This window comes from Pseudoduganella namucuonensis (assembly GCF_900116645.1).
GTDB lineage: Bacteria > Pseudomonadota > Gammaproteobacteria > Burkholderiales > Burkholderiaceae_D > Rugamonas > Rugamonas namucuonensis.
In genome coordinates this window covers 57,466-247,499 of record NZ_FPBO01000008.1, presented here as the reverse complement: position 1 = coordinate 247,499, position 190,034 = coordinate 57,466, and the positions used below count along the sequence as shown (strand labels likewise).

Below are 190,034 nucleotides of genomic sequence, written 5' to 3'. Positions count from 1 at the left end.
ACCGATTCTCCAGCAGTCACGGCCGTCAGCGCGCCTTCGCGCTCAAGCTTGCGCCAGTTGAACAGCTGGCTCGCGCCGACGCCGTGCTTGCGTGCGACCAGCGATACGCTCATGCCCGGTTCATACGTCTCGCGCACCAGCGCAGCTTTTTCCTCGGCGGACCAGCGCCGGCGGCGTTCCTGGCTCACGGTTACCACTTCGATCGTTTGCTTGTTCCTAGTCATATGCACAGTCCTATTCCTATCCGTAAGAATAGCGCATAGGCCGTGTCCGGTGAATCAGGGGGCTATCTCAATAATCTCCTTCGCCCTGACTCGTCTCTTTCTCTGGTGGTTGCCTACGAGGATACCGGGCAAGTACTCGGCTTCGCGGCAATCTCGCTGACCTACTCGCTTGTGGAGCCCAGTCCTGAGCAACGCCGCCAGTGCCAGTTGAAAGAGCTCTATGTCCGGTCATCGGCGAGAAATCGTGGCGTGGGCAAGGCCATCATGTCGTGGGTTGCGCAATACGCGACCGATTGCGGGTGCTGTCGAATCGATTGGCCAGTCAAGGCGACAAACGCCAGAGGCATCTCCTTCTACAAAGCGCTTGGAGCACAGCAAGTCATCGAGAGGCTCAGCTTCAGGTTGTCCGAGCCCAGCCTTAGTGGGTTGGCCAGCCTGAGCAAGCACGCGCATGGCGGCTAATTCTTCCATCGCGCGGACAGGCTTCCGCGCTAGTCTGTCGCTCTCGGGCACGCAGGCGCGGCAATGTCGATTGGCTATACTGAAATGGGCGTGAAGTTCGGCGCCATTTCCAGTGAAGGAGTTGATCATGACGCGCAAATTTATCGATTGCCGCGAGTTCCCGAGCGATATGCATTGTTCGGTCGCCATTTCGGCCGACAGCGAGGACGAGCTGTTACAAGTCGCGGTGGAGCACGCGGTATCGGTGCACCACCACAGCGATACGCCGGAGCTGCGTGCGCAGCTGCGCCAGTTGTTCAAAGATGGCATGCCGCCCGAACACCTGCCCATCACCGGGCAGGCTGCCGGCACCGGTGCCGCAGCCCCACGCAGCCACTAGCCGCCACCGCTCGCCCCGCTGCTACGAGGCGATGCCGAGTCCGTCGTCTTGCGCGTGCGGGACGCCACCCAACGCGCAGGCCGGCGCCTGGGAGGTAGGCACGTAAGCTGATTCACGTCTCCCGCAAGCACGATGCCGTAAAAGAAAAACTTTCTTCCTTGAAATGGGCGACTTAAGCGCCAAGGCCAGTCGCGACCTGCCCTATAATAAGCTTATCGAATTCCCAACGTATCCACGCCGACACCAATGCAGCTTCCTTCCTCGTCCGTCATTCCGCTGTACGCCCAGATCAAGGAGGCATTGCGCGCGAAGATCGTCGACGGGACCTACGCCCCCCACCAGCGCCTGCCTTCCGAAAGCGAAATGATGGCGGCGTTCGGCGTGAGCCGGATCACGGTGCGCCAGGCGATCCGCGACCTGCAGAACGAGGGCCTGCTGTTCTCGGTCCATGGCAAGGGCACCTTTGTGGCCTTGCCCAAGGTGTCGCAGGAGTTGACCCACCTCCAGGGCTTCAACGAGGCGATGCACCAGCTGGGGCATGAAACCTTCTCCGACGTGTACGGCTTGACGGCCGTGAAAGGCGACGCGCTGGTCTGCGCGAAACTGGACCTCAAGACCGGCGCGCCGGTGACCGAAATCCGCCGGGTGCGGTATCTGAACCGGGAACCGGTCTCGGTCGACGTCTCCTACCTGCCGCACGAAATCGGCGCGCGCCTGTCCAAGACCGGCCTGCGCGACCGCGACCTGTTCTCGCTGCTGGAGAACGAACTCGGCCAGCCGCTGCACTCCGCCGATGTGGAAATCAACGCCAGCTCGGCCAACGAGGAAGTGGCGCTGCGGCTCCAGGTGCCCAACCAGTCGCCCATCCTGCGCATCGAGCGCCTGACCTATGCCACGCCAACCCAGCCGCTGGTGTTCGAATACCTGCACTACCGCGCTGAAACCTTCAAATACAAGCTGAAGGTGCTGCGCTAGCCGGGCGAAGGCCCGTGGGGGTCGCATCCGCCCGGAGCTCGCCGCAACTCATCATAACAAGTTATAATAAGTATGCCGTCCTGGCGCTGCTGAGGAGAGAAAACCATGACCATACAACTGGCGCTGGTCTGCCTGGCGATCGGCCTGCTGGTGGGCGCCGTCGGCATCGGCGGGATGCTGCTGCCATCGGCGCTGAGCGTCGGCACCGGCATCGCCATCCATCAAGGCATGGCGACCGCGCTGCTCACCTTTGTCTTCACCGGGCTGGCGGGCACCCTCGCCTTCCAGCGCCGGGGCAGCATCGACTGGACGCTGGCCCGCCCGCTGACCCTCGGCGTGGCGGCCACGGCCTGGGCCGGCGCGTGGACCAGTTCGCTGCTGGACGCGCCGGCCCTGTCGCTGACGCTGGCGGCGCTCATCGTCGCCGCCGGCCTGTACACGCTCCATGACGGCGCTGCCAAGAGGGCCACGGCGGCGGCCACGCCCGCGCCGACCAGGCGCCGCTGGCTGCTGCTGGCGGCGGCCGGCGCCGCCACCGGTTTCGTCTCCGGCCTCACCGGCGTTGGCGGCCCGGTGCTGTCGGTGCCGCTGATGCTCGCTCTCGGCTTTCCCGTTCTGGCCTCCATCGGCGTGGGCCAGGTGGTGCAGGTGGTTGGCGCGCTGTCCGGCACGGCGGCCAACCTGTCGCTCGGCACCATCGACTTCGAACTGGCGGCGCAGGCGGGCGCGTTCGAAATCGCCGGCGTCGTGGCGGGCGCGGCGCTGATACACCGCGTTGACCTGCGGCTCGCGCAGCGCTGCGTCGCCGCCCTGTGCATCGTGGCGGGCATGGCTTTCATGCTGCGCGGCGCCGCACTGTATTGAATCCCCGCCGCCCCTTTTCCGTCCCGTCCATCACCAGAACGGTGACCGGTTTCGCCGAAAACGCACCAAAGCGTGGCGGCAAACCGGTGCGAAACCACGCCTCCCGGGCTGGCGGTCCCTGGCATATGTCTTGCATAAGATGAACTCATCATAATGAGTTATAACGAGATGGGTTCCAACAATCCCTTCTCGGCCCGTATCGATCGCGTTGCGTCATAACTTACCTCGAAAGGCAGACATGAAAACCATCGAACTGGAATACGACCTCGTCATCGTGGGGGGCGGCACCGGCGGCCCCATGGCGGCGGTGAAGGCGAAGGAAAAAGACCCCACGCTGCGCGTGCTGGTGCTGGAAAAGGCCAACGTCAAACGCAGCGGCGCGATCTCGATGGGCATGGACGGCTTGAACAACGCCGTCATTCCCGGCCACGCCACGCCCGAGCAGTACACCAAGGAGATCACCGTCGCCAACGATGGCATCGTCGACCAGAAAGGGGTCTACGCCTATGCCGCCAACAGCTTCGCCATGATCGAGGAACTCGACCGCTGGGGCATCAAGTTCGAGAAGGACGAAACCGGCGACTACGCCGTGCGCAAGGTGCACCACCTGGGCAGCTACGTGCTGCCGATGCCGGAAGGCCACCACATGAAGAAGGTGCTGTACCGCCAGTTGAAGAAGGCGCGCGTGGAGATCACCAACCGGGTCGTGGCCACCCGCTTGCTGACCGGCGCCGCCGGCGAGATCAACGGCGTGATGGGCTTCGACTGCCGCACCGCCGACTTCTATGTCATCAAGGCCAAGGCGGTGGTGCTGTGCACCGGCGCCGCCGGCCGCCTCGGGCTGCCGGCCTCCGGCTATATGTGGGGCACGTATGAAAACCCGACCAACAGCGGCGAAGGCCACGTCATGGCCTACCACGCCGGCGCCGAGCTGACCAACCTCGAGTGCTTCCAGGTCAACCCGCTGATCAAGGACTACAACGGCCCGGCCTGCGCCTATGTCACCGGCCCGTTCGGCGGCTACACCGCCAACTCGCAGGGCCAGCGCTTCATCGAATGCGACTACTGGAGCGGCCAGATGATGCTGGAGTTCTTCAATGAACTCGAGGGCGGACGCGGGCCCGTGTTCCTCAAGCTGGACCACCTGGCGGAGGAGACCATCTCCGAGATCGAACACATCCTGCACACCAACGAGCGCCCGAGCCGGGGCCGCTTCCACGAGCGGCGCGGCACCGATTACCGCCAGAAGGCGATCGAGATGCACATCTCGGAGATCGGTTTTTGCAGCGGCCACAGCGCCTCCGGCATCTGGACCAACGAACGCGGCGAGGCCTCGATTCCGGGCCTGTACGCCGCCGGCGATTGCGCCAGCATCCCGCACAACTACATGCTGGGCGCTTTCGTGTACGGCAAATTCTGCGGCGAAAACGCGGCCGACTACGTGTCCGGCCGGGCCTCGCCCACCGTCGACCGCGACATGGTGGAGGCGGAGCGGCGCCGCATCGCCGCGCCGCTGGCGCGCAGCGAGGGACTGTCGCCGTTCCAGGTCGAATTCAAGACGCGCCGCATCGTCAACGACTACCTGCAACCGCCCAAGGTCACGCGCAAGATGGAAATCGGCCTGGACCGGTTCGGCGAGATCCGCGAAGACCTCGAGCAGATGAGCGCGGCCGACCCGCATGAACTGATGCGCGCCATGGAAGCCTATTCGATCCGCGACTGCGCCGAGCTGGCCGCGCGCGCCTCGCTGTTCCGCACCGAGAGCCGCTGGGGCCTGTACCACCTGCGCGTCGATCATCCCCAGAAGGACGACGCCAACTGGTTCTGCCACACCAACGTCAAACGCACCGTGGACGGCGACATGGCCTTCCGCAAGCGCGACATCGAGCCCTACATCGTCGAGCTGAACGACGACGAGAAAGCCGCCTACCAGCGCCTGAGGGTGGCCGGCCACACCAATGTCGCCTAAGCGCTTACCGCCCACCCAGTTCAAGGAGAAACCATGAGCATCGCAATGACGAGAACGCAAGCCCCGGTCGTGGTCGACGAATCCAAGTGCATCGCCGACAAGGGCTGCACCGTGTGCGTGGACGTGTGCCCGCTCGATGTGCTGGTCATCGACATGATCAGCAACAAGGCGAAGATGAAGTTCGACGAGTGCTGGTACTGCATGCCGTGCGAGAAGGACTGCCCGACCGGCGCCGTGCACGTCAACATCCCCTATCTCGTGCGCTAGGAGGAGCCGCATGGACACCATACATGAACGCCTGCGCAGCAGCGATCCGGCGGTGCGCCGCGTCGCCGTGATCGACCTGCCCTATTCGGACGAGGAGGACGACGCCCTGCCCCACTTGGTCGCGGCGCTGGCCGACGCCGATCCGGGCGTGCGCCTGGAGGCGGCCAAGGCGCTCGAGGGCAACGAGGAGCCGGAGGCGCTGGCGGCGCTGGCGCCGCTGCTCAAGGACCCCGACGCCGAGGTGCGCGCGGCCGTGGCGCTGACCCTGGCCGAACTGAAAGGGCCGGCCTGCGCCCCCTACCTGCTGCCCTACCTGGCCGACGGCGATGCGCGGGTGCGCGCCGCCGCGCTGCACGCGATCAAGGCCTTGCGCGTCGAGGCGGCCTTCGCGCCGGCGCTGGCGGCGCTGGCCGATGCCGAGCCCGGCGTGCGGCGCGCGGCGGTCGGCGTGCTCGGCTACCTGAAGAAGGCGGAGGCGATCGGCGCGCTCACCAACGCGGCGGCCAACGATCCCGACGACGAGGTGCGGCGCGTGGCGGTGGGCGCGCTCGGCTACGCCAGCGCCGTCAGCGTGCAGCCGGCGCTCAGCTGCGTGCTGTCCGACCCGGCCTGGCAGGTGCGCGAAGAGGCGGCCACCACCATCGGCAAACTGGGCCTGGCGCACTGCGTGCCCGACCTGGTCAACGCGATGAACGACGCGTACTGGCAGGTGCGCCTGAAGTCGGCGCGCAGCCTGGGCAAGCTGCGCGCCAGGACGGCGGTGCCGGCGCTGTGCGAGGCCTTGCGCCATCCGATGAGCAATCTGCGCAAGGAGGCCGTCATCGCCCTCGGCGACATCGCCGACACGCGCGCCATCAGCCACCTGGAGCAGGCGCTGGGCGATTCCGACCCCGATGTGCGCAAGCTGTCCAAGCTGGCGCTGGCGACCATCTACCTGAACGGAGGCGCGCCATGACCCATGTTGTCACCGAATCGTGCATAGGCTGCAAATACACGGACTGCGTCGCGGTCTGTCCGGTCGACTGTTTTCACGAGGGGCCGAACTTCCTCGTGATCGATCCCGAGGTGTGCATCGACTGCGGCGTGTGCGTGGCCGAATGTCCGGTGGAGGCGATCTTCGACGAGAAGGATGTCGCGCCGGAGCAGGCCGACTTCGTCCAGATCAACCTGCGCCTGACGCGGCAATGGCCGCTGATCACCGCGGCGCGGGAACCGATGCCCGAGGCGGCCGCCTGGGCCGGGAAAAAGGACAAGCGCGGGGAGTTGGTGGAGATGGCATAGCTTGTGCATGGTCCGGCGAGGAGAGGAATAAAGGTGGGGTAAAAGCAGCGCGGTACGCATTGATCTTTCTAATTGTGACTCAATGGGGGAACTGAACATGGCAACGACACTTTCATGGATCCGGCGCTGGCGCGGCGGCAAGGCACTGGTCGCGGGCGTCATCGCGCTGGCGGCCGTGGCGGGGGGCGGCGCCCAAGCCAGGGAGACGGTCTCGATCGGCATCGGCACGCAGAACACCACGACCAACACCGTCACCGGCGGCATCGTCATCAAGCAATTGCAACTGCTCGAGAAACACCTGCCCAAGACCGGCAAGTACAGCGACATCGACTTCAAGTTCGACTGGCAGAACTTCACTTCCGGCCCGCCCATCACCAACGGCATGATGGCCAATAAAATCCAGATCGGGATGATGGGCGACTACCCGCTGCTGGTCAACGGCGCCACCTCGCAACAGAGCAAGGGCAACGAGACCCAACTGGTCGCCATCATCGCCTACAACGCCTTCGGCGCCGGCAACGGCGTGGTGGTGCACAAGGACAGCCCGTACTACGAACTGGCCGACCTCAAGGGCAAGCTGGTGTCGGTGCCCTTCGGCTCGGCCGCCCATGGCATGCTGCTGCAGGCGATGCAGGAACGCGGCTGGCCCGAGGACTACTGGAACCTGGTCAGCCAGACCCCCGAGATCGGCACCACCAACCTGCAGGAGCGCAAGATCGACGGCCACGCCGACTTCGTGCCCTTCGGCGAACTGCTGCCCTTCCGCGGCAACTCCCGCAAAATCTTCGACGGCGTCCAGACCAAGGTGCCGACCTTCCACGGCGTGGTGGTGCGCAAGGATTTCGCGGAACAGTACCCCGAGGTGGTGGTGGCCTACATCAAGGCGATGCTGGAGGCGAACGACTGGGTGCGCGCCGACCCCGCCACGGCGGCGCGCAAGATCGAGGAATGGACCAAGATCGAGAAGGAGGTCGTCTATATCTTCCTCGGGCGCGGCGGCATCCACACGCTGGACCCGTCCATCAAGCCCCTGCAGCTCGACACCATCAAGACCGCCTACGGCGTGCTGCAGAAGATGAAGCGGGTCAAGCAGTTCGATGTGGACGCCTGGGTCAACGAAAGCTATGTGCGCCAGGCGTTCAAGGAGCGCGGCCTCAATTACGACGCGCAAAAACAGACGCTGGCCAATTACGACGTCCAGGGGCAGGACCCGGTCTGCAAGAAGGCCGTCACCAATCCGGCCGAGGCCGGCGAGATCTGGCTCCAGGGCGGCGCCATCATCCCGCTCAGCTCCGCCACCTGCACCCTGCTCGGCGTGAGGAAGTACAGCGAAGCGGGCAAGAAGGTGGACGTCGCCTACGTCTACGACAAGGCGCTCGGCATCAAGGTGTTCGCGGACCGCGCGTTCTACGCCACCAGCGGTCCGAAAAAGGACATCGTGCCCTTCCTGCTGAAAAAGGACGCCGACGCGCTGGCGGCCAAGTCGGGCACTGCGGTGCTGTCGTACGAACAGGCGCTCGCCGCCGCCGGGAGGTAAATCATGAGAATGACCGAACTGCACGCCCTGCGCTCGCCGCCGGCCGCCCCCGCCGCCACGCGCGCGGCGGCGCTGGCCTCCGTGGTCACCGGCGCCGCGCCCGCCGCCGCTCCGAACCGCAAGCGCCGCCACTGGCTGGACAGCGCGCCCGCGACCTGCGCGCTGGGCGCGGTCTCGATCGGCGGCATGTTGCTGGCGTGGTACCTGGCGACCCGCTACCGGCTCGACTTCTATGTGCGCTTCTCCAACATTCCCACGCCCGGGGACGTGTTCGACAAGATCCTGGAAGTCAACCAGTCGTCCAAGTACCTGCTCAACATCGGCATCAGCCTGCGCCGGGTGCTGCTCGGTTTCGCCATCGCGGCCGGACTGGGCGTCACGCTGGGGGTCTTGATCGGCCGCTACCGCCTGGTGCGCGCGCTGAGCGTCCCGGCGCTCGAAGTGCTGCGGCCGATCCCGGCCATCGCCTGGGTGCCGATGGCGATCATGCTGTGGCCCAGCAACGAGGTCAGCATCGTCTTCATCACCTTCCTGGGCGCCTTCTTCCCCATCCTGCTCAACACCATCCACGGCGTCGAGGAAATCGACGAGGTGCTGCTGCGCGCCGCGCGCAGCCTGGGCACCCGGGAACTGGACCTGATCAGCCACGTGATCATTCCCGGCGCGCTGCAGCACATCTTCACCGGCCTGGCGGTCGGCATGGGGGTGGCCTGGGTCTCGCTGATCGCCGCCGAGATGATCTCCGGCCAGTTCGGCATCGGCTACTTCACGTGGGAAGCCTATTCGCTGATCTCGTACGCCGAGATCGCGCTGGGCATGATCACGATCGGCATACTCGGGCTGCTGTGCAGCGGCGCCATCCACCTGTGTTCGCGGGCCGCGATGCCCTGGACCGGCCTGGTGGCGGGAAGGGGGCGCACATGAGCGCGCAATCGGGCCATGTGGACGTGCGCGACGTCAGCATCAGCTTCGGCGCGCGCGGCTCGGTGATCGAGGCCGTCAAGGGCGTCTCGCTGCAGGTGCAGCCGGGCGAGTTCGTGTCGCTGATCGGGCCGTCGGGCTGCGGCAAATCGACCTTGCTGAACGCGGTCGCGGGCTTCACGGAGATCGACGCCGGCTCGCTGCTGCTGGACGGCGCGCCCATCGACGGCCCCGGGTCGGACCGCGGCGTGGTGTTCCAGCAGTATTCGCTGTTCCCCTGGATGACGGTGCGCAAGAACGTCGAGTTCGGGCTGAAGATGAAGGGCGTCGGCCAGAGCGTGCGCGAGACCCAGGCGCGCACCCTGCTGGGGCTGGCCGGGCTGCTGGCGTTCGAGAACCATTATCCGGCCCAGCTCTCCGGCGGCATGAAACAGCGCGTGGGCATCGTGCGCGCGCTGGCCACCAGCCCGCAGGTGTTGCTGATGGACGAACCCTTCGGCGCGCTCGATTCGCAGACCCGCTCGGTGATGCAGGAAATCCTGACCAATATGTGGCAGCGGCTGCGCCTGTCCGTGCTGTTCATCACGCACGACATCGAGGAGGCGATCTTCCTGTCGGACCGCATCTACGTGATGACGGCGCGCCCGGGCAGGGTCAAGGCCGAACTGAAAGTGCCGCTGCCGCGGCCGCGCAAGCCGGAAATGATGGACAGCCCGGAGTTCGTGGCGCTGATGCGCACCATCAAGGCGCTGATACGCGACGAAAGCCTGGCGGCGATGGGCAGCGAACTGTCCGACGGCGGCCTGCGCGGGCTCAGCACCGAACTGGGGCCGGAGGGGGCGTGCCATGTCCTGTGAACCCTGGCCCTCGGCGCTCGCCATCAACCACGCCAGCCGCACGCTGGAGCTGGTGTGGGACGGCGCGCCGGCCGCGCTGGCGCACGCGGCGCTGCGCGCCTCCTGCCGCTGCGCCCATTGCGAAAGCGCGCGCCGCGCGGGCGGCCCGGCCCTTCCGATGGCGCCGGACCTGGCGCTGGCACGCATCGAAGTGCTGGGCGCCAGCGGCTTGCAGCTGTTTTTCTCCGACGGCCACCATCGCGGCATCTATCCCTGGCCCTACCTGTACCAACTCGCTTACGAAAGGCCGATGTCATGAGCAATCTGTTCAATGCCGAAGTGCTGTCCGTGCACCACTGGACCGACCGCCTGTTTTCGTTCACCGTCACGCGCGACCCGGGCTTCCGCTACCAGAGCGGGCAGTTCGCGATGATAGGGCTGGAAGTCGACGGCCGGCCGCTGCTGCGCGCCTACAGCATGGTCAGCCCGCACTACGAACCGACGCTGGAGTTTTTAAGCATCAAGGTGCCGGACGGCCCGCTGACCTCGCGCCTGCAATCGATCCAGCGCGGCGACACCATCCTGGTCGGGCGCAAGGCGTCCGGCACCCTGCTGCTGCAAAACCTGCTGCCCGGTAAACGCCTCTATCTGCTCGGCACCGGCACCGGCCTGGCCCCCTTCATGAGCATCGTGCAGGATCCCGACGTCTACGAGATGTTCGACAAAGTGATACTGGTGCACGGCTGCCGCCAGGTGCGGGAACTGGCGTACCAGGAACGGCTGTCGAAGGACCTGCACCAGCATGAATGGCTGGGCGAGCAGGTCGCCAGGCAGCTGGCCTACTTCCCCACCGTGACGCGCGAACCGTTCCGCAACCAGGGCCGCATTCCCTCGCTCATCACCAGCGAGGCGTTTTTCGAGGAACTGGGCGTACCCGCGCCGGATCTGGACTGCGACCGCTTCATGCTGTGCGGCAGTCCGGCGATGCTGAAGGAAACCCAGGCGGTCCTGGATGGCGCCGGCTTTAGCGAAGGCAATATGAGCCAGCCGGGACACTACGTGATCGAGCGCGCTTTCGTCGACAAATGACGCCATGGCGAAGCCCACCTATCTCGCGGCCGCGTGGCGCGGCAGCGGCGCCGGCGTGCTGCTGGCCGGTTGCAGCCCGGGGTCGCTCAGGCGCATCTGGCCGGGGCTGGCGATCGGCGTCGTCATCGCGCTGGCCGCCAGCTTCGTCGCCACCGCGTACGGCGGCCCGCTGCTGCTGTACGCGCTGTTCTTCGGCCTGGCCTTCCATTTCCTGGCGCACGACCCGGTCTGCCTGCCCGGCATTGAATTCTGCAGCAAGACCCTGCTGCGCATCGGCATCGCGATGCTGGGCGCGCGCATCACCCTGGAGCAAGTCTCGTCGCTGGGCGCGGGGCCGCTGCTGATCGTTGCCGGCGCCGTCGTGTCGACCATTTTGTTCGGCGTCGCCCTGGCCGCGCTGTTCGGCCGGCCCAGCGCGGAAGGCTTGCTGTCGGGCGGCGCGGTGGGCATCTGCGGCGCCTCGGCGGCGCTGGCGATATCGGCGCTGCTGCCGCGCACCAGGGAAAACGAGCACTTCACCCTGCTGACGGTGGTCGGGGTCACGTCGATGTCGACGCTGGCGATGATCGCTTATCCATTGCTGGCCGCGTGGGCGGGGCTCGACGCCACCCAGGCCGGCATCTTCATCGGCGGCGCCATCCACGACGTCGCCCAAGTGGTGGGGGCGGGCTACCTGATGTCCAGCCACACGGGCGATGTGGCCACGGTGGTCAAGCTGACCCGCGTGGCCTGCCTGCTGCCGGTGATCGTGGTCGCCTCGGCGCTGTACCGGCGCTCCGGCGACACGGCCGGCACGGACAGCGCCAAGCGGCCGCCCCTGATGCCGCTGTTCCTGGCCGGCTTCCTGTGCCTGATGCTGGCCAACAGCCTGCACCTGGTCCCGGCCGCCGCGGCCAGCGCCATGAACAGCGCCTCGCGCGCCTGCCTGGTGATCGCCATCGCCACGCTGGGCGTGAAAACATCGTTCCAGGCGCTCGCCTCGCTGGGTTGGCGGCCGGTGCTGATGCTGGCCGCCGAAACCGTGTGGATCGCGTTGCTGGTGCTGGCGGCCATCAAGTTCGCGCTCTGATCCAAAGCGCATGCCTGCCCGGGGCCGGCATTCGGCCCCGCCCCGGGGGCATTTTCTTCAATACGGCGGCTCCCGCCCCGCGTATCGTCCACTCCGGTATCGTCACTCTTATCGGAGACCCCTATCTATGAGCATCCTGATTTCCATGGCGGCCTTCGCCCTGGCTTCATCGATTTCCCCCGGCCCCGTCAACATCGTCGCCCTCGGCATCGGCGCCAGGCACGGCTTTCGCGCCAGCATGCGGCATGTGACCGGCGCCACGGTCGGCTTCACCGTGTTGCTGCTGTTGACCGGCCTCGGCCTGCACGAACTGCTGGCGCGCGCGCCGGCCTTGACGCGGGCGATACAACTGGCCGGCGTGGCCTTTTTGCTGTGGATGGCGTGGAAGCTGGCGCGCGACGACGGCTCGCTCCATCCCGACGCGCACGGCAAGGGCCCTTCCCTGCTGGTCGGCGCCGCCATGCAATGGCTCAATCCGAAAGCGTGGGTGGCGTCGGTGGCCGGCATGGGCGCGTTCGCCGCCAACGGCGACGCGCTGCGGGTGTGGCAATTCGCGGTGCTGTATTTCGCGATCTGCTACCTGTCGATCGCCTGCTGGGCGTACGCCGGCACCTTTCTGCGCGGCCGCCTGGGCGACCCGTCACGCATGCGGCGACTCAACCGCACGATGGCCTTCCTGCTCGCCGCCAGCGCCGTCTACCTGCTGTTCAGCGGCGATACTGCCCCGGCGTCGCCGCGAGGAATTGCTTGAAGATGCGCTGGAAATGCGCCTGGTCGGAAAAGCCGGTGTCGAGCGCGACATCGGCGATCGCCGCGCCGCCCTTGAGCAGGCCGCGCGCGAGCTGTATGCGGCGGTTCAGCAGGTAGGCGTGCGGCGTCATGCCGTAGCGCGTCTTGAAGGCGCGGATCAGATAGGACGGCGACAAATCGGCCGCGGCGCAGATGTCCTCCAGCTTCAACGCGCCGGTGCAGTTGTCGCTGATGAATTCGGCCGCGCGTTCGAGCTTGCGGTTCGCCTCGCGCTCGACGAGGGCGGCCGGATCGAGGCTGGATTGCACCTGTTCGAAAAACGCCACCGCCGCGCATTGCCGCAGCAGCTGGTCGGCCGCGCCGTCCATCAGCACTTCGTAAAAGCGGTTGAAGCCCGCGTACAGCGCGGGCGCGGTGCTCATGGTGGCGGCGAAGCAGCGGAAGTCCTGATTCGCGCTGAATCCCCATTCATGCTGCAAGCCGCCCAGCCAGGAGCGGTCGACATAGAGCATGCGGTACGACCAGGGTTCGTCGGCGATGGGGTTGCAGGCGTGGACGTCGCCCGGATTCATCATGACGACGGTGTTGGGACCGACGCGCTGGCGCGAGGCCTGGTTGATGTAGTCGGTGCGGCCGCTGCGGATCACGCCGATGGAAAAGGTCTCGTGCGAGTGGTTGGCGTAGCCGACCTTGCGTCCATCGTCGATGGCCCGCGCCTCGATGAAGGGCAGGCTGGCATCCCGCCAGAAACGGGGAATGGTGTGCGTGTTTGGAGGCGGCATTTTCCTAGCATACCCCATCCCGGGCGGGTGAACACGGGGCGGCGGCCGACAGGCGTACAATCGGCTTCCACACCCATCGCCGGAGCCTGATATGCGCACATACACCCCACGCGGTTTGTTGCCGGTCCTGTCCCTTTGGCTCGCGGCGTTGCTGCTCGCGCCCGGCCTCGCGGCTGCGGGCAAACCCTATGATTACGCCGTGGTCGGCGATCCCGCCAACGTCACGCTGCCGGCGCCGCCCCTGCCCACGCTGGTGTTGATGGGCGGCGGGCCGGACGTGGACGACGCCTTCAAGTGGATGATACGGAAGTCCGGCGGCGGCAATTTCGTCGTCATCCGCTCGCGCGGCACGGACGCCTACAATCCCTATGTGTACGCGATGGGCGGCGTGGCCTCGGTGGAGACCATCACCATCGCCAGCCGCGAGGCCGCCAGCGATCCGTTCGTGATCGGGCGCATACAGGGCGCGGAGGCGCTGTTCATCGCCGGCGGCGACCAGAGCGACTACGTGAAGTTCTGGAAGGGCACGCCGCTGGAAACGGCGATCGAGGCGCTGGCCGGCAGGAACATCCCCATCGGCGGCACCAGCGCCGGCCTGTCGGCGATGAGCAGGTTCATGTTCTCCGCCCTGAACGGCTCGATCACGTCGTCGGCGGCGCTGGCCAATCCCTACGACAAGGCGATGACGCTGGAGCGCGATTTCCTGGCCCTGCCCGACATGGGCGGCCTGGTCGCCGATTCGCACATGGACACGCGCGACCGCATGGGCCGCCTGGTGGCGTTCATGGCACGCATCGTCAAAGACGGCTGGGCCGGCGGCGTGCACGGCGTGGGCGTGGACGTCGAGACCGCGCTGCTGGTCGAGGGCGGCAATGCCACGCGCGTGGGCGCCGGCTCGGCTTACTTCCTGCGCACGGTGGGCCTGCCCGAGGTCTGCAAGCCCAAGACGCCGCTCACCTACCGCAACATCGGCACGCAAAGGCTGTCCGGCGGCGCCAGCTTCGACATGCGCAACTGGGCCAGCTACCAGGGCGGCACCGTCGACTACAACATCTCCGCCGTCAACGGCGTGCTCACCTCCAGCCAGCCGGGCGGTTCGGTCTACTGAGAGCCCCTTCGGACACCACGCGGCTACAGCTTGCCGACGCCGGCGGCGGCCGGCACGGTGGTGGCCAGGTTGGTGGTGGCCTCCACCGCGTAGCTGTAGTAGCTGGCCGGCGTGGCCGACGGCGTGGCGGCGGGATTGGCGGCCGACGACCAGGGGGTGGAGGTGACGTTCACCAGCGAATTGGCGCCGTTGGCGGTCGCGCTGAGGTTCACGGACGCGCCGTTGAGCAGGTTGCCGCTATCGAAAATATACGGCTTGCAGCGGGCCGTGCTCATGCCGGACAGGGCGGCGCAATTGGTCAGCGCGCTGCCGGAACTGACCGACGCGCCGATGGTGTCGCTGGCCGACGCGCCGCCGCTGATGGCGAAGACATTGTTCTCCACATACAGTTTCGAGCCCTGGCCGGACGTGAGCCCCACCATCCAGTTGTAGAGCGTGGCGGTGTTGCTGCCGGAGAAGTAGTTGTTGTAGAAGTGGACCATGCCGTAGCGCACGCGCGGCTTGCGCTGCACCAGGTTCTGGAAGTAGTTGTGGTGGAAGGTCGTCTTCAGCACGCCCGGGTTTTCCGCCGTCAGGCTGGCGCTGTCGGTGCCGCCCATCAGCATGGCCTTGTCGTGGTCGTGCAGGTGGTTGTACGACACGGTGACCAGGTTGGCCGACTTGGTGATGTCGAGCAGGCCGTCGTGGTGCTGCACGTGATACAGCTCGCCGTCATACGGCGCGGCCCACACGGACGGGAACTGGTCGTCGGTGCGCGCGCCGTCGGAGAAGGTGCAGTGGTCGATCCACACATGGGTCGCGTGCTGGATCGACACGGTGTCGTAGTTCGAATTCCAGCGTCCGCCCGAATCGGTCGGGTCCCAGGCGGTGAAGAAGTCGAACGCGTCCTCGAAGGCGACGTTGCGGATCACGATGTTGTCGACCGGCGCGCTGGAGCTCGCGCCGTTGAGCATGAGGGTGCCGTGGATGATCTTGGCGGTCGCGCCGTTGCCGATGATGGAGGTGTTGGACGGCACGTTCAGCACGACGGTTTTCTTCATCTGGTTGCTGGCGCAGGCGCGCGCCGCCTCCACCGGATCGCTCGACGGCGGAACGTTCGCGTACGGCGGCTTGTAGGCGGCCAGGTAGGCGTTCCAGATCTGGGTGAAGGTGGTGTAGCCGTAACCGGCGCAGGTGCTGCTGGCCGCGTTGGCGTAGGTCACGTAGTTGTTGGCCGTCAGCTCGGTGCCGGCCGCGTTCTGGCTCAGGCTGATGGTGCCGGAGATGTAGATGATCTTCTTGCTGTTGTCGAGCGTGCCGCTGAAGGTGCCGTCGGTCTTGATGGTGGCGGTGTTGCCGTACAAGGCCTGGATCAGCCCGGCGCGGGTGCTGACGGTGTAGGTCTTGGCCGCCGTGGCGCCGTGGCCGCCCGTGGTGCCCGTGCCGCCCAGGTTGTTGGTGCCGGTGGCGGCCCAGCCGGTCGCGCCGAGCGAGGAAATCTGCGCGTTGGCGCCGGCGCTGGCCAGCATCGCCACGCCCGCGCATAGGGCCCTGCTTATCCGCATTTTCAGTATGGTCATACGTCATCTCCAAGTTATTGGTATCGGTTGTACCTGTCGTTGGCACCGAATTTTGGTCAGGCCAATTCCAGCGATCCAGTGTGGATGAGTGTTGCCATGAATTCAACTGCGAAAACCAACAAGGCGCGGTGCGAATCTGACGAATGCCCTGTTCGGGGCGGGGACGGGCGCGGGGCGGCCGCCCGCGGGAGGCGGCGCCCGGCGCGGGGACGCGTCAATCCCGGTCGGGAGCGCCCAGGGGGAACAGGGGCCTGAAGGGGCGCGCCTCGTCCACCGCCCTGGCGATGGACGGACGGGCGAGCAGGCGCGCGCGGTAGGCGCGCAGCACGGGGAAGGCTGCGGAAATCGGGTGCGTCCAGTCCGCGTAGAACAGCGAGGGCGCGGCGGCGCAGTCCGCCAAAGTGAAGTCGGCGCCGGTGGCCCAGGTCCTGCCGGCCAGCTCCCCTTCCAGCCAGGCGTAGGCGAGTTCCAGCTTTTCCTGGGCGAAGGCCAGCGCCTCCCGGCGCTTCACCGGATCCCCCGTGAGCGCGCCGCCCACCGCGTGCTGCATCGGGCTCATCACGTGCAGGTCGAAGTAGCGGTCCAGGAAGCGGACCTCCAGCGCGGCCATCGGCTCCTCGGGCAGCAGCCGCACCGGGCCCGGATGGGCGAGCTGCAGGTACTCGATGATGATGCTGGTCTCGGCGACATTGCGCCCGCCGTCCACCAGCAGCGGGAACTTGCGCAACGGCCAGCGTTGCAGCCAGTCGGCCGTGTGTTGCGGGGTATCCGGCCCGATCGAGCGGAACTCGAAGGGGACGGCGTTCTCGTACAGGGCGATCAGCACTTTCTGCGTGTACGAGGAGAAGGGATGACCGTAAAGCGCGAGCGGCATTCGGGGACTCCTGAATTGACGTTGCCCCCGAATTTACCTCAAAAGTCGGCGAAGCGCGTTCCGCCTTAGTCCACCGTCGCGCCGCTATCCTTCACCACCTTCGACCACTTGGCCGTTTCGGCGTGGACGAACTTGGTGAAGTTTTCCGGCGTGTCGCCCACATAGTCCGAACCGGTCTCGGCGCGGATCTTCTGGTACTCCGGCAGCTTCATGACCTTCTGCGCCTCGGCGTTGATCTTGGCGACGACCTCCTTCGGCGTCCCGGCCGGCGCGAACAGGCCGTACCACGCGTAGGACTCGACCGGCACGCCGGCCTCGGCGAAGGTCGGCACATCCGGCAGCAACGGCGAGCGCTGCGCGCCCGAGACGGCGATGGCTTTCACCTTGCCGGTTTTAATGTGCGGCATGATGGCGATGGTGCTGTCGAACATGATGGGGATGTGGCCGCCCAGCAGGTCGGTGATGGCCGGGGCCGAGCCCTTGTACGGCACGTGGGCCATGTTCAGTTTCATCACCTTGTCGAACAATTCGCCGGTCAAGTGCTGCGGCGTGCCGTTGCCCGAGGAGGCGTAGGAGAAGCCGCCCTGCTTGGACTGTATGAGGGCGATCAGCTCCTTCAGGGTCTTGGCCGGCACCGACGGGTGCGCCACCAGCACCAGCGGCACGCGCAGCAGGTTGGTCACCGGCGCCAGGTCCTTGAGCGGATCGAAGGTCATTTTCTTGTAGAGGCTGGGATTGATCACGATCGGCGCGCTGGACGTGATCAGCAGCGTCTGGCCGTCCGGCTTGGAACGGGCCACCGCGGCGGTGCCGATGTTGCCGCCGCCGCCGGCGCGGTTGTCGATGACGAAGGTCTGGCCCAGCGCCTCCGTGAGTCCCTTGGCCAGCGGCCGCGCCGCGATGTCGGACGGCCCTCCGGGCGGCCACGGCACCACCGCCGTCACCGTACCGCTAGGCCAGCTCTGTGCGAGGGCGCCAAGGGAAAAGACCGATGCCGCGACGGCGAAAGCGACGGATTTGCCTGAACCGGGGAGTAATCGCATATTCCACATTCCTTTAATTGATTGATCGAACAATGGGCGCCACTTCGTGACATGAATGTCACATGTGTAAACAGTACACCTTTTTCGCCGCCGGTCGGGCCACGCGTTCCGAATTTGTGGGCGCACGGCAACTCAAGCCCCGGGGCCGCGCACCGTCACTTGCATCATGCTTGTGACAAAGCACGCATTGCCGCGTTGGTCGCCGCCCGCCGGGGCGCGGCCTAGCGGTGCGCGCCCTGGCGCTGCGCTGCGGGGGCGACGCGGATCTGGTTGCGCCCGCCCTCCTTGGCCTCGTACAGCATGGCGTCGGCGCGCAGGAACAACTCGTTTTCGCTCTTGTACTCGGGATAGGCGGCCACCCCGCCGCTGAAGGAAAAGTGGCGCAGGTCGCCCGGCTTGACCTCGAACGGGATCGCGCAGAAGGACTGGCGCATCGCGTCCAGCCTTTGCCAGCCCTGCTCCAGCGTGCAGTCCCAGAACACCACCACGAACTCCTCGCCGCCGAAGCGGCTGAGCAGATCGCGCTCGCCGATGTGCGGCGCCAGCGTCAGCGACAGGCGCTTGATGACGATATCGCCGAAGTAATGGCCCCAGGTGTCGTTGATGGTCTTGAACTTGTCGATGTCGACCACGCCGAAGGCCAGCGGGCGCTCCTCGCGCGCCGCCTGCCGTATCAATTCCTGCGCCTTCTTCTGCAGGCCCACCTTGTTGAGCAGGCCGGTCGCGCGGTCCTTGCCGATCAAGTCCTTGTTGACCCGTATCTTGTTGGCGCGGTTGACCAGCTGTTCGGTCAGCAGGTCGGCGTCGGCCATCGGCACGATGCCGTCGAAGCCGCTGGCCAGCGCGCGCCGCGCCAGCGCCGCGTCCGGCTGGCGCTGCAGCAGCGTGATTTCGCGCACCGGGTCGGCTTCGATGTTTTTCTTCAGCACCCGCACGATGGCCTCGGTGCGCGCGTATTCGGTGTCGCTGATGAGCACGATGTCGGGCTGCAGTTCCTTCACGCGCAGGTGCAGCGTCTGCGCGTCGGCGTGGCGGATGAGTTCGACGCGCCGCTCCAGCAGCGCCGCCTCGTCCAGCCCCGTTTCCTCGCCGAGGCAGATCAGGCGCACCAGGTCGCCCCGCTTGCGCTGCACGAACAGGTTGAACAGCTTGTCGACCAGCACGTCGTTGGCGATCGGTTTTTCCGCGTAGGCCAGGCAGTTGCTGTCGACCAGGCGCTGCTGCAACAGGAAGCGGCCGCCCTGCCGCACGGTCTGCAGGTAGACGTAGCTTTGCTCGCTGGGCAGGCGCTGCAGCAGTTCGCCCAGCATCAGCGTCTTGCGGCTTTCCAGCAGGTCCGACTGCATGTTGTGCAAGGCGTCCAGGTCGATGACGAACAGGCTGTGGCCCTGGTCGTTCTGGACGGCGGCGACGAAGTCCCGCATTTCGTTGAAGAAGAGGATGTCGAAGTCGTATTTGTGCGCGTACAGAAGCAGCTCAGCCTGGTTGTCCTTGATGAAAAAATTCTGAGACAACAGCATTACGTGATTCTTGTAGAGCGGTGCCTCGCTAGTCATGTTTCGTCAGCTTTCTTTGCCTTGGTGGTTTTCCGTGCCCGCCATGCCACCTTACACAAGAATGCCGAACTTCGCAGCACAAAAGAGTGAACTTTCTAATAAGGCACGCCGAATCAAATCTTTCTTGACTAAATAGTCCAGAATACCTAGACTCCACCCCAGTTCTTGACAATCCAGTCCAGAATTAACCCAGGGGTAATTATGCAAAACGTAAAAGCAGCATTGGTCACCGGCGGTTCGCGCGGCATTGGCGCCGCGATCGTGGAACGCCTGGCGCGCGATGGCGCGGCCGTGGCGTTCACCTATTCCTCGTCGCGGGAGACGGCCCTGGCGCTGGCCGCCAGGATCGAGGCCGCCGGCGGCCGCGCGCTCGCGATCCAGGCCGACAGCGCCGACGAGGCCCAGTTGCGCGCGGCCGTGAACCGCGCCGCCGGGGAGTTCGGCTCGCTGGACATCCTGGTCAACAGCGCGGGCGTGCTGGAGATGGGCCCGGTCGACAGCTTCCCCATCGAACGGCTGGACCGCAGCCTCGCGGTCAATGTGCGCGGCGCCTTCATCGCCATCCAGGAGGCGCTGCGCCACATGAAGGCCGGCGGCCGCATCGTCACCATCGGCAGCATGGCGCGCGAGCGCGTGGGCTTCCCGCAGAGCAGCGTGTACGCGATGACCAAGGGCGCCGTCGCCGCCATGGTGCGCGGCGTCGCCATCGATCTCGGCCCGCGCGGCATCACCGTCAACAACGTGCAGCCAGGCCCCACCCAGACCGGCATGGTGCCGGAAGGGTATGTGGACGCGCTGGTGGGCATGTCGCCGGTGGGCCGGCTCGGACGGCCGGAGGAGATCGCCGGCATGGTGGCCTACCTCGTCTCGCCCGAGGCGGGCTACGTGACCGGCGCCAGCTTCACCATCGACGGGGGCATGATCGCCTGACCGGTATAATGGACTCCCCCATCCAGAACCGATCGCATCCATGGCCCGACCGAAGGCGTTTGACCAAGACACCGCGCTGCAACGCGCCATCGCCCTGTTCCGCGAAAAGGGCTACGCGGGCGCCTCGACCGACGATTTGCTGGGCGCCATGGGCATCGGCCGGCAAAGCATGTACGACACCTTCGGCGACAAGCGCGGCCTGTACCTGGCCGCGCTGGAACGCTACAACGCCGCCAGCATCGCCGAATTCACCGGCGACATGGAGGCGGGCGCTTCGCCGCTGGACGGCCTGGAGGCCGCGCTGAGGGCCTTCGCCCGGCGCGCCGGCGCGGGCCGCGAGGGCTGCATGGGGGTGACCGCGGTGTTCGAGTTCGGCCAGTCCGATCCGGAGGTGGCGTCGATCTCCGCTGCCAGCGCGCGCGCCCAGCTGGCGGCCATCGAGCGGCGGCTGGCCAGCGCCGGCGCCGCCGGCGAGACGCCGTCCGATCTCGACGCGCGGGCCGCCGCCGCGTTCGTGGCGTCCAGCCTGGCGGGCATGCGGGTGGCGGCGCGCGGCGGCGCCGACGCGCGCGCGCTGGAACAGATCGCCGTCTTCACCATGCGCGCCTTGCGCCGGCCTTCCTCCTGAACATCGCGGGCGTTGAAATGTCATTAAGATATGCTTTTTCGACAACCATCCCGCGCCCATGTACAACTCCCGCACCGAAAGCGGCACCCTGGCGGACCTCGACCAGGAAATCGCCTCCAATGAAAACCTGGCGCGCTCCGCCCTGCGCGAAGCCGAGGCCGATCCCGACCATCCCGACCAGGACGGCCTGCTGGACGTCCAGGCGCGCCTGCTGAGGGCGCTGCGCTTCCGGCATGCCCGGGGCGACTCGGCCGCGGAGCTGGAGGAACACTTCCGCCTCCGCCTGCTGCCCGACCTCCAGCGCGCCGGCGGGCTGACGCGGCGCTACTTCCCCGGCCAGCGACCGGAGATGCGCTCGTGGGACATGGACGCCTGGCTGTTGCTGCTGGCCCTGGCCTGCTTCGACACCGACGGCGGCGCGCTGGAGCGCATCGGCGACTGGGTGGACACCGGACAAAGCTCGGCGCCGTTCCACTTGCTGCTCAAGGCCTTCCTGCCCGGGCACGCCTATCCCCGCAAGTTCGCGCGGGACGCGAATACGGACGCCTATGAGAAGCCGGTCGCCGGCGCGGTCCTGGCGGCGGCACCGGAGCGGCAAAAGGCCCTGCACGCCTTCCTGCGCAAATGGCCGGCCATCATGGCGCCGCACGGCTACCGCCGCGATGCCGGCGACGGCGCCATTTTCACCATCGCCCCCTTCCACGCCGCCCTGGCCGCGTGCGCCTACGACATCGACGACGCGGCGTTCCGCGACCTGCCCGACTACCCGGGCGAGCTGGTCGCCTGGTACCGCGTGCATGCGCGCCAGCGGCGCGACGCGTGGCGCGGCGTCGGCGTGGGGGCCGGCGACGACCTGCCCGCGCCGCTCGATCCGGCCGCGCAGGGCAAAAAGCTCACGCCTTCAGCCGCCTACGCGCGCTGGATCGAGATCGTCTGCGGCGACAGCGCGCCGCTGGCCGCCATCGCCCGCAAGGCGCTGGGCCCGCGCAAGACCATGCCGGACCTGTTCAACGCGATGGAAGCGCTGGCCGGCGCCGGGCTGGCCCTGCAGGCGGATATCAAGGACGACGAAACCCTCGCGGATCAGGTGCAGCGGCTGTGCGCGACGCGCGGCTGGCCCGCGTTCACGCCGCCGGCCGAGCCGCCGCAGGGACCGGCGCGCGTCAGCGCCATCCTGTCGGCGCTGCGGCCGTGGCTGGCGGAGCGAGGGCAGACCCTGGCCTTGCTGGGCGACGGCGGCGACGCCTGGCAGGCGACAGTTTTCAAGACTGTCGACGAGGCGCAATTCAACGCCTTATGCGACCAGTTGCAAATCGACGTGCAGGACGAGTAGGCCCGAGGATGAGCCGTCGGGCCTGATGCGACGAGTGCCGGCCAACCACCAGTTGCGAGGTGCAGCGAACGAACAACGGGACAACGCTCCGGGATCCCAACGCGTGGGCCGGGAGCGGTCAGCGCGCCGCCGGCTTGAGCACCGCGTCCACGCGGGCCTGGTCCTGCGCCGTCAACCGCGGCGCCACGGCCTTCAGCGCCGTGTCGGCCGAGGCGTGTCCGGACGCCTTGGCCAGGCTGAACCACACGTAGGCCATCGCCACGTCCTTCGGCCCGCCCTGCCCCTCCAGCGACATCACGGCCAGGTTGAACATGGCGTCGGCCTGGCCCTGCACGGCGGCCTCCTTGAACAGCTTGCGGGCGGTCGCGTGGTCTTGCGGCACCAGCTGGCCCTCGTAGAAATACGTGGCCAGCGCGCTCTCGGCGTCCGGCTGCCCCTTGAGCGCGGCCTGCTTGTACAGCGCGATGGCGCGCGGCTGGTCCGGCGCCACGCCCTGGCCCAGGTCGTACATGCGGGCGGCGGCGAACAGGCCGCCCGCGTGACCGGCCTTGGCGGCGGCCGTGAAGTAGGCGCCGGCCATCTTGTAATCCCGCGCCACGCCGTCGTCGCCGTTGTAGTACAGGCGGCCCAGCTCGTACAGCGCCGGCACGTAGCCGGCCTCGCCCGCCTCCGCCAGCAGGCCGCGCGCCCGCGCCACGTCGCGGGGGCCGCCGAAGCCCGTCAGGCGGGCTTGCGCCAGCATGGCCGAGGCCGGCACGTAGCCAACGTCCGCCGCCTTGGCGTACCACTTCACCACCTCGGCCGCGTCCTTTTTCACGCCGATGCCGAACAGGTGGATCTTCGCCAGCAGCATGATGGCCTCCGCCCGCTCGTTGATCATGTCCGGATGGGCGGGATCGAAGCGCAGGCGGTCCGCGACCGGGTCGTAGCGCGCGTCGACCACCTTGCGCAGCCAGGCGATGGCCTGCGCCGTGTCGCGCGGGGTGCCCATGCCGTATAGATGCATTTTTCCCAGCATCAGCGCGGCGGCGTCGTAGCCTATCTTGTCGTGGGCGGCCTTGAACAGGGCCAGCGCGCCGGGGCCGTCGTCGCGGTCCAGGGCGGCGAAGGCCTGCGCCAGCGTCTTGTCCTTGCGCATGATGCGGTTGATGCCGGCGGCGAAGCGGCGGTCCGCCGGGCCGCAGGCGACCGCTGGCGCGTTCGGGTCCGTCGCCGCCAGCGGGTCCTCGATGGAGGTGGCGTCGGGCGTGTTGGACGCGTCGCCCAGCGGCCCGAATTCGTTGAAGCGCTCGGCCAGGTTCGACGCGCTGTCTTCCAGGTTGAAGTCGCTCATATAGCGCAGCATGACGTCGTCGTCGTTGGCGCTGTAGCCGCTCATGAAGCCGCACGACGAGGCCAGGGTGCGCGACAGCATGCGGTTCTTGGCGGCGACGATGAGACGCGGGTCGCCGGCCGCGCCGCGCTGGCCGCTGACGGTGACGCTGGCCGCCGCGCCCGCCTGAGCCCGGGCTTGCGGCTGCGCCGGCGCCTGCGCCTGGGCGAACAGGGGCGCCGCCAGGACTAGCGCCAGGCTCAGTTGCGTTTTGTCGACAAATACCATGATGGCCTCTCAAAGGTGGGCCGGACGCCGCGCGGCCGGGCGGATTTCAGGCGTACGATGCTACCTTGGCGCCGCGATTTTGAGTGATCAACCCTGTGATTTCACAATGCTGAAAATCAATCCTACATTGTGGAATGGAAACCGGAAAAATCGCCGCAATTTCATCCCATTTTTTGAAAATTAATTTCACATACCGAAATTTAATAATTAACTCCTTGAATTTTAATGATTTAATTTAAGTTATATGTCTTATATAAGACTTGTTTCGACTCATCAGAAGGGCTATCATTTCTCCATGCAGTTCGCTTCCGGTTATCCCACCTTTTTAGGAGATTCACATGTCCCAGTACCAAGACGACATCCAAGCCATCGCCGGCCTGAAAGACAAACAAGGCAGCGCCTGGAACGCAATCAATCCTGAGTCCGCCGCCCGCATGCGCGCCCAGAACCGCTTCAAAACCGGCCTGGATATCGCCAAGTACACCGCCAAGATCATGCGCGACGACATGGCCCGCTACGACGCCGACCCGTCGCAGTACACCCAGTCGCTGGGCTGCTGGCACGGCTTCATCGGTCAACAGAAGATGATTTCGATCAAGAAACACTTCAACAGCACCGACCGCCGCTACCTCTACCTGTCGGGCTGGATGGTCGCCGCGCTGCGCTCCGAGTTCGGCCCGCTGCCGGACCAGTCGATGCACGAGAAAACCGCCGTGTCCGCGCTGATCAAGGAGCTGTACACCTTCCTGCGCCAGGCCGACGCGCGTGAACTGGGCGGCCTGTTCCGCCAGCTGGACGCCGCCGAGGGCGCCGCCAAGCAAGCCATCCAGGCGCAGATCGACGGCCACGTGACCCACGTGGTGCCCATCATCGCCGACATCGACGCCGGCTTCGGCAACGCCGAGGCGACCTACCTGCTGGCCAAGCAGTTCATCGAGGCGGGCGCCTGCTGCATCCAGATCGAGAACCAGGTGTCCGACGAGAAGCAGTGCGGCCACCAGGACGGCAAAGTCACCGTGCCGCACGAGGACTTCCTCGCCAAGATCCGCGCCATCCGCTACGCCTTCCTGGAACTGGGCGTGGACGACGGCATCATCGTCGCCCGCACCGACTCCCTGGGCGCCGGCCTGACCAAGCAGATCGCCGTCACCAACAAGCCGGGCGACCTGGGCGACAAGTACAACTCCTTCCTCGATTGCGAGGAAGTGTCGGCCGACGCGCTGGGCAACGGCGACGTCATCATCAAGCGCGAAGGCAAGCTGCTGCGTCCAAAGCGCCTGCCTAGCAACCTGTTCCAGTTCCGCGCCGGCACGGGCGAAGAGCGTTGCGTGCTCGACTGCATCACCTCGCTGCAAAACGGCGCCGACCTGCTGTGGATCGAAACCGAAAAACCGCATATCGCCCAGATCGGCGGCATGGTCAGCGAAATCCGCAAGGTCATCCCGAACGCCAAGCTGGTGTACAACAACAGCCCGTCGTTCAACTGGACCCTGAACTTCCGCCAGCAGGTGTACGACGCGATGAAGGCCGCCGGCAAGGACGTGTCCGCCTACGACCGCGCCAAGCTGATGAGTGTCGAGTACGACACCACCGAACTGGCCGTCGCCGCCGACGAGAAGATCCGCACCTTCCAGGCCGACGCGGCCCGCGAAGCCGGCATCTTCCACCACCTGATCACGCTGCCGACCTACCACACCGCCGCGCTGTCGACCGACAACCTGGCCAAGGAATACTTCGGCGACCAGGGCATGCTGGGCTACGTGGCCGGCGTGCAGCGCAAGGAAATCCGCCAGGGCATCGCCTGCGTCAAGCACCAGAACATGTCCGGCTCGGACATCGGCGACGACCACAAGGATTACTTCAGCGGCGAAGCGGCCCTGAAGGCGGCCGGCAAAGACAACACGATGAACCAGTTCTAAGACTGCCCGGAACATGAAAAAAGCTCGCCTCGGCGAGCTTTTTTTTCGTCCTCAAGGAGGGATTGTCACACAGTCCGCGGCCGCTCCTGGCGCGCCATGCGCACGATGGTCGCCGCGTTCACCACGGCGATCACCACTTCCAGCGCGGTGCCGCCGATGGAGCCGGCGATGACGTTGTTGGCGATCCACAGCGCCGTCCCGCACAGCATCACCAGCCGCATCGCGATCCCCTGCAGCAGGAACAACGCCAGCGTGCCCAGGCAGGACGCCGCCAGCGGCAGCCAGTCGCTGGCCTGCTTCGCCAGGGCCAGGCCCAGCGCCAGATTGGCCGCCACGAACGCCAGCGCCACCCACAAGGCCCGCGTGCGCAGCGACACGAGCGAGCGCAGCAGCGACATGCACGAACTGGCCACCGCGGTGGGATTGCCCAGCAGCGCGAAGTGGACCACATAGGCCAGGCACTCGCCGGCCATGAACAGCTTGAAGCGCCGGTCGTCCATCTGCAGGAAGGAGCCGACGCCCAGCACGAACGCCACATACCCGACGCACTGCGCCGGGGAAAACCAGTCCATTCCCATCAAGCCGGCGCTACCACATCAAGTCGTCGGGAATCTGGAAGGCCGCGTACGGGTCGTCCTCGTCGACCTGGGTGGCCGTCTTGTTGACGCGCACCACCAGCGAGGCGTCGCGCTCGGCGATCTTGTCGGCGATCACCCTGGGCACCAGCTCGAAGGCGCCGCCCACGAACACGATCACCAGGCGGCCCGCGATCAGGTGCGCCTGCACCGCCGCCGACACGTAGATGCGCTCGATCTTGGTGCCGTGGGTGAAGTTGTAGGCGATGTCGCCGTTGCCCTTGCTCTGGCGGTTCTTCTGCGCCATCTGCACGATCTGCGCCATGATGGCCTTCTGCGCGGCTGCCGCGTCGCGCTGGGCGTTCAGTTCGCGCGCCCGCTCGGCGTTCTTGCGCTGCGTCTCCAGCGCGGCCAGGCGCGCCTCGTCCACGCTCTCGGTGCCGGTGCGGCGCTCTTCCTTCTTCTGCTTGCTCTTGTCCTGGTTGACCTTCTTGACCTTGTTCTTGTCGACCAGGCCGGCTTTCAATAACTGCTCTTGCAACGAGACCATGTGCGGTACTCCGAAAACGGAAAAACCGCTAGCATAGCAAACCCGCCGCCTCCCAACCCCGCCGCGGTTGTGCTACGATTCTGTTATCGATACCAAAAACGGAGACCAACCATGCTGAAAATGACCTGGCGCGCCCTCGGCCTCGCCGCCGCCGTCGCGCTGTGCGCGCCCGCCCTGGCCGGCGCGCCCATCTCGCCGCGCTTCAACGCCGATCCCTCGCCACACTACTTCGCCGGCAAGTTCTACCTGTACGCCACCAACGACCAGGACAATTCCGGCAAGTACTGGGACTCGACCGACTGGCGCCTGTTCAGCTCCAAGGACATGAAGACCTGGACCGACGACGGCTCCTTCCTGTCGGTGGCCGTGTTCAAGTGGGCGCGGCCCGACGCCAAGGCCTGGGCGCCCGAGGCGGCCCAGCGCAACGGCAAGTACTACTTCTACGCGCCGGTCGGCGGCGACAAGATCGGCGTGGCGGTCGCCGATCATCCGCAAGGTCCGTTCACCGACGCGCGCGGCGACGCCCTGATCGACAAGGCGCGCGACGCCAACGCCGGCGACGAACCCATCGATCCGGCCGTGCTGATCGACGACGACGGCCAGGCCTACCTGATGTTCGGCACCCGCGTGCCCAAGATCGTGCGCCTGCAGCCGGACATGATCCACACCGCCGGGCCGATCGAGAACCTGGCCGTGACCGGCCTGCCCGCCAGCGACAAAAAGAAGGTCTACGGCGAGGCGCCCTTCCTGCACAAGCGCAATGGCCTGTACTACTTCAGCTTCTCCACCGGCTGGCCGGGCCAGATCGTGTACGCGACGTCGAAAAACCCGATGGGACCGTACGAGTACCGCGGCGTCATCCTCGACTACCTGGACATCTCCACCAACCACCAGGCCATCATCGAGCACGAGGGCAAGTCCTATCTGTTCTACCACGACAAGCTGCTGCCGGGCGGCGACAGCATACGGCGCTCCATCGCCATCGAGCCGATCAGCTACGCGGCCGATGGCTCGATCGAGCAGGTGCGGCCCGCCAACGCCTCCAAGGCGGCCGCCAAGTAGGCGATCACCGCATTGTTGTTTTTATATTGAAATTGCTGAACATCAACGTTGACCCTTTGATACAAGCTCCCTAACATCGGCTTTCGCCCGCCACAAGCGGACGGCTTCATCAATCCTTACAGCCGATAGGACAACAGCATGTTCATAGCCAAAAGTAAGAATGCAAAAGCAGGCGCGGTATTCGTCATGGGCCTGATGGCCGCCGCGGTGGGCGCCAGCGTGGCCGCCGCCGCGCAGCCGGACAATGTACGCGTCATCGTCGCCTTCAAAAAAGGCGCGCAGCAAAACGGCAAGGCGGCCATCGCCGCCGCCAAGGGCAGCATCAAGGAAGACCTGGCCGACATCGACGCGGCGGCCGCCGAGATACCGGCCAAGGCCCTGAACGGCCTGCGCAACAACCCGCACATCGAATTCGTCGAGGAGGACGCCAAGCGCAGGATGTTCGCCACCAGCGCGCCGTCCACCGGCACGCCCTACCAGACGGGCCAGCAGGTGCCCTACGGCATCGCCATGGTGCAGGCGGACCAGCTGCCGGACACCTACGCCGGCAACCGCACCGTCTGCATCATCGACTCCGGCATCGACCTGGCCCACGAGGACCTGGCCGGCAACCAGGCGACCGGCCACACCAATCCCGGCACCGGCCCCTGGTACACCGACGAGAACCACCACGGCACGCACGTGGCCGGCACCATCGCGGCCGTCAACAACGGCGGCGTGGGCGTGGTGGGCGTGAACGCCAACCGCCAGCTGAAACTGCACATCATCAAGGTGTTCGGTCCCGAGGAATGGGCCTACACCTCGACCCTGATCGCGGCGGCCAACAAATGCGGCGCCGCCGGCGCCAACATCATCAGCATGTCGCTGGGCGGCGACGTGCCGAGCCGCGCCGAGGAGCGCGCCTTCGACGGCCTGGCCAAGCGCGGCGTGCTGTCCATCGCCGCCGCCGGCAACGACGGCAACAACGCCCAGTCCTACCCGGCCGGCTACGCCAGCGTGATGTCGGTGGCGGCGCTGGACGAGAACAAGAAGGTCGCGGACTTCTCGCAATTCACGCCCAAGGTGGAAATCGCCGCGCCCGGCGTGCAGGTGCTGTCGACCGTGCCGATGGGCGCGGGCCGCGACTCGTCGCTCAAGGTGGGCGCCACCAGCTACGCGCCGGGCGGCATGGACGGTTCGCCGGCCTCCACGGTCACCGCGCCGCTGGCCCCGTTCGGCCTGGGCGACCAGATCGACGCCTCGGTGGCCGGCAAGGTGTGCCTGATCAAGCGCGGCGCCCTCGCCTTCGGCGTCAAGGTCGCCAACTGCCAGGCCAGCGGCGGCGTGGGCGCGGTGGTCTACAACAACGCGCCGGAGGGCTTCAGCGGCACGCTGGGCGGCACCGCCACCGCCATCCCCTCCGTGACCGCCTCCGGCGCGGAGGGCGCGGCGCTGCAGGGCCAGCTGGGCCAGAGCGCCACCATCGCCATCAAGGCCACCAACTACGCGCTGTACAACGGCACCTCGATGGCCACACCGCACGTGTCGGCCGTGGCGGCGCTGGTGTGGAGCTACTTCCCGGCCTGCACGGCGGACCAGATCCGCACCACGCTGGACAAGTCGGCGCAGGACCTGGGCGCGGCGGGACGCGACGCCTACTACGGCTACGGCCTGGTGCAGGCCAAGGCGGCCTACGACCGCATCCGCGCCATGGGCTGCGCCAACTAGGCCCCGGACGCCGTGAAGCCCCCCGCTGGCGGCCCCCGCGGGGGGCTTTTTTTGCCCCGGGCGTGAGGATTCGATAGACTTCGCCATGATCGTTTGTGCCATATTGCCTGCCATGCAATCACCAACCCAAAACCCAATGGAGAGCGACATGGAAAGCATGGAAAGCACGGACCCCAAGTACAACAACGTGAAGATCAACGCGCTGATTTTCGACTCCGCCGACCGCGGCTCGCCCGAGCGCTTCAGCCTGAAATACGGCACCTTCGACAAAATCCTGCCGAAGAAATTCATCGAGCTGCAGATGGTCGAGAACGGCGTCAAGATCATGTGGCTGTGGCTGGAGACGCGGCTGGAAAAGGAAACCGGCATCAAGAAAAAGATCAGCGGCCAGGACGAGTGCGAGTCCATCCAGGACGTGGCCGATTGCGTGTACGCGCTGACCGGAAAGGACAAGCCATGATCCGGAAAACCCTGCCCCTGCTCTGCGCGCTCGCGTGCGCGCCCGCGTTCGCCGAAGTGGTGCTGACGGGCGACAAGGCGCCCACCGAGCAACCCTGGGCCGAGCCGGCCACGCTGTCGCATGTGCGCAGCGGCGACGGCAGCGACGTCACCACCGTGCACGCGAACCTGGCCATCAAGGGCAAGCGGCCGCTGCCGGGCGAGGCGCCCGGGCTGCTGCAGTACGGCGCCGGCGTGTACTGGCACAAGGACACCGGCGACGACACCCGCCAGAACGACCGCGGCGTCAGCCTGTCGGCCTACCACTTCCGGGTGGTGGACACGGGACCGTCCGGCGCCGTGGTGTCCTACCAGTACAGCGGCGTCCTGCAGTTCGGCAAATCGCTCACCCAACTGGCGGACGACGGCGGCCCGACCCGCTACGATGACAAGACCAAGGACAGGGAAGTCCTCGCCGCCGAGCTGTTCTACCAGCCCGCCGGCGACGCCGGCTGGACCCATCACACGCAGCTGAAGGGCGGCGCCTATTCCGACCACGCCAGCGGCGGCGGCGCCAGCCCCTCCGGCCGCGTCTCCGGCCTGCTGGCCCGCGCCGACTGGACGCTGTACCCGGCCGGCACGGACGGCGTGGGCGCCACCGGCATCGCCCCCGTGTTCCACCTGCTGGCGCAGCACCAGCACGACCGCTGGACCAGCGGCGGCCGCGACAAGGGCAACCACAAGCTGTACGCCGCGTCCCTGGGGCTGGAGTTCAACAACGCCGGCAAGTTCGTGCCCACCTTCAGCCTGGCGCGCAGCATCGGGGCTGACCTGCTCGCCGGCCGGGCCTACATCGGCAGGACGGAACTGGCGCTGGGCCTCAAAGTGAAACTCTGAGCCACCCCGCCCCGGCGGCCCCCGTTCCTCAATGAGACAGCGGCCGCCCTTCCAAGCCCGGACGTCTTGACTTGCATCAACCCGCGTGCGATTCTGGATTTGCGGCCCGCCCCGGCGGGCCCGCGCCATATAAAAGAATAGCAAGGGAGAGAGTGCATGAACCCGACGTTTTGGCAGTCCATGAGCATCGCCAGGAAACTGGCCGTCCTGAACATCAGCGCCATCGTGGGCATCGTCCTGCTCACGGCGATATTCCTGGTGTCCGAGCGCACGCTGATCCTGGAGGAACGGAAAAGCAATGTGCAGCAAACGGTGGAGGCCGCGCACGGCATCCTGGTGCATTTCCACAACCAGGAAAAGGCCGGCCTGATGCCGCGGGCCGAGGCCCAGAAGCAGGCCAAGGACACCATCAAGGGCCTGCGCTACGCCGGCACCGAGTACTTCTGGCTCAACGACATGCAGCCGAAGATGGTGATGCATCCGATCAAACCCGAGCTCGACGGCAAGGACCTCTCCGGCAACAAGGACCCGACCGGCAAGCAGCTGTTCGTCGAATTCGTCAACGTGGTCAAGGCCAAGGGCGGCGGCTCGGTCGAATACATGTGGCCCAAGCCGGGCAGCGACACACCGGTGAAGAAGGTGTCGTACGTGAAGGGCTTCGAGCCCTGGGGCTGGCTGATCGGCTCCGGCGTGTACGTCGACACCGTCGACGCGGCGATCCGCGCGCGCACCATCGAATTCTCGCTGGCCGCGGTGCTGCTGGCCGGCCTGCTGCTGGCGATCGGCGTGCTGATCTCGCGCAGCCTCCTCAAGCAGCTGGGCGGCGAGCCGGACTACGCCTCCGGCATCGCGCGCAGCATCGCCGGCGGCGACCTGAGCGTGGCCATCGACCTCAAGCGCGACGACGGCGCCAGCATGCTCAACGGTATCAAGGCCATGCGCGACGACCTGGCCAAGATCGTCACCGAGGTCCGCATGGCGACCGACACCATCGCCACCGCGTCCGGCGAGATCGCGGCCGGCAACGCCGACCTGTCGGCCCGCACCGAGAGCCAGGCCAGTTCGCTGGAGCAGACCGCCGCGTCGATGGAGGAACTGACCAGCACGGTCAAGCAGAACGCCGAGAACGCGCGCCAGGCCAACGCGCTCGCCGAGTCCGCCTCCAACGTGGCGCGCAAGGGCGGCGCCGTGGTGTCGCAGGTGGTCGACACGATGGCCTCGATCAACGACTCCTCGCGCAAGATCGTCGACATCATTTCCGTCATCGACGGCATCGCCTTCCAGACCAACATCCTGGCGCTGAACGCGGCGGTGGAGGCGGCGCGCGCGGGCGAACAGGGCCGCGGCTTCGCGGTGGTGGCGTCCGAGGTGCGCAACCTGGCCCAGCGCAGCGCGGCGGCGGCCAAGGAAATCAAGACGCTGATCGGCACCTCGGTCGACACCGTCGAGGCCGGCAACAAGCTGGTGGCGGAAGCGGGCAGCACGATGGACGAGGTGGTCGCCAGCGTGCGCAAGGTGACCGAGATCGTCGGCGAGATCAGCTCGGCCAGCAACGAGCAGAGCGCCGGCATCGCGCAGGTCAACCAGGCCATCACGCAGATGGACGCGGTCACCCAGCAAAACGCCGCGCTGGTGGAACAGGCGGCGGCGGCGGCGGAAAGCATGCAGAAGCAGGCCGCCGCGCTGATGCGGGCGGTGGGCGTGTTCCGGCTGGAAGGCGGCGACGGCGGCGCCCCGCGGCAGCCGCAACGGCAGGCGCGGCCGCGGTCCGCCCGCGACACTGGCGCGCCGCGGCTGGGAACAGGCCGCTAGGCGCCACGCCGGGGCGTGCGCGCGGCGCGCGCCGCCGTCAGGCCTTGGGTGTGGTTCCCGGGATGCCGCCCTCGTCTTCCATGACCTGCCGGGACTTGCTGACACCCTTCTTGTAGTCGGCGACATTCTGGTCCACCACCGCCCGCGCATCCTCGCCCAGCGCCTGCGCCGCATCGCCGAACTGTTCCGTGGTGTCCCGCTGCTTCGCGCTGAAGTCGTCTTTCGCGTTCGTCAGGATGGCGCTCAGTTCCGAGCCGTAGGCCTGGGTGGCTTCCGCGTTGGACTCGCGCTGCTTGGCGCCCAACTCCACCAGGTCGGCCGAACTCCTGGCCAGCAGCACCGAGTGCATCAGGCGCTGGAAGTTCTCGGTGGCCGCCTTGGCGGTGGCGATGTTGAGGGTGACAATCTTCTCCATGCTGTCCACGGCGAGACTACCAAACCAATTGAAGGCGTTAAGCTGCAGGCTGGCGAACGCGGAGCGCGCGTCCGTATTTTCGGTTGCGTTTGGGTACATGATTTTTCCTGGGATTGGTACAACGTGGCGGGGATGTCAGTTGACATCCAGGACACCATGGCAGCACTCGACGCCGCCGTCTGTTTGTTATCTAACATACCTTCAGGCACTACCGCACCGCAGCAAAGTAATGCTAGGTGAATGGGGCGCACTGCTGTATATTGGGTACTGCACTTCATCAAGCTGAAGTTATTGTTGGCCTCTCTCCTGTATCGCTCACCTCGAGCGCTTCCTGTCTGAATATCCTGCGGTTTCGTCTTTCTTGCCTGTAGTGCCTTTCGGGCATACCGCCCTTTATTTTTAAGGAAAAAACAAATGACGACTCAAAACGGCACGGTTAAATGGTTCAACGACGCCAAAGGCTTCGGCTTCATCACGCCGGACGACGGCGGCAAGGATCTGTTCGCGCACTTCGGCGACGTGCAGGCTGAAGGCTTCAAGAGCCTGGCCGAAAACCAGCGCGTTTCCTTCGAACGCGGCATGGGTCCCAAAGGCGAAAAAGCCAGCAACATCCGTCCCATCAAATAAGCACCCGGCACGCCGGGTGGTAGAAGCTCGCCTCGGCGGGCTTTTTTTTTACCCCAGAGGAGCAGGCATGAGCAACCCATCCACCCTCGGCGAATTCATCCTCGCCAATCTGGAACCCATCCTCATGGAATGGGAAAGCTTCGCCAGGACGATAGAACCGCCGGCCTTGACCATGGACGACGACGCGCTGCGCGATCATGCGCGGGAAATGCTGCTGACCGTCGCGCACGACCTGAGGCAATCGCAAACGGAGGAGCAACAGTCGCTGAAGGCGCAGGGCCAGGGCGGGACCAAACGCGGCCCGACGGCGGCGGAAACCCACGCCGAGGCGCGCCTGCTGTCGGGTTACACGGTGGAACAGCTGGTGTCCGAATACCGGGCGCTGCGCGCCAGCGTGCTGCGGCTATGGACCGACGCCACCGAACGCGCGCCGTCCGACCTGCATGAGTGCACACGCTTCAACGAGGCCATCGACCAGGCCCTGGCCGAATCGGTGGCGCGCTACGCGCGCATGGTCAAGCAGTCGCAGAACATGTTCCTGGCCATCCTCGGCCACGACCTGCGCAATCCGCTGGGCGCCATCATCAGCGGCGCCAGCTTCATGATGGGCGCCAGCGACCTGTCGCCGAAGTACATGCTGGTGTCCACCCGCATGTACACCTCCGGCCAGCGCATGAGCAAGCTCATCAACGACCTGATCGATTTCACCCGCACCCACCAGGGCACCGGCATACCGGTCCGCTTGAGCGGCGGCAACTTCATGGAGGTGTGCCGCAACGTGGTGGCCGAGCTGCAGATATCCCATCCGGACCGCGCCATCGAACTGACCGGCCCCGGCGCCATCGAACTGCTGTTCGACAACGGCCGCATGGCGCAGGTGATGTCCAACCTCATCGGCAATGCGCTGCAGTACGGCGCGGCGGACGCGCCGGTCGGCGTCGTCGTGCAGCGCGACGCGGCCCACGTCCGCATCGCCATCCACAACAACGGTCCGATCCTGGAGCCCGGGCAGCTGATCCGCGTCTTCGAACCCTTCATGCGCTTCGCCGCCACCGAACCGGGACAGGAGATCCACAGCACCAATCTGGGCATCGGGCTGTACATCGCCCGCGAAATCGTGCACGCCCACGGCGGCATGATCGCGGTGGAATCCATCGCCGGCGAAGGCACGACCTTCACCATCAGCCTGCCGGTGCCGGCGGCGCGCTAGGCGCCGGGGTTTCCTACTCTGCGCGCCGCGGCGTCGGCCGCCAGCCCCGTCCATCGCCGTAGCCGGCGAAGATCAGCGCGCGGCCGCCGAATTGCGCGCGCGCCTCCTCCGCCGTCAACAGCCGCACGTGCTCGCGCGCGCCCAGGTCCAGCGGGCGTCCGGCCAGGTCCATGCTGCCGTGTTCGCGCCAGCCGGCGCCGGCGCTGCCCACGGCGGGATTGGGCGCCGGCTGCCTGGCGACGCCCTTGCCGGCCCACCCGGCGGGCGCGATGTGCGGACCCATGCGGCAATTGATGAAGGACACGTGGTCCCAACTGGTTTCATAGCCCGGGCTGCGCGCCAGCCAGGTGGCGCCCGCCGGCACGTCGTTGCCGGTCGGCCCGGGGCCGTGGGTCAATCGGCTGTTGAGGAAGACGAAACCCTTGTCATTCGCGGCCAGCGTCCTGGCCTGCACCAGGTAGCCGCCGCCCTTGCCGTTGGCGCTGTCGCCCACCGTGCGCAGCTCGCCGTCCTCGAACAGCGCGGCGCGGTTGTTGCCCCACACGAAGTCCACATTGCCGGCGATGAGCGTGCGGTAGAACCAGGAGTAGCCACGCACCTGGATCGTGTCCTGCTCGCTGAAGAAGCTGGCGTTCTTCGCGATCAGCCGGCCCTCGCTGGCGAAGAACAGGGCCTCGGCCTGGCCGCCGGCCGGCGAGGCGCGCAGCGCGCTGTTGCGAATGGTGAGCGTGTCCAGCGTCAGCAGGTCAGCGTCCTCGACCAGGAAGATCGCGCGGCCGCCGCCGATGCCGGGCGAGCCGGCGGCCTGGGATGCGCCCGAGCCGGGATTCAGGCCGTCGGCGTTGACGGCGTCGATCACCACGCCGTCCCGGCTCTGGCCGCGCAGCGTCACGCGGTCCTTCCCGCGCAGGAACAGCAGTTCCCGGTAGCGGCCGTCGCGGATGGCGATGGTCACCGGCGTGGCGCGCTTCACGTGCCGCATGGCGTGGTTCAGGGCGCCCTGCACGGTGCGGAAGTCGGCGGCACCGTCGTCGTCCACCGTGAGGCGCGCGCCGCGGGGGACGGCGGCGCGGGTGCGGAAGGTCCAGCCCGCGGTCGCGGCGACGCCGGTGAAAGGCTGGCCTTCCAGCGTGCCGGCGAACACGCCGTCGTCCACCGTCACCAGGTATTCCTCGCCCGGCCGCAGGCGCGCGCTGTGCGGGTGGATGACGACCGTGCGGCCTTCCATGACCACCGGCTGCCGGCGCACCGCGCGGCGGTATTCCTGGCCCTCGTAGCCCAGCAGGTCGTACTCGCCGGCCGTGCGTATGGTGTCGACCAGGGCGCCGTCGCGCTTGCGCAGCACGCGGATGGCGCCGCCCCGGCCCAGCGTGGGCGGCTGGTCGAAGCGCAGGCGCAGGGGCGTGTCGTACGGGACGTCGCGCTCGCCGATGGCGGGTGTCACGGCGCCGGCCAGCTTGTAGCCGGCGGCGCGCGCGGGGGCGCGTTCGCCGATGACCACGTCCACCACGGAGAACACGTTCGGATCCTCGACGCTGGCCAGCGTCAGCGACGTCGCGCCCGCGGCGAGTGGAAACAGCGTCACGTGGCCGCCATCGGCCTCCGCCCGCAGCAGGGCCGGATCGGCGGCACGTGCGGTGAAGACGAAGGGCGCGCCGCCGGCCGGGGCGTTCGCCGCGGTGGCCACGCCAGGCCCCGCCGACGGGTCAGCCGCCCTGAAGGCGCCGAACGCGCTGACCGGCAGCCGCGGCGCGGCTTCCCCGGCCTGCAAGTGCACGCGCTGCGGGGCGCGGGCCAGCGCCAGCCGCGCGGGTTTGAGCGCCGCGTCCCCGGTCACCGGAGCGCTGGCATCGAACGCCGCGCCGCTGGCGTACAGGCCGTAGCCGCCCGGCAGCCGCGGCAGGGTGGTGTCCGCGACACTGGTGATGCGTTCGCCGTTCAGGTACACGGCCAGCGTGGTCCCGTTCAACTCCAGCCGCACCGTGTAAAAGCGGTCGTCCGCCGCCGCCTCGCGGCCGAACTGCTTCAGCCGCGTCAGCGCGCCGTCGCGCATGCGCACGATCTCCACCTGCATGCGGCCGGTGGCCGGATTGAAGCCCAAGCCCGCGCCATACCAGTTGCCCGCGTCCCGATGCCGCCCCACGACATACAAACGCCCCTCCCCCGCCCCCTCGCGCAGCGGTCGCAAGCGGCTCTCGACGTAGCCATCCGCCGTCGCCTCCATCCCCGCGACGAGGACCGGCGCCTCCGCCGCCACGCGCACCAGTCCCTGCGCCGCCGCCGACAACGGCGACAGCGCCGCCCACAGCGCCAACCCCGCCCCCGCCCCCGCCACCCTCAACCGACCCGCCATTTCCTCTCCCTTCCCAGAAAAATAGCCCAGGGCTATTTAGTGGCCTGACCGGAAAATAGCCCTGGGCTATTTAGTGGCCTGACCAATTCACGCGCGCGCCGGGCGGCGCCGCGCGGCCGACGATGGTCACGCAATCATAGGCAAACGACTGGGATTTCCCAACGGAATTCCAACGTTGCTGAAAATTCTGTTTGCGCAAACATGATTTTTAATCCATGCTATCACATATTGGTCAGGCCAAATAATCATCGGCCTGACCAGAAGGAAATATTGATCAGACCAGCATCGCATAAGAACCAGGAGACCGCATGAAAAGTACCGTCCCGCGGATGGCCCTGTCCGCCATCGCCATCGCCGTGCTCACGTTCGTGAACACCGCCGCCGCCCAGCGGAACGACGACAACATGACCCGCGTGGAAGTCACGGGTTCCTCCATCCGCCGGGTGGCGACGGAGAACGCCCTGCCGCTCACCACCATCAAGGCCGAGGAACTGGTCGCGCGCGGGCTGACCACGATGTCCGAGGTGGCCACCTCGCTCACCGTCGGCTCCACCAACGAACCGGTGGGCGGCGGCGGCTCGGGCACCATGATCAATATGCGCGGCCTGAACACCAACCGCACGCTGGTGCTGCTCAATGGCCGCCGCCTGCCCAACGAGGCCATCGGCGACAGCTCCATCAACGTCGACGTGATCCCCATGAGCGCGGTCGAGCGCGTGGAAGTGCTGCGCGACGGCGCCTCCTCCATCTACGGCACCGACGCCATCGCCGGCGTGGTCAACTTCATCACCAAGCGCAGCCACACGGGCACCACCGTCACCGGCGCCGTCGTGCAGCCGGAACGCCACGGCGGCGGCGACCAGCGGCGCGTCAGCATCGTCAGCGGCTGGGGCGACCTGCGCGAACAGGGCTGGAACGTCTACGCCTCGCTGGACGTGCAAAAGCGCTCCTCGCTGCTGCAGAAGGACCGCCCCAACATCAGCGATCCGACCCTGATCGCGCAACTGGGCGGCAATCCCTTCTCCTCGAACACCTCGGGCTCCTCGTCCTCGCCGGCCAACTTCACCGTGTACCAGAACGGCAAGGCCACCACCACCACCGGCAACCCCTACTTCGCGGCCGGCTGCAAGGCGCCCTACGACAGCCAATACGCGATCGCCTCCACCAAGGCCTCCGGCGCCGGCAGCAAGACCTGCATCCTGGACCCGGACCTGTACCCGCAGCTGCTGCCGGATAACATGCAGGCCACGCTGTTTTCCAAGGCATCCCTGCGCCACGGGGACGACAAGCTGCTGACGGTGGAACTGCTCACCACCGAGTCCTACATCGACGCGCTCAACCCGCCGCAGATCTTCGGCGCGCAGACCGACTACGACAAGTACAACCCCGGCCTGCGCAAGCCGCTGTTCATCACCAAGGCCAGCAAGTACTACCCCGGCGGCAGCGGCGGCGTGCCCGCCGTGGCGGGCGTCACCGGCCAGGACCTGGCGCTGACCTGGAGCATGGACGAGGTGGGCCCCGCCGTCACCGACGACCGCCAGAACACCCACCGCCTGGCCGTCGCGGACCAGGGCGAATTCATGGGCTGGGACTACAAGGTGGGCCTGACCGCCGCGCAGAGCAAGCGCGCCGTCACCTGGAAGAGCGGCTTCTTCAGCACCGAGGGCATCTACAAGGGCGTGGCCAACGGCACCCTCAATCCCTTCGGACCGCAGGACGCGGCCGGCGACGCCTACCTGGACAGCATCAGCCGCGACGGCATCACCTACCGCACCGCGCGCGTCAAGTACTACGGCCCGGACTTCAACGCGAGCCGTCCGATGATGGAACTGGCCGGCGGCCCGCTGGTGCTGGCCGTCGGCGGCGACTGGCACAAGGAAACCTACCGCGACGGCACCGACGCCGTCGCCAACGAGGTGGTGTACAAGGTGTCCGGCACGCCGGGCGCCTATCCGACCGGCTCGCGCACCGTGGCCGGCCTGTACCTGGAGGCCGACGCGCCGATCACCAGGCAACTGACCTTGACCGGCGCCGTGCGCGCCGACCATTTCAGCGATTTCGGCGGCACCGTCAACCCCAAGCTGAGCGTGCGCTGGCAGCCGGCGCAGGAGGTCATGGTGCGCGGCACCGCCAGCACCGGCTTCCGCGCGCCGACGCTGCCTGAGCTGTACGGCACGCCGCGCACCCGCACCCCGTCCACCGGCAAGTGGGACGATCCGCTGCTGTGCCCGAGCGCCACGCCGTCCATCCCCGGCACCGGCAGCCTGTCCACCGATCCGCGCTACGCGGGCATGGACCCGGCCAAGGTCTGCAACACCAACCTGGTGACACTGACCGGCGCCAACCCCGAGCTGCAGCCCGAGAAGGCGCGCACCCTCACGGCCGGCATCGTGCTGTCGCCGGTGAAGAACATGGTGCTGTCGTTCGACGTGTGGTCGATCAACATGAAGGGCACCATCGCGCAGATCTCCGAGGACACCATCTTCGCCAACCTGGGCAACTACGCCGACCTGTTCGTGCGCAACGCCGACGGCACGCTGGACTACATCGTCAAGACGCGCCTGAACATGGGCGGCCTGCGCACCAGCGGCATCGACACCAGCATCAGCTACACCTGGCCGACCACCGGCTACGGCAAGTTCGGCGTGAGCCTGGACGGCACCTACGTGGACAGCTACGAGGGCCAGAACGAGGCGGGCGGCACCTGGGTGGACAGCGTGGGCAAGCCCGGCGCGCTGGCCACCGGCGCCACCTCGGCCAACACCTATGTGTACCGCTGGAGCACAACCTGCGCGCCTCGTGGAGCCACAAGCAGTTCGGCCTGACACTGACCCAGGCCTACACCTCGGACTACGAGGACACCAACGCGCTGCCGACCCAGAAGCCGGGCCAGCCCTACTTCAACGTGATCGAGCCCACCATCCTGTACAACCTGACCAGCAACTACTCGGTGTCGGACAAGCTGAAGGTCACCTTCGGCATCAACAACCTGCTGGACAAGGACCCGCCGCTGTCGAACCAGCGCCTGGGCTCGCGCGTGGTGTTCGCGCAGAATGTGTCGAAGCCGATCGGCCGCGCCTACAGCGCGCGCGTCAACTATTCGTTCTAACCATTCGTTCCAACCATGCGAAGAGCCATGCGAAACCATACCCTCACTGCATTGCTGGCGGCGCTGCTGCCGATGGCGGCCAGCCAGGCCGCCGAACCCTGGGTCGCGGACCTGGGCAACGGTTCCTACCAGAACCCGGTGCTGAACGCCGACTACTCGGACCCGGACGCGGTGCGCGTCGGCGACACCTACTACATGACCTCATCCAGCTTCAACAGCGCCCCCGGCCTGCCGCTGCTGCAATCGAAGGACATGGTGAACTGGGAACTGGTGGGCCACGCCCTGCCCAAGCTGCCGCCGGCCGCGCACTTCAACGTGCCGCGCCACGGCGGCGGCGTGTGGGCGCCCTGCCTGCGCCACCACGACGGCAAGTTCTGGATCTTCTATCCCGATCCGGACCACGGCATCTACGTGCTCACCGCCGAGCGCTTCACCGGCCCGTGGAGCGAGCCCCACCTGCTGCTGCCCGGCAAAGGCATCATCGACCCGACGCCCATGTGGGACGACGACGGCAAGGCGTATTTGCTGCACGGCTGGGCCAAGAGCCGCTCCGGCTTCAACAACATCCTCACGCTGCGCGCCATGTCCCCCGACGGCAAGCGCCTGCTGGACAAGGACGGCCAGGGCAAGGTCGTCATCGACGGCCACAAGCTGCCCGGCTACAAGACGCTGGAAGGGCCCAAGTTCTACAAGCACAACGGCTACTACTATGTGTTCGCGCCGGCCGGCGGCGTCGAGGAAGGCTGGCAATCGGTGTTCCGTTCGCGCTCCATCGTGGGGCCGTACGAGGACCGCATCGTCATGGAAAAGGGCGACACGTCCGTCAACGGACCGCACCAGGGCGCATGGGTGCGCGCGCAGGACGGCAAGGACTGGTTCCTGCACTTCCAGGACCGCAAGGCCTACGGCCGCGTGGTGCACCTGCAGCCCATGACATGGGCGGACGACTGGCCCGTGATCGGCCAGGCCGGCCCGAAAGCGGGCACCGGCAACCCGGTGTCCACCTATCGCAAGCCCGTCGCCGGCCAGCCCGTCGCCGTGCCGGCCACCAGCGATGAATTCAGCGGCCAGGCGCTGGGGCCTCAATGGCAGTGGAACGCCAACCCGCAACAGGGCTGGCACTCGCTGTCGGCGCGCCCCGGCCACCTGCGCCTGAACACGCAGGCATTCCCCGAATCCAGGGACTTCCTGCGTGCCGCGCCCAACATCCTGGGCCAGAAGCTGCCCGCCTCCGCCTTCACCGTCGACACCCGCGTCGAGCTGCGCGACGCCGCCGACGGCGACCGGGCGGGCCTGATCCTGAACGCCATGAGCTACGCCTGGCTGGGCCTGCGCAAGCAGGGCGGGGACCTGCAGCTGGTCTACACCACCTGCACGCCGTTCGCGCCGCGCTGCAAGGAGCAAAGCACGGTGGTCCTGCCCAAGGCCCCGGCGGCGCTATCCCTGCGCATGACCATGGCGGACGGCGCCCAGGCCCAATTCCACTACAGCGTGGACGGCAAGCAGTTCACGCCGGCCGGCGCGCCGTTCGCGGCCACCAAGGGACACTGGGTGGGCGCGCAAATGGGCCTGTTCAGCGTGGGCGACGGCGGCCAGCCCGCCACCGGCCACCTGGACGCCGACTACTTCCGCGTGAGCCGCTGACATGAGGAGGATACTTTGCCTGATGGCGGCGGCCGCGCTGCCGGCGCTGGTGCAGGTGGCCCAGGTGGCGCAGGCGGCGCAGGCGGCGGGCCCCTACCGCAATCCGGACAACAAGAACCTGTCCGACCCGCTCGAAGGCACCTACCCGGTGCCCTACAAGCTGCCCGTGGTGGCCGAGATCACGGCGGACCTGCACAAGGTGCGCGCCTTCATCGACCGGGCCACGCCCAGCCGCGTCGTCGACCGCAACACCGGCCAGCCCGTCACCGACTTCTCCACGCCGTCACCGCACGCCATCGTGGAGCCGTCGCCCAACGACTTCGGCATCATGAACTACGAAATGGGCGTGATGCACGCGGGGCTGATCAAGGCGCGCGCCGTCACGGGCGACCAGGGTTTCACCGCGATGACCGAGCGCCACCTGAACTTCTTCAACGACCGCTTGCCCTACTTCCGCGAGCAGGAAAAGCGCTTCAAGCTGGGCCGCGCCAACAGCTTCGCGCGCTTCGTGGCGCCGCATTCGCTGGACGACGCTGGCTCGATGTGCGCGGCCATGGTGCGCGCGCGCTTCGCGAAGATCGGGCCGGACCTGTCCCACATCATCGCCGTGTGCGCCGACTGGGTGGCCAACAAGCAGGTACGCCTGCCCGACGGCACGCTGGCGCGCAACCGCCCGCAGGCCTGGTCCGTGTGGGCGGACGACATGTACATGGGCATACCGGCGCTGGCCGAGATGGGCCACCTCACCGGCGAGCGCCGCTACTTCGACGACGCGGTGAAGAACGCGCTGAACATGTCGCGCTACCTGTTCAACCCGCAACTGGGCGTGTACACCCACGGCTGGAACGCCAACAACCCGGACGCGCCGCGGTTCCACTGGGGCCGCGCCAACGGCTGGGCCGTGCTGGCCCTGTCCGACCTGCTGGACGTGCTGCCCAGGGACCATCCCGGCTACCAGGACGTGCTGGCGCAGCACCGGCGCGCGTTGCGCGGCATCGCCGAGCTGCAGTCCGAGGAGGGCCTGTGGCACCAGATGCTGGACCGCGAGCGCTCCTACATGGAAACCTCGGGCAGCGCCATGTTCGTCTACGCCATCGCGCACGCCGTCAACGAGGGGTGGATCAGCCCCACCACCTACGGCCCCATCGCCCAGGCGGGATGGGCGGGCCTGTCCTCGCGCATCAACGCGCAGGGCGGCATCGAGGGCGGCTGCGTCGCCACCACCTTCGCCAACGATCATGTCTACTACTACAACCGTCCGGTCAGCGTTAACGCGATGGCCGGCTATGGCCCGATGCTGCTGGCCGGCGCGGAGATGATCCGGCTGGTCACCAACCCGGACATCGCCATCACCGACAAGGTGCGGACCTACCACTACGGACCCAAGAAACCATGAGGACGACCATGCAAGCCATCGACACCCGGCGCCGCGCGCTGCTGAAGGGCGCCGGCGCGGCCGCGCTGCTGGCTCCCGGCGCGTCGGCGCTGGCGGACACCGCCGCCAAGGCCGCGGCCGATCCCTGGACGCGCGCCGAGGCCATCATCGGCAAATTCGCCACGCCGCTGGCCTTCCCCAAACGCGACTACGCGATCACCACGTTCGGGGCCAAGCCCTGCGCGATGAGCAAGGCCAGGGGCTTCCTGGACAGCGAGCAGGGTCCCACGGAGCTGCTGACGCCCTCGCCCGGCTCGCACGACTGCCACCCCGCCATCCGCGACGCCATCGCCGCCGCCAGCAAGGCCGGCGGCGGGCGCGTCGTCATCCCGGCCGGGAACTGGTACTGCAAGGGGCCCATCGTGCTGCTGTCCAACGTCCACGTGCACCTGGCGGCGAACGCGCAGGTGTGCTTCAGCGCCAATCCGGCGGACTACGCCAAGCACGGCGAATACGACTGCGGCGCCAACGGCAAGCTGTCGCTGTCGCGCTGGCAGGGCAACGACTGCCTGAACTACACGCCGCTGGTGTACGCCCACAACCAGCGCAACATCGCCCTCACCGGCGAGGACTGGACCAGCACCCTGAACGGCCAGGGCGGCGTGACCTTCGAGGACGGCAGCGGCGACAACTGGTGGGCCTGGAGCGGCAAGAACGCCACCAGCCCCACCGCCCGCCAGGGCGTGGTCAATCCCGCCAACGCCGCCTCGCTCTCCGCGCTGGCGCCGCAATTGCCGGAGGCCGAACTGGCGCTGATACAGGGCGCCAATCCCAACTGGCGCAGCGACGAGAAGTTCCTGCCGGCGCTGTCGGAGGCGCGCGTGGCCATCGGCAAGCGGGTGTTCGGCAAGGGCCACTTCCTGCGTCCCTGCATGGTCGAATTCGTCGGCTGCAGCGACGTGCTGATGCGGGGCTACCAGGTGCTGGCCAGCCCGTTCTGGCTGCACCACCCGGTCAACTGCCGCAACGTGCACTTCTCGAAGGTGAAGATGGAGAGCATGGGCCCGAACTCCGACGGCTTCGACCCCGAATCCTGCGAGACGGTGCTGGTGGATGGCTGCCTGTTCAACACCGGCGACGACTGCATCGCCATCAAGGCCGGCAAGGGCACGGACACGCAGTACGGCCCCACCCGCGACGTGGTGATCCAGAACAGCGTCATGAACAGCGGCCACGGCGCGATCACGCTGGGCAGCGAAATGGCGGCCGGCATCGAGCACGTGTACGCCCAGCACCTGGAGATCCGCAATATGCACTGGGCCAGCGATCCCCTGGGCACGGCGGTGCGCATGAAGACCAATATGAACCGCGGCGGCTACCTGCGCCACTTTTACGTGCGCGACCTGGTGCTGCCGAACGGCGTGCGCACCAAGGCGGGCTTCTACAAGCCGATCGAGGGCGGGCCGATCCCGCCCAGGACCGTGTCCTCCGGCGGCGGCGCGGTGATCACCATCGACTGCGACTACACGCCCGGCTTCGACAACGTGCGCACCCGCCCGCCGCGGGTGTCGGACGTGCACATCTCGGATATCCGCGTCTCCAACGTGAAGACCGGGGACGGCGCGTATTCCAGTTACCAGGCCTTCGTCATCCTGGGCCCGGTGGCGCACAGCTACAACGGCGCCGCCGGCGCGCCGGTGCCGCCGCTGACCGACATCAGCATCCGCGACTGCGATTTCGGCACGCCGCGCAACGCGGACCAGCCCTGGTTCATCCACAACGTGCGGGGCCTCACGCTAACGAACGTGAAGATCGGGGAGCGCAGCCACAACGCCACGCTCTCGGGCTAAGCCGCCGCGCGGGACCGGGGCGGACGCGGGGACGCGGCCCGGTTCCGGGCGCCGCGCGGGCGCCGGGCCGGCCAGCTTGAACACGGCGGCGTCGTCGGCGAGCCGGGCGGCCTGGTCGCGCAGAGAGGCCGCCGCGGCGGCCGCCTCCTCCACCAGCGCGGCGTTCTGCCGCGTCAGCGCGTCCATCCGGCCGACCGCCTGGTTCACCTGCGCGATGCCGGCCGCCTGCTCGCCGCTGGCGCGGGCGATCTCGCCCATGATGCCGGCCACGCGGCCGATCCCGTCCATCATGCCGCGCATGGCCTCGCCGGCGTGGTCCGCCAGTCGCGTGCCTTCGGCCACCTGCGCCACCGACACGCCGATCAGGTCCTTGATGTCCCTGGCCGCCGCCGCCGAGCGCTGCGCCAGTTGCCGCACCTCGCCCGCCACCACCGCGAAGCCGCGCCCCTGCTCGCCGGCCCGCGCCGCCTCCACCGCCGCGTTCAGGGCCAGGATGTTGGTCTGGAAGGCGATGCCGTCGATCACGCCCAGGATCTCGCCGATGCGGCGCGAGGTGGCGTCGATGCGCGCCATGCCGTCGGCCACGTGGCCCACCGCGGCGGCGCCCTCGTCGGCGGCGCGGGCGGCGTCCCGCGCCAGGCCGCTGGCATGGCCGGCGTGCTCCGCGTTGGCCGCGACGGTGGCCGCCAGCTGCGCCAGCGCGGCCGCCGTTTCCCGCAGCGAGCCGGCCTGCTGTTCGGTGCGCCCGGACAGGTCCACATTGCCGGCGGCGAACTGCGCCGCCGCGCCGGCCATGGCCTCGGTGCCGCCGCGCACGCCGTCCACCAGGCGCGCCAGCTTGTCGCGCATGGCCGCCAGCGCGTGCATCAGGCTGGCCTGGTCGCCGGGGCGCAGCGCGATCGCCACCGACAGGTCGCCCGCCGCCACGTGGCCGGCGATGGCCGAGGCGTGGGCCGGTTCGCCGCCGAGCTGGCGCGTCAGGCCGCGCACGATGGCGCAGGCCGCCGCCACGCCCAGCAGCACGCCGGCGGCGGCGCCCGCCAGCAGCGTGGCCCTGGCCTGCTCGATGCCCTGCCGCACCGCCGCGCCGCCCTCCAGCGCGGCCTGGCGCTGCAGCTCGGCGAATTCCAGCACCCGCTCCTGCAGCGCGTCCAGCAAGGGCAGCGTCTCGCCGCGCATCAGGGCGGCGGCCGGCTCCCTGGCGCCGGCCGCCAGCAGCGCGGCGGCGGCGGTGAACGAGCGCACATAGCGCGCGCGGGCCTCGCGTATGCCGGCCAGCATGCTCCGGCCGCGCTCCATGTAGACCAGCCTGTCCAGGCTGTCGAGCGCGGCGCCGATGCGCGCCTTGTTGCCGTCGATGCGCGCCAGGATGGCGGACCGCTCGTCCGGCGCCGCGATGAACAGCTGCAGCGTGTAGCGCGCGTTCTCGCGCGTCAGCAGGCTGACCACGCCGGCGGCGTCGGCCTTGGCCCAGTCGCGCTCCACCAGGCGGGCGTTGATCTCCCCCACGCGCGACAGGCTGGCGACGCCGACGGCGGCCAGCGCCACCATCACCACGAGCAGCAATCCAAATCCCGCCGCCAGCCGCCGGCCCACCGTCCATGTCCCCCAACGCATACGTCCCCCTGTCATGATGCTGTCAATTCGAAGGCGGCGCGCTGCGCGCGCAGCAGCGCCTCGAGCGCCGCCGCCGGCATCGGCCGGCCGATGTGGTAGCCCTGCAGCTCGTGGCAATCGTGGGCGCGCAGGAACTCGGCCTGCTCCTCCGATTCCACGCCCTCGGCGATCACGCGCAGCTTCATGCCGCGCGCCATCGCGATCATGGCCGTGATGATGGTGCCCTCGTTCATGCCGGAGTGGATCTCGGAGACGAAGGTGCGGTCTATCTTCAGGCTGTCCAGCGGGAAGCGGCGCAGGTAGTTCAGCGACGAGTAGCCGGTGCCGAAATCGTCCAGCGACAGCCGCACGCCCACCGCCTTCAATTCCACCAGCAGCGGCACGGCCTCCTCGGCGTCGCGCATGATGGCGGTCTCCGTGATCTCCAGCTCCAGGCACTCCGGCGCCAGACCGGACTCGCGCAGCACCTCGCGCACCAGCGGCAGCAGTTCGTCGCGCTGCAGCTGGCAGGCGGACAGGTTGACGGCCATGCTCAGGCCGGGCAACCCGGCCAGCTGCCAGCAGCGGGTCTGGCGGCAGGCCTCGCGCAGCACCCAGGCGCCGATCAGCGTGATCAGCCCGGTCTCCTCGGCCAGCGGGATGAAATCGGCCGGGCCCACCATGCCGCGGCGCGGATGCTGCCAGCGCAGCAGCGCCTCGGCGCCCGTGACGCGGCCGCCGCGCGTGTCCAGCTTGGGCTGGTAGTGCAGCAGGAACTCGCCCCGCTCCAGCGCGTTGTGCAGCTCCACCTCCATGCGCTGGCGCGCGCGGTTGGCCGAGTTCATCTCCTCCGTGTAGAAGCTCAGGCGGCCGCGCCCCTGCTGCTTGGCGCGGTACATCGCCAGGTCCACGTTCTTCATCAGGGTCTGCTCGTCGGCGCCGTCGCGCGGGTACAGGCTGATGCCGATGCTGGTGCGCACATACACCTTCTGGCCCTCGATGACGAAGGGCTGGGACAGCACCTGCAGCAGCTTTTCCGCCACCGCCACCGCGTCCTCGGGCCGCGCCACGTCCGGCATCACGATCACGAACTCGTCGCCGCCCAGGCGCGCCACGGTGTCGCTCTCGCGCACCGCCTCGTTCATGCAGCGCGCCACGTTGGCCAGCAGCAGGTCGCCGGCCGCGTGGCCCAGGCTGTCGTTGATGACCTTGAAGTTGTCCAGGTCGTGCAGCAGCACGGCCACCATCTTGCCGTTGCGGCGCGCCGCCGCGATCGCGCCGCGCAGCCGGTCGCCCAGCAGGTTGCGGTTGGCCAGCCCGGTCAGCGCGTCGTGGTTGGCGTTGTACTCCAGCTGCCGGGCGTAGGCCCGGTTGGCCTCCTCGGCGCGCAGCGCGGCGCGCTCGACCCGTTTGCGCTCGCTCACGTCCAGGATCACGCCGATGGTGACGGCCTTGCCGTCCAGCGCCATGCGCGAGCCGAACACCTCGATGTCGAACAGCGTGCCGTCCTTGCGGCGCGCCTGGCGCTCGTAGCTCACCTCGCTGACCTCGCCGCTCAGGCGGCGCCGCATGTGGTGCAGCACCAGGCCGTGCGCCTCCTCGGGCACGATGTCGAACACGCCGACCGAGCGCATCATCTCCGCGCGGTCGTAGCCGAACAGCTCCGCCATCTTGGGATTGACGAAGCGGAAGCGCGCGTCCTCGGCGATGTAGACGCCCACCACGGAGTTGTCGGCGAGGCTGCGGAAGGTGGATTCGGCGGCGCGCACCAGCTTGCGGCGCGTCAGCCGCCAGGCCAGCGCCAGCAGCAGCATGTCGGCCGCCAGCACGGCGTACATCTGGCGCAGCGCGCGCTCCTGCGAGGCGCCCGCCTCGGCCGCCATCCGCGCCACCACGCCCTCGGCGCGCTCCAGCAGCGCGGGGGCGCGGGCGGCCACCCGGTGCAGGGCGCCGGCGGCGTCCGCGGCGGCGGGGTCGGTGGCAAGGTCGACGTCGGCGCCGAACAGCCGCCACTCGACGCGCAGCCCGGCCAGCCGTTCAGCCAGCGCCGCCGACGGGCGGCGCAGACGGTGGCCGAAGGCGCTGCCGCCGCCGGACAGCGCGTCCAGCGAGGCCTGGTAGTCGGCGCGCGACTGGCGCAGGCGCTCGCGCCAGCCGGGCGGCGCGAGCCGGTGGTAAGCCGTCTCGAAGGCGATCTTCTGGCTGAGCATGCGCAGCCTGCCGGCCACGCTGACCGATTCGGCCACGCCGTTCTGCTCGCGCACCATGCCGTGCGCCAGCAGCAGGTTGCCCGCCGCCAGCGCGCACACCAGCAGGTAGGCGGCGCCCACCTTGGCGCCGGGCGTGGCCCGCCCCTTCACCGGCTCGGCGCCGGGTATCGCTGTCGTTGCCATGGATATCCACTTGTAGGTCGGTCATATCGTCGGCAGTGGATAGCGGCAATGGCGCGCCGGCCCGTCATCGCGGTCCGGTCTGTCGCCCTGTCTCCCCCAGTTCTCCACTTGGCCGCGACGCGCCGGCTTATGCTTGCCGGCTGCGCGCAGAGTGCTGAGCAGTATGTGGCGAGATGGCGCCGGCCCGGAAGTGCTATTGGACCCGGGCCATACGGCCCTTCCCCGTCAGGCGCGGCGGGCGACGATGGCGGCCAGCTGGGCGCGGCGCGTCACCTGCAGCTTCTGGAACACGCTGCTCAGGTGGTTTTTCACGGTCTTGTGGCTCAGGCCCAGCGCGTCGCCGATCTGCTTGTTGGTGAGGCCCTCGGCGATCAAGGGCAGGATCTTGCGCTCCTGCGGCGTGAGCTCGGCGATCTCCGCAGTGTCCGCGCCGGGCGCCGCCGCGCGTCCGGCGGCGCTGGACTTGTCGCGCAGGATCTGGATGGTGTCGGCGTCGATGGCGGGCGTGCCGCGCGCCACCGCCGTGATGGTGCGCGCCAGCTCCTCCACCTTGGCGCCCTTGTGCAGATAGCCGTCGGCGCCGGCCATGATGCCGTCCACCCGCATGGTGTCGTCCTTCAGCGACGTCAGGAACACCACGCGCGTGCACGGCGAGGCGGCGCGGATGTGGCGGCAGGCCCGCACCGCGTCGCCGGACGGGAACTGCGATTCCATCAGCACGATGTCCGGCTTGAGCCGCTGCGCCAGCGCCAGCCCCTGTTCGAGATTCCCGCACGCGCCGACGATGTCATAGCCCCGGGCCTCCAGCAGATGGCGCAGCGCGGTGCGCACCACCTCGTGGCTGTCCAACAACAGCAAACGTATCCTTGCCGTTCCAGTGTCCATGGTATCTCCTTTGTGTTTCGTAGATGCAAGGTCCATGCCACCGGGAAAAACAGTGTGTTCCCGCGCGCGCGGGCCGGCGGCGGCGCGGCCAGCCCCCGGACGGTGCCCGCGCCGCACCAAGGGGGTGCGTTCCAGGGGGATGCGGCGATCAGTAGCGGCTGATCAGTTTGAGCCACTCGCTGTCGTGGGCGATCGGCCCCAGCACCGCGTTCAGGTCGGGCAGGATGGCGGCGAACTCGCGCGGGATCAGCAGCATGCGGTCGTAGGAGTCGTGCGGCACGCGGGCGGCGTGGAACTGGTTCCTCCATTCCGGCCGGCGGCGCACCAGGTAGTCGAGCGTGCGGCGCGTGACGATGGCGGCGTCCACGCGGCCGCGCGCCAGCTTGTCGAGCGAGGTTTCCTCGTTGATGGCGTCGTCGCGCTCCAGCCTGCCGGCGCGTATCAGCTCGTCGACGCCGAAGTAGTAATAGCCCATCGACAGGCCGACGTGCCGGCCCACCAGCGATTCCGGCCCGTCGTAGCGGAGTGGCTTCGCGGCGGGCGAGACCACGACGTCGTTGTCGTGCAGGAAGGACGGCGACCACAGGTAGCGGGTGCGCGACTCGTCCTTGAACCAGGACGGGTGCACGCCGACCACCATGCCGCGCAGCCGGCCCAGTTGCAGGTCGTGCTCGAGCCGGCGGCGCGGCAGGTAGACGGTCTTGAAGGTGTGGCCGGGGATGCGGTCCGTCAGCAGGCGGGCCAGGTCGTAATAGATGCCCACCTCCTTGTCGCGGTCCACGATGTAGGGCGGCTTCAGGTGGTAGGCATACAGGATGAATTCGGCCGCCGCCGCGTGCGGGGCGCAGCACACCGCCAGGCACAACAGAAGGGCGCGGAGCTTGCCCATGAGACACTCGCTTGCGTTTTAACCCTTGCAGGCTAGCATTGTTCCTTTGAGGAAGCAAGCTAGCCCGCAAGGCCGCGAGACCGCCTTAGTACTTGTACGACAGTCCCACCACGAAGGAGCGGCCCGAATGCACGTACAGCAGCGTGTCGTTGCGTTGCGAGTCGCGGCCGTAGCGCAGCGGCACGTCGGTCAGGTTCTGGCCCTCGAAGCTCAGGCGCAGCTTCGGCGTGAGGTTGTAGGACACGCTGAAGTCCACGTTGGTGGAGCCGTCGACCACCGTGTAGTCGTGCCCCGCCACGTCGCCCAGCACGTTCAGCAGGTAGGCCGAGCGGTGCGCCGCCGAGACGCGCGCGCTGAACTTCGGATCCTCGTAGTACAGGGTCATGTTGTAGGCGCGCGGCGACAGGCCGGTGAAGTTGGCGGTCTGGCTCAGCAGCTCGTTGGCCGCCGTGTTCGGATTGTCCACCCGCGTGATGTAGCTGATCTTCGACTTCACGTAGGTGTAGTTGGCCAACGCGCCGAAGTTGCTCCACGCGCCGGGCAGGAAGCTGAACGGCGCCTGCAGGTTCAGCTCGTAGCCGTTCAGCGGTCCGCCCGGCGTGTTGACCTTGCGGTTCACCACCACCGTCGTTCCCGGCAGGGTGGCGCAGGCCGGCGTGCCGCCGGTGATGCTGCAGCCGCCGCCCAGCAGGATGGAATCCGGCAGCCCCAGCGAGGAGAACACCGCCCGCTCCGACACGCCCTGGATGAAGGTGTTGATCTCCTTGCGGAAGAAGCCGGCCGAGATCATCGCGTTCTTGGCGTAGTACCACTCGGCCTGCAGGTCATAGGTGCGGGCGCGGATCGGGTCCAGCGTCGGGTTGCCGATGCTGACGGTCTGGCTTTGCGAGGACAAGGTGGTCGACGGCGCCAGGTCGGTGTACTCCGGGCGCGACAGCGTCTTGCCGGCCGAGAAGCGCAGCAGCACGTCTTGCGGCAGCTGCGCCGTCACGTTCAGCGCCGGCAGCCAGTCGCGGTACTTGTGGCTGATGGTGGCCGGCGTCAGCGCGCCGTTGGCGTTCAGCAGCGCGAACGAGGTGGCCTCGGTCTCCGCGCCGCGCACGCCCACGTTGCCGCGGATGGGGATGGGGCCGACGTCGTACTTGAAGTCGGCCGACGCGTACAGCGCGTTGATCGATTCCTCCACGCCGCGGTTGGCCTGGTTCAGCAGGTTGTATTCCGAGCCCGGCACCGCCGCGCAGTGGCATTCGATGTCGTACACCTTGAGGAACTTGTCCAGGTCCACCGCCGACCACGAGGTGGCCACGCCGCTGCCGCCCAGGCCGCGCCCGAAGCCGCCGATCTGGCGCGAGATGCTGTCCATGGTGACGCCGGCAGGCAGGCGCAGGCCGTTGCCGCCGGAGCCGATCTCCACGTTGGTCCAGGTGTTGCCGCGCTTGGACAGGCCGCCGCGCAGCGTCAGGTTGTCGTTCAACTCGAAGCTGGCGTTGACGGCGTTGGTCTTCAGCTTGTTCTTGGTGTGCAGGTAGCGGCCCACGAACTGGCCGTGGAAGGTGCCGTCCGCCTCCTGCGGCGCGAAGGTGAACAAGTTGGGGTTGGACACGTCCATGCCGAAGTTCAGCGTCGGCACGTTGCGGTTCTGGCGGAAGTCGTAGGAGAAGCCGTTCACGTTGGGCGTGTCGAACTGCACGGTGGCGCGCATCGGCTCGTCAAGGTCCGAGTTCGACACGCCGCTCAGGAAGTCGACCTTGAAGCGGTCGCTGAAGTCGTGGCGGCCCGAGATCACGTGCTGCTTGAACAGCGTGGAATACTTGTCCAGCAGGCCCTCGGTGCGGATGTCCACCGCGTTGAACTTGCCGTAGTCCCAGCTGCCGTTGCCGTCGAAGTGGGCGTCCACGATGGACGACTGCGGCTTGCCGTTGGACTGCGCCAGGCTGCGGCCGAAGGAGATCGCGCTGATGTAGTTGTCGTAGCGCTTGTTGTCGAACTTCCCGCCCAGCAGGTCCAGGTTCAGCTCCGTGGCCGAACCGGGGCGCCATTGCAGCGAGCCGGTCACGCCGGTGCGCTCGTAGTTGGTCAGCGAGCGGCGGTAGCGCGGAATGCGCGGCGCGAAGGCGCCCGAGCCGGCGGCCGGCGAAGCCACCGTGCCGCCGTAGTTGTCGGTGCGGCCCATCACGTCGGCGTAGGCGGCGGCGCTGGAGGTGCGCGGCACGCCGAAGCCGCAGTTGGCCGCGTCGATGCCCTTGACGGCGCTGTTGCCGGGGTTCTGCGGCGCGTAGCCGGCCGGCGAGCAAAAGCCGCCGTCCGCGCTGGCGCTCAGCAGCTCGACCGCCTCGTAGCCCTCCTCCTGTATCGTGCGGCGCGAATGCGCGATCGACACCAGCGCGCCCAGCTTGCCGATGCCGCTGTCCCAGCGGTTCGAGTACAGCGCGGTGACGCGCGGCTCGGCCTTGCGCGACAGCGAGTTCCACGAGCCCTGGCCGCCCAGGCTGAAGGTCTCGCCCTTGAAGTCGAACGGGCGCGCGGTGCGCAGGTCCACGGTGGCGCCCAGCGAGCCCTCCTCCACCGCCGCCTCCGAGGTCTTGCGCACCTCCAGGCTGTTGAACAGTTCGGAGGCGAACACGGAAAAGTCGAAGCCGCGGCCGCGGTTGGTGCTGCCGTTGATGTCGGAGGCGCCGGTGGCGGTCACGCCCTCGATGCCGTTGATGCGCACGCGCGTGAAGCCCGCGTTCAGGCCGCGCACGGTGATCTGCTTGCCCTCGCCGCCGTCGCCGCGGGTGAGCGACACGCCGGGCACGCGCTGCAGCGATTCGGCCAGGTTGGCGTCGGGGAATTTGGCGATGTCCTCGGCCTTGATGACGTCGAGGATGCCGTCGCTGTTCTTCTTGGTGTTCAGCGCGCTGTTCAGGCTGGCGCGAAAGCCGGTCACGACCACCACGGAGTCGGCGGCGGCGTCCTTGGCCTCCTGCGCCTGCGCTTGCATGGCGGCCAGCATCAGCACGGCGAGCGCGATGGGTTTGGCCTGGAACGTGGGATGCCGGAAATTGCTGTGATGCCGAGTCATATGACGAAGTCCCTCAAATTATTATCGAATGGAAATACGGCGCCCTCTTCGGGGTAGGGCGATCATATGCGCATTCGATGGCATCTGATTCACGTTGTCATAAACACTCAGCGAGTTGATTTTTGTGTTACGGAAAAGAGAAAAGCCGCCCAACGGCGGCTTTCTCGTACTGCTGCGCTGCTAACCGCGGTTAAAAGCGATAGTTCACGGAAGCGGCGAAAGTGCGGCCCAGCTGGCTGAAATGCGAGCCGTCGTAGGTCACCATCGCGTAGCGGCCGTTGAAGGTCACCAGGTTGCGCTGCACGTCGGCCTGGGTCAGGCCGGTCGCCGCGTCGACCTTCTTGTCGTCCAGGATGGCCTGTCCGGTGGAGTTCAAGGCCTTGAAGCTCCAGCTCGGCGTCACGTTGAGCAGGTTGTTCACGTTGAAGGTCAGCGTGGTGCTCGGCGTGAGGTTGTAGGTCATCGCGAAGTCGGTCACGGTCTTGGTCTTGAACTTCACTTCCAGGTTGCTGTCCAGGCCGGCGTTGCGGAAGTGGGTCGGACCGAACACCGTGTTGTTCAGCGAGTAGCTGACCTTCGAGTAGTTCAGGTCGCCGCCCAGGATGGTCTTGAACTTCGGACGCGAGGTGAACATCAGCGCTTCCTGCGTTTCATCGAGCACCGACTGGCCGGCGGCAGCGATCTTGGGAGGATTCTGCACCGCGCCGACGCGCTCGTTTTTCAGCGAGTAGTTGCCCGACAGGTTCAGGGTCAGCTTGCCGTCCATGAAGGGGATGTTTTTGCGCGACAGTACGTAGTCGATGCCCGAGGTTTCGCTGGTCAGCGCATTCACGAAAAAGCTGACCGAGACGATTTTCTCCGCCGCCAGTACGATGTCCAGCGGGTTGTCGGCGTTGCCGGTGGGCTTGATCTCCTTGCCCAGCACGATGCGGTCCTTGACCTTGATGTGGTAGTAGTCCAGCGTGATGCTGGTGTTGTTGTCCGGCTTCAGGCCCAGGCCCAGCGTGAAGTTGTTGGACTTCTCGGCTTGCAGCTTGGGCACATCCAGGGCCGCCGCTTGCGCGGACACGTTGTTGACCAGGCCGGAGACCTGGATGCCGGAACCGGCCACGAAGGAGTACTGCGCCTTTTGCGTGAAGGTCTGCGCCAGCGACGGCGCGCGGAAGCCGGTGGAGGCCGAGGCGCGCACGGTGACGGTGTCGCTCGCCTTCCAGCGGGTCGAACCCTTCCACACGAAGGCGCTGCCGAAATCGGTGTACTTCTCGTAGCGGCCGGTGCCGTCGACCAGCAGCTTGTCGCTGATGTCCCAGGTCGCGCCGCCGTATACGCCGTAGTTCGAGCGCGAGGACGGGAAGGAGTTCTCGGGCGCGTTGCCGGCGTAGGAGTCGGCGCCGCCCAGGGTGTAGGAGGCGAAGTCGCCGGCCAGCACGCTGTACTTCTCGTGGCGCAGTTCGGTGCCCGCGTAGGCGGTGACGGCCGGCGTGATCTGCTTGTTGATGTCGCCGTTCAGCACGAAGTGTTCGAACTTGACGCCGCCGGCGTCGAAGCTGGTCGGCGAGGCGATCTTGCTCTTGCCGGCCAGGAAGTCCTCCTGCAAACCGCGGTTGACCGAATTGGTCACGCCATAGCTTTGCTCGTTGCCGCCGTAGGTCAGGCTGACGTCAGTGCTCCAGCCCGCGACTTCGAACTTGACGCCGCCGGTGGCGTTGTAGTCGTCCAGCGTGCCGTTGAAGCCGGGCACGTAGCCGATGTAGGGCGTGCCGGCCGGATGCAGCAGGCCGTAGTCGGTCGGACGCCAGTACGGGGTGCGGTAGTTGGCGAAACTGTCGATTTCCTTGCGCACGTAGGCGGCGTTGCCGTAGATGCTGACGCCGTCGCTCAGCTCGTAGCGCGAGTTGACCAGCGCCTTGTACGAGTCGGTGGCGGGCGAACCGTTAATGTTGCCCGCGTCAGGCTTGAGCGCCAGGAAGGGCCGCACCTTGTTCTGCAGGAATTCACTGTAGACGTCGGTCAGGCCCTTGAAGTCGCCCGCCTCGCCCTGCGCGTTGACCACGCCCGGACGGTTGGACAGCTTGGTCTTGGACACGTCCACCGTGTAGTTGACGAAGCCGCGGTCGCCCAGCGCCACGCCGTGGTTCAGGCTCAGGCCGCCCATCTCGCCGTCGCGCTCGTGGGTGATGCCGCCGCGCGCCGTGACGGAGCCGCCCTCGGCGTTGTCCTTCAGGATGATGTTGACCACGCCGGCGATGGCGTCCGAGCCGTATTGGGCGGACGCGCCGTCGCGCAGCACCTCGATGCGCTTGATGGCGTCGGTCGGGATGGCGGAAATGTCGGAACCGCTTTCGCCGCGGCCTGGGGAGGTCTGGGTGTAGATCAGGGAGCTGGAGTTCTTGCGCTTGCCATTGATCAGGATCAGCACGCGGCTGGGACCCATGTTACGGATCTCGTAGGGATCGAGCAGCGAAGTGGCGTCGTTGACCGGGGTCTGCACGGTGTTGAACGACGGGACGGTGAACTGCATGGCCTTGTCGAGCGTGGCCTGGCCGGTCTTGGCCAGGTCTTTCGAACTGAGGATGTCGATGGGCACGGCCGTGTCCACCATGGTGCGCTGCGCGCCACGGCTGCCGGTGGAGACGATCACCACCTTCTGGATGTCGTCGGCGGGAGCTTCGGCGGCCGGCCTGGCGGCCTCGCTTGCCGGTTTGACTTCCTGCGCGAGGATGAAGGGACTGGCGGACAACATCAATACGGCAAGCGGAAAACTTTTCTTCATGGATCTTCTCTCATGTATCGGTTTTTTTTGGGACGTAGACTACTTGTGATAGTCACAGCGGATGAATGTATATGTAACATTGTCATGCGTCCATGATTTCCGGGTAGGGCTGAGGGAATACAACATTCGTCGCGAAAATTGTAATTAGCAGTCGATTTATCGATTACATTAGTAGGTTCCGCCTCGCCAACAGCAAAGTGCCATCTTCCCGATGGCACTTTTTTTTTCGCCTTTCATAAATATTTCAGCTACAGTGCATTTCTTGCATTTTTCTCGTAGTAATATTACATAACCGCCGAATTCAGGCGGATATACAAAAACTTACGGGGAGACAAGTATGAGAATACACTGTAGTTTTAGTTCAAAAACCCTGCCTGCCATCGTCGTCTGCGGCGCGCTGACGCTGCTGGCCGGTTGCGGCGCGGGCGGCGGGGACGGCGCCGCCGGGCAGCCACCTAAAGTGATGGGCGGCAAGGTCCAAGGCGGGCCAGCGCTCGCGCCCGCCACCATCCGCATGCACTTCCACCGCACCCAGAACGACGCGGCCCAGTGGGGCGTGTACTCGTGGGACGGCCCGCTCAACCCCAGTTCGGCCTGGATCGCCGACCGCTTCATGATGACCGGCGGCGACGCCTTCGGCGGCTACGTGGACATCCCCGTCAACACCGCCAAGTCCGCGATGTGGTTCCTGGTGACGGATGGCAGCGGCAACAAGAATTGCGGCAGCGACCAGTCGGTGAACTTCAGCGCCGACATCGCCGCCGCCGGCCAAGAGGTGTGGATGCTGGAGGGCGACTGCACGGTCTACCCGGCGCAGCCGCCCGTCAGCTTCGGCAACCTGAACCAGGCCACCGCGCACTGGCTGAGCGCCTCCACGCTGGCCTGGCCGGGCGTGCCCAGCGCCGGCAGCTATAAGCTGTATTACGCGGCCAACGGCGGCCTGGGTTCGGACACCGGCGGCGTGACCGGCGCCGACGGCAGCATGGCGCTGACGCCGGCCGCCGCGCTGCCGGACGCGCTGAAACAGAAGTATCCGCACCTGGCCGCGGCCACCGCCCTCACCCTGTCCGCCAGCGACGCGGCGTCCGTGGCGGACAAGGCCAGCGGCCAGTTCGCCGTCGCGCAGTTCGACGCGGCCGGCAAGCTGGTGCAGGTCACCTCGCTGCAGGCGGCCGGCATGCTGGACGACGTGTTCGCGCCCGCCGCCGCCAGCGCCAACCTGGGCCTGAGCTTCGACCAGGCCGGCGTGCCCACCTTCCGCGTGTGGGCGCCGACCGCCAAGTCGGTCAGCCTGACGCTGTACCCGGACGCCAGCTCGCCCAGCACCCTGCAAATGCCGATGACGCGCGACGCGGCCAGCGGCGTGTGGAGCTACACCTCGGGCGGCAGCGGCTGGACCAACCGCTACTACTACACCTACAACGTGAAGGTGCTGTCGCGCTGGGCCAACAACACCCTGGTCAGCAACACGGTGACCGACCCGTACTCGCTGAGCGTGAACGCCAACAGCCAGCGCAGCTTCGTGGCCAACCTGGATAGCCGCGCGCTGAAGCCGGACGGCTGGGACAACCACGCCATCCCGCGGCTGGCGCATCCCGCCGACATCTCGCTGTACGAGCTGCACGTGCGCGATTTCAGCGCCGGTGACAGCACGGTGCCGGCCGAGCGCCGCGGCAAATACCTGGCCTTCACCGAGCGCGATTCCAACGGCATGCGCCACCTGAAGGGCATGCAGGCGGCCGGCCTGACCCACATCCACCTGCTGCCGGCGTTCGACTTCGCCAGCGTCAACGAGAGCGGCTGCGCCACGCCGGCCATCCCGGCGGCGGCGGCCAACTCCGAACTGCAGCAGGCGGCGGTGGAGGCCACGCGCGGCGCCGACTGCTTCAACTGGGGCTACGACCCGGTGCACTACACGACGCCCGAGGGCAGCTACTCCAGCAACGCCAACGACGGCGCGGTGCGCGTGCGCGAGTTCCGCTCCATGGTGCAGTCGCTGCACGAGCAGGGCCTGCGGGTGACGATGGACGTGGTGTACAACCACACCAGCGCGTCGCAGCAAGGCCCGCTGTCGGTGCTGGACAAGATCGTGCCGGCCTATTACTACCGGATGAACAGCGCCGGCGGCATCACCAACGACAGCTGCTGCGCCGACACCGCGCAGGAGAACGCGATGATGGCCAAGCTGATGATCGATTCGGCCGCGACCTGGGCGCGCGACTACAAGATCGACAGCTTCCGCTTCGACATCATGGGCTTCACGCCGCTGGCGGTGATGAACCGCCTTCAGGCGGCCGTCAACGCGGCCGCAAAACGCGACATCTACATCTACGGCGAGGCGTGGAACTTCGGCGCGGTGGGCAACGACGCCCGCTTCGTGCAGGCGCGCCAGGCCAATATGTTCGGCAGCGGCATCGGCTCCTTCAACGACCGCCTGCGCGACGCGGTGCGCGGCGGCGGCTGCTGCGACGGCGGCGAGGCGCTGGTCAGCCAGCAGGGCTTCATCAACGGCGTGTTCTACGATCCGAACGCGAAGTCCACGCAGAGCAAGGACGACCTGCTGCGCCTGGCGGACCTGGTGCGGGTGGGCCTGTCCGGCACGCTGCGCGACTACAGCTTCACGGACCGCACCGGCGCCGTGCGCAAGAACTCGGAGATCGACTACTTCGGCCAGAAGGCGGGCTTCGCGGCCAACCCGGCCGAGACCATCAACTACGTGGAGGCGCACGACAACCAGACCCTGTTCGACCTGAACGCCTTCAAGCTGCCGGCCAACACCAGCCTGGCCGACCGCGTGCGCGTGCAGAACCTGGGCGCGGCCATCAACGTGCTGTCGCAGGGCGTGCCCTTCCTGCACGCGGGCCAGGAGATCCTGCGTTCGAAGTCGCTGGACCGCGACAGCTACGACGCGGGCGACTGGTTCAACCGCCTGGACTACGGCTACCAGTCCAACAACTTCGGCGTGGGCTTGCCAATGGCCGGCGTGAACCGCGACAACTGGAGCCTGATGTCGCCGGTGCTGGCCAATCCGCTGATCAAGCCGGACCGCGCCGCCATCATCGACGCGCGCGACTACATGAACGACCTGCTGGCCATCCGCGCCGACAGCACGCTGTTCCGCCTGCGCACCGCCGGCGACGTGGCCGAGCGCCTGCGCTTCCACAACACCGGTCCGCTGCAGGTGGCGGGCGTGGTGGCGATGAGCATCGACGGCCAGCATCCGAGCCGCTACGACGGGGCGAAGTACAAGTCGGTGCTGGTGCTGTTCAATGTGGACAAGGTGGCCAGGACGGTGACCCTGGCCGAGCTGCGGGGACGCAAGCTGAAGCTGCACAAGGTGCAGCGCAAGTCGGAAAGCGACCGCGCGGTGCGCAACGCCGCCTACAACGGCGCCTCGGGCGCGTTCACCATCCCGCCGCGCACGACGGCGGTGTTCGTGGAGAACGCCGCCCATGAGGAGGACGACGACTAAACGGACCTTACTTCTTCGCCGCCATGAAGATGGTTTTCGCGTCCTTGTGCGCCTGGTCCAGGTTGCGCAGGGACGCGACTTCATCGTGGCGGACGAAGAACTCCTCGTCCTGCGCCTTCATCACCAGCTTGATGGCGGCCGCATCGGCCACGTTGTACTTCTCCGTGATCAGCGTGGTCACTTCATCCAGGTATTCCTCGTACGTCATTTTGATTCCTTATCGCGGTGGGCGGTGGGCGGTCGCCCGGACCCGCATTCTAACAATTCAACCCCGCCCATCCGCGATCCGTCGCAAATTTGACATCCCGGGGGCGCGCGCCATTACAATAAACGCAACAACTTATAGGAGGGTCACACATGCGCCGTCTACTTATCCTCGCCGGGTTCGCCACGTTCGCCGCCTGCGCCCACGCCGATGAACAGGTGCGCACCGTGGCGCCGTTCACCGCGATCGACAGCAAGGGTCCGCTCAGCATCACGGTCGAAGGCGGCAAGGCGCAATCGGTGACGGTGAGCGGCAACGAGAAGTTCACCAGCCGCCTGATCACCGAGGTGGTGAACGGGGAGCTGAAGATCTACATGAAGGACAAATCCATGAGCAACACCGGCGGCGATCCGCGGGTCGTCGTCACGGTGCCCGCGCTGGTCAAGTTCATCGGCGAAGGCGCCGGCGAGACGGTGCTGAGGAACATGCGGGGCGAGCGGCTGGACGTGAGCTACCAGGGCGCCGGCAGCTTCTCGGCCAGCGGCAAGGTCAAGCTGCTGCGCCTGAAGGCGCAGGGTGTGGGCGAGGTGGACACCAAGGAACTGCATGCGGAGCGCGCCGACGTCAACTTCAACGGCCTGGGGGCGGTGAAGGTGACCGCGACGGACACGCTGAACGCCGTGGTCAACGGCATGGGCAGCCTGGATTACTACGGCAAGCCGCGCCACGTGAACAAGACCGTCAACGGCATCGGCAGCGTCAACGCCCGCGAGTGACGCTGCATGCGCGCGTCGCCCCCTCGTTGACGAGCTGGCCATGCCGGCGAACGCAGCATAAAACATCACTACACTCTCGCCACATCATTGTGCGCTCCGCACGAAACTGGGGCGAGCGTCCCCGAATGCATCCCCAAACCACGGGCGCACAGGCCTTTGCTGTTGGGCACGGAATTTGCTCAACTAAAAGTAGTGTTCTCTGAGGGGAAGTCATGAATAACTGGAGCTTGCGCACGTCGGCATATGCAACCGAACATCGGGAGGGCATCTGGCGTGATGCATTACAGAAGGTATACCTGTCGATGTCGCGGGAAACCATACTGGACGAGCTGCGCGGTGAAGTCAGCTATAACCGCTCACCACTGGGGATGCAGTTCGTCAAGTTGTCTGGTTCGCCGCAAGCCATTGTAGGCGACTACCCCACCACTCGAACCAGTTCCACCAACCTGTGGATTGCATTGATACACGAAGGAAATGCAACATTGCGCATTGGCGGGCAAACGCATGCGCTGGACGTCGGCGACATCCTGTATGGTGCGGGCGGGGTGGAAAGAGTCGAACTGCATTTGAACAGCGACTTCGAAATTCTGACGGTGGAAATACCGCATGAAGTGTTCTACAAACGGCTGCTGAATCCGCTGGCCATCCGGGCGGGAACCATTTCCCGTCAACACGGGATTAATCACGTGCTGTCCGATTTTCTCAGCTCGGTGGCAGCCCAGATGGGCAGTTTCACCGAGATGTCATTCCACCCGGTGGAAACAGCACTGGCTGAACTGTTGACCTACAGCCTGGCCATGCTGCCGCCCCTTAACGACTGCAAAGACCTGGGCCATGCACGGCATTTTCAGGAAATCTGCCATTCGATCGATTTGCACTTGGGCGATTGCGAGCTGAGTCTTGCCGGCGTGGCGCGCCGTCACAACGTCTCGCCGCGCTATGTACAAAAGATCTTTGCGCAAGCAAATACGTGCTTCAGTCAATATGTACGCACGCGCAGGCTGGAGCAATGCAGGAAGGATTTATCGAATCGGCTGAACGCTTCATTGTCGATTTCTGAAATCTGCTATAACTGGGGATTCAACGATCTCGCCTACTTCAGCCGCGCCTTCAGCGCCGAGTATGGCTGCTCGCCACGCGCGTACCGGACCAAATTATTGGAAGTACCAGTAGCTAACTAAGGCTGGCGGCTGCAATGCGGAAAAAGCCGCGGGCCGCGACTTTTTCTGGTGTTGATACCGGTTCAGGCGTTGAATGCACCGCGATGATAAACCAGCGCCGGATGCGCTGGCTCACGCCTGATCAGCGCCGGCTTGCCGATCAGGATAGCGTGATCGCCTTCGATATAGCTGGCGTGGACATGGCACTCGATGTTGGCGCAACAGTCCGATAGCAGTGGACAACCCAGATCGCCGACCTGGTAATCCACGTCCGCAAACTTGTCGCCTTCTTTCACCCCGAACTTCAATGCCAGCGGCTGTGCCTGTGCTGAAAGAATATTGACGGCGAATCTGCCGGTTTCATTAATGGCCTTGAGGGTATTGCTGCGCAGGTCGAGGCATACCAGCAGCAGTCGCGGCCGCAACGACAGGCTGCAAAATGCACTGACCGTGGTGCCTGAGGGGCGCTCATTGTCCATGGTCGTGACGATGGTCAGGCCCGAGGGAAATTCCGCCATGGCCTGGCGCCACTGCGTGGTTTGTTCTTTCGATTCGAACGTTCCAGGCTCTGCGGCCACCGGGCCCGGCGAAGTCAATGCGGTTTTCATTAGCTAAGATTCCTGTTATTGAGTTAGGCACGGCCACAAATGGCCAGTGCGGTCAGCGCATAGATTTTTGCACTGCGGACCAGATCATCCGGGGTTGGCAACACCCGCGGAATGCCACAGGTGACGGCCGGAATGCGCTGCATATTGAAGACATTGTGATCGCGCCACATGCTTGAATAAATCGGATCGGCGCGCTTCAGCGCATGTCCAAGAACGCCCTCGGTGGCGCTGCCAATGGCGGCAACCAGCGGTGCGACGGCATCGCGGTCGGCCTCATAGCCATGGCGCACCACCAGCGGGCTGATGTCAAACTCGCCAAGGTCCAGGCTACCCAGCAGCGTTTGCAACTCGCGCAACACCGGCGCCACCGTCTGCCGTGCGGTCAGGCCCACCTCCAGATAGAGCCCGCATATCTCGCTGCCACTGCCAAAGGTATGTGGCACACCGCCCCGGATGGCATCGATTTGCACCTTCGGAATCGATATGCCGCCTTCGCTCTCGTCGCGATAGCGCACTTCATAGTCGCCAGCCCAGCCGTGCAACGCTTCGATCAGCCTGCCGATCCGATAGATCGGGTTGGGATGCGATGCCAGATCGGCATGGTGGGCGAGCGCCGGCGTAAAGGTGCTTTGGCCCAGCAGGCGTATACGGAATAGCACGTAACCGCAGCCCTTCCACGTGATACCGTAATCGGTACCTTCGGCGGCGATGGCATAATCGGCCGCGATGCCGCCATGATGGAACAGATAATGGGCGCCAATGTCCTTGCCCAGATAGCCGATACCCTGGTATTCCTCGATCGGCTCCGGTCCAATCTCCCCCGGGCATGCGGTCAGATAAAGCCGCCCAGCAAGCTCAATGCCAGTCTTGCGCAAGGCTTTGGCGGCGATGAGAAAGCAGCTCATCGGGCCGCGATCATTTGCGATGGGATAGCCGTGCAGGCGATTATCCTGCAGCCAGCACCGCGTCCACTCCTTTTGCTGAACCGTCTCGGGACGATATTTGTAATCGTCGAGCTGGGCGGAAAACGCCGGGCTTTCCGTGTCGAGATGCGCGGTAAAAAGCAGGTTGGCTGCATTGCCGCGTCCACCATACTCGCCAATGATATTCGGCCGCTCTGGCGTGGCGCCCACTGCGCGCGGCTTAAATCCTTCGCGCCGCATCCAGTCGAAGACATAGCGTGCCGCGGCACCCTCTTCGCCGGAACGGCTGGGAATATTGCCAAGTTCCAGTGCCAGATCTGTCAATTCCTCACTATCAATGGCGGCGTCTATCTGGGCTTTTTCTTCGGCGGAAATCCGATATAACTGTGAAGCTGGCTGTTGATGAGCATTGAAATTCGATGCCATGGTCCTATCCTTTTATCGTTTGTCGTTCCCACTGCGCGACGATTTCATCCGTATCGAGAATGGCTGCGAAGTTCTCCGCCAACACTTCCAGTGTATGGACATGGAAATCGTCACGATAGGCCGCGCAGGCGTCACCCGCCACGACCACCAGCCAGTCCCGCTGGAACGCGTCGCGCACCGTCGAGTCAACGCAACATTCGGTGCTCAACCCGCAAATGACCAGCGTGTCGACCCGCAGATCGCGCAGCCGGGAGTCGAAGTCGGTTCCAACGAACGCGCTATAACGCTGCTTCCATACGATCTTGTCGCAGCCCTGTGGCAGCACCTGATAAAAACACTCCCCGCCTGAACCATCGCGGCATACCGCATAGGCCGCATCCGGATCGACGTTGCGGTAGCGCATCCACTTGATCCAGGCCGCCGAATCAGTTGTCGGATCGGTCTTCAATCCGGCAAAAAATATCGGCACACCGGCGCCGCGGGCCGCGCTGACCAGCCGGGCGGCGTTTCCGATCGCGGCGGCGGCTTGTTCAACCGGTACGCCCATGCGAGCCAACGCCCCATCCGGCGCTGCGAAATCGACCTGTATATCGATCACGCATAGCGCCACTCCGCCTGGCGCGAGCAAATCATCCAACGGGGACGGCGTCATGCGAACTCGGCGCGAAGTTGCGGCAGAACATCCCGCCCGAAACGTGTCAGGCCTGCCGCATATTCCGGAAAAATCAGCATCACCCCATCGAGCTCGCAGTTACGCAGCAACGCCGACAACTGGCTACGGCACGCCGCCGGATTGCCGATGGTGGTATGCGTCATGAAGGCATTATTGGCACGCTCGACCATGGCGTTGTTCTGCCCGCCGACATCGACGCCAAAGCTGCGCATCATGCCCTTGACCGCGTCGACATCGAGACCCGCGCGATAATGTTCGGCAAGCGCGGCGGCCTCGGCGTCGGTGTCTGCGCAAATCACGGTGGACATGCAAAACGTCTTGATCGACGTATTCAACTCCTGCGCCAGGGCTTTGGCCCGCAAGCTGATTTTGCGGGTTTCCTCGTCATCCTTGCCCCCGATAAAGCAGGCATCGGTATTGCGCACACTAAATCGCAGACCACGCTCCGATTGGCCGGCACACACCAGGAAGGGACGCGGCTTGCTGACCGGCTTAGGATCCGAGATGCAGTCTTTCAACGTAAAGAATTTGCCGTCGCAGCTGACGCGCGGCTCGGACCAGAGCATTTTGATGAGGCTGGTCCATTCCGACGTCATCGCGTAGCGCTCGTCATGGTCCAGCGACGCATCCCATGCGCCCATCTGTTCGAATTCATCCTTGAACGAACCGGAGACGATATTCAGGCCGGCGCGTCCACCGCTGATCTGGTCAAGCGTGCTGATCATCTTGGCGACCACCGCGGGATTATGCAAACCCGCATGCATAGTCGCGATGATACGGGCGTGCCGTGTGGCCTCGGCAATCCCCGCCATCATCGTCACCGAATCCAGCGAAGCATCCCAGTGCTGCGTATCGCCGCCAAATCCACGCCACTTGGCCATCGACATGATGAAATCAAGGCCAATCTCGTCTGCCAGGATGGCGGCTTCCCGGTTTTGCTGATACGAGGCGTCCAGCAGTGGCGTGTTGCGGGAAATGATCCATCCGCCTTTGGCGATGGGAAGAAAAACACCGAACTCTTTAGAGCATTCCATTTCTATGATTCCTCACTGATAAATACGATGACGGTTTAACTACCGGAGTTGCCTTGAACGTTAGTCGGCAGGTCGCTGAATTCCTGTTGCTTTACCGGTGGTTTCAAGCAGCGGATAGCCAGCACAATCATCATTGGAATAATCGCAACCAGCAAAAACACCCCGCTAAAACTTCCCAGGTCGTCCTTCATCCGGCCGGCAAGTAAAGGACCGAAACAGGCCAACGTGGAGATCAGATTGACGGCAGAGAAAATCTCCAGGTACGGCCCACGTCCGAAGTAGTTGGACAGCAGCACGCTGGTGGCCAGGAATGCCGCGCCATAGCCGGCGCCGACACCGATGGCGAAAATAATCAGCATCGGGAACGACGCGGCCGCGCTGAGTGCAAGCGTGCCTCCCACCATCAACAGCAGACTGCTGATGAGCATTTTCTTGGGTTCGATTTTTTCGCCGAAAATACCGGCGATCGAACGCGAGAAGGAGTTGATCAGGGCTTCAGCGCTCAGCAATGCGGCGGCCAGTTGGGGACTGAAGCCATGATCCGTGATGTGCGCAACAGCAAAGCTGTTGGTGGTAATGCCCACCAGCAGAAAGGTGGTATACGCCGCGGCAATCGCATAGAACTGCCAGGTGCCCATCGCTTGCCGCGCCGTCCAGGCCTGATCGGTGTGGTAGACCGCGCTCCCTTGGTCCCGGTTTGCGGCATTGCTCACATATTCCGCATGTTCGCGTTCGCGCTGTCCCGACGGCAGGGTCGCGGCAGCGAGCAGGCATGCGGCGGTCAGGAAGATGCCACACAGCTCCCAGTGCATGCGCCAGCTGCCCAGCACGTCGGTGGCGAGGACCACCAGCAACGGCCCCACCACGCCACCGAGCCCGCCGACGGTGAAATAGAAACCAAACGCGAACGCCTGATTTTTATACATCCGGCCGATGACGTAAGTTCCCGGCACGGTGGCCACAAAGCTGAAACCGGTCCCGAGCAAAATCATGCCTGCCAGGTAAGACACCAGGCCATGGCAACAGGCCAACAATGCGAAGCCTGACGCCAGGATCAAGGCGCCGAGCAAAAAAGTCTGGCGCACCCCCAACCGGCGAATAAACATGGCCGGTAGGTAGCTCGAAAGACCGCAGGCCAGTCCCAACAACGTAAAGCCCAGGCCTGCGCTCGACCAGCTCCATTGCATCTCGTTGATCATGCTTGGCAACACCACGCCCAACGAAGTGAAGGTCGCCGCCGTGATCAAAAAATAGATCGTGCTCAGGAGCGCGAGCATGCTCAGTTGATAAACCTTGCTATAAGTATTTTTCATGCGATTTCCCTCTACCGGATCATTCCCAACAGGTTGCCGCCAACCTGCCGGTTGCGTCAGAAGCTATAGCCGATGGTGGCAATGACCTGGCGCGGAGCGATGTACTCGTTGCTGGTCTGGCCGATACCGTAAGGATCGGTATAGCGCGAGTTGATGCCTGCCTTATTGCGCAAATTTGACACGGCCACGGAGTAACGAACATTGCTGTCGTTCGGCTGATAGTCGAAATTCAGGTTGACCAAGCCATAGGAAGCGACATGATCGAGCGCGCCGTTATTGAAGACGCGATAGACAAAGGCACCGCGGTAGACATACTCGGCGCGCGAGGTCAGCACGCCGTGTTCGGACAGGAACTTGTAACTTCCGTTAATCGAACCCTGGTATTTCGGTGTCTTCGGCGTCGAATTGCCTTTCACGTTACTGGCCTGCGCGGCTATCGCCGCTTCACAGGCGCGGCTTGGGCCGGGGAAGCCGTAATAACCGGCACAGATCGGCGTCGCCGCGACCGCATTGGCGACACCGGCCGCATCCAGCGTCTTGTAGTCGCCGACCACCAGGCCGCGCATAACGGTCAGGTTGGCATTCATGCGGAGGCGATTGGCCAGCGTGAGCCACGAGGCTTCGGCTTCCAGTCCATAGATACGGGTACGTGGAATGTTGCCAATACCGCCTTGGTAGGGCACTGGATCGACCGCTAGGTATTGCATGTTCCGGTAGTCGTTCAGGAAGGCCGAGAAATTCAGGCGCAGCGTATTGTCCAGGAATCTGTTTTTCGAACCGAGTTCATACGCTGTAATGGTCTCCGGCTTGAATGCGCGCGGCACCATCAGTGGATCGCTATTGGCGTTGTCGCCACCGGGCTTGTAGCCGCGCGTGACATTGGCATAGATCATGCTCTGTGGAAGCAGGTCATAATCGATCGCCAGTTTGCCCGTCGGCTTGCCGCTGCTGTAATTGATCTTGCCGGGAGGGCCATAAAGATTGAAGTAGGTGCCACGGTCGCCCTTGGTCGCGTCACTGTTGTAGCGCGCGCCGCCGGTCAGACGCAGGTGGTCTGTGACGTGGTAGGTGGTCTGGAAAAACGGGGCCCACGAAGTACGGTGAACCGTCGTGTTCTCCGCATACTTCAGATTGGCAGGCAAGCTGGTGGCGTTGTCGGCCGGGACGATGTGCTCGCGCGCCAGGTCTTTTCCGCTGTATTCGAGCACGTACTGGTTGCTGCGCTGTTTCATGATAAACAGGCCGGTGACCCAGTCGACTTTGCCGCCAGGTTGCGATTGCAGGTCGAACTCCTGGGTAAAGTTTTGCAGCTTGGTGTTCCACGCAGCGACATCGTCATAGACGCCGAGGGTGGCGAAATCCAGGCGCGCGCCATTCATATGTTGTTTATGATCAAGCGTCTGATAACTGGTGATGGACTTGAATGTCGCCCACGGCAGGTTGTAGACCAGGTTCAAGTGGTACAAATCGGCGGCGAGTTTGAATGTGCTCGCGTAGTCCTGAGTGACGGTGCGTGGATCAGGTTCGGGATCGAGGATGTTTTTCTGCTCCGCGCCGTTTTGGTTGGCGCGGTACCACTGGCCGGTCAGGATGGCCGAGAAATCGGCGTTTGGCTTCCACATCATGGCCAGCTTGCCACTGGCGTCATGCAACTCGTCGAGGCCGAAACCGTAGGTCGACCTGGCGAAGCCGTCGTGGTCGTTTTTTTGTGCCGAACCGCGTACAGCGACCGTTTCGCCGATCGGAATGTTGAGCGCCACACGCCCTTGCCGCAGCTTGTAATTGCCGGCGCTAAGGTCGGCACTGCCGCCGAAGTCGTTCAGCTCGGGCTGCTTGGAGATCAGATTGATGGTGCCGCCGGTGGAGCTTTGACCGAACAGGGTGCCCTGCGGACCGCGCAGGACTTCGATCCGGTCAAGGTCGAACAGGCTTTGGTCCAGCGAGATACTGTTGGCGATGTAGACACCGTCCACGTGCAACGACACGCCCGGCGCGGTGGCATAGGCGCTCTCTGGCGTTTCGGAACCGACGCCGCGCATGGTCACCACCGTTTCGTAGCCGCTGCTCTTTGCAATCGACATGCCGGGAACCTGGCCATTGAGCCCATTAAGCGCAGTGATATTGGATTTTTGAAGATTTTCACCACTGATCGCGGTAACGGAGAGCGGTGCATTCTGTATGTTCACACTGCGCTTCTCGGCGGTAATGATGACTTGCTCGATCTTATCGGGCAAAGCGGGACTGCCCGACTTGCCCGCCGGCGCCACAGTTTCCGGCATCGCGGCATCGGCCTCTTGCCCATACGCCGCCTGCATGCCCAGCACAAATGGCACTAGCGCTCCCGCCCATATGACGGTCCTGCCATCAGTTCGTTTTTTGTTATTCAGCATCGTGATTTCCTGGTTTAGTGGAGAGCTGGCGCTTGAAGCGCTGGCACAACTTGCTTCGTTGCATGCATGAATGATGCGCTGAATGCTCGAAGAAGCTCTTGCATTGCAGCGCATGACAAATTGGATTTTTGCCGCACTGCGAAAGGCAGGCGTTGGGAGGACTTCGGATTCCGGAAACAAGACCTGGCTGTCGATGCGCCCGCCATGAGCCCGCGCGAGTTCTCGCATTGATGGGGGGACCTGCCCATGCTCTTCAAGCTGGACGTGGTGTGGCTGGAGGGAGTGGCACGAAGACGCCGGTGCACGCCCGGCATGCCGAAGAGAGGGTTAGGCAAACTGGGCGAGCGCCGCCCAGCGCGGCGCCACGTAGCGCCACCCTTCGTAGAATGCGAAAGTGGCCGCCCGCGCATTAGCCGCGCTGCGGGATGTCCAGTGCCCAGACAGGTGCCGGGTTCGCGTTTTTTTCGAGCTTGGCACTGGGCCGCCGCCGACTTGGTACCAGGCTCGCGTACCGCGAACCAGGCACTCGCCAAGTCCGCAAGGGATTTCGCCGGAAAGCTCTACCTACCGCAGGCCGCCAGCCAGCATCGGCGACGACAACAGCTTGCGGAACGCTTCCCAGCGCTGCGCGCGCGCCGTGTCCGGATCGGCGGACGTGGCGTGGCGCCGCACGTATTGCCCCACCAGGTCCGCGCCCACCGTGTAGTTGATCACGTAGCCCCGGTTGGCCTCGTAGAAGCGCACGCGCTGCTCGGCCTTCTCCGGCGGATACAGCTGCACATTGACCAGCCAGTCCACCGTCTGCTCCTTGGTGAACGCGCCGTCCAGATATAGACGCGCGGCGTCGTTGTCGGCGTAGGCCAGCTTGGCCAGCAACTGGGTCAGGCGCGCGTACGGCTCGGCCAGCGCCGGGTCCAGCCCCGCCAGCGGAAACAGCACGTCGCGCTCGAACGCCAGCCGCTCCTGCGGCGTGAACGCCATCAGGATGCCGTAATTGGCCGAACCCTCGGCCACCAGCGACATCGGCGAATACAGCGGATAGACGCTGAACTCCCGCCACCCCTTGCCCCGTACCAGCGACTGCTCCAGCAGCGCGTTGTAGACGTGGTGGCCGGGATAGCCCTCGTGGCAGCCCAGGTCCACCGCGCGGTCTATATAGATGGGGAATTCGCTGTTGATCTGGATAAGGCTGTGCGCCCCGCCCTTGTACCAGTTGTAGCCCGACCATGGCTTGCCGCCGACGAATTCCAGCACGAAGGTCTCGCCGGCCGGCAGCGCGATGTGTTTTTCGGTGCGTTCGCGGCAGGCGCGTATCGCCGCCTCCATCACGGGACGCAGCTTGTCCTTGGGGATCTCCACCCTGGCGCGGAAGGCCTTCAGCCTTTCGGTCACAGGGCCCGTGCCGCCCAGCAGCGTGTCGATCTCCGCCACCAGCCGCGCGTAATGGGCGCGGTCCTGATGCGGCGCCACCGCGTTGTACATCGCCGCCGTTTCCTCGTCGAAGCTGAACTTCTTCCCGCCCAGCATATCCACCCGCATCAGCATCGACCGCAGTTGCTTGTCGAGGAAGACGATGCGCAATGCCTCGTCTGCGTCGGCGCCGGCTTTGGGCAGCTCGCGGAGCGCGGCCTCGGCCTGGCTTCGAATCGCCGCCAGGCCCAGTTTCTCGGCATCCACCCGTTCCTGCAACTGGGGCGGGCCATAATAGGCGTCCACGTACGAGGCGTCGTGCCGGCCCACCGCCAGCACCAGCCGCATATAGTCGTCCGCCACCTCCTGCACCGTGGCCGACCAGGCGCTGCCCGCGATCAGCATGGCGGCTCCCGCCGTTAGCAGTTTTTTCATAGTCGGTCCCTTCCCTGGCGCGGATTTTCAGCCGCTGATTATACGTGGCGCGGGTGTAAGATCGTGGCTTTCCATTCCGAGGCGTCCCATGAAGAAAGCACTCGTCCACCTCGCCCTGATGCTGGCCAGCGCCGGCGCCATCGCGGCCGACTACCCGGCGCCGCGACAGGGCGACCATGTCCTCAAGGACTTCCGTTTCACGTCCGGCGCCACGCTGCCCGAGCTGCGCATCCATTACCGCACGCTGGGCCAGCCGCGGCGCGACGCCCAGGGCGTGGTGCGCAACGCGGTGCTGATCACGCACGGCACCGGCGGCACCGGCGCGCAGTTCCTGCGTCCGGAATTCGCCGGTGAGCTGTTTTGCGCCGGCTGCCCGCTGGACGCGGCGCGCTACTACATCGTGCTGACCGACGGCATCGGCCACGGCCAGTCCAGCAAACCGAGCGACGGCCTGCGCGCCGGCTTCCCCCGCTACGGCTACACGGACATGGTGGAGGCCCAGCACCGCCTGCTCAACGAGGCGCTGGGCGTGAACCACCTGCGCCTGGTGTTCGGCACCTCGATGGGCGGCATGCAGGCCTGGGTGTGGGGCCAGCGCCACCCGGGATTCATGGACGCGCTGATGCCCATGGCCAGCCTGCCGACGCAGATCGCGGGCCGCAACCGAGCCTGGCGCCGGGTGGTGATCGACGCCATCCGCAACGACCCGGGCTGGCAAGAGGGTAATTACAAGGCGCAGCCACAGGCGCTGCGCACCGGCCAGCAAATGCTGTACCTGATGGGCAGCAACCCGGTGCTGCGCCAGCGGCAGACGCCGACCCTGGCGGCCACCGACAAGTCGCTGGACGAGTACACCGACGCAGGCGTGAAGACCGGCGACGCCAACGACCTGCTGTACCAGCTGTCGGCGTCCTGGGACTACGATCCGGGTCCGGGGCTGGAGCGCATCCAGGCGCCGCTGCTGGCGGTGAACACGGCGGACGACATGATCAATCCGCCCGAGCTGGGCATCCTGGAGCGGGAGGTGAAGCGGGTGCCACGCGGCCGCGCCGTCGTGCTGCCACTCACGCCGGACACGCGCGGCCACGGCAGCCACACTGTGGCGCCGCTGTGGAAGCAGTATCTGCTGCAGCTGATGGCCGAGACCGAGCCAAAGGACTAGTCGCCGTCAGGCCCCGTCGCGCAGCCGCAGCCGCATCGTCAGGCCGATGGGCGACATCACGAAGGACATCAGTTCCCCGGCCTCCTTGCCGTCCGGCGTGTCGACGGCGAGGATGTCGTAGCGCCCCAGTATCATGGCCATCGCGACCTTGATCTCGAGCAGCGCCAGGTAGCGCCCCGGGCAGGTGCGCGGCCCCGAGCCGAATGGCATGGGCACCCGCTTGTCGCCGGCGACGACGCCGTTGGCGTCCGGCAACCAACGTAGCGGATCGAATTCCGCCGCGCGCGGGAAATGGCCGTCGGACACGCTGTCGTGGCGCAGCACGCACCACACCAGCCCACCGACCGGCACGTGGATGCCCGCCACCGACGTCTCGCGCAGCGCCTCCAGCGGCATGTACGGCGCCACGGGCTTGAGCCGCATCGACTCCTGCACGCAAGCGTCCAGGTAATCCAGCGCGTCCATGCGTTCGATGGTGAAGCCGGCGGGGTCCGGCGCCAGCCGCCGCACCTCCTCGCATGCCCGCTCCAGCGCACCGGGGGAGCGCCGCAGCAGATACAGCAGCCAGGCGATGGAGTTGGCGGTGGTGTCCTCCCCAGCCAGCAGCATGGTCGACACGTTGCCGCCCACCGCCTCGTCGTTCACGCCGCTGCCCTCCTGGTCGGAGGCGGCGATCATCGCCTCCAGCAGGTTGCCCGGGCGCGCCGCCAGCGCGGGATTGGCGGCCATGCGGTCGCGCGCCTGGGCGATCAGGTCGCGCACGGCCGTGGTCAGCTCGGCCACCGCCCGGTCCAGGCGGCGGTCTTGCGGCAGCCGGAAATAGCGCCAGTACGGGATCGGCGAAAAAGTGCGGCGCGCGAGGGCGGGCAGGATCTCGTCCAGGTATTGCTGGATCACGTCCTCGCCGCCGTCGATGGTGTTGACCTCCGTGCCGAAGGCCAGGCCGGCGATGATGTCCACCGTGTAGCGCTTCAGGTCCGCGGCCAGGTCGATGGCGCGCCCTTCGCGCGCGGCGCCGTCCCAGCGCCGCTGCAGCCGCAGCGCCACTTTCACCAGCGAGGGAAAATAGGCCTTGATGGCGTGCGGCGCGAAGCCCTGCATCACCATGCGGCGCTGGTTGCGCCACTCCGCGCCCTCGGCGTCGAACAGGCCAGGCAGGCCGCCCATCTCGCGCGCCACCCGCTCGGAGATGACGGGCCGCCGGAATCCGTCCGGCCGGTTGCGCAGCACCTCGGACACCGCGTCGTGGTCGGCCACCACCAGCGCCATGGTGCGGCCGATATCCATGCGGAAAAAAGGTCCGTACTCGCGGCACCAGCGCTCCACCTCCTGGTGGATGCGCAGCGGATGGATCTGCAAGGCGTTGCCGACCAGCGGCAGGCGGCGCGGGCCGGGCAGCGACGCGATCGAACGCAGCGGCTGCTCGTCGGCGGCGAGGGAAACGGTATGGTCCATACGGGTCGTCCGTGATTGCAAATTTGACATCTGGCAATAATACCGCGGCGAGCGCCACCTGTGCCGTGCGTGGCGAAAAACCATCGCGGCGTAAGATGGCAGGATGAGATGGCAGGACGCAGAGAAGGAGGCCACCATGCCCAGCCACGCGAGGCCGCTCCTGGCGGCGCTCATTCTGTTGGCGGCGGCCGGCGCCGCGCCCGCCCAGGACGCGCCCATCCCCACCGTCAACGTGCCCTACACGCGCGACCCGGTCGACAAGTCCTACCGCAAGATGTTGCGCGGCATGGACCGCTACCAGCGCGACATCGCCCTCGCGCCGCGATCGACGCTGCGCTTCCAGGTGCTGCCCCGGCTGCCCACCGTGAAGCTGGACGGCGTGACGCTGCAGGTGAAGGGCGACAGCGTGACGCTGCCGGTGGCGATGGCGCAGGACCACAGCTTCACGCTGGAGCGCAACCCGCAGGCCGTGCGCGAGGACGCCGCGCTGGTGGCCAACCGCAAGACCAGCAGCATGACCTGGCGCGCCATGGTGCGCAGCGCCGGGGTGCCGGAGGGAATGCGAAGACTGGGCGACTTGCGGCTGGAATGCCTGGTGGGGATGGAGTCCGGCCTGGTGTCGAACAACTCCAGGCTGTTCTCGTGGCTGTCCGACCTGCTGGCCGACGCGGACCAGGTGTGCGCCGACAGGGACGGCAACTACCTGCAGTTCAGCGACCGTCCGCTGTTCGGCGTGACGCTGCGCCATGGCGGCCGCGCGGAGACGCTGCCCTTCCGCGCGCTGTACGCGGGCGGCACGCAGACGCCGGACACCCTGCCCTATTGCGACTGCCAAGTGCTGCTGGACCGGACCTATTACGCGCCGATCTGGGACCGGGGCTGGCCGGACGACACGCTGATCGGCTTTGAATACATGGACGACCCGGCGGAGGGGGCGCCGCCCGTCGCCGGCAAGGACGAGGCGCGCGCGCGGCTGGGACCGCCGGCGATGGCCGTGCGCTTCGACAGCGGCCACGAGGTGTGGATGTACGAGCACCCGCCGGCGCGGCGCGTGCCGCCGCTGCCGGACGGCAGGCCGCAAAAGGCGGAGCAGGTGCTGTTGTTCGGGCCGGGTGGCGAGGCCCTGAAGGCGCGCCGCCGCGAACCCTGACCAGTCGTTCAATGCCCGCCGAGGCGCTTGGCCAGCCGGTACGGGAACTCCTGGCCCTCGTACAGCGAGCGCACGCGCAGGCGCCCGGCCACGCCCTGGTTCAGCGGCGTGACCTTGATGCCACAAAGGAAAACTTTACGTCCGGACATGTCAAACGTCAACGAAGGGCTAGGCAAACGGATTTCGAGCCGCTATAATTGCGGGCTCTTGGCCTGGTAGCTCAGTTGGTAGAGCAGAGGATTGAAAATCCTTGTGTCGGTGGTTCGATTCCGCCCCGGGCCACCAAGAATTCCTCGAGAAGACGCCAACCCATGCGGGTTGGCGTTTTTTTTTTGGTGGACTTCGCAGTCCTCGCGTGCGGCCCGTTTCCGGTTCACCGACTCAGACAAGCCGCCCTAACTCCAGAGGCGATCCGAAACCGTCACGCCGGCCTTCGGCGCGCCGGTGCCGCCGCCCGATCGCCTCTGTCAGCGTTGCCAGCCCTTGCGCCGGGCCAGTTGTTCGGCCTGGGCGTCGAGAGTCTGGCCGGCGATGCGGGCGTCGATCGCATCGCTGACCGCGGCCGGCATCGCACTGCCGGCCTGCTGATAAGCGCCACTGGCATTCTTGTCCACTTGCGCCATCAAGGGCAACTGCCAGCGCTCGCCCCGACGGCAGGCCAGCCCGGCCCCCTGTCCCATGACGAAACTGCGGCAGTAATTGCCGTCGCTGCCGACAAAGCTCACACCGATCCGGATACCCTGCGCCGACGGTCCCGCGCCGGCGAGCTGCTCAGATAGGGCGGTGGCCAGCGGACCGTGCGCGAAAAGCGCGCCGTCGGCACCGACGACCGATGCGCTTGCCGCATCGCCGCGCAAGCTCTGGTGGCCGACACTGCCGGCCAGTACGCCAACGAGCAGGGTCGCCGCCAGCGCCCCCCACTCCGGCCACTCCCAGCGCCGGCGCGTCTGTTGTTTCAGCCGGGCCGCGCGCGCCGCCTGCAAATCGACGGCCCCGGCCGCGGCGGCATTCAGGCGTGCTGGCACCGCCTCCTCGACGATGGGTGCGAAAGCGGCGAACACGTCCACGCGCAAGGAGCGATGCTGGCGCACACGGGCAGCGAGCTCCCCATCGTTCTCAATGGCGCGCGCGACAGCGGCGCTGGTCTTTTCATCGAGCTCCCCATCGGCATAGGCCATCAGCGTTTCATCGGAAAAACTGCTCATACGGTCCTCGGTTGATCGGATAAAGAGGCTTGCAGGGCCGAACGCGCACGCGCCAGACGGCTCATCAAAGTGCCCAAGGGTAGTTCCAACACATCCGCGGCCTCCTGATACGCCATGCCATCGACCAGCACCAGACCGACCACCATCCGGTGGTCTTCCGAGAGCAGGCTGATCGCCTTCTGTATTGCCAGTCGCTGCTGGTGGGCTTCGGCAAAGCCGTCACCGACATGCTCACCCGCCTCTTCCGACGCAAAGATATTGTCGCGCCGGATACGCGAGCGCACCTCATCGATCCAGGCATTCTTCATGATGCGGAACATCCAGCTGTCAAGGCGGGTACCGGCCTCCCACTGCGCACTGCGGTTCAGTGCCCTCTCTACGGCGACCTGCACCAGATCGTCGGCATCGTCACGGTTAAATACAATACTGCGGGCAAAACGGCGCAGCCGCGGCAGCAGCGCAGCAATTTCGCCATGAAGCGGATTGGCGGCAGATGTCATCGTTGCTTGTTAAACGTTTCGCGGCGGGACTTTAATCCGTGTTCCAGACGTTTACCCTATGGAATTTTCAAAACATTATATGATCAAGCCGGTATGAAGCCTCAACCATTCGCCCTCCTTGCGCGCCCGCTACGCCGCATCCTGCTACTGGGCGCCGTCGTCGGCGCCGCACCGGCGCAGGCCCAGTTACGCCTGCCATCGCTGAACCTGCCCTTGCCGCAATCGTTGGGCGTGATCGATACCGAAACCCTGCGCGACCGTGGCACGCGCCTGCTGGCCAGTGCCGATGTGCGTGCGCTGGGCGAGTTGCGTCTGCTGCAGGTGGGCGATCTGCTGCGTCAGCACCGCGATGTGCTCGAGCCGGACCCGCGCGGTGAACCGATGGTGCGCAGCCAGATCCTGGCCTGGTCGCCCAGCGCTGCCAGCCTGCGGGCCGCCAAGGCCGCCGGACTGAAGGTAATCGAAGTCAGCACCCTTGACGGCCTGGACGAGACCATCGTCGTGCTGGGAGTGCCACCCGGCACCAGTACCGCCGCCATGCTGGAAAAATTGCGCGCACTCGATCCGGGCGGCCAATATGACTTCAACCACGTCTATACCGCCAGTGCGGCCCGGTCAATGGGGCTGTCAGCGCCTGCCGATGCGCCGGAGCGGCCCGCCGGGGCCGCGCGCAGCGGCGTGCGGATTGGCCTCATCGATGGCGGCGTTGCCGACAATCACCCGGTATTTCGTGAAGCGGCGGTGACGCGCTGGGGCTGTGAAGGAAAGCTGATCCCGGATGCGCATGGCACCGCGGTGGCGGCGCTGATGATCGGTCACTCGTCGCGTTTTCGCGGCGTGGCGCCCGGCGCCGAACTGTACGCGGCCGATGTGTATTGCAGTTCGCCGGTCGGCGGCTCGGCCGAACGCATCGCCACCGCACTCGGCTGGCTGGCCAAACAGCAAATAGCGGTGATTAATATCAGTCTGGTCGGTCCACCAAACCAGACGCTGGAGCGCGCCGTTGGCGCGATGGTGCGACGGGGCCACTTACTGGTCGCCGCGGTGGGCAACGACGGACCGGCCGCCGCGCCGCTGTACCCGGCCAGCTATCCGGGCGTGGTCGGGGTGAGCGGCGTGGACCGCGACGGCCGAACGCTGCCCGAAGCGGCGCGCGGACCACAGGTGATGTTTGCCGCACCCGGCAACCAGATGGTCAGTGCGGCGCTGGGCAACCCGCCTTACCGCGTGGTCCGCGGCACCTCCTTCGCCGCGCCTATCGTGGCGGCGATGCTGGCGGGCGAACTAAACAAGCCGGAGCCGCTCGCCGCCAGACACGCCATCAGCACGCTGGCGCGTCAGGCATCCGGCGCACCGGCAAACGGCGTCAGCGATGCGATCGGGTACGGCGTACTAGGGGCCGCATTTCGCAATGAACCGGGCAATTTCCGCTGATTTGAAAAAATATTTTTGCGATCCCGGGATTAAATGCCGGTGCCCAAACGTTTTCCTTGTAACAACTGCGGATTGTCCGTAGTCCCAACAAGGAGAATTGCCATGAAAACCGTCCACATCGTTAAGCAACTTACCATTGTCGCAACCCTCGGTCTGGCGTTGTCGGCCCACGCCCAATTGCTCGGCGGCGGAGGCGCCATCGGCGGCATGATCGGCGGCAGTGGTGCCGGTGGCTTCGGCGGCATGGGCAGCCTGGGTAATGCCGCCCAGATGGCCGGGCGCGGCTCCATGCTGGGAAGCGCCGCTTCGGCCGCCGATATTTCCCGCGGCGACAGCCTGCGCAAATCGGCCAACGCCAACGGTGACGCCAACGGCAGCGGTTCGGCCGGTTTGCCGGGCGGCCTATCGAGCGTCGCGCCCGCCGCGCCAACGCTGCCTTCGACGAATGGCGCTGCGCCATCGGCGGCGATGCCAGCCACACCAGGCGCGGCGGCACCGGCGCCAGCGGCGACCGCGCAAGGTAAAGGTCTCGGCGGCTTGTTGGATGGCCGCACCGGTGCCGCAGCCAACGCCGACGGTTCAGGCGGCGGCAACGCGGCCCTGGATCCGGGCATGGGCGGTGGCGCGCGCGCAGTCGACAGCGTCGCTCAAGGTGCCCGCGGTACCGCGCAGCCAGTGCGTCAAGGTGTACAAACTCAGGCTGAAACCACACGCACCTTTGCTCAGGCAAGCGGCGCAAATGCCAAAAGCGCCGTCGGCCAGATGGGCGCCATCGGCAATTCCAGGCAGATCGCCTCTGCCGCCCGCTCGTTGAAAATCAAGCCGCAACTCGAAGCAAACGGCTCCGCCCAGGGCAGCGGCTCCGGCGGTGTCTCCGGCGACGGCGGCGGCACCAAGGGCGAATAAGGTCTCGCCTTCGGTACGCGCCCAAGCACAAAGGCCAGGAGCTTTCCATCCGGCCTCAACGCCAGTCGGTCCGAGCCGAACAGCACCGCACCAGTGCCGGCATGGGCCGGCTGTTGTTGCAGCCGGCGGGGCGAGATCGAGACCACCCGGAAACACGCTAGAGTTTGGCGCCGGCGCTGGCAGCCAAGTCTGTAGAGAGGATTGAAAATCCTTGTGTCGGTGGTTCGATTCCGCCCCGGCCACCAAGAATTCCTCGACAAGACGCCAACCCATGCAGGTTGGCGTTGTCGTTTCTGGGCTTTCTCAGTCCTCGGCTCCGGCCTATTTCCGGTACTCAAAACGAAAGCATACGGACCGGAGACTCTTGCCTCCGGTTTGCATCCTTACGCGAGAGGCTGCGTCAAAACTCTTCCCAATCGCCGCTGGCGGTCCGTCTCATCAACAACGCGGCAGAACCAAACAAAATGCCTGCCCGCCGCGAGCCGCCCCCGTTGTCTATCACCGCTTGGAACGCGTCAATGTCCTGGCCAGGCTGTGATTGCTGGAATCGTTATCGGCATCCGCGCCTGCCGCGACAGGTGAGCAGAACAGCTGCGCGACGAGCGCCGCAAATTGCGCCGGTTTTTTTTCAACGCGGGCCGGTCTCAACGGAGCGCATGGAACCGGGCGGGCCCCGGGCTCGGCGGGATGGGCCAGCGCGAACGCGTCTTGCAACTCACTGCGATAGCGGTCTATGAGCGTGAACAAGGATGGCTTTTGCGTCGACAGTTCGAGCCGCGCGAGGAGCTCGGTCCAGTCCGTATCATGCTCGATGGTACCCGAGCGTAGGGCTTTGCAGATCGCTTTCCATGAATCGTGCTTCGCACCGGCGGGAAAGCGCGCGCGCTGACTCGGTGTCCTGCCCGCGTTCTCCGTCATATGGACGACGATCGCCGCCTTGATCGACGCGATCGAGCGCCGCTGACGCCGGACAGGCTGGTAACGCGGATTCAGCGACGCCAGCGACGGCATGACGCCAAGCTGCGCCATCTTGCCGCGATGCGCTATCCAGAGCGGACATTCGCCAATGGCGCCATCCGCCAGGGCACTGTCGATCGCAATCCAGGTGTCCTCGTATCCGCGCACCTCGAACGGGTCGGTCCTCAGCGGGAACCTGCCGCCGTGCTGTTCGCTGGACTGCTTGACCATGTGAAGAATGTCCGCCAAGTGGCGTCTCCGTGTGCGCGGGGCGGTGTACGACGGGTCCAGGCGCGCCAGAGTCGGCGTCAGGCCACGCCGCCGCAGCGCCGCCTTCAACTGCACGAAGTGCGGACATTGAACGATGGCGTCCCTGCGCAGCGCGCCATCAATGGCGTTCCAGCTACCGCCGGCCCGTGGAAATGGCGACCTTATGGTGGGGAATTTCCCGTCATGGCGGGCCTGGAATTCCCTGATCAACTCCAGGATATCGTTGATCCTGCGCTTGGTCATGGTCCTGGCCGGACCGCCCCCATCGTCGCGGTTCAGGCGTCCTGGCGTATCCCTATCCTCGGTTGGGCGATTTGGGTTTGAAGTCGGGATGCCCGTTGATCGAAGGAAGGTGACAGCGTTTGGCGAGTGATGCATATAGTTCCCCTTTCAGCGCTCGCTTCAGGGCCTTGTTGAACAGGTCGCAGGCGTTGCGATCAAGAAAAGCCAGCCGGTACTGGGTCAACATAGCGCGATTGCCCTGGTCGCCTGCCCTTGCGCCGGAAGGCCAGCAGCCACGATGGCTTCGAACTCGGCCAGCCGCATTGGCCTGCCGAACAGATAGCCCTGCGCCAGCCGACAACCATGCGCCGTCAGGTACTCCGCCTGTTCGATCGTCTCCACGCCCTCGGCCACGGTTTCGAGGTGCAATGCCGATGCGATCGACAACATGGCTTTCACCAGTTCGCACTTGTTCCGCTGTGCCGGAATCTCGCTGACAAACGAACGATCGATCTTGATCTGGCTGACGGGAAAACGACTCAAATAGCTCAGCGCCGAATAGCCGGTGCCGAAATCGTCAATCGAGATGGACAGTCCAATCTCGTGCAAGGCCGCCAGCATGGCCGCCACCTCGGTGCTGTCTTCCAGCAGCAGGCTCTCGGTGATTTCCAGTTCCAGCCATGCGGGGCTACATCCGGTTTCGGCCAAGACGCGGCGCACCGCGCCGACCAGGTCGTTGCGAATGAACTGGCGGGTGGATAAATTCACCGCGACCCTGACAGGGGTCGCCCGTCCTCGATTCCAGCACACCGCATCCTGGCAAGCGCTCAACAATACCCACTCGCCGATACCCAGGATCATCCCCGACGCCTCGGCTATCGGAATAAACCGATCCGGCGCCACCATGCCATGTCCGGGACGCTGCCAGCGCAGCAACGCTTCCGCACTGACCAGGCGCCCGGTCTGCAACTCGATCTGCGGTTGGTAATACAGCACCAATTCGCCTTTCTCCTGCGCTTTGCGCAACGCGGTTTCGACCTCCATCCGCTCTTGCGAGCGCACAGTGAATTCGGGCTCGTAGAATTGGAAATTGTTGCGCCCCATTTTCTTGGCATGGTACATGGCCGAATCGGCATACTTGTATAGCGCGTCGATCTCGGTGCTATCGGCCGGGTAGAGCGCGATGCCGATGCTGCACGTGACAAACAATTCCTGTCCGTCCAGCACGAATGGCTCAGCCAGTTCATGCAGGATCTTTCCCGCGATCGTCGCCAGATCATCGCCCCTGCGCATATTGGGAAGCAACACTGAGAATTCATCGCCGCCCAGTCGGGCCACGGTGTCGTAGGAACGCACGCAAGCGAGCAGGCGTTTGGCCGCCGTGCGTAGCAACTCGTCGCCGACACCATGCCCCATGGTGTCATTGATTTCCTTGAAGTTGTCCAGATCGAGCATCATCAGACCGAACTGATGTCCATGATATGCGGCATCGGCGATGGCTTGGTGGATGCGGTCCGATAAGAGCATCCGGTTGGGCAGACCAGTCAGAGCATCGGAAAATGCCTGGTGATGGATTTGCTTACGGTATTGGTCGATTTCCGTGATGTCGCGGCCCACCGCCAGCACATGCGCGACCTCGCCGGCGCCATCGAATTCCGGGGTCATGCGGACCTGCGTGCAGACCTCCGCGTCGCCTGTCTTCCAACGCAATTCAAAGTTCCGTTCCTCGCCTCGTTCGCACACCTGGCGCAATATGTTCTCGTATTCCAGCGCCGATGCGCCGCCCGGAAATTGCGCTGGGGTCGTTCCAAGAATCCGTACCATATCCCCGCCCATGTCGGCCACCATCCGCGGGTTGGCATACACGCGGCGGCAGTCCCGATCGTAGCGGGCGATGGTATCGGGCGAGTTTTCCACCAATGCACGGAACTCTCGCGCACGCTTGCGCAGCAGTTCTTCCATGCGCTTGCGCTCGGTGATGTCGCAAACATATCCATGCCAGACAATACCGCCATCCGGGTGCCGCTGCGGTTTGGTATGGCTTTCCATCCAGCGCTCCCCCAGTGTCGGATGCAAGATCCGGTACTCCTCGCGCCATGGAAGCATCGTGCGGGCCGATTCGGCGATCGACTCCTGCACCCGCCGCGCGTCGTCGGGATGGTTCCTCATCAGCAGGGGAGTTGCATCGTCGACGACATCTTGCGGGTGCAAGCCGAAATGCTCCAAAATATTCGGGGAAACATAGGGCATGCAAACCGTGCCGTCCGGGCGGAGATGGAAGCTGCCCATCATGCCCGGCGAAGATTCCGCCAAGGCGCGCAGCTCCTGTTCGCGGGAGGCGATGGCAGTCTGCAGGCGGAATTGCTCGGTCATATCGCGACCGATCGCCAGCACGGCCATGATTTCGCCGTGCGCATTCCATTCCGGCGTTAGGCTGATCTCGTGCAGCCGCATGGTGCCATCTTCTTGCGGAACAGGCTGGCGCGTGAACCGTTGCGGCTGCCCGGTTTCGATCACCGTGGCGATTGCCTGTTCCACCGGGGTAAAACGTCCATCGGGAAAAGCTTCGCCGATGGTCTTTCCCAACACGTGCGCAGCTGGCACTCGCAAGGTCGATTCATGGGTTGGATTGACATAGAGATAACGCCCTTCGCGATCCCAACGGGCAAGGTTGTCCGGCAGGTTTTCGGCCAAGGAATGGAATTCCCGTTCGCGCTGAATCAGCATTTTTTCTGCTCGCTTGCGCTCGCTAATATCGTGCGCCCGTCCCAACGCGCCTATCAATTGACCGTCGTGGCTGTACTCAGGAACAACATGGACGTGGTAATAACGCGCTTCGGACTTCGACGGGAGCGGATCCGCGACGAACTCGAATTCGACGGGAGACGAGGTGTCCAGAACTTGCTGGACCTTGCGCCGGTAGAAGGCGCCGGAAGGCGTGTCCCACAGTTTATCCAGCGCGGCGTTTGGCAGCTCCGACGTTCCGACAGCCAGTTCCCGCCACGCGGACGGATTGAGATAAATATGGCGCGCGTTCCGGTCGTAGCGGACGATGGAGTCAGGCAGGTTTTCCGCCAGTATGTGGAATTCCTGTTTGCTGGCGATCAGCGCCAGTTCCATTTGTTTGCGCTCGGTGATGTCATGGGTGAAACCATGCCAGAGCACACTGCCGTCCGGCTCCCGTTGCGGCTGGGACCGGGCTTCTACCCATCGCCCGCCTTTTTCCGGGTGATGGACCCGGAATTCGACATGAAACGGCGACATGGTCCGCGCCGACTCCGCCATGGCGGCCAAATTTCTCACCTCATCGTCAGGATGGATAGTGGCCACCAGCCGCGATACGTCTTGCTCCACGTCCTCGGGCCGCAGCCCGTAAATCTCGTGAATACCAGGGCTGGCGAAAGGCATGGCAATGCTGCCGTCCGGCCGTTGGACAACGGTATAAAAATACCCGGGCGTATTGCCAATAAAACGGGACAGGCGGCCCAGCCCTGCCAACTCGCTCTGGTTCCGCTCGTATTCCAGGCGCCGCGCCTCTTCGGCCTTACGGGCACGGATATCGCGCGTATAGCCGATAGTGATCCGGGCCCCCTCGCGTACCTGACAGAGCTGCATCACTTCGACCGGCACCAGTTCTCCCGACGCGACCCGGTGTTCCGTCTCAAAAACCACCGAGTCGCCGGATTTGAACGTCCGATACAGGGCCTCCACATCTGAAGCGTCGAAATGTGGATTCCAGTTGGTAGGCCGCCAAGTCAGCAGCGTCGCCCGGCTCACGCCAAAATGCAGGCACGCGGCATCGTTGGCGTAGATCACCCGCCCGCCGTCCTCCATATCGTGAACGGTAACCGCAACATCCCTCACCAGATCGATCATATCGCGGAACATCGCGCCTTCGCGCGCCAGGACTCTAAACCGGTTCATCCAGCGAGCCAGGCGAACGATGAAGCAGGCGCATAGCACTGGGAAGATCACCAAAGCCGCGAAAGCGAATAGCGCGTACCAATACATACTTCTCCAAATGTCACCGAGCGACGCGATTCCTTACGTTGGCGCCAGGTTGGCGGGGCTGGGCGCGGCGAACGCAGGCTGCCGCGAGGAATTTCCAAGAAAGAACTCTGCCGCAATATTCTCAAGGAAAACATCAGCAAATCCCGGGGTTTCGGTAGGAAAATCCTTACCGCACAGCAAACTTCCGCCGCGCCGCACGGGATAGACCTTCCATGGCGCCCCTCCCTTGAGTAGAATAAAACGTCCTGCCGGCGCTTTCGTGTTCGGGGGCGAGGGTCCGCACCCCTTGAAACCATGATCTGAACATGACTCAGCCGGCCTCCCGCACGATGATGAAAAGTTATTATTTAATAATTTTTCTATTGGTGCTCACTCCCGCATTATTGATCTGGCAGCATTTCGGCATGACCCGGATCATCGAGATTTCCCCCCGCCAACCGTACGGCGCCAGGGTGACCGATGACAGGGAGGACAACAACGGTAATTCGCGCGCCTCGCTGGTTCGCTCCGGTGATGCCCTGATCATGCGCTGCGAGTTGGGTCGGGCCGCCGCCTATCCATTTTGCAAGCTGCAATTCCTGTTGGGCGTCGCCGGTAAAGGGGTGGACCTTTCCCAGTTTGACACGATCGTGTTCAACATGGGCTATTCCGAGCCATCCCCGCAATATATCAAGCTTCATCTGATGAATTTTGAACCAGATATTTCCACCGTTGGCGACTGGAACTCGCAGCGGTTTAACGAAGCCGAAATGGAACCCGCCGGCCGGCCCACCTTCACGATTCCATTCCAGGTCTTGCGCACCGCGGACTGGTGGCGAGGCGTACGCAAGGTGCCGCTGACCAAGAGCTACCCCCGGTTCGATAACGTGACGGCCGTGGAACTTTCGACGGGAAGCATCCCGCCTGGCCAACTGGTCGCAATCGAGCTGCGCTCGATCCAATTCCGTGGAAAATGGATCTCGCAGGCAACGCTTCTCATGTATCTGGTGTCCGCGTGGATCGGATTCGGCATTCTCGGCTTGTTAAGTGTGCAAACCCGCACCGCCGAGCTGCGCCAGCAAACCCGCTATCTGCGCACACTGATCGACACGCTGCCGCTGTGGGTCTGGCTCAAGGACACGGGCGACCATTACCTGACGGTCAACCAGGCCAAGGCCGCGGCCTGCGGGCGCAGCGTCGACGAAATGGTCGGCAAGGCGGACCACGAATTGTGGCCGCCCGAACTGCCCGCCCCCTATCTCACCAACGACACCGAGGTGATCGCGACGCGCCAACGCGTCACCGTGGAACAGGCCATCGAAAGCGCGAACGGCCTGGTCTGGATGGAGACCTACCGGGCCCCGGTGCTGGACGAGGACGGCACGCTGTTGGGGATGGTGGGCGTGGCCCGCGACATCAGCGACCGCAAGGCGGCCGAAGCGGCGCGCGAGGCGGCGCTGGCCGAGGCGGTGGGACTGGCGCGCCAGCGCAGCAGTTTTTTGGCGCAAATGAGTCACGAATTGCGCACCCCGCTCAACGCCATCATGGGCTATACACAGCTGCTGCAGCGCGACCGCCAGCAGTTGACCGAGCGGCAGGCCGCCGGCCTGGCCACCATCCAGGAAAGCAGCCAGCATTTGCTCACCCTCATCAACGACATCCTGGACCTGGCAAGGGTCGAGGCCGGCAAGATGGTCTTGCATCCGACCGCCGCCCATCTCGACGGCTTCCTGCGGGTGGTGGCCGACATCATGCGCGTCAAGGCCGAGGAGAAGGGCCTGCTGTTCAGCTTCGAACCGGCGGATGACTTGCCGGCCGCGGTGACGATCGACGAGACGCGCTTGCGCCAGGTGCTGCTCAACCTGCTGGGCAACGCCGTCAAATTCACCGATCGCGGCGCGGTCTCCCTGCGGGTACTGTCGGCGCCGCCCGCCGACGGGGCCGCCGACCGGGGCGGCGAAGCCACCGCGCGGATCCGCTTCGAGGTGGCCGACAGCGGTATCGGCATGAGCGCGCAACAGCTCGGCAAGCTGTTCCACCCCTTCGAACAAGTGGCCGACATGGCGCGGCGCCGGGACGGCACCGGCCTGGGCCTGGCCATCAGCCAGCAACTGGTGCGCCTGATGGGCGGCGACATCGGCGTCGTCAGCGAGCCGGACAAGGGCAGCGTGTTCTGGTTCGAACTCGCCGTGCCGGTCGCCACCGACGCCCCGGCCATCCAGCCGGTGCCGCGGCGGACCATCACTGGCTATGAAGGCGAGCGCAGGAGATTGCTGATCGTCGACGACGTGCCGCAAAATCGCGCGATGTTGATGGAGATGCTGCAAGCGCTGGGCTTCGTCGTGGCCAGCGCCGGCAACGGGCTGGAATGCCTGGCATTGCTCGACAGCTTCAAGCCCGATCTGATCGTGATGGATGTCATGATGCCTGAAGTGGACGGCAACGAGGCGACGCGCCGCATACGCCGGTTGCCGGAATGGCGCAGGATTCCGATTATCGCCGTGACCGCCAGCGCCAGCCACGAGGACGAATTGAAATGCCGCGAGGCCGGCGTCGACGCTTTCCTCGTCAAGCCGATCGACCACGATGTTCTGCTCAACGCGATCGGCGCGCAACTCTCCTTGCGCTGGACTACCAGGCAAGCGCCGCTGAAACCACAGGCCCCGGACAACGAGGAATGCGCCGATCTGGTCATTCCGCCGGCCCAGGAGATCGAGGCGCTGTGGCAATTGGCGCGGATCGGGAATATGCGCACGATCAAGGCACGTGCCGAATACGTGGCGGCGCTCGATCCGGCCTATACGCCTTTCGCGCAACGCCTGCGGACGATGGCGCAAGGCTTCCAGTCGAAGGCGCTGCTCGCCTTCCTGGAGCGCCACAGGGCCGAAAGCACGGTGCCGCCGCTTTGAAAAACACCGGCGGGTGGCGTTTTTCATTTCCAGGTCAGCCCTGTCCGGCTGCCGCCAACGCGTTCAACCGTTCACGCGCCCCGGCGGGCAATGCCAGCCGGGCCGACGCAAGGTTCTCTTGCAGGTGAGCGGGCGATGAAGCGCCCGGGATCAGCAGGATGTTCGGCGAAAGCGTCAGCAGCTTGCGTCACATTGCTCAGGCCAATGTGCCGGACCAGTCCCGGCTGACACTTCCAGCGGGCCTGCGCGCTCAGCATGCTGCGCAGGTTGACCACCTCCCGCGCCTCCAGCCCAAGGTTACGCAAATTGTCGTGGGCCGCCTGGACCAAGTCCTCGCGTGACCACACCGGCAGCCACGCTCCACTGGCATCGCGGCGCGCACCGCTCTTGGTCACGATTGTTAGATCGGCCGGGTATGCTCGCCGCCGCGCGGCACGGCAAAGACATCAACATCTACCACGCCCACCAAGGTGAAAATGAAAATCGGGCAAGCGGCAACAACCGTGTAAACCAATACCATCAAAGGCGAACAAATTCATGCAGATTTACCGGAAGGACACCTGCGTCCAGCATCCCGCAAATAAGCCACGCCTGCGAGTTCCGACTTGTGCTCTAATGGTTGCGGAAATTGCATGACATTATTGCCATTTTTCTCAACCACTACTTGCGGGAGCATATGATGGGATTACTCGATCAACTGGCAGGACAAGTCATCGGTTCACTGGGCGCCCAGAAGCAGGACCCGGTGTCGCAAAGCGACTTACTCAGCGGCGTGATGGGTTTGATTAACAATGCGGGCGGCCTGCAAGGGATATTGCAACAGCTGCAATCGAGCGGGATCGCGGATCAAGTGGCGTCATGGGTGGGCACCGGCGAAAACCAGCCGGTCTCGGGCAACCAGATCACCGATGCCCTGGGCGCGGAAAATATCACGCAAATCGCCCAGCATGCCGGCATCGAACCCGACCACGCGGCCACGGGACTGGCCCAGCTGCTGCCTCAAATCATCGACAAACTGACGCCAGATGGACAAGTGCCGGAAAACGCATTGCTGGAACAAGGCATGAACCTGCTGCGGGGCAAGCTTTTCGGCTGATTCGGGCACGTCCTTAATCCTGGTCCGTCCCGGCGGCGGCGCGGGCCACGGCCGCCGGGTCTATCGCCATCGCGCGCGCACGCGCCTGCGCCGCGAGCGCCATGTCGCCACAGCGTTCCCATGCCGCGCCCAGGCGCAGCAGCGTCGATGCGCAACGCGGCCCCAGGCTGACCGCGCGGCCGTACGCGCCCGCGGCGGCGCGCCATCGGCCCTGGCGCCACTCGGCCATTCCCAGCCCGGACCAGGCATGGAGGTCGCGGCCGTCGTAGGCGATCGCGGCCGTGAAACTGGCCGCCGCCGGCCCCCATGCCTGCCGCGCCAGGTGCGCCCGGCCCAGCCACATGGCGGCGTTGATCGGCTGCGGCGCGGCGTCGGATGGCGCGGCCGCGGCGGTCTCCGCCAGGGCGCCTAGGCGCGCCACCGCTTGCGGCCAGTCGGCGCGGGCGTAGGCGACGACGCCGTACACGGCGTCGGCCCACACGCCGCCGGCCCGCACCAGTGGAAATTCGCGCGCGTAGGCCAGGCACTCGTCGTATTCGCCCGCCAGCAGCAATTGCTCGGCCAGGGCGATGCGCACGCGCGGATCCTCGCCGAAGCCGAGCGCCAGTTCGCGCAGCTGCGCCAGCGCCGCCGGCCGGCGGCCACGCAAGGCCGTCATGGCCGCCAGCGCCAGGCGCGTTTCGCACTCGATGTTCCGGGCGAACGCGATTTGCGGTCCGAAGCCGGGCATGGCGACGCCGTCGCGCGCTAAAACGGCCAGGTCCTGTTCCGACAGCGCCGGCCCCGCCGGCGTCGCGCCGATGTCGGCCGGCGTCAGCGGCGCCACCGGTGGCGCGGCGGCCTTGCCCGTGGCCTCTCCCACGGCGCGCCGGCGCGCCGCCGGGCCGGCGGCCCATGCCTCGTCGATGACCCGGCCGTCGGGCTGGGCGCCTGCCGGCAGGCCCAGCACTTCCGCCAGCGTGGGCCAGACGTCGCAGGCGGACACAGGCGCAATGGCGCGGTCGCGCGCGATGCCGGGGCCGCACAGCAGCATGAAGCCGGCGTCGCGCGCGCCGTTCGACAGGACCGCGAAGCAGGCCTCGCGGCCGGCCAGGCTCTGGTAGCGGCCGCACACCAGGTCGAGGAACTGGTAGCAGCGCGCCAGGCAGACGCGGGCCGCCTGCCGGTCCGATACCCCCGCCAGCGCCGCCGCCATGGCGGCGATGAACGGCAGGCGCAGCATCAGCATGTCCGCGCCGCGCGCTTCGATGGCGGCCGTTCCCAGCGCATGCAGGGTCGCGCATTCGGCCAGCGCCGCCGCGGCGGCCCGCGCCAGCAGGCGCCGGTCCGCGTCGTCCAGGGGGCCAAGCAGGAAGCGCAGGTCGCCATCCAGAATGTCGGCCGGCGCCAGCCGCAAGGCATGCACGCTGTCGCGCAGGTCGGCCGGCCAGACCGACGCCGGGTCCAGCGGCCACGCCTGCCCTTCGCCGCCGGGGGCCACCTGCACGCCCGGCGCAAGCACCGTGCCGTGCCGCAGCCGCAGGCCGCGCGTCGCCGGCCAGCCGATGACGGCGGCGTGCAGGCCGCTGTCGTCGGCTGCGTGCCAGGCGGCGGGCGTGCGCAGCGCGGCGGCGGCGGGCGCGCGCGCGAACAGCGATCCATCGATGGTTGCCAGCGGATGCAGGATCCCGTGGCGGTCCGGCTGCATGCCGGTGGCGACGCTGATCCAGCCGCTGTCGGCGCAGGCCGGCAGCGGAAAATCCAGCGGCGCCCAGCTGCCGGCTTCCACCAGGCTGGACAGGAATGGCGTCAGGCCGCGGTCCGCCAGTTCCTGCAACAGGCCCCAGTCGACGCCGTCGAGCGCCAACACGATCAGCGGGGCGGCCGCCTCAGAGCGCGAGGACATGGGTTTGGGTGGTGCGCAGCAGCGTGGCGTCGACGCGGCGGGCGATCTGCAGCGTGGTGCCGGCCGCGTCGTTGCAGGCGAAGCGGTAGCGCGGCAACGCCTGCCGCACCAGTTGCCGGTTGGCCGCTTCCAGCAGCAGCATGGCGGGCCAACCGTGGCGGAAGCCCGGCTGCGTGATCCACAGGTCGACCTCGGGCACGGCGGCGTCCCGTTTCCACAGCAGCAAGCCGATCAGCCGGCCGTCGAGTTCGAGCACCTGCGACAGCGCGGCGCAGGCGGGATCGGCCAGCGCCGCGTCGAAACGGGCGGCGGCCTCGTCATGAGAGAGGTCCGCGTGGCGGCGGTACAGCGCGATGGCCTGCGGGAGGTGGCGCGGCGCCAGCGTCGTGACGGCGGCGGCTTCCGGAATGCGTCCGCCGGCGCGCAGGCGCGCCAGCACCTGGTCGCATTGCGCGCCCGAATGGCGGGTGTCCGCTTCAAAATACCGCAGGGTGCGCTGCGGCTCGAATCCCGAGCGCGCCAGGAACGGCGGGGCGCCGCCGGCGTCCCACTCTCCCCACGCGTGCAGGTATTGGACGTCCCAGCGCCGGATGGCGGCGCCCAGCGCGGCGAGCAGCGCGCCGCCGACGCCGCGCCGCCGTTGCGAAGGCAGCACGAAGACCGCGCCGCGCAGCCCGCCACGCAGCGATTCCCACGGGGTCGATGAAAACGCCGCCACGCCGGCGATCGCGCCCTGGCCGGGCTGGCGCGCGACCAGCACCGATTCGGCCGCCACGCCCTGGTTGGCGACGTGGGGCAGCAGGGCGAAAGCCAGATCCAGTTCGCCCGCCCGCGCCGCGGCGATGCGCGGCGCCGCCATCGGTGACAAGGCCACAGGCTAGGCCGGCGACGCGGTGGCGCGGCGGCTGCTTCGGCTGCTTCGGCTATCGCGGCTGTTGCGGCGGTAAGCCGCCATGCCGGCCAGGCCGGTGGCCAGCATCAGCAGCGACGAGGGCTCGGGCACGGAAGCGGGCTCGGCGCTCGTGAAGGCGGCCGCGCCTGCGGCCACTGCGGCGCCCGTGTCGTCGTAGCCGTAGCCATGGAGCGTCACATCGAACGGCTGCAATGTATAGGGGGTGTAATAGGAGGCGACGTAGCCGGGGTCGCTGATGGAGAGATCGAGCCAGCCGTACTGCGTCTGCTGCTCCCTGGAAAACTGAAACGGAAGCAAAAGGTGCTCGCCGGTGGTGCTAATGGTGGTGAAATTGTAGTAGACAGGAATGGCGACCCAGCCGCAAGGCCGCTCACCGTATGCTCCCGGAGCCGCCTTGATGCCGCATGGGCGGTTCTCGTACATCGTTCCCGTAGTGGTGGTCGTGAGATCGAGCGTCGTCGTTGCCGACATCGCCATCGACGGCCCGATCAAGGTGCCGGCCGCAACCGCCGCGGCGCCCACGCCCTGCCCGCTGGCCGTGACCGCGCGGTTCATATAATAAGAATAGCCCGAGTGCGTAATATTATTCGACAGGGAGATGTCGTTCGTGCCGCTGTTATCCACGTCCAGGCCCACCGTGGTTGACGAGCTGCCAACGACCTTCTGGTTCAGTCCATCGACGCGGATCACATCGGCGTGGGCCGCCAGCGAGGTCAGGGCCAGCAGCGACGCCGCACCGGCGCCAAGTTTATGTGATGGTGTGGTTTGCATATGCCTTGGCGCTTTATTGGTGGAATTGCATTTAGTCAATTCGCATTGTAAGGGAACAACATTTGGCCGTATGCCCCCAAAATTGAGGACATGCCGTTTCTCCCGGTAAATGGTGTTATGCTCGGCCCAGCACCATGTTCCAGACTGAAAGATGTCCACCTTGATCCCCGACACCACGCCATGCCGAGTCGCCCTCGTGGAAGACGACGTGGTTTTCCAGCGCGCCTTCACCGACGCGGTCGCCGCCAGCGGCGATTGCGTCATGGCGGGCGTGGCCAGTTCACTGGCGGCCGGCATGGTCCTGCTGCAAGGCCCGGCCGCCGACGTGCTGGTGGTGGACCTGGGCCTGCCCGATGGCTCGGGCATCGACCTGATCCACGCGGCGCAAAACGCCTGGCCCGCCTGCGGCGTGATGGTGTCCACCATGTTCGGCGACGAGGCGCATGTCATGCGCTCGCTCGAAGCGGGCGCCACCGGCTATCTGCTCAAGGACAATTCCGCCAGCCTGACGCAGGAGATCCGCAGCCTGCACGCCGGCGGCAGCCCGATCAGTCCGATGATCGCGCGCCAGGTGCTGATGCGTTTCCGCCAGGCGCCGCCGGCGCCGCCCGCCATCGGCGCGCAGGAGGAATCGGCCCTGCTGTCGGCGCGCGAACGGGAGGTGCTCAGCCTGATCACCAAGGGCTTCACCGCCAACGAGATCGCCGATCTGATCCAGGTGTCGCGCCACACCGTGCCGACCTACGTCCGGCGCATCTACCGCAAACTCAAGGTCAACTCCAAGGCCGAGGCCATCTACGAAGCCCACCAGCATGGCTTTATTTCCCCGTAACCCGCTGTTGCTGCTGCTTGTATTCCTGTTGCTCCGCGCCGTGCCGGCCTGGGCAGCCGATCCCTCCGCCCAGCGCCACACCACCATCGACATGCTGGACCTGCCATGCGGCGCCCCCGCCCCGCCGCCGGCGCGGGTGGACAGCGCCGGCCTGCCCGGCCAGTGGAAAACGGTCGCCCTGCCCCTGGTGCTGCCGGACAGCGCCTGCCCCAGCCAGGTCTCGTGGTTCCGCCTGCGCGCCGCCGGGGCGCCGGCGGGCGCCGCGCTCGCGCTCTACGTGCCGCGCGTGAAAGCGGATGGCCGGTACGCGGTGTATCGCGACGGCTGGCTGCTGCATCAGGCCGCCGTCCAGGGGCCGGTCTGGAACAGCAACCGGGTACCGCTGTGGGCCGGGCTGCCCGCTCCCGCCGCGACGGCCGGCGCCCCGGCCGGGGAAATCCTGCTGCGCCTCGAGCGCACGCCGCGGCGCTTCGATTCGATCACCTCGATCTGGCTGGGCGACGAGCGGGCGCTGCGCTGGCGCTACCAGGCGCGGCTGATGCTGCAAACCGAATTGCCCGCCATGTGCGGCGCGGCCTTCCCGGCGGTTGGCCTGCTGGCCTTGCTGATCTGGTTCAAGCGGCGCACCGAATGGCGTTTCCTGATTTATTTTTGCATCGCCGCCACCACCTTCCTGCGCGGCGTGCTGTTCTTCCTCGGCCACCCCTTGGACAACGACATCCCGACCTGGCTGAGGATGAACTCCATGTACTGGATGATCCTGGCCTCGCATTTCTTCATCCTGGAATTGCATGAACGGCCCCAGCGATGGCTGACGCGGTGCCTGACCGGCATGACCGTGCTGACCGCCATCGCGACGCTGCCCGCGCTGGGACTGGTCGACCACACGGCGGCGACGCCGGCCGTGCTCTCCATCACCCTGCTGCTGGCCGGCGGCGCGGTGATCGTGGCCGGCCTGGCCGCCTCCTGGCGCAGGTCCGGCAGCGGCCTGCTGGTGGCGGCATGCTTTGGCGCGGGCATCCTGGTGGCCCTGAGCGACGGCTTCCTGCAAAGCAATCAGATCGACATGGAGGGCGTGTATCTCGGCCCCTATTCCAACATCCTGTGCTTCCTCACCTTCAGCTACATCATGTTGCGCCGCTACCGGAGCGCCGTGGGCGAGGTGGAAAGAAGCAAGGAGACGCTGCTGCAACGCCTGGCGCAGCGCGAGGCGGAGCTGGCGGACAGCTTCGAGCGCCTGTTGCGGGTGGAGGAGCAGGCCACGCTGAGCCGCGAACGCCAGCGCATGATGCAGGACATGCACGACGGCGTCGGCTCGTCGCTACGCTCGGCCCTGTGGGCGGTGGAGAAGGGCAATCTCGAAGAGGCGGCCGTGGCCGAGGTGCTCAAGGAGTGCATCGACGACCTGAAGCTGGCGATCGATTCGATGGAACCGGTGGAGGCCGATCTGCTGCTGCTGCTGGCCGCGCTGCGCTACCGCCTGGGCAACCGGCTGGAAAACTCGGGCATCGCGCTGGTCTGGGGCGTCACCGACGTTCCCGCGCTCGACTGGCTGTCCCCCGTCAACGCCCTGCACATCCTGCGGATACTCCAGGAAGCCTTCGCCAACATCATCAAACACGCGAACGCCACGCAAGTGCGCGTCGGGACCGGCGTCGAACGGGACGGCGTCACCGTGTCGATCGAGGACAACGGCAAGGGCTTCGCGGTGGACGGCACGGCGCAAGGCGGCAAAGGCCTGTCCAACCAGAAATTCCGGACCACGGCCATCGGCGGCGACATCCAGTGGACCTCCGGCGCCGGCGGCACCTGCCTGAAACTGTGGCTGCCGCTGACGCAGGCCCGGACGGGAGCGCGGCACCCGTCCGGCGAGGCCTTCGCGCCATCCCGACCCTGAAAACCCGGCCCCCAACCCGACATTGATTGCGTGCATTTTCTCGCAAGCACGCGTACCATAGTTCTTTATATACAAAGGACTAAGTGGTGGCGAGACCATCAACATCCGTGTCGCGACCCGCCTGCCCCAACAGAGCCCCTGACCTCCGGCAAGAACAAGCGGCGAGTCGGGCGCGCTCGCACCACAATCCGCCGGCTCGCGATGGCGGGGGGATTTTAAGAACCGATAACTACACAAGAGATAACATGCGTCATATTTTGATCGGCCTGCTGCTGGCCGCGAGCAACTGCGCCTGGGGCGCCCCGGCCCCCACCGCCACCCAGGTGCAATACCTGAGCGGCACCGACAAGGACCACCGGGTCGACTGGGAATTCATGGTCAACGGGGGCCGCAAGGCCGGCGCCTGGACCACCATTCCGGTGCCGTCGAACTGGGAAATGGAAGGCTTCGGCACTTACCGCTACTTCGTCGACAACACCAGTGATCCGGCGCCGGACTCGACCGGCATCTACCGCCACCGCTTCGAGGTGCCCGCCAACTGGCGGGACCGGCAGATCGAGATCGTGTTCGGCGGAGCCATGACCGATACCCGGGTCACGGTCAACGGCCAGAGCGCCGGGCCGATGCACCAGGGCGGTTTTTATGAATTCCGCTACGACATCAGCAAGCTGATCAAACCGGGCCAGAGCAATGCGCTGGAAGTCACGGTGAACCGCTACTCGGCCAACCTGTCGGTCAACCGGGCCGAACGCGCAGGGGATTACTGGCTGTTCAGCGGCATCTACCGGCCGGTATGGCTGGAGGCCAAGCCGCTGGCCAATCTCGAACGGCTGACGGTCGATGCGAAGCATACCGGCGATTTTCGCGCCGAAGTCTTTACCGGCGGGGCCGTGCCGGACGGCGCACGGGTCAGCGTGCAGATCGCCACGCTGGACGGCAAAGCGGTCGGCAAGCCGATGACGGCGACGGTGAATCAGGGCATGGCCCGCTTGAGCGGCCATATCGACAAGGTGCAGGCCTGGTCGGCCGAACAGCCGCGGCGTTATCGGGCGCATTTCAAGATGCTCGATGGCCAGCGGCTGGTGCATGAAGTCAGCAAGACCATCGGCTTTCGCACCATCGAGCTGCGCAAGAACGACGGCGTGTATGTCAACGGCGTCAAGGTACGGCTGAAGGGCTCGAATCGCCATACGATCTGGCCGACCTCCGGACGCGCTTCCAGCAAGGAGCTCAGCTATACCGATGCGCGCTTGATGAAGGAAATGAATATGAACGCGGTGCGCATGTCGCATTATCCGCCGGATGAGCATTTCCTCGACGTGTGCGACGAAGTCGGCCTGTATGTGATCGACGAACTGGCCGGCTGGCAGAAAGCCTACGACACCGATGCCGCGACGCCGCTGGTGCAGGAACTGGTGCGGCGCGACCAGCATCACCCATCGGTGATCATGTGGGCCAACGGCAACGAGGGCGGGTACAACCTGGCCCTCGACCCGCTGTACGCAAAATGGGACCTGCAACAGCGCCCCGTGATTCATCCATGGGCCAATTTCGGCGGCATCGACACCGCCCACTATCTGAATTACGACTGCTGCGCCAGTTCGTTCTTCCATGGCCGCGACGTGTTCATGCCGACCGAATTCCTGCACGGCCTGTACGACGGCGGCGCCGGCGCCGGGCTGGACGACTGGTGGAAAGCCATGCTGGCGCACCCGCTCAGCGCCGGTGGATTTATCTGGGCATTCGCCGACGAAGGCATCGTGCGCGGCGACAAAAACGGCGCGATCGACGTGGCCGGCAATCTGGCGCCGGACGGCATCGTCGGGCCGTATCGCGAAAAGGAGGGCAGCTTCTTTGCGATCAAGGAAATCTGGTCGCCGTTGTATCTGCCGATGTCGGAATTGTCGTTCCTGCCGGCTTCCTTCGACGGCAAACTGGTGCTGGAAAACCGCTACGACTTCACCAACCTGAACACGCTCAGGCTGCAATGGAAACTGGTGCGTTTCGGCACGGCGCCGGGCTTCGAGGTGCTCGCGCAGGGCGATGCCAGGCCGCCCGAGGTCGCGCCCGGCATGCGCGGCGTCACCCGCATCGGCTTGCCGGATAACTGGCGCCGGCACGATGCGCTGATGCTGACCGCTTTCGATCATACCGGACGCGAAATCTATACCTGGTCGTGGATGATCGCCAGCGCCGACGAGGTGGCAAGCCGCATGAGCGCCGCGGCTGGCGGGGCGGTGGCGCTCGAGGAGTCGGACGCGGCCTTCGAGATGAGAGCGGGGCCGTTGAGCGTGTCGATCGATAAGGCGACCGGCTATCTGCGCGCATTGAGCAAGGGCGGCACGGTGGTGCCGTTGAGCAACGGGCCGCGTCCGGTGTTCGGTACGGCGGAATTGAAATCGATTAAGGCCGCGCGCGAGGGCGAGGGCGCGGTGGTGCGCGCCGAGTACACGGGAGGACTGCGCAAGGTGGAGTGGCGCCTGCGCGGCGACGGCAAGCTCAGCATGAATTACGCGTATGGCTTCGACGCCGGCAAGCAGGCCGACGCGCTGGGCGTGAGCTTCGACTATCCGGAACAGCAGGTCACCGCCATGCGCTGGCTGGGCAAGGGGCCATACCGCGTATGGAAGAACCGCACCAAGGGCGTGGAATTCGGCGTGTGGCAAAAGGACTATAACGACAGCATCACCGGGCTGTCGTGGAATTATCCGGAGTTCAAGGGCTTCCACGACAAGGTGTACTGGGCGACGCTGTCCACGCGCAATCTGCCGCTGACCTTTGTCAACCACAGCGACGATATCGCGCTGCGCGTGTTCACCCCCTCGCAGGCCAGCGGGGCCGGGTTTGAGCCGAAATCGACCAGCTTGCAATTCCCGCCCGGCGATATCTCGTTCATGAATGCGATCCTGCCGATCGGCACCAAGTTCAAGTCCGCCAGCGAACATGGACCGCAAGGGCAGCCCAGCCGCGCGCCCAACCTCGGTCAATGGTACGAGAACACCGTGGACATCCTGGTCGGCGACCGTCCCGCGGATTAATACACACGAGGAGACGACCATGCCACGACAGCAGCGAGTGCGGCGGATGGCCGCGGCGATCGGCCTGGCATGCGCCAGCGCGGTGGCGCAGGGCCAGACGGCCAGCCATCCCTTTCAGAACCCGGCCCTGCCGGCCGGGCAGCGCATCGCCAACATCCTGTCCTTGATGACGGTGGGAGAAAAGATCGACATGCTGTCGACCGACACCAGCGTGGCGCGGCTCGGCATCCCCAGCTTCGGCGATTCCGAGGGCATACACGGACTGGTCCAGCGCGGCAGCGACGAGCACAAACGCGACGCCATTACGACCACCCAGTTTCCCCAGCCGCCCGGCATGGGCGCGAGCTGGAACCCCAAGCTGGTCCAGCAGGCCGCCGCGGTGCAGGGCGACGAAGGCCGCTATATCACCCACAGCGACCGGTACAAGCGCCCATCGCTGTTGCAATGGGGCCCGCAGGCGGACTTGGCGCGCGATCCACGCTGGGGCCGCGGCGAGGAGGTCTACAGCGAAGATCCGTTCCTGGCCGGGACCATGTCCACAGCCTTCGTCAAGGGGCTGCAGGGCGAACACCCCAAGTACTGGCGCGCCGCCGCCCTGCTCAAGCACTTCCTCGCCAACAGCAACGAGAATGGCCGCGGCAATTCGTCGTCCGATTTCGACGAACGGCTGTTCTGGGAATACTATGCGGTGCCGTTCAAGATGAGCTTCGAGGAAGGCGGCGCGCGCGGCGTCATGGCCGCCTACAACGCCTGGAACGGTACGCCGATGGGCGTGCACCCCATTCTCAAGAGCCTGGTGATCGGCCAGTGGGGCGCGCTGGTGGTCTCCAGCGATGGCTACGCCATCGGCAACCTGACCAAGCTGTACAAGCGCTACCCGGACCACAAGGCCGCCGTGGTGGCCGGCCTCAAGGCCGGCCTCAACCAGTACCTCGACACCTTCAAGGACGAACTGCGCGCGGCGCTCAAGGAAGGCAGCGTCAGCGAGGCGGAACTGGACGCCGCGGTGGCGCTCAAGCTGCGGGTGACCCTGCGTCTCGGCCTGCTCGACCCGGCCGAGGGCAATCCTTACGCCGCCATCAAGAACGGGCCGGAACCGTGGCTGAGCGAACGGCACAAGGCGGTGTCGCTGAGGATGGCGCTCGAATCCATCGTGCTGATGAAGAACGCCGGACACGCCCTGCCCTTGTCCAGGCCGGCCATCAAGTCGATCGCCGTGATCGGCCCGCATGCCGACAGCGTGCACTGGGACTGGTACGGCGGCATGGCGCCCCACACGGTGACGGCGCTGGCCGGCATCAAGGCGGCCCTGGGCCCCGGGGTCACGGTCAACCACGCGCGCGACGGCGACGATGCCGTGAAGGCGGCGCGGGCGTCGGATGTGGCGGTGGTGGTGGTCGGGAACCATCCGACCTGCGGCCCGAACATGGCGAAGGAATGGACCGACAATGGCACCAAACCCTGCGCCGATCCGGGCGATGGGCGCGAAGGCCGCGACCGCGAAACGCTGGCGCTCAAGCAGGAGGAACTGGTCAAGCGCGTGCTGGCCGCCAATCCCAAAACCGTCATGGTGCTGGTGTCGAGCTTCCCGTTCACGATCAACTGGTCGCAGCGGCACGTTCCGGCCATCGTGCAGATGGCGCATTCCTCGCAGGATCAAGGCACGGCGCTGGCCCAAGTGCTGTTTGGCGACTACAACCCGGGCGGGAAAACGGTGAGCACGTGGCCGGCGGCCGAAAGCCAGCTGCCGCCGATGATGGATTACGACATTCGCCACGGCCGCACCTATCTGTACGCCAAAGGCAAGCCACTGTATCCGTTCGGGCACGGCCTGTCGTACACCACCTTCAAGTACAGCGCCCTGCGCACCAGCGGCCCGGCCCTGGCGGCGGACGGCGCGGTCAGCGTGGATGTGGACGTGGCCAACACCGGCAAGACGGCCGGCGACAGCGTCGTGCAGCTGTATGTCGGCTATCCGAAGTCGAAGGTGGAGCGGCCGCGCCGCGCGCTGGTGGGTTTCGAGCGCGTGACGCTCAAGCCGGGCGAGCGGCGCACCGTGCGTATTCCGCTCAAGGCCAGCCAGCTGGCTTACTGGAACGTGCGGCGCAAAGCCTTCGAGGTCGAGCCGGTACCGGTCAGGCTGATGATTGGCGCGTCGTCGGCCGACATCAAGCTTGAGCGCCCGCTGCCGGTCCTGGCTGCCGGCGGCGGGACACGCTGAGCGGTCCGGCAAATTCCCCATGGCATAGGCACATCTGGATCGCCCACCGCAAATGCGGTATCGGTCAGCCGGGTCTGGCCAGATCCAAAGCGCCTTGCCGCGCGGTGGCGACCGATTGGCGGTGTACTGCCAGTGTCGGCACGATCTGTACCGGTGGTTCGATTCCGCCCCGGGCCGCCAAGGAACGATAATAAAAAGCCCACGGATGCACACTCGTGGGCTTTTCGCTTTCTGGCCCGCCGGCGGCGCAGTAAAATAACCGACGTTGCTGGCGCGAAATCAGGCCGGCGGATTGGTTCATTGGTTTGCAACACTCCAAGGATGCCCATCATGGCTGCATGGCCCCGACTGTACATGGCAGGCGCTCTGCTACTCGCCGCGCAGTCCCACGCGCAAACCACGCCGGAACAGCCGCCCGGCTCCGACGGGCAGATCGAACGCGTCACCATCACCGCCGAACGCCGCAGCACGACGCTCGACACCACGCCAGCCGCGATCACGGCGCTAGACGGCGCCAGGCTCGCCGACCAGGGCGCCACCAGCCTCGCGGACGTGCTCAACCTGGCGCCGAACACCTCGTTCGCCGGCCAGAACTCGACGCAGATCTTCATCCGCGGCGTCGGCGACGTGTTCCTGCTGGCCGGGGGCGATCCCGGCGTGGCGCTGTATGCCGACGGCGCCTACCTGTCCGACCAGACCAGCACCAATGTCGCCCTGTTCGACATGCAACGCGTCGAGATCCTGCGCGGCCCGCAAGGCGCGCTGTACGGGCGCAATGCCACCGGCGGCGCGATGAACCTGATTTCGGCACGGCCGACCAGCACCTTCCAGTCCCGCCTCGGTGTCGAGGCCGGCACCTATGGCCGCAAGCAGACCGAGGGCTTCATTTCCGGGCCGCTGGCCGGCGGCGCCACCGCGGCCCGCCTGTCGTTCCAGCGCAAGGACCTCGACGGCTACACCAGGAACCCGCTGGCGGGCATGCCGCCCGGCCCGATCGTGAGCGGCGCGCCGGTCTTCGCGCCGCCCGGCCGGCTCGACGATCTGCATTCCACGGCGCTACGGCTGCAGACCTCGACCCGGTTCGCCGACAGCGGCAGCTTGCGCCTGATCGCCGGCTATTACCACCAGAACGACAACGGGCGCAGCCTGTCGCTGCTGATCGACCCGTTGATGAATTCGTCCTTGCTGTATGGCTTGTATCCCGAGGCCGATCCGCGCCGCCAGGCGAGCCAGGGAGCCGTCCACCGGGTCGATGTGCGCTCGCTGCAGGCCATCTACGAGCGCCCGCTCGACGGCGCCACCTTGAGCCTGACCGCGGCGTGGCGTAAAAGCGGCGTCCACCACGCCTGGGACGGCGACCAGACCGCGGCGCCCAGCGCCATGGTCAGTTTCACCACCGCCAGCATCGACCGCGGCATCGACCTGCACGTCGCCTCCAGCGGTGAAGCGAGGCTGCAATGGCTGGCCGGCCTGACGGCGCAGGATTTCAGGCAGCGGCAGGACGTTTCCTTGCAGGCCCAGGTGCCGCTCGGCTTCCTGGTGCCCGGCCAGTCCCTGACCACGGCGCTGCCGGGCGGCTTTCGCGTCGAGCTGGGCGGCCCCATCCTCACGCGCTCGGCCGCGGCCTACACGGACTTGCGCTATGCGCTGACGCCGTCGCTGGCCTTGCTGGGCGGCGTACGGCTGAATCGGGACACCAAGCGCGCCGACGAATACCAGGCGCTCACGATTCCCGCTTTCGGCCTGGCGGGAACGCGCACCGGCGCGCCGCGCGATGGCTGGACCAGCCTGACCGGCAGCGCCGGGGCCGAATACAAGCTCGCGGCGGACACGCTCGGCTACGCGCGCTTGTCGAACGGTTTCAAATCCGGCGCGGTCAACCTGGGGGCGTTGCAGGGCAGCCTGGTCAAGCCCGAGAAGGTGAGCGCGCTCGAATTCGGACTGAAGACCAGGTTCCTGGAACGGCGCGGCGCGTTCAACGCCGCCGTGTTCAGCAGCACCTACAAGGACATGCAGGTCGCCCAGGCCAGCAGCGCGAACGTCATCCTGGCCAATGCCTCCAAGGCCAGTATCCAGGGCGCCGAGTTCGAACTCATGCTGCGGCCGGCGCCCGCGTGGCTGCTCGGTGCGACGCTCGGGCTGATGAAGCCGACCTACCGCGATTTCACCAATACCGATACGCGCAACGATCCGACCCGCGCGGTCAATGTCGGTGGCAGGCAACTCGCCCAGGTATCCAAGGCGCAGCTGGGCCTGGTCGCGGAATACACGCGCAAAGTGGGCCGGCACAAGCTCTCCCTGCGCGGCGATTATATGCGGCGCAGCAAACTCTACTTCACTGAATTCAATACGCCGGACGCGATGCAGAAAAGCTACGGCCTGCTCAATCTCGCCGCGTCCATCCAGCCGGCGGCGGGGCGCTGGAAACTTTACGGCCATGTCCGCAACGCAACCAATACGACCGCCATCACGAGCATGCTGATTACTGGGACCAACCTCGGATCGACCCGGCAAGTGACGTATACCCCGCCCCTCCAGGTTGGCATTGGGGCATCGATCGAATTTTGACCATTGGAGAAACTGACAAAATTGCGCTTCCGGCAAGCGTATGCAATTCGAAGCAACTGTGCGATATTGTGAGCCAGGGCAAGGAGATACCATGGTCATTCCCGATCACCAGTTGCGGACACTGGATGCCGTCCAGGACCCCGGCGCTCGCATGGCCCTGCCCGATTGCCTGCGCATCGCCAGCCAGCTGGCCCAAGCCCTGGCCGACCTGCACGCCGCCCAGCTCATCCACGGTGACATCCGGCCCGCCAATCTCGTCATCGCCCGCAAGCATGGCGTGTTGCAGCTGATGGACCTGGGCCCGGCCTCGGCCGCTGGCACCGCCGCGCCCGGCGACTGGGCCTATGTGTCGCCCGAGCAGACCGGGCGCATGAATCGTCCGGTCGACCACCGCAGCGATTTCTATTCGCTGGGCGTCACGCTGTACCGCATGCTGACCGGGCAACTGCCGTTCCAGGGCGGCGATCCGCTGGAGTGGACGCATTGCCACATCGCGCGCACCGCGCCACCGCCCCGCGCGGTGGCCGACATCCCCGAGGCCGTCTCGGCCATCGTGATGAAGCTGCTCGCCAAGCTGCCGGAGGACCGCTACCAAAGCGCGCGCGGGCTGCAAGCCGATCTCCAGCGCTGTCTGGCGCAATGGCAAGCCGAGGGCCGCGTCGATCCTTTCCCGCCGGGTGCCGACGACGTCTCGGAGCGCTTCCAGATTCCGCACAAATTGTATGGACGCGAGCGCGAGCGCGCCGCCTTGCTCGACGCCTTCGTCCGCATGGCGGCCAGCGGCGAAGCGACGCTGGTGACGGTATCGGGCTATTCGGGCATCGGCAAGTCCTCGCTGGTGCATGAACTGCACCAGCCTATCGTGCGCGAGCGCGGCTACTTCATCTCCGGCAAGTTCGACCAGTTCATGCGCGACGTGCCCTACGCCACACTGGCCCAGGCGTTTCGCGACCTGGTCCAGCAACTGCTGGCCGAGAGCGATGAGCGGATCGACGACTGGCGCCAGCGGATCCAGTCCGCCGTGGGCGCCCACGGCCAGTTGATCGTCGACGTGTTGCCGCAAGTCGAGCTGATCATCGGCGCGCAGGCGCCGGTGCCGGCGCTGCCCCCGGCCGAGGCGCAACATCGTTTCCGCCAAGTGTTCCAGCGTTTCATGGCCGTGTTTACGACCCACAGCACCCCGCTGGCGCTCTTTCTCGACGACATGCAATGGGCCGACGCGGCCAGCCTGCAATTCCTCGAGCATCTGTTGCCGCACCCGGACGCCGGCAGGCTGCTGCTGATCGCCGCCTACCGCGACAACGAGGTCAGCGCCGCGCATCCGCTGATGGCGGCGCGCGAGGCGGTGCGCGCCAACGGCACCCCCGTCTTCGACATCGAGCTGGCGCCGCTGTCGGTCGCGCACCTGAACCAGCTGGCGGCCGATACCTTGCACGCGCCGGCCGCCACTTGCCTGCCGCTCACGCGCCTGATTTTCGAACGCACCGAAGGCAACCCTTTCTTCTTTACCCAGTTCCTCAGCGCGCTGCACAAGGACGGCGTGCTGCGGCACGATCCGGCAAGCCGGGTTTGGCGCTGGGATGTCGCGCAAATCCGCGGCAGGAACCTGGCCGACAACGTGGCCGACCTCATGGCCGGCAAGTTGCGCCGGCTGCCCGAGCCGGTGCGGGAAACGCTGCGGCTGGCCGCCAGCCTGGGCAACAAGTTCGACCTGCACCAGCTCGCGCTGGTCGGCGGGCTGGACGCCGAGGAAACCCGGCGGCGCCTGGCGGTCGCGGCCGACGAGGACTTGATCCTGCTGTCCGGCGGCGGCGGCAAGTTCCTGCACGACCGGATCCAGCAGGCGGCGTATGCGCTGATCCCGGCCCAACAGCATGCCGAAGTGCATCTGCGCATCGGCCGCACGCTGGTGGCGGGCTTGGGCGCCGGCGAGATCGACACCCAGTTGTTCGATCTGGCAAACCAGTTCAACCAGGGCGCCGCGCTGCTGACCGACCTGGACGAGAAAGTGCGGGTGGCCACGCTCAACCTGCGCGCCGCGCGCAAGGCCAAGGCCTCGGTGGCGTATGCGTCGGCCTGCGTCTACCTGGCGGCGGGCATGGCCCTGTTCGGCGAGCGGGACTGGGACAGCCAGCATGAACTGATGTTCAACCTGTGGCTCGAGCGCGCGGATGGCGAATTCCTCAGCGGCGAGCTGTTGATGGCCGAGCAACTGATCGCCAGCCTGATGCTGCATGCGCGGTCGAAAGCCGAGCGCCTCGCCGTGTACAACCAGAAGTCCCGGCTGCACGTTTTCAGGTCGGAATGCGCGCAGGCGGTCGACAGCGCGCTCGCCGGTCTGCGCCTGTGCGGCATCGACCTGCCCGCCCATCCCGACTGGCAACAGGTCGAGGCCGAATACGAACTGGTGTGGCGCAACCTCGGCGCGCGGCAGATCGAAGACCTCGCCGGCTCGCCGCCGATGCAAGATGCGGAGCGGCAAGCCAGCATGGACATGCTGGCGTTTCTGACGGCGCCGGCGGCCTTCACCGATTTCCCCTTGTTTTGCCTGACGTTCTGCCGCATGACGAACTTGAGCCTGCTGCACGGCATCGGCAACGCCTCGCCGTATGCCTACGCCTTGTTCGGCTTCTTGCTCGGCCCGACGTTCCGGCGCTATGCCGATGGTTATCGTTTCGGCAAACTCGCCAGCGCGCTTGCCGAGCGCCACGCGGGGTCGACCTACAAGGCCGAGATGTACCTGGTCGCCGCGGTCAACGCGCTGTGGACGCAACCGGTCGGGGACGCCATCGACTTTCTCCGCTTGAACTTCCACGTGGCCCGCGAGACGGGCGATGTCCTCACCGCCTGCAACAACTGGGTCTTGCTGATCGGCGCGCGGCTGCTGCAGGGCGCTCCCCTCGATGCCGTGTGGCAGGAGTCCGAAAAGGGCCTCGATTTTGTGTGCAAGGCGAAATACCAGGACGACGTGAACGTCCTCACCAGCCAGCGGCGCTTCATCGCCAACATGCAGGGCCGGACCGCCCACTTCTCCACGTTCAGCGACAGCGGGGCCGGGACCGGGACCGGGGCCTTCGACGAGGCCGTCTTCGAGGCGCGGTTGCAAGCGGACCATACCGCCCAGCCGATCGGCCGGCACTTGCTGTTCAAGATGCAGGCCCGCTACCTGTCGGGCGACCTCGCCGAGGCGACGGCGGCGATGCAGTCCTTGCGCGCCCAGTCATGGGCCTTGTCCAACCTGCCCCACCTGGTGCTGGAGTACCACTACTACGCCGCACTGACCCTGGCGGCCATGTGCGAGGCCGGATCGGCCGACGAGCGCCATGGCTGGCGCGAACAGTTGAGCGCCCATGCGGAGCAGTTGCGCGAATGGGCCGAGAACTGCGGGCCGGCCTTTGCCGACAAGCACGCGCTGGTCGCGGCCGAGGTCGCGCGTCTCGACGGGCGCGACAGCGATGCGATGGGCCTGTACCAGCAAGCCATCCAATCGGCACGCGACAACGGCTTCGTCCAATACGAAGGCGTGGCGCATGAAGCGGCGGCACGCTTCTACCTGGCGCGCGGCGCCGCGACCGCGGCCCGCGCTCACCTGTGCGAGGCGCGCGATTGCTTTGCGCGCTGGGGGGCCGAGGGCAAAACCAGGCAGCTCGAACAGCGCTACCCGCAGTTGCCCGCGCGGTTGGCGCCGCCGGCGGCGGCCGTCGACGCGGGCATGGCGCAGCTGGACGCGCTGTCGGTGGCCAAGGCCTCGCAAGCGATCTCGGGGCCGATCGTGCTCGACGAGCTGATCGACACGCTGATGCGCATCGTACTGGAAAGCGCCGGCGCGCAGACAGGCGCCCTGCTGCTGCTGCGTGGCGGCGAGCTGGAGCTCGCCGCGCAAGCCGGCCTGACGCAACAGTCGGCCGAAGTGCGCCTGCACCTGGGCCAGGCGCCGCCGGCATCGACCGTGCCCGAGACCATCCTCAACTATGTGCGGCGCAGCCAGACCCCGGTGCTGCTGTCCGACTCCGCCAAGCCGAACCCGTTTTCGGCCGACCCTTACCTGGCCGGCGGCGGGCCAAAATCGGTCTTGTGCATTCCGATCGTCCTGCAAGCCAGGCTGATCGGCGTGCTGTATCTGGAGAACACCTTGACCACCCACGCCTTCACGCCGGAGCGGATCACGGTGCTGGAACTGCTGGCCTCGCAGGCGGCGATCTCGCTGGAAAACGCGCTGCTGTATGCCGGCCTGCAACAGGAAAACGCCGAGCGCAAGCGGGTCGAGGCCACCTTGCGCGAACGGGAGGCGCGCATCCGCCGGCTGATGGAGTCGAACATCATCGGCATCTTCTTCTGGGACCTGCAAGGCAATATCAGCGACGCCAACGACGCCTTCCTGGACCTGATCGCGTATGGCCGCGACGAGCTGGCGTCCGGCGGGGTGCGCTGGAACGATTTCAATCCGCCGGAATACGCCGCCGCCGATGCGCGGGCCACGGAGGAAGTCCTGCGGACCGGCAAGCTGATTTCTTACGAGAAGGAGTTCGTCCGCAAGGATGGACGGCGCGTGCCGGTGCTGATCGGCGGCGCCCTGCTGGAAGGGTCGCAAGACCACGCGGTCGGCTTTGTGCTCGACCTCTCCGAACGCAAACAGGCCGAATTCGAACGCAGCGCGCGCCAGGCCGCCGACGCGGCGAACCGCGCGAAGAGCGCCTTCCTGGCCAACATGAGCCATGAATTGCGCACGCCCTTGAACGGCATCCTGGGCTATACGCAGATCCTGCAACGCGACCGCGCGCTCGGCGACCACCAGCAAACGGGGCTGAACGTGATCCGGCACAGCGGCGAGCATCTGCTGAACCTGATCAACGATATCCTGGACTTCGCGAAAATCGAGGCCAGCAAGCTGGAGCTGTACGAAACCCCGGTCCGGCTGAGCGGATTCCTCTCTATCGTGAGCGAGATCGTGGCGGTCAAGGCGGCCCAGAAGGGCCTGGAATATGTCACCGAGATCGCCACCGATTTGCCCGCGGCGATACAGGCCGACGAGAAACGGCTGCGCCAGGTGCTGCTCAACCTGCTGTCGAACGCCATCAAATTCACCGATCGCGGGCGGGTGACGCTGCGGGTGCGTCGCCTCTCCGCTACGCGCTTGCGCTTCGAGGTGTGCGACACCGGCGTCGGCATCGGCGAACAGGAACGGGAAGTGATCTTCGAACCCTTCGAGCAGGTCGGCGACCAGCGGCAGCGGCTCGGCGGGACCGGGCTGGGACTGGCGATCAGCCGCCAGTTCCTGCGCCTGATGGGCAGCGATATCCTGGTCGAGAGCCGCCCGGGCGAAGGCAGCACTTTCTGGTTCGAGCTGGACGTGCGGTTGGCGCAAGCCGCGGCCTCGCCCAGCGCGCACGGCATCGTCGGCGGCTATCATGGCGCGCGCAAAACCATCCTGGTGGTCGACGACGTGCGCGAGAACCGGATGGTGCTGAACGATATGCTGAGTCCGCTGGGCTTCACGATGTGCGAGGCGGAGGACGGCGCCGAGGGGCTGGCGCAAGCGCAGGCCTCGCGGCCGGACCTGATCCTGATGGACTTGGTGATGCCAAAAATGGATGGCCTGGAAGCGATGCGCCGGCTGCGCCAGTCGCCGGACTTCAACACGGTCCCGGTCATCTCGGTTTCCGCCAGCGCGGGCGACAACCACGCGGCCAGCAGCCTGGCGGCGGGGGCGAACGCCTTCCTGCCGAAACCGGTCAACCTGGATCGCTTGCTGGAGCAGGTCGGCGCCCTGCTCAAGCTCGAATGGATCATCGCCGCGCCGGAAACGCCGCCCGCGCCGCCGGAGCCGGGCGTACCGCTGGTGGTGCCGCCGCCGGAGGAAATGGCCGTCCTGCACCAGTTGGCCATGCAGGGCAATATGCGCAACATATTGCAGCGGGCACACTACCTGTCCGAGCTCGACCCACGCTACCGGCCGCTCGCCGACCAGCTGACCGCGTTGGCCAAGGGATTCCGCTCCAAGGCCATTCTGGAGCTGGTGAAGCAGTGCATGGGGCGGGACGGAACGGTTTGATTGACTGGCCAATCCCGGATTCGCGGCCGGGAAATCGTTACCGGACGGCCGGCAACGCCATCGACACCACCAGGGCCAGCGCAAGCGCGCTCCGGCCCTGGCGGAACAGCGGTCTCTGCAGCACCGCGACGGTGCCGACGATAGCCGACTTCGCGCAGGTGATCGCCACCGGCGCCGGCGACTCTGCGCTTTTAATCCGCTTGATTCCGGGGTATTCGCATGCAGTGCGCCGCCACCCAATCCGTGATGATCTTGAGCGCGCCTGGCGCCATGGTCTCGTCGTCGAGCACGGTCGCATCCTTGTTGTCCCGAAGCGCGGTGCGTATGGCCGCCAGGTTTTCCGTCGCCGGCACTTGCACGTCCAGCGAACCGTTCAGCGCCAGTACCGGCACGTTCAACTTGCGCAACGCAATCGCTGGATCATAAGCGAGGAAGTGGCGCTGCCACGCGCTCGTCAAACTCATTGGCAGCGTCTCGGCATCGTTCGCATCGATAACCTTGTCGGCGACACCCCGCGCCACCAGCGCTTCCGCCTGCTCGCGAGCCGCTTCGCCGGTCGGCGCGGAGATGATCGCGTCGTATAGCCGCTGATCGAAGAGCTTGCGCCTGGCGATGATATCGGCCGGCACGCCATACACCTGCGCCGTCATCGCCGATTGCAGTACGAACAGCTTGTCGCCCCGGATACCCGGGCTGGCGATCATGACAAAGAAGGCGACATGTTTGTTCTCCGCTGCCACGGCCGGCGCGATGATCCCCCCTTCGGAATGGCCCACCACGCCGATACGGCGTGCATCAATGCGGGCGTCGGTCTTGAGGAAGTTGACTGCCGCATTGGCGTCGGACGCGAAATCCGCTGTCGTGGCCCCGAGATAGCCGCCACTGGAGCCGCCCACGCCCCGCTTGTCGTAGCGCAGCACCGCGATCCCCCGGCGATTCAAGGCGTCGGCGATGACGAGAAAACATTGATGGCCGTCGACCTCTTCGTCACGTGTATTGCGGCCCGTGCCGGAAATCAGCACGACCGCGGGAAACGGCCCCTTGCCTTCAGGTAGGCTTAACGTGGCTGCGAGTTTGATGGCGGCGGACGGGTTGTCGAAGCTCACTTCCTTCTTGATGAGGCTCAAGATTAACGGAACAGCTGGTCGGTTTTCAATCTTTCTCGACTATGCGGCCACCGCCCCGGCCGACCGCGCGCCCCTCGACTGGACCGGGCGGACCGGCGCTGTCGTTGGTCAGAGCTTCATTTCCAGATTCACCTGCAATTTCGCCGAACCAGGGCCGCGGCTCCAACTGCGGCTCGTTCCGCGCCCATCCTCGTAACTCGTGTCGCCAAGCGTGTCCTCGCCCAGGGCGTTGCTCACGCCGGAACGCAGCTGCAGCCCAGTCCCGATCTTGTATAGCAAGTAGAGCTCGAGTTCACGGCGCGCCTGCATCCGGCTGCGCTGTTCTTCGGAAACCCGCACCGGCCCGCCCGCGCGGACGGCGAGGTTGGCGCCCGCGCTGAACGTGTCCACCTTGTAGTCGACGCCGAACACCGCGCTCAGCGGTACTTGCTGGTCGAGGCGATTGTCCGGGCCAGGTACGGACTCGACCCTGGACCAGTTGCGGTTCACGCTGGCCCGGATGTCAAACGGGGGCGCGTCCGTCATGACGGCCTTGAGCGGGAATTTGAGTTCCACGTCCAGCGTGCGCACTTGCGCCGTGCCGTTGTTGAGCGGTTGAACCAGCCATCGGCCCTGCGCATCCTGGGCCAGTCTGCCGCGGATGTAGTCCTTGATCTGACGGGCCGAGCCTCCCACCGAGAGTACCGCGCCCGGCGCCCAGAAATGCTCGTATGTCACGTCGAGTCCGTTGGCCAGCTCGGGCCGCAGCCGCGGGTTGCCGCTGGTATCGGGGTTGAAACGATCATTCTGATCGGCCTCGTACCGGCGTGCGCTGAGCTGATAGGTGTTGGGCGCCTTGTAGGTGCGCGTCAACGCCATCCGCAACTGCCGCCCGCTACCGCCGGGGAACTTGTACAGGGTCTGGGCGATAGGGCTGAGCACGCCGCTGCGCGAGGTCGTGCCCGCCTGGCCGCTGCCTTCGCTCGCCGTGCGTATGCCTTCCCAGCGTGCGCCCAAGTACATCGACCAGTTCGTGGTGATGTTCCATTCGTCTTGCGCGAACACCGACCGGCGCTTGACACGCGGTGTGAACACCTCGTGGATGGTCTTCGGCGCGACGCCGGCCAAGCCTTCGGTACGGTCGATGTTCTCGTCCACCTTGTGAAAATTGGCTTCCCATCCGACAGCAAGCGCATGTCCGTCGAACAGGGAGCGCGCGTACTTTCCACTGGTGTTGACGTTGCCGAAGTCATTGGTGGTATCGGTGTCCCGCCGAAGCATGGTGACGCGGTCGGCGGTACTCGACAGCGCGCGATTCTCGATGCTGGCGCGGCCTTTCGACACGCCAAGCTTGGCGTCGAGTTTGCCGCCCCATAACTTGGCGACCCAGTTCAGGTCGGTCCCGGCGAAGTGGTCATCGACATTGGACGTGCTCCGGCTATCCCGATAATCGGGCGGCGCGAATGCGCCGACCGAGCTGGTCGTCAGGTTGGAAAACCCGCCTCTCGAACGTTGTCCCTGAAGATAGGTATTCCAGTTCAGTTGCCCATCGTTATCCAGCTTCCAGTTCAGGCGGGGCAGCAGTCCGCCGCTGGTGGTGCGCATGTCCCTCGTGCTGCGTTTTTCACGCGATTGCAGCACCTGCCCGTCCGGCGCGGCCAGAAGCTGGACCGTGGAACCTGGCGTCCCGTCCACATTCTGCGACATCATCGCGTTCAGGTAATACGACAGCTTGCCCGAACGGTCGGCCAGGGTGCCCAGCGCCATCAGCTTGTGCTGCTCTCCACTACGGCTCGCGTTCAGCCGCAAATCGCGCTGCGTCCTGGACACCACCTTGCTGAGGACAATGTTGATGGTGCCGGCGATCGCCTGCGTTGAATGCTCGGCCGTGGCCGCGCGGATCACTTCTATCCTGTCGATCTGATCGGGCGTCAACGCTTCCATGGAAAAGCCCGGCGGGGGACGCTCGCCGTTGACCAGCACCTGGGTGTAGCCATTGCCCAGTCCCCGCAGGCGGATGCTGTTGCCGATGACGGTGACGCCCGGCGCCCGCTTGAGCACATCGAAGACATTGGTGTCGCCGTACTTGATGATTTCCTCATGCGTCAGCACGGTCTTGCTGGCGGTGTCCTCGCGACGCGGGTCGTAGGACTCCAGCGCCCCTTTGACTTCGACCTTGACGAGCTCGCCCGCCTTGGGGGCCGCGACCCCTGGCGCGGGTTCCGTGGAAGCGGGGGGCGGCGCCAGTTTACCTTCGGCCTGCCGCGCCATGACGGCGGCATGCGAGCACAGAATGGTGATGGCCATCGCGACGCGTGAGAGAGGCAGTTTCATTTGTTCGGGGAAGTTATCGATAACGACGCAATTGTGCGTAGTTGCTCATTCCCGAGGGCGTATTTTGCGACGAACTGCGAGAAGCGCCCTGGCTCGCGCGGCGTATTTCCGTCCTTTTTCATAGGGAAAACCGGCGCCCGCCCGGCCCGCCCCGATGGTCCGTTTTTGCGATGAGCACGCATGCGCCAACGCGCACCACCTACCCCGCGGCCGCCACCCTAAGCGCCTGCGCCGGCTGTGCATTGGCACCGCCACCGCGCGACGTGTCCACCGGCGCGTCAAACCGGTAGGCGCCCGCCTCGTGCACCGCCCACGCGCCCTCGCCCATCAATTGCAGCACATGGGTATGGTGGCGCAGCACCGCGGGGCGGTGGGCGATGCTGATCAGCGTGGCGCCGCCGCCGCGCAGGCGCTCGTATAGGGAGGCCTCGTTGCCACTGTCCAGCGCACTGGTCGCCTCGTCCAGGATGACGATGCGCGGCTCGTGCACCAGCACGCGGGCGAAGGCCAGGCGCTGCTGCTCGCCCACCGACAACAGCTTTTCCCAGTCGTGCACGGCGTCCAGGCCGCCCACGCGCTCGGCCAGGCTCGGCAGGTGGACCTGCGCCAGGATGTCCAACAGCCGCTCGTCGCTCAGGCTGGACTCCGCGCTCGGATAGATGAGCTGGCTGCGCAGCGTGCCGGACTGCAGATAGGGCTGCTGGGGCAGAAAGAAGAAGTCCTCCAGCGGCGGATGCTGGATCACGCCGCTGCCCGTGTGCCATAGACCGGCGATCGCGCGCAGCAGCGAGCTTTTACCGCAGCCGCTGTCGCCGGTGATGAGCAGCGCGTCGCCCGGCTTCAAGACCAGGCTCAGCTCCTTGATGAGCACCCGTTCGGACTGCGGCGGATGCAGCGTGAGGGCTTCCAGCGCGAGGTGCGCGCCTGGACGCAGCTGGATGCGCGGGTGCTTGTCGTCGGCGCCGGCCTTGGGCTCGGCGCCGGGCAGCACCAGGTTCGACAAGGTCTGCAGGCGGCCTATCCCCGCGACGAAGCGGCTCAGGCTTTCGAAGTTGTCGACGATGACCGCCACGGCGGCGAGCACGGCGGTGAACGCGCCGGCCGCCTGTATCGCCCGCCCCACTTCCAGCTCGCCCGACAAGACGCGTTCGGCCAGGATCACGCCCGGCAGCACCAGGGTGAGTTGACTGAAGGTGCGCTGGAACAGGTTGAGGGAGCGCTGCTTCTTGATCAGCTTCGCGAAATTATGGATCACCTTGTCGAACTTGCCGTCGATATGCGCGCGCTCCTGCGCCTCGCCGCGATAGAAGGCGATGGATTCGGCCTTCTCGCGCAGGCGCATCAGGCTGAAGCGGAAATCCGCCTCGCGCCGCAGCTGCCAGAAATTCAGCTGGATCAGCGGGTTGCCGAACACGTAGAGGGCGACGGCCGTGCCCATCAACGCGTACACCGCCAGCACGCCGACCAGCAGGTGCGAAATCGACCACAGCACGGTGCTGAACGCCACCAGCTGCATGATCGAGCCCAGGAAGATCAGCAGGAAGTGGATGGACCTGCCGGTGAAGGTGTTGATGTCTTCGCTGATGCGCTGATCGGGGTTGTCGATCTCGCTGTCCGAGCCCAGCTCGTAGTATTTGCGCCCTTTCAGATAGCCGTCGAGGAAACGGCTGGTCAGCCAGCGCCGCCACTGGTTGGCGAAGAGGTCGCGCATATAGTAGTAGAAGGCGTAGATCGGCACCGCGAACGCCAGCACGAACAGGCAGGCCCGCACCGAGGTCCAGAAGCGGTCGCCGTTCTTGGCGGCCAGCGCCGAGGTCATCTCGCCGGCCTGGTTGTTCAGCATGACCGCGAACTTGGTCTCGACCAGCATCAACACGATCAAGACCAGCAGCAGGATCCAGGCCTTTTTCTTTTCCTCCCCCAGCCAGTAAGGCTTCGCCACGTTGACGAATTGCCTCCACGCGGCGAGCGACAGGGGAGCGGGCCGGCGTCGTTTTCGGTGTCCCGGCGGGACCTCGTTGTTCGCGGCGTCAGGGGGAGTGGAGGTGGGCGTGCTCATTTTCTGTCAACCGCGGTAGTGGATCAAGGTTCGAACTCATGCACCCTGAGCATACGGCCGGGGAACGAAACCGTTCTGTGCGGAAACCGACATAGCGTCGACAGCCGCTGAAAAAAAGGCGCAAGGTTTGCCGGGTCCGGCGGAGCTTGACAACCCTGCCGGCGGCACTAGGCTTCATACACCGGCCCTCCCCGGCATGACTACCCGCGACTGCCATCGGACCGCCGATATAACAGGGGGATATCATGAGCACGCAAGAGAACAAGCAACTTGTAATCGAGGGATATCGGCTATTCCAGCGCGGCGAGATCGGCAAATTGCTGGAGCTCTATCACGACGACGCCGAGTGGATCGGCCCGGAATCGGAGTTCCTGCCCTTCGCCGGCGCCTATCACGGCAAGGCGGAGATCGCGCGGTTTTTCACCAAGCTTGACGCCGCCGCGCACGCCAACCGCTTCGAGCCGGCAGAGTTCCTGGCGGTGGATGACAAGGTGGTGGTGACGGGCCAGGCAAGCTGGCTGGCCAAGCCCACCGGCCGCAGCTACGACAGCGCCTGGGTGCACGTGTTCACCCTGCGCGACAACAAGGTGGCCCGGCTCGACATCCACTACGACACGGCGGCGGCCGAAAAAGCCTTCCGGCCGGAGCAAACCGGCCAGGCCTCCGTTGCCGCGCAGTTGCATCACTAGGGTGGCGACATCGGTTCAGCGCTTGCGTATCACCACCTCCAGGTATTCCGCCGGCACCACCAGCGACGCCTGGCCCGCCGTGTTGAAGCGTTCGAGCAACGCCATGATGTCGTGTTCGAGCGCCTGGCCGGCGCCGGCGTCGAGCGCGGCGAAGGCCTTGTGCACGGGGCCGTAGAAATCACGGAACACCTGCAGCCAGTGCGCGGCGGAGGCGTACCGGAAGTTGAAGATTTTCCGCTCCGCGTGGATATGGGCCGCCTGCGCGCCGAACAATCCGTTCAAGTATTCCTCGTTCCCCCACATGCCGGGCGATTTCAAACCCGCCGGCGGGGGCAGGTGCTGCCCTATCGTCTTGAACAACTGCCCGATGAAGCCTTCCGGCGTCCAGTTCGCCAGGCCGATGCGGCCGCCGGGCCGGACCACGCGCAGCATTTCGCCTGCCGCGCGGACATGGTCGGGCGTGAACATGACGCCAAACGTCGACAGCGCCGCGTCGAAACCGCCATCGGCGAAAGGCAGCGCCTCCGCGTCGGCTTCGCGGAACGCCACCGGCAGCCCCTACGCCGCCGCGCGCATGCGCCCCTTTTCCAGCAGCGCCGGCACGTAGTCGGTGGAGGTGACTTTCGCGAACCGGTGCGCCGCGGCGAGCGTGGCGTTGCCGTTGCCCGCCGCGATGTCGATGACCTGCTCGCCGGCGCGGATATCGGCGGCCTCGGCCAGCGTCTCGCCCACGATCTGGAGCGTGACACCGATGACGGCGAAGTCGCCGCTCGCCCACGTGGCCTGCTGGCGTTGTTTGACCGCGGCGAGATCGGGTCCTCCCGGGTCACGCGCTTGTTGGGTGGAAGGGATGGTTGTGGATAGGCTCATGGCGGTTCTCCCGGGTTGATTGGGGCTGGCCGACGCAGGGATTTGCGCGGGTCCCGACTTCAGTAACCGGTCTGACAGCGCGGCGCGGCGGCGGTTCGCCCAATCTCGCGATGTTCCTTCCATGACGCCATCCACTGTCGGTGCGCTTTACATGCATTTAGGAAATGGAAACGCTAGCGCTACCAAGTCCTTGATATAAAACAAGTTAATTTCCGGGCATACATATTGCTTATTCATCAATTTACAAAAATTTAAGAGGAATGACCATGTGGAAAACCAAATTGGCGGCCGGGCTGCTCTCAGCCATGTTTTCGCTCAGTGCGCAGGCGGGTTTCATTCAATACGATTTTTCAGGCGTCACGTTTTCCGATGGCGGACAGCTGAACGGCTACTTCGTGCAAAATACCGCCAACAAGGCGGTCGCGTATTTTGACCTTGCCGTTAGCGGCGGAAGCGCCATGCACGCAGCCGAATTTTTCCCTTCGGGCAGCATGAGCAATATCAGCGCGGCTTCCACGCATTTTTCAGGCGCGGGCCCGACCAATTTTTCCGTCTTCAACAACCAGGACACCATCCTGTACAAACTGGCCCTTAGCTTCGGCTCGACCTCCACCGCAGGAACCTACCGCGTATTCGGCAGCAATAGCCAGTCGCCCCAGGCAGAACCGGCATGGATGTACGGCGAGCCCGGCAGCCGAACCATTGTCAGCGGCCAGGTGACCGAGGGTGTGATCTTGCAGGGGCTGCTCGCGTATCTGGAAGCAGGCGATGTCCCGGAAATCAATGACATCATTCCGCTCTACTCCCCCGAGCCGGAACAGGTTCCCGAGCCAGGCTCGCTTGCGTTGCTGATGCTCGGCGCCGCCGGCATGCTGGCGGCCCGCCGGAAGGCGGCCGCCTAGCCGTCCGTGCTTTTCACCGGTTGAAGCTCCAAGGAACTCGCGCCTTCCGGATTTGGTCCAACACGGGTTATCAGCCTGATGCATCGACCTGGAGCCATCCATGAAAATCACCCCCATCGCGGCGGCCGCGGCAACGACCGCCTTGGCGGCGCTGGCATTCCTGCCGGCCGGCCAAGCGGAACGTCCCGGCCTCGCCAAGCTGTTGTTCGACAATGGCGCCGTCTGCGCCCCCGCGCAGGACGGCCGCCCCGTCCTGCTGGAGCGCATGATACTGGCCCAGGCCGAAACCGCCCCCTTCCAGCCCGGGCGACAGCCGGCCGCCAGGCCCGCCGAGGGCACGCCCCCGCTGTACAAGGACCTCGGCAAACTGGCCGTGCCCATCACGACCGCCAGCGCCCAGGCGCAAGCCTATTTCAACCAGGGCATGCGCCTGACCTACGGCTTCAACCACGCGGAGGCGGCGCGCGCCTTCCGCGCCGCGCAGCGGCACGATCCCGACTGCGCCATGTGCCACTGGGGCGAGGCGCTGGTGCTCGGCCCCAACATCAACGCCCCCATGTTCCCCGAGGCCTACCCGGCCGCCGCCGCCGCGGCGGCGCGCGCCCTCGACCTGTCCGCGCGCGCCACCGGCCCCGAGCAGGCCCTGATCCGGGCCGTGGCGCAGCGCTACGAGGCCACCGCCCCGGCCGACCGCGCCCCCCTCGACCAGGCCTACGCGGCCGCGATGACGGAGGCCGCGCGCGCCTTCCCCAACGACGACACGATCCAGGTCCTGTTCGCCGAGGCGCTGATGGACCTGTCGCCCTGGAACTATTGGGAGGCGGGCGGCGCCAAGCCCAGGGGCCGCACGACGGAAATGGTGGACGCGCTCGAGCGCGTGCTGGAACGCCACCCCACCCACCCGGGCGCCATCCACTACTACATCCACGCGATGGAGGCGTCCACCGAGCCGGGCAAGGCATTGCCGTACGCGCGCCGGCTGGCGCGGCAGATTCCCGGCGCCGGCCACATCGTGCACATGCCCTCGCACATCTACTACCGGCTGGGCCTGTACAAGGACGCGCTGCAAAGCAATCTCGACGCCGTCGCCGTGGACGAGAAATACTTCGGCCGCTCGGCCAGCGACCCGGTCTACAAGGGCGCCTACTACCCGCACAATCTCCACTTCGTGATGGTCTCGGCGCTGATGGGCGGCGACGGCGCCACCGCCCTGGACGCGGCCGCCAAGCTGGACAAGGCCATCGCCCCGGTCCAGCTCAGGCAGTTCGCCATGATGCAGCCGGTGAAGGCGGCGCCGTACTTCTCCCACGTGCAGTTCAGCAGTCCCGAAACGCTGCTGGCGCTGCCCGATCCGGGCACCGATTTCGTGCTGGTGAAGGCGATGTGGCACTACGCGCGCGCCGTCGCCCAGGCGCGCAAGGGCAACGCCGCCGAGAGCCGCCGGGAGATCGACGCCATCGACGCGATCGCCCGCACGGCCGACTTCAAGCCCATCACCGACTGGGGCGTGCCGGCGCCCGAGATCGTCCGCACGGCGCGCGCGGTGGCCGCCGGCCGGCTGGCCGACGCCCAGGGCGACCTCCCGGCGGCGATCCGCTCCTACCAGGAGGCGGTGGCGATCCAGGACCAGCTGCCCTACACCGAACCGCCGTACTGGTACTACCCGGTGCGGCAGTCGCTGGGCGCGGCGCTGCTGCGCACGGGACGGCTGGACGAGGCGGAGAACACCTTCCGCGCCTCGCTGGCGCGCACGCCCAGCAACGGCTGGGCGCTGAGCGGCTTGATGGAGGTCTATCGCCGGCGCGGCGACGACGCGGCCCTCGCCGCCACGCGCAAACGCTTCGCGACGACCTGGCTGGGAAAAGCGGGCGGGCCGGCGCTGACGCTGCTGTAGCGCGACGTCGCGCGCCTATTTCGGGACCGGCCGCGGGAACAGGGCGAAGTCCGGCAGCCTGCCCTGCAGCTTGAGATCGGCCTCGCCGCCGATGCGCACCACGGACGCGTCCGACCCGTCGAAGGCGGGCCAATCCGGCAGCCCTTTTCCGTTGGGATTCCCGCTGCGCGCGAAATTGACCCAGGTGTCGGCCAGCCTGGCCGCCAGTTGCCGGTCCGCCGGGGTCCAGGCGCGCTTGTCCTGGTCCAGCTGGTCGAACACGTATTGGATCTCGGCGCCATGCCCCGCGCCGCAGCCGTAGCCGCACGGCGCAGCGGGCGCAGCCGGCCGGTGGGCGAAGTAATACAGGTAGGGCTTGGCCCGGCCGTGTTTCGCCTGCAGGTCCGCCCAGTACCACATGCGCCAGCCCCACCAGTCGTTGGTGAGTTGATTGATGGAGGCCGCAGCCTGGGCATCGGTGGCGCCGGGATAGGCCGCCAGCAGCGCGCCGGAAGGCGCGTGGCCCAGCAGCTTGGCCACCAGTTCCCGGTGGTTGGCGGCCTTGAACGCGCCGGTGCCCAGGATTTCCGGGGCCAGGTCCTTGCCCTCCTCCGCGTTCCATCCGGCGAGCAGGGGCACGTCGTTCTGGCGGCGCTGGCGATAGGTGGTGGTGAGGTCTTCGCGCAGGACGTGGCCGTCGACGATGGGATGCGGCGCCCACGCCGGCTTCTGCAGGGCCTCGACGCTCATGGCGCGCAGATCGGCCAGGTTTTTCGCCCCCGCGGCCTGGGCGAACGCCAGTCCCTGCGCCTCGGCGGCGCGCCGGTCGAACTGGCCGTCCTCGCCCGGGTCGAGCGGCATGGCGTAGTTGCCGCTCTGCGCGATGGCGCGCTGGAACAGCCCCTTCGCCCGCGGCGACGCGACCAGGATCGTGACCGATTCGGCGCCCGCCGACTCGCCCATGACGGTGACGCGCCCGGGATCGCCGCCAAAGGCCGCGATGTTGTTCTTCACCCAGCGCAGCGCGGCGATCTGGTCTTCGATGCCCTGGTTGCCGGAGGCCTTGTGGGGCGACTCCGCCGTCAATTCCGGGTGGGCGAAGAAGCCGAATATGCCGAGGCGATAATTGACCGTGACGACGATGGCGCCGCGCCTGGCCAGGTTGCCGCCGTCGAACGCCGCTTGCGAGGCCGTGCCGCCGTAGTAGCCGCCCCCGTGTATCCAGACGATGACGGGAAGATTCCCGGCTTTTTCAGGAGCCCAGATGTTGAGGTAGAGGCAGTCTTCGCTCTTGGGACTGGAAATCCACACCGCCGTCTGGGCGCACGCCGCCGAGAAGCCGCGCGCGTCCCGCACGCCCTTCCAGGGCGCGACGGCCTGCGGAGCCCGCCAACGCAGCTTGCCGACGGGCGGCGCCGCGAAGGGAACGCCGAAATAGGTCTTCAGATCCCCGGCGTGCGCGCCGGCGATCCGCCCGCCCGTGACGTTCACCGGGGCTGTCGATTGCGCCGCGTGGCCGGTGTGGGCCGACAAGCCCGCCAGGCAAAAGGCGGCCAGGCCGATGGTCCGCAAACGCTTCATACATTTCCGCACGTGGTCTCCTCCTTCATTGTTAATGTGTGCTTAACATATTAACGAAATGAAAACGATAGCGCTACCAATTTAAGGAGCGGGCATCCAGCCGATCGGCGGCCAGCGCGCCCGCACCCGGCCCGGCTTCAGCGGGCGGACCAGTGTGGCCTGGAAACGACACCCGCCGCGTTTGGCGAGTCCGTCACTTGGGCCCATACGCCGCGCTTGTGTTTCGGGCAAGCGGGGGCAATACTGACTCTCCAGGCAGTCGACACGGAGCGCATATCATGGACGAGCAAGCCAACCTTGGCATCGTAAGACAGTGCTACGAAGCGTTCGCCACGGGGGACACGGCGCGCATGCGCTCCTACTTCGCCCCCGGGATCTCGTGGGAGATCCCCACCGTGCCCGGCGTGGCCTTCTCGGGCAAGCGCCAGGGCTGCGAGCAGGTGATGGCGTTTTTCAGGGAAATGGGCGAGGCGCAGGAGGTGCGCGCCTTCGCGCCGAACGAGTTCATCGCCAAAGGCCCGCGGGTGGTGGTGCTGGGCCACTACGCGTTCACGATACGGGCCACCGGCGCCTGTTTCGAAAGCGACTGGGTCCACCTGTTCACCGTGCGCGACGGCAAGATCACCGACTTCCGCGAATTCCTCGACTCCCACCTGGCGGCCGCCGCCTATCGCGGCGGCGCCGGCGGCTGAAGCGCCCGCCGCCGGCCCGGGCGCCCGCACGGTTGCGCGGGGGCGCGGTTGATCACGGCGCATGAGGCAGGTATGCTGGTCCCATGAACATGCCCGACAGCCTACGCATCTCGATCGATCAGCTACAGGTCGGCTTGTACGTCCATCTCGACCTGAAATGGTTCGAGCACCCCTTCGCGTTCAGCCATTTCAAGATCAAGAACGAGGAGCAGCTCAAGACCATCCGCGGCCTCGGCCTGGCGACGGTGCGCTACGATCCAGCCCTGAGCGACGCCCCGCCCCTGCCGGCCGGCGCGCCCCCGTCCGCGCCGGAACCGGAGGAGGCCGCGGCGCGGCCGCCGACGGCCGCGCCGGAGCCCTCGGCCGAGCTGCTGGCCAAGCGCGCCATGATGGCGCGCATCAAGGCGCAGCGCGACGACGCCGCCCGCATCGAGCACGCCTTCGTCAACACCGCCAAGGCGATCCGCGACATCGAGAAGAACCTGTTCTCCCGCCCGGCAGACAGCCTGCGCCAGGCCAACGAGCTGATCACCGGCATCGTCGATTCCATCCTGGCCGCGCCGGAGTTGGCCATCCACGTCATGGGCGACAAGATGGGCGGCGAGGAGGTCTATTACCATTCGCTCAACGTGACCATGCTGGCGATGATGATCGCGCGCGACATCAAGCTGCCGCAGGAGGTGGCCGGCCCGCTGGCCATGGGCGCGCTGATGCACGACGTGGGCCACAAGAACATCCCCGACAAGATCCTCAACAAGCTCGACCCGCTGAGCCACGCGGAAAAGAACCTGTACGAGATGCACAGCCAGTACGGCGCCGACATCGGCGAGCGCCTCGGCCTGTCCGCCGTCAGCAACGCCGTCATCCGCGACCACCACGAGACCTTCGACGGCGCCGGCTACCCGCGCGGGCTGAAGGGCGAGGCGATCGGCGTGCTGGCGCGCATCGTCTCGATCGCCAATTTCTACGACGAGCTGTGCAATCCCATGAACATCGCCGCCGCGCTCACGCCGCACGAGGCGCTGTCGATGATGTTCGCCAAGCTGCGCGGCAAGTTCGACCCCAAGCTGCTGCAGGTCTTCATCCGCTGCCTGGGCGTGTATCCGCCCGGCACCATCGTCCAGCTGTCGAACGGCGTGATGGGCATGGTCGCCACCGTCAACACGCTCAAGCCGATGAAACCCATCGTCGCCATCTACGACGCCAGCGTGCCCAGGGACGAGGCGATCCTGGTCGACATGGAGCGCGAGTCGGACCTGAACATCGTCAAGGCCATCCGGCCGGCGCAAGTGCCGCGCGAGATCTACCACTACCTCAGCCCGCGCAAACGCGTCAGCTACTACTTCGACGCGGGTGCGGCGGGCGCCGCCCCGCCATGAAGAGCCTGCCGCAACTGATGCTCGACCATTGCCCGAACATGATGCTGCTCGTGCGGCCGGACGATCTGGGCATCGCCGTGGTCAACCGGGTCGCCTCGCAGGTGCTGGGCTATAGCGAGGAGCGGTTGCTGGGCATGTGCATCACCGACATCGAATCGTCGCTGCAGGACGTGTTCTACTGGGAGGAGGTGCGCAACGGCCAGTACGACGCCATCGACGCCCAGGAGGGCCAGTACCAGTGCGCCGACGGCGCGCTGCTGACGGTGGCCAAGTCGATCCACGTGATCCACCACGAGGGCGCGCCGCTGCTGCTGGTGCAGGCGCGCGACATCCAGCACCAGCAGCAGGTCGAGGACGCGCTCGAGCAGACCCTGTCGCAGCTGCAGGCGACCCTGGAGTCGACCGGCAACGGCATCCTGGTGCTCGACTGGCACGGCAAGATCACCAGCATGAACCGCCTGTGCAGCGCCATGTGGCGGATACCGGAGGAGCTGCTGCTGGCCGGGAACGACGAGGCCATCCTGGGATTCCTGTCCGCGCAGGTGCTGGAGGCGGACGTCTGCCGCGGCCGCCTGCGCGAAGTGCTCGACCGCGGCGAGGCCGAGGACCTGTTCCGCCTGACCGACGGCCGTGTCTTCGAATGCAAGTCGCGGCCGCAGTACCTGGGCGAGCGCATCATCGGCCGCGTGTTCGGCTACACCGACATCACCGAGCGCAAGCTGGCCGAGGAGGCGCTGCGCCAGTCGCGCGACCGGCTCGAGGAGCGCGTGCTGGAGCGCACCGCCGACCTGCGCCTGGCCAACGCCACGCTGCAGACGGAGAAGGCGCGCCAGCAGGACTTGATCGGCAAGCTGGGCGAGGCGCAGAGCCAGCTGCTGCAATCGGAGAAGATGGCCTCGATCGGCGTGCTGGCGGCCGGCGTCGCGCACGAGATCAACAACCCGGTCGGCTTCGTCAACTCCAACCTGGGCTCGCTGCAGCGCTACACGCGCGACCTGTTCAGGCTGCTCGACGCCTACCAGGAGAGGGAAGCCTGCCTGGCGCCGGCGGACAGCGAGCACATGCGGCGCCTGAAGCTGGAGATCGACGCCGACTTCCTGCGCGAGGACCTGGACAGCCTGCTGGCCGAGTCGCTCGACGGGCTGGACCGCGTCAAGCGCATCGTGCAGGACATGAAGGAGTTTTCACACGTGGACGGCGGCGGACGCCAGCAAGCCGACCTGGAGGCGGGCCTGGACAGCACGCTCAACGTGGTGTGGCACGAGATCAAGTACAAGGCCGAGGTGGTCAAGGAGTACGGCGCGCCGCCCGCCATCGAATGCTACCCGTCGCAGCTGAACCAGGTGTTCATGAACCTGCTGATCAACGCCGCCCACGCGATCGAGGAGCACGGCCGCATCACCGTGCGCACCGGCCACGACGGCGCCAACGTGTGGGTCGAGATCGAGGACACCGGCAAGGGCATCGCGCCCGAGCACCTGAGCCGCATCTTCGAGCCCTTCTTCACCACCAAGCCCATCGGCCAGGGCACGGGGCTGGGGCTGTCGCTGTCCTACGGCATCGTGCAAAAGCACGGCGGCGCGATCGAGGTGCGCAGCGAGGTGGGCGCGGGCACGGTGTTCCGGGTGGTGCTGCCCACGCACCCGCCGGCCGCCGCCGACGACGCCCCTCAGCGCACGTAGACGCCGGCGCAGACCACGCGCTCGTCGAGCCGTTCGCAGTACATGCGCTTGGCCAGGATCTGCTTGGTCACCGGGTCGAGGAAGCTGTAGTTCTGCCAGAACTTGCCCTTCTGCCTGGCCAGGTCGACCCGCTCGCGGACGAAGGGTCTGCCGTCCGCGTCGCGCAGCTCGATCAAATCCTTGCCCACCATCTTGGGGTTCTGGCCGTGGGCCAGCACCTTGCCGTCCAGGTCGTACACCACCGGATACAGGTCGCCATGGACCCAGGCCGCGTCCTTGGCCGTGATTTCCTCGTAGGTCTTGGCCGCGTCCTTGCGGACCGCCGCCACCGCCTTGGCCACCAGTTGCTCGGCCTGCTGCGGGGTGGCGTAGTCGGCGGACAGCGCGCCGCCGGCGAAAGCCAGCAGCAAAGCCGCCGTGATTGCGTGTTTCATGCCCATCTCCTGGTTACTTGTCGATATCGCACCGGAACAGCCTGCGCCGCCCGGCCGCGTCAGCCTATCATACCGCCATTCCCCCGGCGCATGCGGGCGCGCCGGCGCGGGCAAAGGGCATACAATGGATCAGCCCGCCTTCAAGCAGTCCAGGCCATGCAACGCGCCGCCGCGGCGCACGAGGACGCCTCCATGACAACGGAAACCGCAACCCGCGCCAGAACCCTGGTGGACCTGCCCTCGCCCAAGGGCGTGCCCGTGCTGGGCAACGCGCTGAAGATGGACCCCAAGCGCATCCACCTGGTGCTGGAGGAATGGGAGCGCGAACTGGGGCCGGTCTTCACGATACGCCTGGGCCCGCAGCAGGTGCTGGTCTGCGCCGACGCCGGCATGCTGCAGACCGCCTTGCGCGAGCGGCCGGACAAGTACCGGCGTTTCTCGCCCATCGAATCCGTGCTCAAGGAAATGGGCGGCAACGGCGTGTTCTCGGTCGAGGGCGAGGGCTGGCGCCCGCAGCGCCAGCTGGTCATGCACGCGCTGGCGTCGACCAATTTCCCGGCCTTCTTCCCGGCCATGCACGCCATCACCGAGCGCCTGCACCGGCACTGGCGCCGCGCCGCCGAGCACGGAGAGATCGTCGACATGGGCAAGGACCTGGCGCGCTACACGGTGGACGTGACCACCGCGCTGGCCTTCGGCGAGGACCCGAACACGCTGGAGAAACCGGGCGACGCGATCCAGGACCACATGGCGCTCATCTTCCCCATGATCATGGCCCGCGTCAACGCGCCCTTCCCGCTGTGGCGCTACATCAAGCTGCCCAGGGACAGGGAGTTCGACCGCTCGCTGCGCGTGGTGCAGGAGCACGTGCACGGCCTGATCGAGCGCACCCGCAAGCGCATGGCCGGCCTGCCGCCCCTGCATCCGCACAACCTGCTGGAGGCGATGCTGCAAAGCAGCGCCCAGCCCGGCTCGGGGATCACCGACGACATCATCTTCGCCAACGTCATGACGGTGCTGCTGGCCGGCGAGGACACCACCGCCCACACGCTGGCCTGGACCATGTACTTCCTGGGCACGCGGCCGGACATCCAGCCGCGCATGCACGCGGCGGCCGTGGAGGCGCTGGGCGAGGCGCGCGTGTGCCCGGCGTTCGACGACATCAAGCGGCTCGATTTCTTCGAGGCGGTGGCGCACGAGGCCACGCGGCTCAAGCCGGTGGTGCCGGCGCTGTACCTGGAAACCGTCACCGACACGGTGCTGGGCGACGTCGCCCTGCCGCCGGGCACGCCCATCTTCTTCCTGCTGCGCCCGTCCATGCTGGACAGCGACCACTTCGCCAACCCGGCCGCCTTCCTGCCCGAGCGCTGGGAAGCCGGCCACCACCAGGTGCAGCCGCACGACACGCGCGCCTACGCGCAATTCGGCGCGGGGCCGCGGGTGTGCCCGGGCCGGCATCTGGCGGGCGTGGAGCTGCGGCTGGTGCTGTCCATGCTGGCGCGCAACTTCACGCTGGAACTGGCGGTCGATCCCGCCACCATCGCCGAGGTGTCCGCCTTCACCATGCGGCCCAGCGCCATGCCGGTGCGCCTGACGCCGCGCCCGGATTAGGCGTACAGCAGCATCGCCGCGGCGAGCGCCACGAACAGCGCCCCCATGCAGCGCTGGAAGCGCCGCATGCCCTCGCCCGCCAGCATGGCCGGGCCGGCGTGCGCGGCCAGCAGCACGTAGCTGAAATGGGACACGAAGGTGCAAGCCACGAACGTCAGGCTGAGCACGAGGAAGCGCGCGACCGAGAACGTGCCGATGGGCATGAACTGCGGGAAGATCGCGGCGAAAAACACGATGCTTTTCGGATTGCTGCAGGCCACGGCCAGGCCGCGCGCGAACACGGCGTAGCGGCCGTCCTCCGGCTTCGGCGTCGGCTCCCGCTCACGCCGTGCCGGCTGCGCCGGCGCCCCCTCGCGCGCCGCCGGCGCGGGCGCGGGGGCCGGCTCCTTCGCACCGGCCTGGCGCCACTGCTTCACGCCCAGCCACGCCAGGTAGCACGCGCCGCCCGCCTTGAGCAGGGTGAAGGCCAGCGGCGAGCGCTGGAACAGCAGCCCCACCCCGCTCACCGCCACGCACGACACCAGGAACACGCCCACCGCGTTGCCGGCCGAGCTGTACGCGGTGCGTCGCGGGCCCAGCGCCATCGTGGTCGAGATCGCCAGCAGCACGCCGGGACCGGGACTGAAGGTCGCCGCCAAGGCCACCGCGAGGAAGGAAAGCCAGAGAGAGTAGGTCATGCCGGGCACCGGAAGTGATCAGGAGCGACCAGTATCGGGCTTTTCACATTCTTTAAAAATAGCATACCATTTACAACATCTTTAACCCACGTTTAACAATCCCCATGGACAAGATGCGCAGCATGGAAGTATTCGTCCGGGTGGTGGACGCCGGCAATTTCACGGCGGCGGCGCGGGCGCTGAACCTGTCGACGGTGATGGTGAGCAAGCATATCGCCGCGCTGGAAAAGCTGGTCGGCGCGCGCCTGCTGCACCGGACCACCCGCAGCCAGAGTCTGACGGAGATCGGCGCGCAATACTGCGAGGAATGCCGCCACATCCTGGCGCTGGTGGAGGCGGCCGAGCGGGGCGCGCAGTCCATGCGCGCGGCGCCGCGCGGCACGCTCAAGGTGAGCGCGCCGGTGGCCTTCGGCGGGCAGTGCCTGGCGGGGGCGCTGGCCGACTACCTGGAGCGCCATCCCGAGGTGAACGTGGAGCTGGAACTGTCGAACCGGCTGGCGGACGTGGTGGAGGAAGGCCTGGACGCGGCCATCCGCGTCGGCCACCTGAAGGACACCTCGATGGTGGCGCGCGCGCTGCGGCCCATCCACATGGCGATCTGCGCCGCGCCGGCGTACTTGGCGCGCCACGGCACGCCGCAAAAGCCGGCCGACCTGGCGCGCCACCACTGCCTGGACTTCTCGCACTGGCCGCGGCACGTGCGCTGGCGCCTGGACGAGGCCGAGCCCGCCTTCAACATGCGCGCCAGCCGGCTGCGCTCGAACAACGGCCACGCGCTGAAGCAGGCCGCCTTGGCGGGCGCGGGCATCGTCATGCAGCCGGAGATGATGCTGGCCGACGAGATCGCGCGCGGGCTGCTGGTGCCGGTGCTGGGCGGCTACCTGCCGCCGCCCCGTCCACTGCACCTGATCTACCCGCGCGACCGCCAGTCCACGCCGAAGCTGGCCAGCTTTGTCGAGTTCATTGTCGAGCGCTTCGGCGCCGGCGCGGCGGGCGGCGCATCAAGCGGCGTCTCAGGCCGCGCTTGAGGCGCGCCGTGGCGCGCCACGGCGGCGGCGCGACCAGCCCAACAGGCCCAGGCCCGCGCCCAGCAGCCCGAGGCTGCCCGGTTCCGGCACGTCGTTGGCGACCCGGGCGGTGCCGTCGAAGGTGACTTCGTCGATGAAGGTGAACGGCCCCTCGGCCACCAGCGACAGACGCAGCTGGTCGGTGTAGAAGCCGAGGCCGGTCAAGTCCAGGAACACGTGCGCAGCCATCGAGCCCACGGCCCGGTCGTTCGCGCTGCTGAGGGGCACGGTCAAGCTGCCCGCCAGCGCCCACGCCGAGCCGGTCCAGCCGTACACCTCGAACGAGGGCAGGACCACGTCGGCGATGTTGTCCTGCGTGCTGCCCACGTGCACGCCCGTGAAATCGTACTTGCCCGAGAACGTGAAATCGATGTTGACGCGGTCGTCGGTCCATCCCGTCCATTCCGCGGCCGGGCCGCCGCCCAGGTTGACCTCCCAGCCGGCCCGTCCCAGCGCGCCATTGGTCAGTTCGCCTCCGCTGTCGGTGTAGCAATAGGTGCCGCAGTCGGTCGCCACGTCGAAGCTGTAGCTCGAAGGAACGGGGCCGGCGCTGGCCTGGCCGGACGCCAGCAGGGCAAGGGTGAAGGCAAGGGCGGAAGTCATGGCTCGCATGGGGGTCTCCTGTTGAGGTTTGTCGTATACACACTTGCGATCGACAAGCAACGAATGTGCCATCCATCCCGCTATTACTCCAAATAATTGATTTTCAAAGGAAATTTAAGTTACTTTAAAGAACTGCAACATTAACCTTCTTACCATTGTGTAAAATTTTCCGAAAGCAAATTAAATTGGCTCAACTGAGCGCGACAGCGGCGAAAAGCGCCCAGGGCTATTTTGAAAAACCCGGGGCTTTTTTCTAAATACCCCAGGGGTATTTTCAACGGGGTCGGAGCGGAAGCAATGGCCTTACTCCGACCGCCACATGAGAAGGAGTCCTACTTCGGGCGCACGCGGGCGGGGCAATAATGGCGCTTCACCTATAGTTTTGAGGAGAAGCCCATGAACACCAAGGCACTATTGCTGGCCGCGGCCGTGATCTCGGCGCCATGCGCCTGGGCGCAGGAAGTCAATCCGCGCAACCCCACGGACACGCCCGCGCTGAACACCATGGCCATCGACCAGGGTCCGCCCACCGCCACCGATTACCAGTTCAAGCGTCCCACCGACACCAAGAACAGGAACGAGCTGCGCTCGGCCGCCCGCTTCGAGCCCGCGCTGACCACCTACGGCGCCAGCGGCGCCACCGGCTCCACCGGCGGCGGGACCGCCACCTATCCGGGCGACACGCTGGACAACGCGCGCCAGCCCGCCACGCCCGGCGCCACGCGCGACCTGCCGGTCCAGCCCGACGTCGAACGGCCGGACAACGAGCTGCGCCCCGAGCGCTACTAGCGTCTCCCGCCCGCGGCCCCGGCCGCGGGCGCACCCCATCCACGCCGCGCGGCGTGCTGCAATGCACATACGACAGTCGTTGACCCGGTCCATGCGGACTGCGATACTTTCTTATCGGATAGGGCTGATGGCATAAAGACATGACTGAAATCCATGCGTCGCTCAAGACCAGTACGCGCAAGTTCTCGCTCAACTGGGGTTACCTCAACGCGATCGCCAGCGGCGTCTCCGCGATCGACCTGGGCGCGCTGGCGCTGCGCAACCTGCGCGACGCGCGCCAGTTCGTGCTGGAATACGGCTTCGACCTGGACCAGCCCGCCGCCCCCGGCGTGATCTGCCGCGCCCACCGGGAGGCGGTGGCCTTCATCGCCAGCAGCTTCCTCGAACCGGGCCAGGTGGCGCTGATCCCGCGCGAGGTCAGCCATCCGGAGGATCCGCTGCAACTGCTGGTGTACGCCTCGCGCCGCGGCCAGCAGTCCGACACGCTGCGCATGTGGTCGTGCGCCGTGCTCAAGGTCATGCACGGCATCTTCTACATCGACAACAACCTCAAGCTGCGCCACTTCAACACCATTCGCGAGCAGGTGTTCGCCACGCTCGACGAGTTGATCCATTGCGACGAGGGCCACTACTTCCTGCGCCACGGCGACACCTGCCTGCCGCTGCTGCACTTCGACCGCAAGAACAACAAGGGCCGCAACAGCATCCTGCTCAAGCTGCTGCAAAAGGCCGGCTACCTGGCGGCGGACGTGTACGACCACCTCGGCGTGCGCATGATCTTCAACACCCGCTTCGAATGCCTGCTGGCGCTGCAGACGCTGCAGCGAGCGCACCTGCTGTCGGTGACCAACGTGGATTCCCAGCGCACCCGCAACACGCTGCTGGACATGGACGCGGCCAAGCAGGTGTTCGTCAAATACCGCGCCATGCTGGACCGCAGCGAGGATTATCCCGCCGAGCTGCTGCAGCGCATGGACGCGGAACTGCTCGCCATTTCGGAGGCGCAGACGCGCACCAGCAACCCGCACAGCGGCGAGGGCTTCAGCAGCATCCAGGTCACCGTGCGCAAGATGATCCACCTGCACGCCGACGACGTCGGCGGCGCCAGCCTGCCCGCCTACGCCGCCCAGGAATCGGGCGAGGACGGTCCCGCCGAACCGGACTACGACGTGGGCTTCTTCTTCGAATACGAGATCCAGCTGATGGACAAGGCCAGCCACGACCGCAGCCTGAGCGGACCGGCCAGCCACGAGGCCTATAAACGCCGCCAGGTGGACACGGCGCGCGTGCGCGTGTTCGGCCGCGAGCTGCTGCGCTGGATCGCCGGCCAGCCCGCCGCGACGCCGCCGGCGCCCGCCCCGGCGCGCACGGTTGACGCGGCTTTGTTGACATAGAGCAATTGCGTTGATACATTGAGCGTCGACCCTGGACGCCCGAGCCAGCGGCGTCAGCGAGGAGCGCGGTGCATGAACGGGTTCGACCCAGCCCGGCTGGACGAGGTCCTGCGGGATTTCGCCGCCGACAAGGCCAATTTCCACAGCCTGCTGGTGGAGCGGCGCGGCGTCATGGTGGCCGAGGCCTACAAGCGCGGGCGCGACCACGCGCCCTGGTCGCCTTTCCGGCGCGACGTGGCCTTCGACGCCGACACACGGCACGACATGCGCTCCGTCAGCCGCACCGTCACCGGCCTGCTGTGGGGCATCGCGCAAGGCCAGGGCCTGTTGCCGGGGCTGGACACGCCGGTCGCCGGCCTGTACCCGGAATTGCGCAAGCTGGCGCAGCGCAGGCGCGGCCTGATCACCATCCGCCACTTGCTGACCATGACCTGTGGCCTGTCCTGGAACGAGATGCACGCCTCCAGCGCGCTGAACGACGAGCTGCGCCTGCACTGGCGCGCGCCCGCGCCCTATCTGTTCTTCCACCGGCTGGCGTCGCCGCCGGGCATGCGCTTCAACTACAACGCCGGCTGCACCGCCGTGCTGGGACAGCTCCTGGCGCGCCACACCGGCGTGACGCTGCCCGAGTTCGCGCGTACGCAACTGTTCGAACCGATGGGCATCACCGACTGGGTGTGGGACAAGGACCTGCGCGGCCGGCCGCTGGCGTTTTCGGGCCTGCACATGCGGCCGTCCGACCTGGCGCGCCTGGGGCGCATGGTGCTGCGGCAGGGCCAGTGGCAGGGGCGCGCCATCGTCCCGGCGGACTGGCTGGCGCAAGCGACCCGCGCCCACATCGACACCGGCGACGGGCGCCAGTACGGCTACCACTGGTGGCTGGGCAAGGTGGAGGCGCTGGGCGGCAAGCACCCCTGGCACGCCGCGTTCGGCAACGGCGGCCAGCGGCTGTACCTGGTGCCGTCGCTGGACCTGGTGGTGGTGATGACGGCGGGCGACTACAACAAGGCCGAGATCGGCCAGCAGTGCAGCCAGTTGCTCAAGCGCGTGGCCGGCGCCATCCTGGACTGAGAGGCTGGGAGTCTTTCGATCATGCCCGCTCATCACGCCAGAAAAACTCCCAGCCTCTGAGGTCCGCGAACGGCGGCCGCGCGGCCACGCTTCAAGCCTATTTCGCCGCCACCGGGCCGCCCGCCTTGGCGCCGCCGGCCGGATAGTGGCCCAGCGCCGTCAGCGCGTTGCCGAACCCCGTCAGCGACACCGGCAACAGCATCTGCTTGCCGCCCTGCTGCAGGAAGGCGAGCTGCGCCATCTTGCCGTTGCGCCACAGCTTCAGCACCTCCGGCGACAAGCGCCCCACCGCCTCGCAGCGCTGCTCGTTGCAGTCGCTGATGGCCAGGCGCATCTCCGGCTGCGCGTCGATCTTGACGCCGATGCCGGCCTTTTGCACGGCGGCCGGCGAGAAGCGCGCGCGCATGGTCGGCACCTTGGACGAATCGCCGTAGTCGACCGAGACGCCCAGCACCACCCGCGCCTTTTGCGGGTTGGTGTAGACCAGCTGCGAGATCATGCAGCGCTCCTCCGGCTGGCCCGCTTCGTTCTTCGAGACGGCGCAGGTCAGCCCCCAGGAATCGAAGCGCGCCTCGCGCGTGACGCGCGGCTTCTCGGCCAGCGCGAGCTTGCCAGCCTGGCCGGCCTGGCCGATCTGCGCGGCATGCGCGGCCTGGCCGGCTTGCGCGGCTTGTCCGGACTGGCCGGCTTGGCCGGCTTGGCCGGCGGCGCTGGCGTCGGCCAGGCCGGCGGCGGCCGCCAACGCCAGCACCAGCAGCAGCGCGCGGCCGGAACCGGCCAGCGGCGTGGCCGGGGCGAACCTCGCCGTCACCTTCACGGACGGCCCGCCTGGCGCTTGCGGCGCGTCAAGCCCAGCGCGGTGGCGCCCAGCAGCATCAGCGCCAGCGAGGCCGGCTCGGGCACGTCCTGGGTCAGCGGCAGCTGGGTCATGTCGACCGTGCCGGGACCGGCGAAGGTCAGGCCGGTGACGAAGGCGGTCGGATTGTTCGGATCCAGGCCGGCGGCGGCCTCGATGTCGGTCAGGCGGAAGCCGTTCACGCCGGCCGGGCCGAAGTCGAAGATGTCGCCCGGCAGTACGATGCCCAGCAGGATGTCGTCCAGCGAGCGGATCTCGTAGCCGTCGGTGTCGCCGGCGACCACCGGCAGCAGCGCGCTGGTGATGTTGGGGCCGGAGTTGACGCGGTATTCATAGCCGACCGCCACCACCGGATCGATGAAGATGCGCTGGTTCAGGTTGATGTTGAAGTTGAACTGGTAGCCGGCGTCGGTGACGATGGTGGGCATCAGCGGCGCGGCGGCGCTGGAGCCGTCGGACAGGGCGCCGTTGCGGATCGCCATGGTCCACACGCCGGGCGTGGTCTCGCTGACATTGCTGGTGTTGACCAGGTCCAGGATGTCGCCGGTCAGCGAGCCGGGCAGCGTGAAGAAGTGGTTCTGGTCGCCGGCGTCGTAGCCGGCCTGCGCCGGTTTGCCGCCCAGGCCGGCCACGCCGCTGCTGGCGTCGCCGGTGGTCCACTCCAGCTTGTTGTAGCGGAATTCGACGTCGAAGTTGCCGGCGCCGGTGTCGGCGCGGTTGAACAGCGTCATCTGGAAATCGTTGAGCTTGTCGCTGTGGGTGTTGTAGTAGCCGACGTTGTTCCACGTCACCACCACCGTGTTGGCGTCCGGCGCCGCGGTGTAGACGGCGCCCGTGCCGCGGGTGTCCACGTCGGCCCAGAACGGCGCGATGATGGGCTGGTTGGCGATCGGGAACGGGCTGGGCGTGAACGTCGACAGCGCGGCGTTGAACGACACGTTGCCGTTGTTGTTGACGAAGAACTTGTCGTAGTTATGGCCGAAGAAGTTCAGCGCGAAAGGCAGGTTCAGCTGGTTGGACGAGCCGTCGTCGTTGGCAGGCTGGGTCAGTTCGCCGTAGCCGGCCACGCCGCCGAAACCGCTGCGCAACGGCGCCGCGCCGGCCGACTGCAGGAAGCTGGCGCTCACCAGCAAACCCGCCAACAGGAAATTTACTTTCTTCATAGTCACCCTTAGTGGAAATGTGAAACTTTTTGTTTGGAAACTGTTACAAAGTGATGATATTAGCAAGATTAGTGCCAATACCACGATTTTGATCCAAATCAAATACTTATCATTTCCACAATGCCGCCGGTGTAAAGAAAACCGACACCACCGCCGAAAATAGCCCAGGGCGCTTATTCCCCCGCGGCAAAAAGCGCCCAGGGCCATTTTCGCCGCGCGGACGGCGGCATGCGCCCCGGCGCCCGATTCCCCCGCGATCCGGCCCAGGGCCATTTTTTCCGCGTGGATAAATACGCCCTGGGCTATTTTCGGGGGGACGGGTGTTTTTGCTTTTTATTTAAGTGTTACTTGGATACAATTAAATCCCTGATCCTTACGACGCGGATGCTTTCTTGATCGATGGCCGTTTATCGCTGACCACTCCGGAGGGCATCCGGCTGCTGCTGACGCCGGCCGGACCCGCTCCGCGCGCGTGGGCCTGGGCCATCGACCTGGGCCTCTGGCTGGCCTTCATGCTGCTGCTTTCCTTCGTGCTGCCCGGCAGACTGGGCAAGGGCCTGTACGCGCTGCTGCTGTTCCTCAGCTATTGGGGCTATCCCATCCTTTGCGAGGTGTATTTTCGCGGGCAAACGGTGGGCAAGCGCGTGATGGGGCTGGAGGTGCGCCGCGCCAACGGCCTGCCCGTGGGCTGGCGCGAGTCCGTGCTGCGCAACCTGTTGCTGGTAGCCGATTTCCTGCCGCTGATGTACGCGGCCGGCCTGCTGTCCATGCTGTTCGATTCCCATTTCCGGCGCCTCGGCGACATCGTGGCCGGCACCCTGGTGGTGTACCGCGACAAGCGCCCGGCGCCGCCCGCCGCCCGCCCCGGCGCCGTGCCGGTCCCGCCCGCGCCGCTGCCGTTTCCGCTGCCGCCCGAGCAGCAGCGCGCGCTGGCGGACCTGTTCGAGCGCGAGCACGAGCTGCCGCGCGCGCGCCTGGTGGAGCTGGGCGATATCGCCGAACCCTTGACGGGCCTGCGCGGCGAGCCGTCGCTGGAACGGCTGCGCGCCTACGCGGCGGGGTTGCGGCAATGAAGCAGCAGCGATTCGAGCTGGAACACGCGGCGCTGTGGGAGGACATCGCGGCCATCCTGGAGAACCGCTCCGAGCGGCCGGCCGCCCTGCCCGAGTTGTACCGCCGCCTGGCGCAGTGCCAGGCGCTGGCCGGGCAGCGCGGCTATTCCCCGGCCTTGACCGACTATCTGCACGCGATGGCGGCCGAGTGCCATCTGCGCCTGTACGGCGCGGTGGCCGAGCGCCCGCGCGCGCTGACGCGCTGGATGCTGGTGGATTTCCCGCGCCGCGTGCGCGCCGAGTGGCGGCTCTTCCTGGCCGCGTCGCTGGCGTTCTGGGGCGTGGCCATCGTGCTGGGGCTGCTGGTATGGCGCCATCCGCAATCGGCCTACAGCTTCATCGATCCGCATCAGCTGGACCAGTACCGCCGCATGTACAGCCCCGGCAACATCCGCATGGGGCGCGGCGGCAGCGAGGGCGACATGCTGATGTTCGGCCACTACATCTGGAACAATGTGTCGATCGGCTTCCGCACCTTCGCGGCGGGCCTGTTCGCCGGCCTGCCGGCCCTGCTCAGCCTGACCTTCAACGGCCTGCACGGCGGCGTCATCGCCAGCTGGCTGAGCATGGACCCGGCCACGCGCCAGAACTTCTGGTCCTTCGTGGTGACCCACGCCAGCTTCGAGATCACGGGCCTGGTGCTGTCCGGCATGGCCGGCATGCGCCTGGGCCTGGCCCTGCTGGCGCCGGGCCGCCTGAGCCGGCGCCACGCGCTGTTCGCGGCCAGCCAGGCCATGTTCCCGGTGATCGTGGGCGCCGCCCTGCTGACGGTGCTGGCGGCCTTCGTCGAGGCCTTCTGGTCGGCCAGCACGGCCATCGCGCCCGGCGTCAAGTACGCCGTGGGCGGCGCGTGCTGGGCGCTGGTGATCGCCTTCCTGCTGTTGGCCGGGCGCGCGCCGCGCGGAGCGTCCGATGCGGCTTGAGCACCTGCGGATCGCGCTGCGCCCGCGCCCCGCGCGGCAGGCGCTGGACCTGGGCTTCGCGCTGCTGCACGCGCGCGCCGGCACGGTCTACGCCAGTTGGCTGGCGCTGTGGCTGCCGCTGTGCGCCGTCGCGGCGGCGCTGACGCTGGCCATGCCCGGGCACGCCTTCCTGTGGATGCTGCTGCCATGGTGGCTGCGGCCCCTGCTCGAGCGCGCGCCGCTGTATGTGATGTCGCGCCAGGTGTTCGGCGAACACGTGACGTGGCGCCAGGCGCTGCGCGCGTGGCCCGGGCAGCTGGGCGGCGGCTGGCTGCGCATGCTGACGTGGTGGCGCCCCTTCATGGCGGGACGCGGCCTGTACCAGCCCGTGTGGCAGCTGGAGAACGCGCGCGGCGCGGCGGCCGACGCGCGGCGCGCCGTCATCGGCCGCAACGGCACCGGCCGCGCCGCCTACGGCTTCGGCCTGGCCTGCGCCCATTTCGAGGCGGTGCTGCAGTTCGGGCTGGTCGCCTTCATCGGCTCCTTCGCCAGCGAGAACCAGTTCGAGCTGTTCGCCTTCATCGGCCGCGGCGGCGACCGCACGCTGCTGTCGCTGCTGCCGGTGACCCTGCTGTGCGCGAGCGGCGCCATCATCGGCCCGATCTACGCGGCCTGCTGCTTCACCCTGTACCTGAACCGCCGCGCCACGCTGGAGGCCTGGGACATCGAATTGACGCTGCGGCAGATCGAGCCGCCCGCCGCGCGGCGCGACGCGGCGCAGGCCGGCCGCGCGCTGCCCGCGCTGCTGGCCGCGACCGCGGTGCTGGGCGCGCTGCTGTCGCTCCTGCCGGCCGCGGCATCGTCGTCGTCGGCGGCGGCGGTGGCGGTGTCGCCGAACACGCCGCGCTGCGAGGGCGAGAAGCTGGTGCATCGCCCGCTGAACCAACTGGGCCCGCCGCACGACGCCGCGCAGGCCGCGCTGCACAAGGAACTGGAACAGCTGTACGACAGCGAGGAACTGCGCGGCTACGTGTGCGAACAGAGCTGGGAATTCAAGGAGCCCGGCAAGCCCCGCCAGCCCGCCAAACCGGGCAGCATGCCCAACCTCGCCCTCGCGGCCCTGGTGGCGAAGTGGCTGCTGATCGCCGGCGCCGTCGCCGTGGCGGCCTGGATGCTGTACCGCTACCGGGACAAGCTGCGCTGGCTGCTGCCGCCGCCCGCGCCCGCGTTGGCGACCGAGATCGGCGGCCTGGACATCCGCGCCGAGAGCCTGCCGGACGATGTCACCGGCACCGTCCGCGCGCAGTGGGACCGCGGCGAGCGCCGCGCCGCGCTGGCCCTGCTTTACCGCGCCACCTTGTCGCGGCTGGTGCAGCGCCACGGCCTGCAACTGGCGCAAGGCGCGACCGAGGGCGATTGCCTGCGCCTGGCGCGGCGGGCGGCGCAACGCGGCGAGCTCTCCGAGGCGCGCTGCGGGGTGGCCGACACCGCCACCACGTTGTGGCTGAACGGCGCCTACGGCGGCCGCTGGCCGTCGGCGGACGCCGTCCATGCCGCCTGCGCCGCGTGGGACGCCCAGTTCCCCCGCGGCGCCGGGAGCGCGGCGTGAGCCGGCGCGGCGTGGCGATCGCGCTGGCCTGCGCGGCGCTGGCGGCGGCCGGCTCCTGGCTGTGGCTGGACCTGATGGAGCGCGTGTGGCGGCCGGCGCAGCGCATCCATCCCGAGTCGGTCAGCAATCCCATGCTGGCCGCCAGCCGCCTGCTGGAGCGGCATGGGCGCAAGGTGCTGGCGTACAAGCAGCTGGGCGACGTGGACCTGCGGGCCATCCCGGACGGCATGCTGGTCCTGGCCGACAACACGGGACAGATGAACGACGCGCAGGCGGCCCAGTTGCTGGCCTGGGTCGCGCGCGGCAACACGCTGCTGGCGCAGCCGCACTGGTCGGGCCTGCCCGGCCTGCGCGGCCTGCCGGTGCCGGTGGGCGAGCCGCCACAGCGCGCGACCGGCGGACGCAATCCCTTGCGCCAGCTGGCCGAGCCCGACCCGATCGGCGCGCACCTGGGCGTGTCGCTGAGCTACCGCAGCAAGCTGCGCGCCGGCTGCGAGACGGACGCCATGCCGCCGCTGCCGCCCGAGGAAGAGGACCAGGAAGAAGACCAGGACGAGGACGGGGACGCGCCCGCCGCCATCCCGGTGGACAGCCAGGGGCCGCGCCAGCTCACCTGCGTCACGCTGCCGGGCGGCGCCTATCCGTTGACGCTGGAAACCGGCGGCGAGGTGCTGACGTCCGGGCCGAAGGCGCGGCAAGCGCTGTGGAGCGACGTGGACGGCATGGCGGTGCGCGTCCACGCCGAGGGCAAGGGCCACCTGGTGCTGCTGTCCGATAACTACTTCAACAACTACCGGCTGGGCCGCCGCGACCACGCGGAGCTGCTGCTCGGCCTGGCCGCGCTGAACCCGCGCGCGCCGCGGGTGCTGATCGTGCGCGACCTGAGCGCCGTGCCCTGGTATGCCGCGCTGTGGCGGGCGGCCCACCTCTTCCTGGGCGCGCTGGCGGTGCTGCTGTCGCTGGCCTGGTGGCGCGCCGCGCGCCGCCACGGCCCGCTGCTGCCGGAACCGGCCACCGAGCGCCGCGCGCTGCTGGAGCATATCGAGGCCAGCGGCAACTGGCTGTGGCGCGCGCGGGGCGGACGCGAGGTGCTGCTGGCGGCGGCGCGCCAGGAAACCCTGGCGCTGCTGCGCCGCCGCGCGCCCGAGCTGGAGCGGTTGGGCGACGCGGAGAAAGCGGCGCGCCTGGCGCGCCTGTGCGGACTGGAGGAGATCGCGCTGCGCGAGGCGCTGTTCGGTCCCGCCGCCGCGCAAGCGGCCGCCTTCACGCGCCAGATCCAGACACTTCAACACATCAGGAAGCGATATGAACGACATTGAGAACGGCGACCCATCGGGCGTGGAACCGGGCGCGGAATCCGGCATGGAACCAGGCATCCCCGCCGAGCGCCTGCGGCAGGCGCTGGACATCGTGCGCCGCATGGGCGCGGAGATCCGGCGCGCCGTGGTCGGCCAGCAGGAGGTGATAGACCAGGTGTTGGCCTGCATGCTGGCCGGCGGCCACGTGCTGATCGAGGGCGTGCCCGGCCTGGGCAAGACGCTGCTGGTGCGCGCGCTGGCCAAGACCTTCGCGGGCGACTTCTCGCGCATCCAGTTCACGCCGGACCTGATGCCGGCCGACGTCATGGGCCACGCGGTGTTCGACCTGAAGAACCAGACCTTCAGCGTGCGCAAGGGGCCCGTGTTCGCCCACCTGCTGCTGGCCGACGAGATCAACCGCGCGCCCGCCAAGACCCAGTCCTCGCTGCTGGAGGTGATGCAGGAGCGCCAGGTGACCATCGAGGGCGAGTCCCATCCGCTGGCGCCGCCCTTCATGGTGCTGGCGACCCAGAACCCGCTGGAGAACGAGGGCACCTACCCGCTGCCCGAGGCGCAGCTGGACCGCTTCCTGATCAAGGTGCGCATCGGCTATCCGTCCGAGAGCGAGGAGCAGGAGATGCTGCGGGCCGTCACGCGCAACCGCGTGGGCGACGCGCTGGACGTGGCCGCCGTGGCCACGCTGGTGAAGCCGGACACCGTGGCCGCGCTGCAGCAGCTGGTGGCGCGCGTGCGGGTGGACGACAGCGTGGCCGCCTACGCGGTGCGGCTGGTGCGCGCCACGCGCGACTGGCCCGGCATCGCCATCGGCGCCGGACCGCGCGGCAGCATCGCGCTGGTGCGGCTGGCGCGCGCCATGGCGCTGCTGGCGGGCCGCGACTACGCGACCCCGGACGACATCAAGCAAGCCGGCCTGCCGGTGCTGCGCCACCGCATCGCCATCTCCCCGGAGAGCGAACTCGATGGCCTGAGCGCCGATCAGTTGCTGACCGCGCTGCTGCAGCAGATCGCCGCGCCGCGCGCATGACGCCTTCGAGCAAGCTGCTGCGGTGGGTGCTGGGCTGGGTCGCGTGCGGCCTGGCGGCCAGCCTGCTGCCGGCGCTGGCGCCGCTGTACTGGGCCGCTGGCGGCGCGCTGCTGCTGGCCGCCTGCGCCGACGCCTGGCGCGGCTGGCGCGCGCCGCCGCTGCGGGTCGAACGCCAGTTGCCGGGCGTGCTGCCGGTGGACCAGTGGCACACCGTCACGCTCACGGTGCGCAACGCCGGCGCCCTGCCCGTCCGGCTGGAGATCTTCGACGACTACCCGGCCGCCTGGGACATGGAGGGCCTGCCCTGCGCGGCCGACATCCCGCCCGGCGAATGGCGGGCGCAAGGCTACCGCGTGCGGCCGACCCGTCGCGGCGACGACGTCTTCGGCGCGCCGCACCTGCGCGTGGCGACGCCGCTGGGCCTGTGGCTGCGCGGCCACCGCCTCGGTCCCGGGCAGAACGTGAAGGTGTTCCCCGACTTCTCCCGCATGCTGGGGCAGACGCTGATGGCGACCGACCGCCGCGCGCCCGCCGCCGGCGCGATCCGCAAGCGCCGCCGCGGCGAAGGCACGGACTTCCGCCAGCTGCGCGAATACCGCCAGGGCGACAGCCTGCGTTCGATCGACTGGAAGGCGACCGCGCGCCAGCGCAAGCCGATCAGCCGCGAATACCAGGAGGAGCGCGACCAGCAGGTGGTGTTCCTGCTCGACTGCGGCCGCCGCATGCTGGCGCGCGACGACGGCGCCAGCCACTTCGACCACGCGCTGCAGGCCGTGCTGACGCTGGGCTTCGTGGCGCAGAAACAGGGCGACGCGGTGGGCTTGATGAGTTTCGGCGGCGAGCCGCGCTGGCTGGCGCCGCACAAGGGCCGCGCCGGTTTCGACCACCTGCTGGCGGGCGTCTACGACCTGCAGCCGGGGGAGGCGGCGCCCGACTACACGCAGGCGGCGGGCGCGCTGATGCGGAAGCTGGGCAAGCGCGCCTTCGTGGTCTTGATCACCAACCTGCGCGACGAGGACGACCTGGCCATGCGCCGCGCCTGCGAGCTGCTGGGATCGCGCCACATGGTGCTGTGCGCCAGCCTGCGCGAGCGCGCGCTGGACCGCGCGGCGGCGGCCGACGCCGCGGACTTCGCCGGCGCGCTGCGCCAGTCCGCCGCCCTCCACTACCTGCTGCAGCGGCGCGAGGCGATCCAGCGCCTCGGCCTGCGCGCCTCGGGACTGATCGACGTCCCGCCCGAGCAGCTGAGCGCCTCGCTGATCAATCGATACCTGGACATCAAGGAAAGCGGCCAACTGTAGGCGTATTCACAGCCGGCCGCTGGACGACCCCGCGTCCATCCGCTCCTGCGCCAGCTTGATGGCCGGGTACATGACGGCCACCGTCCCGCCGATGATCAGCAGTGGCAGCAGCAGCCCCACGATCTTCACCAGCACCGGGTTCGGCGCGGGCGGCGGGCCGTAGTCGTTCGCGCCCTCCGAGCCGCCCGCGAAGGCCAGGTACAGGCCGACGAAGAAATTGACGACCGGGATGACCAGCAGCAGCACCAGCCAGCCGCTGCGATTGACGTCGTTGAAGCGCCGCTTGGCCCACGCCAGGCTCAATCCCAGCACCGGGATGTAGAACACGATCGACAGCAGCATCTCCCACGAGGCGGGGTCCGGCAGGCGCCTGGCCACCGACAGCGCGGCGCCCGCCAGTCCCAGCACCACCATCGACAGCAGATAGGCGCAGCACAGGTAGCTCAGGTAGCGCAGCCGGCCCAGGCGCCCCTTCCAGGCGAACACCCTGGGCTGGTAGGTGTCCCCCGGCGCGTCGGACAGGGCGGCGCCGGGCGCCAGGTAGGGGTTGCTCACGATGTTCTCCCGTTCCATCACTTGCCGACGCTGAACTCGCCGTAGGCCTTCAGCTGCTCGGCCACGGCGGCCGGATCGCCGACCACCACGATGGACTGCGACTCGGGCGCGAAGTACTTGCCGCCCATCTCGCGCACCTGCTCCGCCGTGACCTTCTGGATCCTGGGCACGAACTCGCCCAGGAACTCCGGCGGCAGGCCGACCAGCCAGTTGTTGGCCAGCGAGCCGGCCACGGCGCGCTGCATCTGGTTCTGGATCAGGTAGCTGCCGGCGACGTAGCGCTTGTTCATGCTCATCTCGTCCTCGCCCACCAGCTCCGCGCCCAGCCTGCGGTATTCCTTGAAGTACTCGGCCAGCGCGGCGCCGGTGACCTCGTTGCGCACGTCCGCGCCGCCGACGATGGCGCCGCCGTCGCGGTACATGCGCGCGCCGGCCGAGGCGCCGTAGGTGTAGCCCTTGTCCTCGCGCAGGTTGAGGTTGACGCGGCTGCTGAAGCCGCCGCCCAGGATGGTGCTGGCCAGGCGCAGCGGCACCTGGTCGGCCACGCTGGCGGCCGCGCCGGGACGGCCCAGGCGCACGGTGGACTGCACGCTGCCCGGACGTTCGAGCAGTTGGCGCACCGGCTCGGCGGCGGCGCGCGCCGGCGGCGTCTCCGGCAGCGCGGGGCCGGCGGCCTTCCAGTCGCCGAACGCGGCCTCGGCCAGCTTCATGGCCTCGGCCTCCTTGATGCGGCCGGTGATCACCAGCAGCGCGCGGTCGGGACGGAAGCGCTTGGCGTGCTCGGCGCGCAGCAGCGCAGCGTCGACCGAAGCGATGGCCTCGGCCGTGGGGTTGGTGCGCCCGTACGGGTGCTCGCCGTAGACGGCCTTCGACAGCGCGCGCTCGGCGCGGTAGCCGGGCTGGGTCTCGGCCACCTTCAACGCCTGCAGCGCGTTGGCCTTGGCCAGCTGCACCTCGGCCTCGGGGAAGGACGGCTGGCGCGCCACCTCGGCCAGCAGCGCCATCATGGGCGCGGCGCCGGAGGCCAGCGCGTTGGCCGAGACGGTGATGCCGTCGTGCGCGGTGCCGGCGCCCACGCCGCCGCCCAGGCCCTGCCCCGCCTCGGCGATGGCGCGCGAGCTGCGCTTGGCCGTGCCTTCGCTGAGCAGCGTGGCCAGCAGGCTGGCGAAGCCGGGATGCCCGGCGTCGTCGGCGGCGTAGCCGGCGCCGCGCACGGCCAGCACGTAGTCCACCCGTGGCAGGCCCTGGCGCGGCACCACCCACACCTCGAGCCCGTTGGCCAGCGTCTTGCGCGCGATGCTGGGCACCGGCAGCGGCTTGTCGGCGCCGTACGGCGGCAGCTTGGACGCCTGCGCGGCCGGTTCGGCCTTCGGCGTGGCGGCCCGCAGGGCCGGGACGCACAGCGCGCCGATGACGGCGGCGAGTATCAGTTTTTTCATCGTGGCGGTTCCTTATTTGGTGGCGGCGGCGGGGGCGGCGGCGGGGGCGGCGGCGGCGGCCGGCGCGGCCAGCATGGCGGCCGGCTTGCGGTCGATGACGGTGCGGTTTTCCCTGGTCAGGTAGGCGGCGGCGACGCGCTGCACGTCGGCGGCGGTCACGGCGTCTATCCACACCGGGATCCGGTTCACCACCTTGGCGTCGCCCCACAGCGCCTGCAGCTTGGCCAGCGTGTCGGCGCGGTTCATATAGCTTTCCAGCTTGTTGTACCAGTCGGCCAGCATGCTGGTCTTCACGCGCTTCAGCGTGGCGGCGTCCACGCCGTCCTTGGCGATTTTCGCGATCTCCTCGTCCATCGCGGCCAGCATCGCGTCGGCGCTGCTATTGGGCTTGTACAGGCCGAACACGGTGAACAGGGTCGGGCCGTCGTATTCCCACGGCCCGGTCAGGCCCCACAGCGGCTGCACGTTGAGCGCGATCTCGCGGCCCTTCACCAGCCCCTGGTAGAACAACGAGGCGTCGCCGCCGGCCAGGATCTCGCCCAGCACGGCCATCGGCGCCTGGTCCTTGCTGCCGCGCGCGGGCATCTTCCACGCCGCCGCGACGGCCGGCACCTGGGCCAGCGCGTCGGACTGCGTCACGCGCTTCTCGCCGGTGTGCAGCTTCTCGCCGAAGTCGCCCGACGGCGGCGTGGCGCGCTTGGGAATCGCGCCGAAGTATTTCTTCGCCAGCGCGTAGCCCTGCTCGGGCGTGACGTCGCCGGCGATGGCCAGCACCGCGTTGTTCGGGCCGTAGTAGTCGCGGTGGAAGCCGCGCACGTCCTCCAGGTTGGCGCCCTCCAGGTCCTCGAAGCTGCCGTAGCCGTCGTGGTTGTTCTCCCATTTCTGGAACGCCTGCTGGTTGATGTCGAGCCACATGAAGCCGCCGTAGGGCTGGTTCTTCACGTTCACGCGGATCTCCTCCTTCACCACGTCCTGCTGGTTCTTCAAGGTCTTCTCGTTGAAGTCCAGGGTCTTCATGCGGTCCGCCTCCAGCCACAGGATGGCGTCCAGCGCCGAGGCCGGCGCGGTCTCGATGTAGTTGGTGAAGTCGGGCCGGGTGGAGCCGTTGTTGCGCCCGCCGCCGGCGGTGATGGTCTTGTCGAACACGCCCTTTGGCGCGTTCGGCGTGCCCTGGAACATCAGGTGCTCGAACAGGTGGGCGAAGCCGGTGCGGCCCTTCGGCTCGAGGCGCATGCCCACCCGGTACACCACGCTGACACCGACCGTGGGCGAGCCGCGGTCGGGGGTGACGACGACGGTCAGGCCGTTGTCCAGCTTCTTCACGTGGACCGGCACATCCCAGCGGTCGACGCCGGCCGCGTGGGTGGACAGGGGCAGGGACAGCGACGCTGCCGCCAGCAGGACGGAAAGTTTGCGCAGGCGCATAAGGTTGGCTACCTCGTATGGGTTGATCGGACCGGTGTGTGATGGAATGCCATACCGGAACACCGATTCTGCGCCCATTGTGGCGAAACTGGCAAGTTTGGCGCGGCGCGGCCGTCTGGTGCAGCATGAAAGTGAGTGCTAAAAAGCAAGTCTTATGATGACATCCGCATCGATTGGAGTTACCATCGCTGGCACGCTGTGTGCACCGCACCATCTGTAGGAGGGCCGATTTTGGCTGTGCAAAACGAAGTAGCCCATTGGCGGGCGCAGATTTTCATGCGCATACTGCAGGTGGTGCTGGCGCTGGGCCTGGTGACGGCCCTGCCCAGCATCGTCCTCAGTCTGTCGGAGGGCATCTGGTCGATCGCCGTCATCGACGTGCTGGCCATCGCCTGGATCGCCGGCATCTGGCGCCTCACACACGTTTCCTACCGCGTCCGTGTACTGAACTTCCTGGCCGTCACCTTCCTGGTCGGCATCGGCCTGATGGTCAAGATCGGCCCGCTCAGCCAGATCTACCTGGTCGCCGTGCCCATGCTGGCCGCGCTGCTGCTCGGCCTGCGCGCCGGCATGTGGGCGCTGGCCGTCGACGCGCTGGCGCTGGGCCTGATCGGCTACGCCAGCAACACCGTGGGCGAGGACACCTGGAACGCCGCGGCCATGCTGCAATGGGCCGTCATCACCCTCAACTACGTGTTCATCATGGCGGTGCTGACCCTGTCCTGCGGCGTGCTGCTGCAGCGCCTGGAGCGCTCGATCGGCGACCTGCAGGGCCTCAACGAGGAACTGCGGCTGACCTCCACCGCCGTGGCGCGCCTGAACGACATGGTCATGATCGCCGAGGTCACGGACGACGAGCACCGCATCATCTTCGTCAACAAGGCCTTCGAGCGCCGCACCGGCTACCAGCGCGAGGAGGTGCTGGGACGCAGCCTGCGCCTGCTGAAGGGGCCCGACACCTCGGCCGGCACGCTGGAGCGCATCGCCAAGGCGATGTCGCGCAGCGAGGCGGTGCGCGCCGAGCTGCTGAACTACACCCGCGGCGGCGAGGCCTACTGGGTCGAGACCGAGCTGGTGCCCTTCGCCGACGAGGGCGGCAACAACACCCACTGGGTGGCCGTGGAGCGCGACATCACGGAGCGCAAGAAGTCCGAGGACGACATCCACCGCCTGGCCTACTTCGACGTGCTGACCGGCCTGCCCAACCGGCGCCTGCTGATGGACCGCATCGACAAACTGCTGGCCAGCTCGGAGCGCGGCCACACCTACAGCGCGGTGATGTTCATCGACCTGGACAACTTCAAATACATCAACGACGCGCGCGGCCACGCGATCGGCGACGCGCTGCTGAAGAACGCGGCCGGCCGGCTGGAGCAGCTGATGCGCAAGGCCGACACGGTGGCGCGCATCGGCGGCGACGAGTTCGTGGTGCTGCTGGCGCACCTGGGCAGCGGCCACGCCGCCGCCGCGCACGCCGCGCTGGTGGTGGCCGAGAAGATCCGCCTGTCCATCGCGCAGGACTTCCTGATCGAGGGCCAGAACTACAGCTCCTCGGCCAGCATCGGCGTGACCCTGCTGCCCAAGGGCGGCCAGAGCGCGCACGACCTGCTGCGCGAGGCCGACATCGCCATGTACCGCGCCAAGGCCGACGGCCGCAACGGCATCGCCTTCTTCGAGGCCGGCATGCAGGCCGAGGTCGAGCAGCGCCTGAACATGGAGCGCGACCTGGCCCTGGCCATCGACGCGCAGCGCCTGTGGCTGCACGCGCAGCCGCAGGTCGATTGCGCCGGCCGCGTCGTCGGCGCCGAGCTGCTGATGCGCTGGCAGCTCGACGACGGCGGCTGGGTGCCGCCGTCGCAGTTCATCCCGCTGGCCGAGGAGTCCGGGCAGATCCTGCAGCTGGGCGCCTGGGCGCTGCGCCAGGCCTGCGGCTTCGTGCTGGAGCTGGTGGCGGCGGGCCACGCGGTGCCGCTGTCGGTCAACGTCAGCCCCAACCAGTTCCGCCAGCCCGATTTCGTCGAGCAGGTGCGCGCCGTGCTGGCCGAGACGGGCGCGCCGGCCAACATGCTGATCTTCGAGGTGACCGAGGGCCTGCTGGTGGAGAAGATGGAAGAGACCATCGAACGCATGCACGCGCTGGCCGCGCTGGGCATCCGCTTCTCGATCGACGATTTCGGCACCGGCTATTCCAGCCTGGCCTACCTGAAGAAAATGCCGCTGTACGAACTGAAGATCGACCGCAGCTTCATCCAGGACACGCCGGCCGACCCCAGCGTGACGGCCATCGTGCAATCCATCCTGGCGATGGCGCACCACCTGGGCTTGCAGGTGGTGGCCGAGGGCGTGGAGACGCGGGCGCAGGCGGACTTCCTGGTGGCCAACCGCTGCCAGGGCATGCAGGGCTACCTGTTCGCCCGCCCGCAACCGTTCTCGATGCTGCTGTCGTCGCTGCAGCCGCAGCACGCGGCGGCTTGAGCGCCGCGTCCGGGTCGCCCCGCTTTTACTTCTTCAGGTAGCCGTCCAGCCAGTCCAGCACCGTGTGGTGCCACAGCACCGAGTTGGCCGGTTTGAGCACCCAGTGGTTCTCGTCCGGGAACACCAGCAGCTTGCTGTCGATGCCCTGGCGCTGCAGCGCGGTGAAGGTGGACAGCGCCTGCGCGGTGGGAATGCGGAAGTCCAGGTCGCCCTGGATCACCAGCATCGGCGTCTTCCACTTGGCCACGTGGTGCACGGGATTGAACTTCTCGTGCCCGTCCACCGCCTTGTGGTACGGACCGCCATATTCCCACTCCGTGAACCAGATCTCCTCGGTGGAATAGGCCATGCCGCGCGTGTCGAACACGCCGTCGTGGTTGACGATGCACTTGAAGCCGTCGGACCAGTTGCCCTCGATCCAGTTCATCATGTAGCCGCCGTAGGACGCGCCCAGCGCGCAGGCGCGGCCGCGGTCCAGCCACGGGAACCTGGCTACCGCCGCGTCCATGCCCTTCTTCAGGTCCTCCAGCGGCTTGCCGCCCCAGTCGCCGCTGATCGAGTCGGTGAACTTCTGGCCGTAGCCGGTGGAGCCGTGGAAGTCGATGAACACGGTGGCGTAGCCGGCGCCGGCGTACACCTGCGGGTTCCAGCGGTAGCTCCACGAGTTGCCGAAGCTGCCCTGCGGGCCGCCGTGCACCAGGAAGGCGACCGGGTACTTCTGGCCCGGCTGCGCGTTCCACGGCTTCATCACGTGGCCGTACACGGTTTCGCCGTTGGCGCCGGCGAAGGAGAACTGCTCGTACTCGCCGAAGCGCACGTCGGCCAGCGCGGCCTCGTTCACGCTGGTGAGCTTCTCGGCCTTGGCGCCGGGTGTTCCCGCGGAAGCCAGCTTCTGCCTGTACAGCTGCGCGCCCGAGGCCAGGTTGGCCTGCGCCATCACCAGCGTGTCGCGCGCCACCGAGAAGGCGCTGACGTAGCCCGGGCCGCTGACCGGCGTGGCCTTGCCGCTGGCCGCGTCGATGCTGAACAGGCGGTGCTGGCCGACGTCGTCGGCGACGGCCAGCAGGGACTTGCCGTCCGGCGCCCACTGGAAGTCGGCGACCGAGCGGTCCCACGCGTCGGTGAGCGCGGTCTTGCGGCCGGTGGCCACGTCCATCAGCACCAGGTGGAAGCGGTCCGCCTCGAAGGCCGGGCGCTTCATCGCCACGTAGGCCAGGGTGCGGCCGTCCGGCGAGTACTGGGCCTTGGCGTCCCAGGCCGCGTTGTCGGCGGTCAGGTTGCGCGGCTCGGCGCCGCCGGCGGCGGGCACCGTGTAGACGTCGAAATTGGTGGACCAGGCCTCGGTCTTGCCGGCCAGGCGCACGGAAAAGGCCAGGGTCTTGCCGTCCGGGCTGTAGCGGTATTCGTCGCGGTCGCCGAAGGGCTTGGAGGGCACGTCGCCGTCCAGTTTGCCGCTCAGGCTGACCGGCGCGGCGCTGACCTTGCCGTCGGCGTCGATGGGCGCGCTGAACAGCACGGCGTTGCGGCCGTCGGCCCAGGTGTCCCAATGGCGCACGAACAGGCGGTCGTAGACCTTGCCGGAGGCCTTGTTCGCGGCCTGCTTGTCCAGGCGGGCCTTGGTGCAGGCCAGGTCGGCGCAGTCGCGGAACACCGCCAGGCTGAAGGCCAGGCGGTCGCCCTGCGGCGACAGGCGGAAGTTGTCCACGTCCAGCGGCAGGTCGGTCACCCTCGCGGCCTCGCCGCCGGCCAGCGGCAGGCGCCACACCTGCGAGCTGCCGGAGCGGGCCGACAGGAAGTAGAGCGCGTCGCCGGTCGGCGACCATTCCGGATCGCTGCTGCTGGCGTCGGCCTGCGTCAGGCGTCGCGGCACCGGTTTCGCGGCGCGCAGATCGATCATCCACAACTGGGTGTTGCCGCGGTTCTTGTCCATGTTGGTGGAACGCACGGTGTACACCACCTTGGACGCGTCCGGCGACAGCGCGGGGCTGCCGACGCGCTCCATCCTCACCAGGTCCTCGACCGTGAAGCCGCGCGGCGCGGCGTGGGCGGGTTGGACACCGGACGCGGCAAGCGCGGCCGCCAATACAAGCAGACGTAATTTCATTCGGGGGTCTCTCCGACATGGTTATCAAAAGTGCCGGCTCGTGGCCGGCAGCCGAACATGATACCAAGAAATCGGAGGCGCAAAGAATGCCGCCGAACCTCGCGGCCCGGCGGCGAAGGGAGACTGCGCGGACGACGGACCCGTCCGCGCACTGCTACACGGCAGGGTGGAACGCGCTAGCGGCGCGCCACCAGCAATTCGTATTCGACCGGCCGTCCGGCCACCTCCGGCGTGCGGGCCAGCAGCAATTCGCCGCCCAGCTCGCCGCTGTCCAGGCGCTCGAAGCGCATCCGCATTTGCCGGTCCAGCGCCACGAAGGCGCCGCGCGGGGCGGCGGCCAGCTCGTGCCGGTCGCCGTCGTCGATCTGCGCGTACATGCGCTTGCCCTGCGCCACCAGGTACAGCGTCTTGCCGTTGGCGAGATCGTAGGCGCCCTGGTACATGCCGAAATCGATGTCCCGCATTTTCAGCGCGCGCTCCGGCAACTCGATGGACTGGGTCCGGGCCGGGATGGTGACGGGATCCAGCACCCGCGGCGCCTGCGCCAGCGCGGCCGCGGAAAGCATGCTCAACACCGGTAACAGCATCGGATTCTTCATGATGGTTTCTCCGTCTTCCGCGTCGCGGGACCGGGGCTTCGGTCCCGCTAAAGTTCATCATAGACAGCTTTGCGGAGCTTGCGTCATAGTATTTTTCTCACTCAAACCAGGCGGGAATAGACGATGTGCATGCCGCCGGCCGGGGCTGGCCGCGCTGGGCTAAAATATGCCGCATGAACATTTCCCTCGAAAATCCGGACCAGCCGGACGTGATCGCCCTGATCGGCGAACTGGACGACTACCTGTACTCCCTGTACCCCGCCGACAGCGTGTACGCCCTCGACATCTCCTCGCTCGCGCGGCCGGAAGTGCTGTTCGCGGTGGCGCGCGACGCGGACGGCGCGGCGATCGGCTGCTGCGCGATGCTGGTGACGCCGGAGTATGGCGAGGTCAAGCGCATGTACGTGCGGCCGGCCGGGCGCGGCAAGGGCGTCGCGCACAAGCTGCTGGACCTGCTGGAGGCCGAGGCCGGCACGCGCGGCTGCGCGCGTTTCATGCTGGAGACGGGGCCGTCCAACCCGGAGGCGCTGGGCCTGTACAAGCGTCGCGGCTACACCGAGCGCGGCCCGTACGGCGACTACCCGGACGACCCGTACAGCGTGTTCATGGAAAAGGCGGCGTGACGGTGGACCGGGACAGCCTGACCGAGTTGCGCGACCTGGCGCGCGCCTTCGCGGCCGAGCGCGACTGGGGCCCATTCCACACGCCGAAGAACCTGGCGATGGCGCTGACGGTGGAGGCGGCCGAGCTGGCCGAGCACTACCAATGGCTGCCGACCGGCGCCGACCACGAGCTCGACGAGCGCAAGCGCGAAGGCATCCGCCACGAATTGGCCGACGTGCTGCTCTACCTGATCCAGCTGGCCGACCAGAGCGGCGTCGACCTGCGCGCCGCCGCTCTGGAGAAGATGGAACTGAACCGCCTCAAATACCCCGCCGACCAGGTGCGCGGCGACGCCCGCAAATACACCGAATATTAATTAACACTTTTACATCGGTGTCAGGCGCGACATTCGGACATTCGGACGACAAGGCGGAGTCCCCGGCCCCACCATTGCGCGCGTGCGCCGAGCCCGCGAGCGCGATGCGGATCGGCAATTTGTCCGAATGTCGCGCCTGACACCGATGTTATTATGACAACCTTGTGGCGCGGTGGATGGCGAGGCGCCGCCGTAGGCGGCGTGCCGGTACGGCGAGGGCCCCTTCGGCGCGAGGTGGTCCCGCGGCGTCATGGGGCGGCGGAGACGCCCGGCGCCGCCCTCAGGAGGCCGCCTGCGCCGGCAGCGGACGCGCTTCCAGCGCCGGCGCCGGCGGCAAGCCCGTGACCGACAGGATCTCCTTCTCGTCCAGCGTTTCCCTGGCCAGCAACGCGCGCGCCAGCGCGTCCAGTTCCCGCCGGTGCAAGCGCAGCAGGCGCGTGGCCTCGGCGTGGCAGTCGCCGATGATGCCCTGCACCGCGAGGTCGACGCGGCGCGCCGTCTCGTCGCTGAAGGGCCGGTCCGCCCCGAAGGCCAACCGGCCGCCCAGGTAGGGGCTCTGGCGCGGCGCCAGCTGCACCATGCCCAGTTCGTCACTCATGCCCCACCGGGTCACCATGTTGCGCGCCAGTTCCGTGGCCTGCTCGATGTCGTTTTCGGCGCCGGTGGTGCGCGTGCCGTACACCAGTTCCTCCGCGACGCGCCCGCCCAGCATGCCCACGATGCGGGCCCGCAGATACGCTTCCGGATAGTTGTAGCGGTCGGTCTGCGGGCGCTGGTAGGTCACGCCCAGCGCCTGTCCGCGCGGCACGATCGTGACCCGGTGCACGGGGTCCGCGCCCGCCACCACCAGGCCCAGGATCGCGTGCCCGCTCTCGTGGCAGGCGATGCGCTCGCGGTCGGCCTCGCTCAACAGGATGGGCCGTTCGGGTCCCAGCACGATCTTCTCCAGCGCGTCCATGAAATCCTTCTGGCGCACGCCGGCCTGTTCGCGCCGCGCCGCCAGCAGCGCCGCCTCGTTGACCAGGTTGCGCAGGTCCGCGCCCGACAGGCCCGGCGTGGCGGCGGCCAGCTCGGCCAGGCTGGCGTCCTTCGCCAGCGGCACCTTGCGCACATGCACACCGAGGATGGCCTCGCGTCCGTTCTTGTCGGGAAGATTGACGACCACGCGCCGGTCGAAGCGGCCCGGCCGCAGCAGCGCCTTGTCCAGCACGTCCGGCTGGTTGGTCGCGGCCAGCACGATGATGCCTTCGCGGCTGGAGAAGCCGTCCATCTCGGTCAGGATCTGGTTCAGCGTCTGTTCCTGCTCGCTGGCCCCGCCGAGCGCCAGCTGGCCGCGCGCGCGGCCGATGGAGTCGAGCTCGTCAATGAAGATGATGGCGGGCGCGTGCTCGCGCGCCTGCCTGAACAGGTCGCGCACGCGCGCCGCGCCGACGCCCACGATCATCTCGACGAACTCGGCCGCGCTCATGGAAAAGAAGGGCACGCCCGCCTCGCCGGCCACCGCCTTGGCCAGCAGCGTCTTGCCGGTGCCGGGCGAGCCGATCAGCAGCACGCCCTTGGGCGCGGCGCCGCCCAGGCGGGTGTATTTGCCGGGGTCCTTCAAGAAGTCGACGATCTCCACCAACTCGTTCTTCGCCTCGTCGATGCCGGCCACGTCGTCGAAGGTGACGCGCTCGGCCCGCTCCTGGTCGTAGCGGCGCGCCTTGCTCTGGCCGATCCCGAACAGGGAACCGCCGAGGCCGCCGCCCTGCTGCGCGGCGCGCCGGTAGAGCCAGAAGTAGAAGCCGATGAGCAGCAGCGCGGGACCGAATCCAAACAGCAGGGTGCCCAGGGCGCCGCGGGCCTGCGGCGACTCCGCGCTGATCTCGACCCTGTGGCCGATCAGGAACTGCTCCAGGCCGGGGTCGACGAAGGCCGGCAGCGTGGTCTTGAACACCCGCGCGCTGCGGCTGGGCGCCGGCGGCGGGGCCCCGGGGAGGACGCGGGCGGCCGCGTCCTCCCGGCCCTGGGACGGCGGCGGCCAGGTCAGCGGCGACGCGAAACTCCCCTCGAGGATCTCGCCCTGGCTGTAAATCGATTTGACGTTGCCCTTCGCCACCTCCTGCTTGAACACCGTGTAGGGGATGGTGACCGGCGTGTCCGCCCCGGGGAAGTAGGTCTTCATGACGAGGTAGTTGACCAGCAGGGCGATCGCGAACATCAGCCAGACCTTACGCGGTGGCAACTGATCCTGCGGAGGCGCGCCGGGGGCGCCCGGCCACGGCTTGTTCGGCGTGGCCGGCTTGGGTGCCGGCGGGAAGTCCTTGCGCTTCATATGACGGTTGGGCAGCGCTTCCCGCGTTTAGTTCACCCCTTTTCATCCGGGCGCGCGGGCGGCCGGCGAGCGCGATGCGGGACGGCAACTTGTCCGAATGTCGCGCCTGACACCGATGTAATTATGGCAACTTGAGGGCGCGGCGGATGGCGGCGGAGACCAGTTTCCAGGACGGCGAGCCGGAGGCGACTTCGTCGTAGTGGCCGCCGCCGGGCAGCAGGATCACTTCGGCGCTGTCGCCGGCGGCCCGCGCGCGGCGGGCGTAGTCTCGCGCCACCCGCGGCGGCGAGACCGTGTCCAGCTCGCCCGTGATCAGCGCGGTGTGGACGCCGGCCGGCAACAGCTCGGCCGGCGAGGTGTCGGAAAACACGTCGGGCCGCGACGCGCCGGGCGCGCCCGTCAGCTGCGCCATGTCGCGCGCGCAGCTGGTCTTGATCAGCTTTTCCTCGCGGCGCAGGTCGGCCAGCCCGCCCAGGCTGATCACCTGCGGGATGGGCAGCGGCGCCGCGCGGTACGCCGGGCTGCCCGCCGGCAGCTTGTGGCGCGACGCGGCCCATTGCGCCAGGTGCCCCCCCGCCGAATGGCCGACCGCCACCACCCGCGCCAGGTCCAGCTTGTGCGCGGGCGCGGCCTCGCGCAGCCGGTCCACCGCCGTCGCAACGTCCTGGTACATGCCGGGATAGCCGCCGCCCTCCTCGTCCACCCGCCGGTATTCGACGTTCCACACGGCGATGCCCTGCCTGGTCAGATTCCCCGCCATGTCGCGCATCTGTTCCATGCCGCCGAAGTGCACGGTCCAGCAGCCGCCGTGGATCAGGATCACCACCGGGAACGGCCCCTCGCCGGCGGGCTTGAACAGTTCGACGAATTGCGACGGCGCGCCGCCATAGGCGATGCGCAGGTCCGGCGCGGGGCCGGTCAGCGCGAGGTAGTCCTGCAGCGTCATGGGGGCGGCGGAGGCGCCCGCGCCGCCGGCGATGGCGGCGGCGAAGACGGTCTTGCGGAGTTTCTTCAGCATGCGCGTGGTCCTGGGAAACGGGGGAAGGCGCAGCATACCGCGCCCTCCCCCGCCTGTCATCCACGCCCGCTTAGAACTTGTAGCTGGCCCGCGCGTAGTAGTAGCCGCCGTTGATGCCGAACGGCGAGAACGAGGGATAGATCGTCACCGCCGAGTTGTCCAGGTTGGCGCGGTACACGGCCAGCAGCGCCGGGTTCACCTGGTCCGGGTACTTGTTGAACAGGTTGTTGGCGCCGCCCGACAGGGTCCAGCCGTTGGCCATGCGGTAGCTCAGCTCGAGGTCGGTGGTGGCGGTGGCGCCGATCTCGTTCTTGAAGAATTCGGCGCCGTCCGACGACTGCCATTCGGACGATTTGCCGTAGATGGATTCGCGCAGGTTGACGGTCCACGCGCCCTTCTTCCACAAGGCGCCCAGGTTCAGGCGCATCTTCGGCGACGCGGTCTCCAGGTGCGAGATGGCGGTCTTGTCGAGCAGGGTTTGCGGCCGCAGCTGCGCCGGCGCCTGGTTGATCTTCATGACCTCCACCTTGTTGTAGTTGGCCGCCGCCGACCAGTCCACCCGCCCCCAGTCGCCGTAGCTGCTGTTCACCGTGGCCACGAACTCCAGCCCGCGCGAGCGCGTGTTGACGGCGTTGGTGAAGATGTTGATGCCGGTCTGCACCACCGTCGGGTCCAGCGTGTTGCCGTTGGCGAGGATGGCGGCCGTCACCGCCGGCGAGTTGTCGGCGCCGCCGGAGCCGTACAGCGAGCCGCTGCCGACGATGCGGTCGCGGATCGTGATCTGGTAGGCGTCCAGCGTCAGCGCGACGTTGCTGGCGGGGTTCAGCACCAGGCCGGCGCTGAAGTTGGTGGACTCCTCCGGCTTCAGGCCGTTCACGCCGACCAGCGCGGCGCCGGGCGAGTTCGGCGCCAGCTGCACGAAGGCGCTGCGCGGCGAGACGTTGGTGGCCGAGTAGTACTGCTCGGCCAGCGTTGGCGCGCGGAAGCCGTTGCTGACGGTGCCGCGCAGCGCGAAGGCCGGCGTGAAGTCGTAGCGGCTGGTGATCTTGCCGACCTTGGCGTTGCCGAAGTCGCTGAAGTGCTCGTAGCGCGCGGCCAGGTCCACCGTCAGCGCCTCCACCGGGTGGGCGATCACGTTGGCGTACACCGCCTTGTTGTTGCGGTCATGCTTGCCGGCGTCGGTCAGCGAGAAGCCGGGATAGGACTGCGAGCCCTCCTTGTAGCGCGCGTACCGGTCGCCGGCCTGGATCTCGTACTTGTCCACGCGGTGCTCCAGGCCCAGCGCGAAGGTCAGCGGCCTGGCCCAGCCGACGTGCACGTCGCGGCTGAAGTCCAGGTTGTTGGTCCACTGGCTGGCGATGAAGGCGCCGGCGGAGAACACGGTCGGCGTGAAGCCGGTGTCCTGGTACAGCGAGACGTTGGCCGAATCCTCGACGCCGATTTCGGCCTTGTCGCGGCCGTAGGTGGAGCTCAGGTCCCAGTTCCACGCGCCCAGCTTGCCCTTGACGCCAGCGGTGAGGGCGTAGTCCTGGTCCTTCATGGTTTCCTTGGGGCTGAAGCCCAGCGGATAGACCTGCGGCAGGCGGTTCGGCATGCGGTAGTTCTCGAAGGCGCGCGCCTCCTTGCGGCCCACGGTGCCGAAGGCGTAGACGGCGGTGTCGTCGTCGATGTCGTAGCCGGCGTTCACGCCGAACACGGTGAGATGGTATTGCGCGTCGCCCGAGATCTTGTTCAGGTTGGGATAGCCGGCCGCCTGCAGCAGCGGCATCGCGGCCAGGTTGGCGCGGTCCGTCACGCGCGGGTCGATGCCGCCGCGGTTGCTGAAGCCGTGGTACTTGGTCTCGGCCGAGAGGCTGACGAAGGCCTTGTCGAAGGGCTCGAAACCGACGTTGCCCATGGTGTCGGCGGTGCGGCCGCCGCCGTCCGCGTAGCCGCCGCCGTTGACGTTGAAGGTGCCGCCCTTGGTGTTGGACTTGAGGATGATGTTGATCACGCCGGCGATGGCGTCGGTGCCGTACTGCGCGGCGGCGCCGTCCTGCAGCACCTCGATGTGGTCGATCATCGCCACCGGGATGTAGCTCAGGTCCGCCGCCGCGCCGCCCTGGTACGGCCCGCCCAGCACCGCCAGGTTGGAGGTGCCGTGGCGGCGCTTGCCGTTGACCAGCACCAGCGTGTTGTTCGGGCTCAGGCCGCGCAGGCGGGCCGACAGCGTCAGGTTGGCGGTGTCGCCGCCGAAGGCCTGGGCGGTGAAGGACGGCAGGTTCTGCGCCAGCGCCTGCACCAGGTCCGGCTGGCCGGTGCGCTGCATCGAGGCCGAGTCCAGCAGCTGGATCGGCGAGGCGCTGTTCTCCACTTTCAGGCCGCTGGCGCGGGTGCCGGTCACGATCACGGCGCCGGCCGACGACGGCGTGGCGGCGGCGGCTCCCGCCACGGCCTCCGCCTGCGCCTCGTCCGGCGCCGCGGCGCAGGCCAGTCCCGAATACACCACCAGGATGGCGGCCGCGCATGCTTTGAGTTGAGCCTTGTGCATATGGATATCCCTTCAGATCTGTTATTTTTGGATGCTTACTTTTGGACGCGTTATTTTTTCGCGGCCACGACTTCGATTTCCACCAGCCAGCCCGGCACGTTCAGCGCCGCCACCTGCATCACCGCGCGCGCCGGCAGGTTGGGCTGCGCGCCGCCGAAGAACTGGGTGTAGGACTCCATGAAGCCCTTCACGTCGGCGCGCCCGCCCTTGGCCGGATCGCCCACCAGGAACACCTGCATCTTCACCACGTCGCCCATGGCCAGGCCCATGCCCTTGAGGATCTCGTCTATCTTTTTCAGCACGCCCATGGTCTGGGTCTTGGTGTCGCCGTAGGCGGCGATGGAGTCCGGCGCCGCGGCCTTGTCCACCACCGGCGGCACCTGGCCGCTGATGAAGTGGATGGTGGCCGACGGCGGCACGCTCACCGCCTGCGCGATGGGGAAGTCGGAACCGGGGATCTTGTGGCGGACGATCTCCGCGGACTGCGCCTGCGCGGTGGAGGCGATCAAGGCCATCACGCCCGGAACCAGCAGGCTGGCCGCGTTCAATACCAAATTCTTCTTCATGTGTGTCCTTAGTGTTTGTTCGACATTTGCCCACTGGCGTGTCGCTGCGCGCCGAGCTGGCCGCGCAACGCCGCTACCGCTTCCGCGCCCACTGGCGCGGCCTTGTTGCCCCATGCCCCGCGCGCGTAACTGAGCACGGAGGCGATCTCCTCGTCGCTCAGGCTGCCGCTGAAGTCCGGCATGCCGCCCCGTCCCTGCAGCAGCACGGCCACCGGTTCCCCCGGCGCGCCCTGCACCAGCGGATTGCCCGCCAGCGCCGGGAAGGCGCCCGGTATGCCCTTGCCGCTGGCCTGGTGGCAGGCCGCGCAGTTCTTCATGAACAGCGCCTTGCCGTCGGCCCCCTGGGCCCATGCCGGCAAGGGCGCGGCGGCGCCGGCCGCGTAGGCCAGCGCCATGAACCACGCCGGCAACGCCGCCAGCCAGGCCGGCGGCGCGGCCCGTTTCGGATGGTGCGCGCGGCTCATGCGCTGGCCCTTTCATGGATGCGCGCCAGCTGCTGCCAGGCCGATTCGATGGCGCCGGCCTGCCAGCCCGTCAGGTAGCTCAGGTGCTCGCCGGCCAGCAGCACGCGGCCCTCGCCCTCCAGCAGCTTCGGATAGGCGTTCTTGCGGCTGTCGTCGTTCCAGTCGGCCCAGCCGCCCAGGTTGTATTGCACGCGGTGCCAGGCCACGGAGAAGGCGCTGTCGAACGACTCGCGGTAGGCCGGGAAGATCTTTTCGCCGGCGGCCAGCGCGAAGTCGGCGCGCTCTTGCGGCGTCATCGCGCTCACCTCGATGGCGGCGGTCTGGTAGTTGTAGTAGCCCAGCAGCACCCCCTTCTTCTTCTGCCAGCCGGACGAGGGCAGCGAGATGGTGTTGATGCCCTTGATGTCGGTGAGCACGTGGCCGCCGTAGATCTGGTCGTCCTCCTCCCAGAAGCGGCGCTTCATCTGCAGGCCGATCTTGCCCACCGGCGCGTAGGCCACCTGCTTGATGGCGGCCTTGAACCCGGGCGAGAAGTCGGTGTCGACCATGCGCAGCACTGATAGCGGTATCGTGCACAGGCAAAAATCGGCCGTCACAGATTGCAGCTTGCCGCTCGCCGTGTCCTTGTAGGTGACGGTGACGTTGTTCTCGCCGTGGCGCAGGCTTTGCACCTCGGCGCGGTAGCGGATGTGGCGGCCGACGCGCTTCTCGAAGGCCTTGGCGATGCGGTCCATGCCGCCCACCGGCTGGAACATGGTGTTCTGCATGGGGAAGTCCTGCACCGCGCTGTAGACGTTGCCGACGCGGGACGCCAGCAGCTCCTTGAAGCCCAGCGGATCGGACGCGGCGCCCGGTCCCGGCGTCATGCCCGCGCCGGGATTGACGGCGTAGCCGCGGCCGCTGCGGCCCTTGTAGCGCAGGTCGCCCGCGTCGAGCTGGCCCTCGTGCGCCAGGTAGTCGAGCAGCAGGCGCTTGTCGTCCACGCTCAGTTGCTGGTCCAGCTGGTTGTCCTTGACGCTCTTGGCCAGCAGCTCGGCCACGTGGCCGCGCATGTCGGCTTTGATCTGCGCGGGACGCAGGCGCTGGCGGGCCAGCGGTCCGCCGTTCTCCAGGTAGACGATGGAATGGTCGTTGTCGTTGACCATCACCTCCAGGGGCACCTCGAACAGGCGCGTGTAATGCAGGGTGGACTGGTGGTGCAGCGGGATGCGCCACGGCCCGTGGTTGATGTACTGTCCCTCGTCGAAGCGGCAGCGCTGCTCCTCGCCGCCCAGCTCCGTCAGCGCGAAGCCCTTGCGGGCGGTCTGGCAGCGCCCGCCCGCGAAGTCGCGCGCCTCCAGCACCCGCACCTCGTAGCCCAGCTTGCCCAGCTCGTAGGCCGCCGTCATGCCGGCCAGGCCGGCGCCCAGTATCACGACCTTCCTGCCCTTGCCGCTGCCGCTCAAGGCCGGCGGCTCGGAAGTGCGCGACGCGATGCCCATGCCCCAGGCACTCATCGTGTTCAACATCAGTCCCGTGCCCCCGACGGCGGCGGCCCGGTACAAGAAATCTCTCCTGCTGATCATCGACAACCTCCTTTAAGTGGTACCCCTCCCTTCTAGCAATCGGCGTGCCAATAAAACATAAATGAATAATTCATTATGGAATTAAATTGTGTGGATTCATGCCCGGAAATCAATCTTGATTCCGGGCGACGCGCACGCGTAAGTGGTCCGGGGCAGGGGCCGGGCGCGAGCCGCCGCGCGGGCGACGGACTTTATTCGGGGATCAACTACTGTATTTTTCGGCGCGGCGTCTTGCGCGCGCGCAAAGCAAATCAGCCCCGTGCGGGGGCTGATTTGGCTGATCGCGGAGATGGTGCGGTTTTGACGCGCCGCACCAGGACGATGCGGGGACTAGCTGGCGAGCGCCGCCACCATGAGGCCGAAGTGGGTGGCCGGCAGTTGCGGCTGATGGGGCGCCACCAGCGTCGCCACCGGCAGGTGGCAAACCTCGGCGGCCGACAGCCGGCGGTGCGCGCTGCTTTCCTCCGTCAGGTGGCAGGCGTGGAAGTGCATGGGCGCGTGCGGGTCCAGCAGGTAGACCATGTCCAGGCTGGAGGCGTCCACCGCCACCTTCACCGGCCACTGGCCGCGCTGGCGGGCGCGCTCGAACCACTGCTCCTGCTCCGCGCGCGCGCAGCTGTAATACAGGCCGTTCAGGCAGATGCCGTCGGCCGTCACGGTGGCCTCGTCCACCGGCAGCAGGCAGCAGCGCACCAGGTCCTCCGCCTGCTGCTTCAAGGCCGAGCCGCGCTGCGCCAGGCCCCAGTCCCACAACTGCTTGGGCGTGCAGCCGTCGGCCTGGCGCTCGTGGTTGTAGTGCAGCAGGCTGTCGATGACGAGGCGGGTGAACTGTTCCAGGTCCAGCACCGCGTCCAGGCGTCCGCACCCGCCCGGAGTGGGGGTGGGGGCGGGCTGCTGGAGCAGGTCGAAACGCCGCGCCAGCTGCGCGCGCCATGGCGCCGCGTGGGCGACCGAGGCGTCGCACGCCAAGGCCTCGCCGGCCGCCGGGATTTGCGGCGCCGGCGTGACCAGACTGCGCACGTTGAAGTTGTTCAGCAGCGCCTCGTCGTCGGCGCCGGCGGCCAGCGCCGCGTCGGCGAACAGCAGATTGGGCAGATGCTGCACCGGCCAGAGCTCGGGCGCGATGTCGCGGCCGAAGCGCAGGCAGTAGCGGCGCTTGTCGGCGGCGGCGTTGGCCAGCGCCAGCAGCGCGTGCGGCCAGCACGGCGCCTCCATGCCCACGTAGACGCCCGCCGCCATGCCGCTGAAGACATCGGTGGCGACATAGACCACGGGACGGCCGATGACCTGGGCGCGGTCGGCGCGCGACACCAGCCGCACGTCCGGCTGCGCCGCCTCCAGGCGGAAGGCGGTGCCGGGCCGGCCCGGGCGCGCCACCATCGTCGCGGCGTCGAGCGGCGGCGCCGGCCGCGGCGCCGCCAGCGTGCGGTCCTGGTCCAGCCAGTAGTTGAACTGGCCGAAGGTCGGCAAGCCATCCACCGGCTCCATGCGCTGCACGCGCTGGGTGGCGGGATCGACGCGGCGCTCGGTGAAGAAATCGCGCAGCATCTGGCTGTAGGCGGTGCGGCGCTGGAACGGCAGGCTGGTGGCGGCGTGGCGCGTGGCGGCCACGCGGAACACGCGGCGCATGGCCTCGTCCACGTTCACGCCGGGCGGCGTGCCGGCCTTGCGCGGACGGCCGCGCTGCACGCCCTCGGAGACCGCGCGGATCTTGCCGCGGCCGCCGGAGTTCGAATAATCGGGCAGCAGGGCGTTCGGCGTCTGGCCGCGCTGCCAGTAGCGGCGCAGGTAGCGGTACACGGTGGGATGCGACACGCCATGGCGGCGCATGCACTCGAGCACCAGCTGGCCGCGCCGGCGCGGCTCGTAGATGGCCGGCTCCAGCGCCACCAGCTCGCGCACGATGTTCCAGGCGCGGGCGCGCAGCTGCAGATGCTTCTGCGGCAGCAGTTCCTGGTTCATCGCGACCACATAGGGATCCTCGGCCAGCACGCGCGCGCGGCCGGAGGCCAGGTCGGCCTCCAGCATCGGCAGGCGCGCCAGTTCGGCGTCGGTGCCCCGGGCCAGCACATCGAAGACATAAGCGACCGTACACGCAGCGTCTATCCACAACACGCGGATGACTTTGCGATTCGGCCCGGCGTATTCAAGCAGATCGTTACGGGATATCACAGCGCCCCTCGCAAGACAGGAAAATGAAGCTGTCTATGCAAGTTCCGGGCCACCCCTCCAGCAAGCGCGTTTCCCCAGTGACGGCCGGCGCCGCGCCCCATTTACGACGCACCGCAACAAAGCAGCGCACCGCCACCGTGCACGAATTATCAAAAACACATCGGTGTCAGGCGCGACATTCGGACATTTGACTCGGCGTCCCCGTCCGAATGTCGCGCCTGACACCGATGTGGTGGGGGAAATAAAAAGGAGCCTGGCGGCTCCTTTGGTCTCACTTCTTGGACTTATTTACCGAACTTGCCCGGCTTTTTGGCGGGCTTGCCCGCCGGCGCGGCCTTGGGCGGGGTGTGCTTGCCGGACTCCGGCGGCATGGCGTCGGCGTGGCTGATGCGCAGCTGCTGGCCGCCCACCCACACCTTGCCCAGGTGCTGGAAGATGTCGTCCGGCATGCCGTCCGGCAGCTCGACCATGCTGTGGTCGTCGAAGATCTCGATGCGGCCGATGTACTTGGCCTCCAGCCCCGCCTCGTTGGCGATGGCGCCGACGATGTTGGACGGCGTCGCCGCGTGCTTGCTGCCCACCTCGATGCGGAAGGCGCTCATCGGCAGCGTGACCTTGTTCTTTTCCTTCTTTTTCTTCTTGGCGGCTTCGGCGCTGTCGAACACGGGTTCGTCGTCGTCCGGCTTGGCGGACAGCTGCGGCTCGCGCTTCGGTTCGCGTTTCGGCTCGGGACCGGACTCGGCGCGCACCTCGGCGCGCGGCTCCGGCTTGGCCTTCTTCGGCGCCGCGGGCGCGCGCGCCGGGGCGGCGGCGGCCGGCGCGGGGGCGCCGTCACGGCGCAGGCGCATCGCCTGGCCGGCCACGCGGATGCCTTGCAGGTGCTCGATCAGGTCCGGCGGCAGGTCGTTCGGCATGTCCAGCACCGAGTAGTCGTCGTAGATCTCGATGCGGCCGATGTGCTTGGAGTCCACGCCGCCCTCGTTGGCGATGGCGCCGACGATGTTGCCCGGCTTGACGCCGTGCTGGTAGCCCACTTCGATGCGGTAGGTCTGCATGCCCGGCTCGGATTCGCGGATGACGCGTTCCTTTTTCGGGAAGGCGCGCTCGCCGCGGTCCGGACGGTCGGGACGGTCGAAGCGGTCGCCGCGGTCGAAACGGTCCGGCCGGTCGCCGCGGTCGGGACGCTCGGCGCGCTCGGGACGCGGCTTGCCGTCCTCGTGCCAGCCGGTTTCCTTCTTCTTGTCCAGCAGCAGGGACTTGCCGCCGCGCGCCATCATGGCCAGCGCCGCCGCCACCTCCACCGCCGGCACGTTGTGTTCGCGCTCGTAGTCCTCCACCAGGCCCATGAAGTGTTCCAGGCCGCCCTTGGCCAGGGTCTCGGTGATCTCGTCCTTGAAGCGGGCGATGCGCACGTCGTTCACGGCCTGCAGCGACGGCAGTTCCATCACGCTCACCGGCTGGCGCGTGGCGCGCTCGATGGCCTTCAGCAGGTTGCGCTCGCGCGGGGTGATGAACAGGATCGCCTCGCCGCTGCGGCCGGCGCGGCCGGTGCGGCCGATGCGGTGGGTGTAGCTTTCGGGATCGTGCGGCACGTCGTAGTTGACCACGTGGCTGATGCGCTCCACGTCCAGGCCGCGGGCGGCGACGTCGGTGGCGACCAGGATGTCGATCTTGCCCTCCTTCAGCTGGCTGATGGTGCGCTCGCGCGCGGCCTGCTGCATGTCGCCGTTGATGGCGGCGGCCGAGAAGCCCCGCGCGTTCAGGCGCTCGGCCAGTTCCTCGGTGCCCATCTTGGTGCGGGAGAAGATGATCATGCCGTCGAACGGCTCGGCCTCCAGGATGCGGGTCAGCGCGTCCAGCTTGTGCATCCCGCTCACCAGCCAGTAGCGCTGGCGGATGTTCTCGGCGGTGCCGGTCTTGGAGGCGACGGTCACCTCGGCCGGGTTGCGCAGGTAGGTGTTGGCGATGCGCTTGATCACCGACGGCATGGTGGCCGAGAACAGCGCGGTCTGGCGCGAGTCCGGGGTCTCCTGCAGGATGCGCTCGACGTCGTCGATGAAGCCCATGCGCAGCATCTCGTCGGCCTCGTCCAGCACCAGCGTCTTCAGCTTGGACAGGTCCAGCGAACCCTTGTCCAGGTGGTCGATCACGCGGCCCGGGGTGCCGACCACGACGTGCACGCCGCGGCGCAGCGCCGACAGCTGCGGGCCGTAGCTCTGGCCGCCGTAGATCGGCAGCACGTGGAAGCCGGGGATGTAGGCGGCGTAGCGCTGGAAGGCCTCGGCCACCTGGATCGCCAGTTCGCGGGTCGGCGCCAGCACCAGCGCCTGCGGCGCGGTCAGCTTGGTGTCGATGCGCGACAGGATGGGCAGCGCGAAGGCGGCGGTCTTGCCGGTGCCGGTCTGGGCCTGGCCCAGCACGTCGCGGTTGTCCAGCAGGTAGGGGATGGTGGCGGCCTGGATCGGCGATGGCGCCTCGTAGCCGACTTCCTTCAGGGATTTGATCAGGGCCGGACTCAGGTCGAGGTCCGTAAACAGGGGACCGGCGGGGGGGATTGCGTTTTCAGGTGTTCCAGACATGGCGTCACTCACAGTTAATGTTCGAATCGCCCAATGCGAAACAAAAGCGCTAGTTTACTCTGTCTGGCGCGCGCACGCGAATTCCGGCCCCGTTTTGTATCCCATAATCAATATAACCGTTATCGCACGACACCCGGATTCAGCGGGCGAAACGCAGGGCATGATGGGGCTCCAACAAGGAGACACCGATGAACCTGCCAATGAATGTCATCTTCCGTCCACAGTTCAGCGAAGAGCAAGCCGCCGTGATGGACCCGATCAAACAATACATCGAGGGCCACGCCCGCGACGACGCCTCCTTCATGCGCCAGGCCTTCCTGCCGAGCGCGCACATCGAGTCCATCCGCGAAGGCGTCTTCACATCCTGGCCGCTGGACGTGTACTGCCAGCGCTTCAAGGGCGCGCCCGCCGCCGACGAGGCCGAGCGCCAGCGCATCGTCGACTGGATCGACGTCAAGGGCAACGCCGCCTGCGCGCGCCTGCGCCTGATCCACGGCGCCACCACCTTCACCGACTACTTCGTGCTGCTGAAAACCGCCGACGGCTGGAAAATCGCCAACAAGGCCTTCCACGGCGAAGCCACCGAAGACTAGGCCTCAGGCGGGCTGAGCCCCATTGGGGGCCAGGCCCCAAATGGGGCTCAGCCCGCTTCCACGATACGCTCCAAGGGGAGTAAGATGGCCGCTCCGCGCCTCCTGCCGGGAGGGCGCGGAACTCTGTCAACCCGAACATTGGAGCAGCAATGCGCGCAGTAACACACCTTGCCACGCGACTTACCCCCCTGGCGTGCGCCGCCGGCCTTACCCTGGCCATGGCGTCGTCGACCGTTTTCTCCCCCCTGGCCCAGGCCCAAACCATACGCGAAGCCCCGCTGCGCGCCCACCTGTCGTTCCTGGCGGACGACCTGCTGGAAGGGCGCGGCACCGGCCAGCGCGGCGGCGACCTGGCGGTGCGCTACCTGGAAACCCAGGCCGCGCTGATCGGCCTGCAACCCCTGCCCGGCGGCGGCTACCGCCAGCCGGTGCGCTTCGAGGGCACCAAGCTGCTGCCAGGCAGCTCGGTGACCTTCCGCGCCGGCGACGCGCGCCTGTCGCCCATCATCGGCCAGGGCATCGTGTTCGGCACGGGCAGCGGCAAGGCCGCCCTGAGCTTCGACGCGCCGCTGCTGTTCGTCGGCTACGGCGTCTCGGCGCCGGAGGAGAAGTGGGACGACTACAAGGGCCAGGACGTGAAGGGCAAGATCCTCGTGATGATGGTGAACGACCCGCAGCCCACCGCCGAGGAGCCGAACCGCTTCGCCGGCAAGGCCTACACCTACTACGGCCGCTGGCTGTACAAGTTCGAGGAGGCGGTGCGCCGCGGCGCCGCGGGCGCGCTGCTGATCCACACCACGCCGTCGGCGTCCTATCCATGGAGCGTGCCGGCCAATGGCTTCAGCCACGAGCGCTTCCACCTGAACGGCGCGGGCAACAACATCGAGGGCTGGCTGCACGAGGACACCGCGCGCGACCTGGTGGGCGCCTCCGGCTTCGATCTGGACGAACTGCGCCGCCGCGCCGAGAGCCGCGACTTCCAGCCGGTGGACCTGAAGGCCAGCGCCCACGTGGAGCTGCGCAGCACCATCCGCCAGGTGGAGCAGTTCAACGTGGCCGGCATCGTGCCGGGCACCGATCCCAAACTGAAGCAGGAAGCGGTGATCTACTCCGCGCACTGGGACCACCTGGGCATCGACGAGGGCGTGCGCCGCGACGACAAGACCGACCACACCTACAACGGCGCCATCGACAACGCCTCCGGCACCGCCGCGCTGCTGGTGATGGCGGCGGAGGCGGTCAAGCGTCCCGCCAAGCGCACCCAGATCTTCCTGTGGCCGGCGGCCGAGGAGCAGGGCCTGCTGGGCAGCGCCGCCTACGTGGCCCATCCCGCCTGGCCCCTGGACAAGACCAGCGCGGACCTGAACCTGGACAGCATGAACTTCGCCGGCCGCACCAGGGACATCGGCGTGGCGGGCGCGGAGCGCAGCTCGCTGTACGAGACCGCCGGCCAGGTGGCGAAGAAGATGGGCCTGAAGCTGGCGCCGGCCATCCCGGACATCTCGGGCGCCTACTTCCGCGCCGACCACTTCAACTTCGCCAAGGCCGGCATCCCCGCCTTCAACGTGGGCTCGGCCGTGTTCTCGGGCGACGGCCACTTCGAGTTCGAGAAGGACCAGAAGGCCAACAGCGACACGCTGGTGGCCTTCAAGAAGGACTACCACCAGGTGACCGATGAGTACCGCCCGGGCTGGGATTTGTCCGGCATGGTGCAGCAGGCGCAGTTCACGCTGAACCTGGGCTACGCGGTGGCCAACGCGCCCGCCATGGCCAGCTTCAAGAGCAGCGACCCGTTCTCCAAAGTGAAGCGCTGATCCCCCTCTGTGGCTATCCGCCGACACTCCCGTCGGCCGGGCGGCGGGCTATATTTCTTTAAGGGAAATACGCTTGCTGCCCTATTCTTTTCATACTAACCTTCACTACGCCCTTCTTTTTCCCATAATCATGAAGACTTTGTTGCTTGCAGGAAGCATATCACTGGCTCTTGCAACCGCAGCGATACCGCACGCCCGGGCGCAGGAGGGTTCGCCCGAGCCGGAACAGCGCTTCGACATCGCCCGCTTCGACGTCGCCGGCAACACCCTGCTGGCGCCGGAGCGCGTGCAGGCGCTGCTGGCGCGGTTCACGGGAAAACAGCGCAACTTCGCCGACGTGCAGCGCGCCCTGGAGGCGCTGGAGGGCGCCTACCGCGCTGATGGCTACGGCACCGTGCAGGTCGAACTGCCGGAGCAGGAAGCCACCTCCGGCGTGGTGCGGCTGAACGTGGTCGAAGTGCGCATCGGCGCCGTGCGCGTGACGGACAACACCCACTTCGGCACCGACAACGTGCTGCGCGGCCTGCCCGCGCTGCGGACGGGACACGCGCCCAATCTGCGCCGCCTGTCCGAGAACGTGCAGCTGTCCAACGAGAACGGCGTCAAGCTGGTGGAGGTGACGCTGGCCGCCGGCGAGGCCGAAAACACGGTGGACGCCAAGGTCCGCGTGACCGACCGCAGCCCGCACCAGGCCGGCCTGTCCATCGACAACTCCGGCACCGACGCCAGCGGCAAATGGCGCACCGGCGTCTCCTACCAGTACGCCAACCTGTTCGACCGCGACCACACCGCCAGCCTGGCCTACACCACCTCGCCGGACAGCCCGGACGGCGTCACGGTGCGCAACTACAGCGTCGGCTACCGGCTGCCGCTGTACGACTGGGGCGACAGCGTGGATTTCATCTTCGGCAAATCCAGCTCGAACACGCCCAGCTCCACGCCCACGCTGGGCGGTGCGCTGAACATCGTCGGCAAGGGCGACGTGTTCGGTCTGCACCTGAACCACAACTTCGCGCGCGCGGGCGAAACCACCAGCCGCCTGGTGCTGGGCCTGGACTACAAGTTCATCGACGCGCGCTGTTCCACGGTGGACGGCCAGCCGGTCAGCATCGAACCGCCCACGCCGCCCATCGCCGCCTGCGTGCCGTACAAGGTGACGCCGCTGAGCGCCACCTATTCAAGCTCCACCCGCGGCGGCGCGGCGCAGACCGACTACAGCGTGGGCCTGGCGGTGAACCTGCCGCGCGGCGCGCGCTACACCAACATCACGGGGCGCACCGACCGCTATTCCTACCTCACCTCCGGCAACCGCGACACGCGCGACCGTTTCATCGTGCTGCGCGGCGGCGCCAGCCACCTGCGCGGTTTCGCGAACGACTGGCAACTGCGCCTGGCGGCGTCCGGCCAGTATTCGTTCCAGCCCATGGTGACGGCCGAGAACACCGGCCTGGCGGGCGCCTACACGGTGCGCGGCTTCGACGAGCGCGCGCTGTCGGCCGACAGCGGCGCGGTGGCCAACGCGGAGCTGTACACTTACGACATTGGCGCCGCCAACGGCTGGAACGCCAGCGTGCGCGGCCTGCTGTTCATCGACGCCTCGCGCGGCTGGAACCGCGCCGCGCGCGCGCCGGTGCCGGCCGCGGTGTCGGCCAGCAGCGCCGGGCTGGGATTGCGCGCCAGCGTCGGCCGGCACGCCAACCTGCGCATGGATGTGGCGCGCGTCATCCACGCCGGCCAGCGCGAGGCCGCCGCGGCCGGCGCCGCCGGCGGCGACTATCGCGCGCATGTGTTCCTGACATTGGGATACTGAAGATGAAGACCACACTCCCCCGGCAATCGAACCGCGGCCCGCGCCTGCCCGCGCTGCCGGCGCTGCTGGCGCTATCGGCCGCGCTGGCGTCCGGCGGCGCGTGCGCCGCGCCCGGCGACATCGTGGCGCAGGTGACCCACCTGGCCGGCGTGCTGACCGTGAAGCGTCCGGACGGCTCGACCAAGTTCATGAACGTGAAGTCGCAGGTGATGGAGGGCGATGTGCTGAACACCGGCGAGGAGGCCTTCGCCCGCCTGAAGTTCATCGACAGCTCGGAGATGGTGCTGCGGCCCAATTCGGTGCTGAAGATCTCCGAATTCACCTTCCGCCAGCCGGACCCGAAGGGCGACAAGATACGGATAGAGATGCTCAAGGGCGGCTTCCGCGCGGTGTCCGGCATGGTGGGCAAGCGCAACCGGGAGGCCGTCAGTTTCAGCCTGCCGACGGCCACCATCGGCATCCGCGGCACGCACCTGGGCGCGCTGTTCTGCCAGAACGATTGCGGCGGCGTGCCCACGCCGACCGGCCAGACCCCGGACAACGGCCTGCACGTGGACGTGGCGGCGGGCGCGGTGGTGGTGACGCCGAACCAGGCGCCGGGTTTGGCGCCCTCGGCAACGTCGCCGTCGCCGGCCACCGTGCTGAACGCCGGCCAGTTCGGCTACCTGCCGCCGCCGCGGAACGGCGTGCAGCCGCCGCTGGTGCTGGTGCCGCCCGCCCAGGCGGTGCAGGTGCGGATGCCGGCGTCGATCAGCCAGAACGCGCCGGCCGGCGGCGCCACCGGCAAGACCTCCGACCCGGAGTGCGTGGTTCAATAAAACCACCGGCAAAGACCGGGGTCAAGCCGGTGGTTCTAAGCGGCGGTGTAGCCCGCCATCGCCGCGCGCACGCCGGCTTCCCACTCGTGGGGGTCGGGCTCGTACAGGTAGGCCGGCGCCAATTCCGGCAGCCCCTCCAGCGGCCCCTCGCGCCGGTACAGGAACACCGTGGTCCACGCCACCGTCTGCGACGGAAACTGCTCCACCAGCCTGAAGGCCGGATGCCGCAGCGGGAAGGTGGTGGTGCTGACCAGGCATCCCTCCGGCACGCCGCGCGCCAGCTTCTCGCCCAGCTTGTCCATCAGCGGCGCGAAGCAGGTGCTGTAGACGAACACCAGGCTGGCGTCGCCGACGTCGGCCTCGAACATGTCCTGTTCAATGAAACGCACCCGCTCCCGCATGTCCAGCACGTGGCGGGCGCTCGCCACGCCGCCGTGGCCCAGGGCCAGCGGCTCGTCCGGCGCCGGCGGCGCGGGCAGCGCGGCCAGCGCCTGCTCGCCCGCGTCCAGCATGGCGGCGAAGCGCCGCAGCGCCATGCGGTGCCGGTAGCCCAGCAGCTCCACGCCGGTGCAGCGCGCGAACGGGAACGCCAGCGCCGCCGACATCACCACCTTGCCCAGGCCGCTGCCCAGGTCGTACATCGCCCCGCCCGGCCGCACGTGCGGCGCGATCGCGGCGAAGTAGTTGTCCAGTTCATGCGGCTTGAATTCGCCGTAGATCAGGCGCCCGTCGTCGATCAGCCACTGCCGCAGTTCCTCGTCGCCGACGTCCTCCAGCGCCCTCCCGTCCGCGCCCCCCTCGTCCGCCGGCAGCAGGCCGTGGCGCTGCACGCCGGCCGGCACGGCGCCGATGATGAGTTTGCGGAAGGGCCGCAGGCGTTCGATCAGGTAGTCTTGCCGTGCCCGGTCGCGGTAGCAGCGCCGCAGCGCCAGGCCGATCTCGACGAAGCGGCCGAACGGCGTGCCGTCCCCCTGCTCCAGCAAGGCGCGCAGGTGGTGCTCGCCGTCCTGGATGTGTTCCCGCATCGCCGCCAATACGCGTTCCGCTCCCGCCATGGTGCCCTCCCCCGGGTCTCCGTGTTAAGTCGCCTGGCCGGCGGTGCGCTCCGCGCCGGCATGTTCCAAATCGCCGAAAAGGCCGTCGTTGTCGCGCAATACCGCCTCCAGGGCGGCGGCGGGCAGCGGACGGCTGAAGTAATAGCCCTGCATCTGCTGGCAGCCGTGCTGGCGCAGGAAGGCGAGCTGCTCCCGCGTTTCCACGCCCTCGGAAATCACCTCCAGGCCCAGGTTGGCCGCCAGCGCGATGATGGTGGTGACGATGGCCGCGTCGTCCGGGTCCACCGTCAGGTCGCGCACGAAGGTCTGGTCGATCTTCAGCACGTCCACCTCGAAGCGCTTCAGGTGCGCCAGGCTGGAATAGCCGGTGCCGAAATCGTCGATGGCCAGCTGCACGCCCAGCTTCTTCAATTCGTGCATGACGGCGATCGCGTGCTCGACGTCGCTCATCACCTGGCTCTCGGTCAGTTCCAGCTCGATGCAATGGGGCGGCACGCCGGTGGCCGCCAGCACGTCCGCCACCGACTGCACGAAGTCCTGCTCGGCCATCTGCCGCGCCGAGACGTTGACCGCCACCCGCAGGTCGCGGCGGCCGTCCGCGCGCCAGGCCATCAGCTGCTCGCAGGCGGTGCGCAGCACCCAGGCGCCGACCGGCAGTATCAGCCCGGTCTCCTCGGCCAGCGGGATGAAGCGGTTGGGCGCCACCATGCCCAGCTCCGGATGCTGCCAGCGTATCAGCGCCTCCAGGCCGACGATGCGGCCGCTGGCGATGTCCACCTGCGGCTGGTAGTGCAGCACGAATTCGCGCCGCTCCAGCGCCGTGCGCAGCGCGTTCTCGATCAGCATGCGCTCGCCCAGGCGTTCGTTCATGGCGGCCGTGTAGAACTGGTAGTTGTTGCCGCCCATTTCCTTGGCGCGGTACATGGCGATGTCGGCGCGCTCCATCAGCGGCCCGGTCTCGGCGCTGTCCTCGGGATAGACGGCGATGCCGGCGCTGCAGGTGAGGAACAGCTCCTGGCCGTCGATGTGCAGCGGCGCGGCCAGGCAATCCAGCACGCGCTGCACCTGGTCGGCGCGCGGCGTCAGCGAGCCCTGCTCGGGCAGCAGCATCAGCGCGAACTCGTCGCCGCCGATGCGCGCCACCGTGTCCACCGGCCGCAGCGCCAGCTGCAGCCGCTCGCCCACCGCCCGCAGCAGCCGGTCGCCGCCCTTGTGGCCCAGGCGGCTGTTGGTGAACTTGAAGCGGTCCAGGTCGATCGACACCACCCACAGCCGGTGGCCCTTGCGCGACGAGTGGGTGATGGTCTGGTGCAGCCGGTCCTGCAGCAGCACGCGGTTGGGCAGACCGGTCAGCGCGTCGTGCGTGGCCTGGTGGCGCAGCTCGGACTCGTAGGCCTTGATGGCCGTGATGTCGTGCTGGAAGCAGACGAAGTGGGTCACCCCGCCATGCTCGTCGCGCACCGGGGAGATGTGCAGCTCGTTCCAGAACATGGCGCCGTCCTTGCGGTAGCAGCGCACCACGGCGTGGCCGTCGCGCTGCTCGCGGATGGCGGCGCGCACCTCCGCCACGCCGGGCTGGTCCAGGTCGTCGCGGTACAGCGCGCGCGGGCTCCGGCCCAGCATGTCGGCGCCGCCGTAGCCGGTCAGGCGCTCGAACGCGGGGTTGACGTAGACGGTGGGGTTGCCCGGCAGCGCGGCCGTGATGATGATGGCGTTCACGCTCGATTCGATGGCGCGGTCGCGCAGCAGCATTTCGCGGTTCAGTTGCTTGAGCTGGGCGGTGCGCTCGTCCACGCGGCGCTGCACGTCGTGGTTGCGCGAGGCCAGCGTGTTCACGTAGGCCGCGCCCAGCACGCTCAGGATGGCGCCCAGCCCCAGCGTGAAGATGGACGCCAGGTGGTCTTCCACGAGCGCGCCGCCGGGCTGGCGCGCCACCATCAGCCAGGTCTTGCCGGCCACGTCGAAGGGCTGGGCGACGCGCTCGCCGGACGTCGGGTACAGCCAGCCGGGCAGCGTGTCGCGCGCCGGCGCCGCGGGCGGCGGCGCATGGAACACCAGCTTGTCCGGACTCTCGCCGGCGGCGGCGTAGACGCGCAGGTCCATGCCGGCGTGGCCGGCCATCCTGGCCTGGCCGGCCGCGTGGAGGCTGGCGATCATGTCGGACGGGCGCAGCACGGCGGCGGTCTCGCCCTCGAGCGCGGCCAGGCGCGCGTCGCTGCCGTCCAGCGCCGCGCCGTGGCGGTACACCGGCATCGAGACGACGACGCCGACGCGCGGCGCCGGTCCCTGCGCCAGCCGCACCAGATCGCTGGCGGAGGGCTGGCCGGTGGCGTAGGCGCGCGCGCGCGCGGCCTCGTCGTGCACGGGATAGGCGGTGTCCAGCCCCAGCGCGGCCTCGTTGCCGGCCAGGGGCACCACGTAGTCGACGACCCGGTAGCGCGGACGCGCGCCGGCGGGCACCGGCCGGCCGTCGCGCAACTCCGTCACCACCGTGCCCGGCAGCAGGCGCGCCATGTCGGCCTCGAAGGCGGCGCGCTCGGCATGCGACAGCAGGCGCAGGTGGCTGATGCCCTGGATATACGGATGTTGCCGCAGGATGGGGCGGGTGAACAGCTCGAATTCCTTGCGGCTGACGTGCTCGCGGCTGGCGAACAGCTGGTTGACGGAGCCCACGCTGGCGATCGCGCCGCCCACGCCCTGCTGCAGCTGGAACAGGCGCGCGCCGGCGCGCTGCTGGAAGGCGAGCGCGACCTTGTCGTGCTCCAGCCGGCTCACGCCGGAAAACAGCAGCGCCGTGACACCCAGTCCGGACAGCAGCGCCAGCGCCATGGGGCGGTACCTGGCCAGCCGGCGCCTGGACGGCGCGGTGGGGGCGGAAGGGAAAACGGCGCTAATTGGGGTCACCCGTTGTCGATACGGTAAAGGTTCAAGAGTAGCATGAATGTCCCCGCGCCGACAGCCCGGCGGCGCGGCCGGCGCGCCTTGGCGTGCCCGCGGCGCGCGCGTTTTCGCGGTAGCATGGGCGTTTTTCCACCAACGGCTGAAAGGATCAAGCATGAGCAGCACTTCCCAATGGATAGAGGTGGACGGCGACGACGGCAAGTTCGGCGCCTACCTGGCGCTGCCGCGCGGCGGCAAGGGACCGGGCATCGTCCTGGCGCAGGAGATCTTCGGCGTCAACGCCCACATCCGCGGCGTGGCCGACCAGTACGCGGCGGACGGCTACGTGGTGCTGGCGCCTGACCTGTTCTGGCGCCAGGGCGCGCGCATCGAACTGGGCTACGACGAGGCGGACTGGAAGCGCGCCGTCGAGCTGAAGACGGCCACCGACACCGGCAAGGCCCGCGCCGACGTGGCCGCCGCCGCCGCAACGCTGCGCGCGCTGCCGGGCGTGGAGGGCAGGATCGCCTCCATCGGCTATTGCTACGGCGGCCTGCTGTCCTACCACGCGGCGGCCGACGGCGTGGTCGACGCCGCCATCGCCTACTACGGCGGCGGCATCCAGAACGCGCTGGACCGCGCCGACGGCATCCGCCTGCCGCTGATGCTGCACTTCGGCGGCAAGGACAGCCACATTCCCATGTCCGCCGTGAAGAGCGTCGCCGAGCGTTTCGCCGAGCAGGACAATGTGGAGATCCACGTCTACCCGGAGGCCGAGCACGGCTTCAACTGCTCGCACCGCGCCAGCTACCACCAGCAGTCGGCCGCGCTGGCGCATGGCTATTCGCTGATCTTCCTGAGCGAGATGCTGTAGCCGTCCCCGCCGCTCTCCCCTATGGCGCATGGCAGGGCGCCGCCGCCGGCGGCATACTGTCGACGATCAGACACCGGGAGAGCGGCATGGGCACTCAAGCAGACAATCAAGCGACAACACGGGACGAACCGGTCCTCATCCTCATCAACGGCTGTTTCCACACCGTGGACAAGAGCCAGCCGCAGGCCAGCGCGGTCGCCATCCAGGGCGGGCGCTTCCTGGCGGTGGGCGACGCCGACGAGGTGATGCGCCACCGCACGCCGGCCAGCGAGGTTATCGACCTCAACGGCCGCACCGTCATTCCCGGCCTGAACGACTCCCACCTGCACCTGATACGCGGCGGCCTCAATTACAACCTGGAGCTGCGCTGGGAGGGCGTGCCCTCGCTGGCGGACGCGCTGCGCATGCTGAGGGAACAGGCCTTGCGCACGCCCAGCCCGCAATGGGTGCGCGTGGTGGGCGGCTGGACCGAGTTCCAGTTCGCCGAGAAGCGCTTGCCGACCTTGGACGAGATCAACGCCGCCGCGCCGGACACGCCGGTGTTCATCCTGCACCTGTACGACCGCGCCCTGCTCAACCGCGCCGCCCTGCGCGCGGTGGGCTACGACAAGGACACGCCGAACCCGCCCGGCGGCGAGATCCAGCGCGACGCCTCCGGCAACCCGACCGGCATGCTGATCGCGCGCCCCAACGCCATGATCCTGTACGCCACGCTGGCCAAGGGACCGAAGCTGCCGCTGGAGCTGCAGGTCAACTCCACGCGCCAGTTCATGCGCGAGTTGAACCGCCTGGGCGTGACCAGCGCCATCGACGCCGGCGGCGGTTTCCAGAACTATCCGGACGACTACGCCGTGGTCGACCAGCTGGCGCGCGACGGCCAGCTGACCATCCGCATCGCCTACAACCTGTTCACGCAAAACAAGGGCAAGGAGCTGGAGGACTTCCAGCACTGGACGGAGATGGTCAAGCCCGGCGACGGCGACGACTACTACCGCCACAACGGCGCCGGCGAGATGCTGGTGTTCTCGGCGGCCGACTTCGAGGACTTCCTGGAACCGCGCCCCGACTTGGCGCCCGGCATGGAGGCGGAACTGGAAAAAGTGGTGCGCCACCTGGTGGCCAAGCGCTGGCCGTTCCGCCTGCACGCGACCTACGACGAATCCATCTCGCGCATGCTGGACGTGTTCGAGAAGGTCAACCGCGACATCCCCTTCGGCGACCTGCACTGGATGTTCGACCACGCCGAGACCATCAGCCCGCGCAACATCGAGCGCGTGAAGGCGCTGAACGGCGGCATCGCGATCCAGCACCGCATGGCCTTCCAGGGCGAGTACTTCGTGGAGCGCTACGGCGCGGAGGCGGCCAAGGCCACGCCTCCCATCAAGCGCATGCTGGAGAACGGCGTGCCGGTGGGCGCCGGCACGGACGCCACGCGCGTGGCCAGCTACAACCCGTGGACGGCGCTGTACTGGCTGGTGTCCGGCCGCACGGTGGGCGGGCTGCGGCTGTACGACGCGGGCTCGAAACTGTCGCGCGACACGGCGCTGGAACTGTGGACGGCGGGCAGCGCCTGGTTCTCCAGCGAGCAGGGTAAAAAGGGCCGCATCCAGGCCGGCATGCTGGCCGACCTGGCGGTGCTGTCGGACGACTTCTTCACGGTGGACGAGGACGCGATCAAGGGCATCGAATCGGTGCTCACCATCGTCGGCGGCAAGGTGGTGCACGGCCAGGCCGAATTCACGCCGCTGGCGCCGCCGCCCATCCCGGTGCTGCCGGACTGGTCGCCGGTGCGTTCCACGCCGGGGCACTGGCGCCGCGCCGCGCCCGCCGCGGCATCGGCCGCGCTGCCGCACCAGTGCCAGGGTCCGTGCGGGGTGCACGCGCACGCGCACGACAAGGCGCGCAAATCGTCCGTGCCGGTGTCCGACCACGGCGGCTTCTGGGGCGCGTTCGGCTGCAGCTGCTTCGCCTTCTAAAGGAGCGCATCGATGAACAAGATCCTGATCGGAATCGTGCTGTCCTTCGTGGTGGGCGCGGGCTGCCGGGTGTTCGGCATCCCGGCCGCGTCGCCGCCGGTGCTGAGCGGCGCGCTGCTGGTGTTCGCCATGAGCTGCGGCTACTGGCTGGTGGACCGCCAGCTCGGCAAGAGCGCGGCGCGGCACAAGAAAAACTGCGGCGGCCACGCGCTGGAATCCAACGGGGAGGCGCCATGAGCGCCCTGCTCGCGGGTGCCGCGCTCGGGCTGGCGATAGGCGCCGCGTGCCGCTGGCTGGACATACCCTCCCCCGCGCCGCCGACACCGGTGGGCGCCCTGCTGGTGGTGGCGATGACGGCCGGCTACGTGGCCGCCGGGCAGTTGTAGAAGGGCGGAGTAGCGCGCGGGCCCGGCGCCTCCCCCGCTATTCCGCCGGATACGTACGGGCCCGCATATCTCCATCGCCGACGCCGCTTGGGGGTCAGACCCCAAGCGGCGTCGGCCGTTGGCGCAACGCCGCGCCGCGCCCGGCCAACGCTGGCTAGAATGGCTCACTTTCCTCATCAGGAGTAGACCATGCACTGGCTCAAATTCGCCGTTCAGCCCGTTTCCATCCTGCTGCTCGCCTCCTGCGGCGGTGGTGGCGGCGGCGCCACGCCGGTCCCGCCCACCACCACGCTGGCGCTGACGCTGCGGCAAGTCGTCGGCGGCCTGAACCAGCCCATCTACCTGACCGCGCCGGCGGGCGACGCGCGCCTGTTCATCGCCGAGCGGCCGGGGCGCATCCGCATCGTGTCCAACGGCGCGCTGCTGACCCAGCCCTTCGTCGACATCAGCGCCAAGACCACCGTGAACGGCGAGCGCGGCCTGCTCTCCATGGCCTTCCATCCGCAGTACGCGCAGAACGGTTATTTCTACCTCTACTACACGGACACGAACGGCGACATCGCCGTCGACCGCATGCAGGTGTCCGGCGACGCCAACGTGGCCAACCCCGCCTCGGCCACGCGCGTGATCAGCGTGCCGCATCCGGGCGCCACCAACCACAACGGCGGCCAGCTCGCGTTCGGGCCGGACGGCTATCTGTATCTCGGCACCGGCGACGGCGGCGGCGCGGGCGATCCCAACGGCAACGCGCAAAACCCCACCAGCCTGCTGGGCAAGATGCTGCGGCTGGACGTGGGCGGGTCCGGACCCGGCTACGCGATACCGCCGGACAACCCCTACATCGGCATGTCCAGCCGGCGCAACGAGATCTGGGCCAGCGGCCTGCGCAATCCGTGGCGCTTCGCCTTCGACCGCACGGACGGCCTGCTTTACATCGCGGACGTGGGCCAGGGCGAGCGCGAGGAAGTGAACATCGCCGCCGCCACGCAGGGCGGCAACAACTACGGCTGGCGCACCATGGAAGGCACGGCCTGCTACAACGCCGCCACCTGCGAGCGCGCCGGCCTGTTCATTCCGCAGTTCGAATACCAGCACGGCGCCAACGACGCCAACGGCTGCTCCATCACGGGCGGCTTCGTCTACCGCGGCGCCGCCATCCCCGAACTGGCCGGGGAATACTTCTATTCGGACTACTGCAAGGGCTACCTGAAGAGCTTCCCCTACCGCAACGGCGTGGCCGGCGCGGTGCGCGACTGGGCCACAGGGGACATCGGCAACGTGCTGTCGTTCGGGCAGGACGCGGCGGGCGAGCTCTACATGCTGTCGGCCAACGGCGGGGTGTACCGTATCGCCAAGCGTTAAAATAGCGGGCACCGATACCCGCCCGCAAAGACCATGGCACGCCTGAAACTCGAATTCCCGGAAGACCAGTTCTACTTTTCCACGCAACTGACCGTGCGCGTCACCGACATCAACGGCGCCAACCACCTGGCCAACGACTCGATGATTTCGATGATCTCGGAAGCCCGCGCACGCTTCCTGTACGACTTCGGCGTGCGCGAGACGGCGGCCGACGGCAACGGCATCATCATCACCGACCTGGCCACCACCTACAAGGCCGAGGCGCACGCGCGCGACCATTTGCTGTTCGAAGTGGGCGTGATGGACTTCAACAAATACGGCGGCGACATCACCTTCCGCATCACCCGGCCGCGGGACGGCGCGCTGGTGGCGATGGCCAAGTCCGGCTTCGTGTTCTACAACTACAAGAGCGGCCAGGTGGTGCCGATGCCGGAGGACTTCCTGGCCAAGTTCCCCCGGGTGAACTGGCTGGACTGAATGGGTCAGCCGCGCTTGACCTTCACGCCGAAGGTCTTGCCGAACCACTCGTCGATCATCTGCTTCTCGTAGCGCAGCGTTTCGCCGCCGTTATAGCGATTCATCTCGCGCAGATAATTCATGCTCGACAAGTCCGCCTCGCCGCTGTTGAGCACCTTGCCGTCCGCCACCAGGCTATAGCGCAGATGCATGCGGGGCCAGTCGGCGCCGCCCGTCATCAGGCGGAAATCCTGGCCGTCTCGGCGGTGATGTTCGATCCGTCCCGCCAGATCCAATTCCGTCACCTCCAGCCGCAATTCCTGGCCGGCCGGCAACTGCTTGCCCAACTGCGTGAAATGGTCGGTCAGCAGTTTAAGCACGCGTTCGCGCTCGACGGGTGAAAACGGCACATCGGCGAACTTGTCCGCCTCCACATACGTGACGGTCGCCGACGCCGACGCGGCGCCGCAAGCGAGCAGCGCCAAGGCCGCCGCCGCGAACAGTTTCAAATAAGGATGGTGTGCGCGCATGATTAACCTCACGGAGAGCGCCGTCTCGGGGACGGCCACATTTCAATATACTCCGTTTCCCCGCCCACCCCACCCCTGAAACTTTTTCTTACCATTCAGCAAAAAGCGCCCAGGGCCATTTTATCCGCGCGGGAATAATGGCCCTGGGCGCTTTTCAACACCGGGCAACCCTTCGCCCGGGGAGCCGTTGAAAAAGCCGGAAAACCGCCCAGGGCTATTTTTTCCGCTGGGGAAAAATGGCCCTGGGCGCTTTTTGAGGGTTAGCTGCCGATGCGGCCGCCGTCGTTTTTGGTGATGACGATCGTGGCGGAGCGGGGGCGCTTGCCGGCGCCGTAGCCAGCGTTGCTCGGCCATTGGCTGGTGTATTTCGTGGGGTCGGCGATGTTGGCCTGGCTGGTGCCTTCACCCGGATGCTGGATGTTGACGAACAGCGCTTTCCCGTCCGGCGTTTCGCAAATGCCGGTCAACTCGCAGTCGACCGGGCCGACCAGGAAGCGCTTCAAGGTGTCGGCCGTCGCGGCCTTGCCGACGTAGGTGTCGACCGCCAAGGTGGCGCCGGCCGCGCCGGCGTAGTTCAGGGTGACCTTCTTGCCGTCGCCCACCTGGCCCGGCAGGCCGGCCAGCATCATGCAGTTGGTGACGTCGGTGTAGGCGCCGTCGTCGGTCTGGATCCAGCAGATGCCGGTCGAGGGCGAGAACGCCAGGCCGTCCGGGCTGGAGAAGTCCTGGTCCGAGGTCAGGTTCGACAGGTTGACCTTGCCCGCGTCCGCGCCCGATTCGGCGCCGAACAGGTAGACGTCCCACGCGAACACCAGCGCCGCCGCGCCGGACGAGCCTTCCTTCAAGCGCAGGATGTGGCCGTTCGGGTTGCCGCTCTGTGTGGTCGTGCCCTTCATGTCGGTGTAGGCGCGCGGGTTGGCGGCGTCCGGCGCCAGCTGCGAGGAGCCGCTCGGCGTGGCCGTGCGGTTGCTGTTGTTGGTCAGCGCGAAGTACACTTCGCCGTTGGCCGGGTTGACCGAGCACCATTCCGGACGGTCCATCTTGGTCGCGCCCACCGCGTCGCCCGCCAGGCGCGCGTTGACCAGCACGTCGGCCTGGTCGGCGAACTTGTAGCCGGCGTAGGCGGCGATCTGCGGGTTGGCGATGCTCAGCTCGATCCAGCTGCCGGTGCCGTCGGCGGCGAACTTGGCCACGTACAGCTTGCCCGAATCCAGGTATTTGTCGCCGGTGGCCAGCATGTCGGCCGGGGTGGCGTCGGCGGCGGACCAGACGGCGGTGGAGACGAACTTGAAGATGTATTCGTTGCGCGAGTCGTCGCCCATGTAGACGGCCAGCGGCTGGCCCACCACCTGCTTGCCGAACGCGGCGCTCTCGTGCGCGTAGCGGCCCAGCGCGGTGCGCTTCTTGACGGCCTTGGCCTTGTTGTACGGATCGGCCTCGACGATGTAGCCCATGCCGTTCATCTCGTTGCGGTAGTCGTCGGCGCCGTCGGTCGAGGCGCCCAGCTTGCTGTTGTTCCAGCGCGCGTACTTGTCGTCCGCGCCGGCCGTTTCCCATGCGTGGCGCGAGGCGGCGCCCTGGGCGCGGCCGTAGCGGTTCAGCGAGGCCACGCTCTTGTCGTTGCCGCGCGCGGCGTTGTCGGCGGCGCCGCGCACGAAGTAGCCGGACCAGTTCTCCTCGCCGGACACGAAGCTGCCCCAAGGCGTCTTGCCGGTGCCGCAGTTGTTCAGCGTGCCGCGGGTCTTGGTGCCGTCCTTGGAGTACTTGGTGACCAGCAACGCGTTGCCGCGCGCCGGGCCGGAGATCTCGCACTCGGTCAGGCAGGTGACGCGGCGGTTGAAGGTCGAATCCTTCACGTATTCCCACTTGCCGCCGGCCTTGCGCACCTCGACCATGGACAGGCCGTGCAGCGCGGTCTCGCGGTCCACCTCGGCGGCCGGGCGCGGCAGCGTGTTGGTGCCGCCGTTGGCGTGGATGAAGAAGGACGACAGTTGCTGGTTGGTGGTGGCCTCGTGGTTCATGGCCAGCAGGCCGCGCTCGACGGCGCTGGCGGACGGCTTGCCGTCCGCGCCCAGGCCGAAGAACTCCATGCCGTCGTGGTGGTCGCCGGCGCGGTTTTCGAAGTCGGCGTCGCTGCCGTCGTTCTTGAAGGCGGTGGCGCCGTTGAGGATGGGGTCGCCCAGCGCGTACAGCACGCTGGCGGTGTAGCCGGCCGGCACCACGACCACGTCGGCCAGGCTCTTGGCCACGGCCGTGAAGCCCAGCAGTTTTTCGGTGGGGACGACCGGCGTCACCGGCGTGACCACCGGCGGCGCCGCCGGCGTCTCGGTGCTGCCGCAGGCGGTCAGGCCCATCGAGCCCAGCACCACGCTGGCCGCGCCGGCCGCGCCGCCGCGCAGCAGGTTGCGGCGGCTGATGCGCTGCTCGAGCACGGTGCTGAAGTGTTCGTTCGGCGTGTCGTTGTAGCCGATGTCGTCCGGGTCGATCGAGGCTGGTACGCGGTCTTTGCTGTTCATGGTTTCGTTTGGAAAGTTAGGGTGGCGAACGCCGGCGATTCTAGAGAGGAAAAATGACAACATCGTGACGCGCGGATACGCCCCGCCGGCGCGCTATGTGGGCGTCCGCACCGCCGCGCCCGCGAGCGGCGCGCACACTGGCCGCTTCACACAAGGAGCGCGCCATGCCCGAAGGACCCTCGATCGTCATCATGAAGGAACAGGCCGCCGGCTTCGTCGGCCGCACCATCGCCAACGCCAGCGGCAACAGCAAGACCGTCGATTTCGCCAGCCTCGAGGGGCAGCCCATCCTGGGCCTGCACAGCTGGGGCAAGCATTTCCTGATCGAACTGCCCAGGCAGGTGCTGCGCATCCACCTGCTGATGTTCGGCAGCTACCGCATCAACGAGCGCAAGGACACCGACCCGCGCCTGAGCCTGGGCTTCGAGGACGGCGAGGAATTCAACTTCTACACCTGCTCGGTCAAGCCGCTGGAGGGCGGGCTGGACGAGGTGTACGACTGGCGCGCCGACGTCATGGCCGACGCGTGGAGCCCGGCGCTGGCGCTGAGGAAGCTGCGCGCCGCGCCGGACAAGCTGGCCTGCGACGCCCTGCTCGACCAGAATATCTTCGCCGGCGTGGGGAACATCATCAAAAACGAAGTATTGTTTCGCTTGCGGATACACCCGCTGTCGCCGGTGGGCGCGCTGCCGGCGCCCAAGCTGCGGGCGCTGGTGAAGGACGCCCGCGACTACAGTTTCCTGTTCAAGGAATGGAAGCTGGCCTATGAATTGAAGAAGCACTGGCAGGCGCATACCAGGCGCGTCTGCCCGCGCTGCGACATCCCCTTTTCCAAGGGGCACCTGGGCGCGACGAAAAGGCGCAGTTTTTATTGCGAAAAGTGTCAAAAACGCTACGGAAATTAGCGGGGCGCGGCGGTTTGTTGTTAAGCGTTATCGTAATAGATGTTGCCAGTTGTTAATTGCGCCGCTGTGGGACTACAATCGAAAAAGTGCGCCTAAAAATTGCGCTTCGGATAAGTATCAGTGTCATTTTGCGGAAACCGCCCATATGTCTTTTTTGTCCTCACCATCGCCAAAGCTTGCGCCATGGAAAGTCTTGCTGGTCGATGACGAACCCGATATCCACGACATCACCAAGCTGACACTGAGCCGCTTCCGCCTGGACGGCCGCGCCCTGAGTTTCGTGCACGCCTACAGCGGCGCCGAGGCCAAGGAGGTGCTGGCGCGCGAGACCGACATCGCGCTGGTGTTCCTGGATGTGGTGATGGAGAAGGAGGACAGCGGCCTGGAGGTGGCGCGCTGGATGCGCCAGGAACTGAACAACCAGTTCACCCGCATCGTGCTGCGCACCGGGCAGCCGGGCCAGGCGCCCGAGGAGCGCGTGATCGTCAACTACGACATCAACGACTACAAGGAAAAGACCGAGCTGGACCGCACCAAGCTGTTCACCACCACCTTCGCCGCGCTGCGCGCCTACCGCGACATCATGAAGGTGGAGGAGGCCCGCGTCGCGCAGCTGAACTACCGCGAGGGACTGGAGCGCGTGATCGCCGCCTCCGCCCACATCTTCCAGCAGCGCAACCTGAAGGACTTCGCCAGCGGCCTGCTGCAGCAGGTCGTGGCCCTGCTGCGCCTGGAAAACAGCCTGCTGCTGCGCCTGCGCGGCGCCACCGCCATCAGCGGCGAGAACGAATACGAGATCCTGGCCCGGATCGGCGACGAGGACAGCACCATCCTCGACGACGCGCTGCTGGCCCAGCTGGACGAGGCCAAGAGCAACCGCATCTCGCGCCTGCGCGGCGACACCTACGTCGGCTACTTCCCCAACGCCAGCGGCAAGGCCTCGCTGCTGGTGCTCAAGGGCGTGGACGAGATCTCCGACATCGACGCCAAGCTGCTGCAGATCTTCTGCTCGGGCGTGGCGATCGCCTTCGACAACATCCTGCTGACGCAGGAGATCACCGACACCCAGGCCGAGTTGATCCTGCGCCTGGGCGACGTGGTCGAATCGCGTTCGAACGAGGCCGGCAACCACGTGCGCCGCATGGCCGAGGTGTGCCATCTGCTGGCCGTGGCCAGCGGCATGCCGGACGAGGAAACGGCCGTGCTCAAGCAAGCCGCGCCGATGCACGACATCGGCAAGATCGCCACCCCGGACGCGGTGCTGCTGAAACCGGGCAAGCTGGACGCGGCCGAATGGGAGATCATGAAGCAGCACCCGGCGGTGGGCCTGTCCATCCTGGACGGCTCGCAGCGGCCGATCCTGAAGGCCGCCGCCGTGATCGCCCACCAGCACCACGAGAAATTCGACGGCAGCGGCTACCCGCAGGGCCTGCGCGGCGAGCAGATCCACCTGTACGCGCGCATCGTCGCCGTGGCCGACGTGTTCGACGCGCTGATGCACAAGCGCTGCTACAAGGACGCGTGGCCGATCGGCGAGGTGGTCGGCCACCTGCGCGAGGTGGCGGGCCAACACCTGGACCCGGTGTATGTGGAGCTGCTGATCAACAACATCGACAAGGCACTGGCCATCAACGAGCGCTTCCCGGACTGAGCGACAGGAATACGGCGGCGCGTCCATAATCCAGTCTTGCCCGGAACCGCGCCCGCCAGTGGCGACCAAGATGCCGCAACGCGAAAACAAGCAGTCCGTATCCCCCGGCCGGCGCACGCCCCTGCTGCTGTCCCTGGCCGTGTTCCTCGTGGCGCTGGCCGCCACCTACGGCACCTGGCAGATGTCGCAGCAGCAATTGACGCGCTACCGGCAGGCCGAGTTCGACTTCCAGGTCAGGCAGACCCAGCGCCGCATCGAGGAGCGCATGGCGACCTACGCCCAGGTCCAGCGCGGGGTCCAGGCCTTCCTGCTCGGCTCGATGGACGTCAAGCGCGACGACTTCCGGCTGTACGTCGCCTCGCTGCGGCTGGAGGACATGTTCCCCGGCATCCAGGGCATCGCCCTGGCGCCCCTGCTGACACCCGCGCAAGTGGCGCCCCACGTCGCCGCCATGCGCGCCAGCGGCGTGCCGTACGAGGTGCACCCGGCCGGCGCGCGCCCGCTCTACTCGGCCATCTCCCACATCGAGCCCTTCACCGGGCTGAACCCGCGCGCGCTCGGCTTCGACATGTTGACCGAGCCCAACCGCCGCGCCGCGATGGAGCGCGCGCGCGACAGCGGGCGGGTCTCGGCCTCGGCCAAGGTGCGCCTGATCCAGGAAAACGGCCGCGACCCGCAGGCCGGCCTGGTGATGTACCTGCCGGTGTACCGGCGCGGCATGCCCACCGCCACGCTGGAGGAACGGCGCGCGCACCACATCGGCTGGGTGGGCGCGCCGTTCCGCATGAACGACCTGATGGCCGGCCTGGGCGGCGAGCGCTTCAGCGACGTGATCCTCTCCATCTACGACGGCGCCACCGCGCGCGACGAGGCCCTGCTCTACGACTCGCACGCGGGCGCGGCGGCGCGGCACCGGCCCATGTTCCAGGAAACGCGGCTGATCGTGATCGCCGGCCGGCCCTGGACGCTGGACGTGCGCTCGGCGCCCGTGTTCGAGGCCCGGCTGCAGTCGGACCGGCCACGCCTGATCGCCACGGTGGGCGTGGTGGGTAGCGTGATGGTCGCGCTGCTGGTGTGGATACTGGCGACCGGCCGCGGCCGCGCGCTGGCCCTGGCCAGGAACATGACGCAGCAGCTGGGCGAAAGCGAATTCCGCTGGAAATACGCGCTGGAGGGCGCCGGCGACGGCGTATGGGACGGCAACAGCGTCACCGGCGAGGTGGTGTATTCGGCGCGCTGGCGCGAAATGCTGGGCTATGCGATGGCGGACATCCGCAACGCGCCGGAGGAATGGGAGCGCCTGCTGCATCCGGACGACAGGGAGCGCGTGTTCGCCACCTTCCAGGCCTACCTGAACAGCGCCAGCGCGCCCTACCAGGCGGAATACCGGATGCTGTGCAAGGACGGCGGCTGGAAGTGGATACTGGCGCGCGGCGCCGCCGTCACGCGCGACGCGGCCGGCCTGCCGGTGCGCACCATCGGCACCCACACCGACATCACCCGCGCCAAGGAAAACGAACACCAGCTGCGCGAAACCAACGAGCGGCTGGCGGCGGAGCAGCGGCGGCTGCACGCGGCGCAGCGGCTGGAGGCGGAACGCACGCTGGCCCTGGAGCAGACCCGCAACGCGCTGCAGCACGCGCAAAAGCTGGAGGCGGTGGGCAAGCTCACCGGCGGCATCGCGCACGACTTCAACAACGTGCTGCACGTCATCGGCGGCAACATCCAGCTGCTGCAACTGATCGCCAAGGGCAACGAGCGCATCGAGGAGCGGCTGAAGCGCATGCAATCGGTGACCGACCGCGGCGCCAAGCTGTCGTCGCAACTGCTGGCGTTCGCGCGGCGCCAGCCGCTGCAGCCGCGGGTGCTCGATCCCGGCGCCATCCTGCTGGACATGGACGACCTGCTGCAGCGCGCCGTCGGCGACGCGGTGCGGGTGCGGGTGGAGGCCGGCGACGGCGTGTGGAACTCGCTGGTCGACCCGGGGCAGCTGGAGAACGTCATCGTCAACCTCGCCATCAACGGCCGCGACGCCATGCCGGAGGGCGGCGTGCTCACCATCGCGCTGGCGAACGCCACGCTGGACACCGCCGCCGCGCACGCGCTGGTGGACGTGGCGGCGGGCGACTACGTGCGCCTGACCGTGACCGACACCGGCGGCGGCATGCCGCCGGACGTGATGGCGATGGCCTTCGAGCCCTTCTTCACGACCAAGCCGGTCGGCCAGGGCACGGGGCTGGGGCTGAGCATGGCTTACGGCTTCGTCAAGCAAAGCGGCGGGCACATCCACCTTGAAAGCGCGCCCGGCGAGGGGACGACGGTGGTGATCTACCTGCCCCGCTCCATGGCCAACGCCGACCAGCCGGCGGCGGCCGCGGAGGAATCGGCCGAGGGCGGCAGCGAAACCATCCTGGTGGTGGAGGACGACGCCGAGGTCAGGCAGATCGCCATCAACACCTTGACCGAACTGGGCTACACGGTGCTGGACGCGGAGGATGGCGAGCGCGCACTGGCCATCGTGCGGGGCGGGATAGCGATCGACCTGCTGTTCACGGACGTGGTGATGCCGGGGCCGGTGTCCAGCACCGAGCTGGCGGCGCTGGCGAGCGCGATGCTGCCGCGCATGGCGGTGCTGTTCACCTCCGGCTACACGCGCAACGCGCTGACCAGCAAGGGGCGGTTGCAGGAGGGGGTGCAGCTGCTCAGCAAGCCTTACCGCAGGGAGCAGCTGGCGCAGCGGGTGCGGGAAGCGCTGGCGCGGCGGGGCGATCACCACAAATCTTGACCAAATAGAGAGGCGGCCGAGGTGGTTTACTGCGATTGTTTGATACAATCACCGTAACAACTAATCCGCGACGCCGGTGTGGCTAGACCATCTGGAGCGCGGGGGAAAAAGCCGGCGCAAGCCGGTTTTTTCATTCCGGGAGCAAAAAATGCCAGGAGCGACGTTCCCAGCCCAGGCACTGTTACGCACACGTGTCTACGTTGATGGCTACAACCTCTACTATGGCTGCCCGGATGTGCAGCAGCAGGTAGTGGCGCGGGCGACCCGCGTGGTGGGGAGCTGCGGCAAGGCCTTCAAGTGGCTGCAGGTGGAGAATCCCTACTTCGACGGCTTGGTGCCTATCGAACTACTCGACACCGACGATGGCGCCGCCCGCGTGCTCGCTTACATCACGCAATACGAGCGCGACCATCCCATCAGGCGATAGGGTTTTCACTGCACCTGACAAACGCCTGTCCTATCTCATCGGTCAGCAACAGCAGCACCTTCATCATCACCGAATCATCCAGATTCGGCGCCAGGCGCAGCAGGGTGATCGTCAGCTGCGACAATGAAATCGCGGTGGAGTGCGCCGGGTCGGTCATGCCGGAGTTGCTGGGTCCGACCTGCAGCGCCTCGCTGACCGTCTCGCTCAGCCCCAGCGAGGTCTTGATGGTCTTGGCGCTCGCGTGGACGTTCTGGCTGGCCCACATGTAGTACGGCCGCAAGTGGTCCAGCCCGACCGCCTCCTCCATCGACAGGAAATTGGGATTGCCCTTGCCCAGGAAGGGACGCGCCCAGCCGTACGCGTTGGCGAAATCCTTGCCGTAGGCGTCGAGCACGGCGTCGTAGCGGGCCTTGAGCTGGGCCAGCTCGCCCTCGCTGAAGCCCGGCGTGTTCAGGCGCGAGACGAATTTTTCGAGCTGCAGCGCGGCCCGGTAGGCGTCGACCGATTCGTGGTCCAGATAGCGCCGCGCGGCCTCCTGGCCGTGCGCCAGCATGAACATCGCCGTGACCGTCATCTCGTGCAGCGAGCGCCAGCGTCCGTGCGCGCCGTCGGCGTAGCCGTTCTTCAGCAGCGTCAGGATCTCCTTGGCGACCAGGATGCCCTTGGCCTGCAGGCGCACCAGCAGGTCGAACACCAGGTCGCCCTCCGCCGTCGCCTTCGGCCGCAGCCGCCGGGTGAAGGAGTCGCCGGCCTCGATGGAGATTTCGATCTGCAGCTCGAGCAGGTCGAAGCCCTCCTTCCAGCGGCTGGTGTTGCGGTCCACGAACTCGGCGTGCAGCTTGCGCCGCTCCGCCAGCCCCCTTTCCGCGTTGACCTTCAGCCCGGCCAGCATTTCGCTCGGATATTTGCTCAGCAAATTTTCCATGCGGTGCGGCACGTCGGCCGAGATTTGCCGGCGCTCCTCCTCCGAGCCGGCCGCCGCGGCCAGTTCCTGCATTGCTTTGTCAAACGACTTTTGTAGTGTGTCCATATTCAGGCGCCATCGCCCCCCTGCCCTTTCCGCTGCTGCACTTTGGGGAATCGCAGGCTGTAGTGTAGCCCCATCCCCGGCGCGCTGACGACCTTGACCGTGCCGCCCAGCGGTCCCGTCACCAGGTTGTACAGGATGTGCGCGCCGAGGCCGCTGCCGCCGGAGCCGCGCTTGGTAGTGAAGAAGGGGTCGAACAGTTGCGCCAGCGTGGTCGGATCCATGCCGATGCCGTCGTCGCTGTAATCGAATTGCACGTGCTCGCCCTCGGCGCGGCCCTTGATCCTGATCTTGCCTTCCTGCCCCTCGCCGAAGCCGTGCACCAGCGAGTTCACCACCATGTTGGTGACGATCTGCGACATCGCGCCGGGGAAGCTTTCCATGTGGATGTCCGGCGGGCAGTCGATGGTGACCTCGATCGGCTTGCCCTTGAGCTTGGGCTGCAGCGACAGCAGCACCTCGTCCAGGTATCTGCCGAGGTTGAAGCCGCGGATGCTGTCCGAGGACTGGTCCACCGCCACCTGCTTGAAGCTGCGCACCAGCGCGGCGGCGCGCTGCGTGTTGGAGGTCATGATGCGCAGCGACTGGTCGATGATGTCGAGGAACTGGTTCAGCCCTTCCTCGTCCAGCGTGCCGGCGGCGAGGTCTTCGCGGGTGAGCTTCAATTCCTGCACCAGGTGGCTGGTGGCGGTCACGCAGATGCCCAGTGGGGTGTTGATCTCGTGCGCCACGCCGGCCACCAGGCGCCCCAGCGAGGCCAGCTTTTCCTGCCGCACCAGCTCGGTCTGCGCGGTCTGCAGCTGGGTCAGCGCGGTGTTCAGGGCGGCGTTCTGCTCCTCCAGCGTTTCCTTGGCGTGGCGGATGGCGCGCTCGGCCTGCAGGCGCGAGATGGCGACCGCGACGTGGTTGGCCATGAAGGCGAGGATGTCGAGGTCGGACTGGCCGTAGATCACGCTGTCGTCGTAGCTTTGCACGATCAGCACGCCGTAGGCGTAGTCGTTCAGCAGCATGGGCGCGCCCATCCAGCTGGCGATGTCCTCGTTGCCCAGCGGGTGTTCCATCTCGCCGCTGGCCACCAGCGCGGCGTAGCTTTCCCGGTCCAGCAGGCAGGGCTTGCGCTGCTTGAGGATGTAGGAGCTCATGCCCACGCCGTAGTGGAAGCGCTTCACGGGCGCGTCCGCGTCCTTTTCGTCGACGAAGTAGGGGATCGTCACCTCGTTGGTGTTGGGGTGGTATAGCGCGATGAGGAAGTTGCGCGCGGTGACCACTTCGCTGATGGCCTCGTGCAGGCGGCCGTACATGGTCTCGGTGTCCCACGCGCCGGCCGACAGGCTGGCGATCTCGTACAGCGCGTGCTGCAGGCTTTCGGCGCGGCGCCGCTCGGCCACCTCGTGTTCCAGCGCGGCGGTGCGCTCGCGCACGGCGCGCTCGAGGCGGTCCATGCTTTGCAGGCCTTGGAGCGCGCTGGAGACGTGATTGGCCATCAGCGAGAACAGGGCCTGGTCCTCCTCGCTGAAGGTGTGCTGCTTGTCGTAGCTCTGGATGACGATGGCGCCCAGCGCCTGGTGGTTCTGGTCCAGCAGGGGGCAGCCCATCCAGTGCTCGGCGGCGCTGCCGCCGCCCCAGGGCGTGCCGTCCACCTCGCGCGAGTTCTGGTCCTCGAACGTCATGGTCAGGCGCTGCCGGTTCAGGATCACCCAGGCGGTGGGCGACTGGTCCGGCGAGGCCAGGGTCACCAGCTCGTCGCGGTCCGGCGCCGCGTCCAGTTCGTCGACGAAGTAGACGAAGCGCACCGTGTTGGGCTTGCCGTCCAGGTCGTTCAGGGCGACGTAGAAGTTGGCCGCGTACA

Annotated in this window: 144 protein-coding genes, 1 tRNA gene and 2 pseudogenes (1 of these 147 running past the window's edge); 82 read left to right on the top strand and 65 right to left on the bottom strand. The window is 67.2% G+C overall.

The genetic code is table 11. The features are described 5' to 3' along the window. A partial coding sequence (locus BM436_RS11510; protein WP_143133082.1) for a transposase occupies positions 1-224 on the bottom strand: 224 nt, incomplete at its 3' end. A gap of 42 nt (positions 225-266) precedes the next feature. Here BM436_RS11510 and BM436_RS11505 point away from each other — a divergent pair. The 15 genes from BM436_RS11505 to BM436_RS11435 all read left to right on the top strand — a co-directional run bounded on the left by BM436_RS11505 (position 267) and on the right by BM436_RS11435 (position 12,624). Further along, the gene (locus BM436_RS11505; RefSeq protein WP_093555657.1) at positions 267-686 is read left to right on the top strand and encodes a GNAT family N-acetyltransferase; all 420 of its coding nucleotides are present in this window, start codon (positions 267-269) and stop codon (positions 684-686) included. A gap of 127 nt (positions 687-813) precedes the next feature. After that, entirely contained in the window at positions 814-1,065 is a 252-nt protein-coding gene (locus BM436_RS11500) for a DUF1059 domain-containing protein (protein ID WP_093555656.1), read from the top strand. A gap of 246 nt (positions 1,066-1,311) precedes the next feature. Next, positions 1,312-2,040: a GntR family transcriptional regulator gene (locus BM436_RS11495; RefSeq protein ID WP_093555655.1), complete on the top strand. Its 729-nt coding sequence runs from the start codon at positions 1,312-1,314 to the stop codon at positions 2,038-2,040. A gap of 105 nt (positions 2,041-2,145) precedes the next feature. Further along, complete coding sequence (locus BM436_RS11490; protein ID WP_093555654.1) at positions 2,146-2,904, top strand: sulfite exporter TauE/SafE family protein; 759 nt, start codon at positions 2,146-2,148, stop codon at positions 2,902-2,904. A 238-nt stretch (positions 2,905-3,142) separates the two neighbouring features. Beyond that, the gene (locus BM436_RS11485; protein WP_093555653.1) at positions 3,143-4,873 is read left to right on the top strand and encodes a fumarate reductase/succinate dehydrogenase flavoprotein subunit; all 1,731 of its coding nucleotides are present in this window, start codon (positions 3,143-3,145) and stop codon (positions 4,871-4,873) included. Positions 4,874-4,906: 33 nt separating this feature from the next. Continuing rightward, positions 4,907-5,140, top strand: a complete 234-nt coding sequence (locus BM436_RS11480; protein WP_093555652.1) for a 4Fe-4S dicluster domain-containing protein — start codon at positions 4,907-4,909, stop codon at positions 5,138-5,140. A 10-nt stretch (positions 5,141-5,150) separates the two neighbouring features. Then, positions 5,151-6,095, top strand: a complete 945-nt coding sequence (locus BM436_RS11475) for a HEAT repeat domain-containing protein (protein ID WP_093555651.1) — start codon at positions 5,151-5,153, stop codon at positions 6,093-6,095. Further along, complete coding sequence (fdxA, locus tag BM436_RS11470; RefSeq protein ID WP_093555650.1) at positions 6,092-6,421, top strand: ferredoxin FdxA; 330 nt, start codon at positions 6,092-6,094, stop codon at positions 6,419-6,421. The genes BM436_RS11475 and fdxA overlap by 4 nt, the downstream gene beginning before the upstream one ends. Before the next feature lie 97 nt (positions 6,422-6,518). Next, positions 6,519-7,958 (top strand): ABC transporter substrate-binding protein, encoded by a 1,440-nt coding sequence (locus tag BM436_RS11465; protein WP_093555670.1) that lies wholly within the window; start codon positions 6,519-6,521, stop codon positions 7,956-7,958. Positions 7,959-7,961: 3 nt separating this feature from the next. Next, positions 7,962-8,882 carry an ABC transporter permease gene (locus BM436_RS11460; RefSeq protein ID WP_218164839.1) on the top strand — a complete coding sequence of 307 codons (921 nt, stop codon included), beginning with the start codon at positions 7,962-7,964 and terminating at the stop codon, positions 8,880-8,882. Continuing rightward, entirely contained in the window at positions 8,879-9,736 is an 858-nt protein-coding gene (locus BM436_RS11455) for an ABC transporter ATP-binding protein (RefSeq protein WP_093555648.1), read from the top strand. Before BM436_RS11460 ends, BM436_RS11455 begins: the two co-directional genes overlap by 4 nt. Next, positions 9,726-10,034, top strand: coding sequence for a gamma-butyrobetaine hydroxylase-like domain-containing protein (locus BM436_RS11450; protein WP_093555647.1), 309 nt, complete (start codon positions 9,726-9,728; stop codon positions 10,032-10,034). Before BM436_RS11455 ends, BM436_RS11450 begins: the two co-directional genes overlap by 11 nt. Continuing rightward, positions 10,031-10,804: a ferredoxin--NADP reductase gene (locus tag BM436_RS11445; RefSeq protein WP_093555646.1), complete on the top strand. Its 774-nt coding sequence runs from the start codon at positions 10,031-10,033 to the stop codon at positions 10,802-10,804. The genes BM436_RS11450 and BM436_RS11445 overlap by 4 nt, the downstream gene beginning before the upstream one ends. 4 nt (positions 10,805-10,808) lie before the next feature. After that, on the top strand, positions 10,809-11,873 hold the full coding sequence (locus tag BM436_RS11440; protein WP_093555645.1) for a YeiH family protein: 1,065 nt from the start codon (positions 10,809-10,811) through the stop codon (positions 11,871-11,873). A gap of 127 nt (positions 11,874-12,000) precedes the next feature. Then, entirely contained in the window at positions 12,001-12,624 is a 624-nt protein-coding gene (locus BM436_RS11435) for a LysE family translocator (RefSeq protein WP_093555644.1), read from the top strand. Here the strand turns inward: BM436_RS11435 and BM436_RS11430 are convergent. After that, complete coding sequence (locus tag BM436_RS11430; RefSeq protein WP_093555643.1) at positions 12,581-13,405, bottom strand: AraC family transcriptional regulator; 825 nt, start codon at positions 13,403-13,405, stop codon at positions 12,581-12,583. The two genes, BM436_RS11435 and BM436_RS11430, sit on opposite strands and share 44 nt — an antisense overlap. Before the next feature lie 91 nt (positions 13,406-13,496). On the opposite strand from BM436_RS11430, the gene BM436_RS11425 reads away from it, so the two are divergent. Then, a complete protein-coding gene (locus BM436_RS11425) occupies positions 13,497-14,513 on the top strand; it encodes a cyanophycinase (protein WP_143133080.1) in 1,017 nt (338 codons plus the stop codon). Between the two features lie 23 nt (positions 14,514-14,536). Here BM436_RS11425 and BM436_RS11420 read toward each other — a convergent pair whose 3' ends face one another. From BM436_RS11420 to BM436_RS11405, 4 genes are all read right to left on the bottom strand, one after another. After that, positions 14,537-16,072, bottom strand: coding sequence for a pectate lyase family protein (locus BM436_RS11420; protein ID WP_218164838.1), 1,536 nt, complete (start codon positions 16,070-16,072; stop codon positions 14,537-14,539). Between the two features lie 214 nt (positions 16,073-16,286). After that, positions 16,287-16,946 (bottom strand): glutathione S-transferase family protein, encoded by a 660-nt coding sequence (locus BM436_RS11415; protein WP_093555640.1) that lies wholly within the window; start codon positions 16,944-16,946, stop codon positions 16,287-16,289. Between the two features lie 65 nt (positions 16,947-17,011). Beyond that, positions 17,012-17,989, bottom strand: coding sequence for a Bug family tripartite tricarboxylate transporter substrate binding protein (locus tag BM436_RS11410; RefSeq protein ID WP_093555639.1), 978 nt, complete (start codon positions 17,987-17,989; stop codon positions 17,012-17,014). Positions 17,990-18,210: 221 nt separating this feature from the next. Continuing rightward, complete coding sequence (locus tag BM436_RS11405) at positions 18,211-19,509, bottom strand: GGDEF domain-containing protein (RefSeq protein WP_229490022.1); 1,299 nt, start codon at positions 19,507-19,509, stop codon at positions 18,211-18,213. Positions 19,510-19,746: 237 nt separating this feature from the next. Here BM436_RS11405 and BM436_RS11400 point away from each other — a divergent pair, with 237 nt between their 5' ends. From BM436_RS11400 to BM436_RS11390, 3 genes are read left to right on the top strand one after another with little or no spacing between them, the layout of a single operon-like run. Continuing rightward, entirely contained in the window at positions 19,747-20,475 is a 729-nt protein-coding gene (locus BM436_RS11400; protein ID WP_093555637.1) for an SDR family oxidoreductase, read from the top strand. A gap of 40 nt (positions 20,476-20,515) precedes the next feature. Beyond that, on the top strand, positions 20,516-21,103 hold the full coding sequence (locus BM436_RS11395) for a TetR/AcrR family transcriptional regulator (protein ID WP_093555636.1): 588 nt from the start codon (positions 20,516-20,518) through the stop codon (positions 21,101-21,103). 58 nt (positions 21,104-21,161) lie between these two features. Then, entirely contained in the window at positions 21,162-22,436 is a 1,275-nt protein-coding gene (locus BM436_RS11390; protein WP_093555635.1) for a DUF6630 family protein, read from the top strand. Between the two features lie 118 nt (positions 22,437-22,554). Here the strand turns inward: BM436_RS11390 and BM436_RS11385 are convergent, their stop codons facing one another. Next, positions 22,555-24,036 (bottom strand): tetratricopeptide repeat protein, encoded by a 1,482-nt coding sequence (locus BM436_RS11385; RefSeq protein ID WP_093555634.1) that lies wholly within the window; start codon positions 24,034-24,036, stop codon positions 22,555-22,557. 338 nt (positions 24,037-24,374) lie between these two features. On the opposite strand from BM436_RS11385, the gene BM436_RS11380 reads away from it, so the two are divergent. Then, on the top strand, positions 24,375-25,955 hold the full coding sequence (locus BM436_RS11380; RefSeq protein WP_093555633.1) for an isocitrate lyase: 1,581 nt from the start codon (positions 24,375-24,377) through the stop codon (positions 25,953-25,955). Positions 25,956-26,020: 65 nt separating this feature from the next. Here BM436_RS11380 and BM436_RS11375 read toward each other — a convergent pair whose 3' ends face one another. Beyond that, complete coding sequence (locus tag BM436_RS11375; protein WP_093555632.1) at positions 26,021-26,527, bottom strand: YgjV family protein; 507 nt, start codon at positions 26,525-26,527, stop codon at positions 26,021-26,023. A 16-nt stretch (positions 26,528-26,543) separates the two neighbouring features. After that, the gene (locus BM436_RS11370) at positions 26,544-27,080 is read right to left on the bottom strand and encodes a DUF2058 domain-containing protein (protein ID WP_093555631.1); all 537 of its coding nucleotides are present in this window, start codon (positions 27,078-27,080) and stop codon (positions 26,544-26,546) included. Between the two features lie 111 nt (positions 27,081-27,191). Here BM436_RS11370 and BM436_RS11365 point away from each other — a divergent pair, with 111 nt between their 5' ends. From BM436_RS11365 to BM436_RS11345, 5 genes are all read left to right on the top strand, one after another. Then, positions 27,192-28,142, top strand: a complete 951-nt coding sequence (locus BM436_RS11365) for a family 43 glycosylhydrolase (protein WP_177307136.1) — start codon at positions 27,192-27,194, stop codon at positions 28,140-28,142. A 138-nt stretch (positions 28,143-28,280) separates the two neighbouring features. Beyond that, the gene (locus tag BM436_RS11360) at positions 28,281-29,849 is read left to right on the top strand and encodes a S8 family serine peptidase (protein ID WP_093555630.1); all 1,569 of its coding nucleotides are present in this window, start codon (positions 28,281-28,283) and stop codon (positions 29,847-29,849) included. 148 nt (positions 29,850-29,997) lie between these two features. Next, complete coding sequence (locus tag BM436_RS11355) at positions 29,998-30,309, top strand: hypothetical protein (RefSeq protein WP_093555629.1); 312 nt, start codon at positions 29,998-30,000, stop codon at positions 30,307-30,309. After that, complete coding sequence (locus tag BM436_RS11350; RefSeq protein ID WP_093555628.1) at positions 30,306-31,184, top strand: hypothetical protein; 879 nt, start codon at positions 30,306-30,308, stop codon at positions 31,182-31,184. The genes BM436_RS11355 and BM436_RS11350 overlap by 4 nt, the downstream gene beginning before the upstream one ends. A 156-nt stretch (positions 31,185-31,340) precedes the next feature. Next, the gene (locus BM436_RS11345; RefSeq protein WP_229490020.1) at positions 31,341-32,996 is read left to right on the top strand and encodes a methyl-accepting chemotaxis protein; all 1,656 of its coding nucleotides are present in this window, start codon (positions 31,341-31,343) and stop codon (positions 32,994-32,996) included. Positions 32,997-33,033: 37 nt separating this feature from the next. Here BM436_RS11345 and BM436_RS11340 read toward each other — a convergent pair whose 3' ends face one another. Then, a complete protein-coding gene (locus BM436_RS11340; RefSeq protein WP_093555626.1) occupies positions 33,034-33,510 on the bottom strand; it encodes a phasin family protein in 477 nt (158 codons plus the stop codon). 315 nt (positions 33,511-33,825) lie between these two features. Here BM436_RS11340 and BM436_RS11335 point away from each other — a divergent pair, with 315 nt between their 5' ends. Together BM436_RS11335 and BM436_RS11330 are read left to right on the top strand one after the other, a co-directional pair. Next, positions 33,826-34,038 carry a cold-shock protein gene (locus tag BM436_RS11335; RefSeq protein ID WP_093555625.1) on the top strand — a complete coding sequence of 71 codons (213 nt, stop codon included), beginning with the start codon at positions 33,826-33,828 and terminating at the stop codon, positions 34,036-34,038. Between the two features lie 67 nt (positions 34,039-34,105). Continuing rightward, positions 34,106-35,248, top strand: a complete 1,143-nt coding sequence (locus BM436_RS11330) for a sensor histidine kinase (RefSeq protein ID WP_093555624.1) — start codon at positions 34,106-34,108, stop codon at positions 35,246-35,248. 13 nt (positions 35,249-35,261) lie between these two features. On the opposite strand, the gene BM436_RS11325 is transcribed toward BM436_RS11330, so the two are convergent. Then, entirely contained in the window at positions 35,262-37,601 is a 2,340-nt protein-coding gene (locus tag BM436_RS11325; RefSeq protein ID WP_143133078.1) for a pectinesterase family protein, read from the bottom strand. A gap of 308 nt (positions 37,602-37,909) precedes the next feature. On the opposite strand from BM436_RS11325, the gene BM436_RS11320 reads away from it, so the two are divergent. The 5 genes from BM436_RS11320 to BM436_RS11300 all read left to right on the top strand — a co-directional run bounded on the left by BM436_RS11320 (position 37,910) and on the right by BM436_RS11300 (position 45,579). Beyond that, positions 37,910-40,426, top strand: coding sequence for a TonB-dependent receptor plug domain-containing protein (locus BM436_RS11320; RefSeq protein ID WP_093555622.1), 2,517 nt, complete (start codon positions 37,910-37,912; stop codon positions 40,424-40,426). 80 nt (positions 40,427-40,506) lie between these two features. Then, positions 40,507-40,710 (top strand): TonB-dependent receptor, encoded by a 204-nt coding sequence (locus tag BM436_RS38680; RefSeq protein ID WP_093555621.1) that lies wholly within the window; start codon positions 40,507-40,509, stop codon positions 40,708-40,710. A gap of 27 nt (positions 40,711-40,737) precedes the next feature. Beyond that, positions 40,738-42,354, top strand: a complete 1,617-nt coding sequence (locus tag BM436_RS11310) for a glycoside hydrolase family 43 protein (RefSeq protein ID WP_093555620.1) — start codon at positions 40,738-40,740, stop codon at positions 42,352-42,354. Position 42,355: 1 nt separating this feature from the next. Beyond that, positions 42,356-43,750: a glycoside hydrolase family 88/105 protein gene (locus tag BM436_RS11305; protein WP_229490011.1), complete on the top strand. Its 1,395-nt coding sequence runs from the start codon at positions 42,356-42,358 to the stop codon at positions 43,748-43,750. After that, on the top strand, positions 43,747-45,579 hold the full coding sequence (locus BM436_RS11300; RefSeq protein WP_229489999.1) for a glycoside hydrolase family 28 protein: 1,833 nt from the start codon (positions 43,747-43,749) through the stop codon (positions 45,577-45,579). The genes BM436_RS11305 and BM436_RS11300 overlap by 4 nt, the downstream gene beginning before the upstream one ends. Here the strand turns inward: BM436_RS11300 and BM436_RS11295 are convergent. From BM436_RS11295 to BM436_RS11270, 6 genes are all read right to left on the bottom strand, one after another. Then, the gene (locus BM436_RS11295; RefSeq protein ID WP_093555617.1) at positions 45,526-47,196 is read right to left on the bottom strand and encodes a methyl-accepting chemotaxis protein; all 1,671 of its coding nucleotides are present in this window, start codon (positions 47,194-47,196) and stop codon (positions 45,526-45,528) included. The genes BM436_RS11300 and BM436_RS11295 overlap by 54 nt on opposite strands. Positions 47,197-47,207: 11 nt before the next feature. Continuing rightward, positions 47,208-49,568, bottom strand: a complete 2,361-nt coding sequence (locus BM436_RS11290) for an EAL domain-containing protein (protein ID WP_093555616.1) — start codon at positions 49,566-49,568, stop codon at positions 47,208-47,210. 225 nt (positions 49,569-49,793) lie between these two features. After that, the gene (locus BM436_RS11285) at positions 49,794-50,453 is read right to left on the bottom strand and encodes a response regulator (RefSeq protein WP_177307134.1); all 660 of its coding nucleotides are present in this window, start codon (positions 50,451-50,453) and stop codon (positions 49,794-49,796) included. Between the two features lie 148 nt (positions 50,454-50,601). Then, positions 50,602-51,342 (bottom strand): substrate-binding periplasmic protein, encoded by a 741-nt coding sequence (locus tag BM436_RS11280; protein ID WP_093555614.1) that lies wholly within the window; start codon positions 51,340-51,342, stop codon positions 50,602-50,604. Positions 51,343-51,427: 85 nt separating this feature from the next. Continuing rightward, positions 51,428-54,406, bottom strand: coding sequence for a TonB-dependent receptor (locus tag BM436_RS11275; RefSeq protein WP_093555613.1), 2,979 nt, complete (start codon positions 54,404-54,406; stop codon positions 51,428-51,430). Positions 54,407-54,596: 190 nt separating this feature from the next. Beyond that, positions 54,597-57,179: a TonB-dependent receptor plug domain-containing protein gene (locus BM436_RS11270; RefSeq protein ID WP_093555612.1), complete on the bottom strand. Its 2,583-nt coding sequence runs from the start codon at positions 57,177-57,179 to the stop codon at positions 54,597-54,599. 337 nt (positions 57,180-57,516) lie between these two features. Here BM436_RS11270 and pulA point away from each other — a divergent pair, with 337 nt between their 5' ends. Beyond that, positions 57,517-60,651 carry a pullulanase-type alpha-1,6-glucosidase gene (gene pulA / locus BM436_RS11265; RefSeq protein ID WP_093555611.1) on the top strand — a complete coding sequence of 1,045 codons (3,135 nt, stop codon included), beginning with the start codon at positions 57,517-57,519 and terminating at the stop codon, positions 60,649-60,651. Positions 60,652-60,658: 7 nt separating this feature from the next. Here the strand turns inward: pulA and BM436_RS11260 are convergent, their stop codons facing one another. Further along, entirely contained in the window at positions 60,659-60,859 is a 201-nt protein-coding gene (locus BM436_RS11260) for a hypothetical protein (RefSeq protein ID WP_093555610.1), read from the bottom strand. A gap of 149 nt (positions 60,860-61,008) precedes the next feature. Here BM436_RS11260 and BM436_RS11255 point away from each other — a divergent pair, with 149 nt between their 5' ends. Both BM436_RS11255 and BM436_RS11250 read left to right on the top strand, forming a co-directional pair. Further along, a complete protein-coding gene (locus BM436_RS11255; RefSeq protein WP_093555609.1) occupies positions 61,009-61,632 on the top strand; it encodes a GIN domain-containing protein in 624 nt (207 codons plus the stop codon). A gap of 212 nt (positions 61,633-61,844) precedes the next feature. Further along, positions 61,845-62,813, top strand: coding sequence for a helix-turn-helix transcriptional regulator (locus BM436_RS11250; protein ID WP_093555608.1), 969 nt, complete (start codon positions 61,845-61,847; stop codon positions 62,811-62,813). Between the two features lie 62 nt (positions 62,814-62,875). On the opposite strand, the gene BM436_RS11245 is transcribed toward BM436_RS11250, so the two are convergent. The 7 genes from BM436_RS11245 to BM436_RS11215 all read right to left on the bottom strand — a co-directional run bounded on the left by BM436_RS11245 (position 62,876) and on the right by BM436_RS11215 (position 72,004). Continuing rightward, positions 62,876-63,400 (bottom strand): flavin reductase family protein, encoded by a 525-nt coding sequence (locus tag BM436_RS11245; protein WP_093555607.1) that lies wholly within the window; start codon positions 63,398-63,400, stop codon positions 62,876-62,878. Between the two features lie 23 nt (positions 63,401-63,423). Further along, positions 63,424-64,749, bottom strand: coding sequence for a zinc-binding metallopeptidase family protein (locus tag BM436_RS11240; protein ID WP_093555606.1), 1,326 nt, complete (start codon positions 64,747-64,749; stop codon positions 63,424-63,426). A gap of 4 nt (positions 64,750-64,753) precedes the next feature. Further along, entirely contained in the window at positions 64,754-65,401 is a 648-nt protein-coding gene (locus BM436_RS11235; protein WP_093555605.1) for a cysteine hydrolase family protein, read from the bottom strand. Further along, positions 65,398-66,456 carry an LLM class flavin-dependent oxidoreductase gene (locus BM436_RS11230; protein WP_093555604.1) on the bottom strand — a complete coding sequence of 353 codons (1,059 nt, stop codon included), beginning with the start codon at positions 66,454-66,456 and terminating at the stop codon, positions 65,398-65,400. Before BM436_RS11230 ends, BM436_RS11235 begins: the two co-directional genes overlap by 4 nt. A gap of 35 nt (positions 66,457-66,491) precedes the next feature. Then, positions 66,492-67,769 carry an MFS transporter gene (locus tag BM436_RS11225; RefSeq protein ID WP_093555603.1) on the bottom strand — a complete coding sequence of 426 codons (1,278 nt, stop codon included), beginning with the start codon at positions 67,767-67,769 and terminating at the stop codon, positions 66,492-66,494. Positions 67,770-67,825: 56 nt separating this feature from the next. After that, complete coding sequence (locus tag BM436_RS11220) at positions 67,826-70,159, bottom strand: TonB-dependent receptor (RefSeq protein ID WP_177307132.1); 2,334 nt, start codon at positions 70,157-70,159, stop codon at positions 67,826-67,828. Between the two features lie 564 nt (positions 70,160-70,723). Beyond that, on the bottom strand, positions 70,724-72,004 hold the full coding sequence (locus BM436_RS11215; protein ID WP_093555601.1) for a DUF885 domain-containing protein: 1,281 nt from the start codon (positions 72,002-72,004) through the stop codon (positions 70,724-70,726). A gap of 88 nt (positions 72,005-72,092) precedes the next feature. Here BM436_RS11215 and BM436_RS11210 point away from each other — a divergent pair, with 88 nt between their 5' ends. Beyond that, entirely contained in the window at positions 72,093-73,166 is a 1,074-nt protein-coding gene (locus BM436_RS11210) for an alpha/beta fold hydrolase (RefSeq protein WP_093555600.1), read from the top strand. Positions 73,167-73,172: 6 nt separating this feature from the next. On the opposite strand, the gene BM436_RS11205 is transcribed toward BM436_RS11210, so the two are convergent. Beyond that, entirely contained in the window at positions 73,173-74,621 is a 1,449-nt protein-coding gene (locus tag BM436_RS11205; RefSeq protein ID WP_093555599.1) for a cytochrome P450, read from the bottom strand. 136 nt (positions 74,622-74,757) lie between these two features. Between BM436_RS11205 and BM436_RS11200 the strand changes: the two genes are divergently transcribed. Next, on the top strand, positions 74,758-75,771 hold the full coding sequence (locus tag BM436_RS11200) for a hypothetical protein (RefSeq protein WP_093555598.1): 1,014 nt from the start codon (positions 74,758-74,760) through the stop codon (positions 75,769-75,771). 8 nt (positions 75,772-75,779) lie between these two features. Here the strand turns inward: BM436_RS11200 and BM436_RS37030 are convergent, their stop codons facing one another. Further along, a complete protein-coding gene (locus tag BM436_RS37030) occupies positions 75,780-75,920 on the bottom strand; it encodes a hypothetical protein (protein WP_177307130.1) in 141 nt (46 codons plus the stop codon). A 60-nt stretch (positions 75,921-75,980) separates the two neighbouring features. On the opposite strand from BM436_RS37030, the gene BM436_RS11195 reads away from it, so the two are divergent. Continuing rightward, positions 75,981-76,056, top strand: a tRNA-Phe gene (locus BM436_RS11195). A 182-nt stretch (positions 76,057-76,238) separates the two neighbouring features. Here BM436_RS11195 and BM436_RS11190 read toward each other — a convergent pair. Then, positions 76,239-76,976: an anti-sigma factor family protein gene (locus BM436_RS11190; protein WP_143133074.1), complete on the bottom strand. Its 738-nt coding sequence runs from the start codon at positions 76,974-76,976 to the stop codon at positions 76,239-76,241. Beyond that, entirely contained in the window at positions 76,973-77,476 is a 504-nt protein-coding gene (locus BM436_RS11185) for a sigma-70 family RNA polymerase sigma factor (RefSeq protein WP_093555596.1), read from the bottom strand. Before BM436_RS11185 ends, BM436_RS11190 begins: the two co-directional genes overlap by 4 nt. Positions 77,477-77,569: 93 nt before the next feature. Here BM436_RS11185 and BM436_RS11180 point away from each other — a divergent pair, with 93 nt between their 5' ends. Next, a complete protein-coding gene (locus BM436_RS11180) occupies positions 77,570-78,910 on the top strand; it encodes a S8 family serine peptidase (RefSeq protein ID WP_093555595.1) in 1,341 nt (446 codons plus the stop codon). A 102-nt stretch (positions 78,911-79,012) separates the two neighbouring features. Further along, a complete protein-coding gene (locus tag BM436_RS36130; protein ID WP_143133072.1) occupies positions 79,013-79,816 on the top strand; it encodes a hypothetical protein in 804 nt (267 codons plus the stop codon). Between the two features lie 498 nt (positions 79,817-80,314). On the opposite strand, the gene BM436_RS11175 is transcribed toward BM436_RS36130, so the two are convergent. After that, on the bottom strand, positions 80,315-81,286 hold the full coding sequence (locus BM436_RS11175; protein WP_093555594.1) for a hypothetical protein: 972 nt from the start codon (positions 81,284-81,286) through the stop codon (positions 80,315-80,317). A gap of 219 nt (positions 81,287-81,505) precedes the next feature. Continuing rightward, complete coding sequence (locus BM436_RS11170) at positions 81,506-85,276, bottom strand: EAL domain-containing protein (RefSeq protein ID WP_093555593.1); 3,771 nt, start codon at positions 85,274-85,276, stop codon at positions 81,506-81,508. A gap of 305 nt (positions 85,277-85,581) precedes the next feature. Between BM436_RS11170 and BM436_RS11165 the strand changes: the two genes are divergently transcribed. Continuing rightward, positions 85,582-88,164 (top strand): response regulator, encoded by a 2,583-nt coding sequence (locus tag BM436_RS11165; protein ID WP_093555592.1) that lies wholly within the window; start codon positions 85,582-85,584, stop codon positions 88,162-88,164. A gap of 34 nt (positions 88,165-88,198) precedes the next feature. On the opposite strand, the pseudogene BM436_RS37815 reads toward BM436_RS11165, so the two are convergent. Beyond that, positions 88,199-88,580, bottom strand: a pseudogene (locus tag BM436_RS37815) (aldo-keto reductase family protein); the annotation flags it as partial. Positions 88,581-88,792: 212 nt separating this feature from the next. Between BM436_RS37815 and BM436_RS11155 the strand changes: the two are divergent. Continuing rightward, the gene (locus tag BM436_RS11155; protein WP_229489990.1) at positions 88,793-89,260 is read left to right on the top strand and encodes a YidB family protein; all 468 of its coding nucleotides are present in this window, start codon (positions 88,793-88,795) and stop codon (positions 89,258-89,260) included. A 13-nt stretch (positions 89,261-89,273) separates the two neighbouring features. Here BM436_RS11155 and BM436_RS11150 read toward each other — a convergent pair whose 3' ends face one another. From BM436_RS11150 to BM436_RS11140, 3 genes are read right to left on the bottom strand one after another with little or no spacing between them, the layout of a single operon-like run. Next, positions 89,274-91,145 (bottom strand): alkaline phosphatase family protein, encoded by a 1,872-nt coding sequence (locus BM436_RS11150; protein WP_093555591.1) that lies wholly within the window; start codon positions 91,143-91,145, stop codon positions 89,274-89,276. Then, a complete protein-coding gene (locus tag BM436_RS11145; RefSeq protein WP_143133071.1) occupies positions 91,129-92,019 on the bottom strand; it encodes a GNAT family N-acetyltransferase in 891 nt (296 codons plus the stop codon). The genes BM436_RS11150 and BM436_RS11145 overlap by 17 nt, the downstream gene beginning before the upstream one ends. Before the next feature lie 3 nt (positions 92,020-92,022). Then, positions 92,023-92,829 carry a PEP-CTERM sorting domain-containing protein gene (locus BM436_RS11140; protein WP_177307128.1) on the bottom strand — a complete coding sequence of 269 codons (807 nt, stop codon included), beginning with the start codon at positions 92,827-92,829 and terminating at the stop codon, positions 92,023-92,025. 151 nt (positions 92,830-92,980) lie between these two features. Here BM436_RS11140 and BM436_RS11135 point away from each other — a divergent pair, with 151 nt between their 5' ends. The 4 genes from BM436_RS11135 (at position 92,981) to BM436_RS11120 (ending at position 100,817) form a co-directional block, all read left to right on the top strand. Beyond that, positions 92,981-93,661 (top strand): LuxR C-terminal-related transcriptional regulator, encoded by a 681-nt coding sequence (locus BM436_RS11135; RefSeq protein WP_093555589.1) that lies wholly within the window; start codon positions 92,981-92,983, stop codon positions 93,659-93,661. Further along, positions 93,642-95,558 carry a sensor histidine kinase gene (locus tag BM436_RS11130; RefSeq protein ID WP_093555588.1) on the top strand — a complete coding sequence of 639 codons (1,917 nt, stop codon included), beginning with the start codon at positions 93,642-93,644 and terminating at the stop codon, positions 95,556-95,558. The genes BM436_RS11135 and BM436_RS11130 overlap by 20 nt, the downstream gene beginning before the upstream one ends. 245 nt (positions 95,559-95,803) lie before the next feature. Continuing rightward, positions 95,804-98,596: a glycoside hydrolase family 2 protein gene (locus BM436_RS11125; RefSeq protein WP_093555587.1), complete on the top strand. Its 2,793-nt coding sequence runs from the start codon at positions 95,804-95,806 to the stop codon at positions 98,594-98,596. Between the two features lie 19 nt (positions 98,597-98,615). Beyond that, the gene (locus BM436_RS11120; RefSeq protein WP_229489980.1) at positions 98,616-100,817 is read left to right on the top strand and encodes a glycoside hydrolase family 3 C-terminal domain-containing protein; all 2,202 of its coding nucleotides are present in this window, start codon (positions 98,616-98,618) and stop codon (positions 100,815-100,817) included. A 64-nt stretch (positions 100,818-100,881) separates the two neighbouring features. Here BM436_RS11120 and BM436_RS36125 read toward each other — a convergent pair whose 3' ends face one another. Beyond that, on the bottom strand, positions 100,882-101,118 hold the full coding sequence (locus BM436_RS36125; RefSeq protein ID WP_143133070.1) for a hypothetical protein: 237 nt from the start codon (positions 101,116-101,118) through the stop codon (positions 100,882-100,884). A gap of 53 nt (positions 101,119-101,171) precedes the next feature. On the opposite strand from BM436_RS36125, the gene BM436_RS11115 reads away from it, so the two are divergent. Together BM436_RS11115 and BM436_RS11110 are read left to right on the top strand one after the other, a co-directional pair. Then, entirely contained in the window at positions 101,172-103,385 is a 2,214-nt protein-coding gene (locus tag BM436_RS11115; RefSeq protein ID WP_218164837.1) for a TonB-dependent receptor, read from the top strand. A 91-nt stretch (positions 103,386-103,476) separates the two neighbouring features. After that, the gene (locus BM436_RS11110; RefSeq protein WP_177307124.1) at positions 103,477-109,437 is read left to right on the top strand and encodes an AAA family ATPase; all 5,961 of its coding nucleotides are present in this window, start codon (positions 103,477-103,479) and stop codon (positions 109,435-109,437) included. Positions 109,438-109,628: 191 nt separating this feature from the next. Here BM436_RS11110 and BM436_RS11105 read toward each other — a convergent pair whose 3' ends face one another. The 3 genes from BM436_RS11105 to BM436_RS11095 all read right to left on the bottom strand — a co-directional run bounded on the left by BM436_RS11105 (position 109,629) and on the right by BM436_RS11095 (position 114,936). Continuing rightward, the gene (locus tag BM436_RS11105) at positions 109,629-110,564 is read right to left on the bottom strand and encodes an alpha/beta hydrolase family protein (RefSeq protein WP_177307122.1); all 936 of its coding nucleotides are present in this window, start codon (positions 110,562-110,564) and stop codon (positions 109,629-109,631) included. Between the two features lie 108 nt (positions 110,565-110,672). Beyond that, complete coding sequence (locus tag BM436_RS11100) at positions 110,673-112,850, bottom strand: TonB-dependent receptor plug domain-containing protein (RefSeq protein WP_177307120.1); 2,178 nt, start codon at positions 112,848-112,850, stop codon at positions 110,673-110,675. 226 nt (positions 112,851-113,076) lie between these two features. After that, positions 113,077-114,936, bottom strand: a complete 1,860-nt coding sequence (locus BM436_RS11095) for an ABC transporter ATP-binding protein/permease (protein WP_093555581.1) — start codon at positions 114,934-114,936, stop codon at positions 113,077-113,079. Between the two features lie 245 nt (positions 114,937-115,181). Between BM436_RS11095 and BM436_RS11090 the strand changes: the two genes are divergently transcribed. Beyond that, on the top strand, positions 115,182-115,625 hold the full coding sequence (locus BM436_RS11090) for a nuclear transport factor 2 family protein (protein WP_093555580.1): 444 nt from the start codon (positions 115,182-115,184) through the stop codon (positions 115,623-115,625). Positions 115,626-115,640: 15 nt separating this feature from the next. Here BM436_RS11090 and BM436_RS11085 read toward each other — a convergent pair. Next, a pseudogene (locus BM436_RS11085) lies at positions 115,641-116,495 on the bottom strand (class I SAM-dependent methyltransferase). A gap of 266 nt (positions 116,496-116,761) precedes the next feature. Between BM436_RS11085 and BM436_RS11080 the strand changes: the two are divergent. Beyond that, complete coding sequence (locus BM436_RS11080) at positions 116,762-117,397, top strand: PEP-CTERM sorting domain-containing protein (RefSeq protein WP_177307118.1); 636 nt, start codon at positions 116,762-116,764, stop codon at positions 117,395-117,397. A gap of 100 nt (positions 117,398-117,497) precedes the next feature. Further along, on the top strand, positions 117,498-119,291 hold the full coding sequence (locus BM436_RS11075) for a tetratricopeptide repeat protein (protein WP_229489962.1): 1,794 nt from the start codon (positions 117,498-117,500) through the stop codon (positions 119,289-119,291). A 15-nt stretch (positions 119,292-119,306) separates the two neighbouring features. Here BM436_RS11075 and BM436_RS11070 read toward each other — a convergent pair whose 3' ends face one another. Beyond that, positions 119,307-120,851 carry a carboxylesterase/lipase family protein gene (locus BM436_RS11070; protein ID WP_093555578.1) on the bottom strand — a complete coding sequence of 515 codons (1,545 nt, stop codon included), beginning with the start codon at positions 120,849-120,851 and terminating at the stop codon, positions 119,307-119,309. Positions 120,852-121,129: 278 nt separating this feature from the next. Between BM436_RS11070 and BM436_RS11065 the strand changes: the two genes are divergently transcribed. From BM436_RS11065 to BM436_RS11055, 3 genes are all read left to right on the top strand, one after another. Next, positions 121,130-121,543, top strand: a complete 414-nt coding sequence (locus BM436_RS11065) for a nuclear transport factor 2 family protein (RefSeq protein WP_093555577.1) — start codon at positions 121,130-121,132, stop codon at positions 121,541-121,543. A gap of 83 nt (positions 121,544-121,626) precedes the next feature. Then, positions 121,627-122,922 (top strand): cyclic di-GMP phosphodiesterase, encoded by a 1,296-nt coding sequence (locus BM436_RS11060; RefSeq protein WP_218164836.1) that lies wholly within the window; start codon positions 121,627-121,629, stop codon positions 122,920-122,922. Further along, positions 122,919-124,604, top strand: a complete 1,686-nt coding sequence (locus BM436_RS11055) for a PAS domain-containing sensor histidine kinase (RefSeq protein ID WP_093555576.1) — start codon at positions 122,919-122,921, stop codon at positions 124,602-124,604. Before BM436_RS11060 ends, BM436_RS11055 begins: the two co-directional genes overlap by 4 nt. Here the strand turns inward: BM436_RS11055 and BM436_RS11050 are convergent. After that, on the bottom strand, positions 124,592-125,038 hold the full coding sequence (locus tag BM436_RS11050; protein WP_093555575.1) for a cache domain-containing protein: 447 nt from the start codon (positions 125,036-125,038) through the stop codon (positions 124,592-124,594). The genes BM436_RS11055 and BM436_RS11050 overlap by 13 nt on opposite strands. A 156-nt stretch (positions 125,039-125,194) precedes the next feature. Here BM436_RS11050 and BM436_RS11045 point away from each other — a divergent pair, with 156 nt between their 5' ends. Further along, positions 125,195-126,649, top strand: a complete 1,455-nt coding sequence (locus tag BM436_RS11045) for a cytochrome P450 (protein ID WP_229489952.1) — start codon at positions 125,195-125,197, stop codon at positions 126,647-126,649. On the opposite strand, the gene BM436_RS11040 is transcribed toward BM436_RS11045, so the two are convergent. Then, complete coding sequence (locus BM436_RS11040; RefSeq protein ID WP_093555574.1) at positions 126,646-127,326, bottom strand: LysE family translocator; 681 nt, start codon at positions 127,324-127,326, stop codon at positions 126,646-126,648. The two genes, BM436_RS11045 and BM436_RS11040, sit on opposite strands and share 4 nt — an antisense overlap. Before the next feature lie 104 nt (positions 127,327-127,430). Here BM436_RS11040 and BM436_RS11035 point away from each other — a divergent pair, with 104 nt between their 5' ends. Further along, positions 127,431-128,354: a LysR family transcriptional regulator gene (locus BM436_RS11035; RefSeq protein ID WP_093555573.1), complete on the top strand. Its 924-nt coding sequence runs from the start codon at positions 127,431-127,433 to the stop codon at positions 128,352-128,354. Here the strand turns inward: BM436_RS11035 and BM436_RS11030 are convergent. After that, the gene (locus BM436_RS11030) at positions 128,340-129,005 is read right to left on the bottom strand and encodes a PEP-CTERM sorting domain-containing protein (RefSeq protein WP_143133068.1); all 666 of its coding nucleotides are present in this window, start codon (positions 129,003-129,005) and stop codon (positions 128,340-128,342) included. The genes BM436_RS11035 and BM436_RS11030 overlap by 15 nt on opposite strands. A gap of 387 nt (positions 129,006-129,392) precedes the next feature. Between BM436_RS11030 and BM436_RS11025 the strand changes: the two genes are divergently transcribed. The 3 genes from BM436_RS11025 to BM436_RS11015 all read left to right on the top strand — a co-directional run bounded on the left by BM436_RS11025 (position 129,393) and on the right by BM436_RS11015 (position 132,250). Then, positions 129,393-129,785 (top strand): hypothetical protein, encoded by a 393-nt coding sequence (locus BM436_RS11025; protein ID WP_093555571.1) that lies wholly within the window; start codon positions 129,393-129,395, stop codon positions 129,783-129,785. A gap of 140 nt (positions 129,786-129,925) precedes the next feature. Then, entirely contained in the window at positions 129,926-131,179 is a 1,254-nt protein-coding gene (locus tag BM436_RS11020; protein WP_093555570.1) for a TIGR04552 family protein, read from the top strand. Positions 131,180-131,251: 72 nt separating this feature from the next. Then, on the top strand, positions 131,252-132,250 hold the full coding sequence (locus BM436_RS11015) for a serine hydrolase domain-containing protein (protein ID WP_093555569.1): 999 nt from the start codon (positions 131,252-131,254) through the stop codon (positions 132,248-132,250). Positions 132,251-132,347: 97 nt separating this feature from the next. Here BM436_RS11015 and BM436_RS11010 read toward each other — a convergent pair whose 3' ends face one another. Then, a complete protein-coding gene (locus BM436_RS11010) occupies positions 132,348-133,067 on the bottom strand; it encodes an invasion associated locus B family protein (RefSeq protein ID WP_093555568.1) in 720 nt (239 codons plus the stop codon). Continuing rightward, positions 133,064-134,269, bottom strand: coding sequence for a nidogen-like domain-containing protein (locus BM436_RS11005; RefSeq protein ID WP_093555567.1), 1,206 nt, complete (start codon positions 134,267-134,269; stop codon positions 133,064-133,066). The genes BM436_RS11010 and BM436_RS11005 overlap by 4 nt, the downstream gene beginning before the upstream one ends. A gap of 392 nt (positions 134,270-134,661) precedes the next feature. Between BM436_RS11005 and BM436_RS11000 the strand changes: the two genes are divergently transcribed. The 6 genes from BM436_RS11000 to BM436_RS10975 are packed head-to-tail and all read left to right on the top strand — an operon-like array spanning position 134,662 to position 141,536. Next, positions 134,662-135,342 (top strand): RDD family protein, encoded by a 681-nt coding sequence (locus tag BM436_RS11000; RefSeq protein WP_218164835.1) that lies wholly within the window; start codon positions 134,662-134,664, stop codon positions 135,340-135,342. Further along, positions 135,339-136,304, top strand: a complete 966-nt coding sequence (locus BM436_RS10995) for a stage II sporulation protein M (RefSeq protein ID WP_093555566.1) — start codon at positions 135,339-135,341, stop codon at positions 136,302-136,304. The genes BM436_RS11000 and BM436_RS10995 overlap by 4 nt, the downstream gene beginning before the upstream one ends. After that, on the top strand, positions 136,294-137,892 hold the full coding sequence (locus BM436_RS10990; RefSeq protein WP_093555565.1) for a DUF4129 domain-containing protein: 1,599 nt from the start codon (positions 136,294-136,296) through the stop codon (positions 137,890-137,892). Before BM436_RS10995 ends, BM436_RS10990 begins: the two co-directional genes overlap by 11 nt. After that, positions 137,889-139,211 (top strand): DUF4350 domain-containing protein, encoded by a 1,323-nt coding sequence (locus BM436_RS10985; protein WP_093555564.1) that lies wholly within the window; start codon positions 137,889-137,891, stop codon positions 139,209-139,211. Before BM436_RS10990 ends, BM436_RS10985 begins: the two co-directional genes overlap by 4 nt. Beyond that, complete coding sequence (locus BM436_RS10980) at positions 139,198-140,235, top strand: AAA family ATPase (protein ID WP_177307116.1); 1,038 nt, start codon at positions 139,198-139,200, stop codon at positions 140,233-140,235. Before BM436_RS10985 ends, BM436_RS10980 begins: the two co-directional genes overlap by 14 nt. Beyond that, complete coding sequence (locus tag BM436_RS10975; protein ID WP_093555563.1) at positions 140,232-141,536, top strand: DUF58 domain-containing protein; 1,305 nt, start codon at positions 140,232-140,234, stop codon at positions 141,534-141,536. The genes BM436_RS10980 and BM436_RS10975 overlap by 4 nt, the downstream gene beginning before the upstream one ends. A 6-nt stretch (positions 141,537-141,542) precedes the next feature. Here BM436_RS10975 and BM436_RS10970 read toward each other — a convergent pair whose 3' ends face one another. From BM436_RS10970 to BM436_RS10960, 3 genes are read right to left on the bottom strand one after another with little or no spacing between them, the layout of a single operon-like run. Then, entirely contained in the window at positions 141,543-142,091 is a 549-nt protein-coding gene (locus tag BM436_RS10970; RefSeq protein WP_177307114.1) for a DUF805 domain-containing protein, read from the bottom strand. Positions 142,092-142,108: 17 nt separating this feature from the next. Beyond that, positions 142,109-143,530 carry a M16 family metallopeptidase gene (locus BM436_RS10965; RefSeq protein WP_093555561.1) on the bottom strand — a complete coding sequence of 474 codons (1,422 nt, stop codon included), beginning with the start codon at positions 143,528-143,530 and terminating at the stop codon, positions 142,109-142,111. 12 nt (positions 143,531-143,542) lie between these two features. Then, on the bottom strand, positions 143,543-144,955 hold the full coding sequence (locus BM436_RS10960) for a M16 family metallopeptidase (protein ID WP_093555560.1): 1,413 nt from the start codon (positions 144,953-144,955) through the stop codon (positions 143,543-143,545). Positions 144,956-145,153: 198 nt separating this feature from the next. On the opposite strand from BM436_RS10960, the gene BM436_RS10955 reads away from it, so the two are divergent. Continuing rightward, the gene (locus tag BM436_RS10955) at positions 145,154-147,430 is read left to right on the top strand and encodes a putative bifunctional diguanylate cyclase/phosphodiesterase (RefSeq protein ID WP_371859632.1); all 2,277 of its coding nucleotides are present in this window, start codon (positions 145,154-145,156) and stop codon (positions 147,428-147,430) included. A 25-nt stretch (positions 147,431-147,455) separates the two neighbouring features. Here the strand turns inward: BM436_RS10955 and BM436_RS10950 are convergent, their stop codons facing one another. Next, a complete protein-coding gene (locus BM436_RS10950; RefSeq protein WP_093555558.1) occupies positions 147,456-149,534 on the bottom strand; it encodes a S9 family peptidase in 2,079 nt (692 codons plus the stop codon). A 176-nt stretch (positions 149,535-149,710) separates the two neighbouring features. Further along, complete coding sequence (locus BM436_RS10945; protein ID WP_093555557.1) at positions 149,711-150,133, bottom strand: hypothetical protein; 423 nt, start codon at positions 150,131-150,133, stop codon at positions 149,711-149,713. A gap of 173 nt (positions 150,134-150,306) precedes the next feature. On the opposite strand from BM436_RS10945, the gene BM436_RS10940 reads away from it, so the two are divergent. Together BM436_RS10940 and BM436_RS10935 are read left to right on the top strand one after the other, a co-directional pair. Further along, a complete protein-coding gene (locus BM436_RS10940) occupies positions 150,307-150,756 on the top strand; it encodes a GNAT family N-acetyltransferase (RefSeq protein WP_093555556.1) in 450 nt (149 codons plus the stop codon). Next, complete coding sequence (locus BM436_RS10935; protein WP_093555555.1) at positions 150,753-151,112, top strand: nucleotide pyrophosphohydrolase; 360 nt, start codon at positions 150,753-150,755, stop codon at positions 151,110-151,112. The genes BM436_RS10940 and BM436_RS10935 overlap by 4 nt, the downstream gene beginning before the upstream one ends. A 280-nt stretch (positions 151,113-151,392) precedes the next feature. On the opposite strand, the gene ftsH is transcribed toward BM436_RS10935, so the two are convergent. From ftsH to BM436_RS10895, 8 genes are all read right to left on the bottom strand, one after another. Further along, positions 151,393-153,426, bottom strand: coding sequence for an ATP-dependent zinc metalloprotease FtsH (ftsH, locus tag BM436_RS10930; protein WP_093555554.1), 2,034 nt, complete (start codon positions 153,424-153,426; stop codon positions 151,393-151,395). Between the two features lie 121 nt (positions 153,427-153,547). Continuing rightward, positions 153,548-154,444 (bottom strand): alpha/beta hydrolase, encoded by an 897-nt coding sequence (locus BM436_RS10925; RefSeq protein ID WP_093555553.1) that lies wholly within the window; start codon positions 154,442-154,444, stop codon positions 153,548-153,550. A gap of 70 nt (positions 154,445-154,514) precedes the next feature. Continuing rightward, positions 154,515-156,974 carry a TonB-dependent receptor plug domain-containing protein gene (locus tag BM436_RS10920; protein WP_093555552.1) on the bottom strand — a complete coding sequence of 820 codons (2,460 nt, stop codon included), beginning with the start codon at positions 156,972-156,974 and terminating at the stop codon, positions 154,515-154,517. 50 nt (positions 156,975-157,024) lie between these two features. Next, the gene (locus BM436_RS10915) at positions 157,025-157,540 is read right to left on the bottom strand and encodes a RidA family protein (protein WP_093555551.1); all 516 of its coding nucleotides are present in this window, start codon (positions 157,538-157,540) and stop codon (positions 157,025-157,027) included. A gap of 8 nt (positions 157,541-157,548) precedes the next feature. After that, positions 157,549-158,004 (bottom strand): c-type cytochrome, encoded by a 456-nt coding sequence (locus tag BM436_RS10910; RefSeq protein WP_229489924.1) that lies wholly within the window; start codon positions 158,002-158,004, stop codon positions 157,549-157,551. Beyond that, on the bottom strand, positions 158,001-159,569 hold the full coding sequence (locus BM436_RS10905; RefSeq protein ID WP_093555550.1) for a flavin monoamine oxidase family protein: 1,569 nt from the start codon (positions 159,567-159,569) through the stop codon (positions 158,001-158,003). Before BM436_RS10905 ends, BM436_RS10910 begins: the two co-directional genes overlap by 4 nt. A 330-nt stretch (positions 159,570-159,899) precedes the next feature. After that, a complete protein-coding gene (locus BM436_RS10900) occupies positions 159,900-161,639 on the bottom strand; it encodes a TnsB C-terminal domain-containing protein (RefSeq protein WP_093555549.1) in 1,740 nt (579 codons plus the stop codon). Between the two features lie 386 nt (positions 161,640-162,025). Further along, a complete protein-coding gene (locus BM436_RS10895) occupies positions 162,026-164,320 on the bottom strand; it encodes a DEAD/DEAH box helicase (protein WP_093555548.1) in 2,295 nt (764 codons plus the stop codon). 188 nt (positions 164,321-164,508) lie between these two features. Here BM436_RS10895 and BM436_RS10890 point away from each other — a divergent pair, with 188 nt between their 5' ends. The 4 genes from BM436_RS10890 (at position 164,509) to BM436_RS37025 (ending at position 169,355) form a co-directional block, all read left to right on the top strand. Then, positions 164,509-164,913 carry a nuclear transport factor 2 family protein gene (locus BM436_RS10890; protein ID WP_229489916.1) on the top strand — a complete coding sequence of 135 codons (405 nt, stop codon included), beginning with the start codon at positions 164,509-164,511 and terminating at the stop codon, positions 164,911-164,913. Between the two features lie 149 nt (positions 164,914-165,062). Beyond that, positions 165,063-166,727 carry a M28 family peptidase gene (locus BM436_RS10885; protein WP_093555547.1) on the top strand — a complete coding sequence of 555 codons (1,665 nt, stop codon included), beginning with the start codon at positions 165,063-165,065 and terminating at the stop codon, positions 166,725-166,727. Between the two features lie 142 nt (positions 166,728-166,869). Further along, positions 166,870-168,537: a ShlB/FhaC/HecB family hemolysin secretion/activation protein gene (locus tag BM436_RS10880; protein WP_177307112.1), complete on the top strand. Its 1,668-nt coding sequence runs from the start codon at positions 166,870-166,872 to the stop codon at positions 168,535-168,537. A gap of 2 nt (positions 168,538-168,539) precedes the next feature. Then, positions 168,540-169,355 (top strand): FecR family protein, encoded by an 816-nt coding sequence (locus BM436_RS37025; protein ID WP_177307110.1) that lies wholly within the window; start codon positions 168,540-168,542, stop codon positions 169,353-169,355. A 35-nt stretch (positions 169,356-169,390) separates the two neighbouring features. Here BM436_RS37025 and BM436_RS10870 read toward each other — a convergent pair whose 3' ends face one another. Both BM436_RS10870 and BM436_RS10865 read right to left on the bottom strand, forming a co-directional pair. Then, positions 169,391-170,410, bottom strand: coding sequence for a class I SAM-dependent methyltransferase (locus BM436_RS10870; RefSeq protein WP_093555545.1), 1,020 nt, complete (start codon positions 170,408-170,410; stop codon positions 169,391-169,393). Between the two features lie 24 nt (positions 170,411-170,434). Beyond that, entirely contained in the window at positions 170,435-173,314 is a 2,880-nt protein-coding gene (locus BM436_RS10865) for a bifunctional diguanylate cyclase/phosphodiesterase (RefSeq protein WP_307665094.1), read from the bottom strand. A gap of 151 nt (positions 173,315-173,465) precedes the next feature. Between BM436_RS10865 and BM436_RS10860 the strand changes: the two genes are divergently transcribed. The 6 genes from BM436_RS10860 to BM436_RS10835 all read left to right on the top strand — a co-directional run bounded on the left by BM436_RS10860 (position 173,466) and on the right by BM436_RS10835 (position 178,365). Continuing rightward, entirely contained in the window at positions 173,466-174,164 is a 699-nt protein-coding gene (locus tag BM436_RS10860; protein ID WP_093555543.1) for a dienelactone hydrolase family protein, read from the top strand. Between the two features lie 86 nt (positions 174,165-174,250). Next, a complete protein-coding gene (locus BM436_RS10855; protein WP_093555542.1) occupies positions 174,251-176,140 on the top strand; it encodes an amidohydrolase in 1,890 nt (629 codons plus the stop codon). A 12-nt stretch (positions 176,141-176,152) separates the two neighbouring features. Continuing rightward, entirely contained in the window at positions 176,153-176,377 is a 225-nt protein-coding gene (locus tag BM436_RS10850; protein ID WP_093555541.1) for a DUF1427 family protein, read from the top strand. Continuing rightward, positions 176,374-176,526, top strand: a complete 153-nt coding sequence (locus BM436_RS10845; RefSeq protein ID WP_093555540.1) for a DUF1427 family protein — start codon at positions 176,374-176,376, stop codon at positions 176,524-176,526. Before BM436_RS10850 ends, BM436_RS10845 begins: the two co-directional genes overlap by 4 nt. A 189-nt stretch (positions 176,527-176,715) precedes the next feature. Then, positions 176,716-177,888, top strand: coding sequence for a PQQ-dependent sugar dehydrogenase (locus BM436_RS10840; RefSeq protein WP_093555539.1), 1,173 nt, complete (start codon positions 176,716-176,718; stop codon positions 177,886-177,888). A gap of 33 nt (positions 177,889-177,921) precedes the next feature. Then, positions 177,922-178,365, top strand: a complete 444-nt coding sequence (locus BM436_RS10835; RefSeq protein WP_093555538.1) for a thioesterase family protein — start codon at positions 177,922-177,924, stop codon at positions 178,363-178,365. 5 nt (positions 178,366-178,370) lie between these two features. Here the strand turns inward: BM436_RS10835 and BM436_RS10830 are convergent, their stop codons facing one another. Continuing rightward, a complete protein-coding gene (locus BM436_RS10830) occupies positions 178,371-178,874 on the bottom strand; it encodes a DUF3016 domain-containing protein (RefSeq protein WP_093555537.1) in 504 nt (167 codons plus the stop codon). 260 nt (positions 178,875-179,134) lie between these two features. Beyond that, entirely contained in the window at positions 179,135-181,390 is a 2,256-nt protein-coding gene (locus tag BM436_RS10825) for a PhoX family protein (RefSeq protein ID WP_093555536.1), read from the bottom strand. A 164-nt stretch (positions 181,391-181,554) separates the two neighbouring features. Between BM436_RS10825 and BM436_RS10820 the strand changes: the two genes are divergently transcribed. From BM436_RS10820 to BM436_RS10805, 4 genes are all read left to right on the top strand, one after another. Continuing rightward, positions 181,555-182,295 carry a DNA-formamidopyrimidine glycosylase family protein gene (locus BM436_RS10820; RefSeq protein ID WP_093555535.1) on the top strand — a complete coding sequence of 247 codons (741 nt, stop codon included), beginning with the start codon at positions 181,555-181,557 and terminating at the stop codon, positions 182,293-182,295. Positions 182,296-182,440: 145 nt separating this feature from the next. Further along, positions 182,441-183,946, top strand: a complete 1,506-nt coding sequence (locus BM436_RS10815; RefSeq protein WP_093555534.1) for a response regulator — start codon at positions 182,441-182,443, stop codon at positions 183,944-183,946. A 70-nt stretch (positions 183,947-184,016) separates the two neighbouring features. Then, positions 184,017-186,731 carry a CHASE domain-containing protein gene (locus BM436_RS10810; RefSeq protein WP_143133067.1) on the top strand — a complete coding sequence of 905 codons (2,715 nt, stop codon included), beginning with the start codon at positions 184,017-184,019 and terminating at the stop codon, positions 186,729-186,731. A 235-nt stretch (positions 186,732-186,966) separates the two neighbouring features. Next, positions 186,967-187,158 carry an MbcA/ParS/Xre antitoxin family protein gene (locus tag BM436_RS10805; protein WP_177307108.1) on the top strand — a complete coding sequence of 64 codons (192 nt, stop codon included), beginning with the start codon at positions 186,967-186,969 and terminating at the stop codon, positions 187,156-187,158. Here BM436_RS10805 and BM436_RS10800 read toward each other — a convergent pair. Both BM436_RS10800 and BM436_RS10795 read right to left on the bottom strand, forming a co-directional pair. Then, entirely contained in the window at positions 187,148-188,188 is a 1,041-nt protein-coding gene (locus BM436_RS10800; protein ID WP_143133065.1) for a DUF5677 domain-containing protein, read from the bottom strand. The two genes, BM436_RS10805 and BM436_RS10800, sit on opposite strands and share 11 nt — an antisense overlap. Positions 188,189-188,190: 2 nt before the next feature. Continuing rightward, a protein-coding gene (locus BM436_RS10795) for a GAF domain-containing sensor histidine kinase (RefSeq protein WP_093555530.1) crosses the window boundary here: on the bottom strand, positions 188,191-190,034 show its 3' portion. The gene runs 127 nt beyond the window's last position; only the last 1,844 of its 1,971 coding nucleotides appear in the window; its start codon lies beyond the right edge, outside the window; the stop codon is at positions 188,191-188,193.

Bases quoted from the DNA above. Each gene is read 5' to 3' on its own strand.
- BM436_RS36125 (WP_143133070.1), bottom strand. From the start codon at position 101,118: ATGAACCAATCCGCCGGCCTGATTTCGCGCCAGCAACGTCGGTTATTT.
- BM436_RS11140 (WP_177307128.1), bottom strand. From the start codon at position 92,829: ATGCAAACCACACCATCACATAAACTTGGCGCCGGTGCGGCGTCGCTG.
- BM436_RS11300 (WP_229489999.1), top strand. From the start codon at position 43,747: ATGAGGACGACCATGCAAGCCATCGACACCCGGCGCCGCGCGCTGCTG.
- BM436_RS11070 (WP_093555578.1), bottom strand. From the start codon at position 120,851: ATGAAGCGTTTGCGGACCATCGGCCTGGCCGCCTTTTGCCTGGCGGGC.
- BM436_RS11295 (WP_093555617.1), bottom strand. From the start codon at position 47,196: ATGCGTTGGGGGACATGGACGGTGGGCCGGCGGCTGGCGGCGGGATTT.
- BM436_RS11080 (WP_177307118.1), top strand. From the start codon at position 116,762: ATGTGGAAAACCAAATTGGCGGCCGGGCTGCTCTCAGCCATGTTTTCG.
- BM436_RS11250 (WP_093555608.1), top strand. From the start codon at position 61,845: ATGAATAACTGGAGCTTGCGCACGTCGGCATATGCAACCGAACATCGG.
- BM436_RS10830 (WP_093555537.1), bottom strand. From the start codon at position 178,874: ATGCGCGCACACCATCCTTATTTGAAACTGTTCGCGGCGGCGGCCTTG.
- BM436_RS10895 (WP_093555548.1), bottom strand. From the start codon at position 164,320: ATGTCTGGAACACCTGAAAACGCAATCCCCCCCGCCGGTCCCCTGTTT.
- BM436_RS11410 (WP_093555639.1), bottom strand. From the start codon at position 17,989: ATGCGATTACTCCCCGGTTCAGGCAAATCCGTCGCTTTCGCCGTCGCG.
- BM436_RS11380 (WP_093555633.1), top strand. From the start codon at position 24,375: ATGTCCCAGTACCAAGACGACATCCAAGCCATCGCCGGCCTGAAAGAC.
- BM436_RS11375 (WP_093555632.1), bottom strand. From the start codon at position 26,527: ATGGACTGGTTTTCCCCGGCGCAGTGCGTCGGGTATGTGGCGTTCGTG.
- BM436_RS10850 (WP_093555541.1), top strand. From the start codon at position 176,153: ATGAACAAGATCCTGATCGGAATCGTGCTGTCCTTCGTGGTGGGCGCG.
- BM436_RS11425 (WP_143133080.1), top strand. From the start codon at position 13,497: ATGCGCACATACACCCCACGCGGTTTGTTGCCGGTCCTGTCCCTTTGG.
- BM436_RS11345 (WP_229490020.1), top strand. From the start codon at position 31,341: ATGAACCCGACGTTTTGGCAGTCCATGAGCATCGCCAGGAAACTGGCC.
- pulA (WP_093555611.1), top strand. From the start codon at position 57,517: ATGAGAATACACTGTAGTTTTAGTTCAAAAACCCTGCCTGCCATCGTC.
- BM436_RS11455 (WP_093555648.1), top strand. From the start codon at position 8,879: ATGAGCGCGCAATCGGGCCATGTGGACGTGCGCGACGTCAGCATCAGC.
- BM436_RS10820 (WP_093555535.1), top strand. From the start codon at position 181,555: ATGCCCGAAGGACCCTCGATCGTCATCATGAAGGAACAGGCCGCCGGC.
- BM436_RS37025 (WP_177307110.1), top strand. From the start codon at position 168,540: ATGAAGACCACACTCCCCCGGCAATCGAACCGCGGCCCGCGCCTGCCC.
- BM436_RS37030 (WP_177307130.1), bottom strand. From the start codon at position 75,920: ATGTCCGGACGTAAAGTTTTCCTTTGTGGCATCAAGGTCACGCCGCTG.
- BM436_RS11175 (WP_093555594.1), bottom strand. From the start codon at position 81,286: ATGACCAAGCGCAGGATCAACGATATCCTGGAGTTGATCAGGGAATTC.
- BM436_RS11095 (WP_093555581.1), bottom strand. From the start codon at position 114,936: ATGAGCACGCCCACCTCCACTCCCCCTGACGCCGCGAACAACGAGGTC.
- BM436_RS11445 (WP_093555646.1), top strand. From the start codon at position 10,031: ATGAGCAATCTGTTCAATGCCGAAGTGCTGTCCGTGCACCACTGGACC.
- BM436_RS10945 (WP_093555557.1), bottom strand. From the start codon at position 150,133: ATGAAGAATCCGATGCTGTTACCGGTGTTGAGCATGCTTTCCGCGGCC.
- BM436_RS11450 (WP_093555647.1), top strand. From the start codon at position 9,726: ATGTCCTGTGAACCCTGGCCCTCGGCGCTCGCCATCAACCACGCCAGC.
- BM436_RS11475 (WP_093555651.1), top strand. From the start codon at position 5,151: ATGGACACCATACATGAACGCCTGCGCAGCAGCGATCCGGCGGTGCGC.
- BM436_RS11165 (WP_093555592.1), top strand. From the start codon at position 85,582: ATGACTCAGCCGGCCTCCCGCACGATGATGAAAAGTTATTATTTAATA.
- BM436_RS11015 (WP_093555569.1), top strand. From the start codon at position 131,252: ATGAACGGGTTCGACCCAGCCCGGCTGGACGAGGTCCTGCGGGATTTC.
- BM436_RS11130 (WP_093555588.1), top strand. From the start codon at position 93,642: ATGGCTTTATTTCCCCGTAACCCGCTGTTGCTGCTGCTTGTATTCCTG.
- BM436_RS10890 (WP_229489916.1), top strand. From the start codon at position 164,509: ATGAACCTGCCAATGAATGTCATCTTCCGTCCACAGTTCAGCGAAGAG.
- BM436_RS11120 (WP_229489980.1), top strand. From the start codon at position 98,616: ATGCCACGACAGCAGCGAGTGCGGCGGATGGCCGCGGCGATCGGCCTG.
- fdxA (WP_093555650.1), top strand. From the start codon at position 6,092: ATGACCCATGTTGTCACCGAATCGTGCATAGGCTGCAAATACACGGAC.
- BM436_RS11025 (WP_093555571.1), top strand. From the start codon at position 129,393: ATGAACACCAAGGCACTATTGCTGGCCGCGGCCGTGATCTCGGCGCCA.
- BM436_RS11170 (WP_093555593.1), bottom strand. From the start codon at position 85,276: ATGTATTGGTACGCGCTATTCGCTTTCGCGGCTTTGGTGATCTTCCCA.
- BM436_RS11480 (WP_093555652.1), top strand. From the start codon at position 4,907: ATGAGCATCGCAATGACGAGAACGCAAGCCCCGGTCGTGGTCGACGAA.
- BM436_RS11005 (WP_093555567.1), bottom strand. From the start codon at position 134,269: ATGAAGAAAGTAAATTTCCTGTTGGCGGGTTTGCTGGTGAGCGCCAGC.
- BM436_RS10965 (WP_093555561.1), bottom strand. From the start codon at position 143,530: ATGAAAAAACTGATACTCGCCGCCGTCATCGGCGCGCTGTGCGTCCCG.
- BM436_RS10815 (WP_093555534.1), top strand. From the start codon at position 182,441: ATGTCTTTTTTGTCCTCACCATCGCCAAAGCTTGCGCCATGGAAAGTC.
- BM436_RS11465 (WP_093555670.1), top strand. From the start codon at position 6,519: ATGGCAACGACACTTTCATGGATCCGGCGCTGGCGCGGCGGCAAGGCA.
- BM436_RS11275 (WP_093555613.1), bottom strand. From the start codon at position 54,406: ATGACTCGGCATCACAGCAATTTCCGGCATCCCACGTTCCAGGCCAAA.
- BM436_RS11500 (WP_093555656.1), top strand. From the start codon at position 814: ATGACGCGCAAATTTATCGATTGCCGCGAGTTCCCGAGCGATATGCAT.
- BM436_RS11205 (WP_093555599.1), bottom strand. From the start codon at position 74,621: ATGGACCATACCGTTTCCCTCGCCGCCGACGAGCAGCCGCTGCGTTCG.
- BM436_RS11225 (WP_093555603.1), bottom strand. From the start codon at position 67,769: ATGAAAAATACTTATAGCAAGGTTTATCAACTGAGCATGCTCGCGCTC.
- BM436_RS11285 (WP_177307134.1), bottom strand. From the start codon at position 50,453: ATGGACACTGGAACGGCAAGGATACGTTTGCTGTTGTTGGACAGCCAC.
- BM436_RS11305 (WP_229490011.1), top strand. From the start codon at position 42,356: ATGAGGAGGATACTTTGCCTGATGGCGGCGGCCGCGCTGCCGGCGCTG.
- BM436_RS11075 (WP_229489962.1), top strand. From the start codon at position 117,498: ATGAAAATCACCCCCATCGCGGCGGCCGCGGCAACGACCGCCTTGGCG.
- BM436_RS11180 (WP_093555595.1), top strand. From the start codon at position 77,570: ATGAAGCCTCAACCATTCGCCCTCCTTGCGCGCCCGCTACGCCGCATC.
- BM436_RS11355 (WP_093555629.1), top strand. From the start codon at position 29,998: ATGGAAAGCATGGAAAGCACGGACCCCAAGTACAACAACGTGAAGATC.
- BM436_RS10800 (WP_143133065.1), bottom strand. From the start codon at position 188,188: ATGGACACACTACAAAAGTCGTTTGACAAAGCAATGCAGGAACTGGCC.
- BM436_RS11370 (WP_093555631.1), bottom strand. From the start codon at position 27,080: ATGGTCTCGTTGCAAGAGCAGTTATTGAAAGCCGGCCTGGTCGACAAG.
- BM436_RS11115 (WP_218164837.1), top strand. From the start codon at position 101,172: ATGGCAGGCGCTCTGCTACTCGCCGCGCAGTCCCACGCGCAAACCACG.
- BM436_RS11290 (WP_093555616.1), bottom strand. From the start codon at position 49,568: ATGGCAACGACAGCGATACCCGGCGCCGAGCCGGTGAAGGGGCGGGCC.
- BM436_RS11435 (WP_093555644.1), top strand. From the start codon at position 12,001: ATGAGCATCCTGATTTCCATGGCGGCCTTCGCCCTGGCTTCATCGATT.
- BM436_RS10860 (WP_093555543.1), top strand. From the start codon at position 173,466: ATGAGCAGCACTTCCCAATGGATAGAGGTGGACGGCGACGACGGCAAG.
- BM436_RS11360 (WP_093555630.1), top strand. From the start codon at position 28,281: ATGTTCATAGCCAAAAGTAAGAATGCAAAAGCAGGCGCGGTATTCGTC.
- BM436_RS11040 (WP_093555574.1), bottom strand. From the start codon at position 127,326: ATGACCTACTCTCTCTGGCTTTCCTTCCTCGCGGTGGCCTTGGCGGCG.
- BM436_RS11270 (WP_093555612.1), bottom strand. From the start codon at position 57,179: ATGAAGAAAAGTTTTCCGCTTGCCGTATTGATGTTGTCCGCCAGTCCC.
- BM436_RS11365 (WP_177307136.1), top strand. From the start codon at position 27,192: ATGCTGAAAATGACCTGGCGCGCCCTCGGCCTCGCCGCCGCCGTCGCG.
- BM436_RS10825 (WP_093555536.1), bottom strand. From the start codon at position 181,390: ATGAACAGCAAAGACCGCGTACCAGCCTCGATCGACCCGGACGACATC.
- BM436_RS11260 (WP_093555610.1), bottom strand. From the start codon at position 60,859: ATGACGTACGAGGAATACCTGGATGAAGTGACCACGCTGATCACGGAG.
- BM436_RS11050 (WP_093555575.1), bottom strand. From the start codon at position 125,038: ATGAAACACGCAATCACGGCGGCTTTGCTGCTGGCTTTCGCCGGCGGC.
- BM436_RS11230 (WP_093555604.1), bottom strand. From the start codon at position 66,456: ATGGAATGCTCTAAAGAGTTCGGTGTTTTTCTTCCCATCGCCAAAGGC.
- BM436_RS11100 (WP_177307120.1), bottom strand. From the start codon at position 112,850: ATGGCCATCACCATTCTGTGCTCGCATGCCGCCGTCATGGCGCGGCAG.
- BM436_RS11495 (WP_093555655.1), top strand. From the start codon at position 1,312: ATGCAGCTTCCTTCCTCGTCCGTCATTCCGCTGTACGCCCAGATCAAG.
- BM436_RS11350 (WP_093555628.1), top strand. From the start codon at position 30,306: ATGATCCGGAAAACCCTGCCCCTGCTCTGCGCGCTCGCGTGCGCGCCC.
- BM436_RS11490 (WP_093555654.1), top strand. From the start codon at position 2,146: ATGACCATACAACTGGCGCTGGTCTGCCTGGCGATCGGCCTGCTGGTG.
- BM436_RS10995 (WP_093555566.1), top strand. From the start codon at position 135,339: ATGAAGCAGCAGCGATTCGAGCTGGAACACGCGGCGCTGTGGGAGGAC.
- BM436_RS10925 (WP_093555553.1), bottom strand. From the start codon at position 154,444: ATGCTGAAGAAACTCCGCAAGACCGTCTTCGCCGCCGCCATCGCCGGC.
- BM436_RS10885 (WP_093555547.1), top strand. From the start codon at position 165,063: ATGCGCGCAGTAACACACCTTGCCACGCGACTTACCCCCCTGGCGTGC.
- BM436_RS11110 (WP_177307124.1), top strand. From the start codon at position 103,477: ATGGTCATTCCCGATCACCAGTTGCGGACACTGGATGCCGTCCAGGAC.
- BM436_RS10910 (WP_229489924.1), bottom strand. From the start codon at position 158,004: ATGAGCCGCGCGCACCATCCGAAACGGGCCGCGCCGCCGGCCTGGCTG.
- BM436_RS11185 (WP_093555596.1), bottom strand. From the start codon at position 77,476: ATGACATCTGCCGCCAATCCGCTTCATGGCGAAATTGCTGCGCTGCTG.
- BM436_RS10840 (WP_093555539.1), top strand. From the start codon at position 176,716: ATGCACTGGCTCAAATTCGCCGTTCAGCCCGTTTCCATCCTGCTGCTC.
- BM436_RS11150 (WP_093555591.1), bottom strand. From the start codon at position 91,145: ATGTCCTCGCGCTCTGAGGCGGCCGCCCCGCTGATCGTGTTGGCGCTC.
- BM436_RS11430 (WP_093555643.1), bottom strand. From the start codon at position 13,405: ATGCCGCCTCCAAACACGCACACCATTCCCCGTTTCTGGCGGGATGCC.
- BM436_RS10855 (WP_093555542.1), top strand. From the start codon at position 174,251: ATGGGCACTCAAGCAGACAATCAAGCGACAACACGGGACGAACCGGTC.
- BM436_RS11065 (WP_093555577.1), top strand. From the start codon at position 121,130: ATGGACGAGCAAGCCAACCTTGGCATCGTAAGACAGTGCTACGAAGCG.
- BM436_RS11400 (WP_093555637.1), top strand. From the start codon at position 19,747: ATGCAAAACGTAAAAGCAGCATTGGTCACCGGCGGTTCGCGCGGCATT.
- BM436_RS11035 (WP_093555573.1), top strand. From the start codon at position 127,431: ATGGACAAGATGCGCAGCATGGAAGTATTCGTCCGGGTGGTGGACGCC.
- BM436_RS11385 (WP_093555634.1), bottom strand. From the start codon at position 24,036: ATGGTATTTGTCGACAAAACGCAACTGAGCCTGGCGCTAGTCCTGGCG.
- BM436_RS11055 (WP_093555576.1), top strand. From the start codon at position 122,919: ATGAAGAGCCTGCCGCAACTGATGCTCGACCATTGCCCGAACATGATG.
- BM436_RS10980 (WP_177307116.1), top strand. From the start codon at position 139,198: ATGAACGACATTGAGAACGGCGACCCATCGGGCGTGGAACCGGGCGCG.
- ftsH (WP_093555554.1), bottom strand. From the start codon at position 153,426: ATGAAGCGCAAGGACTTCCCGCCGGCACCCAAGCCGGCCACGCCGAAC.
- BM436_RS10975 (WP_093555563.1), top strand. From the start codon at position 140,232: ATGACGCCTTCGAGCAAGCTGCTGCGGTGGGTGCTGGGCTGGGTCGCG.
- BM436_RS11060 (WP_218164836.1), top strand. From the start codon at position 121,627: ATGAACATGCCCGACAGCCTACGCATCTCGATCGATCAGCTACAGGTC.
- BM436_RS11245 (WP_093555607.1), bottom strand. From the start codon at position 63,400: ATGAAAACCGCATTGACTTCGCCGGGCCCGGTGGCCGCAGAGCCTGGA.
- BM436_RS10810 (WP_143133067.1), top strand. From the start codon at position 184,017: ATGCCGCAACGCGAAAACAAGCAGTCCGTATCCCCCGGCCGGCGCACG.
- BM436_RS10990 (WP_093555565.1), top strand. From the start codon at position 136,294: ATGCGGCTTGAGCACCTGCGGATCGCGCTGCGCCCGCGCCCCGCGCGG.
- BM436_RS11320 (WP_093555622.1), top strand. From the start codon at position 37,910: ATGAAAAGTACCGTCCCGCGGATGGCCCTGTCCGCCATCGCCATCGCC.
- BM436_RS11340 (WP_093555626.1), bottom strand. From the start codon at position 33,510: ATGTACCCAAACGCAACCGAAAATACGGACGCGCGCTCCGCGTTCGCC.
- BM436_RS10940 (WP_093555556.1), top strand. From the start codon at position 150,307: ATGAACATTTCCCTCGAAAATCCGGACCAGCCGGACGTGATCGCCCTG.
- BM436_RS11045 (WP_229489952.1), top strand. From the start codon at position 125,195: ATGCAACGCGCCGCCGCGGCGCACGAGGACGCCTCCATGACAACGGAA.
- BM436_RS11235 (WP_093555605.1), bottom strand. From the start codon at position 65,401: ATGACGCCGTCCCCGTTGGATGATTTGCTCGCGCCAGGCGGAGTGGCG.
- BM436_RS10960 (WP_093555560.1), bottom strand. From the start codon at position 144,955: ATGCGCCTGCGCAAACTTTCCGTCCTGCTGGCGGCAGCGTCGCTGTCC.
- BM436_RS11460 (WP_218164839.1), top strand. From the start codon at position 7,962: ATGAGAATGACCGAACTGCACGCCCTGCGCTCGCCGCCGGCCGCCCCC.
- BM436_RS11215 (WP_093555601.1), bottom strand. From the start codon at position 72,004: ATGAAAAAACTGCTAACGGCGGGAGCCGCCATGCTGATCGCGGGCAGC.
- BM436_RS11390 (WP_093555635.1), top strand. From the start codon at position 21,162: ATGTACAACTCCCGCACCGAAAGCGGCACCCTGGCGGACCTCGACCAG.
- BM436_RS10920 (WP_093555552.1), bottom strand. From the start codon at position 156,974: ATGCACAAGGCTCAACTCAAAGCATGCGCGGCCGCCATCCTGGTGGTG.
- BM436_RS11135 (WP_093555589.1), top strand. From the start codon at position 92,981: ATGTCCACCTTGATCCCCGACACCACGCCATGCCGAGTCGCCCTCGTG.
- BM436_RS11310 (WP_093555620.1), top strand. From the start codon at position 40,738: ATGCGAAACCATACCCTCACTGCATTGCTGGCGGCGCTGCTGCCGATG.
- BM436_RS10845 (WP_093555540.1), top strand. From the start codon at position 176,374: ATGAGCGCCCTGCTCGCGGGTGCCGCGCTCGGGCTGGCGATAGGCGCC.
- BM436_RS11090 (WP_093555580.1), top strand. From the start codon at position 115,182: ATGAGCACGCAAGAGAACAAGCAACTTGTAATCGAGGGATATCGGCTA.
- BM436_RS11255 (WP_093555609.1), top strand. From the start codon at position 61,009: ATGCGCCGTCTACTTATCCTCGCCGGGTTCGCCACGTTCGCCGCCTGC.
- BM436_RS10870 (WP_093555545.1), bottom strand. From the start codon at position 170,410: ATGGCGGGAGCGGAACGCGTATTGGCGGCGATGCGGGAACACATCCAG.
- BM436_RS10835 (WP_093555538.1), top strand. From the start codon at position 177,922: ATGGCACGCCTGAAACTCGAATTCCCGGAAGACCAGTTCTACTTTTCC.
- BM436_RS11220 (WP_177307132.1), bottom strand. From the start codon at position 70,159: ATGCTGAATAACAAAAAACGAACTGATGGCAGGACCGTCATATGGGCG.
- BM436_RS11210 (WP_093555600.1), top strand. From the start codon at position 72,093: ATGAAGAAAGCACTCGTCCACCTCGCCCTGATGCTGGCCAGCGCCGGC.
- BM436_RS10905 (WP_093555550.1), bottom strand. From the start codon at position 159,569: ATGATCAGCAGGAGAGATTTCTTGTACCGGGCCGCCGCCGTCGGGGGC.
- BM436_RS11240 (WP_093555606.1), bottom strand. From the start codon at position 64,749: ATGGCATCGAATTTCAATGCTCATCAACAGCCAGCTTCACAGTTATAT.
- BM436_RS10950 (WP_093555558.1), bottom strand. From the start codon at position 149,534: ATGAAATTACGTCTGCTTGTATTGGCGGCCGCGCTTGCCGCGTCCGGT.
- BM436_RS11440 (WP_093555645.1), top strand. From the start codon at position 10,809: ATGGCGAAGCCCACCTATCTCGCGGCCGCGTGGCGCGGCAGCGGCGCC.
- BM436_RS11485 (WP_093555653.1), top strand. From the start codon at position 3,143: ATGAAAACCATCGAACTGGAATACGACCTCGTCATCGTGGGGGGCGGC.
- BM436_RS11030 (WP_143133068.1), bottom strand. From the start codon at position 129,005: ATGCGAGCCATGACTTCCGCCCTTGCCTTCACCCTTGCCCTGCTGGCG.
- BM436_RS11415 (WP_093555640.1), bottom strand. From the start codon at position 16,946: ATGCCGCTCGCGCTTTACGGTCATCCCTTCTCCTCGTACACGCAGAAA.
- BM436_RS11420 (WP_218164838.1), bottom strand. From the start codon at position 16,072: ATGACCATACTGAAAATGCGGATAAGCAGGGCCCTATGCGCGGGCGTG.
- BM436_RS11330 (WP_093555624.1), top strand. From the start codon at position 34,106: ATGAGCAACCCATCCACCCTCGGCGAATTCATCCTCGCCAATCTGGAA.
- BM436_RS11405 (WP_229490022.1), bottom strand. From the start codon at position 19,509: ATGCTGTTGTCTCAGAATTTTTTCATCAAGGACAACCAGGCTGAGCTG.
- BM436_RS11280 (WP_093555614.1), bottom strand. From the start codon at position 51,342: ATGGGCAAGCTCCGCGCCCTTCTGTTGTGCCTGGCGGTGTGCTGCGCC.
- BM436_RS11335 (WP_093555625.1), top strand. From the start codon at position 33,826: ATGACGACTCAAAACGGCACGGTTAAATGGTTCAACGACGCCAAAGGC.
- BM436_RS11395 (WP_093555636.1), top strand. From the start codon at position 20,516: ATGGCCCGACCGAAGGCGTTTGACCAAGACACCGCGCTGCAACGCGCC.
- BM436_RS11125 (WP_093555587.1), top strand. From the start codon at position 95,804: ATGCGTCATATTTTGATCGGCCTGCTGCTGGCCGCGAGCAACTGCGCC.
- BM436_RS11325 (WP_143133078.1), bottom strand. From the start codon at position 37,601: ATGGCGGGTCGGTTGAGGGTGGCGGGGGCGGGGGCGGGGTTGGCGCTG.
- BM436_RS36130 (WP_143133072.1), top strand. From the start codon at position 79,013: ATGAAAACCGTCCACATCGTTAAGCAACTTACCATTGTCGCAACCCTC.
- BM436_RS11200 (WP_093555598.1), top strand. From the start codon at position 74,758: ATGCCCAGCCACGCGAGGCCGCTCCTGGCGGCGCTCATTCTGTTGGCG.
- BM436_RS10915 (WP_093555551.1), bottom strand. From the start codon at position 157,540: ATGAAGAAGAATTTGGTATTGAACGCGGCCAGCCTGCTGGTTCCGGGC.
- BM436_RS11190 (WP_143133074.1), bottom strand. From the start codon at position 76,976: ATGAGCAGTTTTTCCGATGAAACGCTGATGGCCTATGCCGATGGGGAG.
- BM436_RS11020 (WP_093555570.1), top strand. From the start codon at position 129,926: ATGACTGAAATCCATGCGTCGCTCAAGACCAGTACGCGCAAGTTCTCG.